Source organism: Phycisphaerae bacterium (assembly GCA_024102815.1).
Classification (GTDB): Bacteria; Planctomycetota; Phycisphaerae; order UBA1845; family UBA1845; genus JAGFJJ01.
In genome coordinates, this window is record JAGFJJ010000031.1 from 1 (window position 1) to 230,686 (window position 230,686).

Annotated in this window: 210 protein-coding genes, 1 tRNA gene and 1 pseudogene (1 of these 212 cut by a window edge); 114 read left to right on the top strand and 98 right to left on the bottom strand. The window is 62.5% G+C overall.

Annotated features, from left to right (window positions below):
• The 4 genes from J5J06_07475 to J5J06_07490 all read right to left on the bottom strand — a co-directional run.
• On the bottom strand, window positions 1-283 hold a 283-nt coding region (locus tag J5J06_07475), incomplete at its 3' end, for a hypothetical protein (protein MCO6436911.1).
• Window positions 252-740, bottom strand: coding sequence for a phage terminase small subunit P27 family (locus J5J06_07480; GenBank protein MCO6436912.1), 489 nt, complete (start codon window positions 738-740; stop codon window positions 252-254). The genes J5J06_07475 and J5J06_07480, both read right to left, overlap by 32 nt.
• A gap of 315 nt (window positions 741-1,055) precedes the next feature.
• Window positions 1,056-1,376, bottom strand: a complete 321-nt coding sequence (locus tag J5J06_07485; protein MCO6436913.1) for an HNH endonuclease — start codon at window positions 1,374-1,376, stop codon at window positions 1,056-1,058.
• An 86-nt stretch (window positions 1,377-1,462) separates the two neighbouring features.
• Complete coding sequence (locus J5J06_07490) at window positions 1,463-1,663, bottom strand: hypothetical protein (protein ID MCO6436914.1); 201 nt, start codon at window positions 1,661-1,663, stop codon at window positions 1,463-1,465.
• A 122-nt stretch (window positions 1,664-1,785) separates the two neighbouring features.
• On the opposite strand from J5J06_07490, the gene J5J06_07495 reads away from it, so the two are divergent.
• From J5J06_07495 to J5J06_07510, 4 genes are all read left to right on the top strand, one after another.
• Window positions 1,786-2,130, top strand: coding sequence for a hypothetical protein (locus J5J06_07495; GenBank protein MCO6436915.1), 345 nt, complete (start codon window positions 1,786-1,788; stop codon window positions 2,128-2,130).
• 78 nt (window positions 2,131-2,208) lie between these two features.
• On the top strand, window positions 2,209-2,580 hold the full coding sequence (locus J5J06_07500; GenBank protein ID MCO6436916.1) for a winged helix-turn-helix domain-containing protein: 372 nt from the start codon (window positions 2,209-2,211) through the stop codon (window positions 2,578-2,580).
• On the top strand, window positions 2,580-2,756 hold the full coding sequence (locus tag J5J06_07505) for a hypothetical protein (protein ID MCO6436917.1): 177 nt from the start codon (window positions 2,580-2,582) through the stop codon (window positions 2,754-2,756). The genes J5J06_07500 and J5J06_07505 overlap by 1 nt, the downstream gene beginning before the upstream one ends.
• Window positions 2,757-2,902: 146 nt before the next feature.
• Window positions 2,903-3,175, top strand: a complete 273-nt coding sequence (locus J5J06_07510; protein MCO6436918.1) for a hypothetical protein — start codon at window positions 2,903-2,905, stop codon at window positions 3,173-3,175.
• On the opposite strand, the gene J5J06_07515 is transcribed toward J5J06_07510, so the two are convergent.
• The 7 genes from J5J06_07515 to J5J06_07545 all read right to left on the bottom strand — a co-directional run bounded on the left by J5J06_07515 (window position 3,147) and on the right by J5J06_07545 (window position 10,171).
• Window positions 3,147-4,556, bottom strand: a complete 1,410-nt coding sequence (locus tag J5J06_07515) for a DNA modification methylase (GenBank protein MCO6436919.1) — start codon at window positions 4,554-4,556, stop codon at window positions 3,147-3,149. The two genes, J5J06_07510 and J5J06_07515, sit on opposite strands and share 29 nt — an antisense overlap.
• Window positions 4,557-4,955: 399 nt before the next feature.
• The gene (locus J5J06_07520; GenBank protein ID MCO6436920.1) at window positions 4,956-6,986 is read right to left on the bottom strand and encodes an AAA family ATPase; all 2,031 of its coding nucleotides are present in this window, start codon (window positions 6,984-6,986) and stop codon (window positions 4,956-4,958) included.
• Window positions 6,983-7,297 (bottom strand): hypothetical protein, encoded by a 315-nt coding sequence (locus J5J06_07525; GenBank protein MCO6436921.1) that lies wholly within the window; start codon window positions 7,295-7,297, stop codon window positions 6,983-6,985. Before J5J06_07525 ends, J5J06_07520 begins: the two co-directional genes overlap by 4 nt.
• 28 nt (window positions 7,298-7,325) lie before the next feature.
• Complete coding sequence (locus J5J06_07530; GenBank protein MCO6436922.1) at window positions 7,326-7,916, bottom strand: sigma-70 family RNA polymerase sigma factor; 591 nt, start codon at window positions 7,914-7,916, stop codon at window positions 7,326-7,328.
• 158 nt (window positions 7,917-8,074) lie between these two features.
• Window positions 8,075-8,398, bottom strand: a complete 324-nt coding sequence (locus J5J06_07535) for a hypothetical protein (protein ID MCO6436923.1) — start codon at window positions 8,396-8,398, stop codon at window positions 8,075-8,077.
• 179 nt (window positions 8,399-8,577) lie between these two features.
• On the bottom strand, window positions 8,578-9,579 hold the full coding sequence (locus tag J5J06_07540) for a hypothetical protein (protein MCO6436924.1): 1,002 nt from the start codon (window positions 9,577-9,579) through the stop codon (window positions 8,578-8,580).
• A gap of 127 nt (window positions 9,580-9,706) precedes the next feature.
• The gene (locus J5J06_07545; GenBank protein ID MCO6436925.1) at window positions 9,707-10,171 is read right to left on the bottom strand and encodes a hypothetical protein; all 465 of its coding nucleotides are present in this window, start codon (window positions 10,169-10,171) and stop codon (window positions 9,707-9,709) included.
• Between the two features lie 371 nt (window positions 10,172-10,542).
• Between J5J06_07545 and J5J06_07550 the strand changes: the two genes are divergently transcribed.
• Together J5J06_07550 and J5J06_07555 are read left to right on the top strand one after the other, a co-directional pair.
• Window positions 10,543-10,824: a hypothetical protein gene (locus J5J06_07550; GenBank protein ID MCO6436926.1), complete on the top strand. Its 282-nt coding sequence runs from the start codon at window positions 10,543-10,545 to the stop codon at window positions 10,822-10,824.
• Window positions 10,821-11,258, top strand: a complete 438-nt coding sequence (locus J5J06_07555; GenBank protein ID MCO6436927.1) for a hypothetical protein — start codon at window positions 10,821-10,823, stop codon at window positions 11,256-11,258. Before J5J06_07550 ends, J5J06_07555 begins: the two co-directional genes overlap by 4 nt.
• A 535-nt stretch (window positions 11,259-11,793) precedes the next feature.
• Here the strand turns inward: J5J06_07555 and J5J06_07560 are convergent.
• The 10 genes from J5J06_07560 to J5J06_07605 form a co-directional block, all read right to left on the bottom strand.
• On the bottom strand, window positions 11,794-12,219 hold the full coding sequence (locus J5J06_07560) for a hypothetical protein (protein MCO6436928.1): 426 nt from the start codon (window positions 12,217-12,219) through the stop codon (window positions 11,794-11,796).
• Window positions 12,220-12,224: 5 nt separating this feature from the next.
• Entirely contained in the window at window positions 12,225-13,787 is a 1,563-nt protein-coding gene (locus J5J06_07565; GenBank protein MCO6436929.1) for a recombinase family protein, read from the bottom strand.
• A complete protein-coding gene (locus J5J06_07570) occupies window positions 13,780-14,319 on the bottom strand; it encodes a DUF2924 domain-containing protein (GenBank protein MCO6436930.1) in 540 nt (179 codons plus the stop codon). The genes J5J06_07565 and J5J06_07570 overlap by 8 nt, the downstream gene beginning before the upstream one ends.
• A gap of 498 nt (window positions 14,320-14,817) precedes the next feature.
• The gene (locus J5J06_07575; GenBank protein ID MCO6436931.1) at window positions 14,818-15,915 is read right to left on the bottom strand and encodes a hypothetical protein; all 1,098 of its coding nucleotides are present in this window, start codon (window positions 15,913-15,915) and stop codon (window positions 14,818-14,820) included.
• A gap of 2 nt (window positions 15,916-15,917) precedes the next feature.
• Complete coding sequence (locus J5J06_07580; GenBank protein MCO6436932.1) at window positions 15,918-16,550, bottom strand: hypothetical protein; 633 nt, start codon at window positions 16,548-16,550, stop codon at window positions 15,918-15,920.
• The gene (locus J5J06_07585) at window positions 16,547-17,362 is read right to left on the bottom strand and encodes an alpha/beta fold hydrolase (GenBank protein MCO6436933.1); all 816 of its coding nucleotides are present in this window, start codon (window positions 17,360-17,362) and stop codon (window positions 16,547-16,549) included. The genes J5J06_07580 and J5J06_07585 overlap by 4 nt, the downstream gene beginning before the upstream one ends.
• Window positions 17,340-18,332 carry a hypothetical protein gene (locus J5J06_07590; protein MCO6436934.1) on the bottom strand — a complete coding sequence of 331 codons (993 nt, stop codon included), beginning with the start codon at window positions 18,330-18,332 and terminating at the stop codon, window positions 17,340-17,342. The genes J5J06_07585 and J5J06_07590 overlap by 23 nt, the downstream gene beginning before the upstream one ends.
• A gap of 663 nt (window positions 18,333-18,995) precedes the next feature.
• A tRNA-Asn gene (locus tag J5J06_07595) sits at window positions 18,996-19,067 on the bottom strand.
• A 259-nt stretch (window positions 19,068-19,326) separates the two neighbouring features.
• Complete coding sequence (locus tag J5J06_07600; GenBank protein ID MCO6436935.1) at window positions 19,327-19,860, bottom strand: hypothetical protein; 534 nt, start codon at window positions 19,858-19,860, stop codon at window positions 19,327-19,329.
• Window positions 19,861-20,146: 286 nt separating this feature from the next.
• Window positions 20,147-21,052 carry a hypothetical protein gene (locus tag J5J06_07605; protein ID MCO6436936.1) on the bottom strand — a complete coding sequence of 302 codons (906 nt, stop codon included), beginning with the start codon at window positions 21,050-21,052 and terminating at the stop codon, window positions 20,147-20,149.
• Window positions 21,053-21,228: 176 nt separating this feature from the next.
• Between J5J06_07605 and nrdR the strand changes: the two genes are divergently transcribed.
• The 18 genes from nrdR (at window position 21,229) to J5J06_07695 (ending at window position 41,726) form a co-directional block, all read left to right on the top strand.
• Window positions 21,229-21,726: a transcriptional repressor NrdR gene (gene nrdR / locus J5J06_07610; GenBank protein MCO6436937.1), complete on the top strand. Its 498-nt coding sequence runs from the start codon at window positions 21,229-21,231 to the stop codon at window positions 21,724-21,726.
• A 132-nt stretch (window positions 21,727-21,858) separates the two neighbouring features.
• On the top strand, window positions 21,859-22,992 hold the full coding sequence (locus J5J06_07615) for a glycosyltransferase (GenBank protein MCO6436938.1): 1,134 nt from the start codon (window positions 21,859-21,861) through the stop codon (window positions 22,990-22,992).
• 321 nt (window positions 22,993-23,313) lie between these two features.
• Window positions 23,314-23,781, top strand: coding sequence for a hypothetical protein (locus tag J5J06_07620; protein MCO6436939.1), 468 nt, complete (start codon window positions 23,314-23,316; stop codon window positions 23,779-23,781).
• A 543-nt stretch (window positions 23,782-24,324) separates the two neighbouring features.
• Entirely contained in the window at window positions 24,325-25,245 is a 921-nt protein-coding gene (rsmH, locus tag J5J06_07625; protein MCO6436940.1) for a 16S rRNA (cytosine(1402)-N(4))-methyltransferase RsmH, read from the top strand.
• A 326-nt stretch (window positions 25,246-25,571) separates the two neighbouring features.
• Window positions 25,572-26,411, top strand: coding sequence for a LysM peptidoglycan-binding domain-containing protein (locus J5J06_07630; protein ID MCO6436941.1), 840 nt, complete (start codon window positions 25,572-25,574; stop codon window positions 26,409-26,411).
• Window positions 26,412-26,438: 27 nt separating this feature from the next.
• Window positions 26,439-26,729, top strand: a complete 291-nt coding sequence (locus J5J06_07635) for a hypothetical protein (protein MCO6436942.1) — start codon at window positions 26,439-26,441, stop codon at window positions 26,727-26,729.
• Window positions 26,730-26,742: 13 nt separating this feature from the next.
• The gene (locus J5J06_07640) at window positions 26,743-28,482 is read left to right on the top strand and encodes a penicillin-binding protein 2 (GenBank protein MCO6436943.1); all 1,740 of its coding nucleotides are present in this window, start codon (window positions 26,743-26,745) and stop codon (window positions 28,480-28,482) included.
• A gap of 223 nt (window positions 28,483-28,705) precedes the next feature.
• Window positions 28,706-30,277, top strand: coding sequence for a UDP-N-acetylmuramoyl-L-alanyl-D-glutamate--2,6-diaminopimelate ligase (locus J5J06_07645; GenBank protein ID MCO6436944.1), 1,572 nt, complete (start codon window positions 28,706-28,708; stop codon window positions 30,275-30,277).
• Window positions 30,274-31,680 carry a UDP-N-acetylmuramoyl-tripeptide--D-alanyl-D-alanine ligase gene (locus J5J06_07650; GenBank protein MCO6436945.1) on the top strand — a complete coding sequence of 469 codons (1,407 nt, stop codon included), beginning with the start codon at window positions 30,274-30,276 and terminating at the stop codon, window positions 31,678-31,680. Before J5J06_07645 ends, J5J06_07650 begins: the two co-directional genes overlap by 4 nt.
• A 75-nt stretch (window positions 31,681-31,755) precedes the next feature.
• Entirely contained in the window at window positions 31,756-32,898 is a 1,143-nt protein-coding gene (locus tag J5J06_07655) for a phospho-N-acetylmuramoyl-pentapeptide-transferase (protein MCO6436946.1), read from the top strand.
• A 28-nt stretch (window positions 32,899-32,926) separates the two neighbouring features.
• Complete coding sequence (locus J5J06_07660) at window positions 32,927-34,153, top strand: cell division protein FtsW (protein MCO6436947.1); 1,227 nt, start codon at window positions 32,927-32,929, stop codon at window positions 34,151-34,153.
• On the top strand, window positions 34,147-35,334 hold the full coding sequence (locus J5J06_07665) for a UDP-N-acetylglucosamine--N-acetylmuramyl-(pentapeptide) pyrophosphoryl-undecaprenol N-acetylglucosamine transferase (GenBank protein ID MCO6436948.1): 1,188 nt from the start codon (window positions 34,147-34,149) through the stop codon (window positions 35,332-35,334). Before J5J06_07660 ends, J5J06_07665 begins: the two co-directional genes overlap by 7 nt.
• 126 nt (window positions 35,335-35,460) lie before the next feature.
• The gene (gene murC / locus J5J06_07670; protein ID MCO6436949.1) at window positions 35,461-36,849 is read left to right on the top strand and encodes a UDP-N-acetylmuramate--L-alanine ligase; all 1,389 of its coding nucleotides are present in this window, start codon (window positions 35,461-35,463) and stop codon (window positions 36,847-36,849) included.
• Complete coding sequence (gene murB / locus J5J06_07675) at window positions 36,821-37,723, top strand: UDP-N-acetylmuramate dehydrogenase (protein ID MCO6436950.1); 903 nt, start codon at window positions 36,821-36,823, stop codon at window positions 37,721-37,723. Before murC ends, murB begins: the two co-directional genes overlap by 29 nt.
• A gap of 17 nt (window positions 37,724-37,740) precedes the next feature.
• Entirely contained in the window at window positions 37,741-38,715 is a 975-nt protein-coding gene (locus tag J5J06_07680; protein MCO6436951.1) for a D-alanine--D-alanine ligase, read from the top strand.
• A 332-nt stretch (window positions 38,716-39,047) separates the two neighbouring features.
• Window positions 39,048-39,890: a hypothetical protein gene (locus tag J5J06_07685; GenBank protein ID MCO6436952.1), complete on the top strand. Its 843-nt coding sequence runs from the start codon at window positions 39,048-39,050 to the stop codon at window positions 39,888-39,890.
• A gap of 220 nt (window positions 39,891-40,110) precedes the next feature.
• Complete coding sequence (locus tag J5J06_07690; protein ID MCO6436953.1) at window positions 40,111-40,935, top strand: hypothetical protein; 825 nt, start codon at window positions 40,111-40,113, stop codon at window positions 40,933-40,935.
• Window positions 40,936-41,084: 149 nt separating this feature from the next.
• Window positions 41,085-41,726: a hypothetical protein gene (locus tag J5J06_07695; protein MCO6436954.1), complete on the top strand. Its 642-nt coding sequence runs from the start codon at window positions 41,085-41,087 to the stop codon at window positions 41,724-41,726.
• A 98-nt stretch (window positions 41,727-41,824) separates the two neighbouring features.
• On the opposite strand, the gene J5J06_07700 is transcribed toward J5J06_07695, so the two are convergent.
• Both J5J06_07700 and J5J06_07705 read right to left on the bottom strand, forming a co-directional pair.
• Window positions 41,825-43,369, bottom strand: a complete 1,545-nt coding sequence (locus J5J06_07700) for a cysteine--tRNA ligase (GenBank protein ID MCO6436955.1) — start codon at window positions 43,367-43,369, stop codon at window positions 41,825-41,827.
• Between the two features lie 59 nt (window positions 43,370-43,428).
• Window positions 43,429-43,923, bottom strand: coding sequence for a 2-C-methyl-D-erythritol 2,4-cyclodiphosphate synthase (locus J5J06_07705; protein ID MCO6436956.1), 495 nt, complete (start codon window positions 43,921-43,923; stop codon window positions 43,429-43,431).
• Window positions 43,924-44,185: 262 nt separating this feature from the next.
• On the opposite strand from J5J06_07705, the gene J5J06_07710 reads away from it, so the two are divergent.
• From J5J06_07710 to J5J06_07725, 4 genes are all read left to right on the top strand, one after another.
• Window positions 44,186-46,096, top strand: coding sequence for a thrombospondin type 3 repeat-containing protein (locus J5J06_07710; protein MCO6436957.1), 1,911 nt, complete (start codon window positions 44,186-44,188; stop codon window positions 46,094-46,096).
• A 150-nt stretch (window positions 46,097-46,246) separates the two neighbouring features.
• A complete protein-coding gene (locus tag J5J06_07715) occupies window positions 46,247-46,669 on the top strand; it encodes an arsenate reductase ArsC (protein ID MCO6436958.1) in 423 nt (140 codons plus the stop codon).
• A 57-nt stretch (window positions 46,670-46,726) separates the two neighbouring features.
• Window positions 46,727-47,203 carry a tRNA adenosine(34) deaminase TadA gene (tadA, locus tag J5J06_07720; GenBank protein ID MCO6436959.1) on the top strand — a complete coding sequence of 159 codons (477 nt, stop codon included), beginning with the start codon at window positions 46,727-46,729 and terminating at the stop codon, window positions 47,201-47,203.
• A 93-nt stretch (window positions 47,204-47,296) separates the two neighbouring features.
• The gene (locus tag J5J06_07725; protein MCO6436960.1) at window positions 47,297-49,033 is read left to right on the top strand and encodes a glycosyltransferase family 39 protein; all 1,737 of its coding nucleotides are present in this window, start codon (window positions 47,297-47,299) and stop codon (window positions 49,031-49,033) included.
• Here the strand turns inward: J5J06_07725 and J5J06_07730 are convergent.
• The 7 genes from J5J06_07730 to J5J06_07760 all read right to left on the bottom strand — a co-directional run bounded on the left by J5J06_07730 (window position 49,025) and on the right by J5J06_07760 (window position 57,883).
• Window positions 49,025-50,971, bottom strand: a complete 1,947-nt coding sequence (locus tag J5J06_07730; GenBank protein ID MCO6436961.1) for a hypothetical protein — start codon at window positions 50,969-50,971, stop codon at window positions 49,025-49,027. The two genes, J5J06_07725 and J5J06_07730, sit on opposite strands and share 9 nt — an antisense overlap.
• An 84-nt stretch (window positions 50,972-51,055) precedes the next feature.
• Window positions 51,056-52,606, bottom strand: coding sequence for a hypothetical protein (locus tag J5J06_07735; protein MCO6436962.1), 1,551 nt, complete (start codon window positions 52,604-52,606; stop codon window positions 51,056-51,058).
• Window positions 52,607-52,821: 215 nt separating this feature from the next.
• Window positions 52,822-55,014: an ATP-dependent DNA helicase RecG gene (recG, locus tag J5J06_07740; GenBank protein ID MCO6436963.1), complete on the bottom strand. Its 2,193-nt coding sequence runs from the start codon at window positions 55,012-55,014 to the stop codon at window positions 52,822-52,824.
• 37 nt (window positions 55,015-55,051) lie between these two features.
• The gene (locus J5J06_07745; protein ID MCO6436964.1) at window positions 55,052-55,474 is read right to left on the bottom strand and encodes a LysM peptidoglycan-binding domain-containing protein; all 423 of its coding nucleotides are present in this window, start codon (window positions 55,472-55,474) and stop codon (window positions 55,052-55,054) included.
• 278 nt (window positions 55,475-55,752) lie between these two features.
• A complete protein-coding gene (locus J5J06_07750) occupies window positions 55,753-56,139 on the bottom strand; it encodes a PilZ domain-containing protein (GenBank protein MCO6436965.1) in 387 nt (128 codons plus the stop codon).
• Between the two features lie 216 nt (window positions 56,140-56,355).
• Window positions 56,356-57,648, bottom strand: a complete 1,293-nt coding sequence (locus tag J5J06_07755) for a dihydroorotase (GenBank protein ID MCO6436966.1) — start codon at window positions 57,646-57,648, stop codon at window positions 56,356-56,358.
• A gap of 31 nt (window positions 57,649-57,679) precedes the next feature.
• A complete protein-coding gene (locus tag J5J06_07760) occupies window positions 57,680-57,883 on the bottom strand; it encodes a hypothetical protein (GenBank protein ID MCO6436967.1) in 204 nt (67 codons plus the stop codon).
• Between the two features lie 215 nt (window positions 57,884-58,098).
• Here J5J06_07760 and J5J06_07765 point away from each other — a divergent pair, with 215 nt between their 5' ends.
• Together J5J06_07765 and J5J06_07770 are read left to right on the top strand one after the other, a co-directional pair.
• Entirely contained in the window at window positions 58,099-59,820 is a 1,722-nt protein-coding gene (locus J5J06_07765) for an amidohydrolase (GenBank protein ID MCO6436968.1), read from the top strand.
• Window positions 59,821-60,004: 184 nt separating this feature from the next.
• On the top strand, window positions 60,005-62,014 hold the full coding sequence (locus J5J06_07770; protein ID MCO6436969.1) for an FG-GAP repeat protein: 2,010 nt from the start codon (window positions 60,005-60,007) through the stop codon (window positions 62,012-62,014).
• A gap of 54 nt (window positions 62,015-62,068) precedes the next feature.
• Here J5J06_07770 and J5J06_07775 read toward each other — a convergent pair whose 3' ends face one another.
• On the bottom strand, window positions 62,069-62,638 hold the full coding sequence (locus J5J06_07775) for a CPBP family intramembrane metalloprotease (GenBank protein MCO6436970.1): 570 nt from the start codon (window positions 62,636-62,638) through the stop codon (window positions 62,069-62,071).
• Between the two features lie 76 nt (window positions 62,639-62,714).
• Between J5J06_07775 and J5J06_07780 the strand changes: the two genes are divergently transcribed.
• The 6 genes from J5J06_07780 to J5J06_07805 all read left to right on the top strand — a co-directional run bounded on the left by J5J06_07780 (window position 62,715) and on the right by J5J06_07805 (window position 70,435).
• On the top strand, window positions 62,715-63,701 hold the full coding sequence (locus tag J5J06_07780) for a hypothetical protein (GenBank protein MCO6436971.1): 987 nt from the start codon (window positions 62,715-62,717) through the stop codon (window positions 63,699-63,701).
• Between the two features lie 42 nt (window positions 63,702-63,743).
• Entirely contained in the window at window positions 63,744-64,820 is a 1,077-nt protein-coding gene (locus J5J06_07785) for a thiamine phosphate synthase (protein ID MCO6436972.1), read from the top strand.
• Between the two features lie 363 nt (window positions 64,821-65,183).
• Window positions 65,184-67,244: a serine protein kinase gene (locus tag J5J06_07790; protein ID MCO6436973.1), complete on the top strand. Its 2,061-nt coding sequence runs from the start codon at window positions 65,184-65,186 to the stop codon at window positions 67,242-67,244.
• Window positions 67,245-67,307: 63 nt separating this feature from the next.
• The gene (locus tag J5J06_07795; GenBank protein MCO6436974.1) at window positions 67,308-67,673 is read left to right on the top strand and encodes a four helix bundle protein; all 366 of its coding nucleotides are present in this window, start codon (window positions 67,308-67,310) and stop codon (window positions 67,671-67,673) included.
• 71 nt (window positions 67,674-67,744) lie between these two features.
• Window positions 67,745-68,842, top strand: a complete 1,098-nt coding sequence (locus tag J5J06_07800; protein MCO6436975.1) for a DUF444 family protein — start codon at window positions 67,745-67,747, stop codon at window positions 68,840-68,842.
• An 18-nt stretch (window positions 68,843-68,860) separates the two neighbouring features.
• Entirely contained in the window at window positions 68,861-70,435 is a 1,575-nt protein-coding gene (locus J5J06_07805; GenBank protein ID MCO6436976.1) for a SpoVR family protein, read from the top strand.
• Window positions 70,436-70,555: 120 nt separating this feature from the next.
• Here J5J06_07805 and J5J06_07810 read toward each other — a convergent pair whose 3' ends face one another.
• The 4 genes from J5J06_07810 to J5J06_07825 all read right to left on the bottom strand — a co-directional run bounded on the left by J5J06_07810 (window position 70,556) and on the right by J5J06_07825 (window position 74,743).
• The gene (locus J5J06_07810; protein ID MCO6436977.1) at window positions 70,556-71,098 is read right to left on the bottom strand and encodes a hypothetical protein; all 543 of its coding nucleotides are present in this window, start codon (window positions 71,096-71,098) and stop codon (window positions 70,556-70,558) included.
• A 57-nt stretch (window positions 71,099-71,155) separates the two neighbouring features.
• Window positions 71,156-72,667 carry a glutamate--tRNA ligase gene (locus J5J06_07815; protein ID MCO6436978.1) on the bottom strand — a complete coding sequence of 504 codons (1,512 nt, stop codon included), beginning with the start codon at window positions 72,665-72,667 and terminating at the stop codon, window positions 71,156-71,158.
• Between the two features lie 442 nt (window positions 72,668-73,109).
• Window positions 73,110-74,069 (bottom strand): CDP-alcohol phosphatidyltransferase family protein, encoded by a 960-nt coding sequence (locus tag J5J06_07820; GenBank protein ID MCO6436979.1) that lies wholly within the window; start codon window positions 74,067-74,069, stop codon window positions 73,110-73,112.
• Between the two features lie 2 nt (window positions 74,070-74,071).
• Window positions 74,072-74,743: a phosphatidylserine decarboxylase family protein gene (locus J5J06_07825; protein MCO6436980.1), complete on the bottom strand. Its 672-nt coding sequence runs from the start codon at window positions 74,741-74,743 to the stop codon at window positions 74,072-74,074.
• A gap of 367 nt (window positions 74,744-75,110) precedes the next feature.
• Between J5J06_07825 and J5J06_07830 the strand changes: the two genes are divergently transcribed.
• Entirely contained in the window at window positions 75,111-77,216 is a 2,106-nt protein-coding gene (locus J5J06_07830; GenBank protein ID MCO6436981.1) for a hypothetical protein, read from the top strand.
• A 253-nt stretch (window positions 77,217-77,469) separates the two neighbouring features.
• On the opposite strand, the gene J5J06_07835 is transcribed toward J5J06_07830, so the two are convergent.
• Window positions 77,470-78,084 (bottom strand): hypothetical protein, encoded by a 615-nt coding sequence (locus J5J06_07835; protein ID MCO6436982.1) that lies wholly within the window; start codon window positions 78,082-78,084, stop codon window positions 77,470-77,472.
• 267 nt (window positions 78,085-78,351) lie between these two features.
• Here J5J06_07835 and J5J06_07840 point away from each other — a divergent pair, with 267 nt between their 5' ends.
• Window positions 78,352-78,867, top strand: a complete 516-nt coding sequence (locus J5J06_07840) for an SRPBCC family protein (protein MCO6436983.1) — start codon at window positions 78,352-78,354, stop codon at window positions 78,865-78,867.
• A 145-nt stretch (window positions 78,868-79,012) separates the two neighbouring features.
• On the opposite strand, the gene J5J06_07845 is transcribed toward J5J06_07840, so the two are convergent.
• Window positions 79,013-79,876, bottom strand: a complete 864-nt coding sequence (locus J5J06_07845; GenBank protein MCO6436984.1) for a bifunctional 5,10-methylenetetrahydrofolate dehydrogenase/5,10-methenyltetrahydrofolate cyclohydrolase — start codon at window positions 79,874-79,876, stop codon at window positions 79,013-79,015.
• 262 nt (window positions 79,877-80,138) lie between these two features.
• Between J5J06_07845 and J5J06_07850 the strand changes: the two genes are divergently transcribed.
• The 6 genes from J5J06_07850 to J5J06_07875 all read left to right on the top strand — a co-directional run bounded on the left by J5J06_07850 (window position 80,139) and on the right by J5J06_07875 (window position 85,034).
• Window positions 80,139-81,032: an SRPBCC domain-containing protein gene (locus J5J06_07850; GenBank protein ID MCO6436985.1), complete on the top strand. Its 894-nt coding sequence runs from the start codon at window positions 80,139-80,141 to the stop codon at window positions 81,030-81,032.
• 163 nt (window positions 81,033-81,195) lie between these two features.
• A complete protein-coding gene (locus J5J06_07855) occupies window positions 81,196-81,924 on the top strand; it encodes a hypothetical protein (protein ID MCO6436986.1) in 729 nt (242 codons plus the stop codon).
• A gap of 30 nt (window positions 81,925-81,954) precedes the next feature.
• Window positions 81,955-82,659, top strand: coding sequence for a hypothetical protein (locus tag J5J06_07860; GenBank protein MCO6436987.1), 705 nt, complete (start codon window positions 81,955-81,957; stop codon window positions 82,657-82,659).
• 30 nt (window positions 82,660-82,689) lie between these two features.
• Window positions 82,690-83,391 carry a hypothetical protein gene (locus tag J5J06_07865; protein ID MCO6436988.1) on the top strand — a complete coding sequence of 234 codons (702 nt, stop codon included), beginning with the start codon at window positions 82,690-82,692 and terminating at the stop codon, window positions 83,389-83,391.
• A gap of 262 nt (window positions 83,392-83,653) precedes the next feature.
• Window positions 83,654-84,295, top strand: a complete 642-nt coding sequence (locus J5J06_07870) for a TetR/AcrR family transcriptional regulator (protein MCO6436989.1) — start codon at window positions 83,654-83,656, stop codon at window positions 84,293-84,295.
• A gap of 247 nt (window positions 84,296-84,542) precedes the next feature.
• Window positions 84,543-85,034 (top strand): VOC family protein, encoded by a 492-nt coding sequence (locus tag J5J06_07875; GenBank protein ID MCO6436990.1) that lies wholly within the window; start codon window positions 84,543-84,545, stop codon window positions 85,032-85,034.
• Window positions 85,035-85,172: 138 nt separating this feature from the next.
• Here the strand turns inward: J5J06_07875 and J5J06_07880 are convergent, their stop codons facing one another.
• The 5 genes from J5J06_07880 to J5J06_07900 form a co-directional block, all read right to left on the bottom strand.
• Window positions 85,173-85,907, bottom strand: coding sequence for a metal-dependent hydrolase (locus J5J06_07880; GenBank protein ID MCO6436991.1), 735 nt, complete (start codon window positions 85,905-85,907; stop codon window positions 85,173-85,175).
• Window positions 85,908-85,987: 80 nt separating this feature from the next.
• The gene (locus tag J5J06_07885) at window positions 85,988-86,182 is read right to left on the bottom strand and encodes an Rdx family protein (protein MCO6436992.1); all 195 of its coding nucleotides are present in this window, start codon (window positions 86,180-86,182) and stop codon (window positions 85,988-85,990) included.
• Between the two features lie 183 nt (window positions 86,183-86,365).
• Complete coding sequence (gene rho, locus J5J06_07890; GenBank protein MCO6436993.1) at window positions 86,366-87,805, bottom strand: transcription termination factor Rho; 1,440 nt, start codon at window positions 87,803-87,805, stop codon at window positions 86,366-86,368.
• A gap of 112 nt (window positions 87,806-87,917) precedes the next feature.
• Window positions 87,918-88,580, bottom strand: a complete 663-nt coding sequence (locus J5J06_07895; GenBank protein MCO6436994.1) for a dephospho-CoA kinase — start codon at window positions 88,578-88,580, stop codon at window positions 87,918-87,920.
• Window positions 88,581-88,926: 346 nt separating this feature from the next.
• Window positions 88,927-89,313 carry a hypothetical protein gene (locus tag J5J06_07900; GenBank protein ID MCO6436995.1) on the bottom strand — a complete coding sequence of 129 codons (387 nt, stop codon included), beginning with the start codon at window positions 89,311-89,313 and terminating at the stop codon, window positions 88,927-88,929.
• A 127-nt stretch (window positions 89,314-89,440) separates the two neighbouring features.
• Between J5J06_07900 and xseA the strand changes: the two genes are divergently transcribed.
• The 4 genes from xseA to J5J06_07920 are packed head-to-tail and all read left to right on the top strand — an operon-like array spanning window position 89,441 to window position 93,894.
• Window positions 89,441-91,084 (top strand): exodeoxyribonuclease VII large subunit, encoded by a 1,644-nt coding sequence (gene xseA, locus J5J06_07905; protein MCO6436996.1) that lies wholly within the window; start codon window positions 89,441-89,443, stop codon window positions 91,082-91,084.
• Window position 91,085: 1 nt separating this feature from the next.
• Window positions 91,086-91,355: an exodeoxyribonuclease VII small subunit gene (gene xseB / locus J5J06_07910; GenBank protein ID MCO6436997.1), complete on the top strand. Its 270-nt coding sequence runs from the start codon at window positions 91,086-91,088 to the stop codon at window positions 91,353-91,355.
• 37 nt (window positions 91,356-91,392) lie between these two features.
• Window positions 91,393-92,127 (top strand): hypothetical protein, encoded by a 735-nt coding sequence (locus tag J5J06_07915; protein MCO6436998.1) that lies wholly within the window; start codon window positions 91,393-91,395, stop codon window positions 92,125-92,127.
• Window positions 92,128-92,133: 6 nt separating this feature from the next.
• Window positions 92,134-93,894 (top strand): carbon starvation protein A, encoded by a 1,761-nt coding sequence (locus tag J5J06_07920; protein ID MCO6436999.1) that lies wholly within the window; start codon window positions 92,134-92,136, stop codon window positions 93,892-93,894.
• Between the two features lie 11 nt (window positions 93,895-93,905).
• Here the strand turns inward: J5J06_07920 and J5J06_07925 are convergent, their stop codons facing one another.
• Window positions 93,906-94,376: a hypothetical protein gene (locus J5J06_07925; protein MCO6437000.1), complete on the bottom strand. Its 471-nt coding sequence runs from the start codon at window positions 94,374-94,376 to the stop codon at window positions 93,906-93,908.
• A 504-nt stretch (window positions 94,377-94,880) separates the two neighbouring features.
• On the opposite strand from J5J06_07925, the gene J5J06_07930 reads away from it, so the two are divergent.
• Window positions 94,881-97,160 (top strand): hypothetical protein, encoded by a 2,280-nt coding sequence (locus J5J06_07930; GenBank protein ID MCO6437001.1) that lies wholly within the window; start codon window positions 94,881-94,883, stop codon window positions 97,158-97,160.
• Between the two features lie 184 nt (window positions 97,161-97,344).
• A complete protein-coding gene (locus tag J5J06_07935) occupies window positions 97,345-97,869 on the top strand; it encodes a hypothetical protein (protein MCO6437002.1) in 525 nt (174 codons plus the stop codon).
• Here J5J06_07935 and J5J06_07940 read toward each other — a convergent pair.
• The 3 genes from J5J06_07940 to J5J06_07950 form a co-directional block, all read right to left on the bottom strand.
• A complete protein-coding gene (locus J5J06_07940; GenBank protein ID MCO6437003.1) occupies window positions 97,858-98,568 on the bottom strand; it encodes an HD domain-containing protein in 711 nt (236 codons plus the stop codon). The two genes, J5J06_07935 and J5J06_07940, sit on opposite strands and share 12 nt — an antisense overlap.
• A gap of 364 nt (window positions 98,569-98,932) precedes the next feature.
• Window positions 98,933-100,072, bottom strand: coding sequence for a dehypoxanthine futalosine cyclase (gene mqnC, locus J5J06_07945; protein MCO6437004.1), 1,140 nt, complete (start codon window positions 100,070-100,072; stop codon window positions 98,933-98,935).
• Window positions 100,069-100,869, bottom strand: coding sequence for a menaquinone biosynthesis protein (locus J5J06_07950; GenBank protein ID MCO6437005.1), 801 nt, complete (start codon window positions 100,867-100,869; stop codon window positions 100,069-100,071). Before J5J06_07950 ends, mqnC begins: the two co-directional genes overlap by 4 nt.
• A gap of 385 nt (window positions 100,870-101,254) precedes the next feature.
• Between J5J06_07950 and J5J06_07955 the strand changes: the two genes are divergently transcribed.
• The gene (locus tag J5J06_07955) at window positions 101,255-101,731 is read left to right on the top strand and encodes a hypothetical protein (GenBank protein MCO6437006.1); all 477 of its coding nucleotides are present in this window, start codon (window positions 101,255-101,257) and stop codon (window positions 101,729-101,731) included.
• Between the two features lie 103 nt (window positions 101,732-101,834).
• Here the strand turns inward: J5J06_07955 and J5J06_07960 are convergent, their stop codons facing one another.
• Window positions 101,835-103,271, bottom strand: a complete 1,437-nt coding sequence (locus tag J5J06_07960; protein MCO6437007.1) for a UDPGP type 1 family protein — start codon at window positions 103,269-103,271, stop codon at window positions 101,835-101,837.
• Between the two features lie 328 nt (window positions 103,272-103,599).
• On the opposite strand from J5J06_07960, the gene gspE reads away from it, so the two are divergent.
• Window positions 103,600-105,288: a type II secretion system ATPase GspE gene (gspE, locus tag J5J06_07965; GenBank protein ID MCO6437008.1), complete on the top strand. Its 1,689-nt coding sequence runs from the start codon at window positions 103,600-103,602 to the stop codon at window positions 105,286-105,288.
• Between the two features lie 484 nt (window positions 105,289-105,772).
• Here gspE and J5J06_07970 read toward each other — a convergent pair whose 3' ends face one another.
• Complete coding sequence (locus J5J06_07970; protein ID MCO6437009.1) at window positions 105,773-107,647, bottom strand: DEAD/DEAH box helicase; 1,875 nt, start codon at window positions 107,645-107,647, stop codon at window positions 105,773-105,775.
• Between the two features lie 225 nt (window positions 107,648-107,872).
• Window positions 107,873-108,883 carry an aspartate-semialdehyde dehydrogenase gene (locus J5J06_07975; protein MCO6437010.1) on the bottom strand — a complete coding sequence of 337 codons (1,011 nt, stop codon included), beginning with the start codon at window positions 108,881-108,883 and terminating at the stop codon, window positions 107,873-107,875.
• 413 nt (window positions 108,884-109,296) lie between these two features.
• Here J5J06_07975 and J5J06_07980 point away from each other — a divergent pair, with 413 nt between their 5' ends.
• The 12 genes from J5J06_07980 (at window position 109,297) to J5J06_08035 (ending at window position 119,118) form a co-directional block, all read left to right on the top strand.
• On the top strand, window positions 109,297-109,557 hold the full coding sequence (locus J5J06_07980; protein ID MCO6437011.1) for an AtpZ/AtpI family protein: 261 nt from the start codon (window positions 109,297-109,299) through the stop codon (window positions 109,555-109,557).
• 4 nt (window positions 109,558-109,561) lie between these two features.
• Complete coding sequence (locus J5J06_07985; GenBank protein ID MCO6437012.1) at window positions 109,562-109,984, top strand: hypothetical protein; 423 nt, start codon at window positions 109,562-109,564, stop codon at window positions 109,982-109,984.
• Window positions 109,981-110,916 carry a F0F1 ATP synthase subunit A gene (gene atpB / locus J5J06_07990; protein MCO6437013.1) on the top strand — a complete coding sequence of 312 codons (936 nt, stop codon included), beginning with the start codon at window positions 109,981-109,983 and terminating at the stop codon, window positions 110,914-110,916. Before J5J06_07985 ends, atpB begins: the two co-directional genes overlap by 4 nt.
• A 163-nt stretch (window positions 110,917-111,079) precedes the next feature.
• Window positions 111,080-111,406, top strand: coding sequence for an ATP synthase F0 subunit C (gene atpE / locus J5J06_07995; GenBank protein ID MCO6437014.1), 327 nt, complete (start codon window positions 111,080-111,082; stop codon window positions 111,404-111,406).
• Between the two features lie 76 nt (window positions 111,407-111,482).
• Window positions 111,483-112,091 (top strand): F0F1 ATP synthase subunit B, encoded by a 609-nt coding sequence (gene atpF, locus J5J06_08000; protein MCO6437015.1) that lies wholly within the window; start codon window positions 111,483-111,485, stop codon window positions 112,089-112,091.
• A gap of 59 nt (window positions 112,092-112,150) precedes the next feature.
• Window positions 112,151-112,756 carry an ATP synthase F1 subunit delta gene (atpH, locus tag J5J06_08005; protein MCO6437016.1) on the top strand — a complete coding sequence of 202 codons (606 nt, stop codon included), beginning with the start codon at window positions 112,151-112,153 and terminating at the stop codon, window positions 112,754-112,756.
• Between the two features lie 71 nt (window positions 112,757-112,827).
• The gene (locus J5J06_08010) at window positions 112,828-114,582 is read left to right on the top strand and encodes a F0F1 ATP synthase subunit alpha (GenBank protein MCO6437017.1); all 1,755 of its coding nucleotides are present in this window, start codon (window positions 112,828-112,830) and stop codon (window positions 114,580-114,582) included.
• Window positions 114,583-114,603: 21 nt separating this feature from the next.
• Window positions 114,604-115,488 (top strand): ATP synthase F1 subunit gamma, encoded by an 885-nt coding sequence (atpG, locus tag J5J06_08015; GenBank protein ID MCO6437018.1) that lies wholly within the window; start codon window positions 114,604-114,606, stop codon window positions 115,486-115,488.
• A 42-nt stretch (window positions 115,489-115,530) separates the two neighbouring features.
• Window positions 115,531-116,982: a F0F1 ATP synthase subunit beta gene (gene atpD, locus J5J06_08020; protein MCO6437019.1), complete on the top strand. Its 1,452-nt coding sequence runs from the start codon at window positions 115,531-115,533 to the stop codon at window positions 116,980-116,982.
• A 261-nt stretch (window positions 116,983-117,243) separates the two neighbouring features.
• Window positions 117,244-117,648 carry an ATP synthase F1 subunit epsilon gene (gene atpC / locus J5J06_08025; GenBank protein ID MCO6437020.1) on the top strand — a complete coding sequence of 135 codons (405 nt, stop codon included), beginning with the start codon at window positions 117,244-117,246 and terminating at the stop codon, window positions 117,646-117,648.
• Window positions 117,649-117,854: 206 nt separating this feature from the next.
• Complete coding sequence (locus J5J06_08030; GenBank protein MCO6437021.1) at window positions 117,855-118,730, top strand: SPFH domain-containing protein; 876 nt, start codon at window positions 117,855-117,857, stop codon at window positions 118,728-118,730.
• A 91-nt stretch (window positions 118,731-118,821) separates the two neighbouring features.
• The gene (locus J5J06_08035; protein ID MCO6437022.1) at window positions 118,822-119,118 is read left to right on the top strand and encodes a hypothetical protein; all 297 of its coding nucleotides are present in this window, start codon (window positions 118,822-118,824) and stop codon (window positions 119,116-119,118) included.
• Window positions 119,119-119,233: 115 nt separating this feature from the next.
• Here the strand turns inward: J5J06_08035 and J5J06_08040 are convergent, their stop codons facing one another.
• The gene (locus tag J5J06_08040) at window positions 119,234-119,740 is read right to left on the bottom strand and encodes a hypothetical protein (protein MCO6437023.1); all 507 of its coding nucleotides are present in this window, start codon (window positions 119,738-119,740) and stop codon (window positions 119,234-119,236) included.
• Window positions 119,741-120,190: 450 nt separating this feature from the next.
• Window positions 120,191-122,749 carry a S8 family serine peptidase gene (locus tag J5J06_08045; protein ID MCO6437024.1) on the bottom strand — a complete coding sequence of 853 codons (2,559 nt, stop codon included), beginning with the start codon at window positions 122,747-122,749 and terminating at the stop codon, window positions 120,191-120,193.
• Between the two features lie 445 nt (window positions 122,750-123,194).
• On the opposite strand from J5J06_08045, the gene hppD reads away from it, so the two are divergent.
• The 6 genes from hppD to J5J06_08075 all read left to right on the top strand — a co-directional run bounded on the left by hppD (window position 123,195) and on the right by J5J06_08075 (window position 128,174).
• Window positions 123,195-124,316: a 4-hydroxyphenylpyruvate dioxygenase gene (hppD, locus tag J5J06_08050; GenBank protein ID MCO6437025.1), complete on the top strand. Its 1,122-nt coding sequence runs from the start codon at window positions 123,195-123,197 to the stop codon at window positions 124,314-124,316.
• A 17-nt stretch (window positions 124,317-124,333) separates the two neighbouring features.
• Window positions 124,334-124,642, top strand: a complete 309-nt coding sequence (locus J5J06_08055; protein ID MCO6437026.1) for a nucleotidyltransferase domain-containing protein — start codon at window positions 124,334-124,336, stop codon at window positions 124,640-124,642.
• Entirely contained in the window at window positions 124,632-124,970 is a 339-nt protein-coding gene (locus J5J06_08060) for a DUF86 domain-containing protein (protein MCO6437027.1), read from the top strand. Before J5J06_08055 ends, J5J06_08060 begins: the two co-directional genes overlap by 11 nt.
• A gap of 102 nt (window positions 124,971-125,072) precedes the next feature.
• Window positions 125,073-126,287 (top strand): homogentisate 1,2-dioxygenase, encoded by a 1,215-nt coding sequence (locus tag J5J06_08065; protein MCO6437028.1) that lies wholly within the window; start codon window positions 125,073-125,075, stop codon window positions 126,285-126,287.
• A gap of 198 nt (window positions 126,288-126,485) precedes the next feature.
• Window positions 126,486-127,232 carry a hypothetical protein gene (locus J5J06_08070; GenBank protein MCO6437029.1) on the top strand — a complete coding sequence of 249 codons (747 nt, stop codon included), beginning with the start codon at window positions 126,486-126,488 and terminating at the stop codon, window positions 127,230-127,232.
• Window positions 127,233-127,598: 366 nt separating this feature from the next.
• A complete protein-coding gene (locus tag J5J06_08075) occupies window positions 127,599-128,174 on the top strand; it encodes a Fic family protein (protein MCO6437030.1) in 576 nt (191 codons plus the stop codon).
• A gap of 89 nt (window positions 128,175-128,263) precedes the next feature.
• On the opposite strand, the gene J5J06_08080 is transcribed toward J5J06_08075, so the two are convergent.
• The 6 genes from J5J06_08080 to hutH all read right to left on the bottom strand — a co-directional run bounded on the left by J5J06_08080 (window position 128,264) and on the right by hutH (window position 134,584).
• Window positions 128,264-129,121: a metal ABC transporter permease gene (locus J5J06_08080; protein ID MCO6437031.1), complete on the bottom strand. Its 858-nt coding sequence runs from the start codon at window positions 129,119-129,121 to the stop codon at window positions 128,264-128,266.
• Window positions 129,118-129,897, bottom strand: coding sequence for an ABC transporter ATP-binding protein (locus J5J06_08085; protein MCO6437032.1), 780 nt, complete (start codon window positions 129,895-129,897; stop codon window positions 129,118-129,120). Before J5J06_08085 ends, J5J06_08080 begins: the two co-directional genes overlap by 4 nt.
• A gap of 64 nt (window positions 129,898-129,961) precedes the next feature.
• On the bottom strand, window positions 129,962-130,282 hold the full coding sequence (locus J5J06_08090; GenBank protein ID MCO6437033.1) for a CopG family transcriptional regulator: 321 nt from the start codon (window positions 130,280-130,282) through the stop codon (window positions 129,962-129,964).
• 110 nt (window positions 130,283-130,392) lie between these two features.
• Window positions 130,393-130,845: a hypothetical protein gene (locus J5J06_08095; GenBank protein ID MCO6437034.1), complete on the bottom strand. Its 453-nt coding sequence runs from the start codon at window positions 130,843-130,845 to the stop codon at window positions 130,393-130,395.
• A 488-nt stretch (window positions 130,846-131,333) separates the two neighbouring features.
• Entirely contained in the window at window positions 131,334-132,959 is a 1,626-nt protein-coding gene (locus J5J06_08100; protein MCO6437035.1) for an endonuclease, read from the bottom strand.
• Window positions 132,960-133,021: 62 nt separating this feature from the next.
• A complete protein-coding gene (gene hutH / locus J5J06_08105) occupies window positions 133,022-134,584 on the bottom strand; it encodes a histidine ammonia-lyase (GenBank protein ID MCO6437036.1) in 1,563 nt (520 codons plus the stop codon).
• A gap of 303 nt (window positions 134,585-134,887) precedes the next feature.
• On the opposite strand from hutH, the gene J5J06_08110 reads away from it, so the two are divergent.
• Window positions 134,888-135,733, top strand: coding sequence for a hypothetical protein (locus J5J06_08110; protein MCO6437037.1), 846 nt, complete (start codon window positions 134,888-134,890; stop codon window positions 135,731-135,733).
• An 83-nt stretch (window positions 135,734-135,816) separates the two neighbouring features.
• Window positions 135,817-136,974, top strand: coding sequence for a 4Fe-4S binding protein (locus J5J06_08115; protein ID MCO6437038.1), 1,158 nt, complete (start codon window positions 135,817-135,819; stop codon window positions 136,972-136,974).
• 20 nt (window positions 136,975-136,994) lie between these two features.
• Here the strand turns inward: J5J06_08115 and J5J06_08120 are convergent, their stop codons facing one another.
• The gene (locus J5J06_08120) at window positions 136,995-137,396 is read right to left on the bottom strand and encodes a small multidrug resistance protein (GenBank protein MCO6437039.1); all 402 of its coding nucleotides are present in this window, start codon (window positions 137,394-137,396) and stop codon (window positions 136,995-136,997) included.
• 155 nt (window positions 137,397-137,551) lie between these two features.
• Between J5J06_08120 and J5J06_08125 the strand changes: the two genes are divergently transcribed.
• From J5J06_08125 to J5J06_08135, 3 genes and pseudogenes are all read left to right on the top strand, one after another.
• Window positions 137,552-138,460: a DMT family transporter gene (locus J5J06_08125; GenBank protein ID MCO6437040.1), complete on the top strand. Its 909-nt coding sequence runs from the start codon at window positions 137,552-137,554 to the stop codon at window positions 138,458-138,460.
• A gap of 346 nt (window positions 138,461-138,806) precedes the next feature.
• A pseudogene (locus J5J06_08130) lies at window positions 138,807-139,142 on the top strand (ankyrin repeat domain-containing protein).
• A gap of 630 nt (window positions 139,143-139,772) precedes the next feature.
• Entirely contained in the window at window positions 139,773-140,783 is a 1,011-nt protein-coding gene (locus J5J06_08135; GenBank protein ID MCO6437041.1) for a bifunctional methionine sulfoxide reductase B/A protein, read from the top strand.
• Window positions 140,784-140,807: 24 nt separating this feature from the next.
• On the opposite strand, the gene J5J06_08140 is transcribed toward J5J06_08135, so the two are convergent.
• Window positions 140,808-142,268, bottom strand: a complete 1,461-nt coding sequence (locus J5J06_08140) for a deoxyribodipyrimidine photo-lyase (GenBank protein ID MCO6437042.1) — start codon at window positions 142,266-142,268, stop codon at window positions 140,808-140,810.
• Window positions 142,269-142,377: 109 nt separating this feature from the next.
• Complete coding sequence (locus tag J5J06_08145) at window positions 142,378-142,983, bottom strand: hypothetical protein (GenBank protein ID MCO6437043.1); 606 nt, start codon at window positions 142,981-142,983, stop codon at window positions 142,378-142,380.
• A 254-nt stretch (window positions 142,984-143,237) separates the two neighbouring features.
• On the opposite strand from J5J06_08145, the gene J5J06_08150 reads away from it, so the two are divergent.
• The 6 genes from J5J06_08150 to fabG all read left to right on the top strand — a co-directional run bounded on the left by J5J06_08150 (window position 143,238) and on the right by fabG (window position 148,478).
• On the top strand, window positions 143,238-143,693 hold the full coding sequence (locus J5J06_08150; GenBank protein MCO6437044.1) for a hypothetical protein: 456 nt from the start codon (window positions 143,238-143,240) through the stop codon (window positions 143,691-143,693).
• A gap of 186 nt (window positions 143,694-143,879) precedes the next feature.
• Window positions 143,880-145,064: a thiolase family protein gene (locus tag J5J06_08155; GenBank protein ID MCO6437045.1), complete on the top strand. Its 1,185-nt coding sequence runs from the start codon at window positions 143,880-143,882 to the stop codon at window positions 145,062-145,064.
• 38 nt (window positions 145,065-145,102) lie between these two features.
• Window positions 145,103-145,582, top strand: a complete 480-nt coding sequence (locus tag J5J06_08160; protein ID MCO6437046.1) for a hypothetical protein — start codon at window positions 145,103-145,105, stop codon at window positions 145,580-145,582.
• Complete coding sequence (gene phaC, locus J5J06_08165) at window positions 145,579-146,682, top strand: class III poly(R)-hydroxyalkanoic acid synthase subunit PhaC (GenBank protein ID MCO6437047.1); 1,104 nt, start codon at window positions 145,579-145,581, stop codon at window positions 146,680-146,682. Before J5J06_08160 ends, phaC begins: the two co-directional genes overlap by 4 nt.
• A 35-nt stretch (window positions 146,683-146,717) precedes the next feature.
• Window positions 146,718-147,539, top strand: a complete 822-nt coding sequence (locus J5J06_08170; GenBank protein ID MCO6437048.1) for an SDR family NAD(P)-dependent oxidoreductase — start codon at window positions 146,718-146,720, stop codon at window positions 147,537-147,539.
• A 198-nt stretch (window positions 147,540-147,737) separates the two neighbouring features.
• The gene (fabG, locus tag J5J06_08175; GenBank protein ID MCO6437049.1) at window positions 147,738-148,478 is read left to right on the top strand and encodes a 3-oxoacyl-[acyl-carrier-protein] reductase; all 741 of its coding nucleotides are present in this window, start codon (window positions 147,738-147,740) and stop codon (window positions 148,476-148,478) included.
• Between the two features lie 345 nt (window positions 148,479-148,823).
• Here fabG and J5J06_08180 read toward each other — a convergent pair whose 3' ends face one another.
• The 16 genes from J5J06_08180 to J5J06_08255 all read right to left on the bottom strand — a co-directional run bounded on the left by J5J06_08180 (window position 148,824) and on the right by J5J06_08255 (window position 165,070).
• Window positions 148,824-149,537 (bottom strand): hypothetical protein, encoded by a 714-nt coding sequence (locus J5J06_08180; protein ID MCO6437050.1) that lies wholly within the window; start codon window positions 149,535-149,537, stop codon window positions 148,824-148,826.
• 239 nt (window positions 149,538-149,776) lie between these two features.
• Window positions 149,777-151,228, bottom strand: coding sequence for a flagellin (locus J5J06_08185; protein MCO6437051.1), 1,452 nt, complete (start codon window positions 151,226-151,228; stop codon window positions 149,777-149,779).
• 95 nt (window positions 151,229-151,323) lie between these two features.
• Complete coding sequence (gene csrA, locus J5J06_08190; GenBank protein MCO6437052.1) at window positions 151,324-151,611, bottom strand: carbon storage regulator CsrA; 288 nt, start codon at window positions 151,609-151,611, stop codon at window positions 151,324-151,326.
• A gap of 220 nt (window positions 151,612-151,831) precedes the next feature.
• Complete coding sequence (locus J5J06_08195; GenBank protein MCO6437053.1) at window positions 151,832-152,281, bottom strand: flagellar assembly protein FliW; 450 nt, start codon at window positions 152,279-152,281, stop codon at window positions 151,832-151,834.
• 218 nt (window positions 152,282-152,499) lie between these two features.
• The gene (gene flgL / locus J5J06_08200; GenBank protein MCO6437054.1) at window positions 152,500-154,440 is read right to left on the bottom strand and encodes a flagellar hook-associated protein FlgL; all 1,941 of its coding nucleotides are present in this window, start codon (window positions 154,438-154,440) and stop codon (window positions 152,500-152,502) included.
• A gap of 60 nt (window positions 154,441-154,500) precedes the next feature.
• Window positions 154,501-156,228: a flagellar hook-associated protein FlgK gene (flgK, locus tag J5J06_08205; GenBank protein ID MCO6437055.1), complete on the bottom strand. Its 1,728-nt coding sequence runs from the start codon at window positions 156,226-156,228 to the stop codon at window positions 154,501-154,503.
• A gap of 5 nt (window positions 156,229-156,233) precedes the next feature.
• Entirely contained in the window at window positions 156,234-156,764 is a 531-nt protein-coding gene (flgN, locus tag J5J06_08210; GenBank protein ID MCO6437056.1) for a flagellar export chaperone FlgN, read from the bottom strand.
• Window positions 156,757-157,092, bottom strand: coding sequence for a hypothetical protein (locus tag J5J06_08215; protein MCO6437057.1), 336 nt, complete (start codon window positions 157,090-157,092; stop codon window positions 156,757-156,759). Before J5J06_08215 ends, flgN begins: the two co-directional genes overlap by 8 nt.
• 2 nt (window positions 157,093-157,094) lie before the next feature.
• Complete coding sequence (locus J5J06_08220; protein ID MCO6437058.1) at window positions 157,095-158,222, bottom strand: flagellar basal body P-ring protein FlgI; 1,128 nt, start codon at window positions 158,220-158,222, stop codon at window positions 157,095-157,097.
• 62 nt (window positions 158,223-158,284) lie between these two features.
• Window positions 158,285-159,007, bottom strand: a complete 723-nt coding sequence (locus tag J5J06_08225; GenBank protein MCO6437059.1) for a flagellar basal body L-ring protein FlgH — start codon at window positions 159,005-159,007, stop codon at window positions 158,285-158,287.
• Window positions 159,004-160,011: a flagellar basal body P-ring formation protein FlgA gene (gene flgA / locus J5J06_08230; GenBank protein MCO6437060.1), complete on the bottom strand. Its 1,008-nt coding sequence runs from the start codon at window positions 160,009-160,011 to the stop codon at window positions 159,004-159,006. Before flgA ends, J5J06_08225 begins: the two co-directional genes overlap by 4 nt.
• A gap of 230 nt (window positions 160,012-160,241) precedes the next feature.
• Window positions 160,242-161,051, bottom strand: a complete 810-nt coding sequence (flgG, locus tag J5J06_08235; protein ID MCO6437061.1) for a flagellar basal-body rod protein FlgG — start codon at window positions 161,049-161,051, stop codon at window positions 160,242-160,244.
• A 13-nt stretch (window positions 161,052-161,064) separates the two neighbouring features.
• Window positions 161,065-161,832 (bottom strand): flagellar hook-basal body protein, encoded by a 768-nt coding sequence (locus J5J06_08240; GenBank protein ID MCO6437062.1) that lies wholly within the window; start codon window positions 161,830-161,832, stop codon window positions 161,065-161,067.
• A gap of 4 nt (window positions 161,833-161,836) precedes the next feature.
• On the bottom strand, window positions 161,837-162,046 hold the full coding sequence (locus J5J06_08245) for a hypothetical protein (GenBank protein ID MCO6437063.1): 210 nt from the start codon (window positions 162,044-162,046) through the stop codon (window positions 161,837-161,839).
• 350 nt (window positions 162,047-162,396) lie between these two features.
• Window positions 162,397-162,855 (bottom strand): PTS sugar transporter subunit IIA, encoded by a 459-nt coding sequence (locus J5J06_08250; protein ID MCO6437064.1) that lies wholly within the window; start codon window positions 162,853-162,855, stop codon window positions 162,397-162,399.
• A gap of 133 nt (window positions 162,856-162,988) precedes the next feature.
• Window positions 162,989-165,070 (bottom strand): tetratricopeptide repeat protein, encoded by a 2,082-nt coding sequence (locus J5J06_08255; protein ID MCO6437065.1) that lies wholly within the window; start codon window positions 165,068-165,070, stop codon window positions 162,989-162,991.
• A 280-nt stretch (window positions 165,071-165,350) separates the two neighbouring features.
• Here J5J06_08255 and J5J06_08260 point away from each other — a divergent pair, with 280 nt between their 5' ends.
• The 3 genes from J5J06_08260 to J5J06_08270 are packed head-to-tail and all read left to right on the top strand — an operon-like array spanning window position 165,351 to window position 168,031.
• Window positions 165,351-166,391, top strand: a complete 1,041-nt coding sequence (locus J5J06_08260) for an ABC transporter ATP-binding protein (GenBank protein MCO6437066.1) — start codon at window positions 165,351-165,353, stop codon at window positions 166,389-166,391.
• A 12-nt stretch (window positions 166,392-166,403) separates the two neighbouring features.
• On the top strand, window positions 166,404-167,222 hold the full coding sequence (locus tag J5J06_08265) for an ABC-2 family transporter protein (protein MCO6437067.1): 819 nt from the start codon (window positions 166,404-166,406) through the stop codon (window positions 167,220-167,222).
• A gap of 5 nt (window positions 167,223-167,227) precedes the next feature.
• Window positions 167,228-168,031, top strand: coding sequence for an ABC-2 family transporter protein (locus tag J5J06_08270; GenBank protein MCO6437068.1), 804 nt, complete (start codon window positions 167,228-167,230; stop codon window positions 168,029-168,031).
• On the opposite strand, the gene J5J06_08275 is transcribed toward J5J06_08270, so the two are convergent.
• From J5J06_08275 to J5J06_08285, 3 genes are all read right to left on the bottom strand, one after another.
• Window positions 168,028-169,326, bottom strand: a complete 1,299-nt coding sequence (locus J5J06_08275) for a glycosyltransferase family 1 protein (protein ID MCO6437069.1) — start codon at window positions 169,324-169,326, stop codon at window positions 168,028-168,030. The two genes, J5J06_08270 and J5J06_08275, sit on opposite strands and share 4 nt — an antisense overlap.
• The gene (locus J5J06_08280) at window positions 169,326-170,612 is read right to left on the bottom strand and encodes a glycosyltransferase (protein MCO6437070.1); all 1,287 of its coding nucleotides are present in this window, start codon (window positions 170,610-170,612) and stop codon (window positions 169,326-169,328) included. The genes J5J06_08275 and J5J06_08280 overlap by 1 nt, the downstream gene beginning before the upstream one ends.
• Before the next feature lie 152 nt (window positions 170,613-170,764).
• Window positions 170,765-172,150, bottom strand: coding sequence for a hypothetical protein (locus tag J5J06_08285; protein MCO6437071.1), 1,386 nt, complete (start codon window positions 172,148-172,150; stop codon window positions 170,765-170,767).
• 723 nt (window positions 172,151-172,873) lie between these two features.
• Between J5J06_08285 and J5J06_08290 the strand changes: the two genes are divergently transcribed.
• Window positions 172,874-174,091 carry a hypothetical protein gene (locus J5J06_08290; protein MCO6437072.1) on the top strand — a complete coding sequence of 406 codons (1,218 nt, stop codon included), beginning with the start codon at window positions 172,874-172,876 and terminating at the stop codon, window positions 174,089-174,091.
• An 80-nt stretch (window positions 174,092-174,171) separates the two neighbouring features.
• Window positions 174,172-174,777, top strand: coding sequence for a zinc ribbon domain-containing protein (locus J5J06_08295; GenBank protein MCO6437073.1), 606 nt, complete (start codon window positions 174,172-174,174; stop codon window positions 174,775-174,777).
• A gap of 30 nt (window positions 174,778-174,807) precedes the next feature.
• On the opposite strand, the gene J5J06_08300 is transcribed toward J5J06_08295, so the two are convergent.
• Window positions 174,808-176,274 (bottom strand): DUF2723 domain-containing protein, encoded by a 1,467-nt coding sequence (locus tag J5J06_08300; protein MCO6437074.1) that lies wholly within the window; start codon window positions 176,272-176,274, stop codon window positions 174,808-174,810.
• Window positions 176,275-176,490: 216 nt separating this feature from the next.
• On the opposite strand from J5J06_08300, the gene mnmG reads away from it, so the two are divergent.
• The 4 genes from mnmG (at window position 176,491) to J5J06_08320 (ending at window position 182,130) form a co-directional block, all read left to right on the top strand.
• Window positions 176,491-178,416: a tRNA uridine-5-carboxymethylaminomethyl(34) synthesis enzyme MnmG gene (gene mnmG, locus J5J06_08305; protein MCO6437075.1), complete on the top strand. Its 1,926-nt coding sequence runs from the start codon at window positions 176,491-176,493 to the stop codon at window positions 178,414-178,416.
• A gap of 178 nt (window positions 178,417-178,594) precedes the next feature.
• Window positions 178,595-179,176 carry a response regulator gene (locus J5J06_08310; protein ID MCO6437076.1) on the top strand — a complete coding sequence of 194 codons (582 nt, stop codon included), beginning with the start codon at window positions 178,595-178,597 and terminating at the stop codon, window positions 179,174-179,176.
• 31 nt (window positions 179,177-179,207) lie between these two features.
• Window positions 179,208-181,523: an HDOD domain-containing protein gene (locus tag J5J06_08315; GenBank protein MCO6437077.1), complete on the top strand. Its 2,316-nt coding sequence runs from the start codon at window positions 179,208-179,210 to the stop codon at window positions 181,521-181,523.
• A 49-nt stretch (window positions 181,524-181,572) separates the two neighbouring features.
• Window positions 181,573-182,130: a response regulator gene (locus tag J5J06_08320; GenBank protein MCO6437078.1), complete on the top strand. Its 558-nt coding sequence runs from the start codon at window positions 181,573-181,575 to the stop codon at window positions 182,128-182,130.
• Window positions 182,131-182,247: 117 nt separating this feature from the next.
• Here J5J06_08320 and J5J06_08325 read toward each other — a convergent pair whose 3' ends face one another.
• From J5J06_08325 to J5J06_08340, 4 genes are all read right to left on the bottom strand, one after another.
• The gene (locus tag J5J06_08325; GenBank protein ID MCO6437079.1) at window positions 182,248-182,655 is read right to left on the bottom strand and encodes a hypothetical protein; all 408 of its coding nucleotides are present in this window, start codon (window positions 182,653-182,655) and stop codon (window positions 182,248-182,250) included.
• Between the two features lie 150 nt (window positions 182,656-182,805).
• Entirely contained in the window at window positions 182,806-184,491 is a 1,686-nt protein-coding gene (locus tag J5J06_08330) for a hypothetical protein (protein ID MCO6437080.1), read from the bottom strand.
• Complete coding sequence (locus J5J06_08335; GenBank protein ID MCO6437081.1) at window positions 184,484-185,239, bottom strand: ABC transporter ATP-binding protein; 756 nt, start codon at window positions 185,237-185,239, stop codon at window positions 184,484-184,486. Before J5J06_08335 ends, J5J06_08330 begins: the two co-directional genes overlap by 8 nt.
• A gap of 20 nt (window positions 185,240-185,259) precedes the next feature.
• On the bottom strand, window positions 185,260-186,024 hold the full coding sequence (locus J5J06_08340; protein ID MCO6437082.1) for a hypothetical protein: 765 nt from the start codon (window positions 186,022-186,024) through the stop codon (window positions 185,260-185,262).
• A 272-nt stretch (window positions 186,025-186,296) separates the two neighbouring features.
• Between J5J06_08340 and J5J06_08345 the strand changes: the two genes are divergently transcribed.
• Together J5J06_08345 and purU are read left to right on the top strand one after the other, a co-directional pair.
• A complete protein-coding gene (locus J5J06_08345) occupies window positions 186,297-187,004 on the top strand; it encodes a hypothetical protein (protein ID MCO6437083.1) in 708 nt (235 codons plus the stop codon).
• A 91-nt stretch (window positions 187,005-187,095) separates the two neighbouring features.
• Window positions 187,096-187,956 (top strand): formyltetrahydrofolate deformylase, encoded by an 861-nt coding sequence (gene purU / locus J5J06_08350; protein ID MCO6437084.1) that lies wholly within the window; start codon window positions 187,096-187,098, stop codon window positions 187,954-187,956.
• Between the two features lie 7 nt (window positions 187,957-187,963).
• Here the strand turns inward: purU and J5J06_08355 are convergent, their stop codons facing one another.
• The 5 genes from J5J06_08355 to J5J06_08375 all read right to left on the bottom strand — a co-directional run bounded on the left by J5J06_08355 (window position 187,964) and on the right by J5J06_08375 (window position 194,412).
• Window positions 187,964-188,575, bottom strand: a complete 612-nt coding sequence (locus J5J06_08355) for a MarR family transcriptional regulator (protein MCO6437085.1) — start codon at window positions 188,573-188,575, stop codon at window positions 187,964-187,966.
• A gap of 309 nt (window positions 188,576-188,884) precedes the next feature.
• A complete protein-coding gene (ribB, locus tag J5J06_08360) occupies window positions 188,885-190,132 on the bottom strand; it encodes a 3,4-dihydroxy-2-butanone-4-phosphate synthase (protein ID MCO6437086.1) in 1,248 nt (415 codons plus the stop codon).
• The gene (locus tag J5J06_08365) at window positions 190,129-190,770 is read right to left on the bottom strand and encodes a CDP-alcohol phosphatidyltransferase family protein (protein ID MCO6437087.1); all 642 of its coding nucleotides are present in this window, start codon (window positions 190,768-190,770) and stop codon (window positions 190,129-190,131) included. Before J5J06_08365 ends, ribB begins: the two co-directional genes overlap by 4 nt.
• Window positions 190,767-191,597: a hypothetical protein gene (locus J5J06_08370; protein MCO6437088.1), complete on the bottom strand. Its 831-nt coding sequence runs from the start codon at window positions 191,595-191,597 to the stop codon at window positions 190,767-190,769. Before J5J06_08370 ends, J5J06_08365 begins: the two co-directional genes overlap by 4 nt.
• A gap of 97 nt (window positions 191,598-191,694) precedes the next feature.
• The gene (locus tag J5J06_08375) at window positions 191,695-194,412 is read right to left on the bottom strand and encodes a diguanylate cyclase (GenBank protein ID MCO6437089.1); all 2,718 of its coding nucleotides are present in this window, start codon (window positions 194,410-194,412) and stop codon (window positions 191,695-191,697) included.
• Between the two features lie 401 nt (window positions 194,413-194,813).
• Between J5J06_08375 and J5J06_08380 the strand changes: the two genes are divergently transcribed.
• The 5 genes from J5J06_08380 (at window position 194,814) to J5J06_08400 (ending at window position 199,250) form a co-directional block, all read left to right on the top strand.
• Window positions 194,814-195,557 (top strand): hypothetical protein, encoded by a 744-nt coding sequence (locus J5J06_08380; GenBank protein ID MCO6437090.1) that lies wholly within the window; start codon window positions 194,814-194,816, stop codon window positions 195,555-195,557.
• Entirely contained in the window at window positions 195,538-196,383 is an 846-nt protein-coding gene (locus J5J06_08385) for a TPM domain-containing protein (GenBank protein MCO6437091.1), read from the top strand. Before J5J06_08380 ends, J5J06_08385 begins: the two co-directional genes overlap by 20 nt.
• Window positions 196,384-196,501: 118 nt before the next feature.
• Window positions 196,502-197,122, top strand: coding sequence for a LemA family protein (locus J5J06_08390; GenBank protein ID MCO6437092.1), 621 nt, complete (start codon window positions 196,502-196,504; stop codon window positions 197,120-197,122).
• Window positions 197,123-197,157: 35 nt separating this feature from the next.
• The gene (locus J5J06_08395) at window positions 197,158-198,204 is read left to right on the top strand and encodes a methyltransferase domain-containing protein (GenBank protein MCO6437093.1); all 1,047 of its coding nucleotides are present in this window, start codon (window positions 197,158-197,160) and stop codon (window positions 198,202-198,204) included.
• A gap of 143 nt (window positions 198,205-198,347) precedes the next feature.
• On the top strand, window positions 198,348-199,250 hold the full coding sequence (locus J5J06_08400; protein ID MCO6437094.1) for a hypothetical protein: 903 nt from the start codon (window positions 198,348-198,350) through the stop codon (window positions 199,248-199,250).
• A gap of 38 nt (window positions 199,251-199,288) precedes the next feature.
• Here the strand turns inward: J5J06_08400 and J5J06_08405 are convergent, their stop codons facing one another.
• Both J5J06_08405 and J5J06_08410 read right to left on the bottom strand, forming a co-directional pair.
• Window positions 199,289-200,707, bottom strand: a complete 1,419-nt coding sequence (locus J5J06_08405; GenBank protein MCO6437095.1) for a polysaccharide deacetylase family protein — start codon at window positions 200,705-200,707, stop codon at window positions 199,289-199,291.
• Window positions 200,708-200,711: 4 nt separating this feature from the next.
• Complete coding sequence (locus tag J5J06_08410) at window positions 200,712-201,449, bottom strand: methyltransferase domain-containing protein (GenBank protein MCO6437096.1); 738 nt, start codon at window positions 201,447-201,449, stop codon at window positions 200,712-200,714.
• A 270-nt stretch (window positions 201,450-201,719) separates the two neighbouring features.
• Here J5J06_08410 and J5J06_08415 point away from each other — a divergent pair, with 270 nt between their 5' ends.
• The 3 genes from J5J06_08415 (at window position 201,720) to J5J06_08425 (ending at window position 204,449) form a co-directional block, all read left to right on the top strand.
• Window positions 201,720-201,959 (top strand): CDGSH iron-sulfur domain-containing protein, encoded by a 240-nt coding sequence (locus J5J06_08415; protein MCO6437097.1) that lies wholly within the window; start codon window positions 201,720-201,722, stop codon window positions 201,957-201,959.
• Between the two features lie 81 nt (window positions 201,960-202,040).
• Window positions 202,041-203,603, top strand: coding sequence for an A24 family peptidase (locus J5J06_08420; GenBank protein ID MCO6437098.1), 1,563 nt, complete (start codon window positions 202,041-202,043; stop codon window positions 203,601-203,603).
• A 171-nt stretch (window positions 203,604-203,774) separates the two neighbouring features.
• On the top strand, window positions 203,775-204,449 hold the full coding sequence (locus J5J06_08425) for an OmpA family protein (protein MCO6437099.1): 675 nt from the start codon (window positions 203,775-203,777) through the stop codon (window positions 204,447-204,449).
• Between the two features lie 10 nt (window positions 204,450-204,459).
• Here the strand turns inward: J5J06_08425 and J5J06_08430 are convergent, their stop codons facing one another.
• Window positions 204,460-206,331, bottom strand: a complete 1,872-nt coding sequence (locus tag J5J06_08430; GenBank protein MCO6437100.1) for a redoxin domain-containing protein — start codon at window positions 206,329-206,331, stop codon at window positions 204,460-204,462.
• A gap of 262 nt (window positions 206,332-206,593) precedes the next feature.
• Window positions 206,594-207,616: a peptidylprolyl isomerase gene (locus tag J5J06_08435; protein ID MCO6437101.1), complete on the bottom strand. Its 1,023-nt coding sequence runs from the start codon at window positions 207,614-207,616 to the stop codon at window positions 206,594-206,596.
• 288 nt (window positions 207,617-207,904) lie between these two features.
• On the opposite strand from J5J06_08435, the gene selD reads away from it, so the two are divergent.
• The 3 genes from selD (at window position 207,905) to J5J06_08450 (ending at window position 210,896) form a co-directional block, all read left to right on the top strand.
• Entirely contained in the window at window positions 207,905-208,876 is a 972-nt protein-coding gene (selD, locus tag J5J06_08440; protein ID MCO6437102.1) for a selenide, water dikinase SelD, read from the top strand.
• A gap of 116 nt (window positions 208,877-208,992) precedes the next feature.
• Window positions 208,993-209,844, top strand: coding sequence for a carboxylating nicotinate-nucleotide diphosphorylase (nadC, locus tag J5J06_08445; GenBank protein ID MCO6437103.1), 852 nt, complete (start codon window positions 208,993-208,995; stop codon window positions 209,842-209,844).
• Window positions 209,838-210,896, top strand: coding sequence for a hypothetical protein (locus J5J06_08450; GenBank protein MCO6437104.1), 1,059 nt, complete (start codon window positions 209,838-209,840; stop codon window positions 210,894-210,896). The genes nadC and J5J06_08450 overlap by 7 nt, the downstream gene beginning before the upstream one ends.
• Window positions 210,897-210,940: 44 nt before the next feature.
• Here J5J06_08450 and J5J06_08455 read toward each other — a convergent pair whose 3' ends face one another.
• The 5 genes from J5J06_08455 to J5J06_08475 form a co-directional block, all read right to left on the bottom strand.
• Window positions 210,941-211,939: a substrate-binding domain-containing protein gene (locus tag J5J06_08455; GenBank protein MCO6437105.1), complete on the bottom strand. Its 999-nt coding sequence runs from the start codon at window positions 211,937-211,939 to the stop codon at window positions 210,941-210,943.
• Window positions 211,940-211,982: 43 nt separating this feature from the next.
• Window positions 211,983-212,393, bottom strand: coding sequence for a hypothetical protein (locus J5J06_08460; protein MCO6437106.1), 411 nt, complete (start codon window positions 212,391-212,393; stop codon window positions 211,983-211,985).
• A 210-nt stretch (window positions 212,394-212,603) separates the two neighbouring features.
• The gene (locus J5J06_08465) at window positions 212,604-212,825 is read right to left on the bottom strand and encodes a hypothetical protein (GenBank protein ID MCO6437107.1); all 222 of its coding nucleotides are present in this window, start codon (window positions 212,823-212,825) and stop codon (window positions 212,604-212,606) included.
• Window positions 212,826-212,848: 23 nt separating this feature from the next.
• On the bottom strand, window positions 212,849-213,535 hold the full coding sequence (locus J5J06_08470) for a hypothetical protein (GenBank protein ID MCO6437108.1): 687 nt from the start codon (window positions 213,533-213,535) through the stop codon (window positions 212,849-212,851).
• Between the two features lie 57 nt (window positions 213,536-213,592).
• A complete protein-coding gene (locus J5J06_08475; protein MCO6437109.1) occupies window positions 213,593-214,447 on the bottom strand; it encodes a hypothetical protein in 855 nt (284 codons plus the stop codon).
• 465 nt (window positions 214,448-214,912) lie between these two features.
• Here J5J06_08475 and aspS point away from each other — a divergent pair, with 465 nt between their 5' ends.
• From aspS to J5J06_08530, 11 genes are all read left to right on the top strand, one after another.
• Window positions 214,913-216,718: an aspartate--tRNA ligase gene (gene aspS / locus J5J06_08480; protein ID MCO6437110.1), complete on the top strand. Its 1,806-nt coding sequence runs from the start codon at window positions 214,913-214,915 to the stop codon at window positions 216,716-216,718.
• Between the two features lie 136 nt (window positions 216,719-216,854).
• The gene (locus tag J5J06_08485) at window positions 216,855-217,958 is read left to right on the top strand and encodes a zinc-binding dehydrogenase (protein MCO6437111.1); all 1,104 of its coding nucleotides are present in this window, start codon (window positions 216,855-216,857) and stop codon (window positions 217,956-217,958) included.
• 144 nt (window positions 217,959-218,102) lie between these two features.
• A complete protein-coding gene (rocD, locus tag J5J06_08490; protein MCO6437112.1) occupies window positions 218,103-219,314 on the top strand; it encodes an ornithine--oxo-acid transaminase in 1,212 nt (403 codons plus the stop codon).
• Window positions 219,315-219,362: 48 nt separating this feature from the next.
• Entirely contained in the window at window positions 219,363-219,689 is a 327-nt protein-coding gene (locus J5J06_08495) for a nucleotidyltransferase domain-containing protein (GenBank protein MCO6437113.1), read from the top strand.
• A complete protein-coding gene (locus J5J06_08500; GenBank protein ID MCO6437114.1) occupies window positions 219,679-220,020 on the top strand; it encodes a DUF86 domain-containing protein in 342 nt (113 codons plus the stop codon). Before J5J06_08495 ends, J5J06_08500 begins: the two co-directional genes overlap by 11 nt.
• A gap of 97 nt (window positions 220,021-220,117) precedes the next feature.
• Entirely contained in the window at window positions 220,118-221,011 is an 894-nt protein-coding gene (gene argF / locus J5J06_08505) for an ornithine carbamoyltransferase (protein ID MCO6437115.1), read from the top strand.
• A 98-nt stretch (window positions 221,012-221,109) separates the two neighbouring features.
• The gene (locus tag J5J06_08510; protein ID MCO6437116.1) at window positions 221,110-222,078 is read left to right on the top strand and encodes a carbamate kinase; all 969 of its coding nucleotides are present in this window, start codon (window positions 221,110-221,112) and stop codon (window positions 222,076-222,078) included.
• A gap of 546 nt (window positions 222,079-222,624) precedes the next feature.
• Window positions 222,625-225,357 carry a thrombospondin type 3 repeat-containing protein gene (locus J5J06_08515; protein ID MCO6437117.1) on the top strand — a complete coding sequence of 911 codons (2,733 nt, stop codon included), beginning with the start codon at window positions 222,625-222,627 and terminating at the stop codon, window positions 225,355-225,357.
• 78 nt (window positions 225,358-225,435) lie between these two features.
• Window positions 225,436-227,706 (top strand): hypothetical protein, encoded by a 2,271-nt coding sequence (locus J5J06_08520; protein MCO6437118.1) that lies wholly within the window; start codon window positions 225,436-225,438, stop codon window positions 227,704-227,706.
• Window positions 227,707-227,857: 151 nt separating this feature from the next.
• Entirely contained in the window at window positions 227,858-230,041 is a 2,184-nt protein-coding gene (locus J5J06_08525) for a hypothetical protein (GenBank protein ID MCO6437119.1), read from the top strand.
• Window positions 230,042-230,481: 440 nt separating this feature from the next.
• Window positions 230,482-230,686: part of a VWA domain-containing protein coding region (locus J5J06_08530; protein MCO6437120.1), annotated on the top strand (this coding region is incomplete at its 3' end). The annotated region continues 2,586 nt past the right edge of the window; the window shows 205 of its 2,791 annotated nt.

The window sequence follows — 230,686 nt, forward strand, 5'->3', positions numbered from 1 at the left end:
CGAAGATGAAGGCCTCCCGGTAGCGGCGGCGTCCGTCGCCACGCTTCCAGCCGAAGAGGTTGCCCACGATGGCTTGTTGCCACGGCTGGAGGATGAACGGCTGGCCCATCCACTCCCCGGCGGTGAAGGTAAGGCATTCGTGGAAGAAATCGACGGCGCGCTGGGCAGCGCGAACATCGAACGTGCAGCCACCGGTGTTCTCGAACGGATCGTAACCGGGGATGAGGCCGTAGACTTCGTCCTGCTTCAGCTTACCCCGCCTGGAAGAACCGCGCTTTGCCACTGGCGGCCTCCTGCTTCTGCGGGGCGAGTTGGATACGGGCTCTGGCGCTGGGTGTCATGCCGAACTCGGCTTCGAGCCGCGTGAGCTGTGTGGCCAGCTTGTTGGCGATGGCGACCTGTGGCCACTGCTGGAAGCACTTCACGGCGCCGTCGTCAGTCTTGATGGGGTACATCTCCCCGCGCTGGTCGATGAACTGCTCGGCCTTGCGCCAGCGACTCCACAGGCGGCAGTAGCGGCCGAGGGCGTTGCCGTCCACGCGGGTCAGCACGCCCATGACCTCGAGCAGCGGAACAAGATGATCCCAGGCCATGCCAGCGTCTTCGTCGAGCCAGTCGGGGCGGTCGGGAACGCCATCGGGGCCACGGACCTCCTGCTCCTCGCGCTTGCGCGTGACACGTTTGCTGCCGCGAAGCTTCAGCAGCGGCGTCGGCGTTGGGGCTGGTCCGCGTCGTCCCATGATTCTATCCAAGCATTGCCATGAGCCTGTCCGAGCCTGCGCAGAGCTTTTCGTGAGCTTTCATGAGCAAATCCAAGCCTGTCACAAGCTTTTTCATGAGCAAGGCAGAGCATCGCACAAGCATCCCCAAGCTTTGCACAGAGCATTGCGCAAGCAAATCGGGGTCGTAGCGTTTCTCACGGGCCAACCTGCGTTCTCGGCAGCGCCAGGGCGGTTTTCATGTTTCGACCCCTCCCCCCCATACGAAAACCGGGGGAGAAACGCGTGTCGGTGGCGACGTGGTATACACCGAAAATCCGTAGATATTTGACCGGCCTACCGGTCGTTAGGTGAGTTCCCGAAGCCACCGTCATACTTCACCGTCTTCTTCGAATGACAACTTGCGCAGAGCGTCTGCAAGTTCGATTCATTGTGCGTTCCGCCACGCGCCAGCGGCACGATGTGATCGACGACTTCGCCGGCGACGACGCGCCCGTCGTGATCGTTGAACGGGTCCTCGCACAGCGGATGCTTCATCAGGTACCAGCGTCGTACGCGCTGCCAGTGGCGGTCGTACCCACGTTGCGATGGCGACGGTCGTTGGCCGACACGCTTGATGACAGGCATCGATCGATGTCGCTTGGGCGCGTAGGGCATGGTCGTTCTCCATCGCTCCAATCATACGCACGCAATCGGCATGTCATTCCAATCGTTGGAACACGTTGAGCGTGGAATGCGTACGCTCACTCCTGCACCAAGCGGAACCGATAGCCGCACTGCTCATTCATGCACCGCACCCACGACAGCGCGCTGCCGTCGCCCTGGTCGCTGACGGTGCGGTATTTGCGTAGCCGTACGCCGCCGCATCGCGGGCAGCGCGGGCGTTCGACGGTGATGGTCATCAGGCGTCTTTTGGGTGATTCAGGCTTATCTTGAAAGCACATCGATGCGGCCCTCCTTGGACCAAGGCAATGGCGGGAATTCCCCGGGAATTAGCTTGATTCCGTTGGCAACCGTTGCCCTCATGTGGGTGTACGCATGGGGCGTACCGAACACGGAGAAGAACATGATGACGAACAACATGCCCGAGACGACCAACGACGAGCCGGCGGACCTGCTGGACACGCTCAAGATCACCGAGGTGCAACCACGGGACGCCGGTGGCTCGTGGGTGATGGGCAACATCGGTGGCCACCGCTTCGACGCGCTCGTGTTCCCCGAGCATGCCGCCTTCCCCGATTACGAATTGGACGCGAGTCGCATTTCCAAGCTCTGGGTCCAGCGCATCGCCGACCGCGCGGTGGTGGTCAATTTCGACCGCGGCTGGGACGTTCGGCCGACGACACCGGTTGCCGAGGAAATCGTCGACCTGTTGGTCGCCGGATTGGCCGAGACCGTTTGCGCCGATTGAACAGGTTGCAGAGGCAATAGATTCAAGACCATTTGGCCGCGTCGCGTCGACGTGGCAGGAACCAAACATAGGAGAAGAATGATGGAAACGACAAAGAGGACCGGATCGAAGAAGTCGAAGCGCGCCGCCAAGGCGAAGAAAGCCGCGACCAAGTCCACGGCGAAGAATGCCAGCGCGAAGGGCACCAAAGCCGAGAAGGTCGCCAAGCCCAAGCGTACCAGCGCGTTGGACGCCGCCGCGACGGTTCTCAAGAGCGCCGGCAGGCCGATGCGAGCGCAGGAACTCATCGCCTTGATGGCCGAGAACGGCCTGTGGTCCAGCCCGGCAGGGCGAACGCCTTCGAGCACCTTGTACGCCGCAATGATTCGCGAGATCAGCGCCAAGGGTAAGGACGCCCGCTTCCGCAAGGTCGATCGCGGGCAGTTCGAATTCAACGCGGGGGGCAAGTGATGACCAGCCACGACAACGGACGCGAGCCGATCGATCCCGTCGCGTTGGAAGACGCCTGTCCGCAATGCGGCGAGCGCGAATGCGACGAACTGGTCTGGCTCGACGACGAGCGCGTCGAATGCCAGCGGTGCAAGACGGTCTACCGACCGGACACGCGAGACCCGTCGTCCGAGTAGTCCACGTCACGAACCCTCCACCAACGCCTCGCATTCTCGCGGGGCGTCTCTCCGGTTGGACGGTGGCGCCACGGCTATCGTTCAGCATTGCACGCGTCCCGGTCTCCGTTATCATCCGGCTCATGAGCGGCGGCGCGGTCATCGTCATGAAACAGAACCGGTACCTTCGGCGCTTTCGCCAGGCCCGGGCCGATGCTGCCTCCAGGGCTTGCACGCTTGAAGAACTCAGCTTGCGGGATTCGTGGCTGTTTCGGCGCATGGCGGCGCGAGGGGTCTTTGTACAGGTGGAAGGCGACCGCTGGTATATCGATGCCGTGGCCGCGGAATCATTTTTGCGCCGCCGGGCGAGGATCATGCTCACGCTCGCCGCTGTTGGCGTCTTGATCATCATTATCGTGATGGTCCTGCTGGCTCGTTAGGGACAGCGACAGCATCCGGGACATCCTTCGCGGCAGACGAGGCCGACTGACAAGAGGATACGCATTCCGCTCTCCGTCCCGTAAACTTCTCCCACCTAGCGACGATGACATCCGCGTACAACGGGTCCAACTCCATCAAATACGCTCGCCTTCCCGTCTGCTCGGCCGCGATCAGCGTCGAACCGCTCCCTCCGAACAAGTCGAGTACATGTTCGCCGACGCGCGATGAGTATTGAATCGCCCGCACGGCCAGCTCGACGGGCTTCTCAGTGAGGTGAATCATCGATTGGGGGTTCACCTTCTTCACATGCCAAAGGTCAGTCACATTGTTCGGGCCGAAGAAGGAATGGGCTGCGCCTTCACGCCAGCAATAGAAACACCATTCGTGTGCACCCATGAAGTCTTTTCTGGTCAAGACGGGATGTTCCTTGTCCCAGATAATGGCTTGGCTGAAATACAGACCCGCCTCCTTCAATGCGGCGGGATAGTTGGCACAATTGGCATAACCACCCCAGACATACGCCACGCGGCCGGGGAGTAGCACGCGGCCGATCTGTCCGAACCAAGCCCGCAGCAACTGCGCGAACTGATCGTCACTCACGAAGTCGTTCTCCAACGGCCTGTCCTTCGCGCGCAGCTTCGCTGTTGTCTTCTTTGCCTTGGAATGACCACGAGCCAGGTCGAAACCCTGATGATGGGTGAGACCCCGCCTCTTGCCGTTGGCGCTGCTTTCCGCCGCCGGGAACGACGACAATCCCGCGCAGATGGCGTTATTCGAACGCGGTTCGACCTTGACGTTGTATGGCGGGTCGCAGTTACAAAGATGGATCACTTGGTCGTCCAGCAATTGGTCCACATCGTGGACGCTTCCGCTGTCGCCGCACAACAATCGATGATCCCCCAGCAGCCACAGATCGCCGCGTTTCGTGGTCGCCTCGTCCGGCGGCGCGGGAATCTCATCCGGACCGCATTCGCCTTCCTTGACGCCGGGGTCGAGGAACCGCGACAGCTCGTCGTCCGTGAATCCCAACAGCGACAGGTCGATGTCCATCGTCTGGAGCGCGGCCAGTTCTGCCGGGAGCATGTCCAGATTCCACTGGGCCAATTCGTTGAGTCGATTGTCCGCCAACCGGTAGGCGCGGCACTGGGCCGGCGTTAGCTCGGTGGCGACGTGGACGGGAATCTTCTCCAGCCCCAACTGCTTGGCGGCTTTCCACCTCGTGTGACCGACGACGATCACGCCGTCGCCGTCCACGACCACCGGCTGACGGAAGCCGAACTCCTGGATGGACCTTGCCACCGCCGCCACGGCCTCGTCGTTGGTTCTCGGGTTGTCCGGATACGGCCGGATGTCGGCCACCGGGCGCATTTGGATCTTCATTTCACAACCTCCGTTGTCTCACGCGGCGTCCTGGCGCCGCGTTCCATTCCTTGGCCACGTAACCGCCCCCTTGGGTCCCCCAACGCCGCCCCGTGGCCAGACGGGCCACCGTGGGGCGAGATCGCGGGCCGGGTGGCCGTTGGGTACGCGGTCGTTCCAGGGACGCCCAGCACGCGGACACGACCTGCTCCAGTACACGCGGAGGTACTTGGGGGGATGGTGGTAGGCCTCACCAACTTCTGCATTGCGAGGGCCTCGCGCGCGTGGGGTGCCGAACATGCGGAACATGCGGAACATGACCGCATACAGACCACCAACTTCCGCATGTTTTTCATCTTCCGCATCCCCTGTGTCTCAGGACCGAACGTCAACTTCCGCAACTTCCGCATCTCCGGGGGTCTACGCGCGCGCACGAGACGCATGCGGAACTTGCCCGTTGCCTTCACCCATGACAAACCACTCCGGCGGAGAACGGTCGGCCAACCAATACCACCACTCAGCGGGATCGGTTTCCGGCCGGCGCTCGAAGCAAAGTCGACCCGCCTTGCGCAGGTCCGTCCGGGCCCGCTCGAAGGCGTCCATGCTGAACTGCCGATCGGTTTCGACCTCCGAGAGTGCTTTGACATTGAGGTCGGCCGCGGTCATGGGTCCCAAGTCCAGAGCATTCGCAATGAACTCCGCCGCGCACTCCCGCTTGGACTTGCGACCCTCGCCCTTGCGCTGACCAATGAGCATCTCACCCGGAGTGAATGTGACGGGTGCGAAGTCGTAGTGGATGTACGGCGCCCCGGTGTCGGCGACCCGAATCTTCCACGACAGCGGGTCCGGCGTCGGACCGATGGAGAACTTGATCCACATGGCGACGCGCCGGGGGTTCTTCTCCTCCGCGGGCTCGTTCGGGTCGGTGCCGATGAATACCACGCAACGCATGGCTTCCGTCCACGCCGTGGAACCGGCGATGCGCTCCAAGGGGTCGGTATTCCGCCAGTCTTTGTTGGGGTGTTTGATAATCAGAACAGCGCAACCGACGGTTTCGGCCAGGGCCTTCAGGGGCTGGATGATCTCGTTACGGACCTGTTCGTTGCTGTTTTGCTCAACGCTGCCCAGGTAGCTGGTTACCGGCGAGACGACAATCAAGCCAACGTCGCCGATACGCCGGGCGAGCCGATGAATCTTCTCAACGTCCCGCTGGATGCTGATGAACCGGGTCCGGTCGGGATTGTCGGTAGGGGCGCCCTGCACGCAGCGGATTCGGGTCAAATCGGCGCCGGCGGCCGCGAGTCGGGGAACGATGGAAGATTCGAGGTGTTCTTCGGCTTCGAGCAGAATCGCGCTACGGGGGGCGCGCCGCGGTCCGGTTCGATCGTCCGGCCAGGGCGAGCCCGTGGTGATTCTGGCGATGATGTCGTAGGCGAACAGGTTCTTAGACGCGCACTGTCTGCCGCCAAGGAGCGTGCAGGATTCCGAGGGAATTCGCCCATCCCACAGGAATGGCTGTGCGCGAGGGGTGACGTCCGCGAGCCGCACGATAACGAGGTCGGGCTCCTCCTCGACGACAGGGGCCATTTCCACCAATTCTTCGAGCTCGTGGCGGATGTCGTCGTCGGTGGCCCCATTCTCACGGCGCATCGCAACGAACTGTTCAATGTCGTCGCCGTCGTTTACGACCGGAAGGCGGACCACCCTGATCATTGGAGCAGGGCTCAGCCGTTTGAGTGCCTCAAGTACATCCTTCGTGTGCGTCTCGCCGGCGGCGTCGTGATCGGGGCAGATGATGATGGTCTTCCCGGCCAGGGGAGACCAGTCAGTCTTCGAAACGGCCTTGGCGCCGTGGGCGTTGGTTGTGGCGATCAGGCCAAGTTCACGGAAGAGTTCGACGCATTTCTCACCCTCGCAAAGCCAGATGATCTTCGCATCGAGCAATTCGGGCAGGCCGTAGAGCGGCAGCAATCCGGGCGGGTCGCCGAGACGCCAGCCGGTGGGGGAGGGGCGCAGGGGGCGATACTGTTTGGGCCTGCTGCGCCGACAGTCGTCGAAGCGCAGGACGCGGAAGACCTCATCCCCGTCCGCATTCTGGTATACCCAGGCGCCGCTGAGCCGTCCCCCGAGTGATCGCGCCAGGTGGGCCTTCGCTGCCGATTCCGTCGGGAAGGCGCGACCATTGTTCGACGGTGCCCGGCTGGCCTTCACTGTCGGCAAAGGCGAACGTTCCGGAAAAGCGTCCGAAGGCTTCAAGCCCACGGAATTGAGGATGTCATTGAATTCACAGTTGGCGTGGCAGGTCGCGAGCAATCTGCCGTCGTCGCCCCGGCCAACGGAAAGGCTGGGGTTGCGGTCCGCGTGGGCGGGGCATTTTGCCGTCCACTGGTTCGGTCCCGCTGCGCGGACGCCGTCGAGCAAGTCGAGAAACCCGGCCACCGGATCCGTCATTGACCGACCGCCTCGGCTTCGGATGAACGGGTTATCGGTGGATGATCAACGGCGCGGACCGTGAAGGCTGCCTCGCCGAACTCCTTTGTCAGATAGCCCGTGAAAAGCTGGCAGATGGCGTGTCCGACTTCGCTACGTGCATCAATGGCGATTATCCGGCGCGCCTGATCGATGGAGTACGCGGCGTCCATCCGCACGGTGGATTCACCGAATAGGCCCTTCGCGCCTATTAATGCGAGGTGCAGCGTGCACTCGACATCCGCAATTGCGGCTTGTTCGTTGAATTCATAGCGATAGATCGCTGACATCATTGGGGCATCTCTCACTCGAAAGAAGCTTCTATTCTTTACTTACGCCGTTGCTCTTGGAGTTGGCCGGTCCGTCCGTGAGGTAAGCATCGAGTCCTGCCGACGCGAATACGTTGCGCAATGTTTGAAGGCGGCCCCGCACCTGCCCACGGGTCAGGCCCAGCCGGCGTGCCGCTTCGGAGACCGGCTCCTGCATCAGGAGAACGCAGAGAGATTGCAGATCGGCTTCCAAGCGACGGACGGCGTCTTCCACGTCTATTGCCAGATCGGCCTGTGAACAGCCCGTTTCGTGATGCGGATCGACAACGTCTTCGCAATCGGAGCATTCGTCAGTCGAATGCCCATCCAACGACACGCTCCTTCTGAAATCGCGGCATTGGGCGAACCTCTGCCGCAGAATCGACGCGATCCTGCTGCTGACAATTCGGTCGGCATACGTGTTGCGACTGCCTCGATTCGGATCAAAACCTGTCATCCGCTGAATCAAATGCAGCGCGAGGTCCTGCTCGAGGTCGGCACTATCGGAGCCGGTGAAACCGTATTTGCCGACAAGTTGATGGGCCTTCACGCGAATCAAGTTGGCTTCGTAATCACTGAGTGCTTGCAGACATCCCGTGTCCAAGGTTGCCTCCTTTGAGGAGGCTCACGGGTGTCGTCAGGGCACTGCCCGACCAGGCAAGCAGCAGAGGCGTTGCGAGATCGCGATACTCCGCGACACCCGCAACGCCTCCGCTTAACGGCCGGCAAACTGCGCCGTGTTCGTCTGATCGTTGTTTCTTCTTAGACAGCTACGTGGCGTTGCTCGATTTCGACGATGAAGGGCAGGCCGTGACGAACATCAACCGTCACGCGTTCGCCTTGAACGAGCGGCTTCAGTGCGTCCAGAAGCGCTAAATGCTCTCGACGCAACTCGAAATCCTCGAGGTGCCGTTCCGGCCGCGGGTCATTGTCGCCGCTGGCGAGCTTGACTGTGCGCTGCGTGGACCAGGGAGAATCCAGATCGGGCTCCCCGTTCCTGACATGCAACGTGATGCGTCCGAAGTTGATCCGCTGGCACTGGCCGACAAGGCGTTGCCAGGGATCGGAGAGCTGCAGCATCCTCATGCGATTGTCCTCCGTCATTCCATTTGGGCAGCCGACGGACCGCCCGGTTAACGGGGTCATTTTCGCGAGGAATTCGTGCGCGCAACTTTGGCGCAACCACCGAATGTGCTGCCCTGGGCTGTGCAGCTTGGAATCGGCTTCAATGATGGGAGTTGCGCAACTTGAATCGGCGGGCTGCGCTAAGACTTTCGAGACGTGATCTCGCCGATGATGGCATTACGGATCTGAGCGACTTCTTCATTGCCAAGATCCTCCCGCTTCTGAATCCACGTGAGGAAACTGGAAATGCGCACCCGCTTCAAATGGCCAGCCTTGCCGTTGGTCTCGATTTGCTTACCGCAGAGTCGCGAGAAGCCACCCTTGTGGAACACTGGCTGCCCCAGCACCTGTTCCGTGGCCCTGATCAACTCGGCCTGTCGGGCCCATTCGTATCGATCGTCCGCCTGCGGGGCGTGAGCTTTCTGTGGGGGCGCTTCTTTCGCCGCTTCCGATTCTCGGCTCTTGCTTGAACGCACAACCGCGATCCCGGCGGGCGTCAACGTGTAACAACGGCCCCAAGGCGATTCTTCCAACGAATCAAGCCCGAGATCGTCAGCCAACTCCTTCTCCGCTGCGGGGTCATAGTAGAGCCAAGTCAGCCGGGGGAAAGTCTCAACCACCTCAGTAAAGATCGTCGAATGGTCTGCATCAGGTTCGTAGTAACGGGCGTCTCGCAGGGCTTCGTCCAGCTCGGAGTAAAGTCCGAAACTGACGCGGTATTCCCTGTAACGGCAGTCCTTGACGGTTTGATTCGGCCTGTCACCAACCAGATAAGGCGTGGTTCCGTTTTCAGTATCCATGCAGATGAATCTCCCGTCGCGCATGGACCTGCAACCGAGCACGGGCCAATGGCTATTGCGCTTCTGCACGAAACCCAGCGAATCCAACGCCGCCAGCCGCGCATGAACATCGAACTCGGCAATTGGCCAGCTCAGGCGATTGTCCCCGACTTTTATTAACGAAACCGTCGCGGCGTAAATGAGATAGGCCGCGACCGGTGATATGCGCTTCTCGCGGGCTCCTTTTCCGACGTAGGGGTCGAATTCGAACTCGTGAAGCGCCGCCAGAATACGTCGGTCGAAGGCGTCTATCAGCTTCGAGGGATCGTTTGCGCTCAAACCAACGTCAGTGCGCGAGGTCACCGGGTACGAACTCCTCAACCCTGGCCGTGTTTTTCACGCACCGACGGTTGCCGGGCTGGCGGTGAATTACGTAACTATCGCATTAATCATCATGACTTGACCTCGTGTCTATGAACAGAAGCAACGATCATGCCTTAGCGAGCCTTTCGTCCGCGATGTCATTGGGGTCCATGACCTCCTGATATTTCGTTGGGCGACGTCCCTTGCCCTTAGATCTTACAACAATGAATCCCCGCCTTGTTAAGGCGTTCAAGTCATTCATCAGTGATACACGAGACGGAATCCGCACTTCATTGCCGTATTTCTCCTCGTATCGCTGGGCCGCTTCAGCTCGAGTAAACTGATCACCCTCAAACGATTTGATGACGTTCGTCAATAACTGACACTTGCTTGCCGAAACCAAGCGCACGCGCCCGGTTCCGTTCTGTTTGGCCTTTTGCGTGTGTATCATGTCTATTTTTGCTTTAAGGCCGACTTCGCAATCGTGGAGGCGTCGTTGAAGTTGCTCCAGCTCAGCCGTGATCGCTGCACGCTCCCTGCGATAGGCGTCTACTGCTTCCTTTTCGATATCTTCCCAATTAACAGTGGACATAGCATCACTCCATCCGGTCCTTGACAAGGAGCGGATATCTGCTATACTTTAAAAATGCCCCCGGTGGGGATCGAACCCACAACGGCCCACGCCAACCCGATTTAGAGTCGGGCGCCTTTGCCAGTTTGGCCACGGGGGCGCAGAGTAACCGGCGGCGGACGGCGAGCGCAATCGTCGCCGCCAGCCGGTTTTTTGATGCTATTCGGACCGGGCGTAGCTGTCAAGTCATTTAGGGATTGCGTCTTGGCGACAAATGACAGGAGCAATTAATGGCCAAGGGCAAGGGAGCTTCTAGGACCGCCCAACGGCGCGGAGCATTCAAGCCAACGGCAAGGGTCACTTTCCGATACATCAAGAGCGGATTTCACCGGGTGATCACGGCCAACGGGATACACGGCGGCCCCACGCCAAATGGCAAGATGATCGCAATGTCGTTGTTCAACGAACGACAACCCATTCCTCAAGAGGAGGTGTATGGCGTCGACAAGAATGGGAAGCTGACGGAGAGGCCGCTTCAACGGACCCAGGAAGGCGACATCATCCGAGAGGTTGAGACAACCGTTCTCATGGAACCTCAAGTTGCCGCCAGAATCCGTGACTGGTTGGACGCCATGATTCGCGCCGTGCCAAATCAGACGGGACAGAAACCATGACCTTGTGCTTCGGGACAACAACGTCTATTAGCGACTATGCCGGGCATGTCGAGGCCATAGATATTAGCGCTGACAAGCAATACGTCGCACTTGACTGGCAAGTGCGCGTTCATTTTCAGAGGCTGGCTTCAGAATGGGAGCACGACATATATCATGTATCCTCTATGGAGAAGATGCGCGAACTGCCCAGCTTTCAAGCGCTGATCAGCCTCGGCAAGGCTGTGGTTCCGTTTGCAGTCGAGAGGCTTAAGCGTCACGTACTTTGGATTCTTGTACTTGAAGCACTCCTTGGAAAAGCTCCCTTTGCCGCGGAGGGAAAGGAACTACATGAAATCAAGAAAGCGTGGCTTTCATGGGCGCGCAAGCATGGTTACCTCACCTCGAATCGAACCAATCAGCGAAGAAACGCTGCGCGCATTTCCAGCACTTGCTGAGTCTGATTTCATTGGCCATAGCAACCCAAGTCCAGATTACAATTGCGCCGCTTTTACGCTCGGGTTCAAGAACAAGTGGAGATGGCCCGATCAGCAGGGCCGGTGGGTCAGCCATGCGCCCCTTGGACAGTCAGACAAAATATCTGTAGAGGTTCTGATTCGCGCCTACGAATCCGTGGGTTTTCAGGCGTGCGACAACGGGGAATTCGAACCTGGGTGCAAGAAAATCGCAATCTACGTCGGCGTCAATGGAATCGCAGAACACGTAGCAATGCAGCGGCCCGATAGGCCCGCCGGTCGTTGGTTTAGCAAGCTTGGAAGTGGTCACGATATTGAACATGATCTGTACGCACTGGAAGGCGACGAATATGGACGTGTCCACGGCGTTTTTCTGAAGAGGCAGGTACGACGTGCAAGAAGAAGAGCCGAGCGAATTGGCGGTTCCGATCGATGTAGGCCGCGCCCTTGAGCCCGGCAACTCCCGTGACCAGTGCAGACACCGCTGGCGGATGGGATGATCGACGTTCGAATCAAATCAGAACTGACTCGTCGTAAGCTCCCGCCACATCCGCCGCTGCTTCCGCCAGTCGGGTACGAGGGTGATGGGGCGGAGCTGCAGTTCGCGGATCGGGTCGCGACCCGACTCCACGGGCGGCAGGAAAAGAACCTCTTCCTGGATGTCTGGCGCCAATAGCGTAAGGTTCATTAATTGCGTGAGCCGCGCGCGGGTGACGTGGCCCAGGCGGGCGAGTTCGGCGTAGTCGCTGACCTCGCCGGCATCGACGAGCTTCTTCATCCGGATGGCCAGCGCTATCAACCTGGAGATACGGGGCACGCGGCCGAACACCGACGATGGTGGGGGAGGAGCGTTACCGTGACGTAGTTCCTTCCGCCCGCGACGCGCCCGGGCGAAGTGAATCGTGCTCCGCGTCGTAACCCGTCCACCCGACTCCTCAACCATCTTGCTCATGCCGCGTTCTCCGCTTCCTCGGCCAGCGCCTTGATGCCCGTCGGCCGAAACGTGACCGAAACCGTGTTACTGCGACCGTCATAATCGACCCGCTCGACGAGCAATCGAACGATCCGCGCTTGTTCGTGCGACGTCAGCGAATTCCAGATTGGATCGAATGCGGTAAGCGCTTGGATGGCCTCGGTTTCGTCCACGAGTTCGTCGCGCAGCGCGGCTTGCCGTCCCCGCACTTCCGAAAGCCGGGTTTCCAACCGGCGAAGTTCATCACGCTGGCCAACTGCGTTCGATTGGCTCGCGCCCACGCGCGAGGCGAGTTCCTGCTTCAACGCCTTGCTCTTTCGGGCGATGTCGCGCTCCAACGCGCTCTTCTCGCGTTCGAGTTCGGCGATCGCCTTCTGGCTCTGCGTTCGCACCTGCCGGACGGTCTCCGCCAGAACGCTGGGGTCGCGACCGATGCCACGAATCTGATCGACGACGAACCGTTCCAGCTCGCCGGCGGGCACGGACTTCGACGGGCACGTGTACCACCCACGCTTCTGGGCCTTCGTGCAGACGTAATACCGGTAACGCTTCGGTCCCTTGGACGAGGTCGAGTGGATCATCGCGCAGTCGCACGGAACGCAGCGCAGCAGCCCCTTCAGTAGCGCGCCGTGCTTGTTCTTCACGATCCCTCCGCCGGTGCGCCCGTTGCGTTGGAGCACGGCCTGGACGCGCTGCCAGAGCACCTCGTCGACGATGGCGTCGTGCTCGCCGTCGTACAGGTCCTGACGATGCCGGACCTTCCCGACGTACACCGGATTCGTCAGGAGGCGGTGAAGCGTCACCTTGTCGAAGGGGTGACCACCCAGCGCCCTGCCCTTGCGCGTCGTCCACGCCTTGGTGCGCCACTCGCGGCGGTCGAGTTCCTGGAGCACGGGCGCGATCCGCTCGTGGCCCAGGTACTGTTCGAATATCGCACGGACGCGGGCGGCCTCGTCCTCGTTGACGATGAGTTTGCATCCGCCCGGCGTGATCAGCAGGTCGTAGCCCAGCAGCGGCTTGCCGCCCATCCACTTGCCCTTGCGACGAGCGGCCGCGATCTTGTCGCGCGTCCGTTCACTGATGATCTCGCGCTCGAACTGGGCGAACGAAAGCAGGATGTTCAGGGTCAGCCGGCCCATTGAATGCGTGGTGTTAAAGGCCTGCGTGACGGAAACAAACGAAGCGCCGTGTCGGTCGAACGTCTCCATGATTCGGGCGAAGTCGAGCAATGAGCGGCTGAGCCGGTCCACCTTGTAGACCACCACGCAGTCGATCTTGCCGACCTCGATGTCGGCCAAGAGCCGCTGGAGCGCCGGGCGTTCCATGTTGCCGCCGGTGAAGCCGCCATCGTCGTAGCGGTCGGGCAGGCAGACCCACCCTTCGGCCCTCTGGCTGGCGATGTACGCCTCGGCGCTCTCGCGCTGGGCGTCCAGCGAGTTGAAATCCTGTTGCAGGCCCTCCTCGGTGGACTTGCGCGTGTAGATCGCGCAGCGGACCTGCGCCGTCGCGCTCTTGGTTTCGGTCTTCTTTCTACCCACGTGCGCCCTCCCTGCGCCGCTTCGGTTTCGCCGGCTTCGAATCCCGGTCCGCCTTCGATTTGGCGAGCTTGAAGAACAACAGCCCGTTCCAGTGGGAGCCGGTGATCAGCTTGGCGATCGCGCTGAGCGAGCGGAAGATCTGGCCGTCGTACTCGAAACCGTCCTGGTGAACCACGACGTGGTACGCCTGGCCGCGATAGACGCGGGTCAGCACGGTCCCCGGCGGCGGGACGCGTTCGTCACCGAGCGACGCCGCCGGCTTCGCGTCGTTCGCACCCACGGCCGTCAGCGGCGTTCGTGGGGCGGTGGTTCGCAGGTCGGTGTCACGGGCCAGCAACTCCGCCCGCCGCCGCGCCCGCTCCGACAGGTCGCCCTCGGCCAGCGACTGAATCCGCCATGCGATCCGCTTGAAGAGGAAGTCCTTGTTCCCGGCCCGCGTGGGCTCGCCGAAGACCGTTTCGTATTTTTGGCGGAGTTCACGGACGCCCATCTGCCTGAGCTCCGCGATCTCCTTTCCGATGTTCATGGCCATGCGTTTTTCTCCGTAACCGCCGCTCTCGCGGCGCGTTAACCACGTTGGCCATCAGGGCGACTGCTTCGAGAAACCTCAAGGCGAGTTTCGCCGGATTCCGAAAGACACTTCGATTTGCTTGCCCGAGCGTACGCACCGTCGTTGCGGATCCGATTCCGGCACGACCGGAAGCGCGGTAGCGAGCCCGCTCGCTCGGCGCGCATGCGGATCACGCCCGCCGCAAGGATCGCGGCTGCCTCGGCGATACGCTCGTCGGGTGGAAGGCTCGAGGGATCGGTAGGATCGAAGGGTTCGCGTCGAACGGCCATCGCAGGATCTCCGTGCGCCATGCCCTTCCGGCAGGCGCCGACGATGCCCACGACGACCTTCGCTTCGCGACCGGTGCGTCGTCCGGCGGATACGGGCCGGCGCAGCCCGCTACTGGTTACATACGCGGTACGTTAACAGAATGGTACGGTGGGAGAGAGGGCGCCAATAAGGTCCTGCACCGCAGGAAAGCTACGCTCGGAGGGAGTACAGCCAGCGATGGGCGCGGCCAAGCGCCGCTTCCACGGCGTCCTCACCGACCATTGACCCCCCCTCGACCGCAGCCTCAGTGAGCAGAGACCCGCCCGGAACAAAGACACTCGCGAGCGCCCCCAAAAAACGAAACCGCTTCATCTTCTTCTTGACTCCAAGCTCATGCTCCAAGACCTCAGCCAGCAATCGCCTGCCGAGTTCTGCGTCGAACTTCTCACCTCTAGCAAGAACCGCTGTGATGTCTGCCCGAAGCGATTCGACATTCTTGTTATTCCGAATGAATCTAATAACGCCGTCAACATTTTTGGGACGTAGCTGGGGCAGCGATAGCGTAAACAGGCTCCTAGCATGGTACGCGAGCAGATGGTCCTCCTGGCTGTCCCATCTCGCGGCATAGAGGCGCTCGTAGTATGGTTGGCTATCATCCCAATCGAGAACTGCCCCTTTCGTCTTGCATCTGAACAAGTCTTGAATCACCGTGTGGCACACCAGCGGCCTCAGAACCTCCTTAACATAGACAGCCTCCTTAGCCGTGAATGTTTTCCGTTTTGAGTTGATAATCCTCGTAATTGCCCTCACGAGCGTAGGATTGAGCGCGCCGTCGATCTTCATTGCCGCATTGACGACCGAAAAATGGTGTTCGTTTATCGTCCGCTTCTCCTGGCTTCCAAATTTCTGGAGAAAGGTCTCGCGGTCGGCCTTCAGCACGCTCCACTGAGCACGAACAGGACCAAGCCACCCTACGATGTCCTCGCACAGGCGTTCAGTCTTCTCACGAATCTTATCAATGCTCTGCTCAATAATCGCCTTGCCATCGAATGTTTCGAGTAGGCCCTCTGCCTTCAACTTCAAGATGCTTTCAACAAGGGGCGCCAGAAAACGCAGGCGAGATCTTTGTGCTAGAAGATAATCCAGCGCTTGCTGATCAAACAAGAAGCCCGTCCCAACCAGCAATAGTGAATAGTCCAGGTCAATGAAGTCCTGCCCTTCGACCCCGATGGGATACACGGCATGATCTGGTATGTCAGTTAGGATGTACGGATTGCCAAGTCCATACGATGATAGCAGGTACCTCATGGCTATTGATCCGTCAGGAATAAAGGATTCTGAGCAAGCTTTCCTCGCCATTGCGAGTAATGGACGATCTTGTTCACGCCGTACGCGATGTGGTACGGCAGCAGCGTACATGTTAAGGTGGCGCCGGCACACACATAGGCATGTGGGCCCACCTCGATTCCGCCGATCACCAGGGCATCATGTCCAATGAATGATCGTCGTCGAATGACCGGGCTTGGCTCTGGCTCCTCTCGGTCGTCCCATGGCGATCGTGAATCCCAATGCGTATGGATGAGCTTGCCAAAAGAGGTGCAGTCGTCTTCGACGACGGTACGCTCAGAAACCGAGCCGCCGATGACACATCGCTTGCCAACGACGGCCTGCATCCCAATCGTGCCTCGATACAGGACCAGCGAATCCTCGCCGAGCTGCGCCAGGGGTTCAATCCGACAGTATGCATCGACAACGCACCCGCTACCCAGAAGTGCACCGCAACCGATCACCGCGAAGGGCCCGACATAAACGAACTCAGGCAGTGCGACCGGACGGTTGAATTCGGCTTCAGTCTCGCACCAGGGCCGGGCCCCCTGCAAGAACCTCGGGGAGCAATCGAGAATCGCCGTGCTATCGACGTACTTGGCCCGCGCTGGCGTCATCGTAGTGTCTTCCGAAGAATCGCGCGCAGATTCTGCTGGCTGCGCTCGCTCTCTCCCGTGTCATCATTATGGTCCATGAACCCGTGGTCCATTCCCGGCACAATTGTGAGATCAATGCTAGCATATCGTGCCGCTAGGTCGCGGGACAGCTCGTGGGGCACCATCGAATCGGCCTCACCATGAAGGATGGCCGTGTGACTCGCGATGGCGGCCAGTTGGTGAACGAGGTCGCACATGGCGAACTCGATTGCATTGCGCCAATTCAGCGCTGCGCGATCGGACACTGGGACAGTCGCCCCATCAAGAACGGCGTCCCGATAGAAATCTTTGTACCTTGCAGTGCGCAGCGGATGAGTGGGTTCTATGTACAGTTCACGGTAACTGATCGCCGGGGCCAGCAGAGTGACGTTCCGCAGCGCGCTTTGAAAAAAGCTGGCCGCCATGATGGCGGGGCCCGCTCCAAAACTCGTCCCGAACACGTGCAGTCCAGAGTTGCCAATCTCCTCGAGGAGGAACTCAGCCGCTACAATCGCATCTAAAGCGCAGTTCCCTAATGTGAAGTGAGTCGCGTTCGCCTTACTGTCGCCGTGCGCTGGGAAATCAAATCGGAGCACGTCGAATCCTGCTTCCGTAAGCTTGGGTGACATCGTGCGATAGAAGCCAAGATACTCATCTTTATCTACGCCAAGGCCGTGGAGCAACAGAAAACCACCTGTCCGCGGTTGTCGACGCGACCGCTCAAGAATATAGGGAATTGTGTGGCCACCCGGTGAGGGCAGCTCGCCCGTGCTACGTTGCGAGTCGATGCTCATAGTGCTCTAAAACCTCACGTTCAAAGCGCGCTGCAAAGGTGCGGAGGTCATCCGAGGATACCTCAGCCAATGCAGCAAGCGCAGCCTCGACGGTGTCTTTGTGGCCAGGACATCGAAGAAGCTCGTGAACCCAAGCGCGATACTCTTCGATGTAACCTACAACAAAATCTCTGTCCTGAAGTAGGGATAGATCAGCGCAGCTATTCTTCGGGTGAAATAGCATGGATACGATCAACTCGCCGAATTGTTCCATTTGCACGAGCGCCGCTCGCCCTTCCCGCGGAGCGAGCTGCACTACATTCTGCAGCGGAGTCACCACTGCGCCACCGTACTTAATCGATGACCAGAAGAATAGCCAGTCCTCGTTGTATATGTAAGGAAAGACCCCGAGCCGCGGGCTAACCCTAAGAATCACAGCATTGCCGCTAATTGACACATGTGGCGGCGCGCCGGTCATTGCGTAATACAGGCGGTCCAGTGTCGAGACGTCGGGGTGATTCAGGGAATAGGTGCAGGCGATATCGGTGCCGTTGCGAAGCAGGTGTACCGCTGAGGGGATCAAGGACTGCCGGAAAACAATGTCATCATCAATGAGGAGGATCATGCTGTAACCAGCGCGTGTGGCGTGCTCCAAAGCGTACATACGCTTCGAAGGCAGATCGAACTGTTGGTTCCACCGAAGCGTCGGGTTTCTAGAAGAGGGCCGGTTCAGCAGTTGATCATGAAGGTCAGATCGAAATAGAATAAACTCCACGCCCGGAAAGCGAGCATCCCGTGCGGCTAGGCAAGGTACCGTGTGGAGGACGACCACGTGATTGGCGCAACGCGAAATACGGGCGAGCTGCGTCGGAATGTGAGGGCTGTCACCGAGGGTTACAAGGTAGGCGCAGTCCACCTTTTCTTGGCCGTCGCGTGCCAGATGCGTATAGTGCGAAATCCGAAGAATGCTGTCACGGACGACTCCTTTCAACGCTGATTCTCCGTCCTGTCCAGAAGGCACGCCGTTGAGATCTGCCGAAAGGCTGGCCCCGCTTCATCGGTGCCGACGGCCCAAGCCCTCACGCGATTACCGCTGCGAGTACGTGCCGCGCGTTCGACGGGCTGGAATCGAGCGCGTCGAGAGCGAGCGGCGGAATCGAACGCGATTGGCGATTGAGTTGTCCGCTGCACGTCCATGACGGCGATATTCTAACCAAGCTTCGGCCAGATGCTGATTATCGACGGCCTCGCTCTTTGGAACGCGGCCGACCGGGGGCGGTTCGCTGCGCGACGAGGCCGGAATCTGGATACCGGTCAGCTCAGTGGCACAGCGGTGCCCGCGTTGAACGCTCCTCGGTGGCGCTTCACCGCCGCGGCGTGCGTCGGGACGTCGCTGTAAACTGCATGGTGCGCTGTAAACAGCACGGTCGGCTGTTAACGAGAGAAACGGAGAGCGTGGGGACCGAAAAGACGCCTCGAACGGCCCGCGAGCCGCGAAGCGGTCCGAAACGCCACTCTCTCACCGCCCGGCCCGCTGCGACCACATCTGTAAATCCTTGCGAATCCTCGCGTTAAAACGAACGACCCCGGCCGCTCTCTGGCCCGGGGTCGGGTGTCAACTCGTCGGTCGCCAGACTCGCTACTAATCGGTGACCTCCCCGAGTAGGGCTCGAACCTACAACCTAGCGGTTAACAGCCGCTCGCTCTACCATTGAGCTATCGGGGATTCGTGCCATCCGGAAAGGACGGCCGCAAAACGTGCAACGTAATCTATCGTGCGGACCCGTCAAGTCAAGCTAAGTCCATGGCGGGACGCCATGGATCCCGCCGCCACACCTTCGGCAGGAGGATTACGCGGCGGAACATCCCTCGATCCGGCGATATGTTTCCGGACCCTGCCCGTGCCACGCGATCGTTCGAGTTGAGATCAGTCCGCTTCGGCCGGCCGGACGAACGCTGATTTCGATCGCGATCGTAGGCGGGCCTCAGACCAGCAGATCCCCACCGTTTTCACCGGCCTTCGTATCGAGGCTGCGTCGCACGAGCCCCAAGCCGTACAGGCAATACTCGAAGTCGTCACTGAGGCTGCGGAATAGCGACGGCGGCGGCGCCTCGCCTTCTCCAATCAGTTCGGAAACGATGGCATAGGATCGCTTCCCGCGCGAAACGTACTCCAGCAGTAGGTCGGACGGATCCGCGCTGCGCCGGAGGTGCTCCGGGTACAGTCCCGCCCAGAATAGGGCGAAGTCACCGATGCAGCGATACAGCACCCGGTCCCGCTCCGACTGCGATTCCGCCGCCGACTCCGACTGAATGGCCAGCATGGCAGCGATCTGCTCCAGCCGCTTGGTTTGCGCCTGCCGGATCGTCTTCAGTCGATCGATGTGCATGAAGTCCAGCAGCAGCTCGACCAGGTAGTCGGTAAGCTGCGGGTCGCATAACCCCACACGCGTGAAGAAAACGTCTTCAACGACGCCAGAGAAATGCCGGCGCAGAGGATGGTTCGGACTCAGCTCCATCGTGGCCACTCCGGCACCTGCTTGCACGACTCCTGCGAGAAAGTATCTCGCGGGCGGGGCGCGCAGACAGCCGCCAAACTCCGATACCTTTGACCCGGTTAATCGTAGGATTGCCCACAAGGCGGGGCAAACAAGGTTCAAAGAGGTTCTCTGCGATATGGGGGCCGAACGGCCCGGATTTGTTTGATCCGCCGTCCGATAGCTTGATGGTCCGCTTCGTCTTGAGGATGCCAGGAAGGTCAGCTCAAATCGCTGGATCCACGCGATTTTGTTCGCGACTCCTTCATCACGTGGACTCCGCCTCCCGCTTCTCTGAAGGCTCATGCGGCGGACGGCCTTCTCGACCCCTCGGCCTCGGCGGGCGCTCCATCAGCAGCGTGATCCGCGCGAAGTCCTCGGGTTTGAGCATCTTCTCCAGCATGCGCTTGGCAACCCGAAGATCCGTTCGTCGCGAGAAATGGGTCAACAGAATTTTTGCCGTCGGCGCGGCTTCCATGACCCGCGGCATATCGTCGATGTGAATGTGCCGACCCGCGCGTGCCCGCGATCGATGGTCGGGCTCGAAGAACGTACATTCGATTGCCAGAACCTGGCTGTCGCGCACGAAGGGATGCTCCAGAAACCGACCCCACGCCGTGTCGCCCGTGTACGTGATTAACGCGTACTCGACCTGCTGCTCGATCTCCACTCCCTTCTTCTTCAGCGCCACAATTTCGGGTCCGAGTAGCCCGTGGAACTCTGGCCGGAGCTTGTGCCGCACGTCGATCAGCGTGAATCCCAATGCTCCCCCCGCATGGTTCACCGCGAACGGCCGGACGATCAGCCCACGCCGCAATTCCACATCTTGCATGGGCTCAACGGGAACAATTACGGCAGGGGAGGGGTGTCCCTCAATCTCCCCCCAGACATCCATCAGCCTGTTAATTGGGGAAGCCAGTCCCGCCGGCAGAATGACCCGTCCCGGCGCTGTCCCAATAAAGTTGCGCTGCGAAAAGTAATAGGCTATTCCCGCCGCATGATCCATGTGGCCATGCGAAAGGCATACGTTGTCGATCGAGATAATCTCGCGCGGAGCCCGGCCCACGTCGAAACAGACGTTCAGTTCCGGAACGGCCAGTACCGTCTCCTCACCCGCAAGAGAGAAGCCTTGGACGTTCAGTCCGCCGACGGACTTTTCCACGAGCCTGCCCATGTCGCGGGTGATACCGTCGCACCGCCCGACCGTCCAGTAGGGGGCACGTCAGATCAAGCTGTGACGCAATCCAAACCGCCGGTGCGCCCCGGAACATTGACACCCAACATATGGTGGGGTTAAGTTCGCGCCGCCGGGTGCCCTGTTAAATCACCCGTTCCCCAGCAGACTCGGCTATGCTCTGCCCCTCGTGCAAGGATACCCAGAATAAGGTCATCGACTCCCGCCTTACCGAAGCGGGCGTGGCCATCCGCCGTCGCCGGGAGTGTCTCGTATGCGGCCGGCGATTCACCACGAAGGAGCGCGTCGAGCAGGAGCTGCGCCTGATGGTGGTCAAGAGCAACGGACAGCGCTTACCCTATCGTCGCGAGGAGATCCTCCAGAGCCTGCAATATGCCTGCTTCAAGCTCGATGTCCCCGAGGAGCAGTTGGACGCCATCGCGGATCGGGTAGAGGAGGACCTGTTCAGCTACCACGACCGTGAGGTCGATGCCGAACAGATCGGGCGTTATGTTGGCCAGCACCTCCGCCGCGTGAACCAGGTGGCCTACGTCCGCTTCGCCAGCGTCCATCGCAATTTCCGCACGGTGGAGGAATTCATCGATGAAATCCGCGACGTGCAGGAGCAGGTCAAGCAGGACGACCCCAGCCAGCAGCCGCTATTTACCGTGTAGTGGTGCCACTGCAATCCGCGGCCGCAACGTTCCACCGGCGATGCGGCACTGTTCCTGAGCAGTGCTCTTCGGCTGTCATTACCTCAGCGCCGTTGTCGTCATTCGCGATTGAGCCAGCAACATCGTTGTCACTTGTCCGCCGCTCCCTTCGACATCCTCTACGTCATCACCGACCTCGAACTCGGCGGCGTGCCGCTGCATCTCCACCGGCTCTGCCGGGCGATGACCAAACGGGGATTTTGCGTAGCGGTCTGTTCGCTCGCTTCACCCGGACCGGTCGGCAAGATGCTGGAGGAAGACGGGATCGCGGTGCACACATGTTCGGCCGCCGGCGGATGGGACTTCCGCGTCTTTGGACGACTGACCCGCCTTCTGCGCGAGCTTCGCCCAGACATCGTCCATTCGTTTCTGTTCCATGCCAACTTCGCCGCGCGACGTGCCGCCCGCCGCGCCGGGATTCCTCCCGATCGCGTGCTCTGCGAAATCCAGACGGTGGAGATCGAGCGCCGCTGGCACCTGCGGGTCGATCGCTTCAGTCACTCGGCCTGTCGATATTTCATCGGGAACTCCCCCTCGGTCATCGACCACCTGGCGGCGCAGGCCCGAATCCCGCGCGATCGCCTGCGCCTTGTTCGCGGTGGAGTCGATCCAGATCGGTTCGCCGGTGTGGTGCCGCTGGATCGTGCCGCGCTCAAGATCCCGGCCGATGCACCGATCCTGCTCTGGGTAGGCCGCCTCGATCCCGTAAAGGGCTTGTTCGATCTGCTTGATGCCTTCGCCCTGATCGCGCCTTCGCACCCTGCGCAATTATTGCTCGTCGGCGATGGCTCGTTACGCGCTCGCCTGGAACAACACGCTCGTTCGCTGCGCCTTGCTGATCGCGTGCACTTCCTTGGTTCTCGAACGGATATTCCTGAGCTGCTCGCCACGGCCGATGTCTTCGTGTTCCCTTCGCGGACCGAGGGCCTGCCCAATGCGCTGCTCGAGGCGATGGCGACAGGTTGCGCCGTTGTGACAACGGACGTTCCGGGGTGCCGTGATCTTGTCACTGATCAAGACACGGGTTTTGTCGTTCCGCGTGGCGACGTCGCCGGGCTTGCCGAAACCATCGCGCGATTATTGCGCGACGCCGCGCTTGCCAAGCGTCTCGGACAAGCGGCACAAGCACACGTGCGCGAGCATTGGACCATCGAAACGACATGGAATGCCTACGAGGCGCTGTACCGTGAAGTGATCTCCAGTTCCGACGTTGGGCATTCCGATTAGTGTCACGCCTGTGACACTTCCTGCCCGTCCTTCCCGGCGCGCTTTTTGCGCGACGTCGCCGTCTCCGATGTTGAATCCCCTTGGGCAACCTTGCAGACTCGCGAACGCCACCGCGCAATTCTTGCGCCGGGGGTTTCTCCTGTAAGACGATTGGTTGGGTTAGCCGATCGTCCGCCCCCCAGATCTTGATGATTCGTTACGGTCGCGCCGTCGGGCCTGTGATTTGTTTTCCTGAACATTTTTTCATTGACGGTTGCCCTTGTAGTGGTTAAATATGGGCCACTTTCCCACGCAGTGGAAAGAAGCGGGTGGCGGAGATCGATGCGGTTTTTCACGGGTCAGTTTGAACGAACCATCGATGGCAAGAATCGCATTCAGCTCCCTTCCCAGTTCCGCGACACGATCGATCCCGAGCGCGAAGGTTGTCCCGTTTACATTACCCCTGGCGAGGACAAGGGCACGTTGTCCATTTTGCCGCAGCGCTGCTTCGAGGAACTGGCCGGCCGCATTGAGACCGAGTACATGCCCGGTCCTGAATCGCGTCGCTTCGAGCGCCAGTTCTACAGCCTGGCGTCGTACGTGGAACTCGACAAGCAAGGCCGGCTCGTGCTGCCCGATCGCCTGCGGCGCATGGCCCGCCTTCCGGATGAAATCTATCTTGTCGGGCAGAAGAACCGCATCGACCTCTGGGCACGCGACGCGTTCGATCGCGAGCTCGGCATCGATCCGGACGGGGCGGACTGGCCCGCCTGGCAGGACTTCCTGCGGATGCGTCCGCAGAACACATAGGTGGTAACTTCGTTGCGTCGGCCGGAAGGAGCCGGTACTTCGCAGCGGGTGGAAGAGCCGTGGCATAAGGGCAGGAAGCCCGAATCGATCTCGGGAGGGGATGGAATCGCGGATAGGACGCACTTGGATGAATGGCGCTGTCCAGTGCGGCCTCGCATGCACTTTTCAAAGAAGGAGTCGTTTGCTGTAGTCACCAACGACACCCCAGCGGTCGAAGCGAAAGGAATCGCCGCGCTGCGGTGGACGAGAGTGGAGGGAGTGTCTATCGTGCAGGGACGTCAACCGCAAACGCTGGTATCCAGGATCCAGCGAAGGTTGCAACAGGAGGAACGCGACGGCGTGCCCGCGAAAGTATCGCCGCGCGAAATCCGGATTCTCCGTACCCGATTATTAAGTTTACAACAATCGGGCGGAAAGTTCCAGCACGCAACGCTCGCTCCGTTCGTTTCCGCTCCGGCGGAGACGGGCTCTCGTTACCTCGGGGGCGAACTCGTCGCCACGGAAGCGTGACGTGCCCCTGACGGGTTGGTGAGATTGACAGCCATCGACGACCCCAATGCACACATTCCCGTGCTTCCCACGGAGGTCGCGCGGCTGCTGGCCGTATGTCCTGGCGATGTCGTCGTCGATGCCACGGTAGGACTGGGAGGGCACTCGCGCTTGCTCGCCGAGGCTGCCGGACCGGCGGGGCGCCTGATCGGCCTCGACGTCGATCCCGCCAACCTGGCGATCGCACGTGCGCGACTTCGGGACATCTCGTGTCCGATCACGCTGCGCGAGGCGAATTTCGCCCGGCTACGCGACGTGCTTGCGGTGGAAGGTGTCGGTTCCGTGGACGTTCTGCTGGCGGACCTTGGTGTGAGTTCAACACAACTCGATGAGGCCGATCGCGGTTTCTCCTTCCGCTACGATGCTCCGCTGGACATGCGCATGGACCCGACGCTCCCTCAGACCGCTGCCGATCTGGTCAATCGCCTCAAGGAAAAGGAGTTGGGCAATGTCCTTTTCTTCAATGCCCAGGAGATGGCAGCGCGAAAGATCGCCCGCGGCATTTGCGAGGCGCGCCGCGAGAGTCGCATTACCACCACCGGACGACTCGTGGAGGTGATCTGCAATACGCTTCACGTGGATCCGCTGTCCCGAAGGTCGAAGATTCACCCGGCGACGCGCACATTCCTCGCGCTGCGTATGGAGGTCAACGACGAGAAGGGGGCGCTGGCCTCGCTCCTGGACGCCGCCCCTCACGTGCTCAAGCCCGGTGGGCGCTTCGGCGTCATCTCGTTTCACAGCGTGGAGGACAAACTCGTAAAACTCGATTTTCGCCGACGCAAGAGTGACGGAATCTACGATATAATCACAAGCAAACCGGTGTCCGCCGAACCGGAAGAGCGTGAACGCAACCCGCGATCACGCAGCGCCAAGTTGCGCGTGATCCGCCGGCGGCCCATGGATGACACTGTCTAACGGGCGGTCCAGGCTGCCCTTTTGCAATGCAGGAGGCGCGGGGCATGGGGCGAGAGACCAAGGTTGGTCTACTGGCTGGACTCACCTTCATCACGTGCTTTGCGGTCATCCTTGCCAATCGTGGCAAGGAGCGGTTTTCCGAAGTGGCGCCCTGGCCCAGTTCAGCAAGCAAGTATTCCGTTCCGCCTCCGCCTGCCCCGCAATCTTCCTCGCCTTCCCGAGTTCCGGTCCCCGCACCGTATCAAACGCCCGCTACCCAGCCGACACGCCGTACGCCCAATCCTGTTCCTCGCCGGAGAATCACGCCGCGCACGACACAGGACCCCGTGCCGGCGGCGCAGTACGCGCAAGCTCCACAGCAGCCTGCCAAGGACGACGTCCGCGAGGTCCCGGCGGTGCGTCATCAAGGTCAGGGACCCGCCCATACTGCGGAAACCAGCCTGACCGCGACGAATCCGCCGCCGTTCATTCCAGGCCCGAGGCAACCGGCGACCCGCGTGAATCCGGCGGAGCAGGAGCGCTTGCTTCGCGAGCGATTGGCCCGGCTTTCGGCCGAACTTGCGGCGACACAGGAGCGGGGGCCATCGCCCGCGAATTCGCCGGCGAACAACTCCCCGACCGCCGATACGAATCCGGCCGCTACGTTGGCTGATTCGGGGAATCGACCCGGACGTGATCCGCAAGCAGCAGGATCGCGGCAGCCGGCCGGCAAGCCTGCGGTTGCGATTCTGGCCAAGCACTCCGTTCAAAAGGGGGACACGCTGACGCGCATCGCCCACCGCTACTACGGCTCGTCGTCGGCCCAATTCGTCAACGCCATTTTCGATGCGAACCGAGCCGTCGTTCCCGATCCCGATCAGCTTCGAATTGGTGACGAAGTGGTCATTCCCGCGCTCGCGGGCGCTGCCTCCGGCGAGGCGGCGCAGTCGCAGGAACGCGTCGCGAAGCAGCGTCCCGCCCCTCGGAATCTGCACGAGGAGAGGGCAAGAACGGATACGGCAGCCCGCTGGTACCAGGTTCGCAAGAACGACCGCTATATTACCATTGCCCGTGAGCAACTGGGCGATGAGAATCGTTGGAAGGAAATTTTCGAGCTCAACCGGGAGCGATTCCCCGATCCGTCGCGCATTCGCGAGGGCGTACGAATTCGTATTCCGAACTCCTAGTCCCGCGTCTTTTCCGCACGACACCGCATGATCGTTCGGCGTGTGGTCATTCTCCTGATCATGCTGGCAGCGCTCGCGGCCGCGCTGCTTACGGTGCGTGCTGCGCAAACGAGAGCCTCGGTCCAGGCTTTGCGCATGGAGCGCGACTGGCTGGCACTCCAGCGCGAGGCGTGGCAGTTGCAGGCCAGCGTGGCACGACTTCGCGCTCCGGAAAACGTCCACGATCGTCTGGATCGCTTCGAGGCCGATCTGCTACCGCCGGAAATCGCCTCCGTCCAGTCGCATCCCGACCGGCAAGTCCCCAACCCATCCCGTTGAGTCGGTGAAGAGCATGATCCCTTCGGCCCACGACATCAGCGACCGACTGCGGCGGCGGGGAAGCATCGCGGTTGCGCTGCTCATCCTCTGCTTCATTGCGTTGGCGGGGAGACTCGCCCACGTCACCGTTTCGCTCTCGCCGCGTCTGCTGCCCATCGTGGAAAGGCAGCACGAGGGAAGCGGCGTCCTTACCGCGCGGCGAGGCTCGATTTTCGATGCCCGCGGAAGAGTGCTCGCTTGCAGCCGCCTGCTTCCGGATGTCTTCGTGGATCCCGCCCTGGTCACGGATATTCCCGACCTCGCCCAGCGTCTCGCGCCGCTGCTGAATGTCCCTTGCTTGGACCTGGAAGCAAAAATATTGGAGCGCGTGTACACCCGTTTCGTCTTGGTTGCCGAAGGGGTGGACGAGGCCACGGCCGACGCCGTCCGGCATTTGGACGAGCCTGCCGTCGGCCTGAGTGATCGGCAGGTCCGCTATTACCCCCTCGGCGTTTCCGCCGGGCAGGTGCTTGGCTTTGTCGGTCGGGATGGACGCGGATTGGAAGGCCTTGAACTCCGCTACGACGAGCATCTCCGCGGAAAGGAGGGTCGCCGCACGACCATTCGCGACGCCCGGCGTCGGGCGCTCTGGAGAACCGGAGAGGGGACCGTGCTTCCCGTCGACGGCGGCCACCTCGTGCTGACGATTGATGCAGAAATCCAGCACGTTGCCGAGGCGCTTCTGGAGGAGGCCGTCGAGCATGTGGAAGCGGAAAGCGGCGTCGCGATCGTTATGGATCCGCGCACGGGCGAGATCCTCGCCACGGCCGTGTATCCGCAGTTCGACCCCAATCACATCGACGGCGGGCGCCCCGGTGCGCGGCGCAACCGCACGATCACCGATCCCGTCGAGCCCGGCAGCGCCTTCAAACCGATCATCGCGTCCGGCGCCCTGGACGGCGGATTCGTGTCCACCGAGGAGCAGATCAACTGCCACAACGGTCGCTACACGATCGGCCGGCGGGTTATCGAGGACACCAAACCGTCCGATCGGCTCGATCTCCGTGGCATCATCGCCCGCAGCAGTAACATTGGGATGAGCATCATCGCCGAGCGGATGGGCAACCCCATCATTTACGAAACGGTCCGGCGTTTCGGATTCGGACAGCCGACGGGCGTCGAATGCCTCGGCGAAGATCCGGGTCTGGTTCCCTACAAGCAGTGGACATCACTCAGCACGGCGTCGGTTTCCTTCGGTTATGAGGTGCTGGTGACGCCGTTGCAGTTGATCAGTGCATTCGCGGCCCTGGCCAATGACGGTGTTCAAGTCCGTCCGCACCTGATTCGGGAGCGGCTCGCGCCCGACGGGACGGTGATCGAGTCGTGGGACGAGCCCGAAGCGATTCGCCGCGTTGCCAGTACTGCCACGGCACGTTTCATGCGCGAAGTCGCCCTCGCCGCCGTCGTGGAGGAAAGCGGCGGCAGCAAGGCCCGCTCGGCACTCTATCAGGTGTTCGGAAAGACGGGGACGGCCAAGCTGACCTCGCCCGGCGAGCGCGGCTACGTCTCCGGACAGTACCTCGGCACGTTCGTCGGCGGAGCTCCATTGTCCGATCCGCGCGTCGTCGTTCTGGTGCAGATCCGCCGTCCCAATCCGGCGATCGCCTACTACGGCGGACAGGTAGCCGCCGGTCCGGCCGGAAAGCTCATCGAACGCTCCCTTTCCTACCTCGGCGTACCTCCCGACGCTCGCCTCGTTTCCGCGAAGCCGTGATTGCGCTGGGGACGCGAACACCGTCTTCTCGGTCACGCGAAATCAAGCTTCCGACCGATGAATGTCATTGTGATTCGACGTGCGGGGTGCACGCGAATGACGGGCCGCTTGGTATCCGTCGGGAACAATTCACAGCCGTCGGCGTATTGACGCGAACCGACCATCTAATCAGCGGTAGACGGCGTGCAAGCGGCTGTGCCGAGGGTACAATACGACGCGCCGGATGATCGTAGAACCGCACAACTTCGCTGCTGAATCGGGCATCTGCCTCGGCGACCTCTTCGCCCGCGCGGGGGTCTGCCCGGTCGGCGCCGTCACCGGGACGAGTGTCAGTATCACGGCACTCGTCGATGACTCGCGCGATGTCGTGCCCGGGGCGTGCTTCGTCGCCGTCCGCGGAACCCGCGGCGACGCGGCTCAGTATGTCGAGTCAGCCGTCCGCGCCGGCGCAGCGGCCGTTGTGGTCAACGCCGACGCCCGGGTGGAGGATGTATCAGTTGGTCAAGCTTCTGCGCTCATTCGGGTGGCTGATACCCGAGAGGCAGTGGCACGAATGGCCGCCGCGTTCTATGGCCTTCGTGACGAAACAAGGACTCGTTGCGACGACCTCCAGGGTCTGAAGCTCATTGGCGTCACCGGAACCAATGGAAAGACCACCACGGCCTGGATGCTGCAGGCGATTCTGCGGGCGGCCGGTCAGCGCCCGGCACTGTTCGGAACCGTGGGATATGATCTTGCGGGGCGGCGCATGGATGCGCCATTGACGACGCCCGGTCCCGTGGCCCTTTGTCGCTATCTTGCAGAAGCACGCGCGGCCGGTGCAACGCACGCTGTCATGGAAGTCTCATCTCACGCCCTGGACCAGCGCCGAACGGATGGGCTCCGCTTCTCCGCCGGCGTGTTCACGAACCTCACCGGCGACCATCTCGACTATCACGGTACGTTCGAGGCCTATCGCGACGCCAAACGACGGCTCTTCGTTGGCCTCCCGTCCTCCGCGGTCGCTGTGGTCAACGCGGAAGACCCATCTGCCGAAACCATGCTGGACGGAACCAGTGCCCGCAGCATTCGCGCCGGAATCGGTTGCCCCGAGGCAGACTACGCGGCCGTTGTCGAAGACTCTGGAATTGCCGGAATTCGGCTGTCCATCCGTGGGCCGGGTTGGCAACGACGCATCCACCTCGCCCTCGTCGGACGATTCAACGCCAGCAACGCGCTCCTGGCGTCGACGACCGCCCATGCGCTCGGCATTTCGATGGACGCCATTGTCGATGGTCTTGAAAACATGCGTGGCGTTCCCGGCCGTCTGCAGCGCGCGGAACCGCCCGGTCATCCCTTCAGTGTTCTCGTCGATTACGCTCACTCCGACGATGCTTTGCGCAACGTCCTTTCCGCCATGCGGCCACTCGTGCCCGGGCGGTTGATCTGCGTCTTTGGATGCGGTGGGGACCGCGACCGCAGCAAGCGACCTCGCATGGGCAACGTGGCGGGGGAGTTGGCCGATCTGGTCGTGGTGACGAGCGACAATCCCCGCTCGGAATTTCCGCAGTCGATCATCGACCAGATTCTGCCGGGCCTGAGCGGCGCGGATCGTCGGGCGGTGTTCGTCGAGCCTGATCGGAGGAATGCGATCGAACTTGCCGTGGATCTTGCCCAACCCGGCGATGCCGTGTTGATTGCCGGAAAGGGGCACGAAAACTACCAGATACTTGCTGATCGAACGATCTCGTTCGACGATGTTGCCGTTGCCAATGCCGCGATCAGGCGAACGGTGGTCAGGGAGGACGTAGCATGATTCCCATGCCTCTGGGTCAGGTTGGTGCGGCGCTGGGCGTACCCGTCGCCGCCGGTGTGCGCGAGGATGTCGCCCTTCGCATTTGTACCGACTCGCGCGAGCTTGAGCGCGGCGATCTCTTTTTTGCGCTGAGCGGTCCCAACTTCGACGGAAACGACTTCGTGACCCAGGCCCTGGCTCGTGGCGCGGTGGGCTGCGTGGTGTCGCGCAGCCGGTTCTCGGCGGAAGAAGGAGGTGCCGCCCGGCCGCTCCTGGTCGTCGATGACACCGTCTCGGCACTCGGCCGGCTGGCACACGACTATCGTCGCAACGTGATGAGTCCGCGCACGGTCGTCGTCGGAGTTACGGGCAGCAACGGAAAGACCACGACCAAACGCATGCTGGACCACGTGCTCCGGGCGGAGCTCGCCGGACGGGCCTCTCCCAGGAGCTTCAACAACCAGATCGGTGTACCGCTCACCCTGTTCTCAGCAAATGCCAATGATCAGTACCTCGTAACCGAAATCGGAACCAATTCCCCCGGGGAAATCGCCCGCCTGACGGAAATCGCCGCGCCGGACGTCGGCGTGCTGACCTCCGTGGGTGAAGCCCACCTGGAGAAACTGGGATCCATCGACGGCGTCGCCCGGGAGAAGATGTCGCTATTCCATCATGTCCGTTCGCGCGGGTTGGCCGTGATCAATGTCGACCGCGCCGAGGTTCGGCGCCGGTTGGAGGAGGCCGCTCATCTGCGCTGCATGACCATCGGGTTCACCGCTCATGCCAACACGCGCGCCCGCTGCCTGGAGCACTCCATCCGTCACAGCGATGTCGAGATCGATGGGCGGTTTCGTATCAGGCTGCCCATGCCCGGTGCGCACCATGCTACGAATGCCGCGGCGACTTTCCTCGTAGCCCGCTGGTTCGGCGTCGATCCGGAGACAATCATCGAGCGGCTTCGAAACTACGTCCCACCGGAGGGGCGTACGGAGGTATTCGACATTGGTGGCGTCACCGTCGTGGACGACACCTACAACGCCAACCCTTCCAGCATGTCCGCGGCGATCCAAACCTTGAGGGATTCGGCTGCCGCCCGCCGCATCTTCGTCATGGCCGACATGCTCGAACTCGGCGCTCGAAGCGAGCGGCACCACCAGCGTGTCCTTCGCAACTTGCTCGATGCGGGGTTCGACACGGTCGTTTGCGTCGGCCCGCTGACGTGCGAAGCGCTGGCCGAACTCCGTGGTTATTCGGGCAGGGGTGCGGTCGAGACCTGCCCGAATACGTCCGACGCATCGAGCGTCCTTTCGAACCTGCTCCGTCCCGGCGATGTCGTCTGGCTCAAGGGTTCGCGGGCGATGAAGTTGGATCGGGTGGTTGGGGATCTGAAGCAGGGGGGCGGCAGGCGCGCGGCCGTCGCCTGATTACGCCTCGGTAAGTCTGCTCGGCCATGGGCCGTGACCCCGTGACCGGCGTCCATCGACAAGCGGGGTCGGTTTGTGCTTTATCAGCTGCTCACGCATCTTTTTCAGGGACGCCATTACGCGTACGAGAATCCGCTGTTTCGCGGCGCATGCGCCGCGGTCCTTTGTTTCGTGCTCCTGCTGATTTTCCTTCCTTCGGTGATTCGCCTGCTCATTCGCTGGAAGCTCGGCGATCGACCCGAGTTCGATCACGCTTCCCTCAATGAACTCACCCGGGACAAGAGCAACGTTCCCACGATGGGGGGGCTGGCCATACTCGCCGCCGTCGGCCTGGCGACGCTGTTGCTGGCCGACATCACGGGCTTCTACGTGCAGATGGCGCTGGTCTGCCTGGTCTGGCTCGGCGTGCTCGGCGGCATCGACGACTGGCTCAAGCTGACGGCCAAGAAGCGGGGGACCTCGCGCGACGGGCTGAAGATGTACGAGAAACTTCTGTTTCAGCTCGGGCTCGGCGTCGTGCTCGGCTACTACATCTTCGAGCACGGCAGCCACAATCTCGCCGTGCTGAGCCCGCTGATTTCCTCCGAGGAGGTTCCCGCGTACCGCGTCTTGACCGTCCCGTTCTACAAGGCCGGCGTCCAGCTCAGCGCCCTCGCGTTTATGCTCGTGACCGTGGCTGTGATGACGGCCACCTCCAATGCGGTCAATTTTACCGACGGCATGGACGGCCTGGCATCAGGCTGTGTCGCCCTCTGCGCGCTCGTATTCGCGATTCTCTCCTACGTCGTCGGTACGCAGAATCTGGCCCACAAGCTGCTCATGCCCTACGTGCCGCAGTCGGCGGAACTGGTCGTGCTCTGCGGGGCGATTCTGGGGGCGAGCCTCGGCTTTCTGTGGTACAATTGCCACCCGGCGCGGGTGTTCATGGGCGATACGGGCGCCCTGGCTTTGGGTGGACTGATCGGCTACGTGGCCGTCGTGACCCGCCAGGAAATCATGTTGCTGATCGCCGGCGGCGTCTTCGTGATCGAGGCCATGTCGGTGATCCTCCAGATCGGGTATTTTCGGTGGACCGGCGGACGGCGCCTCTTTCGCGTCGCGCCCATTCATCACCACTTCCACGTCGGCGGCTGGAGTGAGCCGCAGACGGTGGTGAGGTTCTGGCTCATGGCCGCCATGTTCGCGGCACTTGCGCTGGCGACGATCAAGCTGCGCTAGGGGCGCTTGTCAATCACGGAGGATGATCATGCTCCTTTCAAACGGGGCGGCGGCGCGACGTGTGGAATCGCTCATCATCGTGACCGTGGCACTGGTCGTCATCGGACTACTGGCGGTCATGTCGGCTACAACGCCCGTGGACCGCGGCATGTTCAGCATTCCCATCTGGCGAAGCATCTTCGGCCGCCAATTGATCTTCGCCGCCGGCGGACTCGTGCTGCTGGCCGCGACAGCACGGATTTCCCCTTGGATTCTGGGTAGAACGAATCTCTGCCGGGCGCTGGCCGTCATCGCGGTTCTCGTGGCCGTTGGGCTTCTGGTGGCGACGTTGATTCCCGGGTTTGCCGAAACGCGCCGCAATTCCCAGCGCTGGCTCCAGATCCTGCCCATGTGGGGCGGGATTGGCCTGCAGCCCTCCGAGCTGGCCAAGCTCGCCATGGTGGCGATGCTGGCGGCGCTCCTCAGCCTCCGCTTCTACGACGTGCGCTCGTTTTTCCGTGGATTTCTTCCCGCGGCCGGTGTCATTGCGCTTTGCGCGGCGCTCGTTGGTTTCGAAGACTTCGGCACCTGCGCCCTCATCTTTGCCGTGGGCTTTTTGACGCTCTTCGTCGCGGGATGTCGAACCTGGCACTTGGCGCTCACCGGGCTGGTCGGCGCCGGCGGGCTTGCATTCCTCGTCTTCCTCAAGCCCTATCGTGTGGAGCGGCTCACCTCATTCCTTGACCTGTGGGCGGATCCTCGCGGCAGCAGTTACCAGCCCGTGCAGTCGCTGATGTCCATAACAAGCGGGGGTTGGCTGGGCAGCGGCATCGGGGCGGGAGTCCAGAAGTACGGCTACGTGCCCGACGGGCATACCGATTTCATCTTCTCGTTGATCTGCGAGGAAACGGGCATCGTTGGTGGCGGGCTGATCCTTCTGTTGTTTGTCTTGTTCATTCTGGTGGGCTGGTCGACCATGCGTGCGGCCCGAACGCCGCTGGAGCGCCTGCTGGCGTTTGGCCTGACCGCCATGATCGCCGTTCAAGCGCTGTTGAATGTCGCCGTGGTGACCGTTGTCGCACCCACGACCGGCATACCGCTGCCCTTCATCTCGGCCGGAGGGAGCGGGCTTGTCGCCAATTGCTTTGCGGTCGGCGTCCTGGTGGGCATCGCTGCCCGCGCGGGGCTGCCGGAGTCGGAACGGGAGGAACTCCTTTCAGCGTACTCCGCTCAACCAGCTGAACCGGCCCGAAGGGAGGGGTTTGTCTTGTGCTGAGTCCCCCTTCGGGAACTGTCGATGGCCCCGTCTTCGCCTTCGCCGGCGGAGGCACCGGAGGCCACCTCTATCCAGCGCTGGCCTTGGCCCAAGCCCTTCGCCAACACTGGGAAGACGCCCGCTTCGTCTTCTTCGGCTCAAGCCGTACCATCGATCGCCAGATCATCGAGGGCGCTGGATACGATCTCTACCCGCAAGCCCTCTCCGGTTTCAGTGCTCGCCCCTGGCGGTGGCCTAAGCTCGCTTTCGACATGTTAAGAAACGCCGTGCGCTGCCGGGCATGGATGAATGCCCTCCGCCCCGACGTGCTCATCGCTTCGGGTGGCATCAGCGCCCTCCTTCCGGCGTGGGAGGCCCGGCGTCGCCGGATACCAATTTTGGTGATGAATCCCGATGCCATCCCCGGCCGGGCCAACCGCCTTCTCGTTCGACGAGCGAGCCTCGTCTGCGTGCAGTGGGGCGAATCCATCGCGCAGTTTCCCGCGACGGTTGAACTCCGTGTCACGGGCTGTCCGGTCCGATCGCGATTCAACGAAGTCGATCGCCACGCAGGCTGTGCGGCTTTCGGCCTGGACCCCAATCGCCGCGTACTGCTCGTAACGGGCGCTTCGCTGGGGGCGCGCACGTTGAATCAAGCCGTCGTTGCCGCGCTTGATCTGTTCGCCCGCCGAACAGACTGGCAGATCCTCCACCTGACCGGTACGCTCGATTTTGAGACCGTTCGCGCCGCCTACCAGCAGAAGCGCGTAGACGCCAAGATACTTGCCTATACCGACGAGATGCCCGAGGCATTGGCCGCGGCCGATCTGGTCGTTTCCCGCGCCGGCGCCTCTACGCTTGCTGAAATCACCGCGGTAGGACGGCCGTCGATCCTGTTGCCCTATCCATTCCATCGCGACAACCACCAGTTTGCCAATGCGCGATGTCTGGTGCGCGGCGGGGCAGCGCGCATCCTGGGCGATCGCATCGATCCAGCGATCAACGGTCCGGCGCTGCGTGAGCTGCTCGCCCAGTTGATGGACGATCATGCCCAGCGTGAACAGATGGCTGCCGCAGCTCGGCGTCTGGGGCGTGGACATGCGGCGCAGGAAGTCGCCAACTGTATCGCGGAGCTACTCGACGGGCGCTTGAAGGGGGTAGCCTGTGAATCGTTGAAGCGGCAACCCGTGCTTGCCCGATGATCCTTGGCGCTCGGGCTTCGCGGATTCATTGAATGGACGTTTATCACGGCTCTTGCGACAGGGAAGTCCGGTCGCCGGCCGGGAAGGGGACACACGGGCGTGGTGCTCAAGGCGTTGGACGGCTCCGTGGGAAGATTCTCAGTGGACGGGCTGCATGTCCACATGATCGGTATTGGCGGCTGCGGCATGTCCGGAGCCGCCCGTATTCTCCTGGGTCTGGGCGGGCGCGTTTCCGGCTCGGACATGACCCCCTTTGACGGCATGGGGGAATTGGTCGCCCAAGGCGCCACGGTACACATCGGCCACGCCGCCGCCCATCTTCCCGACACCGCCTCGCTCGTCGTCATCAGCGCGGCCATTCCCTACGACAACCCCGAGCTCCTCTACGCCCGCGAGCGCGAGCTCCCCGTTTTGAAATACGCGGAGTTGCTCGGCATTGTCATGGACCAGCTGGAGGGAGTGGCCGTCGCCGGCACCCACGGCAAGACCACAACCACGGCCATGTGCGCTCATCTGTTCCGCACGTCGGGACTTGATCCGTCGTTTGTCTTTGGGGCGACTTCGGTCCAGCTCGGCGGGGGCAGCGGGTTGGGGAAGGGTCCGCACCTTGTTGCGGAATCGTGCGAATTTGACCGTTCGTTCCTGCACCTTCGCCCCCGGCTGGCCACCATCCTCAACATCGAGCCCGATCATCTGGACTGTTACCGCGACATCGACGACATCGTCGATGCCTTCGGCACCTTCGCCTCGCATATTCGTCCTGATGGCATACTGCTGATTCACGATGCCGATGCCCGCGCCCACGACGCCGCCAGGCGCGCTCGAGTTCGCGTGGAGACTTTCGGGTTTACCGCCGATGCTGACTGGCGGGCCGTCGATCCGGCGGCGAACTGTGGCTGCTATTCTTTCGAAATTCACCACCGGGGTCGTCGCCTGCTCCAGGCGCGGCTCGCAGTAGCCGGCAAACACAACGTTCTCAATGCGCTGGCCGCCGCGGCACTGGCCCATCATGCCGGCGCCGCCGTCGAGCCCATTGCCGAAGGACTGTCTTCCTTTGCCGGTGTACATCGCCGCATGACCCTGCGCGGCAAAGGCGCCGGCGTGATCATCGTCGATGACTACGCCCATCATCCGACCGAAATCCGTGCGACGCTCGAGGCCGCTCGCGGCCAATACCAGCCCCGTCGACTCTGGGTCGTCTTCCAGCCCCACCAATATGCCCGAACCAAGCACTTCATGGACGAATTCGCTGGCTCATTCGGGCTTGCGGATGAGATCATCATTCCGGATGTGTACGGCGCGCGCGAGACCGACCGCGCGGTTCTTTCCCAGGGGTCCGAGGAACTTGTCTTCCGCATCCTGCTTCGTGGCGGTCACGCGTGCTACATGAGCTCACTCAATCAGGCGATCGAGCATCTCATTAAGAATGTGACGGAAGGCGACCTGGTCATGACCATGGGCGCCGGTGACGTATGGAAGGTAGCCGATGAGCTGGTGGCACGAATTTGCCGATAGCGTCGAGCTGGACGCACCCCTCGGACCATTGACGTGGTTCCGCGTCGGCGGAAGGGCCGAAATGCTCTGCCGGCCGCATTCCGTTAATGCGCTTGCGGAAATTGTCCGTCGCGCGCGCGAGCAGGACGTGCCCGTGCGAATTCTGGGCGCCGGCGCCAACGTGCTTGTCAGCGATGACGGTGTCGATGGCGTCGTGGTCCGCTTGGATAGCGCCGCATTCCGTGAAGTCCGCAGCGAGGGCGATGCGCTTCGCGTTGGTGCGGGCGTCGATCTGATACCTTTCGCCCGCCGTTGCAGCCGGTCCGGGCTTTCCGGATTGGAATGCATGGCCGGGATCCCCGCGTCCATCGGAGGTGCCGTGCGTATGAACGCCGGGGGCCGCTTCGGGGAAATCAAGGACGTCGTGCGCGAAGTCGAGGTCCTCACGGCCGAGGGACATCGTCAGTGCTGGCCCGCCGAACGGGTCGGCTTCGGCTACCGCCACACGAACCTCCGCGACGAAATCGTCCTGTCCGCGACCGTCGAACTGCGTCGCGACGATCCCGAACGTGTAAGCGGGCGCTTCGACGAATGCCACGCCTATAAACAAAAAAGCCAGCCGTTGTCGCAGCAGAGCGCGGGCTGTATTTTTCGCAATCCGCCCGGTGCATCCGCCGGGGCGCTGATCGATCAGGCCGGGCTCAAGGGAAGGAATTGCGGCGGTGCCCGCGTTTCGGAAATTCACGCGAACTTCATCGTCGCGGAGCCCGATACGCGTGTGGCCGACATCCTGCGATTGATTGAACTCATCCGCGAGCAGGTCCGCCGCTGTTTCTCCGTCGAGTTGCAGCCGGAAGTGGAGATTTGGGGAAAAAGGAACCTGGCCGTTTGTTGAGGGGGAGTGGTAAACCTATGTCCAAGATGGCGGCGAAACCGGCCCATGAGATTCCCTCGGCCGGGTCGGAGAGCAAACGCAAAACGATGAATATCACCGTGCTCGCCGGCGGCCCCGGAGCGGAGCGGGATGTCAGTATCCAGAGTGGCCGGGCCGTCGCCGAGGCGCTCAGCCGTCGAGGCCACCGGGTTACGATCAGCGATATCTCCCCCGATGACCTGTCCGCGCTCGAGCATCCCGCGGACTTTGTCTTCATCGCCCTTCACGGCCAGTTCGGCGAGGATGGTACGCTCCAGGCCGAGCTCGATCGGCGCGGACTGCCATACGTCGGATGCGGCGCGCAGGCTTCGCGTATCGCCATGGACAAGGTCCTGGCCAAACGCGCCTTCGAAGAGGCCGGCGTCCCCACGCCGAAGTATGTGGTCATCGAACAGGAAAACGATCTCGCCGCGCTGTCGGACTTTCCCGTTCCTGCTGTGGTCAAACCGGCCGCGTCCGGCAGTAGCGTGGACACATCGATTGCCCGCGATCGAGAAGCCTTGCAGACCAAGGCCCGACACCTCTTCCGGCAGGATGGAAGAGCTCTCATCGAAGCGTACATCGTCGGGCCCGAACTGACCGTGGGCATTCTCGGCGGCATGGCGCTTCCCGTCTGCGAGATCCGTACCCGGCGAGAATTCTACGACTACCACGCCAAGTACGTCGACGAAAACACCCAATACCTCTTCGATCTCGAACTTTCGCCCGATCTCGTGGAGCGCGTTCAGGTCGTCGCCCTTCAGGCTTTTCGAGCTCTGGGGTGCGAGGTGTTTTCACGGGTGGACGTCATGATCGATCGCGAAACACAACGTCCCTATGTGTTGGAAATAAACACGATTCCCGGCTTCACGAGCCACTCCCTCGTTCCCAAAGCCGCCGCGCGCGTGGGCATCGAGTTCGACGAGCTCTGCGAACGCCTCGTGGAAATGTCCCTGCGTTGCCGGCGCGGATGATTCCGGCAGTCCGTGGCGACTGTCTTCCGCAATGTCGTCTGCAGGGAATCGTGCATTCCAATACTGCCAACCGCGTTCGCCCATGACATTCGGCCATTGCGTTCTTGCCGAAACCCCTCTGACGCCGATAGTAGTGATTTGCCGACATTGCCCGTCTTCGCGCGATGACTTTCGATGAGCCATAGGCTCCAGCCTTTGTGATCTGGAGGAAGTTCGCGAGGCAATGCAATGTCTTCCTGCGGGAGTTTGCACTGGCAATTGAAAACATGGCTTGGCGGCGTAAACAACCGAAAAAGGGCAGGCCGAAACAGCGCCAGCAACGAACCTGGCCGGTGAATCCTGCTGCGCTCCTGCCGTTGCTTCGCGTGCTGCTGCCCGTTCTGTTCGCAGGCGGTGCGCTCGGCGGCGCGGCCTACGGTCTCGTGCGTCTGGAGCGGACGTTCCACGATTCTCTGTTGGCGCGAAGCGACCGCGCTCTCCCTGTTCTTGTCGATCTGCCCCCCGTGCTCGTGCCCCTGGCCCGATCCGATCTCGAACAAGCTCTCCAGCCCGTGCTCGACGGCGATTGGACGGACAACCAGTTCTGCCGTCGTGCGGCGGCGGCGCTGGCCGATGTTGCCTGGGTACGGTCCGTCCGCCACGTGCGCCGCCTCAGCGATGCGCGCCTCGAAATCAGTTGCGACTATCGCCAGCCCGTCGCCTTCGTTCGCCACGAGGCAACGTATTATCTTGTCGATCACGAGGCCGTCCGCCTTCCCGGGCGGTATCCTTACGACCCCGGCCTGCCACTCGTCGAGGGCGTGGCGGAGTCTCCGCCGCAGCCCGGCGGGCGCTGGCTGGGAAGCGATCTCCGGGCCGGGCTCGCCACGCTGGAGCTTCTCCTCAAGGAGCCTTATGCCGCCCAGATCTACGGCGTAACCGTGGAGAACTACGAAGGCCGGCGCGATCCCCACCGTGCCCACCTCGTGCTCATGACCGATCAGCCCGGGGGACGCATCGCCTGGGGATCGGAGCCGGGCATGGAAATCGAGGAGAACACGGCCGCACAAAAAATGGCCATACTCAGGGAAAACTACCGCCGCACGGGGCGAATCGACGGCGGCTATGCCGTCATCGACGTTACAACATTCCCCGACCGCTTCGATGTGGTTGCTTCGGAGGTTTCGGGCGTATAGTCCCGTGGGCGACGAATCCGGGCGCGCTCCGTTTTACCCCACAGGCGAATATTGGCGGCCGAGCCGCGAATATACGCTCCGTGGAGACGGGCGAAGCCGCTCGTCGAGGATGCGAATGGGCGAACGGAGCGACGGCGGCCGCGCACCCGGGAGGGTGTTATCGTGCGGCGCCGCTCACTCGCCCGGGTACAATGGATCAGCACCGAAAGCAGGTGGGACCATGACGACATTGCAGCCCTTTTTCGATCAATTGAACCTTTACCTGTCCGGCCAGGCGACAGGGGGCTTTGATGCCCGCATGTTGCTCATCGGGGCATTCGCCCTCGTTGGCGGAGGACTCCTCAGCGTATTCGGCGCAAAGCTGGCGCGCGGGGGCCTTACGGTGGCGCTTGCGCTCGGAGGCATGACGATCGGTGCGGAGTACGGCGCTCGCCTTGGCCTGCCCGGCCCGGTGGCGGCTATCCTTGCCGGAGCCATGCTCGGTACCATCGGTTTCCTGACTTTCCGACTCTGGGCGGGCGTGCTCACCGGACTGGTTGCCTGCGGTGTGGCCATAAGTGTCTTCGGATATCGGGAAGTCGCTCCCCACGCGGCCGATTTCCAGCCGTTGCCCGTTCAGGCCATGACCGTCCAGGCGGGCGTCGAGTCAGGCGCGGATGCCGTCGTGACCCCGTCCGGGGAGTTGATTCCCCCCGCTCCAAGGGAGTGGATGCAGCAATTCTGGGCTTACGTCCGTTCGCAGAACGCCTCTCTTACCTCAGACGCCGAACCTATCATCGCCGCAGCACTGCTGGTGGGCCTCTTCCTTGGCGTGCTCGCGGTCCGGGCGATGCTGATACTGTCGACATCGTTGCTGGGAACGTCACTCATTTTCGGCGGAGCGATAACCCTGCTGGGCCAGGTATTCCCTACGTCGCTGTCCGCAATGGAACGCAGCCCGGGAGCCGTCGGCATGGCCCTGGGCGGATTCCTGGTCAGTTCACTCATCCTGCAGGCGCTGCTTACGCGAAAGCGCCCGGAAGGCGAAGCCGAGCGCTCCAAGTAATCGGACGTTCAACGAGCGAAGATATCCTATGCTTGCGGAGAGGGTAGGCTCGGCCGCCGCCGAGCGACCCTGGGGATGCTCCGCGCCGACCGCCGGTGTGGAACCAGCATGCCGGGCGTGCGCCGAATCGGGGACTGAGTGCCCGCGGCATGTCGAATGCCGCAATCGGGGACATACCTATGTTCACCTCGTTGAACGACTGGCTGATCTTCCTGCGCAATTCCGACCCACTGCTCGGCGTGCCTATGGTCGTGGTCGGTGCTTCGCTATGCCTGTTCGGCTGGCGGCTGTGGCGATTCTGTGTGGTAGTATCTTTTGCATTGATCGGCTACGGCGTCGGCGCCGTGTTCCTCAGCGGGCGCCCGGATCAGTTGTGGTATACCATTCCCATCGTGGTTGGCCTGGCGGCCTTGAGTTATCCGCTGGCATCCTATGCCGTGGCCGTGTTGGGGGGATTGCTCGGCGCGGCCCTCGTTTCGCATCTCATGGCCGATCTTCGAATCGATACCTACGTTTACTGGATCATCTGCGCCGTGGCCTTCTTCGGCGCGACGGGATACGCCCTGATCAACCGGCGCCTCGTGGTCATTCTCGTTACCGCCGCAATCGGGGCCTTCCTTGTGCTGTCCGGACTTACCGCATTCCTCATGGCATCACCGAGCATGTACGGCTCCATGCGCTCCGTCGTCACCAGCAGCGTGATCGCGCTGCCCTTCGTGATGCTCGTGCCCACGGTGATGAGCTGCTTCTACCAGGTGGCCGAGGTAAACCGCCTGCAAGTGGAATTGTGATCGACGGAGCCTCCTGTTCGAGCGCCCGCAGGTCGCACGTTCCTTGCCGGTTATTCCAGTCCCCGGCAACCACCCTCCCGGAACATTGGTCCGCTCCATCATCCCACGCGCCAGATTGTCCCGTCCGGTCGGTCCTCCAGCGTGATCTTGCGCTCCGCCAGAAGGTCGCGGATCAGGTCGGACGTTTCGTAGTCCTTCTTGTTCTTGCGCAGGTGCTGGCGGATCTGGATCAGCACCTGCATTACCGCGTCAGTCAGTCCGTCGTCACCGGCGGCACGCTTCGCCGCGGGTTCGATGAACATGCCGATCAGCCGCGCCGTGGCGATCAGCCGTCCCGTAGCGTTGGTGGCGTCGTCGAGCAGTTCTTTCGACCCCCCGGACTCCAGCTTGTTCTGTTCGATGAAGCGGTTGATCGCCCCGGCGAAATCGAACAGCGCCGCCAGCGCCCCGGCCGTGTTGAAGTCGTCGTTCATCGCCCGCACGAACGCATCAACGTGCTCCTTGCTCGCTTCCGAAAGCGTCGCATCAAGAAGCTGGGCCGCCGACCAGCGGGGTTCGTCATGCTTCGGCGCGCCCAGCCGATCCGCCGCCGTGTAAGGCGAAATTCGGGCGATGCGCTCCACGCGCTCGAACAAGCGGTAGAACGTATCGAGTCCCTTGCGCTTGCTTTCGATTTCCGCGTCGGAGTATTCGATCGGCCGGCGATATTGCGTGCTCAGGACAAAGAAGCGGATCAGCTCTCCGGGATACTCGTCGAGCAGCACGTGCAACGTCATCTTCCGCAGCGCCGCCTGCATTTCCGGATCGGTATCCGACTTGGCGATCTTTTTCGATTCACCCTTCTTCGTGTTGATCCGCGTCAGGCCATTGTGCATCCAGTACTTGACGAAAGGCCGGCCCGTCGCGCACTCCGACTGCGCGATCTCGTTCTCGTGGTGGGGGAAGATGAGGTCCATGCCGCCCCCGTGGATGTCGAACGTCTCGCCGAGATAGCGCATGGCCATCGCGGAACACTCGATGTGCCACCCGGGGCGTCCGGGACCCCAGGGTGAATCGAACTTGACCTCGTCCGGCTCATCCGGCTTGGACGCCTTCCAGAGGGCAAAATCCCCTGCATTGCGTTTCTCGCCGCTCTGCAAATCGCGCTGGCCCTCCTGCTCCTCCACGCGGCGATTGGATAGCTTCCCGTAGTCGTCGTCCTTGGTGACATCGAAGTACACGTCGCCGCCGGATGGATACGCGATGCCTCGATCCACCAGTCGTTGGATGATCCCGATAATGTCTCCGATGTGCTCCGACGCCTTGGGCATGAGGTCGATGGTGTCGATGTGGAGACACTTCATTGCCTTCATGTAATCGGCCGTAACGCGCTCCGCCAGTTCCAGCGTCGTGCAGCCCTGCTTGTTCGCCTCGACAATCAGCTTGTCGTCCACGTCAGTGACGTTGACCACCCACGTCACCTTGAATCCGCACCAGGCCAGGTAGCGCTTGATCGCGTCGAAGATGATCGGGCCGATGGCGTGCCCGAGATGGCTCGGCTTGTAGACCGTCGGGCCGCAAAGGTAGATGCCCACCTCGCCCGGGCGCATCGTCTCGAACGGCTCCTTCTTGCGTGTCAGCGTGTTATAGACCGTCAGGTTCATGATTCCGCTTCCATTCCGCGATAAGACGCGTCATGCCGCAGTGGCGTCCAGTTGCGCCGTCACGGCAATTGGTTTCCACGCGATTCGATTTCCACGAGCGCCACGGCCGTGCAGGCCATGGCCTCGCCCCGGCCCACAGGTCCTACGCCTTCGTTCGTCTTGGCCTTGACGTTCACGGCGTCTGCTGACAGACCAATCAACTCCGCCATCGACGCGCCCATCTTCCGCTTGAGGTCGCCTAACTTGGGCGCCTCGGCGTGGACAATGACGTCGAGATTGACAGGGCGTCCGCCACGCTCGCGTACGCGTCGAACCACCTCGACCAGGATCAACTTGCTGTCCGCGCCGCGATATACCGGATCGCTGTCCGGGAACAGGTCGCCGATGTCCGGCAGCCCGGCTGCGCCCAGGAGGGCGTCGGCCACCGCGTGCAGCACAACATCCGCATCGCTATGTCCGATAAGTCCGAGCTCGAAGGGGACCTCGACGCCGCCCAGGATCAGCCGACGTCCCGCGGCGAGCCGGTGCAGATCATAGCCGATTCCCACGCGCAGCATGGCGTTCGTTCCTCAAACGAAGGGGTAAACGCTATCGGCAACGCGTGGGTGATTCAAGCCCGCCATTCTCAGGGGCGGGACCGCTGTCGCACCGCCTTCTCAATGCTGTTTCGCAGCCTGGAACATATCGGACGGGGACGACAACCCTTGCTTTGACCCTTAACATGGACATAAAGTTGCCTGAAAGGGGGGGCTTACGCTCGGGTCGTCCTTGGCGCCGGACCCCTCCTTGTTCATCCCCAGCTTGGGAGAACCTGTAATGCGTCGTGCTTCGACTGTGCTCGGATTCTGGCTCACCTGCGGATTGGCCTTGGCCGTGGCCGCGGTTTTCATCCCCGGTTGTCCGCCGGCGCCGCCCTCGAACGGCAACACCAACGGCAATACGAATGGCAACAACAATGGCAACGACAACACGCCGGGTGAAGACGCCGATGGCGACGGCGTGACCGATGCCGCTGATCTCTGTCCCGACACGCCCGCGGGCGCCGAGGTCGATGCCGACGGCTGTGCCGATACGCAACGTGACACCGACGGTGACGGCGTATTCGACGCCTTTGATGACTGCCCGGACACGCCCGCCAATACCACGGTCGGCAACGACGGGTGTCCGATTGACGATCCCGACCTCGACAGCGACGGCGTGCCCAACGATCAGGACCTTTGTCCCGGAACGCCCGCGCGCGTCGCGGTAGATGCCAACGGCTGCTCCGCCGCCCAGCGCGATACCGATGGCGACGGCGTCAGCGACGCGGATGACGATTGCCCGCGTACCCCGGCCGGGGCGGATGTCGACGCCAACGGATGCCGCATTACTGCCGGCGGACCCGACTCCGACGGTGACGGCGTCAACGACGACGTGGACGACTGTCCCGATACCCCCGCTGGCGCGACTGTGGATGCCACCGGCTGCGCGCCCAGCCAGCTTGACTCTGACAACGATGGTGTGACCGATGACGTGGACGTGTGCGGCGGCACCATGGCCGGTGCGACGGTTGACGCCCAGGGATGCTCCGCCGCCCAACGCGATACCGACGGTGACGGCGTCAACGATGCGGTCGATCAGTGTCCGGATACGCCCGCCGGCACGGCCGTGGGCGCTGACGGTTGCCCGACCGGCGGTGGGGGTGGCGGAGGCGGTGGCGGCGGCGGAGCCGTCTGTGGAAACGGCGTGGTCGAAACCGGTGAAGGTTGCGAGCCGCCCAACACGCCGACCTGCGACGCGAACTGCCAGATCACCAGCGGCGGCGGACTGGCCAACAACAGTTGCTCCAGCCCCACGGCCATTGGCGAAAGCACGCGCCAGTACAGCAACGTCGGCGCCACAACGGACGGACCAGCCGACTGCACGTTCTTCGGCAATGCTCAGACCGATTCGGACATCTGGTACTGTTACACCGCCACCTGCACGGAGCAGGTCATCGTCAGCCTGTGCGGCAGCCAATACGACACTAAGCTCGTTGTCTACAACGGATGCGATTGCCCCACCGGCGACCCGCAGGAGGTCGAGGCTTGCAGCGATGACGCTTGCGGCAACGGGAACGAGTCGCGCCTTACCATCTCAGCCGTTGCGGGTCAGCAGTACCTGATCCGCGTAGGCGGATTCCGGGGCGACCAGAACAACGACCAGGGTGCCGGCACGTTAACGGTTTATTGCGAAAGCGACCCCAACCGTGGCGACAACGCCTGTCTGAACAGCCAGGGCGATTGCTTCGCGGGGCATATGGGTGCCGGATGCGAAACGACGGAAGTCTGCACGAACACGTGCAACGCGGACCCGTACTGCTGCGACACGCTCTGGGATGACCTGTGCGGGGAAAAAGCCGACGGTATCGTCAATGGTTTCCCCTCATGCTCGCCCGCGTCCGGTGCCTGCGAAGTGGGACGGGCCACGCCCGGCTGCAACGACGTGGACTGCTGCCAGGCGGTCTGTGAACAGGATCCGTTCTGTTGTCTGACCCAGTGGGACGGCGTCTGCGCCGCGGAAATCGGCCCCGTCTGCGCATTGTTCCCGGCCTGCGGCATGGGAGGTAGTTGTTTCGAGGCCAATGCTCTGGTCCCGGGTTGCGACAACGCCGCCTGCTGTGCGCTGGTCTGTGCCCAGGACGGCGCCTGTTGCACCGACGGCTGGGACGAGATCTGCGTGAACGCGGCCACGACCCTTTGCCGTTAGAAACAGACTCGTCGCGTCTGCGATTGCAAAGCTCGGTAAAAGCGCTACGATCCGGCAGGAGCCTTGTTCCTCCTGACCGGATCGTTGCATGTGTTGACCCAGAAAAAAGCGATTCTCTTCCTCTGCACGGCCAACGCCTGTCGTTCACAAATGGCGGAGGCACTGCTCCGTCATCTCGGCGACGAGGACTTCGAGGCCTACAGCGCCGGTTCGCGTCCGGCCGGGTTCGTCCACCCGCTGGCGCTGGACGTTCTCGAGCACCTGGGTGTTTCCGCCGATGGCCAGTTCTCCAAGAGCTGGGACGAACTTTCCGACTGCCGCTTCGACGTGGTGATCACGCTCTGTGACGCCGCGGCCGACCAGCCCTGTCCGGTCTGGCCCGGCGCGCCCCTCCGTGCCCATTGGCCGTTGCCCGATCCCGTATTTCATCAGGGTACGGATGAAAATCGTCTGGCGTTCGCCCTGCGCGTCGCGGATCGCCTACGCACGAAGATCCAGGGTTTGATCGACCTTGACTGGTCCCTCCAGCAAGCCAACCTTCAGCAACGGCTGGAGTTTCTGGGCGAAATCTGAACCATCTGCCGAGCCGCGCGGCGTTTACGCGCTGGACCGCGAACCATGGATACTGCAATGCTGTTGGACTCCGCCGCCGACGAACGTTTCATGCGTGCCGCATTGGACGAAGCGGTCAATGCCCTGGAGGAGGGCGAGGTGCCGGTGGGTGCCGTCGTCGTTTCGGGCGGAAAGATCATCGGCAGGGGGCACAACCAGCGCGAGACGCTTCGTGACCCCACCGCCCACGCAGAAATGATCGCCCTCACCGCCGCCGCGGCCGCGCTCGATTCCTGGCGCCTCGAAAACTGCACGCTTTACGTCACGCTTGAGCCCTGCGCCATGTGCGCCGGTGCCATTGTACTGGCACGACTCCCGCGACTGGTGTACGGCCCCGACGACCCCAAGGCAGGCGCCTGTCGTTCCCTGTTCGAAATCCCCACGGACCCTCGTCTCAACCACCGTGTTGATCTGACCGCCGGCGTCCTGGCCGATGACGGCGCTTCGTTGCTGCGGGAATTCTTCGCCCGTCAGCGCGCCCTGGGAAAAAAGTGAGGGCTCCGCCTGCGGAAGTGACCGCGAACTGCTGCTGGAGCCGGCTCGCTCTTATCGCCCTGTTGGACGTCTCCTCGCATCAATGATATAGGTATGCCCGCGAATCAGCCGGGTCGCGCATGGCGCGATGATGCGACCGGTACGGATTCCATTCCCGTTTTCAGGGCCAGCTTCGTGACCTCCCGTCCGCCGTCCGGATCGATTGCCTCTGCGAAACCGCGACCTCGCCTGACCACGCTCGCAGGGATCGTGATCGCCGCTGGTCTAATCTGGCGCGTCATGCAGTACGCTCTTGGCCTGCCCGTCTGGGGTGACGAAGCCTTCGTCGGCGTGAACTTCCTCATGCGCGACTTCGCGGGCATGATCAAGCCGCTCGTCTACGGGCAGATCTGTCCGCTCTTCTTCATGTGGGGCGAACTGGCCGTAAGCCGAGTTCTGGGCTACTCGGAGTGGGCTCTTCGTCTTCTGCCATTCCTTGTGGGCTTGGCCGGCTTGGCGCTCTTCATCCGCTTCGCCCGACACGTTCTCCCCCGCACTGCGGCGTTGATGGCCATTGCCATCTTCGCCTCATCCTATTTCATTGTCCGCCATGCCGCCGAGATCAAGCCCTATTCGGGAGATCTGCTGGTCTCGTTGGGTCTGATTGCGCTCGCCGTCGCCGTCGCCGAGCACCCGCGCTCCTGGGTCCGCTGGGCCGGGCTGATCCTGCTTGCCGGCGCGGGCATCTGGAGTTCGTACCCCTCGATGTTTGTCGGGGGCGCGGTCGGTCTCTACTTGACGGCAAGACTCATCCGCATGGGGTTTCCGAAGGGGTTTCTTGCCGGATGGCTCCTCTTCGGATTGGTGCTCATCGGCAACGCCGCGTGGATGTACTTCGCGTATGCCAAGCCCCACGCCGCTCAGGCGGCCGACGTTTTCGAGCTCGCCAGTTGGCAACGCGCGTTCCCGCCGACGGACCGTCCATGGACCATTCCTTTCTGGCTCCTCTACATCCACACGGGCTACCTTTTCGCCTATCCGCAGGGCGGCCACCCGCCGGGGAGCATCATCACGCTCTTGCTTTTCCTGGTGGGCGCCTGGCGACTATATCGCAAGGATCGCGATCTGCTTCTTCTGCTCATCGCGCCATTCGTTCTGACCTTTATCGCCGCGGCTTTGCATGCGTATCCCTACGGCGGATCGGCCCGCGTCGCCCAGCACCTTGCCCCGCCCATCTGTCTTCTAGCGGGGCTGGGGCTCTCCGTCCTGCTGCGCGCCGGCCTGCGAAACCGCCGGCTCCGGCTGGGCCTGACCGTCGCCACAATTGTTTTTACCGTGATTCCCGTGGCCGGAATTGCCCGAGCCATCATCCAGCCCTACAAGTCGGAAGAAGTCTATCGGCGGCGTCAGGCGGTCGAGTCGCTCGTTGAGCAAACCGGTCCCGCCGACCGCTGGGTCCTGTTCAACAGCATTGACCGCAACGACTACGCCCCCTGGCTGGGCGACTGGCGCGGCATCGGTGCCCAATTCCTGTTCGATGTGATGCGCTTCGCGCCCGTGGAGGTCAGATACTCGCCCCCGCCAGACTCCGTGCAGCGCCCGCCGGACGGTACCCTTTGGCTATTCGTCTACTATGCCAAGCGAGATGACAAGGAAAAGATGGTTCCCTTTTCCGATGAGCAGCTGGAGGCTTACCTGGGCAACATCTCGGCCCGCCTGGGACCACCGCAGCGCGAGGAAGTCGTCTTTGTCGATCGCAAGAAAGCCGGGGGGGAAAAGAAGGAATCGCTGATCATCTACCGCTGGCCGGCCAAGGACGGCCCGGTATCCGCAGACTCCGGCTCAGGCTGACCGGCGATCCGGACCGAAAACGACTTTGCCGCAGACCAGGAGCACCATCGCAAACACGACAAGTCCCCAATCCGAGGTCGTCGGGATCGCCTCGGCACAGCCGGGGGCATAAACGCGGTCATCCACGTTCGCGCATTGGTCCACACAGTCGGCCACGGTGTCGCCGTCGGAATCCACGTCCGCCACGCCGCACCCGCACACCCCGGGATCGATCTTGTTCGGGTCGAACGGGCATGCTTCGTCGGAGTCGCACGCGCCGTCTCCGTCGCGGTCGTCCAGGAAATCCACCGGACACGGGTCGCACACGTTGCCCTTGCCGTCGCCATCGATGTCGGCCTGGTCGGAGTTCGTGGACATCGGGCAGTTGTCGCAGGCATCGATTACGCCGTCGGAGTCGCCGTCCGGGTCGCACTCGTCTGGCCGGTTGTTGCCGTCGCAGTCCTCGCTCGTGCCCGCCGCAACATCGCACGAATCGATGTTGTTGTTGCCGTTGCAGTCCAGCGCGGGATCATCGGCCAGCTCGTCCTCGTCGGCAACACCGTTGTCATCGCAGTCAAACCCGATGCGCAGGAAGTAGACGTCCTGCTCACCGTTGAATGTGGCGCAGTAGGCTAGGCTGGCCCCGTGCCGGTCGGAGACCATATCGTAGTAGTCCCCGATCTTGTTCTGTCGAGGCCATCCCAGGTAACTGTTGAAGGGCGGCGTGACCGGCACGTTCGCCGACCAGGTCTCGCCAAAGTCGAGCGAGTAGCTGTAATAGACTTCGCTGATCCTGAAATCGCCCGAAGCCCGCGTATCGTTCCAGATCGCGTCGATCCGTCCGTTGGGCGCCACCGACATCGTCCCGAACCACTGCCACGCGCCCGATCCGGCGTCATCATTGACCGGCACCGGCGCGCTCCATGTCACTCCGCCGTCGGTACTGCGCACGAACATGACGTCGAGCGGATCGCTTCCCGGCGGGTCCACGGACGCCAGGAGGTAGACGTTACCCCGCCCCGGCCCTGGGGAATTGTCCGTGGCCACCCAAACTTGCCCGAGAAGCCCGCCGGGGTTGGGACCGGTGGAAATCCGCGTGAGCCCGCCGATATTGACGGAATTCGCCCAGTCAAACGTCGGGGCAGCGCCCGGGTTTCGCGCGTTGGTCGATCGGGCGATGGTCGCCCCGACGCCCGAGATGTAAACCTCGCCGTCCGGGCCCACGGCGACGGTTCCCCAGTACGGCGCCGTGGGAATCGCCAGGATATTCGGATAGGTCAACCCTCCGTCCACGGACCGGGTGAAATCCCGCCCCGAGCAGCAGCTGTATACCCGATTCCACGTCGTGTAGATGTTGCCGTTGCCGATCCCGCCCGTGGTATCAATGTCCATCCAGGTCTTGTCCCCGCCCCGTGCGGGGATCGGCCCGGCCCAGGTGGTGCCACCGTCGCCGGAGATGAACATCTCTGCCGAAAGGATGCTGCTCAGGCTGTAATAATAGATGTTGCCCAGCGAGTCCGCACCCAGCACCGGATCGCTGCGAAATTGCCCCGGCTGAAGCGAACCGGGGAACGCCCACGTCGCGCCGCCATTGCGGGTGTAGGCATATCCCGCCTGCCGGAAGTCCGACGCAATCGTGTCGAACTGCCGCCATCCGATGACGATGACGTCGGGGTCGGTCGGATCGACGGCCAGCGAAGGTTCGTTGGCGGCGTCACCCGGGATGTTGGTCTGGTTCGGCCGGACGTTCACCTGCACGCTGCGAAATCGTCCGCGGTCCACCGTGCCGAACCGCTCGACGTAGGTTCCCGGCGGATCACCCGGACCGGGCATGTAGGGGTCGTGGTGCGTTTCCAGGAGCTCTGTCGGCGGGGGCTGACCGACGGGTTCATCGCCTCGACTCACCGCGCCGGCGAACATCAGGACGACGGCGGCAAAACGGACCGTGTGATGGCTCATCGTGGGAGCTCCGGTGGGGTTCCATCTTGATACCATAAACCCCGCCCGCGCCGATTCTGTTCCCGTTTCCGACCTTTTCTTCGACTATTCGGTGGGCAGAGTTGCTGCATAGGCGCCAAGCTCGGCCGAATTCGCCACAGAATAGTCGAGCAGGTCCGTAGATGGCATGGGGCTTCCCGGGTGCCCGAAACGAATCTTGTGCAGGAACTCCCACGGATTGTCCACGGCGATCGTTCCCACGTACCGCGGGTTGGCCTCGCTGCCGAAGTTGATGCCCGTGCCGGTCCCGCCGATTCCGTCGGCCGGGTCGTGGCACGACGCACAGGCCTCACCATACCAGATGCTCCCGAAGAGCTGGGAACCAACAAAACGACCCGTTTCGCAGGTCTCCCCGCCAGGGCAATCGCTGCTCATCTCGCAGGACTGGTCTGTGCTGCTGCAACGACCGATGTACTGCCGCGTGTCCACCGCGCCCTCGATGGAGAACTTCACCAGGTCCCACAGGTCATCGTCGGACAGCCCGTACGCGGCCATGTTGTGCCCGTTGGGCAGCGCCGCCGAGGCCGGCTGCTTCAGAAGATCGAAGATCGCTTGGGCCGGCAGGGTTGTGTCGGCGATCCCCGCAATGCCCGTAAAGTGCGTCCCCGAACCGTACACTCCGTCAGCCCCGCGGTAATCCCACCCGTGACATTCCTTGCAGCGGAACGTCGTGCTCCCGCTTTGCTGTCCCGCCACCGGATAAAGTGGATGATTGCCCGTCGGTGTCGAAACGCCGGCGACGCGCCACCAGCGGTCGTAGAGCAGACCTCCGCGAATGACGTTGGCGGTGATGTATCCGCCCGGCGTTGTTGCTAAAGGTCCATCAATCCCCACGATCCACGCCGCGTAATCTTCCAGTGACACGCTTCCGTCATTTCCCGCATCCATAATGCCGCAGATTTCCGAGAGCGGGCTCGTCGTCCCCAGGCAGTTCTGTAACGCCGCCCAGTCCTGAAGGTCGAAGTCCGTGTCCGCGTCAGCATCGCCGGCCGTGGTGGGATGAGACTTCTGCGTGTGCGCGTAGTAGTTATCCAACTCGATGTCCGCGCCCATGCCGCTGCGCTGCGTGGCCAGCGCCGCCAGGAACACGTCGATTTCGCCCTGGTCCACGCCCGGCGCCTGCCACTGAAGAGCGAACGAGGCCGAGCTGCCGTTCATGATCCAGTCGGTCATCGAATTCTCATAGCCGGCTTCCGAATGCGTAACATAGTTGGTATCGGGCGGAAACGGACCCTCCGCCGTGAAACGGGTATTGACCGCGTCGCTGAGCAGCAGTGAGCCGGCATACGTGAAGCCGTCCTCAACGCTGATCTCGAACCCCGCTCCGATCTGGTCTGCGTCGGTTACGCGCACGGTCAGATCGTACGTTCGATTGAGGATGTACCGTTTGGGCATGCCGATCAGTTCGATCGTTCCGTGCCCCTCGTTGAAGAAATGACATTGCGTGCAATTCTGGCCCGGCGCGCCGAGAAGATTGAGACTCTGATAACCGCCGGAGTAGCCCGGGCCGGCGCCCGTCGGCCGGGCCCATGTAATCGAGCAGCAGGCCGCGACCGCAAGCAGAGCGGTCGCGGCGCGCAAGTGGCAAATTGACATCGCGGATTCCCCCCTTGAGACGGTCCCGACCCTTGCCTGGACCGCATTTGCGCAGGCCAACCGTATTCGTAGAGGTAGCCGGCCCGTACCCCATTCCGCCGCGTGATTCTACCGCGTCCGCACCCGGCCTTCCACCGCCAATGGCCGGGGTCCGAAATAATTCCCCCTCGATCGGACAGCGTGCGCATCGATCGTGATACGCTTCGTTTTCAAAGCTAAGCAACACCCGCCAGGGGAATGACGTCCGCATAACGCCGCCGCAGTGCCCGTCGCAGCGCGGCGTTTTCCGCCGTACACAGCTCTGGGTCGGTTCCGAGCAGGACCGCCGCGTCGTCTCGGGCCTGCACGAGCAGTTCAACATCGCGCAGCAGATCGGCCACCTTCAGCGCCGGCATTCCGTGCTGCCGTCGCCCGATCAGTTCGCCCGGACCGCGCAGCCGCAAGTCCTCTTCCGCGATACGGAAACCGTCCGTCGTCTCGACGAGAATGTTCAAGCGGTGCCGTGCCGTTTCCCCCGGATCCGCACAAAAGAGTAGGCAGTATCCGCGCCGCGTCCCCCGGCCGACCCGCCCGCGCAATTGATGGAGCTGCGATAGCCCGAACCGGTCCGCATGCTGCACGGCCATGATCGTTGCGTCCGGCACGTCCACGCCGACCTCGACGACCGTCGTGCACACCAGCGCCCGGACCTGGCCCTTTCTGAACGACTCCATCATCTCGGATTTTTCCGCCGGGCGCATCCGGCCGTGAAGCAGGCCTACTCGGAATCCGGCAAGTTCATCACGTTCCAGCCGGTGTGCTTCCGCCACCGCAGACCGCAGCGGAAGATCATCCGATTCCTCCACCAGCGGATACACGACGTATACCTGCTCTCCGAGCGAGAGTCGCCGTCGAACAAAATCCCAGGCCTGCGCCTCCGCTTCTGATGTGACCAGGCGGGTGACAACATCCTGTCGCTCGCCGGGACGCTCCCGGATCGTGCTCACGTCAAGATCGCCGAAGAGCGTCATGGCCAGCGTTCGCGGGATGGGCGTGGCGCTGAGCACCAGCGTGTGCGGCGCCGTGCCCTTTTCTCGCAGGGCGGCGCGCTGCGCGACTCCAAACTTGTGCTGCTCGTCGATCACGACCAGACCCAGATCGTGAAACCGTGCATGCTCTTCGAACAGCGCGTGCGTGCCCGTGATCAGATCGATCGTGCCGCCTTCCAGCGCGCGAAGGACCGCCTCCCGCGGCCGCCGCGGTGTCGAGCCCGTGAGCGTCGCGAGCCGCACCCGGCTGCCTGCCAGATAATGCGAGACCTTTGCGTGATGCTGCTCGACCAGGATCTCTGTGGGGGCCAGCAGGGCGACCTGACGTCGGTGGGCGACCGCTGCCAGCGCCGCATACACCGCGACCGCGGTCTTCCCACAGCCCACATCACCTTGCAGCAGGCGGTTCATCGGCACGTTCCGCGCAAGGTCCGAGACGATCTCGGCAACGGCCCGGTCCTGTCCTTCCGTCAGCTTGAATGGAAACCGCCCGCGAATCCGCCGGTCGAGTTCCGCGCCGACCGTCATGGGCTGCGTCGTGACCGATGTCGCCATCGAACGCCGGCTCATCAGCAGGGCAAGCTGTCCCAGGAACAACTCCTCGTAGGCCAATGCCCGACGCGCGACCTCGACATCCTCCGGCCGGGTCGGAAGGTGAAAGCGGAGAATGGCCGTCCGCCGCGGCGGAAGCCCCCGTCGTTGCCGCAGCCCGGCCGGAATCAATTCGTCAACGAGTTCCACCGCCCGCGGAAGCACGCCTTGCACAATGCGCGCGATCTGCCGGCTCTCCAGTGAGCCAGTCGCGGGGTACACAGGTTGGTATGCTTCGCGATCCTGCGCGAACGCGTCCTCGCCTTCGGGCACGACGGCAAGCGTCGGGTTGGTCATGCCCGCCCGACCGCTGCGGTCTTCAACTTTTCCCGTGAGGCGGACAATCATGCCGCGGGCGAAAGCCTCGCGCAGATGCGGCGAATTGAACCAGGAGACCGTGCAGCTACCGCTGCCGTCCTTGACAACAGTCGTGACGGTGGGGCGGCGCGGGCCATGCCCATGACGGACCGAATGGACTTCGCCGATGATCGTGGCGACTTCGTCCGGCTCGGCCTCCCCGATGGGAATTGACTTGGGCTTATGCTCGTGTCGAAACGGGAAGTGTTCGATCAGGTCCCCGATGACGCTCACACCGAGCTTCTCGAACTCCAGCGCGCGCGCCGGACCCACGCCGCGCACGAATTGCACCGGATCATCCAGCCGAAACGAGGTTCGCCCGGAAGTCGACGTGGTCGAGGGGACTGGGGTGTGCTGCGTTGCTGACGATCCCGATATTCTGGTGGCTTGGCCTTCGCGGTGTCGCCCCGACGAATACTCGTCTTTATTCACAACCGCGCACCACCCCTCGTCGCGACCGCCGCATGGGCTACGGAATCACCAGTTTCTGGCCCACGCGAATGCGGTTGGGATCGGGCAGCGCCGCACGGTTGGCCTCGTAAATGTCCTTCCAGCGCCGCTGGTCATTGTAGTAGAGACGCGCCAGCCCGAAGAGCGTGTCGCCCTTGGCTACCTGGTGGTAGCGCGTCCCGCTCGCCGTCGTGGTTGCATACGTATCGGCGCTGGCTTTCCCGGTCGTTTCCGTTTCGGCATAAGGATCGGCCGTCGTGCCGTAATTCGTTTGCTCGTAGGCGGGCGTGCTGGCTACTTTCGACTCATAGGGCTGATAGTAGTCATCGCTCGCGGTGTAGTCCGCCGCCATCCCGTTCCCGTTCTTCTTCTTGCCGCCACAACCGGCAATCACCAGGCAGGAAAGCGCGACCACCGCCAGCCGAACTGCACTCCTTTGCATAATGACACTCCTTACTGTTTGAAAGGAAAGGTAATCGCCTGGAACGAGAGCGAGTTTATCCAGAATACTGCCTCAATGTCAACGAGGCGCGCCGCGGCGAACTGCAAGCTGGAAGCCTGCGCAGATACTCCGCAGCGATCGCTCCCCGATGGGCCATCTCGCGTCTTTCGCAGGGTGCATCCCCCGATGCACCATCTTTCTTCCGCACGCTTGTGGATTGTCAAGAATTAACAGGCGTGACGATTACAAGGAATAACACTGACAGACCAGCGCCGCGCTTACAGGTAGATCGGCTGGTCGAATCGCATGGCTGCCCCGATTGCCCCCGGCGATGCCTGGGCAATGCGTTCCGTGCGGATCACCGTGGCACTCCAGTCCGTGTCGTCCATCGCAGCCAGGGTGCCCCTTCCGATCAGGCGCAGATCGTAGCGCTGTCCGACGGTGACTTCCTGACCGGGCGGAATCACGACGAACACGCCGCCTTCGCTGATGTTACGAACGTTGCAATGGGCGACATCCCCGCAGCCGCATCCGATCAACTGCAATTCGAGCGGCCGGGCGGTTCGTTCGAAGGAGCGCCGGTCGTCAACGAGCGCGTTCTTGCCACTCGAATAACGGCTCGCACCCGTACTGGTCGAGGATGTTTCGTGGTCGGAAGTATTCATGGCGTGATCCTTTCCGGCGTGTGCCGTCGACGCGGCGCCTGCGTCGCTTCCTCGCCGAGGGATTCCAGCAGTGGGCGCTGGGCATCCTGACCGGCCCGGGTTCGGCAAGGGTGTATCAAGTGTAACACAGACTTGAAAATCGTCAAGCAGAATCGGCGCTTCCCAATGCTCAATGGGGAGCACCTTGGGAGCAAGCATCGCGCTGTAAAATCAATATTACAAGAAGTTTATCGATCGGCCGCAAATTGTCCCCACAGCTTGCCCCAGCAGCGTCCGACCCCCGAACGGCGTGTTCCGACTTCGGGAGTGGAACTGGTCCGGCTCAACCCGCCAAACCCGATCGGGTGCCAGAATCGTGATTTCCGCCGGATTTCCCACCGTCAGCGCTGGCAACCGCCTTCCCAGCACTGCGGCCGGCCCGGTCGTGAACCATCGCACCAGCTTCGCCCAATCTGCCGGCTCGCCGCTGAACATCGCCTCCGCCGTCACCCCGATCGCCGTTTCCAGCCCAACGATCCCCGGCGGGGCGGCCGGGAACCCCCGTCCCTTCTCTTCCGCCGTGTGCGGAGCATGGTCCGTGGCCACAGCGTCGATCGTCCCGTCCAAGAGCCCCTCCCGGCACGCTGCAACATCCTCCGCGGTCCGAAGAGGCGGGTGCATCTTCGTATTGGGATCCGCCCCCAGGCAGGCCTCGTGCGTCAGTGACAAATGGTGCGGCGTAACCTCGGCCGTAACCGGAATACCCTCTCGTTTGGCCCGCCGGACCATCTCCACCGCCCGCGCCGTCGAGATATGCGCTACATGGTACCGACCGTCCGTTTCTGCGCACAGCCGAAGATCGCGCTCGATCATGGCCTCTTCCGAGCGAGGATCCAGCCCCGGCAGCCCCAGCCTTCGGGAGACCGCTCCGGCGTGCATCACGCCCCCCGCGGACAATGCCCGGTATTCACAATGTTGGATCAGCACTGCGCCCGTTCTTGCGGCCCGTCGGAATGCCTCGGCCATTACCTCGTCGTCTTCCACGCCGGTACCGTCGTCGCTGAAGGCAACCGCGCCGGCCTCGAGCAGGGCGTCAAAGTCGGTAACTTCTCGCCCCTCCCGACCGCGCGTGATTGCGGCGATGGGGAGCACCTCGCAATTGTCGCACCGCCGGGCTTCGGTGGTCACCTGCCGCACGACCTCTGCCGAGTCGATCGGCGGCGTCGTATTCGGCATGCAGGCGACCACCGTGAACCCGCCCGCCGCAGCCGCGGCTGTCCCGGTGGCAATACACTCCTTGTGCGTCTGCCCCGGCTCTCGGAGATGAACGTGAATGTCCCAGAACCCCGGCGCCACAATCCACCGCGACGCATCCAGCTCCAGCGCCCCGGCCGGCGCCGACCCTGCAACGCGTCCATCCACAATCGCCAGGTCACCGATCTCATCTCGCCTTGACGCCGGATCGATGATCCTGCCCCCTCGCAGAACGAAAGCGTCGTGTGATTCCTTGCGTCGCACAGGTAGAGGCATCGTTCTGGTGTCCGCGAGCGTGCCGCTTCTACTACCGGCTGTCCTGATCCTTCCGCTGATCGTCGGGATTCATCTGGTTGGGGACGAAATTGTCCTCACAGCTCTCCACGTATCCGCACCCGTCGCACACAAGCTTGCAATGGGCGGCGCGGAGCAAACGGCGTTCGCAGAGCGGACAAAGTTGCGCCCTGTGGCTGGGCCCTGCCTCGGCATGTTCATCGTGGTCTTGGGACAAGATCACGCTCCGCAACGGTGGCGGCTCGGACGAAAGCCGTCTTTCGGCCGTCGCCTGACCGGAGGGGGAGTATACGCGTCATTCACGCCGACCGCACGGGCCGTCTGCCCGACATTGCCGGGCTGACATAGTCCGCCTCGCCGACTACTCTCTAGAAATCGGGTTCGATCAATCGTGAGCCCTTCGCGCCGTCCGCCCGTATCGGAGTCCAGACCTTGAGTGCCCTACAGCTCATGAAGTCGTCTGCGGCAGTTCTGATTCTCGCCGGGATTACCTGGGCACAGCCCGAGTTGCCGAAAAAGCCGTCTGCTGATCTGGTAATCGTCAATGCCCGCGTTTGGACCGGTATCGCAGGCGATGCACAAGCAGGGGAGCAGCAACCCTCGGCGATCGCCATCAGCGGCGGCCGGATCGTCGCCGTCGGCCGCGATGACGACGTCCGCTCGTTCATCTCGAAGATCACGCGCGTGATTGACGCCGGCGGCAAACGGGTCATTCCCGGCATCACCGACAGTCACACGCACATCGTCGGCGGGGGCTTTCAGCTTGGCCGGCTCGAACTGCGCGAAGTCAAGGAAAAGAAGTCGTTCATCGAAGCCGTCGCTGCCGCTGCGAAGGAACTGCCTCGCGGTCAGTGGGTCCAGGGCGGCCGATGGAGCGTCGAAAGCTGGACCAAACGGGAACAGCCCACGCGCTACTGGCTGGACCCGGTCACCGGTGAAACGCCAGTGTTTCTTTCGCGAATGGACGGGCATCAGGCGCTCGCGAACTCGGCCGCGCTGCGTATCGCCGGCATCAATGCCGACGGCCCCCGCGATCCCGTCGGCGGCGAGATCGAACGCGACCCCGTTACCCGTGAACCGACTGGCATCCTCAAGGAATCCGCGATGGACCTCGTGTCGCAGCACATCCCGCCGCCTTCCTCCCGGGAACGCGCCGAGGCCCTGCGCCGCGCCATGCGTCACGCCAACGCCCACGGGATCACTTCCGTTCACGACATGAGCGACCCGGCCGACGTTCCCGTCTTCGCCGACCTCGCCGCGCGGAACGATCTCACCGTCCGCATCACCTCGTACATCCAGTGGGAAGACTGGCTCGAACACGTTGACGAAGTCGCCGCGCTCGCAAAACAATACACTGGTCCCGTGTTTCGCGTTGCCGGACTCAAGGGCTACATGGACGGATCGCTCGGCAGTCGCACGGCCTACATGCGCGAGCCGTACGCCGACGCTCCGTCGGCCACACCCTATCCGCGAGGCCAGTTGACCGCCTTCGCCGTCGATCGCGAGCAGCTTCTCCACTCCGCGGAAGCCGTGAACAAGCGCGGCCTGCAGATGGCGGTTCACGCCATCGGTGACGAGGCCAACCACCGTATTCTCGACGTGTACGAGCGATGCGGCCCGCCAAGCGGCGGCAGCGCAATCGGCCACCGCGTCGAACACGCTCAGCACCTGCTGCTCGAAGATATCCCCCGGTTCTCCCGCCTCGGCGTCGTGGCATCCATGCAGCCGTACCACAAGGCCGATGACGGGCGCTATGCCGAAGACCGCCTGGGCAAGGAGCGCCTCCGCGGCTCCTACGCCTATCGTCAACTGCTCGACGCGGGAGCCCTGCTCTGCTTCGGCAGCGATTGGCCTGTGGTCACGCTCGATCCCTTCGCCGGCATGGACTCGGCCGTCAACGCCCGCACCCTCGATGGCAAGGTCTGGCTCGAGGACCACTCCATCGATGTCGAAAAAGCCCTCCGCGCCTACACGGTCTCGCCCCCCAAGGCGATTCATCGCGCCAAGGAACTCGGCACCATCGAGCCCGGCAAGCTGGCCGATCTGGTCATTCTGGACCGGGATATCCTGACGATCCCCCCGGAGAACATCTCCGGGACGAAGCCTTTCTTAACAATTATGAACGGAAGAATCGTGTACGAGCGGAGCAAGTGAACCATCTATCCGCCCAATTGGGCACGCAAACAATCATTCCGTCTCCCATCTTCGCATTTCGCCCTTCCAGCCAATCCTCTGTCTCTTGACTGGCCTCAATGGGAGGACCTGTGGTATACTCGTCGACGGCTTCAGGGCATTCGGGTCGCAGATTCCGTCACATCTTCCTCACGGAGGAAAACCGATGAAACGTCATTTCTGTTCTGCGCCTTACCTTATCGCGCTTGTCTTGCCGTCCATTGTCCTGGCAGCCCCGCCGTATCCCTATGATTTCGTCCACGACAGCGGGCGGATATCCCCGCCGGAGAACACCACCAACTTCAAGTTCGGCAGCAAGCTCGTGTCCGACGGCCAGCGTCTCGGGGTCCTGGCCCTAACGGCCAATTTGAACCTTCATAAGACGTTTGTTATGGAGAAGTCGGACGGACAGTGGCTGACCTTCGCGGTCGGCGAAGGCAACACGCTGGAGATTGCCATTCACGGTGACTTGTTTGTCGAAGGTCGCGAGCTCGAGGAAGCGGCGGTGGTCTACTGGCGGGATAACGCCGGGACGCCCGGCCAGCCCACGGACGATTCCTGGCCGCTGATGGCCCAACTCGTCGCGAGTGACGGCCACGACGGGCAGGATTTTGGATCACGCGTTTCGGTTTCATCCGATTGGATCGCCGTATCCGCTCCTGGGGACGATACCGAATGCGTGACGGACCCGGACTGCAATGCCGGTGCTGTTTACATGTATCGGCGGAATGACGCAGGAACACCGGGCGATTTGTCAGACGACACCTGGACGCAGGCCCAGAAGCTTCTGCCCTGGGCTGATGCCGGTAGCGGAAGTCGCTTCGGCGAGTCCATTGACTTGGAAGGCGACTGGCTGGCGGTTGGGGCTCCGTATAATAAACACTGGCAGGGGTCATCTGGCGCGGTGTTCATGTTTCGGAGATACGATCACGGCACGACCGATTTGTCGGATGACACGTGGTCCGCTTTTCAAAGGCTGATCATTAATGGCGTTGCAGGTTCGTATGGATTCGTTGGCAAGAACGTCGTTATTGGCGGGAGTCGGGTTGCCGCTACTGCGGGCTTCTCAATAGATCCCGCCATATTCACGTTCGACCTCGAAGGAACCTGGTCGCAGTCCGGCGTCGCCATCCATACGGGCGGTGTAGTCCAGTTTAAACTGCATGACGATTTGCTGCTGGCGACCATGGACAAACTTCAGGGATATTACGGTGGGGCGCTCCGGATCTACGAGTTAGATGCCTGGGGAACACCTCAGGATCAATCGGACGACCACTGGGTCGTTCGTCGAGAGGCCGTCTCGCCGTTCCCCCTGATCCAAAGTACCACTTATCTCGAAGTCGTGGGCGACGAATTGCTTGTGTCCGCTCCGTATGACGATGCGGGCTGCAACTATGCCACGCAATGCAATACAGGCGCGGTCTTCCAGTTCTCGTACGATGCGCTGCTCGCAGAGCCACCGTCATCACCCCTCCTGCCCTCCAACGATTTCGTCGGAATTCAGCGGAAGAACCGCTATATCTCGTTTGCACCCAATCCCGCTTACGCCGGGCAGCCGGTCGCCTACCTCGTGCGCCGGGGCTACAGCCAGGCTCAGGCATTCAGCGTTAGCGTCCCTTTGCCCGCGACAGGCCTCCGGGCCGGGGAAGCCATCACGGCCCTCGTTTCGGACCCGTATCTGATTTACCAGGACACCGGCGCGGTCGATCTGTTTCACGTTAAAGGCTGCCTCATTCAGCCCCAGCTCAAGAACACGGCTTTCTACTACGAGGTATTCGCCACGCTCGACGGTATGAATCTCTCGCAACCGCTGGCGCTCTACACCACCGATCCGCCCGGCGACAATCGCCAATGGGGAGACGTCGTGGGTGCCAAGGAAATCATGGACCCTTCGCCAACCACGCCGCCAACGCCCCTCTACGACTGGCGCGCCCCGGATAACTTTGTGACCGGCTACGATCTGACGGCCCTGGTGGATACGTTCCAGCACGCGACAGGCTCGCTGCATGTGACGCGCGGCGATCTGGCCCCCGAGTTCCCCGACGGTGTGGTAAATGGAGTGGATATCCTCGCGGCCGCCAAGGCCTTCGCGGTCGGTACCGGAAGGGAGTTCTATCCCTTCGCCACGCTGAGCCAATGCCCCACACCGCCAAGCTCGGCCGAACTGATGCCGTAGTCGCTTTGAGGCAGACTCGAACTGGTAGGGGCGTAGCAGTCTACGCCCTTTTTCTCATGCCGAAAGCGCCAACGCGACGTTGTACGCCGCGTGGCAACCCGCGGCCGGTCCGTATCCCCGGAACCAGAACACCAGCGCCAGGTAGACGCCCGCCATGGTTCGAAACACGAACCGTCCCAACTCGAACGGCTCCTCGCCCAGCGGCGGATGATGATGCGCGGCGAACACCAGTGCCGAGATGCCCACCGCGATCACCGCAACCATGGACGTGGGTGAATTGAGCAGGTCCACGCCGATCATCATGATGATCGAGATCAGGAACAGCCGGAAGATCAGCTCTTCGTACACGCCCGCCCCGATGCCGAGCGCAATGGTCTCGATGACCGTTGGACCCTGGTCCGCAATCGCCGGCGCCGTCCCCAGCGACGAAAGTGGAATCGCCCAGTTCAGGACGAGGAGCGGGACGGCCAGGAACATCGCCTCGGCGTACATCAGGCTCACCTGGTTGAGATGCACGGTCCAGGGCTCGCGGGATGCGGCGTGCGTGGACAGCAGGATCACGACGATCGCCAGCGCGGGCGCCCACATCCCGAACTGCCCGAAGAGGTCGAAGAAACGCTGCACGAGCTTGAACGCGATGACCCGCTGCGGTTGCGCCGCCAGCGCATCCGGGTAGATCAGGAACGCAACCTGAAAAAAAATGATCAGCGGCAGCAGGAAAACGAGACTGTCCAGCGGGCGGGCAAGGAGTCCGCGCTGCGGCTTGGGCGGTCGTTGGGCTTTCTTGGGTTTCGCCACGCGATTATGTTGGCAACTTCGACGCGGCCCGCAAGCCGTCCGGGATGATTTCACGACGCGCCGCACAGGATGTGATATCATTAGGCACGAGCGCCAATCCATTCGGCGACAGCCGCGCGTCACCGTGAGGCGCAAGCCGGGATCACCGGCGTCCCTTGCTCGCAGCGGTAGTCCTCCCGGGTTTGGACATCCGTCCCGTCACGAATTCGACGCCGTGTACGATCGTCTCTGGCGCGCCTGGGGCCCGCAGCAATGGTGGCCTGGGGAGACGCCCACCGAAATCGCCGTTGGCGCCATCCTCACGCAGAACACCGCATGGACAAACGTCGAGCGGGCCATCGCCCGGCTAAAGGGTGCAGGCGCCCTTGCCTGGCATCGCCTCCATGCGCTGACGGAAAGCGAGCTGGCCGACTTGATTCGATCTTCCGGCACATTTCGCGTGAAGGCGCGGCGGCTGAAGGAACTCGCCGGGCGAGTCGTCCGGGAACTCGACGGGTGCATCGAAGCCCTAGCCGACGTCGATCCTTCCGCCGCACGGGCGTGGCTTCTGGCCGTGCCCGGTATCGGTCCCGAGACCGCCGACGCGATTCTGCTGTACGCGCTCGGCCGGGCGACGTTCGTGGTCGACGCCTACACCCGCCGCGTCCTGCGGCGTCACGGTTGGATTAATGACAGCGCGACCTATCAGGACGTCCAGAGCCTGTTTCATCGGGCCTATCTTGACGACGTGGATTTGAAGCCGGTTCGGACGCCGCGGGAGATTCCCGTCGCCCGGTTCTTCAACGAGTTCCACGCCCTGATCGTCGCCGTGGGCAAGCGCCATTGCCGATCGCGGGCCCGATGTGCCGGTTGTCCGCTCGCCGACTTGCCCCACGACGAGGCGCGATAATACTCTGGTGTCGCCGCAGGTACGCCGCCCGAGGCCGCTTCCATGCGAGAACCGCTCATGTTCGATCCGGCCGTGTGCCGCATGCTTGATGCCAATTTCAACCGCGCCCGCGAGGCCCTTCGTGTCATGGAAGACTTCGCACGCTTCGTCCTCGATGACGCCTCCCTCAGCGCGGCCATGAAAGACGCTCGCCACGAATTGGCCGCCATCTTTCCCCGCGATCTGACGTCGGCGATCACCATCTGCCGCGACACGGTCGGCGACGTCGGTACGACTGTCGCGGGATCCGGGGAGTATCTGCGCACCAACAGTGCCGACGTGGCCGTTGCCGCAGGCAAGCGCCTCACTGAAGCACTCCGCGTCATCGAGGAATACGCCAAGACGATCGAGCCCGAATTCGCCCGCCGCGTCGAGGCGCTCCGCTACCGGACTTACGATCTGGATCGTCGTCTGGCCGTGACCCATCGCGCCCGGGCGCGATTCGGCACCGCGCGCCTCTACGTGATCCTGACTGAGGCGTATTGTGCCGGCGATTGGTGGACCGTCGCGCAGAATCTCGTTCGGGCGGGCGTCGACGTCCTCCAGTTGCGTGAAAAAAACCTCGCGGACGCGGAGCTCCTTGCCCGTGCTCGCCGACTCGCCGCCCTGTGCCGCGACCACGGGACGATCTTCATCGTCAACGACCGGCCGGATATCGCCGTTCTTTCCCAGGCCGATGGCGTGCACCTCGGCCAGGACGATCTCGCCGTCGCCGATGCCCGCCGGGTGTTGCATCCTCACATGGTCCTCGGCCGGAGCACGCACACGCCGGGGCAGGTCGACCGCGCCATCCTCGAAGCGCCCGACTACATCGCCGTCGGGCCGATGTTCGCCACGGCGACAAAACCGCAGGATCACATCGCGGGTCCGCCGCTTCTGGTGCATGCCGTCGGGCGAACGGGACTCCCCGTCGTGGCCATCGGCGGAATCGACCCGTCCAACGCCGGGGCGGTGCTCTCCGCCGGAGCATGCTGTCTCTGCGTTTGCGGCGCCGTGCTCGGCGCGCCAGACCCGGCCGCCGTCCTCGCCACCCTGCGCGGGCGAATCGCGGAGATGGCTCCTTCTGCGACGTCCGCATAGACGCCGGCCTCACGCCCCTCCCCAAGGATCAGCCCGGAAACTGCAAACTCGGCCCAGCCGCATGACCGATAGGCAAATGAGTGCGCGAGGTCGACGTCAGAGTCTCGAACTGTCGTTACTCGTGCATCCGCTGGGACTTGGGCGCCGTTTCTTTGACTTCGCGGTCAGCGGCATCTACGATTTTTCGGACGTAGTGATGCCTTTCTCGGCGCCCATGGCATTTGGCCAGCGGGGCGATAAGCGCCGCCATCCCATCCGCGAAGGCGGTGTACGAAAACGAAATTGGTCGACGTGCCGCGCCGTACGACTCCTTCCGCCCGGAGCCGGCTCGCACGTCCGAAAAAACCCGGAGGATGAACGGCAATGACCAGTGCCAACGATCTCCTCGCCCTCGTCGGCGAGCATGTCAGCGCTGACCGCTTCCGCGAGCAGCATTGGGAAGGAACCTTCGAGGAGTACCTGGACCTCGTCACGCGCAATCCGCGCGTCGCCCGGAACGCCTTCCAGCGCGTCTACGACATGATCATGCACTTCGGCTTCGAGCGCTACATGTGGATGCGCGAGGAGCTCGTCCGATACAATTTCTTCGCGGACCCCATCGACCACGGGGCCGACGCCATCTTCGGCCTCGACCGTCCGCTCATGAACCTCGTGGACTTCTTCAAGTCCGCCGCCCATGGCTACGGTACGGAGCGTCGCATCCTCCTGCTCCACGGCCCCGTGGGCTCCTCCAAGAGCACCATTGCCCGACTGCTCAAGAAAGGTCTGGAGTATTACTCCCGCCTGGAGGAAGGCGCCCTCTACACCTTCACCTGGCACGTGGAGGATGACCAGGGTCGCCCCCTCACCTTCCGCTGCCCCATGCACGAGGAGCCGCTCAAGCTCATCCCCGTGGAAGCGCGCAAGGCCGTGCTCAAGCAGATCAATGAGAACGCGGAGGAAGGACGCCAGGTCCGCATCGAAGGCGCCCTCGACCCCTTCTGCCGCCGGATGTTCGAGGACCTGCTGGTCAAGTATGACGGCGACTGGCGGCAGGTGCTCCAGCACGTCCGCGTCCGCCGCCTCATCCTCAGCGAGAAGGACCGCGTGGGCATCGGCACGTTCCAGCCCAAGGACGAGAAGAACCAGGACTCCACCGAGCTTACCGGCGACATCAACTACCGCAAGATCGCCGAGTACGGCAGCGACAGCGATCCGCGGGCCTTCAACTTCGACGGCGAGCTCAACATCGCCAACCGCGGCGTCTGCGAGTTCATCGAGGTCCTCAAGCTCGACGTGGCCTTCCTCTACGATCTGCTGGGCGCGTCGCAGGAGCACGTGATCAAGCCCAAGAAGTTCGCCCAGACCCACATCGACGAGGTCATTATCGGGCACACCAACGAGCCGGAGTACAAGAAGCTCCAGAGCAACGAACTCATGGAAGCCTTCCGCGACCGCACCATCAAGATCGACGTGCCCTACAACACCCGGCTCGACAATGAGATTGCCATCTATGAAAAGGACTTCAACAAGGAGCGCATCCGCGGCATCCACATCGCCCCGCACACCATCGAGATGGCGGCCATGTGGGCGGTGCTCACCCGCATCGAGGAGCCCAAGAAAGCCGGCCTGACGCTCATGCAGAAGCTCAAGCTGTACAACGGCAAGAGCATCCCCAACTTCACCGAGGACTCCGTCCGCGAGCTGCGCGACGAAGCCCCGCGCGAGGGCATGCAGGGCATCAGCCCGCGTTACATCCAGGACAAACTGTCGAACTCGCTGGTCAGCGACCAGGCCATCCGCGAAAAGTGCATCAACCCGTTCATGCTCATGAACGAGCTGGAAAACGGCCTCTCGCACCACAGCCTGATGACCGACGAGGAACAGCGCACGCGCTGCAAGGAACTGCTGGGCATGGTTCGCGAGGAGTACGAGGACGTTCTCAAGAGTGAGGTCCAGCGGGCCATCAGCGCCGACGAGGACGCCATCACCCGCCTCTGCGGCAACTACATCGAGAACGTCCGCGCCTACACCCAGCACGAGAAGGTGCGCAACAAGTACACCGGCCGGGACGAACCGCCCGACGAGCGGCTCATGCGCTCCATCGAGGAGAAGATCGATATCCCCGACAGCCGCAAGGACGATTTCCGTCAGGAAATCATGAACTACATCGGCGCCCTTTCGCTCGATGGCAAGAAGTTCGAATACCACACGAACGCCCGGCTGCACAAGGCCCTCGAGCTCAAGTTGTTCGAAGATCAGCGCGACACGATCAAATTGAAGAACGTGGTCTCTGGCGTGGTCGACGATGAGACCCAGGCCAAGATCGACGTGGTCAAGCAGCGACTCATCAAGTACTTCGGGTACAATGAGACCAGCGCCACCGACGTCCTCAACTACGTGGCCAGCATTTTCGCCCGCGGCGACACGAAGGATAAGGAGTAGGCAACAGAAGAAAGGCAATAGGCAATGGGCAATAGGCAGTAGGGGAGGAACAGTGTGGGAGAGATTCGTTCATACCGGGACTTGGTCGCCTGGCAGAAGGCAATACACTTGTGCAAGTTGGTGTATCGGATCTCCTCTGAGTTTCCCGATCGGGAACGGTTCGGCTTGACCGCCCAGATTCGCCGGGCCGCCGTTTCGATTCCTTCAAACATTGCCGAAGGCTACGGTCGCAGACGTACGCAGGACTATTTGCGTTTCCTTGATGTGGCCCGCGGTTCCCTTTGTGAAGTTGAGACCCAGGCAGTGCTTGCGCACGAACTGGAAATGATCGGCGTTGAGCTCGCAAGAGAAGTTGATTTGGCGGCGACTGAGCTTCATCGCGTTCTGTTCGGGCTTTCGGAGTCCATACGGAATTCCTCAGAAAAGTAATCGGTGGGTTTCGTTTTCTATTGCCTATTGCCCATTGCCTATTGCCTTTGGGCTGTTGCCTTGGTTAAGCCATGATCCTCCAGATCAACACCGACCATCAGCGCTTCCGCAAGATCGTCAAGGGTAAGATCCGTGACGACCTGCGGAAGTTCCTCACCCGCGGGGAGCTGCTCGGTCGCGAGGGCAAGAAGCTCATCAGCATTCCCGTCAAGGGCATCGACACCCCGCATTTCCGCTACGGCGACAACAACGACGCGGGCGTCGGCAAGGGTGAAGGCAAGCCCGGCGACGGTGTCGACGGCGAGGGCGGCGTCGGCCCCGGCGGCGAGGGCGAAGGCCGCCACATCCTCGAGGTCGATATCAGCCTCGACGAACTGGCCGACATCCTCGGCGAGGAGCTCAAGCTCCCCCGCATCAAGCCCCGCGGCAAACACCGCATCACCGCCGAGCGCGACCGCTACACGGGCATCCGCCAGGCCGGGCCCGAGTCCCTCCGCCACTTCAAGCGCACGTTTCGGCGCGCCCTCCGCCGCCAGATCATGTCAGGTCTTTACGACCCCGAGACGCCGCGGATCATCTTTGAGCGCCGCGACAAGATCTATCGGAGCTGGCGCACCGTCCTCAGCCCGCAGTCCAACGCCCTCATCATTTACATGATGGACGTCTCCGGCTCCATGGGCGACGAGCAGAAGGAGCTCGTGCGTCTGGAGGCCTTTTGGATCGACGCCTGGCTCCGCCGCAACTACCAGGGCATCGAGAGCCGCTACATCGTTCACGATGTCCGCGCCGGCGAGGTCGATCGTGAGACCTTCTTCCGCATCCGTGAGGATGGCGGTACGCGCATCAGCAGCGCTTTCCGCCTGGCCAAGGATGTCATCGATCGTCACTACTCCCCGCTGGACTGGAACATCTACCTGTTCCACTTCTCCGACGGCGACAACAGCAGCGAGTCCGACAGCCGCGAGTGCTGCGCCCTCCTGCGCGAGCACCTGCTGCCGTCACTCAACCTTTTCGGATACTGCCAGGTAGCCAGCGCCTACGGCACGGGCAACTTCATCAACGTCGTGCACGAGCAGCTTCGCGACCTCGAGGCCGTCATCACCAGTCGGGTGAACAATAAGGACGACATTTACGACAGCATCAAGACCTTTTTCTCCCCCGGACGATAGCCGGGTACCGATAGCGCCATGAACCGCACCTTGCCCAGGGAGATCGCCGAACAGGCCGAAATCATCGCCGAGTACGCTCGGCGGGAAGGCCTCGATTTCTATCCCACCATTTTCGAGATGCTCAGCTCCGAGGAGATGTCCCAGGTCGCGGCCTACGGCGGATTTCCCCAGCGCTACCCCCACTGGCGCTTCGGAATGGAGTACGAAAAACTCCGCAAGCAGCATCGCTACGGCTTGGGTCGCATCTACGAAATGGTCATCAACAACGACCCCTGCTACGCCTATCTGCTCAACGACAACATGATGGTCGATCACAAGACCGTCATCGCCCACGTCTACGCCCACTGCGACTTCTTCAAGAACAACTACTGGTTCAGCCGCACCAACCGCCGCATGATCGACGAGATGGCCAACCACGCCACCCGTGTCCGCCGCTATATGGAACGCCACGGCGTCGAAAAGGTCGAGCGCCTCATCGACACCTACCTCGCCCTGGACAACCTCATCGATCCCCACTCCGTCTTCATGCGCCGCGAGCCCGATCGCACCGAGGTCCGCCGCAAGCGCGAGGAGCAGAGCAAGAAACCTGAGAAGGTCGAAACGGCCACGCGCTTTCCGGCCAAGAGCTACATGGACCGCTACATCAACCCGCCGGAGCGCCTCGCCAGGGAGCGCGAGGTCGAGCAGCAGAAAGAAGAGAAGACCCGCACGTCCTTCCCGGAATCACCGCGCCGCGACGTGCTCGGCTTCCTGCTCAAGTACGCCCCGCTCCAGGACTGGGAGGCCGACGTCCTCTCCATCATTCGCGAGGAAGCCTACTACTTCGCCCCCCAGGGCCAGACCAAGATCCTCAACGAAGGCTGGGCCAGCTACTGGCACTCCACCATCATGACCCGCTACGTCCTCAGCGACGCCGAGCTCATCGACTACTGCGAGCACCACTCCGGCACGCTCGCCACTAGCCCCGGCCGGCTCAACCCCTACAAGGTGGGCATCGAGCTGCTCCGCGACGTCGAGCGCCGCTGGAACACCGGCCGCTACGGTCCCGAGTACGACGCCTGCGACGACATGCAGACCCGCCGCGAATGGGGCAAAGACCGCGAGCCGAAAGGCCGCGTGGTCGGCAAGGATTCCCCCGGCCGGCAGAAGATTTACGAAGTCCGCGCGCTGTACAACGACGTGACCTTCCTCGACGAATTCCTCACCCCCGAGTTCGCCGAGGACCAGAAGCTCTACCACTACCGCTACGACCCCAGCACCGGCAAGATGGTCGTGGTCAACCGCGACTTCGACAAGATCAAACAGCAGATGCTCTTCATGCTGAGCAACCACGCCCAGCCGTACATCTACGTCATGGACGCCAACTACCGCAACCGCGGCGAGCTCTACCTCGCCCACAAGCACATCGGCGCCGACCTGGACATCAAGTACGCCGTGGCCACCCTCAAGGAAGTCCAGCGCGTCTGGCGCCGTCCCTGCCACCTGCTGGCCCGCATCGATGACGAGCCCATCCTCTTCACCGCCGACGGCGAGAAATCCACCCAGCAAAAGGTCGACGACAAGACCGAACCGGCCGCAAATGAGTTCGAATAAGTTCAGCGAGCCACAGGCCGTCTTCCTTTGCCGTCTACCGCTCCGCTCAAGTTGAGACGAACTGTCCAGAATAGTTGCGGCGACTAACCCCGCACAATCCGCTTCTGTCTCCTTGCTTAGTTAGGAGGCTAACATATCGATACAGAAGCCCATCAGGATAGTGCAGAACGTGAAGACCTTTGCCGCGATCGCCAACATGGGTCGGCCGAGGGCGAAACTTGCGAAACCGAAGAACAGGAAGAAACCGAAGGAAGGAACACTGGTGATTAAGGCCGCTGCGAAAGGTATTCCGAACCCAACACCAAGAATTACCAACATGGTCGCACAGACTGCCACAAGGGTAAGGGTATTGCCGCGTCCCAGGACACTTCCCAACACTGCAAGAATAGCTACGATCGCCGCGCTCGCAAGAACTAGGAGTAATCCCAGTCTGGCTCCCTCAGCAAAGTTGTCCACAACTCCCTCCCATTTATAACGGCATCGCGCGCGAGCACTTTCAGAAAGGTCCCGCAAGCGATCAGCGCCCAGGAGCTCGATGACAATAGTAACTGGACCCATGAGCGTGAGACAGTTTCCGATCCGCGACCACCAGAATAGGCGCAGACCCCACGGACCAATCTCAAGGTTGGGGCACAACGGTCCGCTCAGCCAGTCATCCAGCATGGTAGGATCCTCCGCGCCGATGAATCTATGCCCTTGCAGGGCCTACAGTTCGCGTACCTAAATGGTTTGTCGTTCGGCGATGCACCGCCGCAGGCGCTTGAGTGTCCGCTCCCTCCCCAGCAGCGCCAGCGTGTCGTGGATCGACGGGCTGATCGTCGTTCCCGTCACCGCCACGCGCACCGGCTGGGCCACCTTGCCGAGCTGCACGTCGCGCTTCCGGCAGACCTCCTCCATGAACCGCTCGACTGACGCCGCCGACCAATCCCCCAGCGCCTCAAGCTCCGGCAGCAGCGCCTCCAGCACGCGATACCCCTCACCCTCGTTCTTCTCCAGCACCTTCTTCACGGCCTTCGGATCGAACTCGATCGCCTCATCCGCGTCGAACAGGAACGCCACCTTGTTCTCCACGTCGCGCAGCGTGCGGAACCCTCGGCACGCCTCCCCGATGCGTGCCAGCAGCGCGTCATCCGCCTCGGCCATCGGCGATCCATTCACCTCCGCGTAGTCTCGCAGCGCCGCCCCCAACCGTTCCGCCGGCAGCGTCTGTCCCCACTGCGTGTTGAACGCCAGCAGCTTCTCCCGATCGAACTTCGCATTCGTCCGCCCGATCCGCTCCACACGAAACGCCTCGACCAGCTCTTCCAACGTATACCGCTCGCGATCATCCCCGGCCGACCACCCCAGCAGCGCCAGAAAGTTGATCAGCGCCTCCGGCAGGTACCCGCTCGCCCGGAAATCATGCACCTCAATCTCCGGCGGAACCCGACCCTCGCGCAGCGCCTTCTCCTTATCGCGTTTGCTCATCTTTGTGCCGTCCATGTTGAAGATGACCGGCAAATGCGCGTAGCGCGGCGTCGGGAATGCCATCGCCTCCTGAAGCGCCACGTGCCGCGGCGTATTCATCAGGTGCTCCTGCCCGCGCAGCACGTGCGTGATTTCCATCAGCGCGTCGTCGATCACGCACGCGAAGTGGTACGTCGGATACCCGTCGCTCTTGACGATCACGAAATCCTCGAGCTGATCCGCCGGCATGGTGACTTCGCCAAGGATGTCGTCCCGCACCACGATGTCCCGTCCGGGCATCATGAACCGCACGACCGCAGGCCGGCCCGCCTTCAGCGCCGCCAGTCCCTGCTCGATCGTCGGCAACGGGCTCGGCCGCGGATACCGGAATCCCCCCGTGCGCGTCCGCGATGCCTCGCGCATCGCCGCCAGTTCCTCCGGTGTTTCTAGCGCGTAGTACGCTTTCCCCGCTTCCAGCAGCTTCTGCGCGTAGCGATTGTAGATCTCCAGCCGCTGGCTTTGGAAGTAAGGGCCGAAGTCCCCGCCCGCCTCCGGCCCCTCGTCCCACGTCATGCCCAGCCAGCGCAGATCGTCGAGAATCTTGCTCACCGAGTCCTCGACGTGCCGATTCTGATCGGTGTCCTCGATGCGCAGCACGAGCTTCCCGCCCGCCTGTCGGGCCAGCAGCCAGTTGAAGAGCACCGTCCGCGCTCCCCCCACGTGCAGGTACCCCGTCGGCGACGGAGCAAAACGGACGCGAACATTCTGTTGCGACGAAGCGCTCAAGTGTGATTCCCCTCAATTTATTACTTGAAACGGCCGCGACAGCCCGCGCGACCGAATCGCGGAGTGTACCACGAACATCCCGGACCTCAATCGGGATGACCTGAAGGGTGGCATGGCCAAGCTCGCCGCAGGCGGGCGCCGCCATGCTCCTACGTCGAGCCCGGCCGTGTCCGCCTCTGGTTTGGTAGGTCACGCTATTCGCATGCCCTCCCACTCTTCCGCCCCGATCTTTCCAGAGCGTCAGCGATCGCCTCTTCCTGTTGCCCGTTGCCTGTTCCCACTTCCCCGCCTCGTGCCTTCTTCTTTCTTCCCCTTCGTGGCTCCGTGGCTTCGTCGCTTCGTGGCTCTCTTCTTCCCGTTGCCCGTTCCTACTTCCCCGCTTCGTGCCTTCTTCTTTCTTCCCCCTTCGTGGCTCCGTGGCTTCGTCGCTTCGTGGCTACTCCTACGCCTGCCTCCGCTGCTCGTCACTTGCAGATGCCACCACCTTGACACTCGTCGTCCCCGTCCGCATCTTCCTCGCCAGCATCCACACCGGACCGCTCGCCCCGTACCACAGCGCCAGCGCCACCAGCGTCGGCGCCTTGAACGAGAAGAACACCGCCACCAGCAGCACGATGGAAAGGAGCTGCCACACCGGCGTCCGTCCCAGCAGATAGGCGCGATAGAACCGCCGGTAGGGGATGCGACTCACCATCAGGCACGCCGACGCCACCGCCAGCGCCGGCAGCGCATACGCCACGACATGCCGGCCCGTTACCCCGAGCTGATCCTGCAGCAGAATCAGCGAGACCACGATCGCCGCCGCCCCCGGACTCGGCAACCCGCGAAACACCTTCGGATCGAAATCGACCTCCGCATGCTCCACGTTGTACCGGGCCAGCCGCACCGCCGCGAACGCCACGTACACCGCCGCCGCCAGCCACGATACCCGCCCCAGCAGGTGTTCGCTGATGGGCGACGGAACGATCGCATCACCCGCCAACTCCTGCGTCATGAACGCGATCATCAGCATCGCCGGCGCTACGCCGCATGTCACCACGTCCGCCAGCGAATCGAGCTGCCCGCCGAAGTTCGTCGTGCTTCGCGTCGCCCGCGCCACCAGCCCGTCGAACATGTCCAGAATCATCCCCAGCAGGACCATTCCCGCCCCGACCGACAGGAACGACGGCAGCAGCCGCTCCAGCATCCCGCCCGGAAGTTTCGGCGCGTACCCCGGATGCAACCCCGCACCGAACTCATACAACGATCGCAATCCGAAGTAGATCGCCGCGAACCCGCAGATCAGGTTCCCCAGCGTGATCAGCGTCGGAAGAAACGCCAGCGAGCGCAGCCGCCGCGATCGCCTCCGCACGCGCTCAATACGACGCTTGTCCCGCTCGGTCTGCCGTTGGTCCCGAAGCATGGTTACGCACTCTCCGTCGCGGTGATGGCTTGCCTCACCATGATGGTCCGGCCGGCGTATACCTGCCGACCGATCGCTACCAGAACTTCGGTCGTTGGCCGCCGCGGAATAATCAACTCCGTCCGCGATCCGAATTTGATCAGCCCGAACCGCTCCCCGGCCGCCAGTCCGTCACCCACGCCCACGCGACACACGATCCGCCGCGCCACCAACCCCGCCACCTGCCGCACGATCACCGGCCCGGGAATGCCCCCCTTTGGCTCCAGCACCAGCGTTACCGCTTCGTTTTGCGCTCCCGATCGCGCATCGCGTGCATCCAGAAACGTCCCCGGCCTGTGCGCCACCGACCGCACCGTCCCGGCGATCGGCGCCCGGTTGATGTGCACATCGAACAGGCTCAGGAAAATGCCGATCCGCAGCGCCGGCCCTTCGATTCCTTCGCAGTCTTCGATCTCGGTGATTTCCGTCACCCGGCCGTCCGCTGGCGCGCAGAACTCCCCGTCAACCACCGTCGCCGCTCGCGGCGGGTCGCGGAAGAATGCCACGATCGCCAGCCACGCAACCACCGGCACGATCGCCGGCGCCCAGTGGACATATCCGATGCCCAGCGCCAAGGCGCCGAGCACCACCCCGCTTATCAGAATCAGCCCGAGTCCTTCTTTTGCGATTCCCATATCCAACGCTCAACCGGCTGCAACATGAAGCGACCAGGAACATCGTACAGACCCCGCTTCCATCCTGCGAGCCGTGGCCTTCAGCCCGCGCGGCCCTCCCCGTCGTGTACCACTGCTCTTGAGCGCTTCGTAGGGTGCGTCCCCTGACGCACCTCTTCCCATCCGCAGGGCACAAGCCATGCGGTTCGCACGCATTCCCTGCATGGCGAGTCGCTGGCGGCACCAACTGCGGTACAATGCTACACGCGAAACGGCTGCAGCTCGACGGTCACGACGGTGAAGAAATCCGTTCCGCCGGGCACCAACGCTCTCCGGTTCTCGGGCACGACCGATTGAGTCCGCGGCCCAATAGGACAGGCGTGTTCTTATGAATGTCGCTGCCAAGCCCGGTATCCCTAAAGCTGGTCCGTCCGACAGGAAGCGAATATACGTCCTGCCTCCGCTGCGCGCGGTGATTCTAGCTATCCTCTTGGTGGTCGCATGCGGGTTGGCCGGCGCTGGCATCGTTAGCAATAGCCACCCTCTTCAGTTTTTTAACGAGCCGGGCCCGGCTCTTCAACTGAAAGAAAGCGAGTCGAGCCATGACGTTGATTTCGTCGCCTTCAATGGCGTAGCGATCGTGTATATCTTCTGGTCTCGGCCTGAGAAATGGTCGGAATCCGCCAAGATCTCCACTTGGGGGATACCTGCCCTTCTTGAATTCGAGTTCATTGCGAGCCCGCGCAAGCAAATCCAACGTTCCAGTATCGGGATTGGCCCTCCCTGGAACACTGTGATGTACCCTGATGTACGCTGGCTTTCCGCCGCGTCCTGGGGTGTAACTTCGATTACCGTCCGCCTGCTTCCGCTCGCCGGGCTGATCGCTGCGATTGCCGGTCTGCTTGCCATTTCGCCGATGAGACGAGCAGCGCGATACTTGCGCGGCCGATGTATCTCTTGCGGGTACCTCCTTTCGCATCTTCCGACAGCGCGTTGTCCTGAATGTGGCCTCGACAGTCTGACCAGGCGATTCTCCGCTGTACCCTCGGCGACGGAAGCCACGCTGAGTGGTAAAGGTCAACGCGCTTGGCGGCATCGGAGAATTACATTTTCGGGTTGGGTTCTCCTTTGTATTGTCGGCCTCGCTACCGTTCTGACCCTTGTTTGCTTCCTTCCCAAGCAATCGCCAACCCCGGAGAGCGATCTCCGAAGCCGCATCCTGACCCCTGATCCATGCCCGCCAAGCGACAAGAAGGAGCTAGAGCGACTGCTGGCATCGTATGATGAGATCGTCCCGATGGTCGACAAGGCTCGCGGTCTTGACGTAATCGCTGCATTGGGCGACAAGGCGCGCCAACTTGAGAGCGCTTTGGGCCTTCTCTCAAACTGCGGACCGGAAGCCGAACAAGCAAGAGCCGACTCGGCGAAGCTCGCGGCTAGAGCCTTCATCGAATCTAGCCGTATGGCCGAGACACAAAGTGACTATAAGCTCGTCCTGGATAAGGCCATCGCCGTTTGTGATGATGCAAAAAGGGTCTTTGGCGTTGGGCACGAGGCTGATTGGTATTACTGTCTTTGCAGGGCGCATTACTTGCGCAACAAAGAGAATGATCTTGCTCTGGCGGAAGAATATTGTCACCGTGCAAGACTGGCGAACCCGGAAAACCTTGAGATTATCCTGGCGTCGGCGACCGTCTCGGCACTCAAGGGAGATGTCGTGCCGGCCCACGAATTACTGAAATCGACCTTGGCACGGGTGTATGCCAGCGCTGGGTCCGGCGAAAATCGCGATGCTCGGTCGCTCGCGCAGCTCCGTCGTATGTATGCCACTATGGAAGCCGCACTTTCTATGAACGGTGCAATCCCGCCTGGTGCGCTTGCAGCATTCTGGATCGGGAACTGGCCGATCCCCGAAGATTCGCGGACGGTACTCACTGTAGCCCGGTTTTTTCTCCTGACGGGAAACTACCGTCAGGCTTGTGGATGGGGGCGCGGGGCATACGCACAACGCGGTTCGACTGATCCTCGGCCATGGCGAGTGATTGCCTTGGCCCTCTTGGGCCAGGTGTTGGACGAGAAGCCAGCGAATTTGACCAGACACCCTGAGCAATTCTGCTACATGAGGAACGACACTTGCCGAGGGACGGTAGCGCAGCTCTATGGAAACGCGCTGCGCGCCGCAGAGTGCACAATTCAATTCGGGGACAGGCACTGTTCAATCTACTTTGCGAGATCGATTCTTCTTTCGATGGCAGATAAGGAAGAAGGTGGTTCGTCTTCTGAGACTGCGCAACGAGACTTTGAGGAGGGGCTGCGCTTGCTCTCAGAAATGAAGTGGTACGACGTGGAGACGCCTGTTGACGCCAGCCATGCGATTCAACGCCTGACTTTCAATGCCGATTATGATATGCTCTGGTTTGATACTTGGTCGGAACTGACAGAGTTGTGCAGGACCGCGGAAAGCTACTTGCCAGACTCCGGCCGCTGTCCTTGAAAATGCACTGCGGAGACGATTTAATCCTCTGCGGTACGTCCCCTGGCACACCACTTCTGATCTTCTCCTTCGTGGCTCGTGGCTCCGTCGCTTCGTAGCTGCTTCTTCATTGCCGGCGAAAGCCGGAATTCAGGGTCCACCGCGCCGACCATCTTCCCGAACGCAATAAGAAACCCCGGCCGCGCCTCGCGCCACCGGGGTCTCCCAGGAGGAAACTGATTTTTTCACTTCGAGCCCTTACGGCTCGTTCAGCCTACCGGCCCTTATCGATCGCCACCTTCAGCCCGAATCCCGGGCGGGCAACCCGCAGGTCTCCGCGATAGTGCCGATCCCGCAGAACACCAGGAGCAGTCCTCACAACCGTGGTTCCGCAACCCCGACCGCCGTACGGCGTGATCACCGGACCGTAGATCGGCTTGTGGATCACCGGCTTGCACACCGTGTCATAGACCGTCTCGTAGTACCCCGCGCGAACCAGCACGCGCTCACTGCGAATCTCAGTCCGTGCCGGCCGGATGACCCGCTCTCGCCACTCGTATCCGATCACCCGCCCGCGGTGCGAGTACACCGGCACACGCTCCCGAACGACTTCAGCGGGCAGATTCACCACGACGTCCCGCAACTCGTACACCGGCTCGCGCCATACGCTGTGGGGAACCGTCGCGCATCCGCTGGAGATTCCGACCCTCGGCAACGCCGCAGCGCCATCGCCGACGACCACCCGCCCCGCGAAGTGGCCATTCGCTCCGCCGATCGAAACCGCCCAGTCATTCGCCTTCGCGTTTCCCGTCATTCCCGCGGCCGCAACCATGCCAAACAAACCCGCCGCAACCTTCGCCGTCATCCCAGTGCAAGTACAGTTCCTCATGGCTTTCTCCTTTACATCCGTCCGCATCATGCGGCACGTCGCAATAGTTGACATTCGTTAAATGTCTCGGTTAGAGAAAAACTTTCTTCCGTGAAAGACGCCGTTTTCCGGTCCAAAAACGCGGTTTCCATTGGAATGAGTGTCCGATATCGAACGTATGTCCGCCGAATGGCGAGTGGTTCGGCCGGGCGCTAGCATCTCCACAACGCTCGCCGCAAGGCGATTTCGTCGTAGACCCGAAGTCCGATCGGAGGGAGTTCCGGCCAGATGCAATCGACCCTGACTTCGACGGAAGGAAACCGAGTGTCTTTTCACGACGGCCGGTCGCCGGGCGGCCGAGGCTACGAATTGCGTACCGAGCAGTGGCTACCGCGCCCCCTGAGCGAGGTGTTCGATTTCTTCGCCGACGCGGGCAACCTCCAGATTCTCACGCCAGACTGGCTCGACTTCTCCATCCTAACACCTCGGCCCGTCGATATGCGAATCGGCGCTCTCATCGATTACAGGCTCCGTCTGCGCAAAATCCCGGTTCGATGGCAGAGCGAGATTACCGCCTGGGACCCGCCGCACCGCTTCATCGATGAGCAGCGCCGCGGTCCCTACAAGTATTGGATCCACGAGCACACCTTCGCCGAGAAGGACGGCGGAACCGCCGTTCGCGACCACGTCCGCTACGACGTCCCCGGCGGCGCCCTCATTCACCGCACGATGGTCGGTCCCGACCTCCGCAGAATCTTCCGCTACCGGCAGGAGAAACTTGCCGCGTTGTTTGGTGCGAAATAGGCCGGCCTGGTGCGACGGCGCACTCAAACCGACGGGTTGGGTGCCATGCTCAAGCCCGGCGTAGCCGGGCGCCGGCATGTCTTCCGTGGCACATGGCGGCGCTTCGTTTGGCCATGCCACCCCAAGAATAGGCTGCGTCGGAGCACTAGAGTATCAGCCCCAACTGCGCCGCCGCCGCGTCTGCGGTGTGATCCATCAGCTCCGCAATCGTCATCGGCCCGACGCCGCCCGGAACCGGCGTGATCAACGACACCCGCTCCAGCGCCGCTTCGAAATCGACGTCGCCCACGTTGCCTTCGTTGTAGCCCGCGTCGACCACCACCGCGCCCGGCCGCAGCCAGTCGCCCTGGACGAACCGCGGATGTCCCACCGCCGCGATCACCACGTCCGCGCCGCGAACGATGCCCGGCAGGTTCCGCGTTCTCGAGTGGCAGAGCGTCACCGTCGCGTGGGCGTTGACCAGCATCGACGCCATCGGCCGGCCCAGGATCGGACTTCGCCCCAACACAACCGCCTGCGCCCCGTCCAGCGGCACGTTGTACGCCCGCAGCAGCCGCATGATCCCCGCCGGCGTGCACGGAACGAACGCCGGCATTCCCAGGATCACCCGCCCCAGTGTCGCCGACGTGACACCATCCACGTCCTTCGCGGGCGCGATCGCCTCGAACACCGCCCGCCGATCGAGCGGCGCCGGCACCGGGTGCTGCACGAGAATGCCGTGCACGGCCGGGTCCGCCCCCAGCTTCTCCACCTCCGCCACCAGCGCGGCCGTCCCGATGCTCGGCTCGAATTCCAGCCGCCGCGGCGTCATCCCCACGTCCAGGCAGCGCTTCCGCTTCATCCGCGTGTACATGACCGACGCCGGGTCGTTTCCCACCAGCACCGTCGCCAGACACGGCACCGCGCCCGAGGCAGCCTGGATCCGCTCGACCTTGGCCTTAACCTCTTCGAGCACCCGCCGGGCCAGCTTCCGCCCGTCCATGATTTTCGCGCTCTGTTCGTAAGACATACCCGCAGCATATCGCCGCGACGAGTTGCCGGGAAACCGAGTTAGAAGGGCGCCCCAAAAGAGATCTCGATTTCAGGCTGAAATTTCTTGGAATAAAGTCGTTGTCTTGTGACTTGACTTATTTGTCCGTATTGGATATTAGTTGAGCGTTCGATTGAAAAAGTAAGCGAAAAACGAATAATTGTGTAATCAGTGAAATCGGAGGTGTCCAGTGGATCGGGTTTATCGGGCCGAAAACAGGGTGTATTCGAAGGAGTTCAACGTGGCGAAACTCGGGTTCGGGAGGCGCGTGGCGACCGCGGCGCTGGCGGCGGCGCTGGTATCGGGATGGATGGGAGGAGCGGCGATGGGCGGCGAGGGTGAGCGGATGATCCGGAAGGAAATCGTGGTCAACGCGACCCCCGCCAAGGCCTGGTGGATGTGGAGCACGAGTGACGGCGTCATGGCACTTTCGCCCCCGAAGGCGAAGATCGATCTGCGCGTCGGCGGAATGTACGAATGGTACTTCGTCCCGGACGCGCCGGAAGGGCAGCGCGGCTCGGAAGGCTGCACGATCCTGAGCTACATTCCCGAGAAGATGATCGCCTTTACCTGGAACGCGCCGCCTTCGATCAAGGCCCTGCGCGACGCGCAGGCCCGGACGCAGGTCATCGTCGAGTTCGAGCCGATCGAGGCCGGCCGCACGCTGGTCCGGCTCACGCAACTGGGCTTCGGAACCGGGGCCGACTGGGATGCGTACTACGCTTACTTCGACAGGGCCTGGGGACACGTTCTGGGCAATATGGAGAAGCACTTCCAGAAAGACGGCGACTCGGCCGGCAAGAGCAAGTACATCTACTTCATCAGCCCGTCCCGGCCGGGCTTCATGCAGCAGCCAACCAAGGAGGAACAGCGGCTTGTCGGGGAGCACTACCAGTATCTGAAGAACTTGTTCGAGGAGGGCGTGGTTCAATTCGCGGGCAGGGCGATGGACCCGGCCGTGCTGCCCACGGGCGTGGAGCACGGCGTGATTTTCGAAGTGCCCGCGTGCGGGATCATCGTCTTCGAGGCGGATAGCCTGGAAGCGGCGCGGGGCATCATGGAGAACGATCCGGCGGTCAAGGCCGGGGTGTTCAAGGGGAAGGCGTTCTCGTTCGGGCTGGCATTCGATAAGTGAAGAAGCCACGAAGGCACGAAGCCACGAAGCCACGGAGGGGAAGGAGAGAGGCATTAGGCAATAGGCATTAGGCAATAGGCAATAGCAACAGGCAATGGGCAATGGGAAGGGGCGGAAGAGAGGCAATAGGCAACAGGCAATGGGCAATAGGAAGAAAGATCCGGTGCCGCAGTCGCTGCCGCTGTTGGCTGTTGTGGCTCTGCTGGTCACGTCGGGATGTAGCTTGAATCCCGCCGGCGGGGAGAGCGACGTACCCTGCTTTGAGACACCGGAATGGCGGGAGAGGGAACTCGCTTATTTTGCGTTGCGCTACGAATCTGAAGGAAGTGACGTACTGCTTCTCACAGCCCAGACATTTGACAATCGCCACGACGACTTCCAGGACGACCAGGTTGACTACAGCCCGAATCTGGCCGTGTACCGCTTTGACCCGGCCGAGGGCACGGGCCGCCGGATTGACGATTCCGCTTGGGACGACGCCACCGGATCGACGCAGGAATGCTGCGGTTCGGTTCTTCCGATGGAGCCCTTCGAGTTGTTGGGGACGCAGTTGTTTTTCGAGGGCAGGCTCGTGGCCGTCGCGGGAGGCAAGGCGATCAAGACCTCAGATGCCCCGAGCAGTGATGCACTGGCGGTGCTGTCGACCAACGGGCGGATTAGCAGATTTTATCCATTGGGATCAGGGCAGCATTATCACCAGATCTTCTCGCGTCTTGACGGAAGACCGCTGGGCCCGGCGCGCAGGCTTGCGGTAGGCGGGCTGGAAAATAACGTTGTTTTTTTTAATTGGATGAACGACGAACGGTACGTCGTTTACGAGCAGGCGCTAGACGATCTGCTTGGGATTGGCCGGGTCTGCATCGTGCCGGTGACGGAGGAGTTGCCGAAATAGAAAAGGGGCATCCGGGTGCGATCGTTGGCGATGAGTGTCGTTCTCCTGGCCGTCACGGGCTGCAGCTTGAATCCCGTCGGCGGGGAAAGCGACGTGCCCTGCTTCGATACGCCGGAATGGCGCGTGCAGGAGTTGGCGTATTTTGTTCTGCGCTATGAGGCGGAAGGGAGCGACATCCTTCTTTTGACGGCGCAGACCGGCGCCCAAGCGCTAGAAGACGTGAGGGACGGATCGCAGGATTATCAGCCTCGTTTGGCCGTCTATCGCTTTGACCCGGCCGAGGGCACGGGCCGCCGGGTTGACGAATCCGCTTGGGACGACGCCACCGGGCCGATTCAGACTTGCTGCACGTCTGTCCTGCCTCGGGAGCCCTTCGAGTTGCTGGGGACGCAGTTGTTCTTCGAAGGCCTGCTCGTGAGCGTAGCGGGTGGCAAGGCGCTCAAAACATCGGATGCCCCGAGCAATGAGGCACTGGCGGTGCTGTCGACCAACGGCCGGATCAGCAGGTTTTATCCATTGGGATCAGGGCAGCATTATCACCAGATCTTCTCGCGTCTGGACGGTAGACCGTTGGGCCCGGCGCGCCGGCTCGCGGTGGGCGGGCTGGAAAACGATGTGGTTAATTTTGAGTGGATGAACGACGAACGGTACGTCGTCTACAGTCAGGCCCTCGAAGACATTGTGGGCATTGGCCGGGTCTGCATCGTGCCGGTGACGGAGGAGTTGCCGGAATAGAAAAGGGGCATCCGGGTGCGATCGTTGGTGATGAGTGTCGTTCTCTTGTGGGTCATGGGATGCAACTTGAATCCCGCCGGCGGGGAGAGCGACGTGCCCTGCTTTGAGACACCGGAATGGCGCGTGACTTTCGGTAGATTCGTATTGCGGTATGCATCGGAGGACTCGGATGTCCTTCTGCTCACTGCGCAAAGCCGCGAGCAAGCCGATTTGGACTCTTCCGATGGTTCCCGCGACTATTCGCCGCACTTGGCTGCCTATCGCTTTGACCCGGCCGAGGGCACGGGCCGCCGGGTTGACGACTCCGCTTGGGACGACGCCACCGGACCGACACAGGAGTGTTGCACGTCGGTCCTGCCTCGGGAGCCCTTTGAGTTGTTCGGAACGCAGTTGCTTTTCGAGGGGCTGCTCGTGGGCGTTGCGGGTGGCAAGGCGCTCAAGACATCGGACGCCCCACAGAGCGAGGCACTGGCGGTGCTGTCGACCAACGGGCGGATTAGCAGGTTTTATCCATTGGGATCAGGACAGCATTATCACCAGGTCTTCTCGCGCATTGACGGAAGACCGTTGGGCCCGGCCCGCAAATTGGGAATGGGCGGACTCGAGAACGGCGTTATTTTCTTTCAGTGGATGAATGACGAACGGTATGTTGTTTACGAGCAGTCGCTAGACGATCTGCTTGGGATTGGCCGAGTCTGCATCGTGCCAGTGACCGAGGAGTTGCCGGAGTAGGCCGGTAGGGCATGCGGTTCGCATGCCGTAACTATTTAGCGGCGATTGTCGAGCAGATGTTCTTGCTCGAAGAGCTTGCGGATTCGTCGGGTAGTCTGCGTCGGCGGTCCAAGTATGAAGGCATGCGAACCGCGTGTCGGGCGACACGCGAACCGCATGCCTTACGAGATGAGAACAGACAGCCGTCACAATGGACCATGCTACGGGGACGAAAGTGAAATCGGCACGAGGCCGGGGACAAGTTCGGGTCGAGGTTCCGCCGATGCCGCCGACCACGCGGGAGAAGCTGGTCTCCGCGGCGATGCAGCTTTTTTACGCGCGGGGCTACGAGGTGACGTCGCTGAAGGACGTGACGCACAAGGCCGGGGCTGCCGTAGGGAGTCACTACTACTACTTCAAGAGCAAGGAGGATCTGCTCGTCGCGGTGCTGGAGGCGTATCGCGATCTGCTCTGGCCGGTGGTGATGAAGCCGGTCTTCGATCACACGGCCGATCCCATCGAGCGGATCTTCGGCATCATGCAAGGGTATCGGCGGATGCTGACGGGTAGTGCGTTTCGCAGCGGGTGTCCGATCGGGAATCTGGCGCTGGAGATCGGCGAAAAGAGTGATCAGGCCCGCAAGCTCATTGCGGAGAACTTCGCCAGCTGGCGGAAGGTGGTGCAGAAATGCCTGGAGGACGCCGGCGATCGGCTTCCCGCGGACCTGGATCGCGAGCAGACGGCCATGTTCATCCTCACGGTGATGGAGGGGGGAATCATGCAGAGCCGGAGCGAGCGGCGGATCGAGCCGTTTGATGCGGGCGTATCGGCGCTGCGGGACTACATGAGAAGGATGGAAGAAGAAGCCACGAAGCGACGGAGCCACGAAGCCACGGAGGGGAAGGAGAGAGGCAGTAGGCAATAGGCAATGGGCAATGGGCAATGGGAATTGGGCAATAGGCAACAGGCAACAGGAAGAAGTGGCCCGGTCGGGTCGGGGGAAGGGGCGCTGCTTTGGCGGCGAGATTGGGGCAGGATTCAGGAAGAATCCCGCGAAACGGGTCCGAAAAAGGGGTTGACGGCGTGTTTGGGTTTCGTTAGGATCTGTATCGACGGTCGGGCGGTCCGGCCGGTCGTGGGTCTTTTCGGGTCAAGAAACGGAGAGAGGAATCATGGCGCAGAAGGTCAATCCGGTACCGCAGGGGTTTCACACGTTGACGCCGCACATCATCGTTCGAGGTGCAGGGCAAGCGATCGACTTCTACAAGAAGGCGTTCGGGGCAGAGGAGATCATGCGCATGCCGGGTCCGGACGGGCAGTCGGTCATGCACGCGGAACTGAAGATCGGCGATTCGCATTTGATGGTCTGCGACGAGTGGCCGGGGTCGGATCACTGCGTCTCGCCCGCAAAGCTCAAGGGCACGGCGGTGAAGCTGCACCTGTACGTAGAGGACACGGACGCGTTCATGCAGCGGGCGGAGAAGGCCGGGGCGACCGTCACAATGCCGGCGATGGACGCCTTCTGGGGCGACCGCTACGGCGGCTTGCGCGATCCGTTCGGGCACGAGTGGGGCGTGGCGACGCACATCAAGGACATGACGCCGGAAGAGTGCACCAAGGCCGGGCAGGAATGGATGGCCCAGATGGGCGGAGAGTGCAAGTAGAGAAGGCGGAATGGGGAATGCGGAAGGGACCGCGTTCACCGGGATAGTAAAGGCATGCAAAATGCGTGTTTGTCGACACGCAAACCGTATGCCTTGCGGGACTGTTGGCGGATCGTCGATGGAAAAGCAGGCGCGAGATCAACTCGCCGCAGCCACGCCGTCGGCCGTCCACGAGAGCGACTGGCCCGCGTTGATGGCGTGCACGCGACTGCGAAGCGCATCGGGGAGTGCTTCGCGGAACTTGTCCGCCGATTGCGCCAGGATCGGAAACGTCTTGTAGTGGCAGGGGATGATGGCGCGCGGCTGGAGGAGATCGGCCGCGATCGCCGCCCCTGCGGCGCCCATGGTGAAGAAATCGCCGATGGGCAGAATGGCAATCTGCGGGCTGAAGAGCCGGGCGATAAGCTTCATGTCGGAGAAGACGTCGGTATCGCCGGCGTGGTAGAGCCGGGCGAGGCCGGGCACTTCAACGACGACGCCGTTGGGCATGCCGGCGTAGACCGGTCCGTCGGGGGTTCCGAGCGCCGAGCTATGGAACGCCTGGGTAAGGCTGACGCGAACGCCGGCGACATCCTGCGTGCCGCCGGTGTTCATGCCGCTGTACTTGGCCTGGCCGATCGTGTGCTGGAGAGCGGCGCACAGATCGTAGTTGCCGACGACCGGCGGGTTGAACCCCTTGATCAGCCGGGCGACGTCACCGACGTGGTCGGCGTGGCCGTGGGTCAGAACGATCATGTCGCAGCGGGCGATCTTGCGTTCCGCGGCGGGACAGGCGGGATTTTCCGTGAGCCATGGGTCGATGAGGATTACGCGGCCGTCCGGCAGCGTAAGCCGAAATGACGCGTGGCCTTGCCAGGTAATCGTGGCGCTCATGGCGCACCGCTCCTTTCCGGACAGGGTTGAGACGGCCGCTGTCGGACGATGGGGCGCGCGGCCGACTCGCTGCGCGACGGTTACTGCTTGCCGGCGAGCTTGTCAATACGCTCGAGCACTTCGTGGTTCTCGGGGAACCGGCCGATATCGTGTTTGCTCCAGACCTGCGTGCCGTTGACGTGCACGTCGAAGACGCCGCCTGCGCCCTCGATAAGCTTGGGCTGGGCGCCGTATTTCTTCTTGATTTCATCCGCCAGACCGGCGGCTCTGGGCAGGTAGCTTCACTGTACGCAGTACTTGATGGTTACGTCCATGGCAGGTTGCTCCTTCCTGTAAAGGAATCACTCGCAGGAATTGTATGCGAATTCCTGCGAGTGTCCCGTTGATCGTGAGTCTGCTTTCGAGTTCCGCGGGCGAGCGCGAGCGATTCCGCCCGCGCCCTTTCGCGGCGCGTTCCGTCAGTTGATGTTCATGGTCATGAGGAACTCGGCGTTGGTCCGCGACTTGTTGAGCTGGACGCGGAGCATCTCGATGGCCTCGACCACGTTCATGTCCGAAAGAACCCGGCGGAGCTTGTAGACAAGCTCGAGCTCCTTGGGGTCGAGGAGGAGTTCTTCCTTGCGCGTTCCGGAGGCGGAGACGGCAATGGCCGGCCAGACGCGGCGCTCGACCAAACGGCGGTCGAGGTGGAGCTCGGCGTTACCGGTGCCCTTGAATTCCTCGAAGATGACCTCGTCCATCTTGGAACCGGTGTCGACGAGGGCGGTGCCGATGATGGTGAGCGAACCGCCTTCCTCCATGTTTCGAGCGGCGCCGAAGAAGCGCTTGGGCTTCTGGAGGGCGTTGGCGTCGATACCACCGGAAAGGATCTTGCCGGAGTGGGGGATCTCGGTGTTGTAGGCCCGGGCGAGTCGGGTGATGGAGTCGAGCAGGATGACCACGTCGCGTCCGTACTCGACGAGACGCTTGGCCTTCTCGATGACCATTTCGGCGACTTGCACGTGGCGCGAGGCGGGCTCGTCGAAGGTTGAGCTGACGACCTCGGCCGTGGTGTGCCGCTGCATTTCGGTGACTTCCTCGGGGCGCTCGTCGATCAGCAGGATGATGATGAAGCACTCCGGTTGATTCTTGGCGATGGCGTTGGCCATCTTCTGAATGAGGACGGTCTTACCCGTTCGCGGGGGCGCGACGATGAGCATGCGCTGTCCCTTGCCGATGGGCGTGACGAGATCGACGATGCGCATGTTGATTTCGTCGTGGCCGGTCTCGAGGAGAAGACGCTTGTCGGGGTGGAGGACGGTGAGGTCCTCGAAGTTGGTCTTCTCGGTGACCACGTTGGGGTCTTCGTAGTTGATGGCCTCGACGCGGAGGAGCGCGAAGTAGCGCTCGGACTCCTTGGGCGGCCGGATCTGCCCGGCGACGACGTGCCCGTTGCGCAGGCCGAAGCGGCGAATCTGCGAGGGGCTGACGTAGATGTCATCCGGCGAAGGCAGGTAGTTGTATTCCGGGCTGCGGAGGAAGCCGAAGCCGTCGGGGAGAATCTCCAGAACGCCCTCGCCGTACATCATGCCGTTGCGGCTGATGCGGTTCTTGAGGATCTGGAAGATGATGTCCTGCTTCTTGAGGCCGGTGTAATCCTCCATGCCCTCGGCCTTGGCCACCTCGTGGAGCTCGGCGACGCTCATGCGCTGGAGCTCGGTGAGGTGGGTCTCGCCGCGCTTGATTTCCTCGTACTTGGCGTGGGTTTCAGGGTCGATGGGGGGCGTGTCGGCTTCCCTGGGCGGGAAGGTTTCGGGTTCCGACATGGCACTGTTGCCGCGCGGCGCCTCGTCACTGTTGGGTGTGTTCTCCGGCCTTCTGCGGGGCGACCGCACTTTGCTGGGCGTGGCTTTCGCCATGAAACATTCCTCCTGATTGCGACTTGTACCGGAAGCCTTCCGGTCGGGATTGCGTGTTGAAGTCATGCGGTCTGTCGCGACACAACCGATGTGCGCCGACGCCGCGAATACATCATTGCGTAGTAGTGAATTCGGTCAGGATCGAAGAAAAAACGCTCTCGACCTTGCGACGCAGTGCGTCCAGCGTGGAATGGTTCTCCACAATATAATCGGCAAGCGATCGCTTCCTGTCCAGTGGAATCAGCCGGTTTTCCCGGCGCGACAACTCGTCCTCGGACCAGCCGCGGGATTGCGCCAGCCGCCTGATCCGTACGTCCCGATCGGCATCAACCAGGACCACCGCGTCGCACTCGCGATCCAGGCCAATCTCGAAGAGCTTGGGCACTTCGAGGACCACGGCGCGAAGGGACGCGTCGGCAAACAGCCCGGGCATCATTTCGCTGCGGCGCCGCTCGATCCGGGGGTAAAGCAGGTCCTGGAGTCGGTCCAGCTCCTGGTCGTCGTGAAAGACGATTTCCGCGACGGCCTTGCGGTCGATGCCGCCGTCCGCAAGGACCACGTCCGGCCCCCACCAGTCGTGGAGCGTCGCAATCACATCGCGGGTGCGCAGTTCGTCGTGAATCAGACGATCCGAGTCAATCACGGCGGCGCCGAGATCGCGGAGGATGTCGGCGACGGTGGATTTTCCCGATCCGATGCTTCCCGTCAAACCGATGACCGGCTTGGGGTGCGAGCTGCGAAGCCGCGGCGGATGCTCCGAACCGGACATGCTCACCGAATACTCACCCGGAGTGAAACCTGCCCGCCAACACAGCGGGCGCCAGGATTTGTGCCGCGTCCGGCAGGTCGCGCGAACCACTTTTCGGGGACTGTAAACCAGCGAACGTTAAGGCTGGTGAAACCCGGAAGGGACGGCGAAAACGACCGGAGCCAGAGATTCGGATGGGCACGTCGTGCAGGGATAACCCCACGTGCACATCCAGAGTATACACGACGTGCCCGTGCCTGTCATCCCCTCCGCCGGGAAATTCTCGCATGCCGGCGTGCATGCGGCAAGAGGGGGGGCGAATTCCGTCTTTCACCGGAATGGGGGATCGGAATTCGGCGGGCTTACGCGGGCGTCAGATCATGCCAAAAGGCCAACGCTGTTTGAAGGCCACTCGGTTGCCGCCGGGGTCGAGGAGGCTGATGCGACGGTCCGTAAAGGCCACGTTGGACAAGCGATCGAAGGCGATGCGGCGCTCGAGCAACTGCTCGCAGGCCAGGTCAAGGGAGTCCACCAGGATGGTGGCCGTGTGGGCGATCTGTTCCAGCCGGGGTTCCGGGGTGAGGCGGATGCGCAACTCGATTCGCTCGGACTTGAAGCGGAGGAGTTCGCCTTGCCACTCGTCAGGCTGAAGGTCTGTCAGACCTGCAAGCTCGCCGTAGAACCAGCGCAGATTCTCACAAGCCTCGGGCGAAGCCTCGAGGTGCACGTGGTCTACGGCGACGATGCGGCTTTCGATCATGCGTCTTGCCGGTGATAACGATCCGGCCCCGCTTGCGCGCTCTCGGATTGTAGCGATCCGGACTTCGTCTCGTCGGAATATACGGTATGCATCCCGCCGGCCGAAGTCCCCGGGATCGTGGCACGGCTTGCCGGAACGAAGTAAGCTCGCCGCCATGGCCAAGCGTGAGCCTTTCGATCCGTTTCGCGTGCCCGGTCCCGGCGAGGGGAGATCGCCCCGGCGGCGCAAGGCAGGCAGCACGCAGCCGGACAAGGGCGGGGCCTCGTCGGGCCAAGGTCCGGCGCTCGTAACGGTTACGCAACTTACGGGCATGATCCGGCAGGCGATCGAACAGGCCCTGCCGCCGACGATGCACATCGTGGGGGAAATCAGCAACTTCAAGCGGCATGGCAGCGGGCATCTTTACTTCACGCTCAAGGATCCGTGGAGCGAGCTGTCCTGCGTGATGTGGCGGAGCAGTGCCGCGTCGATGAAGTTCGAACCGCGCGACGGCATGGAGGTGATCGCCACGGGCGGCGTCGAAGTCTTCCAAAAGGCGGGGCGATACCAGCTCTACGCGCGCAAGCTTGAGCCGCGCGGCGTGGGGACGTTGGAACTGGCTTTCCGCCAGCTTGTCGAAAAGCTCTCCAAGGAAGGCCTGTTCGACGAGCAACACAAGCGACCCTTGCCACGCTATCCGCGGCGCATCGCCCTGGTGACAAGTCCCACGGGGGCGGCGGTCGCGGACATGCTGCGGACCATCGCCCGGCGGTATCCGTGCGTGAACGTGCTGCTTTTCCCGGTTCGCGTTCAAGGCGAAGGCGCGGCCGGGCAGATCGCGGCGGCGATCCGCAAGTTGAATCGCGAGGCGGAGCGGCTGGGCGGGATCGACGTGATGATCGTTGGTCGGGGGGGCGGATCACTGGAGGATTTGTGGGCGTTCAATGAGGAGATCGTCGCGCGGGCGATTTTCGCGAGCACGATCCCGATTATCAGCGCCGTGGGGCACGAGGTGGACGTGACCATTGCGGACCTCGTGGCCGACGTTCGCGCGGCGACGCCGACGGCCGCGGCGGAGATCGCTGTTCCCGTTCTCGCGGACGTGCTCGCCGATCTGGCGGCGCTGGAAGCGAGGATGCGCCGTTGCGTTTCAGGGAAGGTCTCCCTGGGGCGGGCACGGTTGGCGGGTGTGACCGGCCGGGCGTGCTTTCGCGATCCGCTGGGCAACGTGCGGCGGCGCGAGCAATTCCTCGCACAGATCGAGCAGCGGCTGACGTTCGTGATGCAGCGCGGCGTGCATCGGCTCCGGCGGCGAATCGAGGGGCTCGTTTCGCTGGTGCGGCAGATCACGCCGCACGGCTACCTGATGCGCGGTGCCCTGCGATTGCGTGACGGGGAGCATCGCCTGCGCGAAGGCATGATGCGGCGGATTCGCGGGGCGGAGCGGCGGGGAACGGTCGCGGCGGCAAGGCTGGAGCGGAGCTCGCCGGCGCGGGCGCTGGCCGTGGCACGGGAGCGCTTCGAGGCGGCGTCGGCCGCACTGTGCGAGGGCGTGCGGCATCGACTTGCGATGGCGCGGGAAGTGGTGGAAAAACAGGACGAGTTGCTGGCGGCGCTGAGTCATCGCAGTGTGCTGTCGCGGGGATTTTCGATCACGCGGATCAAGCGCGGGCGGGCGGTGGTGCGCTCGGCCGGGCAGGTGAAGGACGGCGACCGCGTCGAGACGGAAGTGAGCGAGGGGACGTTTGAGTCGACGGTGGTCAACCGTCAGCAGAAGGAGCTCTTCGAATAACATGGCCAAGAAGAAACTGAGCTTCGAGGAGGCGTTGAAGGCGCTGGAGGGCATCGCGGAACAGATCGAGCACGGGCAGATCGGGCTGGAGGAATCGATCGCCCGCTACGAGGAGGGCATGGGCCTGATCCGCCAGTGCCGGGACATCCTCGCCCGCGCGGAGTTGCAGATCCAGCAGCTCCAGGAGAAGGCGGATGGGACGCTGGAGGCGGGAAGAAGCCACGCAGCCACGGAGCTGCGGAGCGACGAAGGGGAAGAAGAGAGGCAATAGGCAGTAGGCAATGGGCAATAGTGAGAGAGTTTCGAGGATGCAAGCGCGGGCGCTGCTGGGCGTCGTGATTCTGCTGGCCGGGTCGGGATGCAATTTCGATTCCGTGGGCGGTGAGAGCGACGTGCCCTGCTTCGATACGCCGGAATGGCAGGTGGTCCTTTCGGCGTTCGCAGTTCGCAAGGAGTCCGTGGTTGGGGACGTGTTGTTGCTGACGGCACAGCAGCACGACCAAGCGATCACAGATGGCATAGACGGAACGCAGGACTTCATCCCTCATCTCGCCGTTTATCGCTTTGACCCCGCCACTGGCACGGCCGAGATCGTTGACGATGCGGTCTGGGACAACGCCGAACCGGCGGCGACGGGATGCTGCACGAGCCTGTACCCTAATTTGCCTTTCTCCCAGGATGGGACGCAACTCTTCTTCGATGGCAACCTCGTTCCCGTGACCGGAGGCAAATTGCTCAAAACGTCGCAAGCGCCGACAGATGCCGCCGAGGCGGTTCTCTCCACGAACGGCTCGGTTGACCGATTGTATCCGCGAGCCTCCGGTCAACATTTCCACCAGATATTCTCACGTCTCGACGGCACAGCGCTTGGCCCGGCCAAGCGGCTGGGTATGGGTGGATTGGAATTCGGTGTCGTTTTCTTTCAATGGACCGACGACGAGAAATATGTTGTCTACAGGCAAAGGACCGGTGACCTGCCAGGCATCGGCCGGGTGTGCATCGTGGCTGTGACGGAAGAACTGCCGGCCTATCCGGAGCAATGACCCGCTATGACACCGCTGCTGGCGACGCTGGGTTGTTTCGCGTTGTACGTCGTGGGGTACCAGGTGTACGCCCGGTTCCTCGGCGAGCGGATATTCCGCCTGAACAACGCCAATCTCACGCCGGCCCACACCATGACCGACGGCGTGGACTACGTGCCCACGAACCGCTTCGTGCTGTTCGGGCACCATTACGCGTCGATCGCGGGGCTGGGGCCGCTGCTGGGACCCGCGGTGGCGGTGATCTGGGGATGGCTGCCGGCCATGCTCTGGGTGGTGCTGGGTTCGATCCTCGTGGGGTGCGTGCACGATCTGAGTGCCCTGGTGCTGTCCATGCGGGCGCGGGGCGTGTCCATCGGCAAGCTCACCGAGGGCATCGTGGGGCATCGGGCGAAGGGGCTGTTCCTGGCGCTGATCTTCTTCGGCATCGCCCTGGCGATGGGCGTGTTCGTCTACGTTCTGGCGGTGTTCTTCCAGGCCGGTCCGGACTTCAACCCCAATGATCTCGCGGCGGCGAAGACGTCGTACCCGTCGGCCGTGGTGCCCTCGGCGGCGCTGATTCTGATGGCCCTGGTGATGGGACACTTGTTGTACATCCGCAAGTTCCCGCTTGGGCCGGTCACAGCCGTGGGGTTCGTGCTGATGCTGATCGCGGTGTGGGTAGGGACGCGGTATCCCACGATGGGCGTCGATGCGAAACTCTGGCCGAAGCAGGGGACGTGGACGTGGATTCTCCTGGCATATGGATTCGTTGCCTCGGTGTTGCCGGTGTGGAGCCTGCTCCAGGCGCGGGACTTCCTGAATTCGCTGTTGCTCTACCTGGGACTTCTGGCGACGTACGCGGGGTTCTTCCTGCTGAGCCCGAAGTTCGCGGCGCCGGCGATCAACGCCCATCCCGAAGGCGCCCCGCCGATGTATCCGTTCGTCTTCATTGTCATCGCCTGCGGCGCGGCCAGCGGGTTTCACGCCCTCGTCTCATCGGGGACGACGTCCAAGCAGATCAATCGGGAGTCGGACGCGCGCTTTATCGCCTACGGCGGGATGGTGGGGGAGTCGATCCTGGGTCTGTTGGCGGTGCTGGCGTGCACGGCCGGGTTTGAGTCGGCGCCGGCGTGGACCGCGGCATACCGTGACTGGGGAGCGATCGAGAGCGGCATGGCCAACAAGCTCGGCGCGTTCGTTCGCGGGTGCAGCCGATTCATCGAAACGCTCGGGGTGGATCGCGGACTGGCGGCCGGGTTTGTTGCCGTGGTCGTCGTTTCATTCGCGCTGACCACGCTGGACTCGGCCACGCGACTGCTGCGCTACAACATCTCCGAGATCGGCTCGGCGCTTCGGATTCGGGTGATGCAGAATCGCTACGTGGCAACGGCGTTGGCCTGCGTGGCGATCGGGTTCTTTGCCTTTTACCGCGTGGCGGACCCGGAAACGGGCGGGACCAAGGCGGCGGGGCTGGTGCTGTGGCAACTCTTCGGAACGACCAACCAACTGCTGGCCGGACTGGCGCTGCTGGTTGCGTCGGTCTATCTGTACCAGCGTCGGCGGAACGCACTGTTCACCGGACTGCCCGCGGTGTTCATGCTGATCAGTACCTTGCTGGCATTGGTCGAGAAACTTGGGGCGTTCTATCAGCGTCAGCAATGGCTGCTGCTCGTCGTGGGGGCGGGCCTGCTGGTGCTGGCCGCAGGCGTGGTGATCGAGAGCATTCTGGCGATTCGGCGCGGCGAGCATTTTACCGAGGATGAGGTCGTACTCAGCGCCGGGGGGTGATTTGCGGGCCATCAGCGCCCGGTATCGCCGGACACGGCAGATTCCTGTCCGCCGAATCTCCGCTCGATTTCGTTCATCAGGCGGATGGTCTGTCGCGGATCGCGCACAGCGCGGAACCGGCCGCTCAGTTCGACGTGCTGGAAGATGTCGGCCGTGCCAGGCAGACGTCGCGCGGGTCGCAGGATGGACCGGTCGATCGAGCCCTCCGCTTCGTTCCCGTCATCGGCGAGATCAAAGAACAGCGATCCCGCTCCCTCGTAGGTTGCGCCCGTCCGCCCGATCTGGATCGCGTACACGACGGTGCCATTGAGCTGCGAAGACTCGGCCACGGTTCGGCCGGGAATGGACCGCCACACGCCGTGGACGTGTACGACCTGGGTGACCTGGTCGTCGGGACCGGCGTTGCTTTCCTGTCGGCGAAGAACCAGGTCCAGCGTGCCGGCGTCGTTAATGTTGAAGTATCCCTCGGAGAAATCTTCCACAAAGGAGCGCCGTTCGCCGCCAGCGCGGACATCGACGATTCGAAACCGATTCCAGTTGCGGGAACAAGCCCCGGCACCAGCCAGCAACGCAGCGAGCATCAAGACGTGGGCGTAAAGCCGCAGTGTGCGCGCGGTGCCATGCGGCCGGGGTGTTGTCGATTCCTGTCGAAAATGGGACGCGTCAGGGCTCAAATCGCGAGGCACGTTAACGGTCTGTCAGGGCATCGTCAATGCTGAGGAACACCGTTCGGCTCCATGTGAGCTGAAACTGGCAAGCCGACCAAGGGGCCCGGTCAGGAATTGTCGCATCGGGGTAATCGCGCGGCGGAAATCGTCCGGCGCGGAAATATATTCCATTGAATCACGAATTGGCCAACGTAGGCATGGCGGACGTGTCTTCGATGGCGGACGCGGCGGTCACGATCCACCCGGGCACCGGAGCTCAGGAAACGGATTCGGGTCGAACGTTGCTGATGTGTGGCTGGTTGCGAAGGAGGAAGGGTCATGGTCTTACGGTCAATCACGTACTCGCTGGCGGTATCATTCTTTGTTGGAGCGTTGCATTCGGCCCATATGGTTCAGGCCGCGACGGGCGGCGCGGACAGCTTTTATAAGGCTTATTACCTCGAGACCGAAAAGCAGGACTGGTCGGGGGCAGCGGACCTGTACAAGGAGGCGCTGGACGATTCCCGGCTTTCCGGTGACCTTCGCGCACAGGCCAAGGCGCGCATGCAGGCGTGCCGCGAGGAACTCGCTTCGGCGGACTTCGCCTCGCTTGTGCCGCCGACTACCCTGGCCTACGTCGAGTTCACCCGCCCGGGCGAACACCTCGAACAACTTCTTTCGCAACTGGGTTTGCTCCGCGATGGATCGATGGCGGGCAATGAAAACGGTGCCGTCGCGATCAGCCCGGAGCTGGTTCGGGAACTGACCGGACTGCGCGGCGCGGCCCTGGCGGTGACGGGATTCGATCCGATCAAGATGCAGCCGACGGGAGTGATCATCCTCAATCCCGGCCGGTTGGAGGTTATTCGCGGACTGCTGGAGACAGGACTTCCCATCGGCGGAAAGTCCGTCGAGCCCATCGACGGATTCCCCACGTACAACATCGAAAACGAGGCGTTCGTCACGCTCACGTCGCGCCTGGTCATCGCCGGCACGATGCGATCGGACATCGACGGGGTCATCGCGCGGCTCACCGGGCGGGAGTCGTCCTCGCTGAAGAGTGACTCGAACCTGGCGAAGGAACTCGCCACGCGCGACGACTCGATGCTGTTCTTCTGCCTGAACGCCCGTCCCGTCATGGGCATGGCCAACATCATGCTCGCAGCGGGCGCGGCGGCCGATCCCAACGTGGCGGTCGCGCGAGCTCTGCTCGATCCCGACAGTCTTCAGTCGGTGGTGGGCAAGGCGGGAATCGGCGACAAGGGACTCTTCCTCGACGTGTCACTACGGCTGAGCGACGACCACCGCAACTTGGTATACAACTTCCTGCGCACGCCGGCGATTGATCGGGAGACGCTGCGGGCCATTCCCTCGGGCGCGGCCGCGTTCATCGCGACCGCTCTCAACCCCCCGCCGGGCGAGGCGGTCTACCAGGCGCAAAAGACGGACGGCCCTCCGGTGATTACGGCCCTGGATTTCGGCCGGGAGATATTCGCGAACATCACGACGCTGGCCGCTTTCGTCCTGGCGCCGGATCAGGACGGGACCTCGGGCTGGCGCGTACCGGATGCGGGAGTCGTCCTGACCGTGAACGATCCGAGCAAGTCGGAGGCGTTATGGACGCAGATGCTGGGCATCGCCAGCCTGGCGACGGGAAGCGGGGCGATGGAAGGCGCGCCGGTTCAGGTGGCGGGCATCAAGGCCCGGAGTTTCACGTTCCCCGGCGGTGTACGCGTGCTCTTTGCGACGGACGATCATGACGTGATCGTCGCTTCGAACGAGAATGTCCTGGCGCGTTCGCTGGCGGCCCGGAACGACCACGAGTCCGTGCTCGACGATCCGGGATATGCCGGCAGTATCGGGGCGATCGGGTCGGCGACAACGAAGGCGATCTTCGCCCATCCCGGTCGACTGGCGAAGATGGCAATGCTCTATACGCCGGGATCGGATCGCGCCGAACTGGCCAAGGCCGCGGAGGTCCTCACGGACACGGTGGCGCTCCTGCTGGTGGATCATTCGAACGACACGCTGCATTTCGGCTTGCGCGTCGCGGGCGTCCCCGATGTCGGACCGCTGCTCGGTGCGGAGCTGGCGGCCCACCGCGCGGCGTCCGAACGCGAGGAGCGCATTTCTCATGCCATTCAGAAAGGGAAATGGGACGCAGCGCTCGCGGCGATTGACGCAACTCTGGACGCGGAGCCCGGCCGCCTCGATCTCATCGAAAAGCGGTGCAAGATTCTGACCTTGAAGAAGAATGACGTGGACGCCGCGAATGTCTGCCTGGACCGTTATGCCGAGGCCGCCGGCGACAATGCCATGGCCTTGAATAACCTCGCCTGGGCGCTTCTGACCGAGGAGCGATTCGGAGAGAAACACGATGCCGCGGCACTCAAGCTTTCCGAACGGGCGTGTAAGCTGACCGGTTTCAAGAACTGGGCGTATCTGGACACGCTGGCTCTCGCGGAGTTCCGCGCCGGGAACGCGGCCGGTGCCGTCAAGCATCAGCGGGAAGCCGTGCGCCTTGCTGGAAAAAAAGCCAACGACGAACTGAAGTCGGCCCTGGCGAAGTATGAGAACGCCGCGGGAGCCTCTCAGGTGGCCTCGGGCGACGGTTCCTGATTCGAGAGATGATCGCCTTGCCCCCATGCATGCCCGCCTGTCGCGAAATCGTGGCAGGCGGGCTTGTTTACGCGCTTCGCTTCAAACCAAGACATCGGGCGATGAGCGTGTAGAATCCTGCCGAGCATGCCAGCCCGCCGTGTTGGCGGGATGGCGTGTCGAGCCGGAGAGGAGGCGTGGGCGGATGGAAGGAATCGATTGGGTTTACTTGGTTTCGCGGTGGCTGCACTTGTCGGCCGCGTTCGCCGTGGTCGGTGGGGCGGCGTACGCGCGAATCGCCGCCTGGCCGATGTTTCGCACACTCGATGAGGCGTCCGGCGAAAGCGTTCGGGAGGAGCTCCGCCGCCGCTGGGCCCCGGTCGTGCATGCAGGGATTGCCGTGCTGCTGTTGACCGGTGGATTCAATTTCGTGCACGTGGCCTGGCCGCCCAAGGTGGATCCGATGCCGTATCATGCGATCTTCGGCGTGAAGCTGCTTGCGGCGCTGGCGATCTTCTGGATCGCGACCGCGGTGGTCGGTCGATCGGCCGCCTTTGCCTCGATGCGTCGATCGGCGGGGAAATGGCTGAGTGTGCTGCTTGTGCTTGGCGGGGTGGTCGTGCTGGTCTCAGGGATACTCAACCAGGTGCGCACACATCAGAAGCCGTCAGGCCCAGCCCAGGCGGAATCGGAATTGGTAAGCGAAGAGGGTGCGACCTCAACCGGATGAATGGCTTCGTTCGCCGGTGGGCGGTGTTACGAGAGTGGCGGTGTCCTCGCCGGTGTGCTGCTCCTTGAGGTCTTCCATGAGATGCTCGAGCTGGGCGAGGCGCTTCTTGGCCAGGGCGCGAACCGAGGCAAAGCGGAAGCCGTCCTTGAGCCGGGCACTCCAGAACTGATATTCCTTGCGGCGTTCCCAGTTGTCGATCACCGCCTGAACCCCTTTGCCTTCCAGCGCGCCGCGGCGGATGACAGGCCACAATGCGGCGATGCTGAACTCTTCGAGCGTCTCCGCCTCGGTCAGGATCTGCGCCTCGATGCGATCCGCGTTGCGGTCGAACATGCCGCGAATGCCCTCCGCGGCCCGCTTGATGGTGTCGTTGCTCAGGTGATCCTGGCACGCGGCGATGAGCATCTGTGCGCCTTGCTCCTTGTGGGCCATGTTGGTGGGGCGGGAAAGGATTTCGGCGGGGGTGATTTCGTTTTCCTGAAGGCGGGTGATCCAGCCGGCGTCGTGGTACAGCCCGGCCGCGGCGACGGCGTCCAGATCGGGGCCCTGCTTCTGGACAATGGTGAGCTGGCTGATGCGCAGCGCGACCCTGGCCACGCGCGAGCTGTGTTCCCAGAGGAACACATCCTCGTCACCGGTAGCCGTTCGATAAACCAGGTCGGCGCGGGCGCGATTCCAGATCGCATCTAGAGGCTTCATGGACGACGCTCGCGACTCAGGCCGACCCGAGTCGAATCTCGGCGCTTACATTCCCCATACACTCTTGCGTTGCCGGCGCGGCTATCGGACGTATTCAGTCGGACCCGGGAGTCTCCGCTACGCTCGTCGACCAGCTCAAGCTGAACGACCTGCGACGGCTTCGGAGATCGAGGTCACCCGGGTTTACCGCGTCACGATCCGGCGGAGCAACCTTACTTATCGGCACGTTCCCATAAGATCGCGTGGGAACACAGCCTGCCCCCATTCTAACCAGAAGACTGGCAATCATGCTAGAAAAAAAGTAGGGAGACTTTTACGTTGCGAATTGTGGAAAGATAGAGGCAGGGGATTCTGGGGATTTTAGTCAGATCGGCTCGATCACGTCGTAATAGCAGTTGCGGCGGCGCGGCAGCCAGCCGGCTTGCTCGATGGCGCTGCGAATCTGGGCTTCCGTCATGCGGAAGGTCGTTCCGGCGGCGGACACCACGTTTTCTTCCATCATGACTGAACCCATGTCATTTGCCCCGAAATAGAGCGCGAGCTGTCCGATCTTGACGCCCTGTGTTACCCAGCTTGCCTGGATGTTGGGGATATTGTCGAGGAAAAGCCGCGCGGTGGCCGTCATCCGCAGATAGGCATGGGCATCGGCCAGGCAAAGACGCTTGCCGTCGGGCTCCCGGGGGCCGTCGAGCGGCAGCGGTGCGACCCGGCCGAGCGGGGTGTCGCCGGGTTGGAAAGTCCAGCAAATGAACGCGGTGAATCCGCCGGTTTCGTCCTGAAGATCGCGGATGCGACGGAGGTGTTCGATTCGTTCGGGCACGGTTTCAATGTGTCCGAACATCATGGTGATGCTGGTATTCATGCCGATGCGGTGGGCCTCGCGCATGACGTTCAGGTACTGATCCGTCGTCGTCTTGCCTTGGGCGATGCGGTCGCGGACGCGGTCGACAAGTATCTCTGCCCCCCCGCCGGGAATCGTATCCAGGCCGGCTTCCTGAAGTCGCAGCAGCACGTCGCGCACGGGCATTTCGAAGATCTCGTGAAACGCGTGTATCTCCGGCGGACTGAAGGCGTGAATATGGATGCCGGGATACTCGCGCTTGATGAAGCGGAGCAGGTCTTCGTACCAGGAAAACGGCAACATCTCCGCGGGAACCAGGCCGCCCTGCATGAGCACCTGCGTGCCGCCGATGGCGATGAGCTCTTCGATCTTGGCGCCGATTTCCTCGAAGCTGAGGACGTAGCCGTCCGGCAGGTCCTTGCGGCCGGTGTTCATGCCCGGCGGGTCGGCCTTGAAGTTGCAGAAGATGCAACGGGCGGTGCAGTAGTTGGCGTAGTTGATGTTGCGATCGACCACGTACGTGCGATACGGCTCGGGATGCATGCGCAGCGTGACTTCGTGGGCGCGCCGGCCGAGCTCGTGAATGGACAGCTCGCGGTACATCTCGAGGGCTTCGGCCTCGCTGAGGCGCGTCGCGGCAGGCGTCGTGGAGATCGTGGTCATGCGAAGATCAACTCCTCTTCGTGGTTGAGTCGGCCGTGGCGGGCGAGCAGTTCGCGGAAGCGGGCCATGCCTTCGCGTTGCCTCGGGCCCAGGGTGAACTTCAGTCGCTGCGTGAGGTACCGGGTGGCGAGGGTAACGGGCCAGCCCATGCCCGGGCCGAAGTCGGCGGCGATCATGGCCGCGGAGCGCACGCCGCGGTCGCGGGCCTCGCCGAGTCGCGCGGCAAGGTCGCCCACGTCGGCGTCGCGATCGACCGCCCAGGCGGCGAAAACGAAGGGCAGGGAGGTCAGGGACTTCCAGGCCGAGCCGAGGTCGATTTCCAGGTCGTAGCCCACGGGGCGCGATGTCACCACCTTGTCACCGATGAGCAGGATCGCGTCGCGGGAGGCGTCGCCGGCGGCGGATTCCAGGGGGACGATCTCCGGATCGTACCCGTAGGACTCCCGCCAGATCGTGCGGGCCAGGGCCACAGAGGTATGGGAGTCGCCGTCGACGTGAAGGATGCGGACCTTTTCCGCGGGTACGCGGGAAAAAACGCGGACGGTGAACGTCTCGCCGTCGCAGCCGATGCAGGCGTCGGAGACGATCTTCCAGCGGCTGCCAGCGCTCAGGATGTCGATGACGGGAACGAGGGCGCATTCCACCTCGGCCGATTCCAGCAGGGCGGGCAGCTTCGAGGGGACCTCGAAGCGGAGATCGAAGGCCGGGTCGTGATCCAGCCCGGCGATGAGGGGCTTGGCGTTGAGGTACGACACGACGCCCAGCCGCCGGCAATTGCTCTTCATGTGCGTGATCATGCCTTGTGCTTCGTCAACCGTGAAAGAACCACGCCATGCGCCGTCTCTCTGGCGCGGGCCGGAGTCCAGTGGATATCTCTCTGGCGCCGGTCCTGGATTCCGGCTTTCACCGGAATGACGCGCCGCGACGCTGCTTGTGCCTTGCCGCCAAAAAACGCCGCGTCGCCGGGATTATAGGGGGTCGCAGCGATGGAGCCAGTTTTCGAGGGAAGCCGTGGAACGCGCCCAGCGGCCTGGAATCGCGTGGTTTCGACGCCGGTCGATTGGTACAATTGCGGCCGTGCGCTTCGTTCGATTCAGCCTGCTTGCGATGTCATTTCTGGCGCTGGGGGCTCTCATCTCGGCGTGGGGGGTGACGAAGTTGGCGCCCCCAGGCTTTCATTTCTTGAAGGGCCCCGTTGAGGTGATGGGCGGCGGGCAAACGCTTACGGTCATGTACTCGCTCGAAGATCAAGAGTCCATTTTCGTGTATTTCGAGACGTTGGAAGTGTTTGTAAGCATTTCCAGCGCTTCCAGATACGATCCCTATCAGAAGGACCGGATGCATTGGTGGCATCATTTCTCGTTAACCAGCCAAATGCTTCCCGGCTTGGATTTCAATAAATCCCATTGGTTTGCTGGCGTGGGCGTTCCTACATGGTTCGCCTACTTCGCCACGCTCGTTTATCCGGCGTTCTACTTCCTCGTGACCCGGCCTCGGCTCAGAAGGCGAAGGCTCATGACGCACCTATGCGCGAAGTGCCGTTACGATCTGACGGGGAACGAGTCGGGCACTTGTCCGGAGTGCGGGCGGGAGATTCCGGCGGAAACGCGCGAGTTTCTTGAAAGCCACTCGAACGCCGAATCCCGTGAGGTGAGATAGCACGAATCACGCGTATTCGGTCCGATGATCTTCCTGTTCACGGCGTGATTGAGGCAGGCGAACCGCGTGTCCAGCGACATGCGAACCGCGATGCCCCGCGCAACTACCCAAGAAGAACACTCTCCCCTTGGCGGATTGCCGGAATCTTGTCCCGCTTCTCCGCCACCTCGTCCGCGTCGAGAGCGAAGCGCGGGCCGACGACAATCGTGGCAGCGGGGAAGCCTTCAGCGTCGCGCGGCACTTTTACCCCGGCCGATTCCAGCCAGCGGCAGGAACGCTCCACCAGATCGCGCCGCGCGGTGTCCACGGAGTCCACGCCGGTGGCGTTCTTTACCGGTGAGAACTCCTCGGCCCGGTCCACCTGGAGCAGCAGCGGGTTGTTGGCCAGTGGCAGCACGTCAAAGACGAACGTCTCCAATTTTACCGCGTTGGGCTTCTCGGGTGTCACGCGACGGCCCGCGGCATCGACGTGCTCGACGGCCTTGTCCGCGCGGCGGAAAGGCATGCGGAAGTCGCGCTCGATGACGCGGGCGACGAACTCCACGTCGAGCATGTGGATGGCCGGGTTGCCGGCGTCGAACTTGCGCGAGCCGTCGGCGTTGCGCTCGCGGGCGAGCTTCTCGGGGAAGTCCGAGTATTCGATAAGCACGAGCCGCCCGACGGCCATGCAGAGGTTGCCGACCTTCTCCAGGTCGTCGGCCTTGGGGAGCACCTTGCTGGACATGTCCGACTCGGTGGCGTGGTGCAGGCCGATGAAGAGCGGGTCGAACGGCTTGACCAGCGGATTGTCGATCTGAAAGTAGGAGACGATCTCCACGCCGCGTTGACGCATGTCGTCGAGAGCGCCGCTGCGGACGAGGGCCTTGAGCGATCCGCCGTGGCCGTCGGGCGCCATGGCCAGGTGGTCCTTCGACTCCAGCAGGAGCTTCCCGCCACGGTCGAACGCGGGGAGCATGCCCTGCTTGAACATGCGCACGTCCTCGCGGGGCAACCCGAAGTAATCGTTCGTTTCGAAGAAGGCGGCGGTGTCGGCGGCGTTGTCCTCGCTGGTCATGATGTACCAGGGGATGGCGGCGGCGTAGCAGTCGCGGGCGGCGCGGACCATGTCGGCGAAATAGGAGAAGAGGGTTTTGTCGCCGATGGGGCCGAGGGGGAAGGCGCCCTTGGGTCCGTCGAAGCCCAGACGGGTCCCTTGTCCTCCGGCGACGGTGAAGGCCGCGACCTTGCCTTCGCCGAGGAGCCTGCGGCCCAGCTCTCGGGCGTCGGCGTACTTCTGCCGGTCGGCCGGTCGGGGCGGCTGGGGGTGAACGTCCGGCGGCATCAGATTTTCGGGGATGCGGTGCTCGGGGCGATTCAGTACGTGGGTCTTGATGAGGGGATCGACGAGTTCCCAGGGAATGGACTCGATGTCGCTCAGAAGGCGCTCCCGGGCCGGGGCGTCGAGGTCGTCCCACCAGCGGAGGACGTGGTCCTGGCCTCGGTCGGTGAGGGCCTTGCGGCAATGCTGATATCGCTGTTCGAAAGTCTGAGAGCTGGCCACGAAGCGGTCTCCGGTCGCAAATTGGATTGACATGACGAGCCTGGCGCCCGCCCGAATTCGTCTATCCTGCTATGATATGGGACGATGAGGAGGCGTAAACCGAGCTCCGGGAAGGGCGCGACGGGGTCCGCAGGGGTCCCGGGGGAGACGTGAATCCTGGAATGCCCGGCGCGGTATAAGGAGGGGGAGGGGTCCGCGCCGATGAACCATCGGGCGCCGCGAGGCCGTGCGCCACGGGACGATTCCGAGGCGGGCGGCGAGGTCGGACGAGATTGGCGGGCAGGGAGCCCGGGGGCGAAATTCGGCTCGAAGAGATGGAACGACAGGCGTGAGCATCGGCGACCTACTGGTACAGCGGAAGAAAGTGACCTCGGCGCAGCTCGACCAGGCGAAGGCGTCGCGGAAGCCGTCGGAGCGGATCGAGCAGTGCCTGGCGCGGATGGGGCTGATCGACGAGCGCGACTACCTCGAGGTCTACAGCGAGCAGCTCGGCATACCCCTGATCGATCTCGCGTCGGTGACGCTGGACACGGAGCTCCTGCGGACGGCGCCTTCGAAGGTCGTCCACCGTGACCGCGTGGTGCCCATCGACCGCAGCAACGGCGCGATTCGCGTCGCCACCAACAATCCCTTCAACCTTTATGCCTTCGATGAGCTGCGCATGCTCATGGGGGCGAAGATCGAAACCGTGCTGGCCAGCGGGGAGGAAATCTCGCGGGTCATTAAGGACCACTTCGGGGTCGGCGGCGACACCGTCGAGCGGATGATCGGCGAGCAGGGCGTGGAGGTGGTCAGCGAGTTCGACGCCGATAACGCCGACCTGATCGAACAGGCCCAGGAAGCCACGGTCGTCAAGCTGGTCAACGAGATCCTGCTGGAGGCGATTCGCGATCGCGCCAGCGACGTGCACATCGAGCCCTACGAAAACGACCTGAAGATCCGCTACCGCATCGACGGCGTGCTGCACACCACCAACGTTCCGCCGGAGATTCGCCGCTTTCACGCCGCGATCGTCAGCCGCATCAAAATTCTCTCCAACCTGAACATCGCCGAGAAGCGCCTGCCGCAGGACGGCGGGTTCAAGATCAAGGCGCAGAATCGCGACATCGACCTCCGCGTGAGCATCATCCCCACGGCGTTCGGCGGGGCCGTGGTCATGCGTATTCTCGACAAGCAATCGGTACTGTTCTCGCTCGATCAACTGGGCCTGATCGGCGACGCGCTGACGCGCATCACCCACCTGATCAACCAGCCGTACGGCATCGTGCTTGTGACCGGTCCGACGGGTTCGGGAAAGACCACCACGCTGTACAGCGCCCTGAACACGATCCGCTCGGACGAGATCAAGATTCTCACCATCGAGGACCCCATCGAGTATTACCTGGACGGGATCCAGCAGGTGCAGGTCAAGCCGCACATCGGACTGACCTTCGCGTCGGGGCTGCGGTCGTTCCTGCGACACGACCCGGACGTGATCCTGGTGGGCGAGATTCGTGACCTGGAGACGGCCGAGGTCGCCATCAACGCGGCACTCACCGGACACCTCGTGTTCAGCACCCTGCACACCAACGACGCGGCGACGGCCGCGACACGACTCCTGGACATGGGCGTGGAGCCGTTCCTCGTTTCCAGCGCGGTCAGCGGCGTGCTGGCGCAGCGCCTGGTGCGGCGAATCTGTCCGCACTGCCGGGAAACGTACGAGCCCGATCCGAAGGACCTCCCCCCCGATCTGGACTACCAGCCGGGTGAGAAGTTGTACCGCGGGGTGGGTTGTCGTGATTGCCGCCAGTCGGGGTATCGCGGGCGGTTCGGCATCTTCGAGTTGATGACAATGACGGAGGAGCTGCGGGAATTCGTCATCGCCCGCAAGTCGGCCGGCGAGATGCTCGCGGCCGCGCGGCAACAGGGGCTCAAGCTCATGCGCGAGGACGGCTGGAACAAGGTCCGCCAGGGCATGACCACCGTTGAGGAAGTGGCCCGCGTGACGAAGGTGGAGCTGACGGCTCTGCCGGGTTGACGCGCAAGAGCACGCCCGCGATTCAACGGCTTCCAGGCCTAATCGTCCAGCCCACCGGAGCGGCGAATCAATCATCCTCAAGCGGCTGACTGGTCTTCCAAGACACGTAGTGTCTCCATATCTCTCTCAGTGATTCTGGCAGGATTCGATTGCCACACTCCGGGCATATCTCCTGGTCTTCATCCAGCGGATACAGGCACCGTTCGCACGGACACCGCCCGAGCCCTCGTATGGCCGCAAGCCGGCGCCGGATTCGTTTCTCCCGAATCTCGAATGAAAAAGCGCAGGCGATCGACCGCGCGGTGAAGATCAAGACTATGCCCAGCGGGCTGTGCAGACCCCTCAACTGACCGTCGAAGGTCCCCACGGTAACAAGGGCACCTATAGCAATGCCAGCGAAATACTCCCGACGGTCACGCCGAAGGAGGTGCAGCACGGCTTTCGGCGTGCGGTTTCGTACGCTGGTTTTTGCCGAGGGCATCGATCAGCCATCCCGTTCATGAAGAACGATCTCGACCTCGCACTCCGGCAGCGCCGCCAGGAACTGTCGCCCGTAGGATTTCGTGCAGACGCGGGGATCGAGAATGACCACGATGCCCCGGTCGGTTCGGCTGCGGATCAGCCTGCCCACGCCCTGCTTGAATTTGAGGATCGCCTCCGGAAGCTGGAACTCGGTAAAGGAATTTCCCCCGCGTGCCTTGATGGACTCGATGCGCGCCTCAATGGAAGGATGGTTGGGGACCGCGAAGGGTAATTTGATGATGGTGACGTTGGAGAGTGCCTCGCCGGGCACATCCACGCCCGCCCAGAAGGTGTCGGTTCCAAACAACACGGCGCGGGGCGTTTCGCGGAACTTGTCGAGCATCTGCGAACGCGGTAGTCCGGTTCCCTGGACGAAACAAGGCATGTCGTTCTCTGTGAGGAAATCTTCCAGCCGCTTGGCGAAGTCGTTCATCGTGGCGTAGCTGGTAAACAATAGGAACGCTCGACCTTCAGACATGAGCAAGTATTTCTCAATCTCGTCGCACGCGGCCGGTGCGTACGCCTGGTCATTGGGGTCGGGCAGGTCAGCCTCGACGTACACCTTCATTTGCGCGGCGTAGTCAAAGGGCGATCCCAGCAGCAGCGTTTCCACGTCGTCCACCCCCGCACGGCTCTTCAGGTAGGCGAACGGATCCGCCCCCGACGTAGCCAGCGTGGCCGAAGTCATCACCACGGCTTCGGCGGCATCAAAAAGATACGCGCGCAGAAAAGGTGCGATCTCCACCGGACGAGCACAGAGTCGCACGTTCCGCTGCGCCGCCGATGTTGCCTCCATCCAATAGACCCATTTTTCCTCCGCCTGGCGGTACCAAATGTCAATTATTGCGGAGAATTCCGCGCAGCGTTGGATCGACGAGTCCAGTTCCAGGCGTTCCTCCTCCTCGTCGCGATCCTCGCGGAGCTCGCGCAACTGGGACGCCAACTTGCTGAACGCCGCCGCCGCCCGCTGCTCAAGGTCCAGCGGCTGGCGAAGCCGCAGACTGAACGGGTCCTGCGGCGTGAAGTACGCTTGCAACTCGCGGAAGAACTGGTCCGTGGCCGACCGCGCATCATTACATGCGTCAAACAGCGGCCGGGGCATGTCCTTGGCGAGGATTCCCCGCCCCGTGCGTTCGTTGTACAGCGCGTTGAGCAGGGCGTTGATCTGCCCGCTGGAGAGCGTCGCGCCGAAGTGGTCGGAGGCGATGGCCTCCACCGTGTGCGCTTCGTCGAGGATCACGTAGTCGTAATCGGGAAGGATGGCGGCGTCGCGCCGGCGGAGTGCGATGTCGGAGAACAGCAGGGCATGATTCACCACCAGCAGGTGGGCTTCTGCCGCGCGGCGCCGGGCCCGCTGGTAGAAGCATGGGCCGAAGTGCGGGCAGTTGCGGCCGAGGCAGTCGTCGCTGTCGCTGCGCACGCGATCCCACACGGCGCCGATGGGCTGGAAGTCCAGGTCGGAAAGCGAGCCGTCGCCCGTCTGGTAGGCCCAGTCCTCGATGCGATGCAGTTGGGAGACTTGTCCCTGGGCGTCAAATAGCAGGTCCTGCCGGCGGGAAGCCCGGCCGAGCCGCCGCAGGCCGATGTAGTTCGCCCGGCCCTTCACGAGCGTGGCGTTGAACTCGAAGGGAAGCACCTCGCGCAGGAAGGGAATGTCCTTCTGGATGAGCTGCTCCTGCAGGGCGATGGTGTGGGTGCTGACCACGACGCGCCGGCCGGTGCGAACCGCGCACTCGATCGCGGGCAGGAGATAGGCGAAGCTCTTGCCCACGCCGGTGCCGGCTTCGACGATCAAGTGATGTCCTTCGTGCAGCGCGGCCGCGACGCCCTCGGCCATGTCGATCTGCTGCGGGCGGAGCTCGAAGCTGCGCAGATGCCGGGCGATGAGGCCTCCCTCGGCAAGGAGGCCGGCGGTGGAGAGATCGGGCGGTTTGGACGGATTCGATGTCACGATAGGGAAGGTACCGCCGCGCCGATGGATTGGGCAAACGGAGTACGCAGGAGCGAGGGCTCCTCTCCAATGCAAGGGCGCGTGAGGATACTTGCATCGGTCGGTGCGGATCTACCCTGCTGTTGTCAACGCTTCCAGAATCTGCACGGCATTCAGCGCCGCCCCTTTGCGAAGCTGATCCCCGCTGATGAACAACTCGATCCCCCGGCCGTCGGGCTGGCTTAGGTCGGCGCGGATGCGTCCGACGAGCACGTCATCCTTGCCGGATGCCTCGACGGGCATGGGGAAGCGGTTCGCCTGGCGATCATCCACGACACGCACACCCGGAGCGGCGGCGAGAATCTCACGCACTTCGTCGGGATGGATCGGTCGTTCAAAGGCGAGGTTTACGGATTCGCTGTGAGCGCGGAACACCGGCACACGGATGCACGTTGCCGTAATGGGAAGATCGGGCGCGGCGAAGATCTTCCGCGTCTCCTCAATCATCTTCCGCTCCTCGACGTTGTAGCCGTCGGCGTCGATGGCCGTGTTGTGCGAGAAGAGGTTGAAGGCGATGGGGTGCGGGAAAACCCTGGGGGCGGCGGGGCGTCCGGCGAGAACCTCGCCCGACTGCGTGCGAAGCTCCTCCATGGCGGCGCCGCCCGCGCCGCTGGCCGACTGGTAGGTGCTCACCACGATGCGCCTCACGGGATTCGCGCGGTGCAGCGGCCAGACGACCACGTTCATGATGATCGTCGAGCAGTTGGGGTTGGCGATGATGCCCTGGTGGCGGGCGGCTTCGTGGGCGTTGATTTCGGGGATGACGAGGGGGACTTCCGGGGCCATTCGGAAGGCCGAGGAGTTGTCCACCACCACCGCCCCGGCAGAAACCGCGGGAGGGGCGTATCGGCGGCTGCGTTCGGCCCCGGCGCTGAAGATGGCGTGGGTAACGTCGGCGAAGGCGGCGTCATCGACTTCACGAACCTCGTAAGCGCGGCCGCGAACCTGGACCCGTTGTCCCGCGCTTCTCGCGGACCCCAACAGGGTCAAGCGATCGAATGCCAGGGTGCGCTGGTCGAGAATCGTGCAGGCTTCCAGCCCGACGGCTCCGGTCGCTCCAAGGATGGCAAGATGAGGAATCATACGATGGCCGGCTGGACGTGCTTACGAGGCGATCTCCGGCGGTCGGAACACGCAGATGCGTGCCAACAAAAGGTCGATTCAGGATTGAGGCCCGCTGCGAAGGCGAGGGTAATCCCGCGCCTGTACGGCGATCGCAATTCCTCCCCACGATACAACCTAGTGATAGAGGCTCTCGACGTCAATCGGGGCGGTTGCGGCAGGCGAAACGGGAAGCTGAATGCCGCCGGCATGTCATGTTGCAAAGGCACTAAAATGTGCTTGAAGCGAAGCGAGCAGGTTGCTAGTATGCTGCCCCCTTTGACGGGGCGTGGACGGAGCGGATGGGTCGGATGCCGGTCGCCGGATGTTAGCGACAAGAAGATTGCAGCCGCGGCGGTCCGACCGGATTCGTGCGGCGCGATTCGGTGGCCCGCATGACCAAGCGTCGGGCAGATCGGTCTTCCTGGGTTCGCTGGTCGGGAATAGGCTTCGAGTTCGCGGCGGCGGTCGTGGGTTTCACGCTCCTGGGACTCTGGATCGACCGCTCGTACAAGAGCGGTCCGTGGGGCGTGGTGGTCGGCGCGGCGCTCGGAATCGTGGGCGGTGGCTACAACTTCCTCCGTGAGTCGCTCCAGGCGGCGAAATCGGCGGAGGATGAGCGCAGGCGGCAGCGGGAGAATGGCGACGGGACCTGAGCATATGCGTTCCTGGAAGGCGCTGGCTCGTTACGCGATCCTGCTTGTGGCGGTTTCGTTGCTGCTGATTGGCGCCGGCGTTCTTCCCACGATGCGATTGGGCGGATCGGACGCGGTTTCGGCGATGCTCGTCGGCTGCGGCATCAGCCTTCTGGCGGGACTGGCCGGAATGATGGCGATGCTCGTCATCATCGAAGGCAGTGGTACCGCCGAGCTTCGGCCTGCGGATCGCCTGACGGCGACGGTGGTGCCCATGGCCCTTCGATTGGGCTTGGTGATTGCTGGCGGGTTGGCTGCGGGTCTTTCCGGCCACTTTGACCCGCGTGTTCTGTTGATCTGGTTGGCGATCAGTTACTGCGCACTGCTCCCGGTGGAGACGGCGTTCGCCGTTCGGCGGCTGGGAGCGCAACGTTCGGAACCCTCATGAGCTTCTACGTACCGGTGCTGGCCTCGCTGAATCCGCTTTCGCACGTGGTGCAACATCCGCTGCGCCAGGGGGATTTGGATCTGAAGTCCTCGCTGGGATTCCTCGGCTGGCTGCTGACGCCGGAGGGCAAGATCACGTTCCTCAGCGACCAGATCGTGATGATGATCATCGCGGGCCTGCTGCTCGTGCTCTTCCTTCCCTCCCTGGCGCGCAAGCGACGCGGCAGCGACGAGATCGGGCGGCTCGTGCCGACCGGGTTTGCCAACTTCCTGGAAGTCATCTGCGATTACCTCCGCAAGAACGTCGCCCAGCCGGTGCTTCATGAGCATACGGACCGTTTCATCAACTACATCTGGAGTGCGTTCTTCTTCGTCCTGACGATGAATCTGCTGGGGCTGCTCCCCATTCACCCGGTCAGCGCGCTTTTCGGCACCCACATCGGCGGAACGGCCACGGGAAATATCTTCGTCACGGCGACGATGGCCGTTCTGACCATGCTCATGATGATCGTGAACGGGCTTCGGATTGGGGGCATGCACTACATCGCCCACTTCTGCCCGGGTCCGATCTGGCTGGCGCCGATCCTGATTCCGGTGGAAATTATCGGCCTGCTCGCCAAGATTTTCGCCCTGGCCGTGCGACTCTTCGCCAACATGATCGCGGGTCACATGCTGTTGGCAGTCCTGGTGGGCCTGATTCTGATGGCCGGCAGCACGGCCGGCGCGGGCGTCGGCGCGGCGGTGGCGGTGCCGGCGGTTCTCGGCAGCGTGGCGATCTACTTCCTGGAGATTTTCGTTGCGTTTCTCCAGGCGTTCATCTTTACGTTTCTAACGGCCGTGTTCATCGGAATGTCGGTCGTCTTCCATGGCGACGGGCATCACGAAGGCGTGCCGGAAGGGCATTCGACGATCGAAGCGAAAGTGACTGACTGACAGTCGACATACATCACTTCGCCATGCCCGGGAAGCTGCGGGGCGTCCGGGCCGTGAGGCGTGACTGCGATGGCGAAGAGACCGCCCGTGATCCCCGTAGGCGGGCAATGGCAAGAGGGCTGTGAGAACTATGAATCGTGGATTCGCGAAGTTGGCGTTGTGGATGATCGTGGGCGGGCTCGTGCTCCTGTTCGCCGATGTTTCGACGGCTCGCGCGGCCGATGAGCCCGGCGCGGCGGCGCCCAAGGCCCACGGCACGTTCCTGGATACGCAGGGCGCCGGCCGTCTCGGCGGTGCGATCGGCGCGGGCTTGGTGGTCATGGGCGGAGCCGCGGGCATCGGCCGGATCGGCGGCAGCGCCGTCGAGTCCATGGCCCGTCAGCCGGAAGTCGCCGGGCAGATCAGCACCGGCATGCTTATCACCGCGGCCATGATCGAAGGCGCCACGCTGTTCGCGGTGGTCGTCGGACTGCTGGCGGTCGTGTTCTAGGTTCGCCTGCGGGTTGATCAGCGGTCGGAATGCGCCGGGGCGCCGTGCGCCTTCGTACCCGATCGGGAGAGGATACGTGCGTACGATTCGAATGTGCGACATCGCGCGGCCGGTGGCCGCCCTGTTCCTGAGCATGCACGCTCTCGCGTCGCGGGCCGTCGCCGCGGAAGGCGAGGGCCAGGGAAACCTCTTCGCCGGCGACCTGGGCAACGCCATCTGGACGCTGCTCATCTTCGGGCTGGTCGTGTTCGTGCTCGGGCGCTTCGTCTGGCCGGCGATTCTCGGCGGACTGCGCAAGCGGGAGGAGTTCATTCTCCAATCGCTCCAGCAGGCCAAAAAAGATCGCCAGGAAGCCGAGGCACGACTCAAGGAGTACGCCGAGAAGCTCGACGCCGCTCGCGCCGAGGCATCCGGCATCGTCGACGAAGGCCGGCGCGACGCCGAGGTCGTCAAGCGCCAGATCGAAGAGAACGCCCGCAAGGAGGCGGAGGCCATCGTTACCCGCGCGCGACGCGAAATCAGCATCGCCACGGAGTCGGCCGTCAAGGAGCTCTACGAACTGAGCGGCAAGCTTGCCACGGAGCTCGCCTCACGGATTATCCGCAAGGAACTCGACCCCAAGGAGCATGAGCGCCTGATCGCGGATTCGATTCGCGAATTGTCGGATACGATGAAGCGCAACTGACCCGCGACGCGCGGGAAAGCGCGGTTTCGAATGGGCTAGCGGAGACGCCGGCTTCAAACATGGCAACCATCAGTGACAAGGAAATGGGTCTGGCGCAGGTCTACGCCCAGGCCATGCTTTCGCTGGCGGAGTCGAAAGGCCAGGCGGACGCGCTGCTCGAGGAGTTGCTCGATCTGGTCAAGCTCCTCAATCAGCATCCCCAGTGGGCGCGGGTTATGACAAGCCCGCACGTCGACGCGGAAACGCGCCGTAAGGCGATCGACAAGGCGTTTCGCGGCCGCGCCAGCGACATGCTGACCGACGCGCTCCAGATCATCAACCGCAAGGGGCGGCTGGAGCTCATTCGCGCCATCGTGGAGGCTTACCGCCTGGCCCACGAGGAGTTGCGCGGCGAGGTCGATGTGCACGTGCGAACGGCCGTGCCGCTTTCCGCCGCGCTGCGCGATCAGGTTCGCGACCTCGCGGCCAAGTTCTCCGGCAAGAAGCCGGAGCTGTTCGAGGAGGTCGATCCGTCGTTGCTCGGCGGGGTGTCCATCCGCATCGGCGATGACAAGTTCGATGCGACGGTGTCCTCGCGTCTCAAGGCGGCCAAGGCGGACTTGCTGGAGCGCGCGTCGGAAGAGATCCATCGCAGCCGCGCGTATGTCGCGGATATGCCGACGTAGCGGCAACCGCCGCTGCCGGCGAAAAGGGCATCGCTGTTAACAGGTAAACTGGTTTCCCGGGTTCGACAGACATGAAACTCAAAGTTGACGAGATCGCATCGGTTATCCGCGAGGAAATCGAGCAATACCGCGGCGATGTAGACGTGGCCGAGGTCGGCACCGTGCTCGAAGTCGGCGACGGCATCGCCCGCGTCTACGGCCTGAGCAATGCCATGGCCCTCGAGCAGGTGGAGTTCCAGAACGGCCAGTTCGGGCAGGTGTTCAACCTGGAAGAGAACTCCGTCGGCGTCGTCATCCTGGGCGATTACCTGGGCATCAAGGAAGGCGACGAGGTCCGCCGTACTGGGCAACTGCTCAGCGTTCCCGTCGGCAACGAGATGATCGGCCGCGTGGTCGACCCGCTCGGGCGCCCGCTGGACGGCAAGGGCGTGATCGAAACTCCCGCCCGCCGGCCGCTGGAATTCAAGGCGCCGGGCATCGCCCTTCGCCAACCGGTCAACGAGCCGTTGCAGACCGGCATCAAGGCCATCGACAGCATGATCCCCATCGGCCGCGGGCAGCGCGAGCTCATCATCGGCGACCGCAAAACCGGCAAGACGGCCATCGCCATCGACACGATCATCAATCAAAAAGGCCAGGGTGTCGTCTGCATCTACGTGGCCATCGGACTGAAAGAGTCCAACGTCGTCGGCGTGGCCGAGAAGCTGCGCGAGACGGGGGCGATGGACTACACGATTATCGTCTCCGCTTCGTCGTCCGACCCCGCGCCGCTCCAGTACATCGCGCCGTATGCCGGCGCGGCCATGGCCGAGTACTTCATGTACGAGCACGGCAAGGCCACGTTGTGCGTGTACGACGATTTGAGCAAGCAGGCCCAGGCCTATCGGCAGCTCTCGCTTCTCCTGCGTCGCCCGCCGGGCCGAGAGGCCTACCCCGGCGACGTGTTCTATCTGCACTCGCGTCTGCTGGAGCGCGCGGTCAAGCTGCGTGATGAGTACGGCGTGGTCCCGAAGGATACGCCCAAGGACACCCGGGACCGCAAGTTGTGCAAGGTCCATCCGCAGGGGCTCAACGCGCAGAAGGAGCACCGCCCCGACGATCCCGACGGTACGTATCACCGTCCACATGGTAAGCACAAGGCCGAGGCGTGGCTGGCGTCGCTCCCCGACAAGGACAAGTACCGCGTGCACCAGTTCCCCGACAGCGGCGGTTCGATGACGGCGCTGCCCATCATCGAAACGCTGGAGGGCGAGGTCTCGGCGTACATCCCCACGAACGTGATCTCGATTACCGACGGGCAGATCTACCTGGAGCCGGACCTGTTCTTCGCGGGCGTGCGGCCGGCCGTCAACGTGGGCATCAGCGTTTCGCGCGTCGGCGGTAACGCCCAGCGCAAGGCCATGAAGAAGGTTGCCGGCTCGCTCCGACTGGACCTCGCGGCCTACCGCGAGCTGGAGGCATTTGCCCAACTGGGTACGGAGCTTGACGCCGCCACGCAGCGGCAACTCGACCGCGGTCAGCGCATGGTCGAGTTGCTCAAGCAGCCGCAGTTCGAACCGTACAGCGTAAACGAGCAGATCCTCAGCATCTTCGCCGGAACGCGCGGATTCCTGGATGATTTGCCGGTGATTCGGGTGCTGGCGTTTGAGAGGGGACTGCTGAAGCGGTTCCGCGATGAGTTCCCCGAGATCATCGACGAGCTCGATCGCACAGGGGCGCTCTCCGATGAGCTCACCGAGCGCATTTCGAAGGTGATCGGCGAATACAAGGCAATTTTCAAGCGCGAGTTGGAAGAGTCGAAGGGACCGGCGGTGGCGGCGCGCTAGCCGCATTGTTCGAGGCGATCCATGGCCAATCGGCGCCTACTGGTGAAGAGACGCAAATCCGTGCGCAACATCCGCAAGATCACGCGGACGATGCAGCTCATTGCCACGGCGCGCTTCCAGGCGGCGCTGAATCGGGCCCTGTCCGCGCGTCCCTACACGGAGAAGCTCGCCGAATTGATTGCCGACATCGCGTCCGCTGGAACCGATCTGCACCATCCGCTCATGCGGACGCATCCGGATGTGAAGCGTTCGGCCATGCTGGTCATTACCAGCAACCGCGGCCTCTGCGGCGGCTACAACAGCAGCGTGCTCCGGGCCGCCATCGAGGCGCTCGATGCTTCCGATCGGCAGGGCATTCATTCGGACGTGCTCATGGTCGGTAAGAAAGGGGCCAACTATTTCCGCTTCCTGCGCCGGCCGATTGCCCGCCGCGTCACGGGACTGAGCGAGACTCCGCGCTTCGACCAGGTGGAGCCGATCGCCAACGAGTTGATGGACCGCTACGCCAAGGGCGAGATCGCCTCGGCCTACGTGTCCTTCATGCGCTTCCATTCGATGGGATCGCAGCGTCCGGCGGTCGTGAAACTGCTGCCGCTCAGTCGCGAGGCAACCGTGGAGCAGGCGGAAGGGGCGGGCCCGACGCGGCGCGTGGAGTACGAATTTTCGCCCGATCCGCAGTCGCTGCTCAACGAATTGCTTCCGGCCAGTGTCCGCGTGCGACTGCTGCAGTGCTTCAATGAGGCCATCGTGAGCGAGCACATTGCCCGCATGGTGGCGATGAAGGCCGCGACCGATGCCGCCGGCGAAATGATCCGCAACCTCACGCGTCAATACAACCGGGCGCGGCAGACGGCGATCACGATGGAACTGCTGGACATCGTCGGCGGAGCGAACGCCCTGGCGTGAGAATTCTGAATGGTGAATGGTGAATGAGTTTTGGAATCAGTCATGAGTAACAGCAACGTCGGCAAAGTGACGCAAGTAATTGGTTCTACGCTTGATGCGCAGTTCGCCGAAGAAGGCCTGCCCAAGATCTACAACGCGCTGAAGCTGGACGTGACCCGCGAGGTTCTCGGCGCCACCGAGAAGGAAACGCTCTGGTGCGAGGTCGCGCAGCACCTCGGCGGCGGACGCGTTCGCGCCGTGGCTCTCGGCTCCACCGACGGCGTACAGCGCGGGGCGCCGGTTCATGACACCGGGCAGCCGATTACCGTGCCGGTCGGTGAAAAGACGCTGGGCCGTGTATTCAATCTGGTCGGCGAAACGATCGACGGACTCGGTCCGGTCGATATCAAGGAACGCCGCCCGATCCACCACGAGCCACCCGAAATGAAGGACCTGTCTTCCAAGACGGAGCTTTTCGAAACCGGCATCAAGGTCATCGACCTGCTTTGCCCGCTGGTTCGCGGCGGCAAGGCCGGCCTGTTCGGCGGTGCGGGCGTCGGCAAGACGGTCATCATTCAGGAGCTCATCGCCCGTCTCGCCCGTTTCCACAGCGGCTATTCCTGTTTCGCCGGCGTAGGCGAGCGCACCCGCGAGGGCAACGACCTCTGGCTCGAAATGCAGGAAGCCCAGATCGGCGACACCGGCAAGAGCGTCATCGACCAGACCGTCATGGTCTTCGGCCAGATGAACGAACCGCCGGGCGCGCGACTTCGCGTGGCCCTCTCCGCGCTCACCATGGCCGAGTTCTTCCGCGATCAGACCGGTGCGGACACGCTGCTCTTCATCGATAACATCTTCCGCTTCTCGCAGGCGGGTTCGGAAGTCTCGGCGCTGCTGGGTCGTATGCCCTCGGCCGTCGGGTACCAGCCGACGCTGGGAACCGAGATGGGCGAGTTGCAGGAGCGCATTACCTCGACCTCGCGCGGTGCCGTAACCAGTATTCAGGCCATTTACGTTCCGGCCGACGACTACACCGACCCGGCTCCGGCGACGGCCTTCACCCACCTGGACAGCACCGTCAACCTGGAGCGCGGCATCGCGGAAAAGGGCATCTACCCCGCCGTCGATCCGCTCGCCTCCAGCAGCCGCATCATCGCCCCGGAGCACATCGGCGAGCGTCACTATCTGGTCGCCCGCCGCGTGCAGCAGATTCTCCAGCGCTACAAGGACCTCCAGGACATCATCGCCATTCTCGGTGTGGATGAACTCAGCGAAGAGGACAAGCTGCTCGTCGCCCGGGCCCGAAAGATCGAGCGCTTCCTCTCCCAGCCGTTTTTCGTCGCTGAGCAGTTCACCGGCTTCCCCGGCGTCTACACCTCGCGCGACGACACGGTTCGCTCCTTCGAGGAGCTCTGCGACGGCAAGTGGGATCACCTGTCCGAGCAGGCCTTTATGTACGTGGGCACCATTGAGGACGCGGCCGCCAAGGCGGAGCGTATGGCCAAGGAATCGTAGGAGTGACGGCAGGCGGGAGCGACGCCTGGGGTCCGCCTTGCGGACCATCCTCCCGCCGGGTGGCCCACCGCTTCAGCGGTGGGGGAGCGACAAGTAGACTGGGTGGCCCACCGCTTCAGCGGTGGGGGAGCGACAAGTAGATTGGGTGGCCCGCCGCTTTAGCGGTGGGGGAGCGACGGCAGGGCATGCGGTTTCCATGCCTTCACCATTGCAGTTGGAAAATCGCCCCTCTACCATGATCGGCGAGACCGAAGAGAAGTCATGGCCAAGGACAAGCTATTCTCCTGCAGCGTGATCACTCCGGAACGGATCGTTCTGGAGTGCGAGGCCAGCTTCGCGGCGTTCACCGCTCATGACGGCGAACTGGGCATCATGCTGCACCGCGCTCCGCTGCTTTGCCGGTTGGGGATTGGCACGATCCGCGTGGACACACCTTCCGGCCGGGAGGAATTCTTCATCGACAGCGGCTTTGCCCAGATGCTCGACAACCGCTTGACCGTGCTCACCGAACAAGCCCGCAAACCATCCGCAATCGATACCGCGGCCGCGCAGCAGGCACTGACCGATGCCAAGGCGTTGGAAGTCACCGACGACGCCTCTTTCGAGGCAAGGCAGCGGGCTGTGAGACGCGCCAAAGTTCAAATCGCGCTCGCCGGCAAGCGCTGATCCTCGCATGTTCCGATAACGCGACATTCTTGCCCGCGCGATAGCCTAATTGCGCCGGGTACTCGTATATAAATATCTTATTTGAAAGACTTTATGGTTTTCTGTGCCAGCGAAGCGCTTGAAAATGAGACATTTCGCGTCAACCGCTTGCAGAATGATAGCATTATGATATATTATATATATCCCTTAGAAAGGTTGGTGATATGATGGAGACCCGCGAGTTTGACACTTCGACGTCGAGCGGTTGGGGGATGCTTTTCGCGCTCTTCGCGACGGGCATCGGGCTTGGGTTCGTCGGGTACCTCGTGATTTCGGCCGTGATCATCATGGGGATCGTCGCCTGGGGATTGGTGTCGCTGGTGTGGTTGGTTTTGTGGTTCGGGTTTTTCACGCTGCAGCCGAACGTCTCAGCGGTGCTCATCCTGTTCGGCAAGTACAAGGGGACGGTGCGGACGAGCGGGTTTCACTGGGCCAACCCTTTCTTCGAGAAGAAAAAGATATCGCTTCGCGCGCACAACCTCGCGGGCGAGACGCTGAAGGTGAACGACAGTCGCGGAAACCCCATCGAGATTTCGCTCGTGGTGGTCTGGCGCGTGGTGAACACGGTGAAGGCGGTCTTCGATGTCGAGGACTTCCAGGGCTACGTGCAGGTCCAGAGCGAGGCGGCCCTTCGGCACCTGGCGATGGCCTACCCCTACGACACGTTCGACGAGGTCGAAAAGCTGACGCTGCGCGGGAGCGTGGACGAGATCTCGGCCGCGCTGAACAAGGAAGTGCAGGATCGCGTGGCGCGCGCCGGGGTCGATGTCGAGGAAGCCCGGATCAGCCACCTGGCGTACGCTCCGGAGATCGCCGGGGCCATGCTCCAGCGGCAGCAGGCGGAGGCGATCATCGCGGCGCGGCAGCGCATCGTGGACGGGGCCGTGGGCATGGTGGAGATGGCCCTGGAGAAGCTGGAAGAGCACAAGACGGTCGATCTCGATCCGGAGCGCCGGGCGGCGATGGTGAGCAATCTGCTGGTGGTGCTGTGCGGAGACAAGGCCGTCCACCCCGTGGTGAACACGGGCACGCTGTACACCTGATCGCCGCGGGCGATGTGCGGAGCGTCTGGACCGCCGGACGGGCCGGGTGAATGAATGAAACAACGCTATTCAAGCAGGAAGCGACCACGTCATGGCCGAACGGAAGCCCTTTCTACTTCGCTTGCCGCCGGACCTCCTCGAGGAGTTGGGGCGGTGGGCTAAAGACGACCTGCGGAGTCTCAGTGCGCAGATTGAGTACGTTCTGCGGGAGGCCGTGCGCTGGCGGATCAGCGATCGGGCGATGCGCAGGAAAGAGGCGGCGGCGCGACAAGCGTCGGCGAACACGGGATTTGGAAGGGCGCATGGGTCGGAGCGGCCGGGAGCGCCGGAAACGGGGCGGGAGGTTCCGCACAAGCCGGACGCGGAAACACGTGAAGGAGGGGAATGAGGAGGGAAGAAGGCACGGAGGCACGAAGGCACGAAGGGAGAAGAAAAACAGGAAGAGGCAGGTCACGGGAGGCTACGCTTGCACCTCGCCTCGGACCGGGTCCTTGGAAAAGCTCTCACGGCGTTTCAGCGTCCGGTTCGCGGGCAAGCCCGAACACGAAGATGGTGATCGCAAACACCTGCGAGTGAGAAAGACGCGGTCGATCGCAATCGAGTAACACGAATTCAAGTTCGTCCCAGCGTACGACCTGCTCCTTGGTCACCCCAATCTGGGATGGAATCGTGCAGAACGGCCGGGGGTGCCGGTTTATGCGCAGGTTACCAGAAAGCTCCAGAAACCACTGAGCGTCTTCATCGGTCAGTACGCGCGGAGCCAGTTCGGTGAGCGGAGTTTGTTCGTCTGGTAGAAGGGTCAGCCGCAGGGAATAATCGCCCGTTGGCTCTCGCGTAATCGTCGCCCTGCAGACTATAGGGAATGCACACTGTGAGTCGGACGGGCAGCCTCCTTCTTCGCAGGAATCGCCCTCAAAGCGATATTCGAACTCTTCGAAGTCCGACGCATCGACGGTTTCGGGATAGGTGGCGTAGAGACAACCGGTGCTGGAGAAGGCAGTAGAAGCCAAGAATAAGATGCTCGCTATTCTCAAGGAGGGATGAAGCGTTTTCATGTGACGAGCCTTTCAGTGTGTTCCTCGCCTGAATATCAGCTGGCGGCTGGAACCAGTCAATTGGCGCATCGAGATGCATTCCGCGCGGCCTGAGGCAAACGCATGGCGGCGCCCAGTTCCGGCTTCGCCGGACGGGCTTGGCCATGCCACCCGGACCGGCATCTTTGGGGGATCAAGATGCGGCGTGCCCGTCGCGGTAATCCCTTTGGTACATCGAGATGCACCCTACCTGTCGAACGCTTCAGAAAAAGAACCCGGCCGACGCGGATGACGCCGACCGGGCTCCAGTTTTTCAACCGTAACGGCCGCGAGAACGCAGTACAAGTGAGGCGGAACGCTACGGCTCCGTGAGGGTTTATTCGTCCACAAGCAACGCGGCGATGTTCTCCGATCTGCTAAGAGGGTCTATTCCTCCAAATGCAACGCGGCGATGTTCTCCGACGTGCTGATGCCCAGCGACGCGAGGCTCAGGTACAGGCTGTAGGTACCCGAGGTCGTCGAGCCGAGTGAATTCGGCGTGAATTCGACCACGTCCAGGCCGGTTCCGGTCAAGCCCGTGACCGAGAAGCTTCCCACGGTCGAGAGAAGCAGCGTGCCCGAGGAAGTCAGCTCCGCCGCGTCAACGTCCTCGCTGCTGGAGTTGGACAGGCCTACGTCGCTGCCGTCGAAGTACAGGGCGAACGTTCCGGCCGTGTTGCTTCCCAAGCTCGTGGCATTGAACACGAACAGATCCTCGTCGACGCCCGATGCGCCGTTGGCCGAGAAATTGCCGATGACGGAGATGAAGAGGCGGCCATCCGCCGCGATGCCGATGGCGTCGATGTCCTCGTCGTTGACGGTCAGGCCGACGTCACTGCCGTCGAAGTACATGGAGAACGAGCCGGCGGTCGTGGCGCCGAGCGAGGTCGGCACGAAGCGCACGATGTCGGAATCATCCATGGCGACACCGCCGACCGTGCCGGCGGCCGTGAAGGTGAGCAGCAGGCTGCCGTCGGCGAGCTTGGTCATGCCGTTGATGGCGAAGCTGCCGAGTCCTACGTCGCTGCCGTCGAAGACCCAGGACCAAGTTCCGGCGCCCACGTCATAGGCGACGATGTCCTCGTTCTGGACGGTGCCCAGGCCGGGGACGGTTGCGGCTGTGGTGAAGACGACCCAGAGCTGCTCGTTGGACGGTTGCTGGCAGAGGTTGTTATTCTCGTCGCAGGGGCCTCCGGCGCAGGGGTCGGTGCCCGCCTGGCAGCCGAGGGTGACGTTGCAGGTCTCGGCGCCGTTGCAGAACTGGCCGTCGTCGCAGGCGGCGTTGCTGGGGACATGGTTGCAGGAATCGGTGGACTCGTTGCAGGAGTCGGTCGTGCAGGCGACGCCGTCATTGCAGTTCGGGGCGGTGCCGGACTGGCAGGTTCCGCCGACGCAGGTCTCGGCGCCGTTGCACCACAGGCCGTCGTCACACTCGGGGTTGGTGGTGCAGCCCACTCCGCCGACGAGGTTGAGGGAGTTGATGACGTCGATGCGGCCGTAGCCGTACGCGCGGTCGAATCCCGGCGTGCCCTTGTCGATGGCGCCGTCGCGGATGATCTGGCGAACCTCGGCCGGGGTGAGAGTCGGGTCGGCGTCGAGGATCAGGGCGGCGAGTCCGGCGACATGGGGACTGGCCATGCTCGTGCCCGACTGGCCGACGATCGATCCGCCGCCGGCGGCGTTGCTGGCGGAGTAGATGATGGAGCCGGGCGCGGCCACGTCGAGGTAGTCGCTTTCGTTGCTGAAGCAGACGATCTGGTCCTCCACGGGCCGGATGTCCGTGCAGACGCCCCAACTGAAGGTCGAGGTGGAGATTTCGCAGTTGGGGTAGTCGTCGTTGTAGGTGGCGCCGACGGCGATAACATTCACGCCGCAAGCGGGCGAAGACAGAGCGTTGGCGTAGTTTTCGTTTCCTGATGCCGCGACGACAACGACGCCGTTGGCGACGGCGTTGTTGGCCGCGACGGCCCAACTGTGCGTGCAGGGTCCTGAGTATTGGCCGATGCCGATGCTCATGTTCATGACGTCGCAGCGGCCGCCGTTGGCGGTCTGGTCGGCACCGTAGTTGATGCCGGCGATGATGTCGCTGTCGAATCCGCCGCCGGAGCTGTTGAGCACCTTGATGCCGATGAGGGTGGCCGCGGGAGCGACGCCCTGGAACGGTTGCGGTCCGACGCAGCCGAAGTCGACGCTGAGCCCGGTCCCACCGACGGCGATGCCGGAGACGTGGGAGCCGTGGCCGTTGTCATCTTCGGGGTTGTTGTCGTCGTTGTAGAAGTCGCGTCCGGCGGCGGTGTCGATGCGCGAGCTGTACATCAGGTGATCGGAGTCGATGCCGGTGTCGACGACGCAGACGCGGATGCCGCTGCCGTTGGCGGAGAGCCCGGCGCCGGTGATCTGACTTTGCAGGCCGCGAATGAGCGGCGTGCTCTTGTGGAGGCGCAGGAGGTCGGGATAGTACTGGTCTTCCTCGACGGAGACGACGCCGGGCGTCTTGCGGAGCTCTTCGACGGCGGCGTCAGTGAGTCCTCGCAGGTTGTAGACCCCGGGAAGCGCTGCATCGTAGCTGTACTTGAGGATGCCGCCTTGTCGGGCGGCGAAGGCGGCAAGATCGGGTCGATCCGTCCGGCCGGGTTTTTGCGAGACGCCGGTAGTAACAATGACACTGTGGAGGCCCGGCCCACCGGCGTGCTCCGCTTTCAGTGCGGCGATATCCAGCGGTGCCTCCGGCACCTCGGACAGGACGGGCTCATCGGGGAGGGCAGGGACCCCTTGCGGGGCCGCGGCATCCTCCTTCATCAGCGTCTCGGCGACGGTAGCGTAGGACGCGGTGTCTGCCGAAGGCGCGGGGCCTTCGGCGAGGGCGACTCCCCAGCCCAGAACCAGGGCCGGCAGGATTCCAAAGGCGCAGACCTTCCCCACAATGCCCTTAGACGAGGTGGACATAGACGGAACTCCTGGGGATTTCACGTACGGCAGGGCGCCGCGGGACGCCGCGGGAACAGACCATCGCCACGCCGCGGAACATCCCCTCGACCGGGAAATGACCGCGTAAACGCGGCGGTCGTACATCGAGTTGTGGTTCGACGAGACCGACGCAGTCGATCGGCGCCGCGATCCGCCGAACCCGCTTGCGGAAGTGAAGGGTCGCTTGCGGGTTTGGATCAGAGCTGGGCCCGTAGACCGAGCTGAAATCTAGCGATCGCCGACGGGCGTGGCAAGTAGAAAGTTCGGAATCCGTGCGCCGTGCTGGTCGGTATCGCGGGGTCGCGGGACCGGCGCGGCGGTTGGTCCGACTCCGCCGCAGGTTTATACTCCTGCATACGGGATTCATGTTTTTCAAAGCCGCCCGAACGGAGCGCTCGACCACCGGAGCCGAAGGGTGCGGCAGATGCGGGGACGGTGGGAACCGGGAGAGAACGTCTTGACTGATTTCCTTCCCATCAAGGGTTACGACCACATCGAGTTTTACGTCGGGAATGCCAAGCAAGCCGCCCATTTCTATGACAAGACGTTCGGTTTCCGGCCCATTGCCAAGCGGGGGCTGGAGACGGGCAGCCGGGACAAGGCGAGCTACGTCATGGAGCAGGGCAAGATCCGCTTCGTGTTCTCCAGCTCGTACGGACCGGACCACGAGATCAGCCGGCACTGCGCCTTGCATGGCGATGGGGTGAAGGCGATTGCCCTGGAGGTCGGCGACGTGGAGGCCGCGCTGCGCGAGACGAAGGCCCGGGGAGCGACGGTGCTCACGCCGGCCAAGGCTTTGGAGGACGAGCACGGCACGTATGTATACGGGGAGATCAAGTATGCGGGAGATACGATCTTCCGGTTCGTGAACCGCGGGAACTACCGCGGGGCGTTCGCGCCGGGGTTCCGGGCGATCGAGGCTTTCGGATCGCCGGCGGTGGGGCTGGCGGCGGTGGATCACATCGTGACCAACGTCCATCTCGGGGAGATGAATTACTGGGCGCGGTGGTACGAGGAAGTGCTCGGTTTCCGCAACCTGCTGGCGTTCACCGACAAGGACATCAGCACGGAGTACAGTGCGCTGATGAGCAAGGTGATGGAAAACGGCTCGGGCAAGTGCAAGTTCCCCATCAATGAGCCGGCCGAGGGGAAGAAGAAGAGCCAGATCGAGGAGTTCCTCGACTACTACTATGGGCCCGGCGTGCAGCACGTGGCCATGAACACGGGCGACATCTACGAGACGGTGAACGAATTGCGCCGCCGGGACATCGATTTCCTCCGCGTGCCGGATACCTACTACGACTACATGCAGGAGCGCGTCGGGGACGTCGGCGAGGACTGGAAGAAGCTCCGCGAGCTGGGCATCCTGATCGACAAGGACGAGGACGGCTACCTGCTGCAGATCTTCACGGCACCGGTGCAGGACCGGCCGACGCTGTTCTTCGAGGTGATCGAGCGGCACGGTAGCCGGGGGTTCGGCATCGGCAACTTCAAGGCCCTGTTCATCAGCATTGAGCGGGAGCAGGAGTTGCGGGGGAATCTGTAGTCGGCGAAGGGGCGCAAATGATCGAGCTGATAGAAAAGCATCGTGCGCGTCTTGACGAGCTGTGCCGCGCGTTCGACGTACACCGGCTATACTTGATCGGCTCCGCGCTCCGAGGGGATTTCGACCCACAGCGGAGCGACCTCGATTTCGTCGTTGAGTTTAACCATTTCACCGTGCATGAGGCCGCGGATCGATTTTTCGGTTTGTTGGTTGATCTGGAGGAGCTCTTCGGGCGAAAGATTGACCTCATTTCCTATCGCGCGATCCGCAATCCCGTCTTCAAGCGGATCGTCGATGAGCGTCGGATGATGTTGTATGCCGCCTGAAACGACTAAGTTGCTGTTGGATATGGCGGCGGCTGCCGACCGGATCACCCGATTCACCGCGGGCAAGGCGTTTGAGGACTTCGCGGGAGATGAACTATTGCGCTCAGCCGTCGAGCGCCAATGCGGCATTATCGGCGAGGCCATGGTTCGACTGATTCAATGCGACTCGACGGCAGCGGAGAGCCTTACCGACTACCGCAAGATTGCAGGATTTCGACACGTGCTCGTACATGGATACGACGCGATCGATGATGAGGTGACCTGGAGCATTGTAACGGAGAAGCTTCCCGTCCTGCGCTCGGAATTGGAGAAGCTGCTTGCCGGATAAGGTCGCGGTGACGCCTGAGGGTTGGCTGCCGCGGCTGCCAGACAAATTGACATCTGAAGTCTCAAGGCCTTCATCAGCATCGCGCGGGAGCAGGAGCTTATCATGATCCACTACCACCGACTCGGCAGCGTTCCCCCCAAGCATCACGTCACGCACTACGAGGACGGCAAGCTCCTTATGGAACAGTGTATGACCCGCGTGGGGTTCGACAGCACCTACAGCATTCTCTACTACCGCACGCCGCCGACGGACGAGTTCAGCGTGCGATCGATGGAGGTGGCGGGGTTCTGTCCCATCGAACCGGTGGCCGAGCAGCCGCTGCACCGGCGGCACATCCGCACGCAGGACCTGAAGACCGACGGCGACTTCCTGACGGCTCGCCGAACGGTGCTGATGAACGACGACGTGCGCGTGGGCATCTGCAAAACAAGCAGGCCGGCGGAGCACTGGTTCAACAACGGCGAGGGCGACGAATGCTGGTTCGCGTATGACAAGGGCGGGACGCTTGAGAGCGTGTACGGCCTGCTGCCGTTTCGCAAACACGACTACGTGATCATCCCCAAGGGGACGCCGTATCGGCTGCACGTGGAGGGTGATCGGGGGACGTTCCTCGTTTTTGAGTCACCAAGTTACATCGATCTGCCCAAACAGTATCGCAACGAGAGCGGGCAGGTGACCATGGACGCGCCGTACTCTCACCGCGACTTCCGCGTTCCGACGGAGATGCTCACGTTCGACCCGGCGAAACACGGCAAGGGGCCGTATCCGCTGGTGGTCAAGCACGGCAACCGGCTGACGGTGCACGAGTATCGCCACTTTCCGTGGGACATCGCCGGGTGGGACGGGCTCTCTTATCCCGTGGCGTTCAACATTCACGACTACCAGCCGCGCACGGCCAGCGTCCACCTGCCGCCGACCACGCACATCACCTTCGCCGGCCGGGGGTTCATCATTTGCAGCTTCGTGCCCCGCAAGGTGGACTACTACGACCGCAACGGGGTCAAGGCCATTCCCTGCCCGTACGGCCACGCCAGCGTGGACTGCGACGAGATTCTCTATTACGTGGAGGGCAATTTCACCTCGCGGAAGGGGATCGAATCGCAGTCGATCAGCCTGCACCCTATGGGCGTGCCGCACGGCCCGCACCCGGGCACCTATGAGAAGAGCATCGGCCACGACCGCACGCTGGAGCTCGCGGTCATGTGCGATACGTTCAAACCGCTCCGCCTGACGTCCGTGGCCGACGCCGTCGAGGACAAGGATTACCACTACACGTGGGTGAAGCGGGAGAACGAGGCGATGGAGACGAGTAAGTAGGGGGTGGGTGGCATGGCCGCGCTTCGTGTCCACGAATGATAAGGGACGCGTTGCCGGCCGAACATGCCCAAGAAGGGTGGGCAAGGCATCCGGCGGTCCGCGTGGCTTTGTTCGGCTACCGACCCGCAAGTGCAGCGCTTGGCATGCACTGCAGGGCATGATAAGATTAGATTGGGCTTGGACTAGCGGAGCATCGATATGGCGGGCCAGCACTTCGAGTTCACAAGAGAGGGTGCCAACGAGCTAATCGAGAAGGTTGGCATCACCGTCGCGCCGACGATAGAGTTGAGCCTTGAGCGACCACATTTCCTGGAGTTTTTCAACTGCGTTTCAAAGGAGTATCCGAACCTTTTCGAGTCGATGCGATTGAATCCTTCTGAGTTTTCAATCTTCAAGACGTTTGAATTCCCAGGCAAGGGTTCCGCCGAGGCGCCGACCTTTGTGCTCGGTTCACGCGGGCCTTTGCTAATACTCCCCCGCCGACTTTCAGCGATTGACGCTGAGACTTCGTTGCAGGCGACCGATAATGACGTTATGAAAATCCTTAAGAGTTTTCGGACGTGCTTTCGGCAACTCAGGATTTATCGGGTCGGAAAGATTCGCGAATATATATTTGATTGTGGTGAAACCGATTCGAATGACATGGTGCGACGTGCGTTCCTGGGAATCGATTCACCGACCAGCGAAATCCTCCTGCGAATAAACGTCGGAGATGCAGTGAACAATAAGATCTTTACGGTCCAGCCGGTTCGACGACATACCGCTGATGCGACTGGAAGGATCGAACCGACCGGCTTTGGGATCAAAGTCTCGGTGGATTTCAATAATGCTGATGTGTCTAGGGAGTTGAACGATGATGAAATAGTTGCGTTACTGCATCGTAGTAACGACTTTCACGATAGTGCTGCAATCGATTTTCTCAATAGCCGGAGGCTAGGTCAATGATATTCTTACCTCCCATTCAAACAAGCTGCGCTGTGCCCGCGACAATTGACACGCGGGTCGTCGAGTCGCGTTGGCCGAGTTCGACAACTTCAGTCCAAGTTGTGATTCCTGGCGCGTGGAACAAGCGATCTGCTGTCTCTCTATATTCGGCGGCGGTCGCAGGAGTCATAACGATGTTGGAATCATCATTGGATCGACGGATGGCGGTTGAACGCGCACTAAACTCCCAGGCGGATATCCGCAAACAGAGCATTGATGCTTGGGCAGACGAGCTTGCACGCAATGTGGGACCTGCAGGGGATTGAAGTACACCCGCCAGATTGCCCCCCATGGGGGTATGACGCCCATCCAGAACGGGGCACCCGCTTGCATTCCGCGGTAGCTGCTATTTGCGCGGATATCCGAAATGACGCCGCTGTTCTTCTGGCGGCGCTTGCGGATACACGGCCGATTCATAAGCGACTATTCACGAAATTAACTCCGCCCGGATACGATTATTATGCTGGCAACTACCGAGGCGACCACTATAGGTGTTTGCGAAACTACCGGAATTGCATTCCGGGGGATGAGCGAGTCAGCGTGCATCCCTGGGAAGTCGGTGCGGCAATGCGAGGGCTGCACGAACAAATCGGGCAGTTGACGGCAGTGATCGACAGCGCCGTTGACGTCTCAGCGGCACAGAGGTTGAACATGGCTGTCATTGCAGGCACGGCGGTCCTCGTCGACTTCCTTACGATCCATCCGTATATGGATGGAAACGGTCACGTGGCACGTATACTACTTTGGAGTGTGTTGGGCAGATACGGATACTGGCCTGACCCCAAGAGGTGGCGAATTGAACCCCGTACGAGGCACCCGGATTATGTCGACGGGCTGTTCAGGTACCGTCGGGGACAACGAGAGATTCTCGAGAACTTCGTATTGTGGACATTGGGTGCGTAGGCCCCACGGCCGTGGCGATTTGAGAATCGGCTCCGTTGAGGCAACGGGCACGCCAGTGCTGATGAGCATCGCAGCGGGGGTTACTCACCTCACCTCATCCCCACGCATTTCCTCTGCGGCAGTTGGGCCAGGGTCAGGACGAGGAGGTAGAGTCCGCCGGCGATGACGATCGTGGTCGCGCCGGGGGGGAGTTCCGGGCCGTAGCTCGCGGCCAGTCCGCCGGTGGTGACCACCGCGCTGATGAGCGTCGAGAGCAGCATCACCTGCCAGAGCCGGCCGACAAAGTGCCCGGCGATGGCCACGGGCAGCGTCAGCAGGGCGATGACCAGCACCAATCCCACCACGGTTACGAGCACGACGACGGTCAATGCCGTCAGGCAGAGCAGCAGCAGGTAGTAGAACTCCACGCACACGCCGCGGAGTCGGGCGAATTCCTCGTCGAAGCAGACGGCGAGCAGCTTGTTGTAGAAGAGCAGGCCGGTGCCGACGACGAGCACGTCGAGGCCGGCGATGAGGGCGAGGTCCTCGCGGGAGACGAGCAGGATGTTGCCGAAGAGGTAGCTCATCAGGTCCTGGTAGTAGCCGGGCGTCTTGGCGATGAAGAGGACGCCGACGGCCATGCCGATCGCCCATAGGGCGCTGATGACGGTGTCCTCCCGCTGGCGGGATTTCAGGCTCACCCAGCCGATGATCACCGCGGCGAGCAGTGCCGCGACGATGGCACCGTGCAGGGGGGTGAGGAAGGTCCAGCCGTGGACCTCGGCGAGGTAGCGGGCGACGCCCATGCCGCCGAGGGTGCAGTGGGCCACGCCGCCGGCGATGTAGGTGATCCGCCGGGCGACGACGTAGCTGCCGACGACGCCGCAGGCGATGCTGGCCACGATTCCGGCCAGCAGGGCGTATTGCAGGAAGGCGTTTTCGGCGACAGCTCGGAGGAATTCGCTCACGGCTTGGCTCCGGCGGCGTTGTTCACGTGGTGGAGGAAGCGGACCGGCCGGCCGTACATGTCCGCGACGCGCTGCTCGGTAAGCTCGCTCGTCGAATGCGTGTGCACGTGGTGATCGACGCAGACGACGGTGCGGAAGTGGGCGGAGACGAAGCCGATGTCGTGCGAGACGATGACGACGGTGAGGCGCTCGTTGAGGCCGCGAAGGAGCGTGTAGAGACTTTCCTGCACGGCGGGGTCGAGGTTGGCGGTGGGCTCGTCGAGGAGGAGGATTTCCGGCTCGCAGGCCAGTGCCCGGGCGATGAGCACGCGTTGCCGCTGTCCGCCGGACAGGGCGGAGAAGGGGCGCGCCGCGACGGAGTCGAGCCCGACTTCGCATAGCGCATTGCGGGCGAATTCGCGGTCCGCGCGGCGGTATCGGCCGAGGATGGAATCCCGGCCGAGGCGACCCATGAGCACGACGTCCATCACGCTGACGGGGAATTGCGGGTCGAGCTGCACGCGCTGGGGCATGTAGCCGATGCGGCGGCAGGCGTCGGAGGGATCGCGGCCGAGGACTTCGATGTCGCCCTTCTGCGGTTCGAGCAGGCCGAGGATGAGTTTGAGCAGGGTGGTCTTGCCGCCGCCGTTGGGTCCGATGATGCAGGCGTAGTCGCGGCGGGCGATGGTGAGGCTCACGTCGCGGAGGACGGGGGCGGCGTCGTAGGCGAAGGTGACGCCGGCAAGGCGGATCGCCGGCTGGTCGGTGTTGTCGAGGTTGCGTTGGCCGTTGCGCATGGGGCGTTCCATTCCCGGTGCATTGGTAGCCGATTCGGTCGTTCGGACTGTTTCCGTTTTCGAGCTAGCTCGAATCCCCGCGGCGACTCCGGCGGCGAGCGCGTCGCGGGCGATGTTCATTCGCCGCCGGATCGTGGGCGCAGACGAGGTGCCATTCGTGGCAGTCGTCGCACTCTTCCACCTTGTGGTCGGCCGAGAACTCCGCCCAGTGGTTGCGCTGCTGGGGGTTCAGGATGCCCGAGCCCTGGCAGAGCGGGCACATGTTGTCGAGGGCGGCGAGCACGGCCGAGCGGATGAAGGACGACCGGTTGGGCACGGCGCGTAGGGCGTCTATGAGCGAGGCGTCGGCCTTGAAGGTGACGATGGAGTGCTTGGGCGATGACATGTGGGCGTCTCCGCAGAATCCGATCCCGGTAATATAAAGTATTACCCGAGACCGGGAGAAAGGCAAGGCGCGACGCGGCGCATCGTGGGCGCCGTGGCGGACGGGTTGCGTTACCGAAGCTGCTCCAGGATCGATGTCCAGCGGGAGGGCAGGTCGGACCAGTCGTAGGGTTCGCCGCATTCGGGACAGCGGCCTTGGGGGTAGCTGCCGTGGAGGTCGTAGAGGCAGTTGGCGCAGCGGCGGTATTGGATTTCCTTGAGTTCGGTGGCCAATCGGGCCCAGCGGCGAGGTTGAAGAAGATACTTATCACCGAATACGAAGGCACCACAGAGAAGGCCTGGAATGCCATAGTAGGACGTTCGGAAGTACAACATGCAGATCATGAGTGCCACCGCGGTAATAGCGCAGGTGATCCGCACGGGCCACGGAGCCATCATCTTATATCGCAATGTCCAAGTCACGCCCTGTTTGGTCAGGTTGCGATTGAAGTAATAGGCGCAGCCGAACGCCACGGCAGCGATCGCCGCGAGAAAGATCCACGGAATCAGCGAGACGGCAGGCATAATCCCAGGACAAATCTCCATCGCTCACGCAAGCGCTGCCAATCATATTCGTGGCCACACTCAGGGCACTTTCCGTGAGGAGGGCTCCCGCGCAAATCATAAAGGCATTCGTCGCATCGACGGAAGTGACAGGCTTCGAGTTCCGCGAGAAGGTTGGGGCCTCGTCGCGGGCCAAAGTACGTTCCCTCAGCCACGAAGCCCGCCGTTCCAAGCAACATCAGTGGCCAGGAAAGCCACACGTCCGCCTCGGCGAGCTTCAACGCGAAACCCGGAATTACAAGAGAGCCGAGTGCAATCACAAGAAGGGGTGGTCGCAGGCGTGCCTGAAGTGCCGGCGAAAGATGGAGAATGCGTTGTCTCTCCCGGAACTGCCGATAGCCCGAATAGAGCGTTACCGCCAAGGCGAGCGCTACAGACAGGCAAGCTGCCCATCGGGCGATCTTCTGGACGAATTGCGAGAGAAGCACGTCCAGTTGGTATTCCTCACTCTAGACTCGAAAACCAAGGTGCGATCGATCTAACAACACAATCGTCCCCGCGCACAGCACGAGCAGTGCCAGCGCGGCGAGCCCCCACGTCGATGCCGCGGGGACGCCATCGGCCAGGATTTCGCCAGTCAGCGTGAGTGTCAGGCTGGTACCCGGCGCTGCGCCGGGGATGTTCTCGTCCGAGACGGCGATGACGAACGTGGTCGAATAGGCTCCCGGCGCCGCGTCGCCGTCGAGCGTGGCGGTGAAGAACTGCGCGCCGCCCGCGGGGATGTTCGCCACCGGGGCGAGGTTGGTGGAGAGCTCGGCCGTGTCGCCGGAAGGCGAAATTGAGTCCACATCCAGGGCCGCGGTGAATCCCGCCGTGACTTCGAGATTGTGGATGCCGAAGTTCAACTGGTGCAGTCCACTGCCGGCCGGGACGCCGCCGAAGTCGAGCGTAAGCGTGTTGTCGTCAGTACCGGCGTCGAAAGACGCTTCGGCGTGGTCGAGCACGTCGGCCGTGACCTCGATCACGTCGTCCATGTCCAGGTCACCCTTGCCGGTTCCGGCGGAGGTGAGGTCGGTGTTGTCGATGGTGATGGTTCCGTCGGCCGGTCCGACCACGGCGGTGGAAACCAGGTTGACGGTGATGGTGCGGTTCTGCGTTCCGGAGACGACGGTTTCGCCTGTGCCCTCGGCATCAGTGGTGACGTTTCCGCTGACGATCACGTCGTACGTGGTGGGCGTTGTGCCGGCTTTGTGCAGGGTCACGTTGACGGGTGAGGGAGTGGCATCAATGAGAAGTCGATACTCCACCGTCTCCATCGATTGCCCGTCGCCGGGCATGGTTGATCCGACGTACAAGGTCGAGTCGTTGGGAGTCGTTCCCCAGATGGCCCACACGAATTCGGGATGGTCGATGAAGGGATTGCGGTTGCCCTGGAAATAGAGGGGGTTGTCGGCGCTGGACCAGATCAGGTGATTACGCCGCCGCTCGATGTCGTTGACCGGATCGGAGTAGTGCCATTCGAGGAGCTTCGCCAGATCGCCCATCTGGTTCGCACCGGGAAAACCGTTGACGAGCTCCAGATCGGTCGTGTTCGCGTCTGATCCGTCGTAACGAACGGTCATGTAGAACATGGCGCGAGCGCAGTCGCCCCGGTCGTTCGTGGGCGGTGAGGCCAGGGCGGCCGGGTCCCAGTATCCGGAGCCGATGCCATAGGGCTTGTTCCCGCGCGAGCTGTTGATGCTCGGATTGCAGGAATGGAGATTGAAGCAGTCGCTGGTATCAGCACCGGAGTCTCCGACGCCCAGGCTCCGAGGCCACTGGTGCTCGCGGTCCCACGTGGCGCCGGAGTCCCATGTGCCGGAGACGGAGGCGCCGTTGTAGATCAGGATGATGTTGGAAAGATTGTCCGGGTCCTGGTCCAAGAGGGCGAGGGATTGTCGGGCGGAGTCGTAGGAGCGGACAATGTGGTTGTCGATGATGTCGTGCAACTGCTGCTTGAGCACGGTTCCCGTGCCGGTGGCCGTGTCGTAATAGCCCGGCGGCGGGTCATACTGCGCGAATGCGGACGCGTGCAGGAGTGCAAAAACGAGACCGATCAGGATGTACCCGATCCCTGAGCGACGAAGTCCAGCCATTGTCTTCTCTCTCCCCCAAGAAAAAGGATGTTTCCCCAGCCTCGCCGATGCGGGGCGGCGCGTCAATGGTGCTGGAGACCCTCCGTGTCGACATCCCGTGCCAGCATGAGCGGACCGACGGCGTCCTCCACGGCCTGAAGGATCGAACCATCGGCCACCAGCTCGCCGATGGCCGCGATGTCCGGGTGCAGGGGGCGGTCGTCGACCAGCCTGGGGACCTTGGCCCGGATGACGTCGTACGCGGCGGCCGTTCCCTTGCCGGGGCGGCGTCCCTCGTGGAACTCGAAGGCCTGCGCCGCCGACATCATCTCGATGGCCAGGACGGTGCGGACGTTCTTGAGGATCTCCGTGCACTTGCGGACCGCGATCGGTCCCATGCTGACGTGGTCTTCCTGGTCGGCCGAGACGCTGATGGAGTCCACCGACGCGGGGTGGGACAGCACCTTGTTCTCCGAGACCAGCGCCGCCGCAGTGTACTGAGCGACCATCAAGCCTGAATTAAGACCTTTGCCCTCGACGAGAAAATCCGGGAGGCCCGAGAGCACGGGGTTCATCAGGCGGTTGGTGTGCCGCTCGGAGAGATTGGCCACTTCGGACATCGCGATGCAGAGGAAATCGATGACCATGCCCACGCCCTGGCCGTGAAAATTGCCGGCGGCGAAGTACTCGCCCTCTTCCCCGAAGAAGAGCGGGTTGTCAGCGGCCGAGTTCATCTCGATGTCGATGATGCGGCGGACGTGTTCGAGCGTGTCCAGCGAGGGCCCGAGGATCTGCGGCGTGCAGCGCATGCTGTAGCCGTCCTGCACTTTTCCGGTTTTGTTTGCCAGAATCGCGCTTCCGGCGAGCATCCGCAGGAGATTCGCCGCGACGGCATTCTGGCCGGGATAGGGGCGTACGCGATGGACGAGGGGGTGGTAGGCCCGCTCGACGGCGCGAAGTGCGTCCAGCGCCATGGCACCGGCAATCATGGCGTTCTTGAGCACGCGCTCGGCGTCGTAGACGAGCAGGGCCGCCCCGGCCGTCATCATCTGTGACCCGTTGATGAGCCCCAGGCCTTCCTTGGGCGTCAGGTCGGTGGGCTCGACACCCGCGCGGCGCATGGCCTGTCCGCCGGGCATGAGCTCGCCTTTGTAGTACGCGCGACCTTCGCCGATGGCCACTTCCGCGAATTGCGACAGCGGGGACAGGTCGCCGCTGGTTCCGAGCGACCCCTTTTCCTGCACGTACGGCACAACACCCTTGTTGATCATGTTCACGATGGTGTCGATGAGTTTCAGGCGCACGCCGGAAAAGCCCTTGGCCAGCGTATTCGCGCGGCAGGTCATGGCCGCCCGGACGACGTCCTCAGGCTGGGGATTTCCGGTTCCGGCGGAGTGGCTGTAGATGATGCGGCGCTGGAGCTCGGCGCTCTGCTCCGGCGAGATGCGGATGCGGGCGAATTCGCCGATGCCGGTGGTTACGCCATAGATGGCGACGTTTTCCTTGATGAAGCGCTCGATGACCTCGCGGGAGCGCTGCATCCGCTCGCGCGATTCGGGAGCGACGGAGACGGTGGCCCCATGGCGTGCCACGGCGCAGAGCGATTCAATCGTCAGGGATTTGCCGTCCAGTACGACTTCCATCACAGCTTCCTTTCCATTGAGCACGAGTTGGGTGTGGATGATACAGCGACCGGTGCCAAATCCCAATGTGGCGAAGGCAAAGGGGAAGGTCCGCGTTCCGCGGTCCGATTCGCGGGATGGCCCGTGGGACGGCGGGCGGCGTTCGCTCGGTCCATTTTTTGCGTCGTGGATGGCATGCGAATTGCCCATTGGCCACGCAGGGGGAGGTGCGCGCTGATGCGCGCCCTCATTGCCCCGCAAGCAGTGTCTGTTGAATTCGTATTCCGGTTCTGGGCGTCAGTGCCCAGCCCTGTCGGAGGAAAGAGAATGCCACGAGTCATTTTGCCGGGAATCAGCGTTTTCATCGTTCTTGCAGGCACGGCATGGGCCGGACCGGGTGGTGGCGGCGAGGCTTTCGATCGCGGCAACGCGGCCCTGGCTCGAGCCGACTTTGATGCCGCCGTCGAGGCATTCCAGGCTGCGGTTCGCGCCGAACCGGAGAACCAGGAGTTCATGCAGACCTTCGCGCTCGTGCGGCAGATCCGAGACTTGCGAGAGTCCATCGGGGATGAGCCCGATCCCCTCCGCTGGAGACAGTCCGCCGCCGCGCTCCATGCTTTTTACGCAGAGCATGGATTGTACGGCGAGTCGCTGCCGGTCGACCGGAAGCGCTACGACCGGGTTCCATCAGTGGAATCGGCCGCTCTTCTGGCCGAGACGCTGCTGGCGCTCGATCGCGATGACGAGGTGATCCAACTGGCCGGCAAGATCGAGCCAAAGAATCGCACGCCGCACCTGAATGCACTGTTGGGTCTCGCGCGGTTTCGTTCGGGCAATAAGGCGGAGGCCGCGGCGAGTCTTGTGCCTCCGGAGCTGATCTCGGCCGATGCCGGGCCTTCCTGTTTTCTTGCCGTCGCCCGGCTGGCGGCATCTCTGGGAGATACCAAGACAACGCTCGCCGCACTCCAGCGGGCGCTCGAGCTGACTCATCCGGGAAGGATTGAAGCGGAGCGGAAGCGGGTGGATGGTACGGCCGAGTTCGCATCGATGGCGGGCACGCCCGAGTTCCGGGCGGTGCTGGCGACGTCGTCCAAGGTTCACGAATCCAGTTGCAGCGGGGGATCGTCCTGCGGGAGTTGCCCGAAGCGCGCCCAGTGCAGTGGCGGGAAGTAGTCGTTGGATTGGTCGGGGGGCCGTTGAAGCATCCGCTACGAATTTCGCGCTCGGGAGTGCATTCCCCGGGAACGCTGCGCCGCGTGACGCAGGCCGTATTCCTGCTGCTGACCGTGGCCGGTGTGTTCGTCGTTGCCGGGAACGCCGAGCGCTGGTGCCCTTTCGGCGGCGTGGAAGCGTTGTACACCTACGCGGTCGAGGGCAACATGACCTGCTCGCTGGGGGTGTCGAACTTCTACATTCTCGGCGCGGTCCTGGTCATGACGCTGCTGCTTCGCCGCGCCTTCTGCGGTTACGTCTGTCCCGTGGGCACAATTTTCACGTGGACGCGCGGCATCGCCCGCCGGAGCGGCGTTCGGGCCCACGAGGTTCCAGCGACGCTGGACCGGGCGCTGTCGGTGCTCAAGTATGTGGTCCTCGCGATCATCCTGTTTTTCACATGGCGTACGGCCGAGCTCGTTTTTCGAGGGTACGATCCCTGTTACGCGCTCATCGGCCGGCACGGAGATGACATCACGTTCTGGGCGTATGTCATCTCCGGCGTTCTCCTCGTCGCGTCGGTATTTCTTACGATTCCTTTCTGTCGCTGGTTGTGTCCGCTGGCTGCCGTGCTGAACCCGTTCTCGTGGTTCGGGCTGGCGCGTGTGAAGCGCATCGAATCTGACTGCGTGGAATGCGGGCGCTGCGCCCGGGTCTGCCCGATGGCGATTCCGGTGGATCGCCTCCGCGAAGTGAAAAACGCGCGTTGCATGGCTTGTTTGAAGTGCGTGGAATCCTGCCCGACCGGCCACGACGGGACCATCGTGTGGGGTCCCCCCGATCGCCTCGGGCGTCGCTGGCCCAGCGGGGTGGCGGTCGGCCTTATCCTGCTTTGCACATCCGCCGCCGTCGCCGCGGCGTACCTTGCTCCTCTCCCATCATTCCGAACGCACCGTGGCGCGGCGCCGTCGGTGGCCGATCACCTCGAGCTGCGCATGAACGGGCTCGATTGTCGCGGCCGGGCCAACCTGCTGAAGTACTTCCTGGAGCGCGACGACCTGTACGCAGTTGACGGCTACGTTCAACTGGAGGCGTGGCCGGGACCCGGGCTCGCCCGGGTTCGGATCTCTTTCGATCCGCAGCGTGCCGACGCCGCCCGCATCCGCCGGGCGATTACCGAGCCCTACTATGATGCGGGTTCGGGTATCTTCCGCTTTCCACCCTTTGAGATTGAAGACTACGACGCATTGGCGACACCGTAACGCAGCCGACGTTTCGGCATTTACGCGTCGGCCGCGCCCATTTGCGTGGTGATCAGGATAATTCCGGCGAATATCAAGGCGATGCCGACAAGCTGGGGCACGTTGAGCCGCTCCCGCAACAGGGGGTGGAACCGCGCCGCCAGAGCGATTAGCGCAAATCCTCCGCCGGTCATGATGGGATAAGCCAGGCTGATCTTGAGCATCCGGCTCTGGAGGGCGTACATGTAGAACGCGGCGTTGAGGCCGAAGCATAGCAGCCCGATCACGAGCCACGGACTGGTAAGGACTTGCCGGATCGCTCCGCCGAATCCATCACGAAGCAATCCACCCGACTGCTGTATCGGCTGTGTTCCAATCTTCATCAGCAGATTGGCGGCGGCGTTCAGAACGAGGGCGACGAACAGTGCGACAACGTGCTTCATGCGACGGACTCCTTCCCGGCGGACCAACCCAACATGGCTTGCGCGGCATTCATAGCGGAATCGCCCGCAACGGACAAATTCCCTGACAGTGCCCCCCGTTTCGGTCCGTTCGTGCAAGTTGATTTCGGCATCGGTATAGTGCGGACATGAGCGGGATGTCGGCAGACCTTGTCGGGCAACTATACGCATTGGGGGCGGCCTTGACCTGGTCGATCAGCTTGGTGCTGTTTCGCCTTTCCGGCGAACACGTCCCTCCGCTTGCGCTCAACCTCTACAAGAACGTAGTGGCCATGGTTCTGCTGGCACTCACGCTGATCATTACCGGTGACAGCGCTGACGTCATCCGCACGTTTCATTGGGAAGACCACGCCATCATGGTCATCAGCGGTTTTCTCGGCATCGCCCTGGCCGACACCGCCTTTCTCTATGCCTTGAACATGGTCGGCGTGGGGCTTGTCACGGTCATCGAGTGCCTTTATTCCCCGCTCGTCGTTCTTTTCGCCTTCTTGATGCTCTCGGAGTCCATGACTGGTCTGCAGATCGCCGGGGCGATTTTCGTTCTTTCCGGACTGTTCGTTTCGTCGCGCCACGAGCCGCCGCGGAATCGCACGCGCGGGGAGTTGCTCAGCGGCTTCCTGTTTGGAGCGGTCTCCATTGCCCTCATGGCCTACGGCATCGTCCTCGCCCGGCCGGTGCTGGTCGTCGTGGGATATCCGCTGATCTGGGCGGCGCTGCTTCGACTATCCGCTGGCACGGCCGCGCTGGCGCTGATCGTGCTCGCGTCGCCCAAGCGGAAGCGCTACTGGTCGGTGTTCAGACCGTCACGTGTCTGGTGGACCTCCGCACCGGCGGCATTCTTCGGAACCTACCTCGCAATGGTCTTCTGGATCGGGGGCTTCAAGCACACCCAGGCGGCGATTGCCGCCATTTTGAACCAGACCTCCGTGGCCTTTGCCCTGATTCTGGCCACGTTCATCCTGCATGAACCATTCACGCGGAGGAAGGCGGTGGCCGTTGCCTTCGCAACGGTCGGCGTAGGGCTGGTCGTGGGCGGCGCGAAATGACGGCGTTTTCGCGGCTCCCCGATGGATGCGCCGCGGTTGCGACAGGAATCGACAGGATTGAAGGAGTAATCTCCCCACGTCCAGTTGTTTTCCTGTCGTCGCAGCGTGCGTTGGTCAGATGATCTCGGTACGCTGTGATCCAGGGCCGGAATCGAAAATCTAGACAACCCGAGGAGAAGCCATGTTGACGCCCGATGTCGATCGCCGGATGTTCCTTGCCTTGAGCGCGGGCTCGACCGTCGGGCTCAGTTTGTGGGGCTTGCCTGACCATGCGCATGCCCAACCTGCGACTGAACATGCGTCAGGCGATGCCGTGGAGCTTCTCGACGGCTTTCCGCAGCAACCAATTGCCCTGGTACGGGAGGCCGTGACGGTTGCCCACGGGCGATTTGAGCGCCTTCGGGAATTGGTCGACCGCATGCCCGAGTTGGCCAAGTGCCGTTGGGACTGGGGCTTTGGAGACTGGGAATCGCCGATCGAGGCCGCCTCCCATACGGGCAATCGCGACATCGCCGCGTACCTGATCGACAAGGGAGCGCGTCCCACCATCTTCACGTTTGCCATGCTCGGGGATCTGGCCGTGGTTCGCGCGATGATTGAATCGCGTCCGGAGTTGCGCCAGACCACGGGACCACATGGACTCACCCTGGCTCATCATGCCAGGGTCGGAGGAGAGGCAGCGGCGTCTGTGCGTGGTTACTTGGAAGAAATTGGTCTTGCCGATGACCCCGTTGCCGAGATTCCGGATGATGCCCGGCAGCTCGTTCTCGGTCGATACGCCTTCGTCGATGCGGGTGGTGCGGTCTTTGAAGTACAGCACGGCAAGCGCGGTCTGGTCGTTAAGGGAGAGGGTGGGATCGCAAGGAGCCTCGTACAGATCTCCCCGGACACATTCCATCCGGTCGGAGCTCCCAGCGTGCGTTTCAGATTTGCCCGGGAAAACGAACGGGCGGCCGGAGGATCTCTGACCTACGGCGGGCGCAGCATCCGGTTCGCGCGGCAAAGCTAGTTCGAGCGCGCCGCGGCGTCTCTGCCTTTTCCCTTGCGTACCCGCGCCGGCGGGGCGCCGTTACATTGCTGTTTCGTATCCTTGTTCGGTCGCGAACAGGGAAATTCCGTTGCCGGCCCTATAATCTCTGGAGAACGGCGCTTGTGCAACGTACGCCGCGGAGATTGCATCCAAGACGGCAATGTGCATTGGCCGAAATCTGAAAGAGGTTTCGAATACGACGGGAGCATCGAGATGAAGTCGTTTGAGGGAGTTGGTTTACTGCTCATCATGGCGATCGTTGGATCTGTCGTCCTGCTTCGGATGACCGGACCGCGCAGCAAGGCGGGGGAGAGCTACGCGGGAACGCCGGGGGCGGGTGAGAACGCCAAGCCGACCCAGGCCAAAATCTCGCGCAGCGGTTACGACGTCACGCCGCTCAGCAAGAGTGAAGTTGAGAAACTGAGTCAGAAGCTGAACGAGCAGGAGAAGGATATTCTGTTGCGCGATTGCACCGAGCCCGCGTTCACCGGCGGCCTGGTGAAGAACAAGGACACGGGGATGTACGTCTGCAAGCTCTGTGGACTTCCCCTCTATGCCAGCGATACGAAGTTTGAGTCCGGCACGGGCTGGCCGAGCTTCTTCAAGCCCATTGATCCCGATCATGTGAGGGAAGTGCGGGATACCAGCCACGGCATGGTTCGGACGGAGATCGTCTGCGCCCGCTGCGGCGGTCACCTGGGTCACGTGTTCGAAGACGGACCGGCGCCCACGGGACAGCGCTATTGCATGAATTCTGCCGCGTTGGATTTCGTCAAGGAGGGCAAAGATATGCCGGAAGGGTCACTTCCTGTCGACAAGAAGACGGCTTACTTCGCCGGCGGCTGTTTCTGGGGAATTGAGGATCAGTTCCAGCAGGTTCCGGGCGTGCTCGACGCCGTATCGGGCTACCAGGGTGGTCAGACGAAGGACCCCTCGTACAAAGAAGTCTGCACCGGCACGACGGGACATGCGGAAACGGTGCGCGTGACCTATGACGCCAACCGCGTTTCGTATCGCGAGCTGCTCGAGTGGTTCTTCAAATTCCACAATCCGACGCAGCTCAACCGCCAGGGTCCGGACGTGGGCGAGCAGTATCGCTCCGCGATTTTCACCGTGGATGAGGATCAGGCGCGCAAGGCTCGAGCGTACATCGAGGAGCTTTCCAAGTCCGATCGCTTCAAGGGGAAGAAAATCGTGACGCAGGTCGAGCCGGCCGGTCCCTTCTACGAGGCCGAGCAATACCACCAGGATTACCATGCCAAGCACGGTGGCTCGTGCGCGTTGCCGGGTTAGTCCACCGGGCGCGCCGCGGCCGGATCATTGCGACTTCTTCTTGATCTTCTCGTAGGCCGCCAGGGCCCGGTTTCGGGCCTCGGCGTGGTCGACGATAGGCTCGGGATATTGCTGTCCCAATTTTACCCCTGCTTCGGCCAGGACACTGTCCGGAGCCTCCCAGGGTGCGTGGACGTACCGATCGGGCAGTTCCCGCAGTTCCGGGACCCACTTGCGAACATAATCGCAGAGTGGATCAAACTTCTGGCCTTGGGAAACCGGGTTGAAGATGCGGAAGTAGGGGGCAGCGTCGGCCCCGCATCCGGCGGTCCATTGCCAGCCAAGCGTGTTATTGGCGAGGTCGGCATCGACAAGCGTGTCCCAGAACCACTCCGCGCCCCGTTGCCATGGGATCAGCAGGTCCTTGACCAGAAACGAAGCTGCGACCATCCGCACGCGATTGTGCATCCAGCCGGTGGTCCATAGTTCCCGCATCCCGGCGTCGACGATCGGATAGCCGGTCCTTCCCTTCTGCCAGGCGCGGAGGAGTTTCGAATCGTCCTTCCAGGGAAACGCGGCGAATTGGTCGCGCAGCGGCTGGTCCACCGTATGCGGGAAATGATGGAGAAGATGGTGGGCGAACTCCCGCCAGCCGAGCTCCGACAGGAAGCTCCGCCGCGACGCCGGCATCTCGCGGCCGTCGGAATCAGGGTTCTGATCCATGGCATGGAGAATCTGCCCGGGGCTGATCTCCCCGAGATGAAGGTGCGGTGAAAGTCGGGACGTCCCTTCGACATCAGGTCGGTTGCGCTGATCGGCGTAATGTCCAAGCGATCGATCCAGGAAACGCTCCAGCTGCGCCCTGGCGCCTCCCTCGCCCGGCGTCCAGTTTTCCCGAAGCCCGCCGACCCAGTCGACGGAAGGCTCCAATTGAAGCGCCTCGAGTTCGACGCTTTCCGGCCAACGACCCGGGGCTTGTAGCTTCCGTGGTGCGCCTGACGGTGCTTGCCGTCTCAACTGCTTCGAACAGTTACGCCAGTACGCGGTGAATACCTGGTAAGGTTCGCCTTCGGCATTGGCAATCTCCCACGGCTCAAAAAGTAGCGCACCGTTGAAGGTATGCACTTCGAGGCCATCTTCGCGCAGTTCCTTTTCGATCTTGCTGTCCCGCTTTGCGGCCGTCGGCTCGTATTGCCGGCTCCAGTAGATCGCCTGTGCTTTGGTCTCCGCGGCGAGCCGGCGCAGCTCCTCCAGCGCGTTGCCGCGGCGGACAATCAGTCGTGAACCGAGGTCGCGAAGGGCGTTGTCAAGCGCGGCCAGTGATTGATGGAGCCACCATTTTCCGGCAGCGCCCGGCTTCCAGGCGCCGCCTTCATCGGGTGACCAGATGAACGTCGGAATGATAACAGCGTCGTTTTGGGTTGCCGCGAGCAGCGCAGGATGATCCGCCAGCCGCAAGTCTCGGCGAAACCAGAGAATCGTACGTCGCGACGCGGAGGAACTCATCGCACTCAACAGGAATTGTAGTTGGTGCCGGTCGATTCCGCATTGCAATTCGGACAGCAAATAAAGAAAAAAGCTCGCCGGATGGAAGCTGGACTGGCCCGATGTTGCCTCAGGCTGGGTTGCCGCTCTCGGGGCGTTGGGGGTTTCCCAATCCGCCAACCCGTTTGGTAAGCTCGTTCAACTGGCGGCGCAGCTCGGCGAGTTCCTGAGCGTACGTGTCCGCTTCGCTTTCCGAGCCGCTAGTCGAGGTTGTTTCTTCCTTCTTTCCATTGTTCGACGCGGCTGGTGTCGTTGCGAAGAGGGACATCATCCGCCCTGCCCATTCTGCCGGGTTTACCGCAGCGCCGCTGATCGCCTGGCGGAGGTATACGTCGAACTGCTTTTGCGAAGTGGCCAGAACGGTCATGAACGGTCCAAAGAACTGCTCGATCGTGCTTTGCAGTACTGGCAGGTTGGCGCGGATCGCCTGGTGGATCAAGGCAGACGGAAAAAGGTCAAGCTTCGGAGGATCGCGGTCCAAAAGGACCTGGAGGAGAACCAGGCTGGTAATGTCCTGGTTGGTACGCGAGTCCGTAATACAAACGTCGTGTCCCGCCCGGACCAGGTCGTAGACCTCGTGAAGTGTTACATGACAACTGCGGGTCGTGTCGTAATACCGCCGATTCGGATATTTCTTGATCTGTAGGAGTTGAGACTTGGAAGCTTCTTCAGTCATGTTGCAATCCTAGCCCGAATGTGGAAAGCGAGCATAGTGCGAATGCGCTCGAATGTCAACGAGTGATCATTTGAAACGTTGCAAAGTGTTTTATATAAAGCATTTATAATCGTTTAAGGTTCATGCTGCAATTGCACGATATTTCTTGACGCAGTTGCACAAAACAATATACTGTGTTCGTTGTGGCGGGTTCCTTCGTCACGAGTGCAAGTCAGGGTCGGTGGAAAAAAAGACAAATCTAAGGAGATGATGTGATGGTGGCGGAATCGCAGGAGACGATGAAGCGGATGTTTGATTCGGTGGCGGAGACGGCGCGGACGACGTACGAGGCGGGTCGGCGCATGCAGGAGTCGTGGTTCGATGCGGTTGGCTCGGGCCTGAATGGGGAATCGCAGAAGAAGTTCTCCTTTAATGGCGAGGGCTTCATGAAGCAGTGGTTCCCAATGGTCGGGCGAAACCTGGGCATCTGGCTCGATGCGACCAATGAGGCGTTCCAGGCGAACATGAACGTCCATCGCCGCACGTGCGAGACCATCGGTAAGTTCGGCGAGAAGGACTTCGTGGAAGAGCAGCGCCAACTGGCGGACGCCAGCGCGACCTCGTTCCGCAGCACGATGGACGCCTACACGAAGGCCGGCCAGGCGGTCTCCGAGAACTGGACGAATTGGTGCCGGTCGGCGACATGCTGCAGCGGGTCGGGAAGCGAGTAGATCAAGGCCGAGAGGTTCTGTGTCGTGTTTCAGAGCAAGACGTCCTCGCTGGCACAGCTATTGCTCGCCCGGTTCGCCGGAGGCGCGAAGTCCGCGCGCTCTATTTTCGGCTCGTGTCGGCCGATCGGTCCGCCCATGCGGCCGCGGCGAGTGGGCCTTCCTTCCTACCCTGGAGCGAGGTGAGCCATGGTGAAGAACGTTTACATTGCCGGTGGCGTGCGGACGCCATTCGGGTCGTTTGGCGGGTCGATGAGCGGATTGTCGGCAGCGGAGCTTGGAGCGCTGGCGATCCGGGGTGCACTGAAGCGAGCCGGGGTCGACGGCAAGCATGTTGATGAAGTGATGATGGGCAATGTGATCGGCGCCGGACTGGGCCAGAACATCGCCCGGCAATGCACGCTGGCCGCCGGGCTGGACACGTCGGTCGGCGCCACGACGATCAGCAAGGTTTGCGGGTCAGCGATGCGTGCGGTCATTCACGCGGCACAGGCTATTGAGTGCGGCGATGCCGAGCTGATGGTCGCGGGCGGTACGGAAAGCATGAGCAACGCGCCGTACCTTCTCCCCAAGGCGCGGACGGGGTATCGCATGGGCAACGGCACGCTGGTCGACGCGATGATCAACGACGGCCTGTGGGACGTGTACACCAATCGGCACATGGGGACCTGCGGGGATCAGTGCGCGACCAAGTACGACATTACGCGCAAGGATCAGGATGACTTCGCCGTCTCCAGCTTCGAGCGGGCCATCAAGGCGTGGGACGAGGGCTTCTACAAGGACATCGTGGTTCCGGCAGAGATCAAGATCAAGAAAGCTACGACCGTCGTAGAGCGCGACGAGGGCATGAGCAAGTACCAGGGGGCCGACAAGCTGCGCTCGCTGGCACCTGCGTTCGGACCGGAGAGCACGATCACGGCGGGCAATGCATCGAGCATCAGCGACGGTGCGGCCGCGATGATCGTTGTGGGCGAAGAGAAGATGAAAGCCCTGGGAATCAAGCCCGAAGCCCGAATCATCGGGCATGCCAACGTGGCGATGGAATCGGACTGGTTCACGATCGCGCCGATCCATGCCATCCGGAAGCTGTGTGAGAAGATCAAGGTCAAGCCCGGTGACGTGGATCTATATGAGATCAACGAGGCATTCGCCGTTGTGAGCGTGGTGGCGATCCGCGAGCTCAAGCTCGATCCGGCGAAGGTGAACGTTGCGGGCGGGGCGGTTTCGATCGGGCATCCGATCGGAGCGACCGGCGCGCGATTGATTTCGACGCTGGCGCGGGCGCTGGAGCGGCAGAACAAGAAGCTGGGCATCGCCTGTCTGTGCATTGGCGGCGGAGAATCGAGCGCCATCGCGATCGAGCGCGTGGCATGACGACAACAGGCGAGAACCATCAGCCATAAAGGGAAACCATGAGCGGATCATCACAGCAGCCGGCGGACATGTTCACGAAGTTCTGGACGGACATGATGTCCCGAATGACGTCCGCAGCATCGACCATGCCGGGCATGGCCCCGGCATCGCCTCCACCCCCGCCGCCGGAGGAATTTCTCAAGCAGATGCGGCAGTCGTTTTTCGACGCGTGGGCGAAGTACTGCGAAGAGTTCATGCGCTCGGACCAGTTCATGGAGATGATGAAGCGCTCGATGGACAATGCCCTGGCGTTCCGCCAGCAGATGAACGAGTTCATGACCAAGGCCCTTGGCGAAGGGCAGATGCCGTCACGGCAGGATACGGATGCGATCATGGACGTGCTCCGTGGCTTTCAGGGACGCGTCCTGGATCAGCTGGAGTCGTTGTCGCAGCGGGTGGAAGCGCTAGAGCGGCGGGCGGGTCAACCGCCCGCCGCCGCGACATCCTCCGGCGGTTCGTCGCGGAGGACCAAGAAATGACGACGGCGGCCGCCCCGAATATGCCCTGGTTCCCCCATCCGGCTGATGTGCAGCGGTTCTGGGAAGATGCGTTCCGCAAGGTCGCGGCGATGCCCAAGGTGCTGGAGGTCGCTCGCAAGGTGCGGAAGGGGGTCACGCCGAGCGAACCGGTCTATCAGTTTGACCGCGTTCGCCTGATGCAATACGAGCAAGCCGTCGAGCAGGTCCATGGGACGCCGCTGATCTTCGTCTTCGCTCTGGTCAACCGGCCGTACATCCTCGATCTTGGGGCCGGGAAAAGCGTGGTCGAGCATTTCGTCCAAGGCGGGTTCGATTGCTACAACGTCGATTGGGGCATCCCCACGAGCGCGGACCGTCACCTGGGGATGAGGGAATACGTCGAGGGGTACCTCGATGACGTCGTGAACCACGTTCGCGAGCGCACCGGCAGCGATAAGGTGAGCATCCTCGGCTATTGTATGGGTGGTTCGATGAGTGCCATGTATACGGCACTTCATCCCGAGAAGATCGCGAACCTGATTCTGCTGGCGGCGCCGGTGGACTGGTCGAACACGGACCATCTGCTCGGCCGGTGGGTTGATCCTTCGGTATTCGACGTGGACCGGCTCATCGACGTCTGCGGCAACGCCCCCGCGGATATGCTCCAAGGGTCTTTCCTCCTGCTCAAGCCCGTTTCGAATCTCGTAGAGAAATACGTACGATTCTACGAGAACATGGAGAACGAGAAGTTCCTGGAGGACTTCTTCGCCATGGAGACCTGGCTGAATGACAACATTCCCGTGGCCGGGGAGATGTTCCGGCAGTTCGTCAAGCGGTGCATGCAGGAGAACCAGTTGATCCAGGGACGCCTGCGGATCGGCGGACGGACGGTCGATCTGCGGAACATTACATGCCCGGTGCTGAATCTCACCGCCCAGCACGATCACCTCGTCCCCTGCGGGCAGAGCCAGCCGTTCTGCGCCGCCGTGGGTTCGGCGGACAAGGAGACGATCACGTTCCCGGCGGGGCACATCGGGATGGCGGTGGGGTCCAAGGCCAACCGAGAGCTCTGGCCGCGCGTGAAGGACTGGCTCGCTCAGCGATCGGAGCCGATGGCGTAGTCGCGGTCCCGGGCGAAACAAGCTGGAATCATCGCATGGAATTGAAAGATCGAATCGCGGTTATCACGGGTGGGGCGAGCGGCATCGGACGGGCGGTCTGCCGGAAGCTTGCCGAGGAGCACGTCAAGGCGGTTGGCGTCGTCGACATTTCGGATAATGTCGGGGCGGTCTGCGCCGAGATGAATGCGGGGTTCGGCCGGGATGTATTGCTTCCCTATCGGGGAGACACGACCCACGCCGATTTCCGCGAGCATGTCTATACGGATCTGGAGCAGCGATTGGGTCCGGTGACGTTGTGCGTACCCGCGGCCGGCATCACGCGCGATCGCCTCAGCGTGAAGGTGCGTCAGGACAACGGCACCATCAAGCCGGACATTTACAGCGAGGAAGACTTTCGCCGTGTCATCGAGATCAACCTGACCGCACCGATCTACTGGGCCATGCGAATGATTGCCTCGGTGGCGATGGACCGGGCGCGGCGCGGGCTGGGGCGCTGGGTGCCGGAGGAGACGATGCAGGGCGCCATTGTCCTCATCGGTTCGGTCTCGTCGGCGGGCAACCGGGGCCAGATTTCCTATGCGACGTCCAAGGCCGGGCTGGAGGGCGCGCAGGCGACACTGGCCACGGAAGCGGTGTTTCACGGCGTGCGTTGCTCGATGATCCACCCGGGTTACACCGACACGGCGATGGTTCAGGCGCTGGGAGAAGATCTGATTCGCGACAAGATCCTTCCGCACACGCAGCTTCGGCGCTTGATCCGACCGGACGAGATCGCTTCCGCGGTGTGCTTCATGCTGAAGAACTCGGCCGTAAGCGGTCGGCTCTGGGCGGATGCGGGCTGGCATCCGTCGGCGTAGACCAGCCACGTACAAGCGACCACCGTCGATTCGCGTGCAAATCAGCTTGCCGTTTTCGCGTTTGCACAAATCGGATCGCGCTGTTTTGATTGACAGCCTCCTGCGCATGCCGCACGATTCCCTCGTCCGTTCGATCGGAGAGGCGGTCGGCTGCTGCACATCTGCGCCTCTCTAGCGGCATCCACAAAGGAGAGCGTCATGCTTTCGGGCAAGGTCAGTCTGGTTTCAGGATCGTCTCGGGGTATCGGACGGGCCATAGCCTTGGCGCTGGCCGAGGCCGGGAGCGATGTCGTGGTTAACTACGTTTCCAGTGAGTCCGCTGCCGAGGGTGTCGCGGAAGAAGTGCGCAAGCTGGGGCGCCGGGCGATTGCCCTTCGAGCGGATGTTTCCGATTCGGCCCAGTGTGACGCCATGGTCGACAAGGCCGAGGCCCACCTCGGACCGATCCAGGTCCTGGTCAATAACGCGGGGATTACACGAGACCGGTCGTTTCTCAAGCTGAGCCGGGAGCACTGGGAGGAAGTGCTCATGGTTAACCTGCACGGTCCGTTCAACTTGACGGGACGGATTCTTCCGGAGATGGCCAAGGCGGGCTGGGGGCGGGTGATCAACATATCGTCGATCGTCGCGCAGATGGGCAACTTCGGGCAGTCGAACTATGCCGTGGCGAAGGGGGGATTGATCGCGTTCACGAAGACGTTGGCGCGGGAGGTCGCGTCCAAGGGTGTCACGGTCAACGCCATTGCCCCCGGATTCATCGAGACGGACATGACGGCGGCGGTACCGGAGAAGGCACTGGAGTTCGTTCGCGAGCTCACGCCCGTGGGCCGGCTGGGCACGCCGGACGAAGTGGCGATCGCGGCGGTGTTCCTGGCCGATCCCAAGGCTTCGTTCGTGACCGGACAGGTCATCAACGTCAACGGCGGCATGTACATGTAGCGCCGTGGCGGGCGGCGTTGGGCGCTGAACTTGCATTGCCCCGGGCGCAGTGAATTGCAGTGCCAAGTTCTTGACACTGCGGCGCAATTCGCGACATGAGCGCATAAAAGAAGCCTCGACACCGCAGCAACAGCGCGGCACACCCGAGGCTTCGAGAGAATTACTGTTCCGAACCTTGGTTCGGAACGAGGTCTACCGACCTCTTGCGCTTTTACTATACACGATCTTTCAGCGGAAATCAAGAGAAAAACGGCTTCTTGCCGATGGAATTCGTAGCGAGAAAGGTCGTTATTCCTGCCGTGGATCGGCGAGTTCGAATGGGCGGCTGCGCTGCGTGTGTCGGCCCTATTCGTCCGGCGTCTGGGCGCGGATTGCGTTCGCCAGATCGCTGGCTGGTGCCTGCGGCGTATCCTGCTGGATGCGATCGCGCAACCACGTCTTCAAGCGCGGAGGTGGTTCGGCCAGGCGCCATTGGCCTTTCTCGGAGATCAGCATCAGGATCACGTCGCGCTCGGGAGAAGTGCGCCGTGCCAGGCGGTGGTTGGGATCGATGGAAACGTCCGCGGCCAACAAGTAGACCGTCACAAGCTCGTTGCCGGTTTTTTCCGGGTTCGGCAGACCAGCCACTTTGACTTTTTCGAGCGCGCGAAGCTTGACGGCCTGAACGGCCGACCAGCCCTCTTCGTACTCCCGTCGTGAAATCGGTTTTTCAAAGGCCGACCAAAGCAGGCGGTAATTGTCGTAGTCGCCCTGCGTCGTCGTGCGCATGGCTTCGAGCACAAAGTGGTTCACGGACTCGTCCGGGCAGTGGAGCGCCTCCGGGAAGATCACACGCGGCGCATTCGCAGGCTTGCTGGACGCGGTCGAGGCTGATGCGGGTTTTGCGCCAGTGGGCGTATTCGGGGTCGGATTGCGCTCGCAGCCGGACGAAAGCGCCGCGACTGACAGAACCGAGAGCACGCCCACCCCGCCGCGCCGGGCCAAGTATGCCATTACGATCCTGCATGCGGTGTTGAATCGCGCAACAATCGTCAGCTCTGTCATATCAATGTCACTCATGTAGCGGAGTAACTCGACTCTCGTAAAGGGGAGTATATCCCTTGGGGAGCTTCTCGAACAGCGAGCGCGAGACAGATCGCCGCGGTGCGCACGGAACCGGCCGGCAGGGCGCTGCGCTGGTGGCGCACCCACCGGCCGGTACAAGTTGTTCGGGAAGGAGGACAGCCTCCGGACCGCGAGACCTCGCTTTCCCGCGCGGGCGGCGGGTCCGACCCGCCACCCGGTTACGTCAGCCGTGTTTACCCGCCGAGCAATTGGAGCACGTTCTGGGACTGGGCATTGGCGATGGCCAGAATGCTGTTGCCCGCCTGAACCAGAATTTGTGCCCGCGTGAGCTCGGAAGTCTCCTCGGCGAAGTCGGTATCGCGAATGACCGACTGCGACGACGTCAGGTTTTCGGCCGTGATCTGCAACTGGTTGATGTTGGGCTGGAGCGTATTGCGCTCGAACGAGCCCAGTCGACCGCGAAGCACGGCGACCTGCGTGATCACTTCATCAATGACGTCCGACGCCTCCTTGAGGTTGCCGGTGTTCAGTGCATAACGCTGGCCGTCCTTCAAATCGGCGAGGTATCCCACCAGCGCATTGCCGAGGCGATTGGCCTGCATGCTGCGGACGGCGATGTTCTCCTGCAGCACCGTGCTGACCTCGGGCCCGAGCTGGAAGAGGGCGCCGCCGCCGGTGACCTCGAAGGAACTCGTGCCCAGCGGCAGGGTCCCGTTGCCAAATTCCTCGGCGAGGACCAATTGAACGGCAAGCGTGTTGTCACTGACGCCGAGCTTGAGGCCGTCAGAGGTCGTGGCGACACCGTTGATGGTGGCTTCCGCGTCGCGTCCGACCGTGTGCGTGACGACGCCGCCCTGGCGGTCCTGAACGTCGAAAGCGGCGCTATTGGGCAGGGCGGTGACGCTCACGAAGGCGTTGCTTCCATACTGGAGCGACTGAATGACCAGTCCCGCGGATCCTCCGACGCCTGTGGCGGAGGCGAATACGCCGGTGTCGTCGGTGCGGGCGTTGATGGCGTCAGCGATCTCGTTGCTGGCCTGGCTGGCAGGGAAGCTGAGGGTGATGATGCCGTCGGGTCCGGCCAAGGTTACCGTGGCCCCACTGGCGCCCACGCCGGGCGACGGGAAGGTGAGCTGGGCCTGCTGGGCGGACTGGCTGACGTTGACATTTACGGGCACGAAGGAACGTGTCCCGAACCGGGCGCCGAGTACCTGCACGTCGGACAGTTGGGTGGAGTCCACGCTGCTGAGGACGTAGTCGAGTTCCCCGTTGAGCAGCTTTCGTCCGGCGAAATTGGTCGTGTTGGCGATGCGGGTGATCGAATCGATGGACAAGTCGATCTGGAGCTGATTGGCCTTGATCTCGTCATCGGAAAAGGCGCCGGTGTTGGCGGCCTCGATAACCAGGGCCTTGATGTCGGTGAGCAGGGAGGCGACCTCGTCGAGGGCGCCTTCCGTGGTGGCGATGACGTTGATCGCGCGGCTGGAGTTTCGAATGGCCTGGTTGACCGAAGAGATCTCCGAGCGGAGCCGTTCGGAGACGATCAAACCGGCGGGGTTGTCCGCTCCGCGGTTGATCTTGAGTCCGCTGGACAGTCGTTCCAGAGAAAGCCTCAGGGCGTGCTGAGAATCCTGCAAGTGCCGCTGGGCGACGAGGGACGGTACGTTACTGTTGATCCGGGACATGAGCAATCCTCCTTGATTACCCCCGATGACAATTCTGTGTCATCGGATTCTGAATGTCGAAGAGTCCGGCTTTTCCACGCGTTCCTTGCGTTGGGTCAGGACTTCTGGTTCGGGTCGGTCTTGGGTCGGGTCGGTTCGATGCGCGGTTCGGCGCCGTTTCCGTTCTCGCCGTTGACCGCCCGACTGACGTCGTCGACGCGCAGCTGGGCCGCCTGTTGATTCTCCCGTTTAATGGCTTCGTAAACTTCCTTACGATGCACCTGTATATGCCGCGGGGCGGTGATTCCCAACCGCACCTTGTCTCCGCGGATATCGACGACGGTAATCTCCACGTCGTCGCCAATCATGATCGTCTCGTCGCGTTGTCGTGATAGCACCAACATAGTCGGCTCCTTCCTTGCCATGCCGATGCGTGGTTCGTCCGTTGCAGCTCATCCCGCGAAGGGCGGGATGCATACCGCGCGACCGCCGAGCTATCCGGCTTCCGGCGACCGCCTGCGAATCGAACCACCGAGTGTCGGTTGCAGCGGCACTGATGTGGCAAGCCTGTTTCCCACTCCGGGCGATTCTAGGCCTGCTTGTACCGTGCCGACCACCTGAATCTCAGGCGGACTTGCTGACCGCCATCGGCTTGGGGAGCCGCATGAGCGGGTGACGCGTCGAATACCGCTTGTCACTCAAGACCAGTTGACGCGCCTGGCGCGTTTCCACGTTGACGACTACGGGACCCTGGAAGTTACCGGTCAACAGCTCATTCACCTTGTTGACGATGACAAACACCTGGGCCCGTCCCGGGTCGGAAAGTCCGATAGATTGGAGGTCATCCAGCTTTACCGGAACCTGGTAGTCGGCCACGAAAAGACGCGGATCGCAGACCACAAACGCCAGGTCGGGGGTGTCCACCGACTGCAGCCAGTAGAACCCGCTTCCCTCCCCGGTTTGCACCAGGGCGTAGCGCTTCTGAAGCGGAAAGCCCAGAATGCCCTCGGGGAATTCGATCAGCCGTCGTTCGTCAACCTCCAGTTGCCCGAAACGTGATGTCTGCAAGATCATCGCGTCGCTCCCGTGGCCTGTTCTCCTGAAACGGGCGTCGCCGCGCCGGACCTCCGATTGGGCTCGGGAGTCCCGGTTTGGTGACGCGCGAACGAAACACGTCCGTCCGCTCCGTCACTCCACTACGGTCCGTTTTCTGCGAGCCGCCGACTCCCGGCCACGGGGATGTCGCGTGCTCTGAGCCGTCTCATGATGACCTTCGCCGCCGTGCGGAAAGATCATCCCAGGTAATCCAGTAGCGACACGTTCAGCAGGAGCGAGCTGGTCGAGAGACTCGCCTGAAGCTGCGTGCCGGCCGATTGCAGTTTCGTGATCGCCTCGGCGTAATCCAGGTCCTGGACTTCGGAGAGGAAGACCTTCGTGGCCGAAGCCGCGTCTTCCATCTGCGTGAAGCGATCGCGCATCGCCTGCGAGCGGGCCCCCACGATTCCGTGTACCCGCGTCACTTCCTTGGAAAAGCGTTCGAGTCGCTGGGCGGCGCGGGTGATACCCGTCGTGTCATCCCCGCGCAGGGCGTTTTCGAGTTCCACCAGTGCGCCCAAGGCCCCTTCCGTGCGGACCAGGGCGCGATCCTCGCCGACGAGGGTGGGGTCGGGACCGGTGACCGTGCCGAGGATGCCGAGATCGAGCGCCGCCGCTGACTGGTTCAGCAGGCTGACCTGGAGGTCGCCGGTTCCGCCGGTGGCATCCTGAAGGGCAATTCCATTGCCGACCGTCGTGAGCTCCGCGGTGATGTTCACGCCGGCGGTCTGGGCGGCATCGTTGATCCGCTGGATTACATCGCCGATGGTGTCTGCACCGTCGAGGTTCACGTCGATGGTCGAGCCGTCGCGGGCGGTGATGCGGAAATCGTCCTGACCTTCGATGCGGGTGACACCTTTCCCGAAGTTCAGGCTGTCAAGCGTCGTGGCGGCATTGAAGGTACGCAGGCCGAGGTCGGCGGCAGTGGTGCCATCGTTCTCGCCGACGCTGAGCGTCGTGCCCGAGACCTGGTTGAAGATGTTGATGGCCGTGCCGCTTTCATTGATGCGGGCGAGCACGAACACGCCGGCGTTGTTGATCCTGTTGAGGATGTCCTGGACGGTCTCAGCCTGGCTCAGGTCGACGGTGACTGTCTTGAGCCCGTTGGTGATGACGAGGCCGGAATCGAGATCGATGCCCGCGCCTCGGGCCAGATCCGCCACGGAGGTCAGCGGGGTGATGCGAACGCCCAAGGCCGCACCGGTAATTTCCGTGCCCGAGGGGGTTGGCGTGAGGATTCCCAACTGCGCGGCCACAAGTCCCGTGCTTGTGTCGGTTACGGAGACAGGCGAGTTGCCCGGCGTGAGGACGAGGCCTTCGTCACCGAGCGAAGCCGTGACCGAGGCGCCGGCCTGCGTGGCGGCATCGTTGATCCGCTGGACGATGTCGCCAATCGTATCGGCCGAAGCCAGGTCGACGCGAAAGACGCCAGCGCCGCCTTGCTCATTGAACACGAGTGTGCCGGTCCGGATGCCGGCGCCGGTCGCTCCGCCGAGCTCGTCGAGACGCGTATTCTCGGTGAGGTTCGGCGTAAGGTCGGCGTCCGAGGCGATCCGAGCCGAGAGGGCATCGAACAGTATGTTTCCAGGAACGTTGATCGAGGCATCGGCATCCTCGCCGACGCGGACGGTGATGTCGCCGGTGTCGCCGATATAGGCGATTCCGCCGAGTGCATCGACAAACGGACGCTGCGTCGTGTCACGGCCGGCGAATAAGAACCGCCCGTTGAATTCTCGATTGCCAACGTCCTGGAGTTGTCGCCGGATGCCGGCGATCAGATCGGCGACCGACTCACGCTCTGCGCGGCTGGTCAGATTGCTGACGTTGTCGCTGGCAATAGTCTGGGCCTCGATGAGCAGGCTGTTGACCTCGGTCATGGCGCTGTCGGCGGCGGCCAGCGTGTTGTCCGCGTGCCGCAGGTTGGTGAGGAACTGGTCGCTGCGGGTGAGTGCCTGGGAGAGATCGACAGCGCGGGAAGCGGCGACGGGATCATCGCCCGCCGAGGCGAACTGCCGACCGGTGGCGATTCGTGCCTGCTCGTTGAACACGGCGAGCTGGTTCTGTCGCAAGGCCTGAATGACGAAATCCGCCCGCAGGTTGCTGCTCAATCGAGTCACATTGATGGGTCCGACGGCCATGGTGGCTCACCTGTTCTTTCGACGACTTCCTGACGGGGTTCTCCCGCGCGCTCCTATCTGCTAGCGAATCAACGAGACCAGCTCGCTGATGAGCTGATCGACAACACTTACGAATCTCGATGCGCCCTGAAACGCCCGCTGATACTTGACGAGGGCAATGGCTTCCTCGTCGAGGTTCACACCGCTGATGCTCTCCCGCTGCGATTGCAGGGAGTTGAGCACGGTGCCCGTGGCATCCTGGGCATCCTGCGCGGCCGCTGACGACACCGCGACGTCATTGGCGACGGCGTTGTAGTATTCCAGGAGCGTCTGGCCACTGAGACGCTGCGAAGCAGTGGTATCCAGTGCCGCGATGCGTCCGGCGGTCGTGCCGTCGCCGGGCAGGAAGGCCGACGCCGATCCCAGTCGGCGCGGGTCTTCCAGCAGCGATGCGTTGACGCCGATGTTCGTGGCGTCCGAACCGGTGAACAGCGTATTGACGCCCAGCGCGGCGAGCACGCCGGAGGTGTCCGCTCGGGCGGTGCTTCCATCGAACCCGAACACGAAGCTGCGGTCCTGGTCAGCGACCAGTCGCAATCGGCGGTCCGGCGTGATCGAGGCGGTCACGCCGTCGACTTCGGTGTTGATCGAATCGACGAGCGATTCCAGGGTCGTGTCGGTGTCGTTCCCTTCGAGCTGAACGTCGATACGATAGGAGGCCGGAGTCGAAGTCGCGTCGTCGAGAACGGTGACGTAGAAGCTGCCCGAGGTCGGCGGGAAGTTCAGCCCGGCGGCGGTGCTGTCGAGTGCGGCGTTCGTCGCCAGCACATCGAACGATCCGGTGACGGCGCGATAGCCCGTCAATCCCTGCCCGTCGGCGTGAATGGCGTTGACCTCGCCAATTACCGCTCGGGCCAGTTCGTCCAGCGCCGCGATTCGCCCGAGCGCGTGCGTGTCTCGCGCGGCAATGAGCCCGGCAAGTCTGCCACCCCGAATATCCACGTCGGCGTTGGTGTCCGCGAAGCGAACCGCAGTGCGTGTCGTCTCGCCGTCGGTTCGGGGTACGGCGATCAACTCCCGCACGGAGCGGCCCTGTACGAGAGCCTCGCTGCCGACGTAGACGTTGATGGCTCCGTTGGGCTGCTCGCGGACGGTTACGTCGAACAGCCGGCCAAGCTCGCGGAGCAACCCGTCGCGCTGGTCGCGAAGCGCCGTGGCCTGGCCATTGCCCGCTTCGACGCGGGTGATCTCCTCGTTGAGCTCGGCGACTTTCTCGGCCAGCGAGTTGGCGCTGGTCACGAGGTCGGAAATTCCTTCGTCGAAGTCGGAGGCGAGCTGGACGAGCTCGCTGCGCGTGCTCCGTAGCGACTCGGCCAGTTGCCGGGCGCTGGTCAATGCAAGGTCGCGTACGGCGGAGTCCTCCGGCAGATTGCGTACTTCGTCGAAATTGCTGAAGAAATCCGCGAGGCGGGAGGCGACGTCCGTCCCACCCAATTGATTGAAGAGCGACTCGACGCGCGATAGTGCGCCGCGCTGCTCTGTCACAGATTCCTGGGCTCCGATCGCCAGACGGACGCGACCCTCCAGGGCTTCATCGATGTTGCGCTGGATCCCACTCATGGCCACGCCCGCGCCGGGGTGCAGATCACCCTGGAGCGCCTGACCCTGCAAGGCGGCGAGATCAGGGGTTACCCGCGTGTAGTCCTCGTTGCCGGCGTTGCTGATGTTGTTGCCCACCAGTTGCAGCGCGTTCTGATAGGTCAGGATCGCGCTGCTGCCGACGTGCAAGGCTGAGTTGAGCAGTCCCATGATCGTTATCCCAAGGCGTCCACAAGCTGCGGCGCGCTACCCGCGGCAACGGCACCAGACTGCCCGTAGGTATCCACTCTGGCCGCCGCGGGTCGCACGGATGAGAGCACCGCGCTCAGATGGCCGAGCAGGTCGCGCGTCGTCACCGTGGCGACGCGCTGCAAGCGGGCGGTTACGCCGCCGACACTGCGAAGTCGATCGCGGGCAGTGCGAAGCGCCCGCGCATCGTTGCCATCGAGAAGATCAGCCAATTCGGAAAGCGAGATTCGTTTGTTCCTGAGAACCGCAAGTCCGTGCGATCGGGCTATGGAGTCCATTTGCCGTTGGCGCGCCTGATCGTGTTGGGTGATTGACTCTGCCAATTCGCGGGCTTCTTCCTGCGTCGCGCGCATCGTGTTCAGGTCGGCCTTTCGTACTGCCTGGAGGTGGCGGTCAATGAGCATGCCCAGACGTTCGTGGGCCCGCTCGAGTCGTGTCAGCGTGCCGAGCAGTTCCGGAATCGGACTGGATCCATTACTTGCGTTTGACTCACGCATGGATTGTCTCCTGCATCGAGGCGGCGCTTTCTGCCTGCAGTCGGCCGGTCTTTCCAGCCAGGTGGCGGTAGAGCGCATCGGCCAGTCCGTCCGCCTGGGCGGCGCCGGCGCGTTCCGCCAACATTTCGTGAAGCTGTGCGGAGAAGACCTCCTCGCCGCGCCCGCCGTGGCCGTATTTCCCCTTGAGCGGGCTCTCCCGCATCGTCTTGAGCAGCTTTCCGTAGAACACCGAACCGACGATTTCGCCGCTGAGTTGGCGCAGCTTGTCCGGCGCCGGCTTGGCACTTCGAATCAGCTCGAAGGGAGGTTGGCTGCTCTGAATCTCCATGACTAGCCTTCGTACAGAATTCGAGCGTGGAGCTTTCCCGCCCGGTGGATTTCTTCCAGAATCGCCACACGATCCTCGAACGGCACCTTGAGTCGATTGAGCGCTTCCAGCAGGTCGCGAACGTTGGGCAGCCGCTGTGCTTCCACATCCATGGGGACGAAGTCGTGACGCTCGAATTCCGGAATGGGTACGATGCCGTCCGGACCGGGGTTCGCCACGGTTACCGTCATGCCGCGCTGCGAGATGATGATGGGTGACAAACGCGTGTCTCCCGTGACCACGATTGTTCCCGTCTGGCGGTTGATCGTGACGCGGGCTTCATTGCTTTCCATCAGAAGCGGCGTTCGTTCGACGTCGCGGATCCACGAGGCCGGGTCACCCAACTGGTGGTCCGGGACGAGCACGACGATGTTCTTGCTGTCCAGCGCCAGGGCGACGCGATCCACGTCTGCGGAGATGCTCAGCTCCTTGTCTACCGCCTGAGCGATCGCCGCGGCCAGCGACCAACCCGCGTGGGCGTCATCGAGCACCAGCGTGATGTAGTGCTTTCCCGTCTCGATCCATGGATGGCGGAATCCGGCGGCGAAGAGTTCGCTGCCCCGGGCGAGCACGTTGGTCAGAACATCCTGCTCCATGCGCGCCCCGTTGCGGATGCGACCGGCCGTGGGGAGATCGTCCGAGACCTCGATCATGCCCGACGCGAATCCGAAGAGCCCCTGCACGTTCTTGTCATGATAAACCAGTGGAGTGGGGATCAATCTCCCGCCGGCGAGGCTCTTGGCGCCATGGGCCGTGACATACACGTCGAGCAGTTCTCCCTCGCGTGCCCCGTGTTCGGGAATGGTCACTTCGACCGATACGACAGCGACGTTTTTGGCGGCGGCGAGGTCATCGAGTGACGGGACGTCGGTGCCGAACCCGGCCAGCAGTGTACGAAGCTGGTCCATCGCGGGGCGATACTTGCCACCATCGCCGGTGCCGTTAAGTCCGGTCACCAGACCCATGGCGATCAAGACGTTCGTGCCCTGACCCTGAAGGTGGGTCACGTCGCCGACGCGCACCGTGGGGATCTGCCCAAGTGCCCCGGACGGCATCAAGGCGACAAGCAGGATAACGATTCGATTCAGCATGGCCTTATTCGCGATTCCTGTTGAATCAATTCACTCGCACATTCAACGTTCGATTCCTTCGCCTAAATCGGCCGCAGCAGATCGATCAGCTTCGGAATCCAGCCGCGCTGGGACGCCGAACGAAGCGCGCCTTCGTTTTGCACGACAATCTGAAGGTCGGCGATCTGCGTGCTCAGCACCGTGTTGTCTGCCGTAACGTCATCCTTGCGGCAGGTTCCCACGATGGTGATCTCGCTGATCTCCTCGTCATGCTGCACGCGTGCCCGTCCCTCCAGAACGAGGGTTCCGTTCGGCTTGATATCCAGAATCTTGGCCGTCAGCCGGGTCGTGAACGTGTCCTCGCGCTTGGTGTCGCCCTTGCTGTCGAGCTTGTTCTTGAACTGGTAGTCGACGTTGGGCTTGCCGCGATCGAAAACGGCTGCGCCGACCTGTCCGCCGATGAGCTGCGGAAACATCTCGAGTTCGCTGCGCACGTCCCACTTCTTGTCCGTCTTGAGGTCTGACTCCGCCTCAAAGCTACGCTGCTGGCGAACGATGATGGTGAGCAGGTCACCGGGGCGATACGTCTTCGGCGGCTTCACCGGCGAGGTCGTCCACGAATACTTGTCATAGACGGGATTCCGGGCCACGGCCTGCGCTTCGCGGGGCGTGACGGGCGGGGGTTCCTGGGCTTTGGCCTGCCGATCCCGCACGCCAATGGATGATGTCTGCGCCACGGCGCCGCTCGCCGTCAGGACCAGCGTGAGCGCCGCGTAAGGGATTCGGGCGGGCCGGCGATGATTCACGGTGCATTCCTCTCCGTGGATGCCAAACGGGTCGAAGATCCTGCCGATTCGCCGATGCGCACCACGCCCGGACCGGTTACAACCGCGTCGTATTGCACGCGGCGCGCATCCGCGGCGCGTACCGGGACGCTCTCGCCGAGGAGCCCATCCGCTTCCGCCCTTCCGCTGGTGACGATCGTCACCGCCCCGGAAACACACTCCAACGTGACGAGCTCTCCCCGACGAACCAACGGGACCGGCTCAAACTGGTCCGCGGTAAGCAGCGTTCCCTGGGGGATGAACCGCTTAGCGCGCTGCCCGACGACCGTGGCGGGGTCGTCCGTCCACGGCGCGTCGAGCCGATCGACAATGACTTCCGAAACGGTCAGGTCGGACGTCTGTACGGTTGCACCCTGATTAATGGCCTTCGCCGCCGAGACGAATTCGCGGCGCAAGGTGACTTGCGTGACAAGGGGCACGGTCTGCACGATCCGCCCGTCGTTGGTAACGTCGATCTCCAGGGGGGTCAGTCCCAGCGGCGAGCCGCCGCGGCGACGAATCTGAAATCCGAAGGGAGGGCTGGTCAGATCGAGCACCTGGTCGGAGGCGCGATCAAAGACCACATCGATCGATCCGCCGTATCGACCGAGTTCGTCAGTCAGGTGCTGCTTAACGGCCTGTCGCAGTGTCCGGGCGTCGGATTCAACTTGCCGTCCGGTGGCTCCGGCTTCGCCCGAGCCGGCGTCCGGGAGACGGGTCTTCGCGGACTCCCGGCCGGAGTCGGCCTGCCTTGCGCCCGTCGTGGGGCGTCGGACGGTGCAGCGCGTTGCTCCATTCAAGGTTAGTGTCGCCAAGTTGGCACCGGATTTGGACAGGGCGGCACGAACCGCGTCAAGTGCGATGATCCGTGAACCCCCCGCGGGCGGGGCCTGGGCGATATGGATGTTGCTCAATTTCTCAGCCTCGTCGCGATCCAATCCCTGCAAATCCGCCATGTCGATGAGCCGAACCGAATCGTCGACCACGACTGCCTCGGACCACAAGCGAATGGACCCGGCCCGAGCCGGTGCCGCAGCGAGTATCACCGCGGTGTATGCGATCGCTGCGCCAGCCCACCGGTTCGGCGTGCCTCCCTGCACGCGTCTGCCGGTGTGAGAATGGCAATCCTTGCACGTCATACGAGCGTCCTGCTCCGTTTGCGGCGGGAGAATCCGCTTCTCCCGCAAGCCCTCAATTCATCCTGTCAACGCGCCGTCTACGCCCGGCGAAGGTTCGACACGATCTGGAGCGATTGGTCAGCGCTCTGGATCGACTGACTGTTCAGTTCGAATGCCCGCTGTGTGGTGATCAGGTCGATCAGTTCCCGCACGGGGTCGACGTTACTCAGTTCCAATTGCCCCTGACGTACGGTTCCCAGTCCGTCCGTCTGCGGCGTTCCCGTGAGGGGTGTGCCGGAGGCGTCCGTTTCGATGTACAGATTCCGCCCGATCTGTTTGAGGCCCTCGGGGTTGACAAAGCGGGCGAGCTCAATCTGCCCGATCGCGTTGAGCGTCGAGGTTCCCTGCTGGCGGACGCGGACCTCGCCGTTGCCGCCGACGACGACTTCGAGGGCGTCATCGGGAATCGAGATGGGGGGGTCCAGGACCGGTCCGCTGCTGCTGCCCAGCACGACGTTGCCTTCAGCATTTCGGGCGAAGTCGCCGGCTCGCGTGTACGCGGTGATCTCGTTACCGTCGTGGATCGTGAGCACCTGAAAGAACCCGTCGCCCTCGATCAGCCAGTCCAGAGGCCGATCGGTGGGGTCCACGGAGCCTGGTGCGAAATTGAGCTGTGTGCCCGATACCGCCACTCCGGTTCCCACGAGAATGCCGTGCGGAACCGGCTCATCCTGTGCGTTGAGCACGCCCGGCTCGCGTTTGACCTGATACAACAGGTCCTCGAAATTGACCCGCGAGCGTTTGAAGCCCACCGTGTTGATGTTGGCCAGATTGTTGGCCACCACGTTGAGCTTCTCGTCAAGGGCCCGCATGCCAGAGGCTGCTGCATGTAGCGCCGTTACCGCCATATCCCGTCAACTCCTAGGCGACCCGTCCAACGGTCGAAACCGCCTGCCCGGTCACCTGGTCCTGAAGCTGCACCAGCGTTGCGTTGAGCTGATACGCCCGCGACGCCTCGATCATCATGGCCAGTCCCTTCAGCGGATCGTAGTTCGACGACTCGCGCGACTCGGATCGCAGATGCGCCGGAACCGGCTGCATCTCCGCTACCCCCGCGTCGAAGAGATTCTCACCGAACTTGCGCATTGACTGGCGATTGCCTGTGTCATGGAGGCCGAGTTGTCCGACGACTTCGTTCCGTTGACGGATCGTTCCGTCATCGGAGATACGCACCGTGCCACCCGCCGGATCGAGCTGGATGGTCGCCCCGTCCGCATCGAGCACCCGCCACCGACCACCGCCGGTCGATAGCACGAGTTCGCCGTTCAGGTTCATGGTGAACTCGCCGTCTCTCGTGTACCGGGTTGCGGTTCCATCGCTGACTGCGAAGAAGCCGTCTCCTTCGATAGCCACGTCCAGAGCTCGATTGGTGCGCTCGATGTTCCCCTGGGCGAAGTTGTGGAAGGTCGGCATGACCTCTGCGCCCCCGGACATTCCGTCCAGGACGGGATGCGAAAAGCCAAACCCGTCCACGGATTCGCGACTCTCAACGGGCCGAGCCATGACCACGGCGAGGTCTTCCTTGAATCCCGTCGTTTGGGCGTTGGCCAGGTTGTTGGCGTGCAGCGTCTGGCGAAGATCGTTGATCTTCATACCCGCCGCTGAAAGCCAGAATCCGTAGCTGCTCATGGCCCTACTTCCGCCTGTCCGCCTCGGCCGTTCCCGCCGGAGGCGGGGGCCGCAAACCTGGATCGCTCACACGTTCATCGTTCGCGGCGATGCCGTAATGCTCCGCCACCGCTTGAGCCGTCTGCCTGCGGACCAAACGGCCGATGCCGGCCCAGTCGAGTGCCAGATCGTTGACACGTGTGCGAGTCGGATGATCCTGGCCCGTCCGCGGCATCCTGCTGACTCCTGCACGCTCCACCCATGGAGCGATTTCCAATCCCCGGCCTGCCGCATAGGACAAGGCGCGTGCCATCCCACCTTGACCATGGAACGAACGGCGATGTGCGGGTACACCTTGGTTGCCGTAAGTAGCTTACTGGAAGAGATTTACATCAATCGGAAAAACTCACTGTCTTCGGATTGCGGGTAGCACACGGGGTCGGATGATTCGCGCAGCAATTGCAGGCGGTCGGCAAGGATCGCGCGTGAGCGATAGTGCGCGAAGGCTCGAACGCGAGCCTCGCGTGAGGTCTCGTTTTCGACTCGCAATCGAGCGATTCGATCAAATCGTCACGGGGAACCGAATCAGTCCTGTTCGTGCAGGCGAATGGCCTCGTAGAGCTGGGCCGGGGTGGTCGCCTCACTGACCGCCATCCGCAGGCTGGGTTTGAGCCACATGCGACTGATGTGGGCGAGGGCCTGAATGTGCGGACCGGTCTGGTCGATCGGGCTTACCAGGAGGATAATCAACTCGCAGGGCAAGCGGTCAGCGCTGGCAAAATCAATGGGTGTGTCTGCCTTGCCCACGGCCATGACCAACTGTGAGCAGGTGCGGGCCTTGCCGTGAGGGACAGCCAATCCATGACCGATGCCCGTGGAGCGTACCCGTTCGCGATCGAGCACGGCGCGGAGCACCTCGTCGCGATCGCCGATGCGCTGCCCGCGATGGAGCACGTCGACGAGTTCCGTGATCGCGGCGGTCTTGTCCTTGGCCTCGAGAGGAACTCGTAGGCTGTCCTCGCTGAGAATGTCCGAAATCTTCATAATGCTTGCCGGTTTGGGGACAAAACCGCCATTGTAACGCATTCGTCCGCGATCAGGAAGACGCGACAGAAGGCCGAAACCCACGGGGGCCGGAGATCCTCGCTGCGGGGACTGGCCAAGCAATACGGGCGTTTCAGGGCGCGGTTTGGGACTCGATCCTGGCCAGCATGGTGCGTGCCTCGGCATCGTCCGGGCGGACGCGAAGCAGCTCGCGGAGGTGGTAGCGGACCTGGTCGAGGTTCCCTTGGCGGGCAAAGAGCCCGGCCAGATTGTAATGCGTGTCAGCGTGGTCGGGGCTCGTGGCGAGGGCGGACTCATACTGTTGGCGGGCTTCGTCGATGCGCCCCTCCTTGACGTAAATGGCGGCGAGGTTGTTGCGCGCATCGACGTGATCCGGCCGAAGAGCGATCGCGGCTTCGAAATGCCGCCGCGCGGCGTCCAGGTTACCCTGTCGGCGGCGGATCAGACCGACAAAGTAGTGTGTGTCTGCGTGATTGGGAACTTGTTCGAGTACGGCAAGGAAGTGATCGAGCGCTGAATCCGCGTCGCCCTGTTTGGCGAGGGCAAGGCCAAGTCCGTAGTGAGCTTCAGGCGAGCCGGGACGAAGCGTGAGGGCTCGGCGGTGCTGTGCGGCGGCTTCTTCGAAGCGGTTCTCTTCCAGAAGGGCGTTCCCGAGGTTTGTTCGGGTTATCGCCTCGGGCTGAAATCCGGCGGGAAGAACCGGCCAGTTTGATGCCACCGCGACGACGACGGCGAAACCAGCGCCGACAGCAAGTTCCGTGTATCGGCGGCGGCGGACCAGGCCGGGCAAAATCGTCAGCCCCGCGGCAGCCAGCAGCGCCAGTGGGGCAGCCATCGGATGCCGGAAGCGGGCGAAGACGAAGAAAAGGGAAATACTGGCGGCCAGTGCCAAAAGAATGGCATAAAGGACCAGCAGGTCGGACCATCGTTTGCGTGTAAGCCAGGCGCCCATCGCGGCCACGGGAAGCAACACGCCCCAATGCCAGAACGGCACCAAGACAGCGAGGATGCTGGAATCGGACGCGTACGCTTCGATGGCTTCGGTGTCCGGGACTTCGGCCTTGTTCCACACCAGCATCCATTTTCGCGCAAGCAGTCCCGCCCATTGCACGGGTGATTCTCGAAGGAATCGCATACCCTGATCGAACCAGTACCGGGACACCTCGGCCGGTGCAAGTTCACGACCCAGTGCCTCTTGCGCAAGAACGGTGGCGTCATCCGCTTCCTGGCTGGCGTTGCCACCGAAACCGCGAAGGGGCTGGTACAGGCCCGAGGCTCCGGCGTGGTTGCCGATGTAGAAGTTCACACCCATGTTCGACGCCGTGGGCAGCGGAACGCCGCCGATCGAATAGTTGCGCCAGGCGACCGGCGTGAGGATCACGAGGAATGCGATGACAATTACGGCGGTCGACGTCAGCGCCCCACGCCAGGACACGCGGGAAGACTCCGCCGCCAGGAACCTGCCAGAGGGCGGTTCATCGTTGTGGGCGTCAATCGGCACGGCAGGCGTTGAGACAGACGTGCGTGGCCGCAGCAGAACGGCAAGCACGACGATCGGCAGGAGAACGACTGCGTTCTCACGTGTGAGCACGAGCAATCCGAGCAGCGCGCCGGTTGCCGCAGACCAGAACAGGCTCTTCGCCGTGTGGATTCTCGTGAGGGAGAAGAGCATGAGGACGAGCAGTACCAAGGCAATCGCCGCTTTCTGGATGATCAGGTCGAAGAAAATGGCGGGTGGATACAGGGCAAGCAGAAGTCCCGAGAGGACTCCCGTTCGAAAGTCAAAGAAGTGTCGGCCGACCGGCACGAGCATCGCACATGCCGCGGCCCCCAGCACCACCTGGACGCATCGAACGATCAGCGGCCAGATGCCGAATACACTGTAGAGCAACCCAACGGAGTAGGGGTAAAGTGGCGCCTGATAGAAAACCTCCCGACCCAGCCAGTCGCCAGCAGCAATCTCCCTTGCCCACTGGTCGTAGGCCCGGGCATCGCCCATCAGGACGCTGAGAAGCGGGGAATCGGCCAAAGTAAACAGTGCAAGGACACGGACGAGAAGGCCGAGGGCAAAAACCGCCAGCGCGGCGTTCCAGATGGATGGTGGGGAGGTTTGACCATCGGAGCGGACGGCACGGATCTTGTCCCGCGGGCGCCTCCCAAGGTCTGGGCGCATGCTGTTCTTGCGCCGTTTCACGGACATCCTCCGGCCGAACGCGAAATGCAAGGATCGACGCAAAAGCGCAGTTGGAAGACTGTCGGCCGGTCCGCCGTGTGATGTGAACGAGGCGCCCGGTTTCGTGACGGCCCTCTGACCTGCCGTGACAATAACATACAAGTTCCGACGACTGCGTTCAAGAGGCAGGAACGTAGCGGACTCATCGGCAGGAGGTATCGGAGAGTTCCGGTTCGGCGGTCAAGATTCGCCGGGTGCGTTGGCGTGCGATCCGCCCGGGGTCGGTCTAGGATCACTTTCCATGGCCGCAATTGAAGTCCGCAATCTTCGAAAGACCTACCGGGTGGTCCAAAAGCCCCAAGGGCTCGCCGCTTCGTTGAAGGCGTTGTTTGTGCGTCGTTACAAGGAGGTGCGCGCCGTCGGCGGGATCGATTTTACGATTGAACCAGGCGAGATGGTGGGCTTCCTCGGCCCCAACGGTGCCGGAAAGACCACCACGCTGAAAATGCTCAGTGGGCTGATCTACCCCACCGGCGGGGAAGCGAAGGTACTCGGGTTCGTTCCCTGGGAGCGCAAGAACGCCTATCGCCGGCAGTTCGCCCTGTTGATGGGGCAGAAAAACCAGCTCTGGTGGGATCTGCCCGCGTCCGAGTCGTTTCGCCTGCACAAGGAAATCTACGACATCGAGGAGCGGAAGTTCCTTGCCGTGCAGGAGGAGCTTACCACGCTGCTGAATGTCCAGGGACTTCTGGACCAGCCGGTGCGCGAACTCAGCCTGGGCGAGCGAATGAAAATGGAGCTGATCGCAGCCCTGCTTCACTCGCCGCAGATTCTCTTCCTGGACGAGCCGACGATTGGACTGGATGTGGTGGCACAGTCAGCCATTCGGCGCTGCCTCCGCGAATACAATGAGCGGCGAAGAGTCACGGTACTCCTGACCAGCCACTACATGCAGGACATCGAAGCGCTGTGCGACCGCGTCATGGTGATCAACCACGGCCGCCTCGTGCATGACGGTCCGCTGGCCGAGATCGTGTCACGATTCTCGGCCTACAAACTGCTTACACTCCGATTCGCCGACGGCGTCTTCCCCGAGTCGATCCGTGAGTTCGGAGAGGTGGTTGCGCTCCGTCCGCCGGAGGTAACCTTGCGTCTGCCACGCGCTGAATCCGCACGGCGGGCAGGGGAAATCCTGCGGACCTTCGACGTGATCGATTTGCGGGTGGGCGATCCACCGATTGAGGAAGTCATCTCGGCCGTGTTTGCGGAGAGCGCTGCGGAACCGGGAGAGACTCGCTCGCCCCGGCGAGGAGTCCAGGAGATTGGGCAGGGGTCGATCTGAGGAGGCGGAAGTTTGTCGTATCGCGCCCTTGCCAAGTATGCGATTGTCTTTCGCGTGGCGCTGTCCGAGCGCCTCGTCTACCGCGTGGACTTTTTCGTATCCACGTTTCTCAGGTTCATCCCCATTATCACGACGATTCTGCTCTGGCGGGCAATCTATACCGGCGGCGACCGGGAGATGGTGGGCGGGCTAAGCTATCAGCAGATGGTCGCCTACTACCTGCTGGTCATGGTCAACCGGGCCTTCGGGTCCATGCCCGGTCTGGCGACGGAGATCGCCGGGGACATCCGGGAGGGCGAGCTCCGCAAGTATCTCATTCAGCCCATCGACTATCTCGTCTATCAGACGACCTTACGAATGGCCCACAAAGCGGTCTACTTCCTGATGGCATCCGGACCCTACGCCATCATTTTCTGGATATGCCGGGACTACCTTCCCGGCTGGCCGACGCCGACGATGTTCCTGCTTATCGTGCTTTCCTGCGTGCTGACCTTCTTTCTCGGTTTCGCAATAAACGGGATGATCGGCATGCTCGGTTTCTGGTTTCTGGAAGTTGCCAGCTTCGTCCATGTCTTCATGACGGCACAGTACTTTCTCAGTGGACATATGTTTCCCCTGAGCCTGCTGCCACCCGTAGTGCAGAAAGCCGTGACCTGGATGCCGTTCGCCTACGAAACCTATTACCCCACGCTGATTCTGCTGCAAAAGCTGAGCGTACGGGAAAGTATGGGCGTGATTGCCGTTCAGGCGGCATGGGTGGTAACGCTGCTGCTGCTGATGCGGATTGCCTGGGCCATGGGACTGCGGCGATATGCGGCCTTTGGGGGTTAGATCGGTTGCGAGCCCGCTACGGCAGAATCCTCCTGCGTTTCTGGAAGAACAGCCTCCTTCGAGAGATGAGCTTCCGGGGTCATTTCCTGGTCAATGCCGCCAGTGAAATCGGCTGGGTTGTCCTCCTGCTGATCTTCGTGAATGTCATTTTCCGGAACACGGCGCATGTGCAGGGCTGGAGTGAGGGGCAGTACCTGTTCCTTCTGGGAACGCACATGCTCGTAACCAGTTTGTTCGAGACGTTCTTTTTCGGGAATTGTTGGCGCATCAGCCAGCAGGTACGAACGGGGAACCTCGATTTCGTGCTCGTGCGACCGGCCAATGCCCAGTTTCTCCTGAGTTTCCATCAAGTCGATTATGCAGCGCTGGCCAATGTGCCGGTGGGAATCGGATTGTGCGTCTATGCGGGATCACTCGTGGGTCGACCGATCACGACCGGGCAAATTGCCATGTTCGCACTCTTGATTGTCGGCGGCGTGATGATTCTCTATTCCGTATTATTCATGTTCTCGATGACCAGCATCTGGCTGATCCGCCAGACGGGTGTGGATCATCTATGGTTCTATGCCGTCAGCCTGGCGCGCTATCCCGCGGAGATCTACCAGAGGTTTGCAGGGGGCGTGCTCTGGTTTGCGCTGGTGTTCGTGATTCCCATCCTCATGGTGTCCAATCTGCCGGCCAATGTCATGGTGCGGACATTCAGTGCCGGGATGGTCGGCTACGTAATGCTCGTGGCGATATTGTTGGTGGGACTTTCGTCGGTGGTGAGTCGTCTGGCATTGCGGAAATATCGATCGGCCAGCAGCTAATCTCTGACGGAGGCTGCGGCGGTTGAATGCGAGACCGGCTCCGCCTGCCATTCGCTGTCCATCGGCGGGTGCGGAAGCAGGCCGCGATCGCGAAGCAATTCGACGACACGTGTGATTCGGTGGCTGTAGAGATGTTCGGACAGCGTCCTTCTCTGTCCGGCCAGGGCGATCTCCCGTCGGCGCTGCGGATGGGCGAGGTAATACTGGATCTTTTCGAGTAGCTCGGCTTCGCTCCGGAAGACATCACATTCTTCGCCGACCTTGAAACACTGGTGCAGCTCCGGTGTCTCGTAGGTCAACATGAAGCCGCCGTTGGCAGTAATCTCGAAATGGCGAATGTTCAATCCGCTTTCCAGGCAGCCCTTCATGAGATTCAGGCAGATCGGGACACGGCGCATACGCTGGTGCAGGACACTCATGTCCCAGATGCGCGGCGTATGGGGAAGTCCGTAGTACTCTTCCCAGTGATCACCAACGAGTTCGAACAGGTCGCCCAACTTGTTCTTGAGAAATCGAGCGAAGCGGTCGCGCTGACGGACCGCGAGATAGGCGTTGTAGGCGAACTTCTGGCTGAAATACTCAGCGGACTTCCGCACCCGCGCGGCAAAATCCTCCGTTGGCATCGGTGGTGTGGCAAAATCGTGGAGATCGAAATAGATATTGTGGAAAGCCAGGTCGGGCATATCGGCGCGCACGGCAGCGGCGGTGAGCCCGGCGAACAGGTCTCGGGAGCCGATGGACTGATTGTTGTGGAACCAGGAAGACGCCGGATGACCCATGAACGCCACCACAGGGCCGGCGTCGGGTTCCGGCGGTGGGCTGGTGTCGTACGGTCGGTTCGCCGCGGCCATGGGAAGCATGAGGACCTGCGGCACGCCGAGCTTACGCAGCTCGTCGCCATGTGCGGTTTCAAAGATCCATTTGATCCAATCAGGACTCTCGAGCAGCTGCCAGTGATCCGCCCACGGCACGCGCTGCATGGTAGACGTAACGGGGTCGAGATAGGAGGCTACGTAGGGAATGCCCATGACGGCCGCGGTCATGGCGAACCGCTCTTTGTCGCCTTCGACGGGTACAAGAGTCATGGTCTCGGTGTTGTGATCGAGAAGCATGTCGATGTCATGCTTTTCGAGGAAGGGGCGCAAAACAGCGCCGTCGGCAAGTCGCTGCGTGAGGGGGCGGTGAAAGTCGAGTCCGGCATCGTCCAGGGGCACGCGGTAGGCTTCGAAGCCGGCCTCGCGTACGGACTGCTCGAGCTGTCCGGTCGTGGCGATACGCAGCGGACGGCGGACCATCAACGCCTCTCCATCGCGGGTTCTCGATCGCGAGCGCTTTCGGCATGAGCGTCGCGTCCACCGCCAGACGCGTCTTCGATGAAGGTAATCAACTTGCGCAGGCGGTGGCTGTAAAGATGTTGCCTCAGCGTGCGGCGCTGTCCGGCCAGGGCGATGTCGGCGCGCTCAGCCGGATGAGAGAGATAGTAACCGATCTTCTCCAACAGGTCGGACTCGCCGGTGAATACGGCGCATTCCTTCCCGGGCGTGAAGCACTCACGAAGTTCGGGCTGGTCGGCGCAGAGCATGAATCCGCCGGAAGCGGTGATTTCGAAGTGCCGCATGTTCAGGCCGGTCTCAGCGTTCCCGTTGACGAAGTTCAGGTTGATGGCGGACTGTCGGAAGCTGGCGAGGTATTCATTCGTGGTGGCGTACTGCGAGCGGCACGGAATGCCGTAGGCCTTGTCCCAGCCGGTGCCAACCAAATCGAAGACGTTCTCGAGTCGCCGCGCCAGGAAGAGGACGTAACGGTCGCGATTCCGCAGGCAGAGCGCGGCGTTGAAGAACAGTTTGGCGTTGTAGAACTGCACGATCTTCTCCAGCCTGCGGCGAGGCTCGTCATCGGGTTGGGGCGCCTCGCCGAGCGAGAAGAGATCGTGGTAGATTTCGTCGAACGTGTAGGCTCCGAGGTCGCCTCGGACGGCATGGGCAATCGTTCCGGGAAGCAATGACCCCGTTGGGACGGCGGCATTGGAAGAGAAATAGGTGGTGTTCTGGCCGCCGACAAAGGCGACAACGGGGCGCTGCTGGCCGGGGTCGATGGGCGTCGTATCGTAGTCGCGGTCCGGCGCGGCCATCGGCAAATGGCAGACATTGGGCACGCCGAACCGCAAGAGTTCTCGCGCCTGGGCTTTGTCCCATACGGCCTTGGTCCACGTACCGCTCTGCAGGCACTGCCAGACAGCTGGCCAGGGCAATCCCTGAAAAGTCGTGACCAGCGGGTCGATAATGTGCGAAACCAGGCGCTTTCCGCATCGTTCATGGAGGAGCAGGTAGTCATTTTCGCGGTCGGGGTTGGCCGCGAAGGTCAGCCCCGCGCCGCCGCAATCAAGCAGGAAATCGACCCCTTGCTGCGAAAGCTGCCTGTCGATGGCACTTCCGCGGCCAACCCGGGCCTGAAGGTCAGCGGCATAAAGGTTGCCTTCGAACAGAGAGTCATCACCGACGATCGCGTGGTCCAAGCTGGCCGCACGGCAGGCGTCGATCCACCATCCGCTTCCAACGCTGAGAACACCGATTCTTCGCAAGACCACGCCCTCCCGCTCGAAACTCGCGACCCTTCGCACACAACGCAGCGTCGACCGAGTTGGGTACCCACGAGGGTTATCGGCCTCGGTGGGAGGACCGGTTGACCGCAATCGGCGGATTCGCCGTGGTTCGTTCGGATGTGCGACGAGTCTCAGTCGTTTTCCGAAGCTGATGTGGCCGGTCCGGATTCGGCGCCGCCTGGTTCACTCTTTGCGGAGGCCAGTTGTTGCGTGACACGTTCCGCGTCACCGCCGATGGTCTCTTCGAGGTAGATCTCCCCGAGGTCGACCTTGTCCACATCGCGGCGAAGGAGGAAGTAGAGAATCGTGGCGCTGCAAAAATAGAACGAGATCAGAAACGAGAACATAAGTCCAATGACCAGAAGCACGGTCAGGCCGATGAAGAATGCGGAGATGTACTCGTACCAAGCGAGATGGCTGCCTTCCGGCCATGTATAGAGCGCGCTCGGTCCCTTTAGACTCCACAGCAGATCAAGCTTGTTGGCGGGCTCGACGACGGTTCCCCGTTCCCACCATGAGGCACCGAAGTGGATGACTTCGTGGCTGATATACAGCGCCAAATAGGTGAAAAGGTTGATGAACACCCAGCAGAAACTGGCGAGGACGAGGGCGATAATTGCGTAAATCGCCGTTTTCCACACGCGGGTGAAGGCATAGTTGAGGGCGCGGGCGAATGCGTCCAGGGCATCCTGGCCCTCCGCGGCAACTGCCGGCCACATGAGGTGTCCCCCGACGAGCAATCCGATAATCAGTGTGGCTACTGCAAAGCCCGCCAGAATGGCAACAGGAAAAAAAACGCCGGCGAGCACATCCCCGATGAAGGGCAATCGAAGTACGGCACCGAAGATCGCCAGCGTGATCACGCCCAGGAGGGCGAAGAAGAGCGGCACGCACGGTGCGAGGATGAACCCGTTGAAGAGGTGCCGCTGCGCGTAGGCAATTCCCTGCGAAGCGGTGAGCTTATCGTCCTGGGCGAATTGAACGGCGGCAAGCCGGCAGATGGCGCCGCCGCCCCAACTCCAGAGTACGAGACAGCCTGCCCAGAAGATCAGGAAGAAGGCGGGATGTTGGTCCCACATCCACCAGATTCCAACGCCAAGTGAGGCAATGTTGCGAAGCGGCCCCCGCTGGGCGTGGTAGGCGAAGTACTCCCCAAGCGGCGTCCCCTCGGCAACCGATGCGCCGGGGATGGACGATGTGAACAGTCCGAAAATCTTCCGTTGCGTGTGCTCACGCCAGACCTCGAACACGCCGGCATTGCCCGGCTGGCTCTCGTACTCGGTGCCCAATTCCTTGGAGGCGATGAAGCGGTCGACGGCCGCGCTGTCCACGCCGCCGCGGATGGCCCACAGGGCGTCGAGGAGGCTGCCGAACAGAAAGGTCAGGATCAGTGTGAGCAGGGCGAGCCCCAGCTTTCCGGGTTGGAGCGAGAGCCCAATAGCCCTAAATATGTGCAGCAAACCCGTCTGTTCGAGCCAGCCGCCGGAGTTCGTTGCGTGTTCCGATGCCTGCGACATGAGAAGGCCTCGCGAGAGAACGGTTGCTTTCGAAACTGCCGGGTTCGGCCGGTTGATTCCCACCTGATACACTCGGCCGCCCGATCGGGCGGCATTATAGGCCGCAGAGTTTGACGGGCCAGACTCCGACAGGGTGGCTCGACATCCCCTGGATGGTCCCCGCCTGTTCGGTGAACACAAACGTTTGCCATCGTGAAGATTAGGCCACGCGCGGCGGATCGCACGCGGGGGGCGATTTTGCCGCAATGTGCCCCCGAAGAGAGATCAAGTTCCGCAGCAGAAAATGACGAAATCGTTAAGAGTGGAGTCCCGGTCGGCAGCAAAAAACGTCCGTTTTTCTTTCTGCCCGACCGGTGCGAGTGATATAATGATTCGGTCTGATCGGAGCGGCTTTCATGCTCGACCGAGGGCATTCATTGGCCGAACCGATGCGGAACCCAAGGGCGACAATACGACGGTCATCAACGACGTACCGGTCCCTTTGAGACTGGCGGTCCGCGACCCGTGACGCCGCCCACCTTAGCGAAGGGTTCTGCCAACCGCCCTTACCGGCATTACGACGGTTGCCCGTTCGGACTGCAAGAGAGCCTGTGCCCCCTCGGCGCAGGCTCGTTTTTTTGGACAATTGAGCACATCGGCTGACGGGACCACTTCGCGGCAAGGTCCCGGCGCATCTCCACCGGTGCCGCAGGCAGAGCGCGCTCGCTTCCGCGCGGACCAGATATGAGCGAACTCATTCTCTTTGAAGATCACGGCTGGAAACAACTTCTCCCGCTGACGTATTGGCGGTCCCTCTTCGAGTTGCGCGTGGGACGCAAGATCATCCTGGATCGGACCGCCCAGCAACTCGGACAAGCCGTCGCCGGTATTTGGTGCCGGCCATGGATGGCGAATGTCGCTCGGCAGCGGTGCGGCGCGCCGGCCAATAGTCCCGCATCCGGCGGCACGATACTCGTTAATGCGCGCTGGTTGTTCGACGGTACTGGCTCGCTTCCGCAGCCACCATGCGTGGGGATGGTCGACGGCGAGATCGCCGTCGTCTCCTGTGACGAGGCCTTGGCGTCGCGGCTCAGCGCCGAGACGCTCCTCGATCCCGGGACGTCGGGTGAGGCCCTCGCCAAAGTGCCGCGCGTTTCATTGCAGGGGCAGATGATTCGATTCCCCTGGGATTTGATTCGCGACGTAGGCCGCCTGATCGAAGGGGACTGGCACGAAGGTGACGCGCTGATCGACGGCGAAGTCGATCCCGCGTCGATGGATAATCCCGCACGTCTGCATGTCGGGCAACGGAGTCATGTGCACCGAACGGCCGTGCTGGACTCGACGGGGGGCCCCATCTACCTGAGCCACGACGTACACGTCGGAGCGCTGGCTGTGCTCCAGGGCCCGTTGTACGTCGGTCCGGGCACGCGCGTCCATCCACGCGCGTACCTCCACGGAGGAAATGCCATCGGACCGGTCTGTCGCATCGCCGGCGAGGTACACGGCTGCGTCATCGACGGCTACAGCAACAAGCAGCACGAAGGCTTCCTCGGGCATTCGTACGTGGGCAGCTGGGTCAATCTCGGCGCAGGGTGCACGAATTCTGATTTGAAGAATACGTACGGATCGGTTCGCGTCCGGCTGCCGATCGGCGAGGCGGATACCGGCGAGACGTTCCTCGGCTCGATCATCGGCGACCACGCCAAAGTGGGCATCAACGCCAGTCTGCCGACCGGCTGCGTGATCGGCATGGCCGCCTGCGTGGCGACGACGCGCCTGGTTCCGTCATTCGTACCTTCGTTCGGATGGCTGGCGGAGGAGGGCCTGCGCGCGGGCGACGTCGAGAAACTGCTGGACGTGGCCACCAGGGTCATGGCCCGCCGCGACGTGGACATGACCGACGAGGAAGTCGAGTACTTTCTTGAACTCGGGCGGCGCTGTCGCGAACTGGAGTCCTAGGCATCGATCGGTCTGCTCAATTCCGTCGGGGCGAAATGTCCTCGCGATTGGCGGATTTCAGTCAGGCAGAGAGCGCTGGGGTGAGCGGCGCTGCGGACTCACTGCCCGGTGAAGACCTCTATTGTCCTCACTGCGGCTACAACCTGCGAGAGATCCCCGAGAGGCAATGCCCGGAATGCGGGTTCGGATACGACCATCGCGGTGTGCGTTCCGTCAGTGTGGCCGAAGCAGTGGAGCGCGATCGGGCATGCCGACACGTTAATCGTCTCGCGACATTTTCCATCGCCATATTGCTGGCGCCGCTCATCGATCCGGCATCCCAAGGTTCGTTGATGACCCTGGCCATCGCGTTCGCGGGACTGGTCGTTGCGGTCGCCGTAGCCCGGCGTCTGGGCGATCCGACGCCACTCGGTTCGGGGTTCGGGCCGATTCCCATGTTCTTGCTCATGCCCTTACTGCTGATTCCTTCGGCCGTTGCAGCGTTCTTTCCCGCGGTTGCCTTGATCACAGGAACCGCAATTGCCGTTCGCGGCTGGTGGATCTTTCAGCGGATACCGGGAATGGCGCCGTTTTCCGAGAAGAATCTCGGCGAAAATGACCGCCGGTTTCTTCATCGCCGCTACATCCAAGCGCTTGCGCTTCTGACGATTTCTTCGATCTTCGTGGTTTCGGCATGGATGCAATGAGCCCGCATTCGTCTCCATGGGCGCGGACGACTACGGAGTCGACATTGGCAGTGCGAACCAGCCTGCCGGAGCTGATACATTCGCAGCATCGCCCGGAGTCGTAACCGGTGGAATCGAGTCGACAAATACCGGCCGTGTCGCTGCCGATTCCTCCGCAAAGGTCCACGCGTCGTCCACCATCCCCCATGCGTACCGCCGCGGCTGGCGGATGGCTTCAACGAGCGTGACGTCCGGCCGCATGCCGTGAACACGCTGAAAGTAGACCATCGGTGCGAATTTGTACCAGTCGCAAACGGCCACCGCGTCAGGCGGAAACCGCTCCAGCGATGCGGTAACGAAGCTGGTTACGGGCCGCGCGGTTGACTGCGGCGGATGATCAAAGAGTCCGACAACAAGCAGCCACGCCGTAACGATAATGGGAATCGCGGTTCCCGCTGCTTCCCAGAAACGTCGCTTCCGTTGTTGCATCCACGCGAGTCCGCAAGCCAGGAATAGGCAGATCAGGAAGTAGGACGGATTGATCATCTCCTGGTAGTCCACCCACGGATGGCCGGTGAAGTAGAGGAAATTGCCGGCGAACATCAATCCCAAGGAGATGACGAGCCCCCGGGAGCGTCCCCAGAGCACGGCGACGCCAATCGCTGCTGGAATGATCCCAATCCATGAGAGCGAGGCGAGGACGTGCAGGCCGTGCTCGATCAGCCGGCCAAGATAGAAACCCGGCGGCTGGACCATAGTCGTACCAAATTGGGCTCCGCTGAGATAGCGGAGCAATCCGCCCAGAGTATTCGGGACATATTGCGTGCCCAGCGGCAGGTACGAAGCGGCGCGGAAGTAGTTCCAACTCTCGATCAGTGCTCCCGACGCGACGAACATCGCCGCCGTAAGCAGCCCCTGTCGCCATCGGATGGGGCGAACACCGAAGAACAGCACCAGGAATCCCGGGAGCATCAGCAGATTGGCGAGGCCGCTTCCCAGTGACAGTCCCAGCACCGCTCCCGCCGCCAGCCCGCGCGACAGGACTGGCCTTTCCGCCCAGCGAAGAAACAGCAGCAGGCTCAGTGCGACGAAGAAGAGGTTGACGCTGTAAATCTCGGTGATGACCGCGGAACTCCAGATCGCGGGGACCACTGCCAGCACGCCGGCCGCTCGAGCGCCGGCGCTGACGCTTCCGGTCAGGCGAATCGCGATCAGGCACAGCAGCGCCACCGCGCCGGCCGTCGACACGGCGGAGAGCATGCGCGTTCCGCGGGCGGGGTCGCCGAACATCCAGGCGAACCCCTTCCCCGTGAATGTATGGAGCGGGTAGCCGGGGGGATGCGTAATGCCCAGTTCATGGGCCACCAGCGCCAGTTCGGCTGAATCACCGGGCTGGACCTCGGGTGCCTGAGTTACCACGAAAAGCACGAGGGACAAGAGGGCGATGCCCAGTGCCGCCCGTAAGGCGAGGGCGGTGTGAGCCGCCGGGCGCTCCGGTACATTCTCGGTTCGGGACATGGGACCCGACGATATCGTCCGGCGCCCGCCTGTCCAGCGAAGGCATTCAAATTGGGGCGCAGCCGCTGCTCGATAGGAATGTTGGCATCCCGGTTTTTGCGATGATCAGTGCTGCAGTCTGATCCAGCCACCTTGAACAATCGCCTCCGTTGGCGATACCATCCCTCGCCGGGAGTCACGGAATCCATCGATCCAACAGGGGGTGGTTGTTCAAGGGTGCGCAATACGTACGACATCATCGTCATCGGAGGCGGACACGCGGGCATCGAGGCCGCTTGGGCGGCGGCGCGCGCGGGAGCCGAAGTTGCCCTGGTCACGATGCAGCGCGAGGCCATCGGGCGGATGTCTTGCAACCCGGCGATCGGCGGGATCGGCAAGGGGCAAATGGTCCGGGAGGTCGACGCCCTCGGTGGGCTGATGGGCCTGGCCAGCGACGCCGCCGGCATTCAGTTCCGCATGCTCAACCGTCGCAAGGGGCCGGCGGTCTGGGCTCCTCGCGCCCAAGCCGATCGTCACGGCTATCCGCATGTCGTCCAGGAGCTCCTCTGCCGGGCCCGATCACTGGAGATCATTGAAGGATCGGTCGAGCAAATCTTGGCCGACGAGATCCCCTCAGATGATCTCGACGTATCTCCCGAAATTGCGTCTTCGTCGGGTGATTGCGCCACCTCCACGCGCGGGCCCAAGCACCGCGTCAGGGGCCTAATCCTTGCCGACGGCCGGAGGCTCAACGCTCGGGCGGTCATTGTCACCACCGGTACGTTCCTTCGGGCGCTGATGCACTGCGGACCGCAGAGGGTTGAAGGTGGGCGTGTTGGGGAACAGAGCGCGGTGGGGCTCAGCGATTCATTACGATCGCTGGGGTTCGAACTCGGGCGACTCAAAACCGGAACGCCGCCCCGGGTTCATCGGGACTCGATTGATTATTCCCAGGTCGAGGTGCAGTACGGAGACGAGTTTCCCACGCCGTTCTCCGCGATGACCGACGCCATTCTCCAGCCGCAGGTCAACTGCTGGATTACCTGGACGAATGAGGAAGTCCATGTCCCAATCCGCGCCAATCTGCACCGTGCTCCGATGTACAGCGGGCAAATCGAATCGCGCGGCCCGCGATATTGCCCGAGTATCGAGGACAAGGTGGTGCGCTTTGCCGACAAGTCCCGGCACCAGGTCTTCCTTGAACCGGAGGGCTACGACAACGAGCGCGTGTACTGCAACGGCATCAGCACATCCCTCCCGGGTGACGTCCAGGATGACATGGTCCGCCGGATTCCGGGTTTGCAGCAGGCACGGATTCTCCAATACGGGTACGCCGTCGAATACGACTTCGTCCCCACGCACCAGACGAAGTCGTCGCTGGAGACCAAGCTCGTTTCGGGGCTTTTCCTGGCGGGACAGATCAACGGAACGAGCGGGTACGAAGAAGCAGCCGGTCAGGGGATCGTTGCCGGAGTTAACGCGGTTCAGTTTCTTCGTGACGCCGAGCCGCTGGTCCTTCGTCGGGATCAGGCCTACATCGGCGTCATGATCGACGACCTCGTGACCCGCCCGCCGACTGAACCCTATCGGATGTTCACATCCCGGGCCGAGTTTCGTCTCCTGTTGCGGTCCGACAATGCCGACGAGCGCCTGACGCCGGTCGGCCGTCGCTTGAGGCTCGTTGATGATATTCGTTGGGAGCGCTTCACGGAGCGGGAGGCGCTTGTCGACGAGCTGGAGCAGCGGCTTGGTTTGTCCCGAGGCAACGCGCGGATCCTCTCCCAGCTCTGCGGAAACGAAGAGGATCTTGCGGTCGCCGCCCGACTCCTTGGGTCCGGGCCTTCCCGACCTGTCTGCAGCGATGTTTTGGAGCGTGTATTGATCGGCGTCCGTTATCGCGGCTACGTCGATCGCCAGGCGCGGCACGTCGAGCGGATGTCACGCCTGGAGTCCATGGTGATTCCGGAACGTCTCAACTACGCGAGACTCAGCGGGCTTCGGGCCGAGGCTCGTGAACGCCTGGCGGCAGTCGCCCCCCGGACCCTGGGGCAGGCATCGCGGATCAGCGGAATCAACCCGGCCGACGTAACCGTCCTTTGGGTGGCGCTGAGCGGCGGACGTCGCCGTCGACGGACCGAGGACGGTACGGTTCCGGTGGCGTAATTCCAATAAATCGCCCAAATCCCCGCCGTGCCCAGGTACCCCCAGAACCCGGTACAGTGCCCCCGTCATCTTTTTCGTTGACCGATGACGCCTCCGTATGTATCGTATAGGGAATATGGGGAAGCTGGCTAATATGAACGTCCGAGATTCCCAAGGCAGCCAAACGGAGGGGAGCGCCATGGAAAACCATCGCAGCAAGACCGTTTTCACCACGGGCGAGGTTGCCGCCATCTGCAAAGTGAGCCAGCAAACGGTGATCCGGTGCTTCGACAGCGGACGCCTGAAGGGTTTCCGTGTGCCGGGTTCACGCTTCCGCAGGATTCCCCGCGAGTCGCTGATCCAATTTATGAAGCAGAACCACATCCCGCTGGATGCGCTGGAAAGCGGAAAAAAGCGCGTCCTTGTCGTGGATGACGATCCCGCCATTGTGGACATGTTCCAGGAATTGCTGGAACGGGACGGGCGGTTCGAGGTGGCCACTGCGAACTCAGGCTACCAGGCGGGCATTTTTACCGAGCAGTTCAAGCCGGATGTTCTGTTATTGGACTTCAAGTTGCCCGACGTGAACGGAACGGGGGTCTGCCGGACGATCCGGGCCAATCCCAGCTACGAGCACATCAAGATCATCGCCATCAGCGGTGTTGCCGATCCAGATGAGGTGAACGAGCTCATGGCGGCCGGTGCGGATGAGTTCATTCGCAAGCCGTTCGATATCAACCATGTGATCGAGCGCATTGAGCAGTTGGTCAGCGCCCAGTAGGTCATCACAGACTCCGGACAGCACACCGGGCATGAGTACCACCGCCGAGTCCACGCGCCCTCTTCCGTCGCGTAATGACGCGCATGCGGAGCGACTGCTCGCGCAGGTTGATCGACTTCCGACGCTCCCGTCCGTAGCCGTACGACTGCTTTCAGTGACAACCGATCCCGATTGCCGCATGGAGGAGGTGGTGCGCCTGATCACGGCCGACGCCGCGCTCACCGCGGCCGTGTTGCGGCAGGTCCGACGGGCGGATCTGGGAGTGGCCAACCGGGCGATCACCGTTGACCGTGCCGTGGGGCTGCTGGGTTTTCGGGCCATCCGCAACCTGGTGCTTTCGCTCACGATTTATGCCGCGATCCCTTCGCCCCCCGACGAGGACAGGGCCAGACGGGCTCGGCGCGATCTCTGGAAGCACAGCTTGGCCGTGGCCTGCGCCGCCGAAATGCTGGCATCGGATACGCGTCCGAAGTCTGACGTGGCTGAGGCGTTTGTTGGCGGCTTGCTCCACGACATTGGAAAGATGGCGTTGGACGCCGTGGCTCCGAAGGCATACGCGCGGGTCCTCGATCGCATGGAGCGATTTCACGGGAATTTGTGCGACGCGGAGCGAGAGGTCCTGGGAATTGATCACACCATCGCGGGAAAGCGCCTGACGAGCCGGTGGGGACTGCCCGCAGCCATCATTGAGTGCACGTGGCTCCATCACCACGTCTGCGAGGCACTGCCGGCGGCGACCGAGAACCCGGCCTTGGTCGCCTTGGTCCAGGTTGCTGACGGACTGGTCCGACGGCAGTACATCGGTCTATCCGGATCGGCGGGACACCACGAGGTGCTGGAGCGGGCGGCGCGGCTGGGCGTGTCGCCGGAAGAGCTGGACGACGTGGCCCGCCGTCTGCCTGACGCCATTGAACAGTATTGCGAATTCGTCGGGCTCGACACAGAGGTCAGCCGGACGTTGTACGCCGAGTCGTTGGAGCGAGCCAACGGTGATCTGTTCCGATTGAATAGTGAGCTTGAGGCGCGGAATCGCGAGCTTGCTCGCCGGGCGAAGTGTTTCGACATCATTCGCGATTTCGCGGCGGTTATCTCGGAGCAGAGCGAGCCTGCGGCAGTTTGCGCCGCCGCCGCGGAATCCATGCGCTCGGTGTTGGGCGTCGGCACGGTCGTCGTGATCGCAGCCGATGAACGAACCGGGCAATTTTACGGAGCGGCTGCGGGAGCCGCGGACTCACCCTGGCCTGCCGGATCGGGAACATTCGATGCGCTGGCGTATGGAGAGGCTCTTGCCTCTCTCTCTTCCCTCGCTCTTGACCATGCGCTGCAGCAGGCCGGGGGGGAGTTCATGCCACTGTGGCGATTCTGCACCGGCTCCTATCCGAACGGAACGTTGTGGCAGCTACCGCTCCCGCAGGCGGCCGGATTGGGCGGCGCCGTCCTTTTCCAGAGTGCCGAGGATGACATCGGCGACCTTCGCGGGGCTACGGCCGAGTGGCGGGCGCTGGCGGGGACGCTTGCCTTGTCACTGGCATCGGCCAAGGCGCGATACATTGCCGAGAGAACCAACGAAGAGCTCCTGGACGCGAACCGGCGGTTATACGAGGCCCAACGAGAGCTCGTGCGTGCCCGGACCGTGGATATGGTTGCGCAGTGGGCGGCGGGCGCGGCGCACGAGCTGAACAATCCGCTGGCCGTGATCAGCGGTCGGGCGCAGATGGAGATCGCCCAGACCGCGGAAGGTGATCCGCGGCGAAAGCGGACGCTGGAGCTAATTGAGTCCGAGGCGCGGCGGGCCTCCCAGATCGTGCTGGAATTGATGGATTTTGCCAAGCCCGACGCGCCCGAACCCGAGTCCGTTGTCGTGGCGACGGTGCTCGAAGCCGGACGGCAGCGCTGGCAAGCACGCTTTGACCTCAGAGACGGGCAGTTGGATATCCAGATGACCGACCGTGCCAGCACAGTCTGGGTCGATCCGACGCACCTGGAATCGGTGCTGGATGCGCTCATGGCGAACGCCGTCGAGTTTACGGACGTTTCCCGTCGCCGGATCGTGGTCAACTCGCCCTCGCGGTCTTCCGATGAGACAGTCCGGATTGTCGTCGAGGACAACGGCGCGGGTATGACGGCGGAAGTTCTGGAGCATGCCTTCGATCCGTTCTTCTCGAGTCGCCCGGCCGGTCGTAGCCGGGGGCTGGGACTCTCGCGGTCCTATCGACTGGTGGACATCAACGGCGGACAGATTTGGATTCGATCCACGCCACAAATCGGCACGATTGTCACGGTCGAGCTGCCCGCCTGCGCCGCAGGCAGCAAGGCGCGTTCCGCGCACATCACCCCCGACGCCTAGCTTGTGCTGCTCATGGCGCGCTCACTGCCCCGAAAGGGAGAGTGAGCCGATGACGCCGCGCGCCCCCAAGATCATGCTTGTCGTCGGCGATCCGGCCCTGCTGGAGTTGATCGTGGCTGCGCTGAGTCGGCGCATCGACGCGCAGATCACCTGCGTTCCGGATGCGTCGACCTGCCTCGACGTGGAGTTGAGCAGTCCGCACGATCTGGTCATCGCCGACCTCGATCCGCCGAACGAGAATATCCTGAAGCTCTGCGAGGAGCTTCGCGTATTGAGCAGCCGACCCATCATCCTCATGGGCGGCAATCCTTCGCGCGACGAGACGCTCGCGGCGCTGCGCCTTGGCGTGCGTGACTTGTTCATCAAGCCGTTTCCCGTGGTGGAGCTGCTCGACGCTGCGGAACGGGCACTGCTCGGTCAGGATCTTCATCGCCGTCACGTGCAACGGCACCGCAAGCTGCGTGAGCTGGTGCGACGAATGGTTCGCGATCGCCGGGAGATGAATCGCCGCGTGGAACTGATCTGCCGCGATCTAGTTGGCGCCCATCGCCGCCTGGTGCAGCGCGTTCTTGCCCGCGAACAGACGCAGGCGGCGGCGAGCAGCTAGGCGCGGAGTGCCGCGCGGCGAGTCCGTCCTCCAGCGCCATCCGAAAATCAGACTGCCAACGAACGTACCCCGTCTGGACTCGCTCTTTCGCCGGTGTGACGCAGGGCGCGGCCGTAATCAACTCAGCCAAAGTCCCAACAACAGAAGCACTGTGCCGAGCAGGACGCAGGCCCACCCCGAGTTGGCCGGAGTGCTGACGGCGCGTTTCGCAGCGCGGAGCTTTAGCGCGCCCGGCCGATGTGTGTTTTTCGATTGGGCTCGAACGGCTTGATCGATCAATGCACCGAGTTCTACGGGAGACAAACCAAGCTGGGCACCATATTGAATGATGCGGCGGCGCCGGGATCGGCTAAGCGCCCCGCAGCGGCATTCAAGCTCGATCAGCGACCGGAAGACGGCGTCCATATCGACCGGACCGCTGCTGAAGCGAGCCATATCGCCGGTCCCGTCGTCGCTACCGGTCGATTCGGTCCGTATGGCGTGATGACTGCATCGATGATTGTCGCGAATCGGCTCCCGCTGCATCAGCCCCCTCCTCCTTCGATTCTAGGCACGGAGGGCCCTGGTTCTCCCATTTGAGTAGCAGACGAATTCGCTGGCGGGAATATGCGACCGGCTTGCACCGGTTCCGCGTTGCAAGCAGCCTGATTATCGGAAAGCCAGCGGTCGGGAGAATCAGACTTCGACTCGCTCGAAATGGCGCCGCCCCAGGGACATGGCTCCGCGACCCACGGCGTAGGCCAGGACCATTCCCGCCAGACAGAGCAGGGCCGAGATTCGATCCGGCGGTGCGTCCTCGGCCAGATTTCCGGCGCGGTAGGTCGCCCAGCCGGCCATGACGAGAACGCCGGTCGCAAGAACGAGCGAGACCATCAGGTTGATGGTACCTCCAAGGCCATTGGCGATGCGCGCCGGGTTGGTTTCGCGGAATTGGGGGAGCCGGGCGCCCAGTCCCACGCTGACGCCGCACAGACCATAGCACATCGTGATGATCAGGCCGAAGTGCATCAGGGCCCAGGTTCGCTGCATGCCCAGCACGATGATCGCGGGGATCAACGCGGCTAGGCCAACCGACATTGTGACGGTCATGGCGAAGGCGAACTTGGCCCTGAGCACGCTGCCTCTTGGCATGGGAAGAAGTCCGACGAGCCAGAGCGTCTGCCCCTCCAGCGACACGAGGGGGAACACAAACCGGCACGTAAACGTTGCCAGAATCAGGGTCACGGCGCAGAGATTGAGGTATGGGATCGCCAGGTACCAACCATATCCGGAGAGGTTGGCGCGCAACGTGGGCATGTTTGACAGATACAGGGCGAGCAGGCCGAAGAGAATGGCAAGCTGGCTCCATTGCAGCGGATCACGGAAGAACGTGCGCAGGTCCTTGGCGGCGATCAGTCGCAGCGGCAAGGGCAGATAGGAGAACAGCCGTCCGGCAAGCCCGCCGGAGGAACGAACCGCCTGGCGCCGGGAACCGCCGGCGGCTACGGCCCGGTCGAGGGCATGAAACAACCTGCCGGAAACGACCCGGACCGCGATCCAACTGAGAAACAGCGCGTTCGCGGCCGTGACGCCGAGGTAGAGCAGGGCGTTCTCGAACCGCTCGTGCATAGCTTCATCGATGCCGGCTGCCACCCAGTAGTTGGGCATGAACGCGCTCTGCAGGATCGCCATCCGGGACTGGAAGTCGCGGAGCCAGACTTCGATTTCCTCGTTGCCCAGTTGCATCGAACGGATGCCCGCAAGCACGAGCAACGCAGCGACCACGCCGACGCCGACGAACAGGCCCTGCGAGACCCTCCGCGGGAAATACTCGGCCGTGAGCCAGGCCAGTAGCAGACCCAGCGACGCGGGGATCGGGATGAAAGCAATGAAAAAAACCAGGAAAAGGACATAGAAGAGTGGATTGTCCGTCTGCCTGGCCAGGGCGAGCATCAGTGGAATACCGAGCAGAACCAGGGCCCAACTGGCGAGGACGAGACTCTCCAGATATTTCAACGTGACGACATCGAGCGGTTCCAGCGGGGCGGAAAGCAGGTAAGCGGACTCGCTCTTGCTGAACAGCGCGGAATAGACGATGACCGCGTTGGACAGCGTCAGCAGAATAAGCATGGCCACGAAGAAGAAGTTGAATATCAGGGGAAAGGCGACTGTGGCCTCCAGCGGCGTGTGCCGCAGCTCCCGAAACACGCCCCAGAACATCCCGTACAGCCCGACCCAGATCACGGCGATCATTACCACGGAGAGGCTGAGACGCATGGGCGCTTCGTCAACGGCCTGCAGGATGCGGTTTCTCACACAGCGGGTGCGCACCCTCAGGAGAAGTCCGAGCATGGGGCGGGTGGCAGGGGGGGCGTCAGCCATCAGCCTGGGTCTCCGTCAGTCGCAGGAAGATGTCCTCCAGCGATTGTTGCTGTCGGGCCTGCGAGCGCAACTCGTCGAGCGTGCCGATGGCGATGAGGTCTCCGCGGTTGATGATGCCGATGCGATCGGCCACCGCTTCGGCAATGTCCAGCGTGTGCGTGCTCATGAATACGGTTCCGCCGGCGCGGGTGTGCTCCACGAACAGGTCCTTGACGGCGCGAATGGAGCGCGGATCGAGACCGACCATGGGCTCGTCGATGACCAGCACGGCGGGGTCATGGAGCAGCGCGGCCGCGAGAACGACCTTCTGCTTCATCCCATGGCTGTAGTTCTCGGTGAGCTGATCCAGAAACTCGAGGACATCGAGTCGCCGCAGGAGATGGTCGAGTCGGCGATCGCGCTGAGCATTCGACAGGCCGTACATCTCCGCGACGAAGTACAGGAACTCTCGGCCCGTGAGCTTTTCGTAAAGAAAGGGCAAGTCGGGCACGTAGGCAAGCTGGGCCTTCGCTGCGAGTCCGTTCTCCCCGATGGAATGGCCGCAGACGTGCACTCTGCCCGCGTCCGGGCGCAACAGCCCGACGATCATCTTGATGGTCGTCGTCTTGCCCGCGCCATTGGGACCCAGAAAGGCGAAGAGCTCCCCCCGGGGGACGGACAGGCTGAGTTCGCGGACGGCGAGCTTTCGCCCGTAGGACTTGCGAACGCCTTCCAGAAGTATGGCTATGTCGTTTAATTCGGAATGCATACTCGGGCTTGCTTACAGTTTCAGCGGAAGGAAAACCGCCGTGCGGCGGCCCGTGCGTCCTCGTCGTATAGCGGTTCGCGATCGATGCGAATGCGCCCTCCGATACCGAGCTCCACTTCCTGTCGATGGACCGTGCCCTTGTCATCCACCCAGGCCTTGGCGCCCAAGGCTTCCAGCACGAAACACTCCGCCCTTCCCATGTTTGTACTCACGAATTCCCGTCCGGTGACTTTCACCACGACGGAGCGGAACCTCTCACCCAATCCCGTCAGGACAGCCACCGGGTTGAAGACCTGAATTCGCCAGTGCTGTCCGACCTCGAGTCCTGCCATCGAGCTGAACGGGCTCAGCGCATCGGAGATGAGCGTGCCCTCGGTCAGCGGAAACTTGAATGTCCGTTGCAAACGACGCAGCGGTCCGTCCGCGAGCGTGAATGAGAAATCCGAATGAAAGCGCTCGCCATGAAGTGTCAGTTGACCGCTGGGATATTCCACCTCAACTGTGAATTCGTCGAGAATCCCGTTCGCCTGGAAGACGGCGTCCGTCGTGACCCGGAGGGGGGCGATGGGTAAAGGGAATCGCTCGATGAAGACAAGATCCGTCCGCCGGATCGACGTTTCATCAATCGTATAATCCGTCCACATTGTCCCCAGGCGGCCGTCGTCGTTTGCAATGGTGTACTGCGTTTTCCGACCTTGGGTTTGCAGCCATTCCGTGACCTTCAGCGGCGGAGCAGGGCGTGCCATCCATCCCGGCAGGACATCGCGGGCGAAGAGCCAGCTCATCGCCAAGATCCACAATGGAACGATGATCCATCCGGTTCCGCGGGTGAACAAGACTGACCTCTGGTAAACTGGGCGCCCGCGTCGGGCGCAGTACGCCGGCCATGCCGCTGCGACAGGGCGCGCGAAGCACGATGGATCAGGCTCCATGCGCCTTGGCCATCGGCTTTCGATCCGGGGCTTTGCATTGTAGGTTATGCCGCGTCGTATCGTCAATTTGGACATGGGCGCGAAGACGACGTTCGACAGTTGCTTGCAAAGGACGGCAGGAGATCATGCGCGAAAGCGAACCGGCACCGGGAAAGCGATCCGTCCGCAAGCGCGTGATTCGTCGCATTCTGCTCGTATGGTCGCTCGTCTCGGGTGCGGTCGGCCTGTCCATGCTCCTGGCATTCCAGTGCCGTCCCTCCTGGTACAATCCGGTGGCGGTTGGCGAGGAAGTGCTTCGCCGTGCCCAACGGGAATCGGCCGGGGTGATCGATGACACTGGCAGGCATCTGGTTCGCCGCGAAGCGTACGAGGTGTCCATCACCCAGCAGCAGATCAACGAGTGGCTGGCGGCCATGCCCAAATTATGGCCGCGGTGGGGGAACCGCCTTCCGGAGGACGTCCGGAATCTGGCCGCCAAACTCGAGCCCGGCCGTATTCGCATCGGCGCCCTGGTCGATCGCGGCGGGGTACGTGTGGTGTTGAACGGCGCCCTGCGAATCTCCCTCGCCAATAATGGCCACGCGGTCCGAATTCAACTGGAGCAGATCCGGGGAGGGAAACTGGCGGTTCCTCGACGGTTGATTTCGGCCGTTCACGGATTGCTCAATGATTCAGAAGGCAGCGATAACGAGCAGGGTACGTCGATCGTGGACCTGTTCGACGGCGTGGATGTCCCTAACGATTTCATCTGGCCCAACGGAGAACGGCGCTTCAGGATCGCTGACATCCGTATCGAGCCCGGCGGCGTTCACCTTCGGCTGGAGCCGCTCTGAGCGGTGCCTCATAAGCGCCCGGCGGCCTTTTGCCGATGAATAGACGGTCGCCGTTTGAGGAGCCGTTTTGACCAACAACAACCGCAACAACATTGAGCCGCCGCAGACCGCACGGCTGCTTATCTTCTGCCCGGATCAGCGGGGGATCATTGCCGCCGTTACGGCGTTCATCGCGAAGTACAACGGCAACATTCTCGACGCGGACCAGCACACCGATCCCCAGCGCAGCGAGTTTTTCATGCGTGTGGAGGTGGACCTTCACGGATTCGAACTCACGCGGGACACGTTTGAAGCGGCCTGGTCGCCGGTGTCCGATCAATACACCATGCGCTGGCGGGCATACTGGGGTAACCACCGCAAACGCATGGCGATCCTGACGAGTCGCGAGGGGCACTGCCTGAACGATCTGCTTTGGCGCTGGCGCACGGGAGAATTGAACGTGGATATCCCCTGCGTCGTCAGCAATCACCCCGACCTGCGGGACCACGTGGAGGCTTGCGGTCTGCCGTACCACGAGTTGCCGGTGGAAAATAACGACGTGAATTCACAAGAGGCGAGGGTGCTCGAACTTCTGGAAGACGCGCGGGTCGATTTCGTGGTACTGGCACGGTATATGCGAATTCTCTCCGGCACGTTTGTGGCGCGGTACCCGGAGCGCATCATCAATATTCACCACAGTTTTCTGCCAGCGTTCGCCGGACCCAGACCGTATCACCGCGCGTACGAACGAGGCGTCAAGATCATTGGTGCTACCAGCCACTACGTAACAGAAGTCCTCGACGATGGGCCGATCATCGCCCAGGCGACGCTTGCCGTGGACCACCGTGACACGGTGGCCGATCTGGTCCGCAAAGGGCGGGACCTGGAACGCGTGGTCCTCGCCACGGCCGTTCGGCAGCATGTTGAAGATAAGATACTGGTGAGTCAGAACCGGACAATCGTCTTTGATTGACCGGTGCCTACCGGCGTCCCTTCGTTCGCGCCGTACGCTTCGTTCGACCGTTCGCCGGTACTTCCTCCCCTTCCAGTGGACAATGCGCATGGCCGCCGACAAGCACGCACGTGCGGTCTTCGAAGGCGCCGCACTGCAGGCAATAGTGCTCGACTTCGCTGTTTGCCTGGGCAAGATGAGCAGCAATGTTCTGAAGGTTCTCGGCAAGGTTGTCGGCCGAACCGACGCGCGCGTCTCGTAATGCGGCGCGGACCAGATGCCGCTGCTGCTTGTTCACCTCTCGCGCCAGGCGTCGGCCCTGCTCGGTCAAATGCAGATTCACTTCGCGGCGATCGGTCTTGGCGCTGAGGCGATTGACGAGCTTCGCACGGACCATGGAGTCGATCAGCTGAGTGACGGCCGGTTTGGACACACCGAGATAGCGTCCAACCTGGGTGGCGGTGTGCCCTCCGCTTTGCGCCAGGAGGCGGAGAATCTGGACCTTTGAAGCGGAAAGCGGCTCACCCGCCGCGCTCTCGACGGCCTGCGTCTCAAGCACATGCTGCACGCTGCGCGAGAAAACGAGAATGGCCTTGAGGAGCTTATCCAATGACTTTGTCGACTGTACAGCCGTGGGCATAGACCTACCTCCAGCGATGGGGAAATCTGGCTTGCGTCAGCGCGAACCGACCCTGGAACATTGACGACCCGGTGTCACTTCCGGGGAAACCGGCCGGAGGTTACCTCGGCCCGGAGGTCGACCTGCGCGGTCCGGATTGCGTTGTGCCGACAACGATGACGACACACCCGGTTCACTTCACCGCAAAGTCATAGCGTTCCTGCAGGAGGCTGTCAAGTTTATTGCCTGAACGAGTTTAGACGCCGTTACAGCGCCGGCTGGAAGAATGTGACGGGCGAGAGTGCTGAAGCGACAGTTTACGGGCTTCGCCTACACCCCGTTAAGATTGTGGCCCATTTTCTCCTTCTTGGTTCGCAGGTACGCCGCGTTGTACAGGTTTGCCGGGAACTCCAACGCGATTTGCTCGGCGATTTTTACACCGTAGACCTCGAGTCGCTTCACCTTCTTGGGGTTGTTGGTCAGGATGCGGAGTTGCCGTAGCCCGAGATCGCGGATGATGTGCGCCCCGACTCCGTAATCCCGGCGATCCACGGGCAGGCCGAGTTTGAGATTGGCCTCGACAGTGTCCAGGCCACCGTCCTGAAGCTGGTACGCCTTGAGCTTGTTGTGCAGCCCGATGCCCCGCCCCTCCTGGCGAAGATAGATGATGGCGCCTTTTCCGGCATCCTGCACCATCTTCATGGATGCGTCGAGTTGCTCGCCGCAGTCGCAGCGGGCCGAGTGAAAGACATGGCCCGTCATGCACTCGGATTCCACACGCACGAGCACCGGTTCGTCGTGAACGATCGGTTGTCCGTCTGCACCCAGGTCGCCGACGCCGCCACAGCACAGCGCCAGGTGGGGCTCCGGATCAACCGGCGAGTGGTAGGCGATCAAGGTAAACTCGCCAAAGGATGTTGGGAGCTTTGTCACAACGCCGCGATGCACAAACGGCTCACGCATCATGCGGTATTCGATGACGTCCGCAACGGTGTACATGCGCAGGCCGTGGCGCTCGCAGAATCGGACCAGATCCGGCGTGCGGGCCATGGTGCCGTCGTCGTTCATGATCTCGATGATCGCTGCGGCGGGGCGCAGACCGGCCAGCCGACAAAGATCGACCGAACCTTCCGTCTGGCCTGCGCGGACGAGTACGCCGCCATCGCGTGCCATCAGGGGGTTAATATGTCCGGGGCGAACCAGGTCCGTCGGTCGCGAATCGGGCGCGCAGGCGACCTCGATGGTCCGCGCACGATCGCTGGCGGATACACCCGTAGTCACGCCGAACCGTGGATGGGCGTCGATCGTCAAAGTGAATGCCGTTCCGTAGCGCGTCGTGTTCTGCGAGGCCTGGAGTGGCAGATTGAGCTCTTCGCAGCGCTCTCGCGCCATCGCCAAACAGAGCACGCCGCGGGCGCGGGTCAGCATGAAATTCACGGCCTCGGGTGTGATGGCCTGCGCGGCGACGACCAGATCGCCTTCGTTTTCCCGGTCAGCGTCATCTACCAGTACGATGAACCTCCCCTGCCGAAGGTCCTCGAAGGCCTGCTCGATGGGGGAGAAGGGTGAGTCCGTCATACGGAACGCTCCTGTGCGAGGCGTGTTGATTCGCGGCGATCGGCCTGAATTCCGGCAATGAAGTAGTCTATCACCGCCGCGACGGCCAGACCACTGGCCATCCACCAGACTGTAGGCAAGGTCCGTACCACCGGCGACGGAAGATCGGGCGCCGCGAGCACCAAGCCCACCAGCACCAATTGGAACAGCGTGCAGACCTTTCCTGTCAAACGGGGGCGGTCGAGCCCGCGCCCGATTTTCAGATACAACGCGGCCAGCCCGAGCGTCACGACGATGTCCTTGCCGATCACGATCGCCGGGACCCACCAGGGAACACGATGTCCCGGAACCGCCGTCGCAGGTATCGCCAGGAGGACGAGGGCGACGGCGATCAGGAGCTTGTCGGCCAAGGGGTCCAGGACGAAGCCTGCCCGGCTTTGCTGCCCGAGCCTGCGGGCGAGGTACCCATCCAGGGCGTCGCTCACCGCCATCACGAGGAAAAGGCCGAAGGCGACGCGTCGCCAGAATGGATCGGCGGGAAACTCGATGAGGATCAGGCTGAGCGGAAGGAGCAATACCATCCGTGCGGCACTGATCGCATTCGGCCAGGTCAGCCACTCCGGCCTTGACGGGCGGCGGTTGGTCGAATGCTCCATCATTCGGTTCGCCGGGAGACCGCCAGATCGTCGACTTGTGCGGATGGCTCGCTCGCGGCGAGCAGGATTGTTCCGATGTCGGTAAGGGTTTGTGGTCGTTCCGCGGTGTAATATCCGCCGTGGGGGGCAACGGCGACGACCGCGGGCAGCGCAAGCTGACCAAACGCGGTCTCCGTGCGCTGTGACCAAGGCCAGCCGACCGTCACGCGGCGAATCCGCCAACCGGCGAGGCGACGGCGGATCTCGAGTCTTTCAAGAAGGGATCGAACTTGCCCCCAGTCGCCGGTCATACGTCTTGCGTAAACGACAAGAGTCGGTGAGGAGCTACTCGTCAGACGTTCGAGCGAAACATCTGCGGCGCGTTCCCAAGCTAGACTTCTTTCGCGCGGAAGCAGATCATCGCGCACCGGCGTGGCGCCCGGGGGATTGGCACGCTCGAGAAAATTCAGTACCTCGCCGGTAGTTTGAATACCCGACACGGCATGGTACGTCCCGTCTCGGTGGACGATGATGACCGCCGGGGCCCGCTCCACGCCGAATTGGGCCACATAGCGCCGGTCCGGCTCGGAGGAACGGAACAGCTTGCAGCAGGTGTACGGTTTCAGCGCCTCTCTCAAGCCTTCGTCCCGAAGGAGGTCGCGAAGGTCGTCGTGCACGCCGGGGCGGGTGTTGTCGTAATAGATGAACAGCGGGGTATCGGTTCCGCGGGCGGCTCGCTCGGCCGATTCGAAATCCGTGCGCCAGCGCATCAGCGCGCCAGTCGGGCCGAGCGCGCATGCGCCGCTCAGTCCAAGGACAGCCGCCGAGAGGAAAACTCGAATCCAGCGCATCGTGCCTCGATCGGGAATTGAAGCCGAGGGCAGCCAATCTCCTCCGCGCCGCAAAGAACCGGAGGAGATTCTAAGCGGCGTCGCCGAGCGAGGCAATTCATGTCGTCTGTGACAGGGGGACCGAAGCACCGGAGTCGGCGGTGTGGGACCGCCGCCAGATCCGCCGATCGATCGAAGAGAGTTGCTCCGCCTCCGTATCGTCGGACAGGACGCGGGCCAGGCGTTCGAACGTCTTCTCGCGTCGGCGGAGCGCCTTGACCAGCTCGGGATCGAATTGCGTACCGGACGCCTCCGTAATGATCCGAAGCGCCTCGGCGTGGGGAACCGGCTCCTTGTACACCCGGCGCGACGTCAGCGCGTCGTAGACGTCGGCGACCGCGACGACCCGTGCCGAAAGGGGGATTTCGCGTCCCCGTGTGCCGTCGGGGTATCCATTTCCGTTGAACCATTCGTGGTGGCTTCGGGCAATCTCCACGGCCATTTTCAGAAAGCCTGCGTGCGGAACAAGGTCGACCACTTCCTGAATCGTATGCGCGCCGATGGCAGTGTGTGTTCGCATCGCCTGCATTTCCTCGTCCGTGAGCCTTCCCGGCTTGTTGAGGATGCTGTCGGGAATGGCAACCTTGCCAATGTCGTGAAGGGGAGCCGCTCGCTCCAGATCACGGATAAACCGGTCATCGATCAGTCCGGAGTACGAGGATGATTCGTGCAGTTCCCTGGCCAGAACCGCGCTGAATTTCGTCACACGTTCCACGTGGTGGCCGGTATCGGAGTCGCGGTGCTCGGCGAGCTTCGCCAACGCAAAGACGATGGCGTCCCTCGCCTCTTCCCGCGAGCGGACAACCTGGTGCTTCCTGACAGCCGCGGCCGCATCGTTGGCAATGAGGTCTACGTACTCCAAGTCCGTTCCCGCAAATGGTTTTCCGTCACGGCGGAATCCCCCGATCAGCACGCCGAGCGTCGCGTGTTCCTCGATCATGGGAATACAAACGAACGGCGGCTCGCCAAGCATCAGCAGATCGCTCGGGCGGAGTGATTCGGGAAGGTCTTCCGGCCGGTTGATAATGAGAGGCACGCCGTCTTGGAAGACTTCTCCCGGAATGCTGCCATTCACCGGCAAAGACATTCCGGCGAGCTGTCGCCCAATGGTTCCCGTGGATCCCGCGACGACGAGCAGTTCCTTCGAAGGATCGGGAAGCAGTGCGCTTACCCGACGGCACTGGGTCACATTCGAAAGGGTATGGATCGTATGCTGAATGACGGCCTTCATCGTCCGGCAGGCGACCAACTGGCGGGCAAATTCGAACAGTCCGTTCATGACCCGCTTTTGCACGCCACGCTCAATTTCCGCTGCGGTCAGACTCTGGAACTTCAATCGATCCTTCACCAGCCTCTTCACGCGAAAGAGCAGTTCCTGCGGGGACATGTCAGCGACGGCGAGGTCGTCCGCGTGAATCTCGATCGCGTGCTGGGCGACTTCGGGTCTGATGCAGTCCGCAACCAGCATGAGCGGCGTTTCCGCAGTCAGATCGCGGTATTTCAAGCACTCTGCCGCCGCAATCCATCTCGAGGCGGGCTCGACGAGCGGCAAGAGTACGACATCCGGCGCGGAGGAGGGATCAAGCCCCTCGATCGGGTCGTCCAACGATGAGAATTGGACCTCACAGCCTTCCGAGTCAAGCATGCCGCATCGCTCTCGAAACGCGGACGAGGGCTCCACGACCAGGATCCGGGCCGGTCGCTCGGTGCCGGGGTGGACCAGATCCTGGGGCGGACTGGGGGACTGGACAACGCCGGTATCGAATCTCGATCGGAGATGGGCATTCAGTGTGCTTGCCAGACAGATCCGGTTGCGACCCTGGTACTTGGCCGCGTACAGGGCCTCGTCCGCCGCCCGGAGCAGGTCGTCCGGCGATTTCATTCCCGGGGTTCTTGTGGCCACACCCAGACTGACCGTAATTCCCAACGTGTGACCGCGGAATTCGACACCCTGAGACTCCACCGCCAGCCGCAGCCGCGAAGCCAGGATCGACCCATCCGATTCGGTCGTATTCTTCAGGAGAATGAGGAACTCTTCTCCGCCGAATCGCGCCACGCGCTCGTTCTCCCGGGTCGTTCGGAGGAGCGTTTTCGCCGTTTCCCGCAGAACAGCGTCCCCGGCCGCATGACCGTACGTGTCATTGACGTTCTTGAAATGGTCGAGGTCCAAGCTGATGCAGGTGATGGCGTTCGCGTCTCCGGTGTTGTCTCCCCATGCGGACTCCAACTGGCGAAGGATGTCCCAGCGGTTGGTCAGGCCGGTGAGCTCGTCGCGCGTCGCGAGTCGGCGAAGTTCCGCATAGGCGTCTTCCAGTCTTGTATTGGCGACGGCCAGTTCCGCGTTGGTTCGGTGGACTTCACGATTCTGTCGCTCCAGGTCGGAGTGAACCCTCAGCACGCGCTCACCGCCGCGCAACCTCGCTATCACCGCGCCCGGTCGCAGCGGTTTGACGAGAAACCCGTCGGCTCCGGCCTCGAACGCCTGGATGAGCTGGTTTTCGGCTTGGGGCTGTTCCGCTACAACGACCACATAGACAAACGGTATTCCCTCATGCGTGCGGATCGCCCTGCACAGGGCGAGTCCGTCCATCGACGGCATGGCGAGATCGGTTACAACGATCTGGCATCCCTGGTCAAGAAGCACGTGGAGCGCCTCGCAACCATCGGTCGCCGTCAGGACTTCATAGCCCGCCTGTTCGAGGTGTGCCTGAAGGAAATGCAGGGCGTCCGGATCGTCGTCGACCACGAGAACGCGACTTCGCGGGGGCGTCATCATTCGGGCGTCCGAATGCGTGATGGTGGTCGCTTCACCGAGGCCAGGTCTTTGGGGGCCGGGACCGGATGCGATCGTCGAGAGAAACGCTCTACGAGTGTTATCGATGCGTATGGAAAGGCGATTGAGCATGATCGGGGCGATACGCGCCGTTTGGAGATTGACCCATCCGCGAGGCTTGACAGGCGCGCGAGATCGTCCGGTAATGCCCGACGGTGAAATCGGTTTCGCATGGTGATCTGCGTCGGATTCGTTGATTCCTATGGAAAGAGCTCTGGGGGCTCGCGGGAGGCGTTCCAACTTTTTCGGACTTCTATAATGGTTGCCGACGACACGGTGCCGTACAGAAGAGTAATCCGGACCGGAAACGCCAGGCGCAGCCAGGAAAGGAGGAAACCGAGGCAATGACCGAGGTTGCTCTCGAGCAGGATTGGAAATCACAGGTGTCCGGCGAGGTGATCCCCGGCATCGCCCGACTGGCCGAGTTCGTCCAGGCAGTGTTTGCCGACGTGGTCGAAGCGCTGGTTCTATTCGGTCCGGCCGTGTCGTCGGAGTTTCATCCCGGCATCGACCGCGCCAGGACCGTTCTCGTTCTTCGAAATGTCGAACTGGCCGGTTTGCGGCGGTTGGCGACGGAGATTCCCGGACTGACGAATCAGGGCGTGGCAGCACCACTGATCATGACGCCGGCCTACATTGACGAGTCGCGGGATACCTTCCCGCTCGAATTCCTGGAAGTCCAGCAGCGCCATGTGATCGTTCTTGGCCGAGATCCGTTTTCCAACCTGACGTTCCTGGATGCCGACATCCGGACCCAATGCGAGCGGGAAGTCAAGATTCTGATGATCGGGCTTCGCCAGGGTCTGCTGGCCTCTGGCGGGGCCGATGACGATCTCGTCGATCTCGATCACGACGTGGCGTCGGGACTCGTGCGGACGCTTCGCGGTGTCCTTTGGCTCAAGGGCACGCGCGACGCGCTGTCCACGAAGGACATCCTGACACACGTGGAAGGAGTTGTGGGACGGAAGCTGGACGGACTTCGTAAATCGCTCCAACCGGAAGCGAGGGAACGATGGGACGAATTCGTGCGCTTGTATGACGATGTTGCGGCTGTGGGAAGGTTCATCGATGAACTTCAGACGAACTAAGCCTCGTCTCCCGGCCTTGGCGCTCGCCATTGTTCTCCTGCCCGTTTCCGGGGCGCTCGCCGAGGTCACCGTGGATGACCCCGGGACATACGTGGTCGATCGCGCCGGCGTTATTGACGCTTCGCTGGAAAGAGAGCTGGAGAACGTACTTGGCGAACTGGAGCGCAAGACCGGCGCTCAAGTGAAGATCCTCACCGTTCCCACCACCGAAGGTGAGTCTATTTTCGATTTCTCCGTGCGCCACGCGCAGCGCTGGAAGCTCGGGCAAAAGGGCAAGGACAACGGTGTTCTGATGACCCTGGCCGTGAAGGAGCGCTCCGACCAGATTCAGGTTGGATACGGGCTCGAGGGCGTTCTGCCCGACACGTGGCTGGGGGCGCTGCGGCGGAAGGTGATGGTCCCGAGATTCAAACAGGGCAAGATCGGTGAAGGTCTGGCCGCGGGTGCCTTGGCCATCGCCAATAAGATAGCGGAATCGGAGAATATGACACTGGAGGGCGCGTCTTCCCAGGCGGCGCCCCGGGTTCAATCATCGCGCGCCCCCCCGGTCGAAGCCGCCGGAAGCTGCTGCGTGGGGGTGATACCGTTCCTGATACTTCTCAGCATTATCGCTTCGGCAAGTCGCCGACGTCGGCGTTATGGCGGCAGCGGCGGACTGTGGGGCGCCCTGATCCTGGCGCAGATGTTGGGAGGCATGTCGCGGGGTGGACGGGGTTCGTTCGGTGGGGGCGGCGGCTTTGGCGGTGGTTTCGGGGGCGGTTTCGGCGGCGGATCGTTTGGCGGCGGGGGCTCGTTCGGAGGAGGCGGTGCCGGTGGCAGTTGGTAAGGAATGTCCACGTTGCGGTGCGGCCGTCGCTCGCCAGGGAGGGTTCTGCCCTTCCTGCGGCGCGGCGCTGAGCGGAAAGCGAGGTGCGTCTGTGAGTTTCGGCAAAGTCCTTCTGGTGATGTTTCTTGCGCTGGCGGGCGCGCTGGTTATCGTCGGCGGCTGTGTCTATTCGGGCTACAATCGGGCCGTTACGCTCGAGGAGAACGTAAAGGGGGCCTGGTCGCAGGTCGAAAATCAGCTTCAGCGGCGGTTCGACCTCGTTCCCAATCTCGTCGAAACCGTGAAGGGCTATGCTTCCCACGAGGAGAAAATCTTCACCAACATCGCCGAGTCGCGCCAGGCCTACTTCCAGGCCAAGGACAAGGGCTCCGTCAGTGGCATGGCCAAGGCTGCGACGGGTTTCGAGTCCGCCCTCTCGCGCCTGCTTGTGCTGCGCGAAAGCTATCCTGATCTGAAAGCCAACGAGTCGTTCAACAACCTTATGGTGGCGATCGAGGGTTCGGAGAATCGGCTTGCCGTCGAGCGGAAACGGTACAACGACGCCGTCCGGCAGTTGAACACCTTCACGCGAAGACTGCTGGGGCGGTTCTACTCCTCCCTGGCAGGCGTGGCGCCGGCCGAGTACTTTGAAGCACCGGAGGAGGCAAAGACGGCGCCCAAGGTGGATTTCTCCCGCAACTCCGAGGACACTGGCCGCAGTCGAGATGAGGTCCCACAAGGCGGGGACGACGGCGGCTGACAACAAGCCGTTCGTCGAACCGCGGGATTCATGAAATGAGCTCGCTCAATCTGATTCACGAGAGTGTTCAGGACTACTACGGGCGTGTGCTGGGAGGAACGCGCGACCTGAAGACCAGCGCCTGCTGCACCGGGGAGAGCATGCCGGCGCACGTGCGGGCGCTGCTGCCACGGATTAAGCCTGAAATCCGCGAACGATTCTACGGCTGCGGTTCGCCGATCCCTCCGGCGATCGAGGGCTGCACGGTGCTCGACCTCGGATGCGGCACGGGGCGCGACAGCTACATCTGCTCGGCGCTGGTCGGATCGAAGGGGCAGGTCTTGGGCCTGGACATGACGCCCGAGCAGCTCGACATTGCCCGCCGTCATCAACAATCTCAGGCCGAGCGATTTGGATTGCCTGAGCCCAACACGACTTTCATGCAGGGCTACCTGGAAGACTTGGCTGCGGCCGGCATCGGGGACGAATCCGTCGACGTGACCATTTCGAATTGTGTCCTGAATCTCGCGCCGAATAAGCAACGCGTATTCGACGAGATTTACCGGGTTCTCAAGCCGGGCGGAGAGCTATTGTTTTCCGATGTGTTCGCGGACCGCCGTCTCCCGCAAGAGTGGATGGACGATCCGGTGCTGCTCGGCGAGTGCCTGGCTGGGGCCATGTATTTCGAGGACTTCCGTCGCATGATGGTTCGCAGGGGCATTCCGGACGTACGGGTTGTTCATCGCCGGCCAATGACGCTGGGCAACGCCGCCATTGAAGAGAAGGTGGGCCCCGTTCGGTTCGAGTCCGTGACGGTGCGCATATTCAAGCTTGCCGATCTGGAAGATCAGCAGGAAGACTACGGGCACATTGCCACCTATCTCGGTTCGATGTCGCATGCCTCCGGCGGATTCGCCCTCGATCAAAACCACGTCTTTCCGGCGGGCAAACCCACCCCGGTGAGTGGCAATACAGCCGCAATCCTGACCGCCACGCGGTATTCAAAACACTTCAAGGTCCGGGGAGATCGGTCGCGGCATTTCGGTTTGTTCGCGGCCGCCGGTGCGACGCCAGGGAGTACCGCCGCCCCATCCTGCTGTTGACTGCCCCTCAGCATGCCGCCGTCTTGACGCACGGAGTTCTCCGTGGATACTTGAGGCTGACAAATCCGGCGCGTTGTCGAGCCCGTGGAGCGCGGTCCGCTTCGGTTCGTCAATTCGTCGTCCATCAACTGGAGGAATTGGATATGGCAGGACGTTTTTTCTTGACCCGAAGTGCGCTGAGCGCGGTGCTGGCGATGGTTCTTTCCGGTTCGGTTCTCGCCGGTGAGCTCGGCGCGCGGGGGCCAAAGTCCGATCCGTTGGCGCGGCCGACGTCGCTCGTGCTGGCATCGCAGCAGGATGCGGGCTCGTCGGAGAGCACGACAATGACGACAAGCACGACGACGGGAGCTTCCGAGTGGGTGATTGACGGTCCCGTTTTCCTGCGCAGCGCCGATCCAGAGCCGGTCGGCGTGTTGGAAATCAAGAACAACTTCGCCTGGTCGACTTCCAAGGACGGCAGCGATGACGATTACGAGTATGAGTTGGAAGTCGAATACGGTCTTGTGGAGAATCACGAACTGCTCCTCGCCTTGCCATTTGAACTGGGTGACGGAGAGGTGGACGGCAATGGCGATCTGACCCTGGGCTGGCACTGGCGGCTGTGGAGAGAGGACGGGTGGATTCCGGCGTTTGCCGTGCGAAACTATCTGCGTTTCCCGACCGGCTATCGTTCCAGTGGTGTGGATTACGAGCTTCGCGGGCTTTTCACCAAGACGCTCGTGACTGATTTATTGCGACTGCATCTGAACCCGTTCGGCCGATCGGTGAACGGTAATAACGAAGAGGACGCCCACGATTTCTTTTACGGGGCCGCTCTCGGTGTTGACTACCGCGTCTCTCCCGAATTCCTGCTCGTTGCCGACTACCTCTATACCAACGGGGAAGACGAAGGCGAGAGCAACGAACACATGGCCGAGCTCGGCTTCGATTGGGAGTTGGGCGGCCCGCACATTTTCAGTTTTGCGCTTGATGTAAGCCTCGACGGCGACGACGAAGGCGAGGCATTCGGCGCGAAGTTAAGCTACATCTACGAGATTGGCGAGTAGCCGGTCCGCTTGAGGTTTCCAGCACGGGAATCGCCGGATTACCTCGCGGCAACGGGTTCCGAATGGCGCAGCATTGAGGCGCTCGGCACCTGTTGCTGCGAGGTGTTCCATTGCGCTTCGATCATCGCCGCTCGTGCGCGCCAGTGGCGGTTGATGTCGACCAGGCGGGCATGCCACACATCCGGCAGTGACACGACGTGTTTCACGAACTCCCCGTAAACTTCCATCCATTGCGGCCGGGCCGTGAGCTGCGGCTCGGGGTGCGTGCAGACGCTGATAAGCGAATGACGCGCCCACAGCGACGTGGCCATTTTCGCCTGTCGCTGGGCGGCCTTCTCCGGCGTGCAGCCCTCAAACTCCAGGGACACGTCCTCCAGCACGGTGTTCGGCAGTTCGAGTAGATCCGTCCCCTCGATCGTGAACGGCAGGGATGTCGAGCAGCCGTCCGTTCGCGGAGTCATTGCCGACATGGGTCGCGCGAAGCTGGGGACCGTGGCATCGTATTCGGCGTAGGCGTCAAGCTCGCGGAATAGCCGGGGCGTCCGCAAATAATTGGGCGATCGAAAACCGACGGCCCCGTAACGATTGCGCAGCGGCTCGATCTCACTGAGCTCGCGGCGCATCTCCTCACTGGGCGCGAACGCCAGCCGATGATCGTGCCGCGCGCTGTGAAAGCCGATCTCATGACCCTCGGCGCAGAGCTCATCCAGGCTGACTCGTCCCCCCTCGAGGAGTGAGCCGACCACCATCCACGTCGAGCGCAGCCCCCGGCGTTTTTCGATTTCCGTGAATCGCTCCAGGGTCCCCGGCCTTCGGAAGGCATAAGCCGTGTCGATGTCGTGTGTAAGCGCGACCGCACAGCGTTTGCCTTCGGGCCAGAGTGGAATCGCCTGCTCTCCGGTCGCTCGTTCGATCTGCGTACGCAGCCAGTAGAGCCAGAAATCGACGGATGGGTCGAGCGCGCCGTTGGGGAATGGCGGGACCCGGCTGTGGTTCAGAGATCGCACCGCGCGGAGCAGCTTGAGTCCGCCCATGCGCAAGGTGGCGGGAAGCGGAAGTCGCAGGACGCCCATGCGGACGTACAGCGGCGGACGATGGGTCAGGTAGCGTTCGTTGCGGATAAGCGAGATTGTCGCATCGACGTCAAAGTGCAGCCGAATCTTGCCGGCCGTGGTTCGCGTGACAAGATCGAGTTTATCGCCGTTCCCGGTCTCAACACGAGCCAATGAATCGCCGCGAACCTGCGGACCTTCGGGCAGCAGGAACCAGCTCCACCAACCGGACTCGATGTTCTCGCGGTATGGCCCGGCTTCTTCCAGCAAAGCGAGCGTCGGTTCAACCCGTCCGAATACGACCCGTGCCGGCCCGGCAGGCTGAGGTTCCAGCCACCCGTGCTGCTCGATTGAGCGTGCCCAGGACTCCGGCGAGAAGCCCCAATATCGAAAAACACCGTCCATTGATTTACGTTCGTTCGGCAAGCAGCGCCACGCGCATGGACCAGTTTCGAATCAGCGGCAATCGGCTCAGCAGCGCGTCGATCGGACGCAGAAGCGTCACGGCCAACGATCCAAGTGCGTTGGGGATGAACACGAAGTGGGTCAATCCCGCGATGCGCAGCCCTGCGGCACCCGCAAGCTCGCGGAGTCGCCGGTCGTTGGACTGGCGTATGTGCGGATACCATTGGGGCATCTCGTTCTTACCCGTCCATTTCATGATGCGATACAGCGGGCACGTCCCATTCATGTCGATGAAGACGATCCGGCCGCCGGGCTTGAGCAGGTTGTAGTATCCCTTCAGGGCGGACTCTTTGTTCGGGTAGTAACTGAACGTGTTGATGCCGAGGATGATATCGAAAGCGTCGCGCCTGTCTTCCTCGGGAAGATGTTCCAGCGGTCTCTCGCAATCCCCGACGACGTATGTCGCATCCGGACTGCGTTTCCGCGCCTGCTCGATCATGGCCGGGCTGATATCCATGGCCGTTACGGTGCACCCGCGATCCGTCAGCCACCGGGTGTAGACGCCCGTCCCGCAGCCCAGCTCGAGCACGCGGCTTCCTGCGGGTACGTGGCGGGTCAGAAACGGCTCGTAGTACGTGCGGAAGTTGTAGGCCTGTCCCGCTCCCGAGACGCCGTGTTTCGTGTCGTACACGCCGGCGAACTCGTCGTAGTAGGCTCGTACGCAGTCCTTCAGGTCGGCCACGATTTCTCCTCCTTGGGGGTAGTCTTCCTCATGGGGCACATGTAGCCTGATCGAGTTATCGGTCACGAATCGGGCCGACCTTACGTAGCCCGCAATCGGGTGGTTCCCGGGACGGACGCAGCCATGCGGCTCTCCGTGCTGTCAGGATCGCGGAAGTCGATTACCATGCCGCCGACGTTGCCGGCTTGGTCGACGAACCTGGTCTCAGCGGGGACCGGGCCATGTGGCGGGTAGGGGGAAGGTTGAAGGGGACTGCAGGAGGACGCTCGGATGGCTGAACCGAAACACGGAACACGGCCGATGGTCGTGGAGGAAACCCCCGGAAAGAAGGCCTATTGTCAATGTGGGCTCTCGGCCCGTTTGCCCTATTGCGACGGGACGCACAGCCGCGAGCAGACCGGCCTGTCGCCGGTCGTGTGCGAGGTCACCGAAACAGGACGAAAGTCCGTCTGCCAATGCCATCGCAGTGCGTCCCTGCCGTGGTGCGATGGAACGCACAAGACCATCTGATGTCTCCAACCGCCGATCAAAACAGGCGGGTCCGATTCGCGCTGCAATGGAGTATCACAGCCTCGGGGAGGACGGTCACGATTGAGCCTGCTGGCGACCCTTTGGTGGATGGCGTTCTTCGCAGCGCTGGGCCTGTGCGCTGGCAGTTTCCTCAACGTCGTCATCTATCGCCTCCCGCGCAACCTGTCCCTCCGAGATCCGATCTGGTCGATGTGCCCGCACTGCGGATCACGCATACGCTGGTACGATAATTTGCCCATCGTCAGCTACCTCGTTCTGGGCGGGAGATGCCGAGACTGCCACCGGACCATTTCCCAGCGTTATCTCGTCGTGGAAGCGTTGACTGCAATCGTAGTCCTGGCCATTGTGGATGCGTTCTTCGTCGCCCATACCCGCGGCGGACTGCTGCAATCACAATTCGGCCTGACCGACAAACTCGCGGTGGATTGGCCGATCCTGCTCGCCCACCTGGTCCTGTTCACCAGCCTCCTCTCCATGTCAGCCATCGATATTGAGCATTACTGGGTGGATATTCGTTTCACGCACTTCGCGACGATCGTCGGATTCGCCGCACACACCATCTGGACGCCCCGGCACTCGATGGAGTGGATCCGACCCTGGGACTCCACGGCCATAGGATCGATCTTTGCTCTCGGCGGCTTGGGTCTCACCTGGGTTATCCTGGTTTGCCAGCCGCGTGTCGATCCCGAGGATTTTGACGAGAACGACGTCGATGGACCTGAAGAATCATTGACGGTTGCTTCGGATTCCCCCGGATTCCCCACAGCGAGCGAGGCGGCGATGCTGACCGGCCCGGCGGCCGAAATCGGCGTTGCGCCGCCGGTGGCGAATCCGCGAACGCTCTGGAAAACTGTCACGATCCCTTGGGGTGGATGGCTGTTCATTGCCGCGCTTACGGTCCTGCTGACACTGATGTCATTGGCGGAACTGGGATATGGCACAGCGGCAAACGATTGGCGCTTGCTTGGCGTCATGTTCCTCCTGTTCCTGCTCGTCGCACGACTGGGCATGACGCCGCGCGAGTCGGATCAGCACATCGTCGAGGCGATTCACGAAGAGCGCTTCGGGGCTCGGCGTATGGTGCTGGAAGAACTGGCGTTGCTGCTGCCGGCAATTGCGGGCGGGATCATCGGACTCTGGTTGATGTCGCGGGGCGGCACGTTTACCGAGGACGCGGCCCGCTCGCTGCACTCGACCCTGCATCTGTCCGACTTCGGCCTATTCCGCCATTGGCAGCCACTGTATGGTCTGGCCACCGCCGCGAGCGGGTTCGTCGTTGCCGGAGCAATCGGTTGGGCCGTCCGTATCGGATTCACGCTCCTGTTTGGTCGCGAGGCGTTCGGTTCAGGCGATATTCACATGATGGCCGCCGCGGGGTGCGTTGCCGGCTGGCCGGTCGTCGCCCTCGGCCTTTTTCTGACCTGCGTACTAGCGCTGGGAGGCTGGATTCTGGCCCTTCCCTTGAAACGCAGCCGGGCGATCCCGCTGGGTCCGTGGCTTTCGTTGGCGTTCCTGATCGTCGTGGTTTTCTACGACCAACTCCTCCGCTGGCCTTTTCTGGAGAGGGCCATCAGCAACGTGAATTACCTGCTCTTCAACAACTCACAGGCTCCGTTTTCCTGAAGGATGCGTTATCGTTGCGTTTCGTCGGCCGAATCGCTATGGTCGCTACCGGGGCGGCTGCGGTGGACGGCAGTCCGCGCATTTTTCCGACAACGCCGATGCGGTGCGACGCGGTATGGCCGCTCGCGCATCGATAGCCGGCGAACATCTGAAACGAATGGAGGTTGTTCCATGTCCAGGCAGGCGATGAGCGGTCTGGTCCTGATCTGTGGTTTGGGATTTCTGACGACCGGTTGTGCAAGCAATCAGAAACAGCGGATGTCCATGCTGGAGGACGCCAACCAGCGGCTTGCCGATCAACTCAACCGCATGCGCGGCGACCTCACCACAGCCAGCCAGGACGTGGACGAACTGAATCGTAGACTTCTTGCGGCGCAGCAGGAAAACGAGAATTTGCGGGGCGAGCTCGCCGACGCCTCGACGCCCGTGGAAGCCGCGCCGGGTTGGACCGCCGTACCCGGCGGTGCGATGATTGCGATCGAGACAGAGGTTCTATTCCCTTCCGGAAAAGCCGTGCTTCGACCTGAGGCCCTTCGTACGCTGGACGGCATCGTCAGCACCATCTCCGGGCAGTATCAGGAGAAGGACGTTTTCGTCATCGGCCACACCGACAACCAGCCCATCAAGAAGAGTGGGTGGAAGGACAACTGGGAGTTGAGCACCGAGCGGGCTTTGGCCGTCGTTCGCTACCTCCAGGACCATGGTGTGGGTGCGGCCAGACTGGTGGCCGGAGGCGCGTCGATGTATCGACCTGTTGCCGAGAATTCCTCCGAGCGAGGCCGAGCACTTAACCGCCGGGTGGAAATCTACGCGGTGGATTCATACCTGCTCAAGGCAACGCCGTAACCGAACCGTTTTAGCGCCCATCAAGCCGCAGAACGGAATCCGTTCCCGAGAGGCGTACGGGGACCGTCCAGCGGTGTGTGCCGGGCGCGCATAGACCGCCGTCGGCAGTCGTACAATAGGTTACGCTGGCCAGAATGCTCCACGTTCCCTCGCGGACGGCGCCGGCGGGGAGCTTGACCAGCAACGGCAGCTCGGACGATTTGCCCGTCACTTGGGACACGACCGTGTCACCAAGGGAAATGCGTACCGACCACGGCGCTTCACCGTTCAGATGCGCCCCTTCGGGTAGCAGGGGATGAAGCAGCAGATCGATACTGCGATCCGGGGCGATGTTCACCGGGGCGAGTTTCGTCGTCGGTGTCTCGCTTTCCTCCTCGCGTCCGCCGATTCCTGAGATCCCCGTCAGCACGACTTCGCGCCAGGATTGTGTCGCCAGGTCGAGCTCGACGACACGATGGTTGTTGGTGTCCGCCACAAACAGCCGTTGCCCGGACACCGAAAGTCCGCCCGGCTCGAAGAACGCGACCTGACCGTCACCAGCCGAGGCTTCCGGCTTGCCCGTGCCCAGCAGCGTGCGAACCGTTCGCCCGCCCGGGTCGACGACCTTGATCTTGTGGTTGTACGTATCGGCTACGAGCAGCACGTTGCCCCACGGCGCTACGCCCAGCGGGTGCTGCAGACGAGCGTCGGGGTACGATCCGTCCACGTCACCGAAGACGAACAGACCTTCACCGATCACCGTGAACACCTGCTCGGTGGCCATGTCGATGCCCCGAACGGCGCTGACCTCGCTGTCCGCGAAATAAATCGTGCCGTTGAGCATGCATATGCCCGATGGCTGGGCCAGTGCCGCGGTCTCCGTCGGCCCGTCGGCGAGGTTCTCCCGCCCCGATCCCGCAAGCGCCCGAGCGAATCCCACCGGCAGGTCGATGCGCCAGATCTGATGCCGACCGGCCATGGCTACGTAGAGGGTCGAGCCCTCGATGGTCAGGTCCCAGGGAGAATTGATGCCCTGTGCCGTGCCCATGGCACCACCTGCGCAATCGTTGCTCAACTCTCCGGTTCCGACGACCGTCGTCACCGTGTACGCATTCAGGTCGATAGCGCGGATCAGGTGGTTCTCGGTGTCCGCGACGTAGAGCTTGCCGCGGGAGTAGGCGAGCCCCTGCGGATGGTTGAACGTGGCCCGGTCCGGTGGGCCGTCGTCGCGACCTGCGCTGCCCGAGCCGATCACCGCCAGAACACGGCTATGACCGTTCTCGTCGGGAAGCTCGGCCACCAGGATGCGATTGTGATTCGAATCGGCGATGAACAGCCGATTGGCTGCCGCGTCCGCCAGGACCTTGCCGGGGAACGCCAGTCCCGATGCAGCGCGGACTTCGCCCTCCCGTTGCAGCTCGAGCGGGCCTGGCGCCAAGCTGCCCTCGGCCCGACCCTGCGCCAGCGCCTGGGCGATGGCCTGGTCCAGCGTCTCTCGGTTCCCTTCCCCCGCGGCCACGCACGAAACCACGCCCTTCGCGTCCACAACGACGACGGTAGGCCAACTGCGGGCAGCGTAGGCCCGCCAGATCTTCATGTCCTCGTCGATGACCACCGCGTGACGAATCTCGTATCGGAGAATCGCGGCGCGGATCGTTTCTCGCGACGCCTCATTGCTGAACTTGGCGCTGTGCACGCCGATAAACGTCACCGGCTGGTCGGCGTATTTTTCCTCCAGATACGCCAAATCGGGCAGGATGTGGATGCAGTTGATGCAGCAATAGGTCCAGAAGTCCAGCACAACCACCTGCCCGCGAAGCTCCTCGGCGAAGCTGAGCGGGCGGTCCGTATTCAGCCAACCCAGGTTGGCCGTGAGCTCCGGCGCTCGAACGCGTCCCATCATGGCTCCGGCATCCTTTCGATTGAATCCCTGATGAAGAAGTTTGTCCCGCGACCGAACTCGGGCCCTTTCCGCTTGGAAGGATAATGGGATCACCGGCATCGCCCAAGAGCTGCTGCTTGCGCACCCGGATACAGAATGGTCGGATCCCTCCCGCGCGGCTCCGGCGCAGGCGGGCCAATAGGGACACCAGCTGGTGCGTGGGTGGGCTCTTGTACCCCGTTTGCGTAGGGATTGCCTGACAGGGATGAGGCGGCGCCCAGTGTCAGGGCATGGTCGCAGGGGAAGCCGCGTACATATCCGAAGGCGCCTCACTGACCCGTACCGTGCGCATCACGAGCTCACGCTCGGGGCGCCCCTGTTCATTGACCGGAACGGCCATCAGACGGTCGAGCGTTTCGAAGGACTCATCGCCGACCAGTTCGGCAAATGCCGTGTATTTGCCGTCCCATTCCTTCTGCCGTGTGTTGCAGATGAAGAACTGGCTGCTGGCCGAGTCCGGATCGTCGTTCAGCAGCGCCATGGCCACCGTTCCTTTTCGAAACGGATGGTCGTTGAACTCAGCCGGCACGCGCTTGCCGTCTAGCCGGATCCCCGTTCCATCGCCACGGGGACACCCGCCGAGAATGAAGTACCCCGGCTCGAGCCGGTGGAAGGTCTTGCCGTCGTAGAATCGATCGGTGGCCAGTTCGATGAAATTGGCCACCGTTTGCGGGGCATCCTCGTAGAAAAATCGCAGCGTCATGCGCCCCTCATCCGTGGTGATGATCGCCTGCTTCAGAGTCTCGATGCGGATATTGGCCGAAGCCGCGGCTGCGGCCCCGTCGTAGGGTTGCCAGGTAATCCGATAGTTCCCCGCCCCGCGCAGCGCGGGGTAGTACTCCCGAAGATCCACCGTCGTTCCCACGGAGCTGTGCGGCGCGAGAATGAGGATCGGCGCCTCGTCCGGCCTGCGGAAACCCAGCGGCGCGTCCCATCGACTGCCCGCCATCCCTTCCAACACGATGGGGGGGGTCGTGACGCCGCTGAATACGTGGGGCAGCGGAAGTCCCATTTCCGGGGACGGGATGGCCGGCTCCGTTCCTGGGACCGTCAGCGTCACCGATTCATCGGACGAATTCTCGATCGAGAAACCGACCCAGACGGGCTGTCCGGGAATCATCGGGACGGCCGGCACGCGCAAGTGCGCCTGCAATCCGGGACGCTGATTGACGACCTTCTCTTGTGCGAACGCCGACGTGGCGGTGACAAGCGCCAGCGCCAGACACGAATATCCGCGAAAACACATACTGAGAACCTCGTTCGCCGGTTTACGGCCGACTGCGACCGTTGGGACGCTGCATTGTGCAGCGCGCTTGCCTGTTGTCCAGCACGACCCGGTCCCATGAGCACCCGGGGCAGACTCCTCCCCCACGCACTTGTACCGATCGGCGACGCTTCCGGTTGCGGCGAGTTGCCGGCGTGACGCCGCAACCCGCGGCGCCTACACTGCAACGCCATGACCCCCTCGCGCCAGATTCGCTTGACGGACTATTCGAGCTGCGCGGGTTGAGCCGGCAAGCTCCCCCAGGGAGCCCTGGCGCAGGTTCTGCGCGTCCTGCCGACCCCTTCCGACCCAAACCTCCTGGTTGGCACCGCCCGTCTCGATGACGCCGGTGTCTACGCCATCGGACCGTCCACCGCCCTTGTCCAGACCGTCGACTTCTTTCCGCCATTGGTGGACGATCCGTTCGCCTACGGCCGAATCGCCGCCGCAAACAGCCTCTCCGACGTGTATGCCATGGGGGGGCGACCCGTCACGGCCATGAACATCCTCTGTTTTCCGGATGACGTGCTGCCCGCCGAAATCGCCGCCGAGATTGTTCGCGGCGGAGACGAGCGCGTTCGTACGGCCGGCGCCGTCACCGTCGGCGGGCACAGCGTTCGCGACACGGAGATCAAATACGGATTGGCGGTTACCGGGCTGGTGGATCCCGCCAGGGTCGTCACCAATGCCGGGGCCCGCCCGGGCGACATCCTCATCCTTACCAAACCTCTGGGAAGCGGTGTGCTCGCCACTGCGTTCCGCGCCGGGAAGATCGACGAGTCGCAGCTGGCGGAGTCCGTCGACTGCATGATCGACCTGAATGCCGCCGCCTCCGAGGCAATGGTTGAAGTCGGCGTCAGCGCGGCCACCGACGTAACCGGATTCGGGCTGCTCGGGCACGGGCTGGAGTTGGCATTGGCAAGCGGTGTGACCCTCGAGATTGACGCCGCTTCGGTTCCTTTGCTTACCGATGTGACCCTGCTGGCTCGCAAGCGGCATCTCACCCGATCCCATCGTGCCACCCTGGAGCACGTGGCGTCCCACATGCGCCTCGTCGGCGACGTCGATGACGTCCTCGTGAAGATTCTCGCCGATGCCCAGACGTCGGGTGGTCTGCTCATTGCGCTCCCGGCCGATCGCGTGGATGCCTACGGCTCGTCATTGGAAAGTCGAAGTCCTCGTCCGGCGGTCGCCATCGGTCGTGTCGTCCCGAAGGAAGACTCGGCCATTCTTCTGCGCTGACTGCGGAGTGCCTTGGCACACTGCGGCCGTGCTGACGCTTGCTCCGCTCGGCACTCCCGCCGACAATGACCGTCATGCAGCAGGTATTCGACGAGAATCTTTCACAATTGATCGCCATGGCCCGCCGGGAGGATCTCGGCGAGCGCGGGGACATCACCACACAACTGATGGCCGATCTCAAGGCCGATGCGACGTTTGCACTGGTGGTGAAGAAGCCGGGCGTTTTTGCGGGCAGAGAAATCGTCCCGTTTGTACTGCATGCCTATGATGCAGCGATCGAATGTTCCTGGTCACCGTCGGGAAACGACGGCGAGCGGATCGAGAAAGTTCCAATGGAACTCGCCCGCATCCGCGGTCCTGTCGGTTCGATTCTCGCCGCCGAAAGGGTCCTGCTGAACTTTCTCCAGCGACTCAGCGGAATTGCCACGACTACGCGGAGCTTCATCGACGCCGTGGCCGGAACGTCCGCGGTCATCACCGATACCCGCAAGACCACGCCCGGGTGGCGGGCGCTCGAAAAATACGCCGTGCGTTGTGGCGGCGGCAAGAACCATCGTGCCGGCCTGTACGATGCCGTCCTGATCAAGGACAACCATCTGGCCGGGGTGGAGCCCACACGCGTCGGCGCGGTGGTTTTCGACATGCTCAATCGGCTGGGTCAATGGGGTGTGAACCCCACCTTCGTTGAAGTGGAGGCGCCCGGCATGATGTATGTCGAAGAACTCCTCAAAGTCGTTGGCGTCGACATTATCCTCCTCGACAACATGTCTGTCGCAACCATGCGGGAGGCGGTGGCCCTTCGTGATGCATTCGGGCTTCGCGGCAAAGTCCGGCTGGAAGCCTCGGGCGGTATCGATCTCGCCACGGTCCGCCAAGTGGCTGAGGCCGGCGTGGACCGCATCTCCGTCGGGGCGATCACGCATTCGGCACCGGCGCTTGACCTTTCCCTGGAGCCGTCGGGATGCTGACCAGCGGCGTGTTCGGCTTCCTTGCCGATTACCTGCTGTGGTGGGTGCTGTTCCTCTCGATTGTCATCCACACCTGGTGCTTCTTCCAGTATTACCCGATCAGGAAACGCACACGCCGCGGTCTTGTTCTCGGCAACATCCTCGTCTTCTTCTGCCTCTCCGGTGCCGTATTTCTCGTCGGCGAAAGTTACTTTCGATTCCTCGCGGTCTACACCGATTCGTTCGGCCTGTCCCTCCCCGCCCGCCGCTGGTTCGCGCTGTATACGCGACTCAATCGCCAGGGCTGTCGTGACGAGGAGTGGACCGTGCCTAAGCCCCCGGACGTATACCGGATCGCGTTCGTCGGCGACTCGTTTACCTACGGCTGGGGAATCGAAGACGAAGCGGATCGCTTTCCCGAGAAGATCGAGAAGCGCCTGAACGAGAGCTACCCGGGCCCATTCGAGGTGCTCAACGCCGCGCGGCCGGGTTGGGATACCGGCGATGAGCTTCGCCACTTGCGAGAGTTGATTTCTACGTTCGGTGTTGACGAAGTCGTCCTTTGCTACGTGCCGAACGACATCGAGGATCTCATCCCGACCACGGACGACTTCAACCCGCGCGAGCCACCACCCCAAGGCTTCTTCGATCCGGATCGATCACCCTTTTACGAGTATCTCTATACGCGGGTGTGGTTGCCGCGCCGGCCCACCGTACGACTTTACCAGTCCTGGCTGGCTCAGGGATATGCCGACCCCGCGATCCGGTCCGCCCAGGATGCGCGGCTGGCGGAATTCGTGAGCGAATGCGTGGAGGGTGGGATCGTCCTTCGTGTTGCACTTCTCCCTTTCCTACGCGTCGGCCCCGACAGCGTGGACCAGGCACGGTTGTTTGCCGAACTCGAACAGTTTTTCACGCAGCGCGGAGTGTCCGTCGTGGATCTCCTCCGGCAAACGGAGGGCGTTGATCCGCAAGAGCTCACCGTCAGCGCCATCGACCCCCATCCCAACGAGAAGGCCCACGCATTGTTCGCACAGGAAATTTGGAAAGCCTTTTACGCGAATACGCCCTGATCGATAGGTCAACTCGATGGACGCGAAGCGGGCTCTCTGCTGCGCTATTCGTCCTTCGGCGACGGCGCGGCCAGGGGGAGGTACACACTTGAATCCGCGATTGCCCCTTGCCCCGAGGCGGAGAGCGCGAAGCTCACGAATCGCCAGACTTCTTCCGGCGCATCGGCCGGGACATAGAGGTAAACGTAGTAGGCCAATGGATAACGGCGATCGCGGATGCTCTCGGGCGTGGGCGCTACGGCCTCGCTGGATGCGCTCGAAGAAATTGCCAGCATCTGAGCGCCTCGCGTGCGCCCGAATTCCGTAACGCCGATGCTCAGTGGCTCGGCCGCAACGCGCTGCGCGATCCCGTCGAGCGGCATGCCCTCTCGGTAATCCGGAGGCGCCAGTCCGGGTGTGGACCGAATCGTCCATGCAGAAACCAGGTCACCGTCCGCTGGCGGGCGAAGCACGACAACGCGGGGCGACTCGTCTTTGGCACGGTCGTGACCGTGGGCATCCGGCCCTGAGGAATCTGGCGCCACGCTGTTCGTGTCGCCGACGGGCTCCAGGACGTCCGTGCCGTCTACCCCTAGCTGCTCCCACCGTCCGACTGCTCCAGCGAGCACTCGAAACGCCTGATGTACCGTCAATTGACGGCATCGGTGTTGTGGATGCACGACGACCACTCCGGCGGAAATCGCGATGGGGACGCCCAGCACCGAGGGCTGACGGGGCGCCTTGAGACGATTGCGTTCCGCTTCCGTCAGCGGTCGAGCCAGTGCTACCAGATTCGCCTTCCCGTTTTCCAGTGCTGAAAGGGCGAAGGGCTTGGGCAGGGCGGTTGTCTCGATGGTCGCGTCGTCGTTGGTTCTCTTGAAAGCGTCGCCCAGGCGGTGAACCAGTTCAGCCATATCCGAGCTGGCGGCGATCGTCAGCCGGGAAGGTTCTTCGTCCGTCCCAGCCCATGCCGAGCGTGGCGATCCCAGCCAGCCCAGCATCATCAACAGGCAAACCACAGCCCGGGCGAACACCCCGCGAGCGTACCCCGATCCAATCATCATCCCGGCTCTCGCCATATCTGGATCTGTCTGAAAGAGCATCCGCTCAGTTCGACCCGGCATCCAGCGATCGTGCCCGATCTACCTGTATCCTCAGCACAATCTGCTTTCTCGACGCGCCCGAACCCTCGATCCGCACGTCCCCGCTGATGTTTTCACCGACGCGAATGTCCTCCAGCCGGGAAACGACACCATCGATCACGATCTCCGTCTCCCGCGTGACTTCTCCGACGCCCTCCAGCTCCTGCTCGTGCCCGCCGCGATCAGCGCGGTACGTGACCATAATCCGTCCCGTGCCGTCCGGGCCGGGTTCGATTTTCTGAACGCGACCCTCGAGCGGGACCAGTTTCGCGGCCGGCTTCTCCTCCCGGCAGCCGACGGCGACGACATTCAGCAAGAGCATCAGGAAGGATGCTTCCGCGATCCGCCGCCACCGGTAATCCGCCCTATGCTTCATGCCGTTTTCCTCTTGGTAGTGTCGATTCGGAAAAGGAAACCGCTCCAAACTCGAAGCCGCCGGGATCGACCGCGCCGTCGAATCCGAAATACTGTCTCAGGCAGGCGCTCGACGCGCCGGCCGGGGCAAACCGCCATCATATCCGGTCGCATCGTCTGCTCAACGGTATGCCGGCCGATCACGTTTGCTGAGGTGCAGCAGCACTCCAGCCTATTGGCTCGAAGACGAGGGGCAGAAGAGCGAAGTGGTCTCGCCCGATTCATCCACGCACGCCGCAATCGCCGCTGGAATCTGCGGAGAGAGAATATAGCTCGTGATTCCGTCCACGACGGAATCACGGAACCGGGCTGTGCATTGCGTGGAGAGAATCGTGCCGAACATCATGGCCGATGCGGCCGCACGAATCCATCGACTGCTCGAAAGCTTGGACATGGTCGATCCGTCCCTGGTCGAAATTAGTCGTTCTCGCGTGTCTGCGACTCGAGGTAATCCTGAAGATTGACAAACGTATTCGGTCCCGTGAACACGGAAGGTTGCTCAAAACCCGGCAGCAGAAACGACTGGATGATGGCGTTTCCGGTCACGCCCGGCCGCCGAATAATGCGGAAGATGATCGTGTCGCCACATCCGAAATTCCCCGCCGTCCGCACCAGTGGATTGACGCCCTCGGCGGGCACGCCGGTGCCCGGCGTACCTGTAGCGGTGCCGCCGCCGACGAACACGGCCGTGTCCGTCGGCAGAAGGTTCTCGCCAAGGCCGACGACGTTTACCGGTGATTCTCGGCAGGAGAACAGCACGCCGATTTCGTTGCCCGGTGCATTCGCGCCCGCATTGAGGCGCTTGGTCTCGCGGACCGGACGCGTGATGGCATTACCCGAGTCGTCGACAAGCGGATTGCCCTCGGCGTCGCGCTCGATTACGGCCCGTTCGATCGTCACGATGAACTCGGCATTCTGACCGGTTTCATTGACGCACCGGACGAACACGAACGCCGCCTCGGGCCCGGGCGTTACCGGGAAGGCTCCCCCAAGGGTCGTGTTGATGAACGCCGGATTGAAGATCCCTCCGCATCCCACGACCACAATGCAGGTTACGAAGGCTGCGCTCGCCCACTTGAAAATCTGCAACGTTCTCTTGCTCATGGGGGATTCGATTCCCGTTCCTCCGGCCTACACGTACCCGCCGGCCGGATCTTCCTGTTATTGCACAGACACGATGAATTCGTAGCGCCCTCCGATCGACGCGACCGCGTTCGGGTCCTGCCGATCATAACTGGGCGCGTCGCCGCCCACCGCCGCCAGGAATGGCACGCGCAGGACGCCGGTGATCTCGATGGCAATGACCGAGCCGCAAACCGGTGCGTCAGCCGGTGCCGGCGCCCGCCGGACCGGGATGTTGGCCTGAAGCACCGTATTCCCGTCCTCGTCCACTGTATCCAATCGCAGTACGCGAAACTGCGGCGGGATCGTCTCGCGAAGCTCGAACCGGGACGTTACGTCGCCGCCTTGCGTTACCGTCACAAGCTCGTACCCGAGCAGCTCCACCGGTACGAAAACCTCGATATCACTATTGGGGTCGACCTCAACCTGCGCGACGTCACAGACCACGACCGCGTTGTCCAGGTCGTTCTGAGTCAAATCGGGGAACAAATCGACGTTGAAACGGGGGTCAATCAGGATCGTGCTACCGTCCACGAACTCGAATTGCGACGTGACTCCATTTGTAAAAGTGACATTAATCCGCATTCTGAATCGCGGGCGAAGCGCCCGTTTCTCGGCATTCGTCAGATTCAGCCCCTGCCCCTCCAGGTACGCCACGAGACGCTCGTCCACCTCGGCATTATTGACCAACTGAACCACGAGGTGCCCGGGAGCGTTCTGGAGGGTGGTGAACGCGCCGGTTCCCGCGCCATCGACAAGATCGACAAACGACGGGTTGAGCGAGTCACAATTGCCTCCGGCGAACACGAGGCTCAGGCTCAGGGCAGCCGCGCCCACCCGGCTTCCTTGGTGCCGAATCCACTTCCTGATGCTGATTTTGGGGTGGTGATTCACGCAATCGTCCTCGATGCAGGTCCATCAAGCCCGGCCACGCCGCTTGACATCGGCGGGCCACCTCGGTTCCGGAGGCGGAATGCGCCCATTTCCGCTCCCGGCGGCGTAGTATCGCCCTGTTTGCACTGTCGGGTCAAGTCGCGGGCGCCGGCGGCGGTGCGGCTAGACCCTTGCCGGCGGTGGGTTTAGGGGCGCGCGCGCTTTTTTCCGCTCGCCGAGTGAGCGCCCATGCGCGTTATTTACCTATGGAGGGCGCCACTTTCTCGCCCCCCTCGCGTGCCGGATTTGATTTTCCGACACACGATCTGCAAGATGTCCGATCTTGCAAGCAGGGCCCCAAGGCCGCCGTTCCGACAGGATCGGCAAAGTAGGCTCCGCGCCCAGGGGGGCGCGGAGAGTCCGAAACTCGGGGGATGCCGCGCAAGTGCTCCCTGCTCGAACAACCATGGTCAGCGTGCCTGAAGGATGAAGGAGAGAACGTTGGGCATTCCCTATAACAAGCGATCGCATCGTTGCGGGGACCTGAGAGCCGGTGACGTCGGCCAGGAAGTGATTCTGGCCGGGTGGGTCCATTCTGCTCGCGACCACGGCGGGATGACCTTTATCGACCTTCGCGACCACACCGGTATTACGCAGTTGCGCTGCAATCCCGACCATTCGCCCGAGGCGCACCGCATTGCCCGCTCGCTGCACAACGAGGACGTGGTGTCCGCTCGCGGGCGCGTCGTCCACCGCGGTGAGTGGGTCAACCCCAAACTTCCCACCGGTGAAGTCGAGGTCGAGGTTGCAGAGTTGGAAGTCCTCAGCCGCTGCGATCCGCTGCCCTTCCAGGTCAACGACGAATTCGAGGCCAACGAAGACCTGTGCCTCAAGTATCGCTTCCTGCACCTTCGCCGCCCGGAGATGCAGGCCAAGCTGCGCTTGCGCCACACGATCGGCCGGGCGATCCGTGAGTACTTCAACGATCAGGGCTTCGTGGAAATCGAAACCCCGTTCCTGACCAAGTCCACGCCCGAAGGCGCTCGCGACTATCTGGTTCCGTCGCGCGTCAAGCCGGGCGCGTTCTACGCCCTGCCGCAGTCACCGCAGATCTTCAAGCAGTTGTTCATGATCGCGGGGTTCGATCGCTACGCGCAGATCGTCCGCTGCTTCCGCGACGAGGATCTGCGAGCCGACCGCCAGCCGGAGTTCACACAGCTCGATATGGAGATGGCCTTCGTCGACCAGTCGGACATCCTCACGATGGTCGAAGGCTGCGTGAAGCGCATCTTCAAGGAGGCCCTCGGCATCGACATCAAGACGCCGCTGCCGCGCATGACCGAGGCGGAGTCCCTCCAGCGTTTCGGCACCGACCGGCCGGATATGCGCTACGGGCTGGAGCTTCAGGACGTCACCGATCTCGTCCGCGACAGCGACTTCCAGGTCTTCAAATCCGCGATCGAAGCGGGCGGCATGGTCAAGTGCATCGTGGCCTCCGGCGGCGACATGCTGACCAGGAAAGTCACGGACGGGCTCACGGAGGAAGTGAAGGGCATGGGCGGCGCCGGCCTGCCGGTGACCAAGGTCATCGACGGCGCCAACGGTCCGGAGTTTTCCACCGGCGTGGCCAAGTTCCTACAGCCGCTGCTCGGCCCCATCTGCGAGCGTACCGGCGCGAAAACCGGGGACACGATTTTCTTCATGCCCGGCAGCTTTGCCGACGTGTGCAAGTACCTCGGCTACATCCGCGCCCGCCTGGCGGAAATCATGGAGATCATCCCCGAGGACGAGTGGAACCTGCTCTGGGTCGTGGACTTCACCCTCATGGAGTGGGACGCGGAGGAGAAGCGCTGGTTCGCCAAGCACCACCCCTTCACCGCGCCGATGGATGAGGACGTGCACCTGCTCGACACCGATCCGGGCAAAGTTCGGGCCAAGGCCTATGACCTGGTGCTCAACGGCGTGGAGATGGCCGGGGGCAGCATCCGTATCCACCGCCGCGATGTGCAGGAGAAGGTGTTCAGCGTGCTGGGCCTTTCGCCGGAGGAAGCACGGGAGAAGTTCGAGTTTCTGCTGGAGGGCCTGCGCTTCGGAGCGCCCCCGCACGGCGGCATCGCATTCGGGTTCGATCGCTGGGCGATGATCCTCAGTAAGTCGGAGAGCCTGCGCGAAGTGATCGCCTATCCGAAGACGCAGCGCGCCGTCTGCCCGTTGACCAATGCTCCGACCACCGTGGCCCAGAAGCAGCTCGACGAGCTGTTCCTGTCGATCAAGCCGTTGCCGAAGAAGTAGCCACGAAGCGACGGAGCCACCAAGCCACGAAGTTGGGAAACGGGTAACAGGAAGTAGGCACGAAGCAGAGTGGTTCGCGAACGCCTCCTCTGAGCCGCAGACCTCAGCCTGCGCGATCTGGCGAAAGCGATAAAGCATGTCGAAAGTGCAAACAACTCTCGCCGCCGTCATGCCTGGTTCCGGCCGGGCGGTGGAACTCCGCGAACTTCCCCTGCCGGAGCTCGAACCGGACTCGGCCCTGCTCCGCGTGGAACTCAGCGAAGTCTGCGGCACCGACGTACACCTGCGCGACAGTCGTCTTGCCGGCGTTCCGTACCCCATCATCCCCGGCCACGTGACGGTCGGGACTATCGATCGCCTTCGCGGCACGATGAACGACATTTACGGCGCTCCCCTGGCCGAAGGCGACCGCGTCACCTTCCTCGACGTGCACCGCACGTGCCACCAATGCTGGTACTGCCTCGTCGCCAGGGCTTCGACGCGCTGCCCGCATCGCAAAGTCTACGGCATCACCTACGGCGTCGGCGACGGCCTCACCGGCGGATGGGCGAAGCATCTCTACTTGAAGCCCGGCGTGCGCTGCATCCGCATGGACGGCGTCCCCAGCGAGCTCTACATGGCCGGGGGATGCTCGCTACCGACGGCCTTGCACGCCGTGGAGCGGGGGGAAATTCGCCTTGGCGACACGGTGCTCGTGTTGGGGAGCGGCCCCGTGGGCCTGTCGGCCGTGGGGTTCAGTGTGCTTCGAGGAGCGGCCGGCGTGTTGTGTATCGGCGCCCCTACGGAACGGCTTTCCGCGGCGAAGGGGATGGGTGCGAGCGATGCGCTGGATTTCACCGCGGCATCGGATTCGGAGCGCGTCGATTGGGTTCACAGTCATTCGCACGGCCGGGGGGCAGATGTGACCATCGAGTGCACCGGCTCCCCCGCGGCCGTGGTTCAGGCGATGCACTACACGCGCGATGGCGGAACGGTGGTCGTCGTCGGGCAGTACACCGACCACGGCGACGTGGCCTTCAACCCGCACCTGGACCTGAACAAGAAGCACCTCGACGTGCGGGGTTGCTGGGGGTCGGATTATTCGCACTTCCATCGCGGTGTGGAGATGCTGCGGACGCCTCGCGGCCAGGCGCTGTGGGGCACGCTGAAATTGAAGCGGTACCCCTTGGAGGGGGTCAACGACGCTTTGGCGGCGGTGCAGGCAGGCGCGGTGATCAAGGCGCTGGTCGATCCGCAATGACACCCGAAGCGATCGCTGTCCGCCACGGCATCCTTGATCCGCGGAGCCGACAACGGCTATACTCGCCGCGCTTCAAAACGGCGCGGTTGGAGTGCGCTGCCTCGCCCCTGCGAAAAAGGAACAACGATGAGTGTACACGCTGAGATGACGGGCGTCGGCCCGAACGCCGCCAGGCACATCGAGACGGTCGACAAGTACGCAGCTCACAACTACCACCCCTTGCCGGTCGTGGTCGCCAAGGCCGAGGGAGTCTGGGTGACGGACGTTGACGGCAACCGCTACATGGACATGCTCGCGGCGTACTCGGCGGTGAACTTTGGCCACTGCCACCCGGAACTGATCGCCGCAGCAAAGGCCCAGCTCGACAAGGTGACGCTGACCTCCCGGGCATTTCAGAACGACCAGCTCGGCGCGTTCTGCAAGGAACTTGCCGGGCTTTGCGGCATGGACGTGGTTCTGCCCATGAACACCGGCGCGGAGGGCGTGGAGACGGCGGTCAAGACGGCGCGGAAGTGGGGCTACGACAAGAAGGGTGTCCCCGCCGGAAAAGCAAAAGTAATCTGCTGCGCGGATAATTTCCACGGGCGCACGACGACGATCATCAGTTTCAGCACCGACCCGCTTTGTCGTGAGGGTTTCGGTCCGTTCACGCCGGGCTTTGAAATCGTCAAGTACGGCGATCTCGATGCACTCCGCAAAGCGATCGATGCCAACACCGTAGCGTTTCTCGTTGAGCCCATCCAGGGCGAGGCTGGCATTATTGTCCCGCCCAAAGGCTACCTTCAGAAAGCCCGCGACCTGTGCAAGGAAAATAACGTCCTGTTCATTGCGGATGAGATTCAATCGGGCCTCGGTCGTTGCGGAGCGACATTCTGCGTGGAGACGGAGGGCGTCCGGCCGGATATTTTCATCCTCGGCAAGGCGCTCGGCGGCGGGGTCATGCCCGTCTCGGCCGTGGTGTCCACGAAGGAGATCATGAGCGTCTTCAGCCCGGGCATTCACGGGAGCACGTTCGGCGGCAACCCGCTGGCCTGTGCCATAGGGCGAAAGGTCGTCGAGATTCTCAAGGGCGGCAAATACCAGGAGAACGCCCGTGTCGTCGGCGAGCACCTGTTCAGTCGGCTGCGGGCCATCAAGACGGACAAGGTGAAGGACATTCGCGGCCGGGGTCTGTGGGTCGGCATCGAGTTCCATCCGTCGGCGGGCAAGGCTCGGCCGTACTGCGAGGCGCTGATGCGCGAGGGAATGCTCTGCAAGGACACGCACGAGCAGACCATGCGTCTGGCCCCGCCGCTGTGCATTACCAAGGAAGAAGTGGACTGGGCGTGCGATCGGCTGGCCAAAGTGCTGGCGTAGGCGGCGAAGACGCCGGAGATTCCGCTTGCCGGTTGCGGGACGTCTGCGATGGTGAGAAAAGGCGCATCCTTGCACATTGAATTGCCGGGGGCGGAGATTGCCTCATTCTGTCGGCGTTGGGGAATCGTCCGCCTCGAAGTATTCGGTTCCGCTCTTCGTGACGATTTCGGCCCCGAAAGCGACGTCGATTTTCTCGTGACATTCGAAGACTCGGCCAGATTCAGTCTGTTCGATCTGGCCGACGCCCAGCAGGAATTGGAGGGAATTGTAGGCCGATCCGTGGATCTTGTGGAACGGCGCCCGATTGAACAAAGTGCGAACTGGATCCGGCGAGGGTTGATACTAGGGAATACGCTTCCGGTTTATGTCCGTTGATCTGGCATCCTTGGTAGATATTCGCGAGGCGATCCGCCGGGCCACCGGTTTCGTCGAGGGGCTGGACCACGCTCGATTTCTGGAGGACGAGCGCACCAGGTGGGCCGTGTTCAGTCAGATCGTGATCATTGGGGAAGCTGCGAATCGGGTCTCCCGTTCGTTCCAGGAGCGAACGCCTGAGTTGCCGTGGCGAGAGATGATCTCCATGCGTCATCGGCTTGTACATGGCTACGACGAAGTCAATTGGGATCGAGTTTGGGCGACGCTGGAAAGTGATTTGCCCATGTTGGCAACAGCGATCGCCCCCTTCATCCCGTCGGAACCGGAATGAGTTGAAGTTAAGCCGAGAGGTGCGCAGCGTTCAAGAGTAGCTTTGATTCAACGACAGGAGTTCAATCGTGAGCCTGGCAGGTCGTCATTTCCTTTCCATGACCGATCTTTCGCGTATCGAATTGATGGCCGTGCTGAGTACGGCGCGGCGGATCAAACGAACCAATCCCTCGCCGCCGCCGCTGGCCAACAAAACGATGGCGATGATTTTCCAAAAGCCGTCACTGCGGACCCGTGTCTCGTTTGAAACCGGCATGACGCAACTCGGAGGGCACGCGATCTACCTTGCGCCGACGGATATCAGCCTCGGCAAACGAGAGATCACCGAGGACATCGCCCGCGTGCTGTCGCGCTACGTCGATGTCATCATGGCCCGCGTTTTCGGGCATGACATCGTCGAGGACCTGGCGAAGTACTCCACCGTTCCGGTCATCAACGGCCTCAGCGATCACGAGCATCCCTGCCAGATTCTGGCGGATTTGCAGACCATCCAGGAGCGCAAGGACCGATTCGAGGGGCTCAAGTTCTGCTTTATCGGCGACGGGAACAATGTGGCTCACTCGCTCATGCTCGGCTCGGCGATGGTGGGTATGCACGTGACGGTGATCACGCCGAAGGGGTACGAGCCGAAAGAGGACGTGCGCCGCCAGGCTGAGGCAATCGGCAAAGAGACGGGGGCGAAGGTCGCGGTGACCAACGATCTCGGCGCGACGGAAGGGGCTGACGTCCTTTACACCGATGTCTGGGCTTCGATGGGTCAGGAAGCCGAGGCGGCCGAGCGGAAGCGCATCTTCGAAAAGTACCGCATCGACGCCGATACGATGAAACGCGCCGACCGCAATGCCGTCATCCTGCATTGCCTGCCGGCGCATTATGGTGACGAAATTGACTACGAAACGGCCCGGCTTCCGAATTCTGCGATATTCGACCAGGCCGAGAATCGGATGCATGCACAAAAGGCCCTCGTGCTGCATCTGCTGGCGTGCGCGTGATCTGGCGCTCGTCGCCAATGATTTCCTGCGATGAACTCCGATGTGTTGTTGCGGGGATGTTTGCCCGAACGGTCGACTTGTTGACGGGATGATGGAAGATGACGGGAGCAACCAAAGGTCAACGAATCGTCGTAGCGCTGGGCGGCAACGCCATCAGCTTGCCGGATGAGGAAGGCCGCGTCGATCAGCAGTTCTTCCACTCCCGAGAGGCTGCCGCGCATCTCGTCTCGCTTGCGGAACAGGGCCACCAACTGGTCATCACCCACGGCAATGGTCCGCAGATCGGCAATTTTCTTTTGCGCAACGAGGCGGCGGCGGGCAAGATCTACGCCCTGCCCATGGAAGTGGCCGTGGCCCATGTCCAGGGCGGCATGGGATTCATGATCGCCCAGGTGCTCACCAATGAGCTGGCGAAGCGTAAGATCGATCGCGTAGTGAATGCCGTCGTGACGACGGTACTCGTACATGAGGATGATTCTTCCTTCCAGAATCCGACCAAACCCATCGGCCGGATCCTCAGCCGCGAAGAGGCTGGCCACTTCGCACAGAATGACGGGTGGACGATGAAGGAGGTCTCGCCGGGTAAGTTCCGACGCGTCGTGCCGTCGCCGCGGCCGCAGCACATCATGGAGATCGAACTGATCCGCGAGGCCGTTGCTTCCGGCCAGATTCTCATTGCCTGCGGGGGCGGAGGGATTCCCGTGGTGCGCGACGGCCATGGAGATCTGCGCGGGGTCCGAGCGATTATCGACAAGGATCTGGCGAGTGCACTCCTGGCCAACGAAGTCGATGCCGACGCCATGATGATTCTGACCAATGTCGAGAGGGTCTGTCTCGATTTTGGGAAGCCGACCCAGCGCGATATTTCCGAAATGACGCTGGATCAGGCTCGTCGCTGGCTCGCGGAGGGTCAGTTCCCGGCCGGCTCCATGGGGCCGAAGGTTCAGGCGTCGGTTGTGTTCCTGGAGCATTCCAGGAAGAGGGACGCTCACGTCTTCATCGGTTCTCTGGAGAAAGCTTCGAATGTCATCCGTGGCGTGTCCGGCACGCGGATCAGCAAGTCCTGACCGAATCGCGGAAGCAGTCGGCCATTTCACGTGAGGCAAATAGCACTTTTCGTGGGCCAATTGACGCATCCGTCTCGGACCGACAGGTCGAATGACTCATAATCGCACATAGTCTGCTCAATGACCGCGTGCACCTCGGCGTGATGACTCCGGACCAATTAAACCAGCAGTTAACTTATTTGACGGCTTTACTCGGGCGGGCCTAAGCTCACTAGATTGTGGATACGACCAGAAGGGGGGATTTAGCTGATTCAATGCGGGGCGATCCGCCGCTATAATACCGCGTTGTCAAGTGACTTGGGGGGAATCCCTGGCACCGCGATTGCTGAACTTCCGGGCGAAGCACGTTGTCCGGGCGGAGAGCGGTGTCATCGGGCTGATGTAAACCGGCGAGCTTGGCACGGGGGTAGATCGGGACCTCGCAATCTGAGCCTTCGCGACCGATGAAATCGGGCGGACGACCTCGCAGTATTATCGGCCGTCGCCCGGTTCTCGAGCCTTTCTTTGAGGCAGCCTCCGCCGGTCGGAATCGGGGTCTGGGGGAACATGATGAGCAGGGACTGGAAGAGGGGCGACTGGCGCTGGGCGGCCGCGTGCAGCGCGTTCGTCGTTGTCGCGGCTTACCTCGTCTTGCTCGCCCAACGGGCGCCCGCTCCCGTTCGCGCCGACGCCCCGGACCGCGAGGTCTGCCTGACTGTACTGGGCGGCACGCTTTCCTTGAAGCTCGACCTTCCCGCCTCCGACCTTTTCGGGGGACCGCTCCTGGCGCAAGGCCACCGATCGGATGAAGATACCCGCTGGGTCGAGCGGGAAATGGGCTTTGATGTCCACGTTTCGACATTGACGCTGTCCGAAGGTCCGGGTTTCGATCGAATTCTGGGCGGGCGGCTGAATACCGGGGGCGCGATCATCCTCAGCCAGGGGGAGCCGCGTACCGTCTTCGGCAATCTGTCGCTGGAACCGGATGCTTCCGGTCACCTCATCATCCGCAACGGGCTGGACGACGCAGCAGAGACCACCGCGTTGTTCACCGTCAAGGACGCCCGGTTGGAATTGAATGATCGAGAGGGCCTGTTGCGCGGTGAAGGGAAAATCGCGCTGTCCCCGGATTGGGCCGCAGCACAGGGGGTCCGGTATCCAGTCGGGCGCACGATCGGTGCGGTTTCGTTCGAGGTCGCCGTTGAAGGACTTGCGAACGACGAATCGGCGCCGAACGTCCGACGTGAAACGCGCGCTCCGAAGGGCACGAGGGGTGACCAAGTGCATCGCGAGGGCGCTGCCGGTTTGCCGGATTCGAATCCCAAGGCGGATGCTCCGGACTGGGTGGTGGGATATTCCGAGGTCCCCTCGGCCAATGCCTGCGACGAAGAAACGGCGTCGTCGCGTTCCCCGCTGGCGGGCGACATCGGTCCGGACGTGATCGTCGCCGATCTGCACGCCGTCGGCTATTACGGACATGTGGGTGGCATCACGGCGTATGCGATCGGAACCTATGCCTGCAATCTCGGAGACGAGCGGGCAAGCTGGAACGCGATCACTTCCGAGCATCCCGCGATTATTCAGAACATGTACCGTCTGAAGGACAACGAGTTCTCTCAGATCGGCATGGCCTGGATCAAACACGGATTTTACGCGGTGTCGTACAGCCTGTGTGGTCCGTGCATGGACGAGGTGCCGGACGGGCAGCAACTGGGCGTAGGGTGTGCCGATCCCTACAGTGCCAACCTCAACTCGATTCAGTCCAACATGAGCCCGCGAGCGCAGGTCAACGGATACACGGGCGTTTTTCCGTTCCCGCCCACGGCGCCGCCCTTTGACGATGACGTGGATCGCCGGCTTCAGGTACATGATGCCGATGTCGATCCGGTGCTGAACGCCGGGGCGCGGTACTTCATTGAGGGTCATTACGTGATGGCCGATGACGCCGCGGCGGGAAACAGCGAGAACAACGCCTCCTATCGCGAGATTCACATCGCCGAGGATCCGCGTGTGCCGGACCGATTCCTCATGGTTCTTGACGCGGGTCTGCAAACCATGCGCGAGCAGCCCGCCGTGCGAGCCTGGAAGGATGTCGATCCGAGCGTCGTGGAAACGGATTTCCACGTGCCGGGCGAGGGGCTGTTCATCCTCGCGGGTAAGGCGATTGATCTGGGGACCGGCGTATGGCGCTATCGCTACACTCTCCAGAACCTGAACTCCGACCGTGCCGCAAAGGCGTTCTCGATTCCCATTCCTGACGGCGCCGTGGTTTCGAACATCGGGTTTCGGGACGTCGAGTACCACAGTGGCGAGCCGCAATCCAACGCAGACTGGACTCATTCCGTTGCCGGGGGCTACGTCACCTGGACGACGGAAGATTACTCCGTCAACCAGAACGCGAATGCTCTGCGCTTCTCCACGTCGTACAGTTTCTCGTTTGATGCCAACGTGGAGCCGGCGACGACAAACGCCGTGATCGACCTGTTCAAACCCGGGCTGCCGGCCAATGTGTCCGACGTGACCATCGGGCCGAAGCTCGCATTCATCGACTGCAACCAGAACGGCGTTGCCGATGAATGCGACGTGGATTGCGGCGCCCCGGACTGCACGGAGCCCTGCGGAGGAAGCACGGACTGCAACGCAAACGGTGTTCCCGACGAGTGCGAGCCGGACTGCAACGAAAACGGGATCGCCGACCAGTGCGACATTCTCAACTGTCCGATGGGCGATCTGAGTTGCGCCGACTGCAACAACAACGTCGTGCCCGACGAATGCGAGCCGGACTGCGATGAGGACGGCATTCCGGACGCTTGCGACACCTTCGATGATACGGACGAGGACGGCGTTCCGGACTGCTTCGACTTGTGTCCGCTGAACACACCGGCCCGGACGTGTTCCTGTCCGCTGGTTCAGCGCTGCTACTTCCCGAGCCTGGGTGCGTGCCTTACGCAGGAGTTCTCTGTCGAAGCTTGTCTGGCCGCGCAGGGCATACCCCCGTGCATCCAGCGGCCCTGTCGGCAGGGTTGTCTTCTGGGCGATTTTGAGGTCGACGGGGACGTGGATCTTGCGGACATCGCTGTTTTCCAGCGGGCGTTCACGGGGCCGGGCGGTTTCAATGTTCAGGATTTCACCATCGTCTTCGATGCAAACGAGGACGACGATATCGATCTGGAAGATTTTGAAACGGTGTTTTTCAAGAGTGTACAGATCACGTGTCCAACCCCGCCTATTCCGGGTTGTGACGTGAGCTGGATCACCGGGCCGTGGGAGAGCGGGCCGGTGCCGTCCTTGTGTCCATAAACGGGAGGCGCAATTCCGTTGCCGAACGGACTTGCCGGGATCGGGTCGCTGGCGAGTCGACATACAGGGGAGAGAGCGATGCGATCCAATGGACCAAAGATCGGTCCCGTATCGGCCGTGGCGATTGTACTTGCGCTGGCTGCTCTTGCCGTTCCGGCCTTCGCACAGACATCCTGGTCCGATCCGGCGGATGTGGACTTCGACGGCTACATCGGCCAATGGGATTACCATTTCTTCGAATTCTGCTTCTTCGATTCCGGACCGCAGAATCCAACGGTCTATTCTGACTGTCGCGACGCGTTCGACGCCGATGACGACGGCGATCTGGACCTGCGCGATTATTCCGCGATCGAGCAGCGGTTTGGACACCTGCCCATGCCCCTGCGGGACGCGGCCGGGAACATCCTGACCGCCGGCTCGACCACGCCGTACAACGGTCCGCAGACCTGCGGCGTGTGCCATCCCGTGGCAGACCGCATCAGCAACGGAGCATGGTTCCAGGACGGTCGGACGAATACCGCCGGCCAGGTGGACATGGGGGATGACTACGACGGTGACGGGAAGTTCTGGATCAAGAGCGCCGGTCGATACGGCAAATGGGGACAGTCGTTTCAGTACATGCTCGCTTCGAAGGCCAACGGCCATCCGTCGGACATGGACCAGACGACGTTTGTGTGGGTCCGGGATTGCAGCGGATGTCACCCGGGCGGCGGGCCCGGCATGTTCGATCGCGACGATGAACTGCTTTACGACGCCTCCACCGGTCAATTCGGTTATGAAAAACTGGGGCTGACGAGCCAGGACGTCGAGCTCGATGGCGATTATTCGATTCTCGATTACGCGACGGGTACGGTTCGCCCGGCGCCGTGGGATGTCACGGGGCTCTCGGCGCCCGATTGTCTGCTGTGCCACCGTAATGACCGCCCGCTGGTCAACGGGGCGGATCAGTCGCACGGGTGGCGGAAGGGCGTATTGAGCAAGGCGGAGAAGCTCGAGGACAGCGGCGGGGCGCCGGTTCCCGCGTTTGCTGCAGCGGGTACGGCCGGGCAGGGATGGTTCTCCACTCTCGATCTGGGAGCGACGCCGCCCGTGCTGGATATTGACTACGGGCAAGGAGTCGCCAACGGCAGCCTGCTGGAGGACGGCGACGGATACCTGGCGATCGCCCCAACGTCAGTGACCTTTCCACCCAAGGATCAGGCCTGCTGGGGCTGCCATCCCTATGGGACGATTTCCGGCACGACCTGGTTTGACGACCGCGACATTCACTACCGGAAGTTCAATCGACTGAATGACGCCGATCCTTCGAACGACATTCCGCCGACGGAAAGCCGGGTCTGCACGGTCTGCCACCAGGGGAATCTCGATCACAACATCGGGAAGGGCAACAGCTTCCAGATTCATTTCCGCAACGACCTCGACTACCAGAACATGCTGACGTGTCGCAACTGCCACCTGACGACGCTACCGGACGGCATGCCCAACCCGCTGAAGCATCCCGACGCGCCGGACGTTCCGGGTGAGGCCTTCGTGCATAACGCCGACATGTTCAACATTCTTTCGTGTCAGTTCTGCCATATTCCCTACACGCTGCTGGGATCGGTCGTGTTTCGCGATATCTCGATCGCGTCGAGCGCCAGCGCGCCCGGTGCCTATGCGCCCGGAAACACAGGGCTGACCAGCCAGTACTACTCGGCCGATCCGATGGATCCGACGAATCCGGACAAGAGCACGTGGTACCCGTCATTCCTGTACAAGACGGACGTCGACGGCCAGCCGCGCTGGTTCCCCACGAGTGTCTGGATCAATATCTACTGGGCCGATTGGGATGACGGAGGAACGCCGGGCGATTACTCGGATGATGTCTTTGCACCCATCCCGACGTGGAAGCTCGGACAGATCACCAATTGGGGTCCGCTGGCCGGTGTAACGAACGACGATGGAATCGGCGGACCCGAGATCAACCGTCCGGAGGAAATGCTCATCTACATGGCGGCGCTGAAGGGCAACGACAGCAACGGCGAGCCCGTAGCGCTGCGTCCCGTGTTGGTGAAGGGCAAGTGGATCTGGTACGAGGATCCCGGTTCGCCCGATGGCGTGAATGCCATCTATACGGAGGACGCGGGGGATACCGTGACGTGGTATCCGTATCTGTGGAGCCTGGATCACAACGTTCTGGCCGTCGAGGAATCGCTGGGCTACAACGAGTTCGAGCCATTTGGCTGCGTTCAGTGCCACCAGGCGCCATCCGGGGTATTTGATCGTGAGATTCTTGTCGATCCGTTCGGCGTTGACGGTCAGCCGGTGTACCAGACCGTTCGGCAGATGACCGGTTTGAACCCGCCGTGACGGACATCACCCGGCGGCAAAGGTGTTTTCTGCATCTTGGGGGGGAAGAAACCTCCAAAACAGGGGAAACAGGGGAAGGCGTACTCAAATCTTCAGGAAGGGCCGGCGGCTCGGGCGCAGGTCCGGGTTGCCAACGAGAGAGGAGCGGGAAATGAATCGTAAGCGATTCCTCACCGTCAGTGCACTTGTGCTAACCATGTCATGTGGAGTCGCCGTGTTGGCCGCTGATCCGGCAGACACCGACGACAACGGATATATCGATCTGCGTGACTACGTCATGCTGGAATCGTGCTACCAGGGTCCGGGGGAGGGCCTGGCATCCGGATGTGCGACGCTCACCGACCGAGACTTAGACGGCGATGCCGACCTGGCGGATTTCGCCGGGCTCAGCAATGCGTGGGGGCACCTGGCGATGCCGCTGCGCGGATTCGACGGGAACATTCTCACGCCCGGATCGACCGAGCCCTACAGCGGCATCAAGACTTGTGGTGAGTGCCACGACATCGATTTCGTCAAAGGCAATCACTATCAGCAGGGCCGGACCGACGCCGACGGAAATGTCGTCATGAAGGACGACTACTTCAACGACGGCAGGTACTGGGTTCGAAGTGGAGGACGATACGGCCAGTTTTCTCAGGCGGCGTTGCGCCAGCATTCCGGGAAAACGAATCCGGACGAATCTTCGATGGACTTGACGGCTTTCACGTGGATCCGCGATTGCGGTGGATGCCATCCGGGGAGTGGGCCGGGACAGTACGATCGTGACGGCGAACTGTACTATGACTCCGCAACAGGCGAGTTCGGTTACGAGAAGCTCGGCATGACCGCAGATGACGTGCGCCTGGACGGGGATTACGCGGAAGTCAACGTGGCTACCGGACAGGTTACGCCCGCGCCCTGGGATATCACCGGACTGTCCGAGCCGGACTGCCTGATGTGCCACCGGTCGGGCCTGACGATCGTCAACGGCGTGGCCAAGAACCGTGAATGGCGGCAACTGGCCCTGGGAACGGGTGCAGCACTCGTGGACAACGTGGGCAATCCTGTTCCGGCTTTTCAGGCGGCGGGTCCGGCCGGTCAGGGCTGGTTCAGCACGTTTGAGCCCGCGGCGAACCCACCGAGGCTCCAGATTGACTATACCGTCGGTTTGACCGAGGGAAGCCTCATCGATGACGGCTCAGGAGGATTGGCGCTCCCGCCCACGACGGTGAACTATCACCCGACGGATGAGGTCTGCTGGTCATGCCACAAGGATTTCGCCATCATTGCGGGAACGATCTGGTTCGACGAACGCGACGTACACTTCCGGGGATTCAACGGACTCAACGACGAGGATCCGACCAACGACATCCCGGATTCGCACAGCCGGGCGTGCCTCGAGTGTCATCCGGGGTTTGCCAAGGGGAACAGCCCGCAGATTCAAGCGCAGAACGAGCTGGATTTTGTGGACTTCCGAACCTGTCGCGATTGTCACCTGGCGACGCTTCCGGGTGGAGCGCCCAATCCGCTCGCCCATCCCGACGCCCCGCACGTTCCCACCGAGGCATTCGACGATATTCACAAATTCGAGATGTTCGAAACACTGTCCTGCCAGTTGTGCCACATCCCCAGCGCCCTGAGTTACACGCTCATGTTCATTGATCCGGCGGGTGGCGGCCTGGGCTCCAGTGCACAATACCTATCGGCCGATCCGCTCAACCCGGCCGATCCGGATAAGAGCACGTGGTATCCCGGGTTGATTCAGAAGATGGACTCTGACGGGGTCATGCGCTGGTTCCCCGTGAACTACTGGCCCAATATCTATTGGGCGGATTGGAATCGAAACGGCACGCCGGAGCTTGAAGATGACGTGGTTGCCCCGGTCATTGCCTGGCGCCTGAAACAGGTGCTTGCCGGCCAGACCCCGGCGTTGACGGACGACAATGGCGACGGCGTTCCGGAATTGAACCGCCCGGCGGAGATTTTCGCGTACATGCAAGTGCTCAAGGGCAACGACAGCTACGGGCGGCAGGTCGCAGCCAATCCGGTCCTCATCAAAGGAACGCGGATGTGGTTCGAGGATGCCATGGCTCCCGACGGAGTCTCCTCGATCGACCTGCGTCTGCTCCCGATCGCTTTGGACTGGTATGCCTACGTCTGGGAGCTGGACCACAACGTCGTTGACCCGTCGCAGGCCTGGGGAGCAGGCGGCCAGCCGGGATGCGCCCAGTGCCATATCGCACCGGGGCAGTCACCGGTCTTCGACCGGAAGATTCTGGTCGATCCGTACGGTGCGGACGGACAGCCGGTCTATGAAACCGTGCGACAGATGACCGGCATCAATCCACCGTATTGAAGGGCGTTGCGAAGACTCCGTTCCCCTCCCGAGGACACGGGGCGGTCTGTGGACCTGGAGATTCTGTCATTTCACTGGTCAACTGAGCGGCAGGCGGTTTCGAGCGATCGGAGCCGCCTGCAACATTTCGGGAAGGAGCAGCGGCGGACTTTCGATTACATTGCTGCTGAAGGCAGGCTGTTCAAGAAGGGCGGGTGCATTTCGGTTTTGGCCGGTTCAGCGTATCTCCCTGCGCCCAATGGGGTTGCCAATCTTCCAGCCTCGATTGGACAAAAGGGCGGCCCCCAAAGTTCCACTTTTTGGTTGACTGCCTAGGTTCACATCACTAGATTGCAGCCTGTCTCAATTTCGGGCCACGGTGGCCGGCGGTGGAGCGCTGGTCACTCTCGTCAATGTCGCGAATCGATATCGGACGTACCAAGCGGAGGAGGGTGCTTTCTATGCGCGCAAGGGGTGTCGGATTTGCCGTCGCAGTCGTCTTTGTGTTGACGTTGTTGCCGATCCACAGAGCGCTGGGAGGAAGCGCCCTTGAATACAAGTGTTCCACGGCCGGAACTCTGTCGGTCTGCGCCGACATGGCCAAGTATCTGCCGGATTCCTGGGCCTATGTTTCCGGCAACGGATACGCACCGGACTCCGCCTTGA

Bases quoted from the DNA above. Each gene is read 5' to 3' on its own strand.
- J5J06_07480 (MCO6436912.1), bottom strand. From the start codon at position 740: ATGGGACGACGCGGACCAGCCCCAACGCCGACGCCGCTGCTGAAGCTT.
- J5J06_07485 (MCO6436913.1), bottom strand. From the start codon at position 1,376: ATGCCCTACGCGCCCAAGCGACATCGATCGATGCCTGTCATCAAGCGT.
- J5J06_07490 (MCO6436914.1), bottom strand. From the start codon at position 1,663: ATGTGCTTTCAAGATAAGCCTGAATCACCCAAAAGACGCCTGATGACC.
- J5J06_07495 (MCO6436915.1), top strand. From the start codon at position 1,786: ATGATGACGAACAACATGCCCGAGACGACCAACGACGAGCCGGCGGAC.
- J5J06_07500 (MCO6436916.1), top strand. From the start codon at position 2,209: ATGATGGAAACGACAAAGAGGACCGGATCGAAGAAGTCGAAGCGCGCC.
- J5J06_07505 (MCO6436917.1), top strand. From the start codon at position 2,580: ATGACCAGCCACGACAACGGACGCGAGCCGATCGATCCCGTCGCGTTG.
- J5J06_07510 (MCO6436918.1), top strand. From the start codon at position 2,903: ATGAAACAGAACCGGTACCTTCGGCGCTTTCGCCAGGCCCGGGCCGAT.
- J5J06_07515 (MCO6436919.1), bottom strand. From the start codon at position 4,556: ATGAAGATCCAAATGCGCCCGGTGGCCGACATCCGGCCGTATCCGGAC.
- J5J06_07520 (MCO6436920.1), bottom strand. From the start codon at position 6,986: ATGACGGATCCGGTGGCCGGGTTTCTCGACTTGCTCGACGGCGTCCGC.
- J5J06_07525 (MCO6436921.1), bottom strand. From the start codon at position 7,297: ATGATGTCAGCGATCTATCGCTATGAATTCAACGAACAAGCCGCAATT.
- J5J06_07535 (MCO6436923.1), bottom strand. From the start codon at position 8,398: ATGAGGATGCTGCAGCTCTCCGATCCCTGGCAACGCCTTGTCGGCCAG.
- J5J06_07545 (MCO6436925.1), bottom strand. From the start codon at position 10,171: ATGTCCACTGTTAATTGGGAAGATATCGAAAAGGAAGCAGTAGACGCC.
- J5J06_07555 (MCO6436927.1), top strand. From the start codon at position 10,821: ATGACCTTGTGCTTCGGGACAACAACGTCTATTAGCGACTATGCCGGG.
- J5J06_07560 (MCO6436928.1), bottom strand. From the start codon at position 12,219: ATGGTTGAGGAGTCGGGTGGACGGGTTACGACGCGGAGCACGATTCAC.
- J5J06_07570 (MCO6436930.1), bottom strand. From the start codon at position 14,319: ATGGCCATGAACATCGGAAAGGAGATCGCGGAGCTCAGGCAGATGGGC.
- J5J06_07575 (MCO6436931.1), bottom strand. From the start codon at position 15,915: ATGAGGTACCTGCTATCATCGTATGGACTTGGCAATCCGTACATCCTA.
- J5J06_07580 (MCO6436932.1), bottom strand. From the start codon at position 16,550: ATGACGCCAGCGCGGGCCAAGTACGTCGATAGCACGGCGATTCTCGAT.
- J5J06_07585 (MCO6436933.1), bottom strand. From the start codon at position 17,362: ATGAGCATCGACTCGCAACGTAGCACGGGCGAGCTGCCCTCACCGGGT.
- J5J06_07600 (MCO6436935.1), bottom strand. From the start codon at position 19,860: ATGGAGCTGAGTCCGAACCATCCTCTGCGCCGGCATTTCTCTGGCGTC.
- J5J06_07605 (MCO6436936.1), bottom strand. From the start codon at position 21,052: ATGGGCAGGCTCGTGGAAAAGTCCGTCGGCGGACTGAACGTCCAAGGC.
- nrdR (MCO6436937.1), top strand. From the start codon at position 21,229: ATGCTCTGCCCCTCGTGCAAGGATACCCAGAATAAGGTCATCGACTCC.
- J5J06_07620 (MCO6436939.1), top strand. From the start codon at position 23,314: ATGCGGTTTTTCACGGGTCAGTTTGAACGAACCATCGATGGCAAGAAT.
- J5J06_07635 (MCO6436942.1), top strand. From the start codon at position 26,439: ATGATCGTTCGGCGTGTGGTCATTCTCCTGATCATGCTGGCAGCGCTC.
- J5J06_07640 (MCO6436943.1), top strand. From the start codon at position 26,743: ATGATCCCTTCGGCCCACGACATCAGCGACCGACTGCGGCGGCGGGGA.
- J5J06_07645 (MCO6436944.1), top strand. From the start codon at position 28,706: ATGATCGTAGAACCGCACAACTTCGCTGCTGAATCGGGCATCTGCCTC.
- J5J06_07650 (MCO6436945.1), top strand. From the start codon at position 30,274: ATGATTCCCATGCCTCTGGGTCAGGTTGGTGCGGCGCTGGGCGTACCC.
- J5J06_07660 (MCO6436947.1), top strand. From the start codon at position 32,927: ATGCTCCTTTCAAACGGGGCGGCGGCGCGACGTGTGGAATCGCTCATC.
- murB (MCO6436950.1), top strand. From the start codon at position 36,821: ATGAGCTGGTGGCACGAATTTGCCGATAGCGTCGAGCTGGACGCACCC.
- J5J06_07680 (MCO6436951.1), top strand. From the start codon at position 37,741: ATGTCCAAGATGGCGGCGAAACCGGCCCATGAGATTCCCTCGGCCGGG.
- J5J06_07690 (MCO6436953.1), top strand. From the start codon at position 40,111: ATGACGACATTGCAGCCCTTTTTCGATCAATTGAACCTTTACCTGTCC.
- J5J06_07695 (MCO6436954.1), top strand. From the start codon at position 41,085: ATGTCGAATGCCGCAATCGGGGACATACCTATGTTCACCTCGTTGAAC.
- J5J06_07700 (MCO6436955.1), bottom strand. From the start codon at position 43,369: ATGAACCTGACGGTCTATAACACGCTGACACGCAAGAAGGAGCCGTTC.
- J5J06_07710 (MCO6436957.1), top strand. From the start codon at position 44,186: ATGCGTCGTGCTTCGACTGTGCTCGGATTCTGGCTCACCTGCGGATTG.
- J5J06_07715 (MCO6436958.1), top strand. From the start codon at position 46,247: ATGGCGGAGGCACTGCTCCGTCATCTCGGCGACGAGGACTTCGAGGCC.
- tadA (MCO6436959.1), top strand. From the start codon at position 46,727: ATGCTGTTGGACTCCGCCGCCGACGAACGTTTCATGCGTGCCGCATTG.
- J5J06_07725 (MCO6436960.1), top strand. From the start codon at position 47,297: ATGCCCGCGAATCAGCCGGGTCGCGCATGGCGCGATGATGCGACCGGT.
- J5J06_07730 (MCO6436961.1), bottom strand. From the start codon at position 50,971: ATGAGCCATCACACGGTCCGTTTTGCCGCCGTCGTCCTGATGTTCGCC.
- J5J06_07735 (MCO6436962.1), bottom strand. From the start codon at position 52,606: ATGTCAATTTGCCACTTGCGCGCCGCGACCGCTCTGCTTGCGGTCGCG.
- J5J06_07745 (MCO6436964.1), bottom strand. From the start codon at position 55,474: ATGCAAAGGAGTGCAGTTCGGCTGGCGGTGGTCGCGCTTTCCTGCCTG.
- J5J06_07750 (MCO6436965.1), bottom strand. From the start codon at position 56,139: ATGAATACTTCCGACCACGAAACATCCTCGACCAGTACGGGTGCGAGC.
- J5J06_07755 (MCO6436966.1), bottom strand. From the start codon at position 57,648: ATGCCTCTACCTGTGCGACGCAAGGAATCACACGACGCTTTCGTTCTG.
- J5J06_07770 (MCO6436969.1), top strand. From the start codon at position 60,005: ATGAAACGTCATTTCTGTTCTGCGCCTTACCTTATCGCGCTTGTCTTG.
- J5J06_07780 (MCO6436971.1), top strand. From the start codon at position 62,715: ATGATCAGCGGCAGCAGGAAAACGAGACTGTCCAGCGGGCGGGCAAGG.
- J5J06_07785 (MCO6436972.1), top strand. From the start codon at position 63,744: ATGCGAGAACCGCTCATGTTCGATCCGGCCGTGTGCCGCATGCTTGAT.
- J5J06_07790 (MCO6436973.1), top strand. From the start codon at position 65,184: ATGACCAGTGCCAACGATCTCCTCGCCCTCGTCGGCGAGCATGTCAGC.
- J5J06_07800 (MCO6436975.1), top strand. From the start codon at position 67,745: ATGATCCTCCAGATCAACACCGACCATCAGCGCTTCCGCAAGATCGTC.
- J5J06_07805 (MCO6436976.1), top strand. From the start codon at position 68,861: ATGAACCGCACCTTGCCCAGGGAGATCGCCGAACAGGCCGAAATCATC.
- J5J06_07810 (MCO6436977.1), bottom strand. From the start codon at position 71,098: ATGCTGGATGACTGGCTGAGCGGACCGTTGTGCCCCAACCTTGAGATT.
- J5J06_07820 (MCO6436979.1), bottom strand. From the start codon at position 74,069: ATGCTTCGGGACCAACGGCAGACCGAGCGGGACAAGCGTCGTATTGAG.
- J5J06_07825 (MCO6436980.1), bottom strand. From the start codon at position 74,743: ATGGGAATCGCAAAAGAAGGACTCGGGCTGATTCTGATAAGCGGGGTG.
- J5J06_07830 (MCO6436981.1), top strand. From the start codon at position 75,111: ATGAATGTCGCTGCCAAGCCCGGTATCCCTAAAGCTGGTCCGTCCGAC.
- J5J06_07835 (MCO6436982.1), bottom strand. From the start codon at position 78,084: ATGAGGAACTGTACTTGCACTGGGATGACGGCGAAGGTTGCGGCGGGT.
- J5J06_07840 (MCO6436983.1), top strand. From the start codon at position 78,352: ATGCAATCGACCCTGACTTCGACGGAAGGAAACCGAGTGTCTTTTCAC.
- J5J06_07845 (MCO6436984.1), bottom strand. From the start codon at position 79,876: ATGTCTTACGAACAGAGCGCGAAAATCATGGACGGGCGGAAGCTGGCC.
- J5J06_07860 (MCO6436987.1), top strand. From the start codon at position 81,955: ATGAGTGTCGTTCTCCTGGCCGTCACGGGCTGCAGCTTGAATCCCGTC.
- J5J06_07865 (MCO6436988.1), top strand. From the start codon at position 82,690: ATGAGTGTCGTTCTCTTGTGGGTCATGGGATGCAACTTGAATCCCGCC.
- J5J06_07870 (MCO6436989.1), top strand. From the start codon at position 83,654: ATGCCGCCGACCACGCGGGAGAAGCTGGTCTCCGCGGCGATGCAGCTT.
- J5J06_07875 (MCO6436990.1), top strand. From the start codon at position 84,543: ATGGCGCAGAAGGTCAATCCGGTACCGCAGGGGTTTCACACGTTGACG.
- J5J06_07880 (MCO6436991.1), bottom strand. From the start codon at position 85,907: ATGAGCGCCACGATTACCTGGCAAGGCCACGCGTCATTTCGGCTTACG.
- rho (MCO6436993.1), bottom strand. From the start codon at position 87,805: ATGGCGAAAGCCACGCCCAGCAAAGTGCGGTCGCCCCGCAGAAGGCCG.
- J5J06_07900 (MCO6436995.1), bottom strand. From the start codon at position 89,313: ATGATCGAAAGCCGCATCGTCGCCGTAGACCACGTGCACCTCGAGGCT.
- xseB (MCO6436997.1), top strand. From the start codon at position 91,086: ATGGCCAAGAAGAAACTGAGCTTCGAGGAGGCGTTGAAGGCGCTGGAG.
- J5J06_07915 (MCO6436998.1), top strand. From the start codon at position 91,393: ATGCAAGCGCGGGCGCTGCTGGGCGTCGTGATTCTGCTGGCCGGGTCG.
- J5J06_07920 (MCO6436999.1), top strand. From the start codon at position 92,134: ATGACACCGCTGCTGGCGACGCTGGGTTGTTTCGCGTTGTACGTCGTG.
- J5J06_07930 (MCO6437001.1), top strand. From the start codon at position 94,881: ATGGTCTTACGGTCAATCACGTACTCGCTGGCGGTATCATTCTTTGTT.
- J5J06_07935 (MCO6437002.1), top strand. From the start codon at position 97,345: ATGGAAGGAATCGATTGGGTTTACTTGGTTTCGCGGTGGCTGCACTTG.
- J5J06_07940 (MCO6437003.1), bottom strand. From the start codon at position 98,568: ATGAAGCCTCTAGATGCGATCTGGAATCGCGCCCGCGCCGACCTGGTT.
- mqnC (MCO6437004.1), bottom strand. From the start codon at position 100,072: ATGACCACGATCTCCACGACGCCTGCCGCGACGCGCCTCAGCGAGGCC.
- J5J06_07950 (MCO6437005.1), bottom strand. From the start codon at position 100,869: ATGATCACGCACATGAAGAGCAATTGCCGGCGGCTGGGCGTCGTGTCG.
- J5J06_07970 (MCO6437009.1), bottom strand. From the start codon at position 107,647: ATGGCCGAGGGCGTCGCGGCCGCGCTGCACGAAGGACATCACTTGATC.
- J5J06_07975 (MCO6437010.1), bottom strand. From the start codon at position 108,883: ATGATTCCTCATCTTGCCATCCTTGGAGCGACCGGAGCCGTCGGGCTG.
- J5J06_07980 (MCO6437011.1), top strand. From the start codon at position 109,297: ATGACCAAGCGTCGGGCAGATCGGTCTTCCTGGGTTCGCTGGTCGGGA.
- J5J06_07985 (MCO6437012.1), top strand. From the start codon at position 109,562: ATGCGTTCCTGGAAGGCGCTGGCTCGTTACGCGATCCTGCTTGTGGCG.
- atpB (MCO6437013.1), top strand. From the start codon at position 109,981: ATGAGCTTCTACGTACCGGTGCTGGCCTCGCTGAATCCGCTTTCGCAC.
- atpE (MCO6437014.1), top strand. From the start codon at position 111,080: ATGATCGTGGGCGGGCTCGTGCTCCTGTTCGCCGATGTTTCGACGGCT.
- atpH (MCO6437016.1), top strand. From the start codon at position 112,151: ATGGCAACCATCAGTGACAAGGAAATGGGTCTGGCGCAGGTCTACGCC.
- J5J06_08010 (MCO6437017.1), top strand. From the start codon at position 112,828: ATGAAACTCAAAGTTGACGAGATCGCATCGGTTATCCGCGAGGAAATC.
- atpG (MCO6437018.1), top strand. From the start codon at position 114,604: ATGGCCAATCGGCGCCTACTGGTGAAGAGACGCAAATCCGTGCGCAAC.
- atpD (MCO6437019.1), top strand. From the start codon at position 115,531: ATGAGTAACAGCAACGTCGGCAAAGTGACGCAAGTAATTGGTTCTACG.
- atpC (MCO6437020.1), top strand. From the start codon at position 117,244: ATGGCCAAGGACAAGCTATTCTCCTGCAGCGTGATCACTCCGGAACGG.
- J5J06_08030 (MCO6437021.1), top strand. From the start codon at position 117,855: ATGGAGACCCGCGAGTTTGACACTTCGACGTCGAGCGGTTGGGGGATG.
- J5J06_08035 (MCO6437022.1), top strand. From the start codon at position 118,822: ATGGCCGAACGGAAGCCCTTTCTACTTCGCTTGCCGCCGGACCTCCTC.
- J5J06_08045 (MCO6437024.1), bottom strand. From the start codon at position 122,749: ATGTCCACCTCGTCTAAGGGCATTGTGGGGAAGGTCTGCGCCTTTGGA.
- hppD (MCO6437025.1), top strand. From the start codon at position 123,195: ATGCGGGGACGGTGGGAACCGGGAGAGAACGTCTTGACTGATTTCCTT.
- J5J06_08055 (MCO6437026.1), top strand. From the start codon at position 124,334: ATGATCGAGCTGATAGAAAAGCATCGTGCGCGTCTTGACGAGCTGTGC.
- J5J06_08060 (MCO6437027.1), top strand. From the start codon at position 124,632: ATGCCGCCTGAAACGACTAAGTTGCTGTTGGATATGGCGGCGGCTGCC.
- J5J06_08065 (MCO6437028.1), top strand. From the start codon at position 125,073: ATGATCCACTACCACCGACTCGGCAGCGTTCCCCCCAAGCATCACGTC.
- J5J06_08070 (MCO6437029.1), top strand. From the start codon at position 126,486: ATGGCGGGCCAGCACTTCGAGTTCACAAGAGAGGGTGCCAACGAGCTA.
- J5J06_08085 (MCO6437032.1), bottom strand. From the start codon at position 129,897: ATGCGCAACGGCCAACGCAACCTCGACAACACCGACCAGCCGGCGATC.
- J5J06_08090 (MCO6437033.1), bottom strand. From the start codon at position 130,282: ATGTCATCGCCCAAGCACTCCATCGTCACCTTCAAGGCCGACGCCTCG.
- J5J06_08095 (MCO6437034.1), bottom strand. From the start codon at position 130,845: ATGCCTGCCGTCTCGCTGATTCCGTGGATCTTTCTCGCGGCGATCGCT.
- J5J06_08100 (MCO6437035.1), bottom strand. From the start codon at position 132,959: ATGGCTGGACTTCGTCGCTCAGGGATCGGGTACATCCTGATCGGTCTC.
- J5J06_08110 (MCO6437037.1), top strand. From the start codon at position 134,888: ATGCCACGAGTCATTTTGCCGGGAATCAGCGTTTTCATCGTTCTTGCA.
- J5J06_08120 (MCO6437039.1), bottom strand. From the start codon at position 137,396: ATGAAGCACGTTGTCGCACTGTTCGTCGCCCTCGTTCTGAACGCCGCC.
- J5J06_08125 (MCO6437040.1), top strand. From the start codon at position 137,552: ATGTCGGCAGACCTTGTCGGGCAACTATACGCATTGGGGGCGGCCTTG.
- J5J06_08135 (MCO6437041.1), top strand. From the start codon at position 139,773: ATGACCGGACCGCGCAGCAAGGCGGGGGAGAGCTACGCGGGAACGCCG.
- J5J06_08140 (MCO6437042.1), bottom strand. From the start codon at position 142,268: ATGAGTTCCTCCGCGTCGCGACGTACGATTCTCTGGTTTCGCCGAGAC.
- J5J06_08145 (MCO6437043.1), bottom strand. From the start codon at position 142,983: ATGACTGAAGAAGCTTCCAAGTCTCAACTCCTACAGATCAAGAAATAT.
- J5J06_08150 (MCO6437044.1), top strand. From the start codon at position 143,238: ATGGTGGCGGAATCGCAGGAGACGATGAAGCGGATGTTTGATTCGGTG.
- J5J06_08155 (MCO6437045.1), top strand. From the start codon at position 143,880: ATGGTGAAGAACGTTTACATTGCCGGTGGCGTGCGGACGCCATTCGGG.
- J5J06_08160 (MCO6437046.1), top strand. From the start codon at position 145,103: ATGAGCGGATCATCACAGCAGCCGGCGGACATGTTCACGAAGTTCTGG.
- phaC (MCO6437047.1), top strand. From the start codon at position 145,579: ATGACGACGGCGGCCGCCCCGAATATGCCCTGGTTCCCCCATCCGGCT.
- J5J06_08170 (MCO6437048.1), top strand. From the start codon at position 146,718: ATGGAATTGAAAGATCGAATCGCGGTTATCACGGGTGGGGCGAGCGGC.
- fabG (MCO6437049.1), top strand. From the start codon at position 147,738: ATGCTTTCGGGCAAGGTCAGTCTGGTTTCAGGATCGTCTCGGGGTATC.
- J5J06_08180 (MCO6437050.1), bottom strand. From the start codon at position 149,537: ATGAGTGACATTGATATGACAGAGCTGACGATTGTTGCGCGATTCAAC.
- J5J06_08185 (MCO6437051.1), bottom strand. From the start codon at position 151,228: ATGTCCCGGATCAACAGTAACGTACCGTCCCTCGTCGCCCAGCGGCAC.
- csrA (MCO6437052.1), bottom strand. From the start codon at position 151,611: ATGTTGGTGCTATCACGACAACGCGACGAGACGATCATGATTGGCGAC.
- J5J06_08195 (MCO6437053.1), bottom strand. From the start codon at position 152,281: ATGATCTTGCAGACATCACGTTTCGGGCAACTGGAGGTTGACGAACGA.
- flgL (MCO6437054.1), bottom strand. From the start codon at position 154,440: ATGGCCGTCGGACCCATCAATGTGACTCGATTGAGCAGCAACCTGCGG.
- flgK (MCO6437055.1), bottom strand. From the start codon at position 156,228: ATGGGACTGCTCAACTCAGCCTTGCACGTCGGCAGCAGCGCGATCCTG.
- flgN (MCO6437056.1), bottom strand. From the start codon at position 156,764: ATGCGTGAGTCAAACGCAAGTAATGGATCCAGTCCGATTCCGGAACTG.
- J5J06_08215 (MCO6437057.1), bottom strand. From the start codon at position 157,092: ATGGAGATTCAGAGCAGCCAACCTCCCTTCGAGCTGATTCGAAGTGCC.
- J5J06_08220 (MCO6437058.1), bottom strand. From the start codon at position 158,222: ATGCTGAATCGAATCGTTATCCTGCTTGTCGCCTTGATGCCGTCCGGG.
- flgG (MCO6437061.1), bottom strand. From the start codon at position 161,051: ATGGCGGTAACGGCGCTACATGCAGCAGCCTCTGGCATGCGGGCCCTT.
- J5J06_08240 (MCO6437062.1), bottom strand. From the start codon at position 161,832: ATGAGCAGCTACGGATTCTGGCTTTCAGCGGCGGGTATGAAGATCAAC.
- J5J06_08245 (MCO6437063.1), bottom strand. From the start codon at position 162,046: ATGCCGCGGACGGGCCAGGATCATCCGACTCGCACACGTGTCAACGAT.
- J5J06_08250 (MCO6437064.1), bottom strand. From the start codon at position 162,855: ATGAAGATTTCGGACATTCTCAGCGAGGACAGCCTACGAGTTCCTCTC.
- J5J06_08260 (MCO6437066.1), top strand. From the start codon at position 165,351: ATGGCCGCAATTGAAGTCCGCAATCTTCGAAAGACCTACCGGGTGGTC.
- J5J06_08275 (MCO6437069.1), bottom strand. From the start codon at position 169,326: ATGGTCCGCCGTCCGCTGCGTATCGCCACGACCGGACAGCTCGAGCAG.
- J5J06_08285 (MCO6437071.1), bottom strand. From the start codon at position 172,150: ATGTCGCAGGCATCGGAACACGCAACGAACTCCGGCGGCTGGCTCGAA.
- J5J06_08290 (MCO6437072.1), top strand. From the start codon at position 172,874: ATGAGCGAACTCATTCTCTTTGAAGATCACGGCTGGAAACAACTTCTC.
- J5J06_08300 (MCO6437074.1), bottom strand. From the start codon at position 176,274: ATGTCCCGAACCGAGAATGTACCGGAGCGCCCGGCGGCTCACACCGCC.
- J5J06_08310 (MCO6437076.1), top strand. From the start codon at position 178,595: ATGGAAAACCATCGCAGCAAGACCGTTTTCACCACGGGCGAGGTTGCC.
- J5J06_08315 (MCO6437077.1), top strand. From the start codon at position 179,208: ATGAGTACCACCGCCGAGTCCACGCGCCCTCTTCCGTCGCGTAATGAC.
- J5J06_08320 (MCO6437078.1), top strand. From the start codon at position 181,573: ATGACGCCGCGCGCCCCCAAGATCATGCTTGTCGTCGGCGATCCGGCC.
- J5J06_08325 (MCO6437079.1), bottom strand. From the start codon at position 182,655: ATGCAGCGGGAGCCGATTCGCGACAATCATCGATGCAGTCATCACGCC.
- J5J06_08330 (MCO6437080.1), bottom strand. From the start codon at position 184,491: ATGGCTGACGCCCCCCCTGCCACCCGCCCCATGCTCGGACTTCTCCTG.
- J5J06_08335 (MCO6437081.1), bottom strand. From the start codon at position 185,239: ATGCATTCCGAATTAAACGACATAGCCATACTTCTGGAAGGCGTTCGC.
- J5J06_08340 (MCO6437082.1), bottom strand. From the start codon at position 186,024: ATGAGCTGGCTCTTCGCCCGCGATGTCCTGCCGGGATGGATGGCACGC.
- J5J06_08345 (MCO6437083.1), top strand. From the start codon at position 186,297: ATGCGCGAAAGCGAACCGGCACCGGGAAAGCGATCCGTCCGCAAGCGC.
- J5J06_08355 (MCO6437085.1), bottom strand. From the start codon at position 188,575: ATGCCCACGGCTGTACAGTCGACAAAGTCATTGGATAAGCTCCTCAAG.
- ribB (MCO6437086.1), bottom strand. From the start codon at position 190,132: ATGACGGACTCACCCTTCTCCCCCATCGAGCAGGCCTTCGAGGACCTT.
- J5J06_08365 (MCO6437087.1), bottom strand. From the start codon at position 190,770: ATGATGGAGCATTCGACCAACCGCCGCCCGTCAAGGCCGGAGTGGCTG.
- J5J06_08370 (MCO6437088.1), bottom strand. From the start codon at position 191,597: ATGCGCTGGATTCGAGTTTTCCTCTCGGCGGCTGTCCTTGGACTGAGC.
- J5J06_08375 (MCO6437089.1), bottom strand. From the start codon at position 194,412: ATGATGACGCCCCCGCGAAGTCGCGTTCTCGTGGTCGACGACGATCCG.
- J5J06_08380 (MCO6437090.1), top strand. From the start codon at position 194,814: ATGACCGAGGTTGCTCTCGAGCAGGATTGGAAATCACAGGTGTCCGGC.
- J5J06_08385 (MCO6437091.1), top strand. From the start codon at position 195,538: ATGAACTTCAGACGAACTAAGCCTCGTCTCCCGGCCTTGGCGCTCGCC.
- J5J06_08390 (MCO6437092.1), top strand. From the start codon at position 196,502: ATGTTTCTTGCGCTGGCGGGCGCGCTGGTTATCGTCGGCGGCTGTGTC.
- J5J06_08395 (MCO6437093.1), top strand. From the start codon at position 197,158: ATGAGCTCGCTCAATCTGATTCACGAGAGTGTTCAGGACTACTACGGG.
- J5J06_08400 (MCO6437094.1), top strand. From the start codon at position 198,348: ATGGCAGGACGTTTTTTCTTGACCCGAAGTGCGCTGAGCGCGGTGCTG.
- J5J06_08405 (MCO6437095.1), bottom strand. From the start codon at position 200,707: ATGGACGGTGTTTTTCGATATTGGGGCTTCTCGCCGGAGTCCTGGGCA.
- J5J06_08415 (MCO6437097.1), top strand. From the start codon at position 201,720: ATGGCTGAACCGAAACACGGAACACGGCCGATGGTCGTGGAGGAAACC.
- J5J06_08425 (MCO6437099.1), top strand. From the start codon at position 203,775: ATGTCCAGGCAGGCGATGAGCGGTCTGGTCCTGATCTGTGGTTTGGGA.
- J5J06_08430 (MCO6437100.1), bottom strand. From the start codon at position 206,331: ATGATGGGACGCGTTCGAGCGCCGGAGCTCACGGCCAACCTGGGTTGG.
- J5J06_08435 (MCO6437101.1), bottom strand. From the start codon at position 207,616: ATGTGTTTTCGCGGATATTCGTGTCTGGCGCTGGCGCTTGTCACCGCC.
- nadC (MCO6437103.1), top strand. From the start codon at position 208,993: ATGGCCCGCCGGGAGGATCTCGGCGAGCGCGGGGACATCACCACACAA.
- J5J06_08450 (MCO6437104.1), top strand. From the start codon at position 209,838: ATGCTGACCAGCGGCGTGTTCGGCTTCCTTGCCGATTACCTGCTGTGG.
- J5J06_08455 (MCO6437105.1), bottom strand. From the start codon at position 211,939: ATGATGATTGGATCGGGGTACGCTCGCGGGGTGTTCGCCCGGGCTGTG.
- J5J06_08460 (MCO6437106.1), bottom strand. From the start codon at position 212,393: ATGAAGCATAGGGCGGATTACCGGTGGCGGCGGATCGCGGAAGCATCC.
- J5J06_08465 (MCO6437107.1), bottom strand. From the start codon at position 212,825: ATGTCCAAGCTTTCGAGCAGTCGATGGATTCGTGCGGCCGCATCGGCC.
- J5J06_08470 (MCO6437108.1), bottom strand. From the start codon at position 213,535: ATGAGCAAGAGAACGTTGCAGATTTTCAAGTGGGCGAGCGCAGCCTTC.
- aspS (MCO6437110.1), top strand. From the start codon at position 214,913: ATGAAGGAGAGAACGTTGGGCATTCCCTATAACAAGCGATCGCATCGT.
- J5J06_08485 (MCO6437111.1), top strand. From the start codon at position 216,855: ATGTCGAAAGTGCAAACAACTCTCGCCGCCGTCATGCCTGGTTCCGGC.
- rocD (MCO6437112.1), top strand. From the start codon at position 218,103: ATGACGGGCGTCGGCCCGAACGCCGCCAGGCACATCGAGACGGTCGAC.
- J5J06_08495 (MCO6437113.1), top strand. From the start codon at position 219,363: ATGGTGAGAAAAGGCGCATCCTTGCACATTGAATTGCCGGGGGCGGAG.
- J5J06_08500 (MCO6437114.1), top strand. From the start codon at position 219,679: ATGTCCGTTGATCTGGCATCCTTGGTAGATATTCGCGAGGCGATCCGC.
- argF (MCO6437115.1), top strand. From the start codon at position 220,118: ATGACCGATCTTTCGCGTATCGAATTGATGGCCGTGCTGAGTACGGCG.
- J5J06_08510 (MCO6437116.1), top strand. From the start codon at position 221,110: ATGACGGGAGCAACCAAAGGTCAACGAATCGTCGTAGCGCTGGGCGGC.
- J5J06_08515 (MCO6437117.1), top strand. From the start codon at position 222,625: ATGATGAGCAGGGACTGGAAGAGGGGCGACTGGCGCTGGGCGGCCGCG.
- J5J06_08520 (MCO6437118.1), top strand. From the start codon at position 225,436: ATGCGATCCAATGGACCAAAGATCGGTCCCGTATCGGCCGTGGCGATT.
- J5J06_08525 (MCO6437119.1), top strand. From the start codon at position 227,858: ATGAATCGTAAGCGATTCCTCACCGTCAGTGCACTTGTGCTAACCATG.